Origin of the sequence: Kiloniella litopenaei (assembly GCF_000982415.1) — a bacterium.
Lineage (GTDB): Bacteria > Pseudomonadota > Alphaproteobacteria > Kiloniellales > Kiloniellaceae > Kiloniella > Kiloniella litopenaei.
Genome location: NZ_LANI01000003.1, coordinates 113573 through 344258, shown reverse-complemented (window position 1 = coordinate 344258; position 230686 = coordinate 113573). Strand labels below are relative to the sequence as shown.

General features: G+C 46.7%; 217 protein-coding genes, 3 tRNA genes, 1 other RNA gene, 1 pseudogene and 4 riboswitches (2 of these 226 cut by a window edge). Of the genes and pseudogenes, 118 read left to right on the top strand and 104 right to left on the bottom strand.

Translation table 11 applies throughout. The features are described 5' to 3' along the window. Together WH95_RS05735 and WH95_RS05730 are read left to right on the top strand one after the other, a co-directional pair. On the top strand, nt 1–736 hold the 3' portion of the coding sequence (locus WH95_RS05735) for a FecCD family ABC transporter permease (protein ID WP_046504168.1). It extends 314 nt beyond the left edge of the window; 736 of the gene's 1050 nt are visible here — the last part of the coding sequence; its start codon lies off the left edge, out of view; its stop codon occupies nt 734–736. After that, on the top strand, nt 733–1503 hold the full coding sequence (locus tag WH95_RS05730; RefSeq protein ID WP_046504165.1) for an ABC transporter ATP-binding protein: 771 nt from the start codon (nt 733–735) through the stop codon (nt 1501–1503). Before WH95_RS05735 ends, WH95_RS05730 begins: the two co-directional genes overlap by 4 nt. Before the next feature lie 136 nt (nt 1504–1639). On the opposite strand, the gene WH95_RS05725 is transcribed toward WH95_RS05730, so the two are convergent. From WH95_RS05725 to WH95_RS05715, 3 genes and pseudogenes are all read right to left on the bottom strand, one after another. Further along, nucleotides 1640–2125, bottom strand: a complete 486-nt coding sequence (locus tag WH95_RS05725) for a YajQ family cyclic di-GMP-binding protein (protein ID WP_046504162.1) — start codon at nt 2123–2125, stop codon at nt 1640–1642. A 180-nt stretch (nt 2126–2305) separates the two neighbouring features. After that, a complete protein-coding gene (locus WH95_RS21785) occupies nt 2306–3457 on the bottom strand; it encodes a methyl-accepting chemotaxis protein (protein ID WP_046504159.1) in 1152 nt (383 codons plus the stop codon). Between the two features lie 4 nt (nt 3458–3461). Continuing rightward, nucleotides 3462–3917 (bottom strand): annotated as a pseudogene (locus tag WH95_RS05715) (PAS domain-containing protein); the annotation flags it as partial. Nucleotides 3918–4373: 456 nt separating this feature from the next. Here WH95_RS05715 and WH95_RS05710 point away from each other — a divergent pair. Next, nucleotides 4374–5819 carry an MltF family protein gene (locus WH95_RS05710; RefSeq protein ID WP_052741826.1) on the top strand — a complete coding sequence of 482 codons (1446 nt, stop codon included), beginning with the start codon at nt 4374–4376 and terminating at the stop codon, nt 5817–5819. A gap of 73 nt (nt 5820–5892) precedes the next feature. Here WH95_RS05710 and WH95_RS05705 read toward each other — a convergent pair whose 3' ends face one another. Then, a complete protein-coding gene (locus WH95_RS05705) occupies nt 5893–6381 on the bottom strand; it encodes a YHS domain-containing (seleno)protein (RefSeq protein ID WP_082114001.1) in 489 nt (162 codons plus the stop codon). Between the two features lie 214 nt (nt 6382–6595). On the opposite strand from WH95_RS05705, the gene WH95_RS05700 reads away from it, so the two are divergent. From WH95_RS05700 to WH95_RS05690, 3 genes are all read left to right on the top strand, one after another. Then, complete coding sequence (locus WH95_RS05700; protein WP_046504156.1) at nt 6596–7678, top strand: DmpA family aminopeptidase; 1083 nt, start codon at nt 6596–6598, stop codon at nt 7676–7678. A gap of 130 nt (nt 7679–7808) precedes the next feature. Continuing rightward, the gene (locus tag WH95_RS05695) at nt 7809–9608 is read left to right on the top strand and encodes a methyl-accepting chemotaxis protein (RefSeq protein ID WP_046504154.1); all 1800 of its coding nucleotides are present in this window, start codon (nt 7809–7811) and stop codon (nt 9606–9608) included. A gap of 89 nt (nt 9609–9697) precedes the next feature. Continuing rightward, a complete protein-coding gene (locus tag WH95_RS05690) occupies nt 9698–11191 on the top strand; it encodes an alkaline phosphatase D family protein (RefSeq protein WP_046504151.1) in 1494 nt (497 codons plus the stop codon). A gap of 30 nt (nt 11192–11221) precedes the next feature. Here WH95_RS05690 and WH95_RS05685 read toward each other — a convergent pair whose 3' ends face one another. Together WH95_RS05685 and WH95_RS05680 are read right to left on the bottom strand one after the other, a co-directional pair. Then, nucleotides 11222–11680: a methylglyoxal synthase gene (locus tag WH95_RS05685; RefSeq protein ID WP_046504148.1), complete on the bottom strand. Its 459-nt coding sequence runs from the start codon at nt 11678–11680 to the stop codon at nt 11222–11224. A 34-nt stretch (nt 11681–11714) separates the two neighbouring features. Next, nucleotides 11715–12638 carry a LysR substrate-binding domain-containing protein gene (locus tag WH95_RS05680; protein WP_046504146.1) on the bottom strand — a complete coding sequence of 308 codons (924 nt, stop codon included), beginning with the start codon at nt 12636–12638 and terminating at the stop codon, nt 11715–11717. 102 nt (nt 12639–12740) lie between these two features. Here WH95_RS05680 and WH95_RS05675 point away from each other — a divergent pair, with 102 nt between their 5' ends. The 3 genes from WH95_RS05675 (at nt 12741) to WH95_RS05665 (ending at nt 17745) form a co-directional block, all read left to right on the top strand. Further along, nucleotides 12741–14336, top strand: a complete 1596-nt coding sequence (locus tag WH95_RS05675) for a trimethylamine methyltransferase family protein (protein WP_046504143.1) — start codon at nt 12741–12743, stop codon at nt 14334–14336. A gap of 51 nt (nt 14337–14387) precedes the next feature. Then, nucleotides 14388–15572, top strand: a complete 1185-nt coding sequence (locus WH95_RS05670) for a mandelate racemase/muconate lactonizing enzyme family protein (protein ID WP_046504141.1) — start codon at nt 14388–14390, stop codon at nt 15570–15572. A 133-nt stretch (nt 15573–15705) separates the two neighbouring features. After that, nucleotides 15706–17745 (top strand): NADH:flavin oxidoreductase, encoded by a 2040-nt coding sequence (locus tag WH95_RS05665; RefSeq protein WP_046504140.1) that lies wholly within the window; start codon nt 15706–15708, stop codon nt 17743–17745. Nucleotides 17746–17760: 15 nt separating this feature from the next. On the opposite strand, the gene WH95_RS05660 is transcribed toward WH95_RS05665, so the two are convergent. Further along, a complete protein-coding gene (locus WH95_RS05660; protein ID WP_046504137.1) occupies nt 17761–18459 on the bottom strand; it encodes a GntR family transcriptional regulator in 699 nt (232 codons plus the stop codon). 84 nt (nt 18460–18543) lie between these two features. Further along, nucleotides 18544–19449 (bottom strand): DMT family transporter, encoded by a 906-nt coding sequence (locus tag WH95_RS05655; protein WP_046504135.1) that lies wholly within the window; start codon nt 19447–19449, stop codon nt 18544–18546. 110 nt (nt 19450–19559) lie between these two features. Between WH95_RS05655 and WH95_RS05650 the strand changes: the two genes are divergently transcribed. The 4 genes from WH95_RS05650 to WH95_RS05635 all read left to right on the top strand — a co-directional run bounded on the left by WH95_RS05650 (nt 19560) and on the right by WH95_RS05635 (nt 22905). Continuing rightward, on the top strand, nt 19560–20468 hold the full coding sequence (locus tag WH95_RS05650) for a LysR family transcriptional regulator (protein ID WP_082114000.1): 909 nt from the start codon (nt 19560–19562) through the stop codon (nt 20466–20468). 179 nt (nt 20469–20647) lie between these two features. Next, the gene (locus WH95_RS05645) at nt 20648–21220 is read left to right on the top strand and encodes an arsenate-mycothiol transferase ArsC (protein WP_052741825.1); all 573 of its coding nucleotides are present in this window, start codon (nt 20648–20650) and stop codon (nt 21218–21220) included. 89 nt (nt 21221–21309) lie between these two features. Further along, nucleotides 21310–22212 (top strand): MipA/OmpV family protein, encoded by a 903-nt coding sequence (locus tag WH95_RS05640; protein WP_082113999.1) that lies wholly within the window; start codon nt 21310–21312, stop codon nt 22210–22212. A 168-nt stretch (nt 22213–22380) separates the two neighbouring features. Then, the gene (locus tag WH95_RS05635; protein ID WP_082113998.1) at nt 22381–22905 is read left to right on the top strand and encodes a CBS domain-containing protein; all 525 of its coding nucleotides are present in this window, start codon (nt 22381–22383) and stop codon (nt 22903–22905) included. A 162-nt stretch (nt 22906–23067) separates the two neighbouring features. Here the strand turns inward: WH95_RS05635 and WH95_RS05630 are convergent, their stop codons facing one another. Continuing rightward, complete coding sequence (locus WH95_RS05630) at nt 23068–23889, bottom strand: DUF4198 domain-containing protein (protein ID WP_046504128.1); 822 nt, start codon at nt 23887–23889, stop codon at nt 23068–23070. A 147-nt stretch (nt 23890–24036) separates the two neighbouring features. Beyond that, nucleotides 24037–24276, bottom strand: a riboswitch (cobalamin riboswitch). A 45-nt stretch (nt 24277–24321) separates the two neighbouring features. Then, nucleotides 24322–24933: a TetR/AcrR family transcriptional regulator gene (locus tag WH95_RS20450; RefSeq protein ID WP_052741824.1), complete on the bottom strand. Its 612-nt coding sequence runs from the start codon at nt 24931–24933 to the stop codon at nt 24322–24324. A gap of 130 nt (nt 24934–25063) precedes the next feature. After that, a riboswitch (cobalamin riboswitch) is annotated at nt 25064–25297 on the top strand. A gap of 198 nt (nt 25298–25495) precedes the next feature. On the opposite strand from WH95_RS20450, the gene WH95_RS05620 reads away from it, so the two are divergent. The 9 genes from WH95_RS05620 (at nt 25496) to WH95_RS05580 (ending at nt 33268) form a co-directional block, all read left to right on the top strand. Beyond that, nucleotides 25496–26299 carry a DUF4198 domain-containing protein gene (locus tag WH95_RS05620; protein WP_046504125.1) on the top strand — a complete coding sequence of 268 codons (804 nt, stop codon included), beginning with the start codon at nt 25496–25498 and terminating at the stop codon, nt 26297–26299. A gap of 12 nt (nt 26300–26311) precedes the next feature. Continuing rightward, on the top strand, nt 26312–27109 hold the full coding sequence (gene cbiM, locus WH95_RS05615) for a cobalt transporter CbiM (protein WP_046504122.1): 798 nt from the start codon (nt 26312–26314) through the stop codon (nt 27107–27109). After that, a complete protein-coding gene (locus tag WH95_RS05610) occupies nt 27096–27731 on the top strand; it encodes a hypothetical protein (RefSeq protein ID WP_046504119.1) in 636 nt (211 codons plus the stop codon). The genes cbiM and WH95_RS05610 overlap by 14 nt, the downstream gene beginning before the upstream one ends. Nucleotide 27732: 1 nt before the next feature. Next, nucleotides 27733–28518 (top strand): cobalt ECF transporter T component CbiQ, encoded by a 786-nt coding sequence (gene cbiQ, locus WH95_RS05605; RefSeq protein ID WP_046504115.1) that lies wholly within the window; start codon nt 27733–27735, stop codon nt 28516–28518. After that, nucleotides 28518–29177 carry an energy-coupling factor ABC transporter ATP-binding protein gene (locus WH95_RS05600; RefSeq protein WP_046504113.1) on the top strand — a complete coding sequence of 220 codons (660 nt, stop codon included), beginning with the start codon at nt 28518–28520 and terminating at the stop codon, nt 29175–29177. The genes cbiQ and WH95_RS05600 overlap by 1 nt, the downstream gene beginning before the upstream one ends. A 279-nt stretch (nt 29178–29456) precedes the next feature. Continuing rightward, on the top strand, nt 29457–30635 hold the full coding sequence (locus tag WH95_RS05595; RefSeq protein WP_281174805.1) for a TAXI family TRAP transporter solute-binding subunit: 1179 nt from the start codon (nt 29457–29459) through the stop codon (nt 30633–30635). Between the two features lie 225 nt (nt 30636–30860). Then, nucleotides 30861–32240 (top strand): leucyl aminopeptidase family protein, encoded by a 1380-nt coding sequence (locus WH95_RS05590; RefSeq protein ID WP_052741822.1) that lies wholly within the window; start codon nt 30861–30863, stop codon nt 32238–32240. Between the two features lie 149 nt (nt 32241–32389). Then, nucleotides 32390–32836 (top strand): universal stress protein, encoded by a 447-nt coding sequence (locus tag WH95_RS05585; protein WP_046504110.1) that lies wholly within the window; start codon nt 32390–32392, stop codon nt 32834–32836. Nucleotides 32837–32929: 93 nt separating this feature from the next. Further along, entirely contained in the window at nt 32930–33268 is a 339-nt protein-coding gene (locus tag WH95_RS05580; RefSeq protein WP_113771985.1) for a MarR family winged helix-turn-helix transcriptional regulator, read from the top strand. 84 nt (nt 33269–33352) lie between these two features. On the opposite strand, the gene WH95_RS05575 is transcribed toward WH95_RS05580, so the two are convergent. From WH95_RS05575 to WH95_RS05540, 8 genes are all read right to left on the bottom strand, one after another. Beyond that, nucleotides 33353–34282 carry a 2-hydroxyacid dehydrogenase gene (locus WH95_RS05575; RefSeq protein WP_046504106.1) on the bottom strand — a complete coding sequence of 310 codons (930 nt, stop codon included), beginning with the start codon at nt 34280–34282 and terminating at the stop codon, nt 33353–33355. A 155-nt stretch (nt 34283–34437) separates the two neighbouring features. Then, nucleotides 34438–36099 carry an ABC transporter ATP-binding protein gene (locus WH95_RS05570; RefSeq protein WP_046504103.1) on the bottom strand — a complete coding sequence of 554 codons (1662 nt, stop codon included), beginning with the start codon at nt 36097–36099 and terminating at the stop codon, nt 34438–34440. Beyond that, nucleotides 36096–37163: an ABC transporter permease gene (locus WH95_RS05565; RefSeq protein ID WP_046504101.1), complete on the bottom strand. Its 1068-nt coding sequence runs from the start codon at nt 37161–37163 to the stop codon at nt 36096–36098. The genes WH95_RS05570 and WH95_RS05565 overlap by 4 nt, the downstream gene beginning before the upstream one ends. A 3-nt stretch (nt 37164–37166) precedes the next feature. Continuing rightward, complete coding sequence (locus WH95_RS05560; protein ID WP_046504098.1) at nt 37167–38264, bottom strand: microcin C ABC transporter permease YejB; 1098 nt, start codon at nt 38262–38264, stop codon at nt 37167–37169. Next, nucleotides 38264–40372, bottom strand: a complete 2109-nt coding sequence (locus tag WH95_RS05555) for an extracellular solute-binding protein (RefSeq protein WP_046504095.1) — start codon at nt 40370–40372, stop codon at nt 38264–38266. Before WH95_RS05555 ends, WH95_RS05560 begins: the two co-directional genes overlap by 1 nt. Before the next feature lie 220 nt (nt 40373–40592). Continuing rightward, nucleotides 40593–42005 (bottom strand): sodium/proline symporter, encoded by a 1413-nt coding sequence (locus tag WH95_RS05550; RefSeq protein WP_046504094.1) that lies wholly within the window; start codon nt 42003–42005, stop codon nt 40593–40595. 127 nt (nt 42006–42132) lie between these two features. After that, nucleotides 42133–42930: a histidinol-phosphatase gene (gene hisN / locus WH95_RS05545; protein WP_046504091.1), complete on the bottom strand. Its 798-nt coding sequence runs from the start codon at nt 42928–42930 to the stop codon at nt 42133–42135. Between the two features lie 118 nt (nt 42931–43048). Further along, complete coding sequence (locus WH95_RS05540; RefSeq protein ID WP_046504089.1) at nt 43049–43591, bottom strand: c-type cytochrome; 543 nt, start codon at nt 43589–43591, stop codon at nt 43049–43051. Nucleotides 43592–43842: 251 nt separating this feature from the next. On the opposite strand from WH95_RS05540, the gene WH95_RS05535 reads away from it, so the two are divergent. Further along, entirely contained in the window at nt 43843–44601 is a 759-nt protein-coding gene (locus tag WH95_RS05535; protein ID WP_046504086.1) for a 3-deoxy-manno-octulosonate cytidylyltransferase, read from the top strand. A gap of 47 nt (nt 44602–44648) precedes the next feature. Next, nucleotides 44649–45497, top strand: coding sequence for a prephenate dehydratase (locus tag WH95_RS05530; RefSeq protein WP_046504084.1), 849 nt, complete (start codon nt 44649–44651; stop codon nt 45495–45497). Nucleotides 45498–45589: 92 nt separating this feature from the next. Here the strand turns inward: WH95_RS05530 and nudC are convergent, their stop codons facing one another. Beyond that, entirely contained in the window at nt 45590–46513 is a 924-nt protein-coding gene (gene nudC / locus WH95_RS05525) for an NAD(+) diphosphatase (RefSeq protein ID WP_046504081.1), read from the bottom strand. Between the two features lie 109 nt (nt 46514–46622). On the opposite strand from nudC, the gene ffs reads away from it, so the two are divergent. The 6 genes from ffs to WH95_RS05500 all read left to right on the top strand — a co-directional run bounded on the left by ffs (nt 46623) and on the right by WH95_RS05500 (nt 52008). Next, an RNA gene (ffs, locus tag WH95_RS20900) (signal recognition particle sRNA small type) lies at nt 46623–46720 on the top strand. A gap of 151 nt (nt 46721–46871) precedes the next feature. Continuing rightward, nucleotides 46872–48779, top strand: coding sequence for a DNA polymerase III subunit gamma/tau (locus WH95_RS05520; RefSeq protein ID WP_046504078.1), 1908 nt, complete (start codon nt 46872–46874; stop codon nt 48777–48779). Then, nucleotides 48779–49102 (top strand): YbaB/EbfC family nucleoid-associated protein, encoded by a 324-nt coding sequence (locus WH95_RS05515; RefSeq protein WP_046504075.1) that lies wholly within the window; start codon nt 48779–48781, stop codon nt 49100–49102. The genes WH95_RS05520 and WH95_RS05515 overlap by 1 nt, the downstream gene beginning before the upstream one ends. An 11-nt stretch (nt 49103–49113) precedes the next feature. Next, nucleotides 49114–49710, top strand: a complete 597-nt coding sequence (gene recR / locus WH95_RS05510) for a recombination mediator RecR (RefSeq protein WP_046504072.1) — start codon at nt 49114–49116, stop codon at nt 49708–49710. 110 nt (nt 49711–49820) lie between these two features. Then, nucleotides 49821–50465, top strand: coding sequence for a hypothetical protein (locus tag WH95_RS05505; RefSeq protein ID WP_046504069.1), 645 nt, complete (start codon nt 49821–49823; stop codon nt 50463–50465). A gap of 109 nt (nt 50466–50574) precedes the next feature. After that, nucleotides 50575–52008: a DUF4139 domain-containing protein gene (locus tag WH95_RS05500; RefSeq protein ID WP_046504068.1), complete on the top strand. Its 1434-nt coding sequence runs from the start codon at nt 50575–50577 to the stop codon at nt 52006–52008. A 26-nt stretch (nt 52009–52034) separates the two neighbouring features. Here the strand turns inward: WH95_RS05500 and rmuC are convergent, their stop codons facing one another. After that, nucleotides 52035–53543: a DNA recombination protein RmuC gene (gene rmuC, locus WH95_RS05495; RefSeq protein WP_046504065.1), complete on the bottom strand. Its 1509-nt coding sequence runs from the start codon at nt 53541–53543 to the stop codon at nt 52035–52037. 204 nt (nt 53544–53747) lie between these two features. On the opposite strand from rmuC, the gene def reads away from it, so the two are divergent. From def to WH95_RS05470, 4 genes are all read left to right on the top strand, one after another. Further along, nucleotides 53748–54266, top strand: coding sequence for a peptide deformylase (def, locus tag WH95_RS05490; protein WP_046504062.1), 519 nt, complete (start codon nt 53748–53750; stop codon nt 54264–54266). 73 nt (nt 54267–54339) lie between these two features. Next, nucleotides 54340–55293 (top strand): methionyl-tRNA formyltransferase, encoded by a 954-nt coding sequence (gene fmt, locus WH95_RS05485; protein WP_046504059.1) that lies wholly within the window; start codon nt 54340–54342, stop codon nt 55291–55293. Beyond that, nucleotides 55293–56093 carry a tRNA pseudouridine(38-40) synthase TruA gene (truA, locus tag WH95_RS05480; protein ID WP_046504057.1) on the top strand — a complete coding sequence of 267 codons (801 nt, stop codon included), beginning with the start codon at nt 55293–55295 and terminating at the stop codon, nt 56091–56093. The genes fmt and truA overlap by 1 nt, the downstream gene beginning before the upstream one ends. Nucleotides 56094–56282: 189 nt before the next feature. Further along, nucleotides 56283–57128, top strand: coding sequence for an alpha/beta hydrolase (locus WH95_RS05470; RefSeq protein ID WP_046504051.1), 846 nt, complete (start codon nt 56283–56285; stop codon nt 57126–57128). Nucleotides 57129–57181: 53 nt separating this feature from the next. Here the strand turns inward: WH95_RS05470 and WH95_RS05465 are convergent, their stop codons facing one another. The 4 genes from WH95_RS05465 to WH95_RS05450 all read right to left on the bottom strand — a co-directional run bounded on the left by WH95_RS05465 (nt 57182) and on the right by WH95_RS05450 (nt 60622). Next, nucleotides 57182–57757 carry a hypothetical protein gene (locus WH95_RS05465; RefSeq protein ID WP_046504048.1) on the bottom strand — a complete coding sequence of 192 codons (576 nt, stop codon included), beginning with the start codon at nt 57755–57757 and terminating at the stop codon, nt 57182–57184. Continuing rightward, a complete protein-coding gene (dapE, locus tag WH95_RS05460; RefSeq protein ID WP_046504044.1) occupies nt 57754–58917 on the bottom strand; it encodes a succinyl-diaminopimelate desuccinylase in 1164 nt (387 codons plus the stop codon). Before dapE ends, WH95_RS05465 begins: the two co-directional genes overlap by 4 nt. 26 nt (nt 58918–58943) lie before the next feature. Further along, the gene (dapD, locus tag WH95_RS05455) at nt 58944–59786 is read right to left on the bottom strand and encodes a 2,3,4,5-tetrahydropyridine-2,6-dicarboxylate N-succinyltransferase (protein WP_046504042.1); all 843 of its coding nucleotides are present in this window, start codon (nt 59784–59786) and stop codon (nt 58944–58946) included. Between the two features lie 164 nt (nt 59787–59950). Further along, nucleotides 59951–60622: a pyrimidine 5'-nucleotidase gene (locus tag WH95_RS05450; RefSeq protein ID WP_046504039.1), complete on the bottom strand. Its 672-nt coding sequence runs from the start codon at nt 60620–60622 to the stop codon at nt 59951–59953. Nucleotides 60623–60827: 205 nt separating this feature from the next. Between WH95_RS05450 and WH95_RS05445 the strand changes: the two genes are divergently transcribed. Together WH95_RS05445 and WH95_RS05440 are read left to right on the top strand one after the other, a co-directional pair. Continuing rightward, nucleotides 60828–62528, top strand: coding sequence for a sensor domain-containing diguanylate cyclase (locus WH95_RS05445; protein ID WP_162199381.1), 1701 nt, complete (start codon nt 60828–60830; stop codon nt 62526–62528). Further along, a complete protein-coding gene (locus WH95_RS05440) occupies nt 62528–63808 on the top strand; it encodes a DUF2336 domain-containing protein (RefSeq protein WP_046504034.1) in 1281 nt (426 codons plus the stop codon). The genes WH95_RS05445 and WH95_RS05440 overlap by 1 nt, the downstream gene beginning before the upstream one ends. Nucleotides 63809–63876: 68 nt before the next feature. Here the strand turns inward: WH95_RS05440 and argB are convergent, their stop codons facing one another. The 6 genes from argB to rpmH all read right to left on the bottom strand — a co-directional run bounded on the left by argB (nt 63877) and on the right by rpmH (nt 68386). Next, nucleotides 63877–64785, bottom strand: coding sequence for an acetylglutamate kinase (gene argB / locus WH95_RS05435; protein ID WP_046504031.1), 909 nt, complete (start codon nt 64783–64785; stop codon nt 63877–63879). 115 nt (nt 64786–64900) lie between these two features. Continuing rightward, complete coding sequence (yihA, locus tag WH95_RS05430; protein ID WP_046504028.1) at nt 64901–65581, bottom strand: ribosome biogenesis GTP-binding protein YihA/YsxC; 681 nt, start codon at nt 65579–65581, stop codon at nt 64901–64903. A gap of 160 nt (nt 65582–65741) precedes the next feature. Next, nucleotides 65742–67544 carry a membrane protein insertase YidC gene (gene yidC, locus WH95_RS05425; RefSeq protein ID WP_342667117.1) on the bottom strand — a complete coding sequence of 601 codons (1803 nt, stop codon included), beginning with the start codon at nt 67542–67544 and terminating at the stop codon, nt 65742–65744. Next, complete coding sequence (gene yidD / locus WH95_RS20895) at nt 67541–67810, bottom strand: membrane protein insertion efficiency factor YidD (protein ID WP_245622941.1); 270 nt, start codon at nt 67808–67810, stop codon at nt 67541–67543. Before yidD ends, yidC begins: the two co-directional genes overlap by 4 nt. Before the next feature lie 26 nt (nt 67811–67836). After that, on the bottom strand, nt 67837–68244 hold the full coding sequence (rnpA, locus tag WH95_RS05420; RefSeq protein WP_046504022.1) for a ribonuclease P protein component: 408 nt from the start codon (nt 68242–68244) through the stop codon (nt 67837–67839). Nucleotides 68245–68251: 7 nt separating this feature from the next. After that, nucleotides 68252–68386 (bottom strand): 50S ribosomal protein L34, encoded by a 135-nt coding sequence (gene rpmH, locus WH95_RS20890; RefSeq protein ID WP_082113995.1) that lies wholly within the window; start codon nt 68384–68386, stop codon nt 68252–68254. A gap of 350 nt (nt 68387–68736) precedes the next feature. Here rpmH and WH95_RS05415 point away from each other — a divergent pair, with 350 nt between their 5' ends. From WH95_RS05415 to WH95_RS05405, 3 genes are all read left to right on the top strand, one after another. Then, nucleotides 68737–69492 carry a TVP38/TMEM64 family protein gene (locus WH95_RS05415; protein WP_052741821.1) on the top strand — a complete coding sequence of 252 codons (756 nt, stop codon included), beginning with the start codon at nt 68737–68739 and terminating at the stop codon, nt 69490–69492. 114 nt (nt 69493–69606) lie between these two features. Then, on the top strand, nt 69607–71034 hold the full coding sequence (locus tag WH95_RS05410) for a dihydrolipoyl dehydrogenase family protein (protein ID WP_046504020.1): 1428 nt from the start codon (nt 69607–69609) through the stop codon (nt 71032–71034). Nucleotides 71035–71066: 32 nt separating this feature from the next. Next, nucleotides 71067–72491 (top strand): sensor histidine kinase, encoded by a 1425-nt coding sequence (locus WH95_RS05405; RefSeq protein WP_046504018.1) that lies wholly within the window; start codon nt 71067–71069, stop codon nt 72489–72491. Nucleotides 72492–72680: 189 nt separating this feature from the next. Here WH95_RS05405 and WH95_RS05400 read toward each other — a convergent pair whose 3' ends face one another. Then, nucleotides 72681–73886: a class I SAM-dependent rRNA methyltransferase gene (locus WH95_RS05400; protein WP_046504013.1), complete on the bottom strand. Its 1206-nt coding sequence runs from the start codon at nt 73884–73886 to the stop codon at nt 72681–72683. Between the two features lie 261 nt (nt 73887–74147). Here WH95_RS05400 and panC point away from each other — a divergent pair, with 261 nt between their 5' ends. Further along, on the top strand, nt 74148–75005 hold the full coding sequence (panC, locus tag WH95_RS05395) for a pantoate--beta-alanine ligase (protein ID WP_046504600.1): 858 nt from the start codon (nt 74148–74150) through the stop codon (nt 75003–75005). A gap of 24 nt (nt 75006–75029) precedes the next feature. On the opposite strand, the gene gpt is transcribed toward panC, so the two are convergent. From gpt to WH95_RS05380, 3 genes are all read right to left on the bottom strand, one after another. Then, nucleotides 75030–75509 (bottom strand): xanthine phosphoribosyltransferase, encoded by a 480-nt coding sequence (gpt, locus tag WH95_RS05390; protein ID WP_046504011.1) that lies wholly within the window; start codon nt 75507–75509, stop codon nt 75030–75032. A gap of 107 nt (nt 75510–75616) precedes the next feature. Beyond that, nucleotides 75617–76372, bottom strand: coding sequence for a TSUP family transporter (locus WH95_RS05385; protein ID WP_157845897.1), 756 nt, complete (start codon nt 76370–76372; stop codon nt 75617–75619). Between the two features lie 271 nt (nt 76373–76643). Continuing rightward, nucleotides 76644–77807, bottom strand: a complete 1164-nt coding sequence (locus tag WH95_RS05380) for a hypothetical protein (protein WP_046504005.1) — start codon at nt 77805–77807, stop codon at nt 76644–76646. A 305-nt stretch (nt 77808–78112) separates the two neighbouring features. Here WH95_RS05380 and WH95_RS05375 point away from each other — a divergent pair. The 3 genes from WH95_RS05375 (at nt 78113) to rfbB (ending at nt 80739) form a co-directional block, all read left to right on the top strand. Continuing rightward, nucleotides 78113–78189: transfer RNA gene (locus WH95_RS05375), tRNA-Arg, on the top strand. A 951-nt stretch (nt 78190–79140) separates the two neighbouring features. After that, entirely contained in the window at nt 79141–79587 is a 447-nt protein-coding gene (locus tag WH95_RS05370) for a response regulator (RefSeq protein WP_157845896.1), read from the top strand. 90 nt (nt 79588–79677) lie between these two features. Next, the gene (gene rfbB, locus WH95_RS05365; protein ID WP_046503999.1) at nt 79678–80739 is read left to right on the top strand and encodes a dTDP-glucose 4,6-dehydratase; all 1062 of its coding nucleotides are present in this window, start codon (nt 79678–79680) and stop codon (nt 80737–80739) included. Nucleotides 80740–80821: 82 nt separating this feature from the next. Here rfbB and WH95_RS05360 read toward each other — a convergent pair whose 3' ends face one another. After that, nucleotides 80822–81220, bottom strand: coding sequence for a helix-turn-helix domain-containing protein (locus WH95_RS05360; RefSeq protein ID WP_046503997.1), 399 nt, complete (start codon nt 81218–81220; stop codon nt 80822–80824). Nucleotides 81221–81704: 484 nt separating this feature from the next. Between WH95_RS05360 and WH95_RS05355 the strand changes: the two genes are divergently transcribed. After that, nucleotides 81705–83426, top strand: coding sequence for a putative bifunctional diguanylate cyclase/phosphodiesterase (locus WH95_RS05355; RefSeq protein WP_046503993.1), 1722 nt, complete (start codon nt 81705–81707; stop codon nt 83424–83426). A gap of 144 nt (nt 83427–83570) precedes the next feature. Here the strand turns inward: WH95_RS05355 and phaR are convergent, their stop codons facing one another. After that, nucleotides 83571–84182 carry a polyhydroxyalkanoate synthesis repressor PhaR gene (gene phaR, locus WH95_RS05350; RefSeq protein WP_046503990.1) on the bottom strand — a complete coding sequence of 204 codons (612 nt, stop codon included), beginning with the start codon at nt 84180–84182 and terminating at the stop codon, nt 83571–83573. A 227-nt stretch (nt 84183–84409) separates the two neighbouring features. On the opposite strand from phaR, the gene WH95_RS21255 reads away from it, so the two are divergent. From WH95_RS21255 to WH95_RS05325, 5 genes are all read left to right on the top strand, one after another. Further along, nucleotides 84410–84838 carry a hypothetical protein gene (locus WH95_RS21255; protein WP_046503987.1) on the top strand — a complete coding sequence of 143 codons (429 nt, stop codon included), beginning with the start codon at nt 84410–84412 and terminating at the stop codon, nt 84836–84838. Further along, nucleotides 84726–85895 (top strand): alpha/beta fold hydrolase, encoded by a 1170-nt coding sequence (locus tag WH95_RS05340; protein ID WP_162199380.1) that lies wholly within the window; start codon nt 84726–84728, stop codon nt 85893–85895. Before WH95_RS21255 ends, WH95_RS05340 begins: the two co-directional genes overlap by 113 nt. A 227-nt stretch (nt 85896–86122) precedes the next feature. Continuing rightward, the gene (locus WH95_RS05335; protein WP_046503981.1) at nt 86123–87298 is read left to right on the top strand and encodes an acetyl-CoA C-acetyltransferase; all 1176 of its coding nucleotides are present in this window, start codon (nt 86123–86125) and stop codon (nt 87296–87298) included. 193 nt (nt 87299–87491) lie between these two features. After that, nucleotides 87492–88217, top strand: a complete 726-nt coding sequence (phbB, locus tag WH95_RS05330; protein WP_046503978.1) for an acetoacetyl-CoA reductase — start codon at nt 87492–87494, stop codon at nt 88215–88217. 172 nt (nt 88218–88389) lie between these two features. Beyond that, a complete protein-coding gene (locus WH95_RS05325; protein WP_046503976.1) occupies nt 88390–89073 on the top strand; it encodes an HAD family hydrolase in 684 nt (227 codons plus the stop codon). 42 nt (nt 89074–89115) lie between these two features. Here the strand turns inward: WH95_RS05325 and WH95_RS05320 are convergent, their stop codons facing one another. From WH95_RS05320 to gloB, 3 genes are read right to left on the bottom strand one after another with little or no spacing between them, the layout of a single operon-like run. Next, nucleotides 89116–89556, bottom strand: coding sequence for a cupin domain-containing protein (locus WH95_RS05320; RefSeq protein ID WP_046503973.1), 441 nt, complete (start codon nt 89554–89556; stop codon nt 89116–89118). 4 nt (nt 89557–89560) lie between these two features. After that, entirely contained in the window at nt 89561–90178 is a 618-nt protein-coding gene (locus tag WH95_RS05315) for a glutathione S-transferase N-terminal domain-containing protein (protein WP_046503971.1), read from the bottom strand. 60 nt (nt 90179–90238) lie between these two features. Next, nucleotides 90239–91003 carry a hydroxyacylglutathione hydrolase gene (gloB, locus tag WH95_RS05310; protein ID WP_046504597.1) on the bottom strand — a complete coding sequence of 255 codons (765 nt, stop codon included), beginning with the start codon at nt 91001–91003 and terminating at the stop codon, nt 90239–90241. Between the two features lie 182 nt (nt 91004–91185). On the opposite strand from gloB, the gene WH95_RS05305 reads away from it, so the two are divergent. The 4 genes from WH95_RS05305 to WH95_RS05290 all read left to right on the top strand — a co-directional run bounded on the left by WH95_RS05305 (nt 91186) and on the right by WH95_RS05290 (nt 94982). Then, nucleotides 91186–91947, top strand: a complete 762-nt coding sequence (locus WH95_RS05305) for a class I SAM-dependent methyltransferase (RefSeq protein ID WP_046503969.1) — start codon at nt 91186–91188, stop codon at nt 91945–91947. A 129-nt stretch (nt 91948–92076) separates the two neighbouring features. After that, nucleotides 92077–92922 carry a chorismate mutase gene (locus WH95_RS05300; protein ID WP_046503967.1) on the top strand — a complete coding sequence of 282 codons (846 nt, stop codon included), beginning with the start codon at nt 92077–92079 and terminating at the stop codon, nt 92920–92922. A gap of 52 nt (nt 92923–92974) precedes the next feature. Continuing rightward, complete coding sequence (gene hisC, locus WH95_RS05295; RefSeq protein WP_046503964.1) at nt 92975–94057, top strand: histidinol-phosphate transaminase; 1083 nt, start codon at nt 92975–92977, stop codon at nt 94055–94057. Then, nucleotides 94050–94982 carry a prephenate/arogenate dehydrogenase family protein gene (locus tag WH95_RS05290; RefSeq protein WP_046503962.1) on the top strand — a complete coding sequence of 311 codons (933 nt, stop codon included), beginning with the start codon at nt 94050–94052 and terminating at the stop codon, nt 94980–94982. Before hisC ends, WH95_RS05290 begins: the two co-directional genes overlap by 8 nt. A 79-nt stretch (nt 94983–95061) precedes the next feature. Here WH95_RS05290 and WH95_RS05285 read toward each other — a convergent pair whose 3' ends face one another. Beyond that, complete coding sequence (locus WH95_RS05285; RefSeq protein ID WP_046503958.1) at nt 95062–96123, bottom strand: DUF2125 domain-containing protein; 1062 nt, start codon at nt 96121–96123, stop codon at nt 95062–95064. A 124-nt stretch (nt 96124–96247) separates the two neighbouring features. Between WH95_RS05285 and WH95_RS05280 the strand changes: the two genes are divergently transcribed. Continuing rightward, nucleotides 96248–96838, top strand: coding sequence for a gamma-glutamylcyclotransferase (locus WH95_RS05280; RefSeq protein ID WP_046503955.1), 591 nt, complete (start codon nt 96248–96250; stop codon nt 96836–96838). 104 nt (nt 96839–96942) lie between these two features. Here the strand turns inward: WH95_RS05280 and WH95_RS05275 are convergent, their stop codons facing one another. From WH95_RS05275 to ftsE, 5 genes are read right to left on the bottom strand one after another with little or no spacing between them, the layout of a single operon-like run. Continuing rightward, nucleotides 96943–97149 carry a hypothetical protein gene (locus WH95_RS05275; protein WP_046503953.1) on the bottom strand — a complete coding sequence of 69 codons (207 nt, stop codon included), beginning with the start codon at nt 97147–97149 and terminating at the stop codon, nt 96943–96945. Next, complete coding sequence (locus WH95_RS05270) at nt 97149–97880, bottom strand: lysophospholipid acyltransferase family protein (RefSeq protein WP_046504593.1); 732 nt, start codon at nt 97878–97880, stop codon at nt 97149–97151. The genes WH95_RS05275 and WH95_RS05270 overlap by 1 nt, the downstream gene beginning before the upstream one ends. Nucleotides 97881–97887: 7 nt before the next feature. After that, a complete protein-coding gene (locus WH95_RS05265) occupies nt 97888–98517 on the bottom strand; it encodes a YdcF family protein (RefSeq protein ID WP_082113991.1) in 630 nt (209 codons plus the stop codon). A gap of 36 nt (nt 98518–98553) precedes the next feature. Then, nucleotides 98554–99447: a cell division protein FtsX gene (locus WH95_RS05260; protein WP_046503948.1), complete on the bottom strand. Its 894-nt coding sequence runs from the start codon at nt 99445–99447 to the stop codon at nt 98554–98556. After that, nucleotides 99444–100145 (bottom strand): cell division ATP-binding protein FtsE, encoded by a 702-nt coding sequence (gene ftsE, locus WH95_RS05255; protein ID WP_046503945.1) that lies wholly within the window; start codon nt 100143–100145, stop codon nt 99444–99446. Before ftsE ends, WH95_RS05260 begins: the two co-directional genes overlap by 4 nt. A 193-nt stretch (nt 100146–100338) precedes the next feature. On the opposite strand from ftsE, the gene WH95_RS20445 reads away from it, so the two are divergent. Both WH95_RS20445 and WH95_RS05245 read left to right on the top strand, forming a co-directional pair. Then, a complete protein-coding gene (locus tag WH95_RS20445) occupies nt 100339–101145 on the top strand; it encodes a zinc-ribbon domain-containing protein (protein ID WP_052741819.1) in 807 nt (268 codons plus the stop codon). A 120-nt stretch (nt 101146–101265) separates the two neighbouring features. Next, nucleotides 101266–101634: a response regulator gene (locus tag WH95_RS05245; RefSeq protein ID WP_046503943.1), complete on the top strand. Its 369-nt coding sequence runs from the start codon at nt 101266–101268 to the stop codon at nt 101632–101634. A gap of 39 nt (nt 101635–101673) precedes the next feature. Here WH95_RS05245 and WH95_RS05240 read toward each other — a convergent pair whose 3' ends face one another. The 5 genes from WH95_RS05240 to argH all read right to left on the bottom strand — a co-directional run bounded on the left by WH95_RS05240 (nt 101674) and on the right by argH (nt 108174). After that, nucleotides 101674–102354 carry a substrate-binding periplasmic protein gene (locus WH95_RS05240; protein WP_281174809.1) on the bottom strand — a complete coding sequence of 227 codons (681 nt, stop codon included), beginning with the start codon at nt 102352–102354 and terminating at the stop codon, nt 101674–101676. A 251-nt stretch (nt 102355–102605) separates the two neighbouring features. After that, nucleotides 102606–105155 (bottom strand): DUF4175 domain-containing protein, encoded by a 2550-nt coding sequence (locus WH95_RS05235; RefSeq protein ID WP_046503938.1) that lies wholly within the window; start codon nt 105153–105155, stop codon nt 102606–102608. A gap of 69 nt (nt 105156–105224) precedes the next feature. After that, nucleotides 105225–106496, bottom strand: coding sequence for a diaminopimelate decarboxylase (lysA, locus tag WH95_RS05230; protein WP_046503936.1), 1272 nt, complete (start codon nt 106494–106496; stop codon nt 105225–105227). 5 nt (nt 106497–106501) lie between these two features. Next, the gene (locus WH95_RS05225) at nt 106502–106807 is read right to left on the bottom strand and encodes a hypothetical protein (RefSeq protein WP_046503933.1); all 306 of its coding nucleotides are present in this window, start codon (nt 106805–106807) and stop codon (nt 106502–106504) included. After that, complete coding sequence (gene argH, locus WH95_RS05220; protein ID WP_046504589.1) at nt 106804–108174, bottom strand: argininosuccinate lyase; 1371 nt, start codon at nt 108172–108174, stop codon at nt 106804–106806. Before argH ends, WH95_RS05225 begins: the two co-directional genes overlap by 4 nt. A 92-nt stretch (nt 108175–108266) precedes the next feature. Here argH and WH95_RS05215 point away from each other — a divergent pair, with 92 nt between their 5' ends. Continuing rightward, nucleotides 108267–108845, top strand: a complete 579-nt coding sequence (locus WH95_RS05215) for a TlpA disulfide reductase family protein (RefSeq protein WP_046503930.1) — start codon at nt 108267–108269, stop codon at nt 108843–108845. A 125-nt stretch (nt 108846–108970) separates the two neighbouring features. Here the strand turns inward: WH95_RS05215 and WH95_RS05210 are convergent, their stop codons facing one another. The 8 genes from WH95_RS05210 to WH95_RS05175 form a co-directional block, all read right to left on the bottom strand. Next, nucleotides 108971–109855, bottom strand: a complete 885-nt coding sequence (locus WH95_RS05210) for a 3-hydroxybutyryl-CoA dehydrogenase (RefSeq protein WP_046503927.1) — start codon at nt 109853–109855, stop codon at nt 108971–108973. 140 nt (nt 109856–109995) lie between these two features. Next, the gene (locus tag WH95_RS05205; protein ID WP_046503925.1) at nt 109996–110928 is read right to left on the bottom strand and encodes an FAD-binding protein; all 933 of its coding nucleotides are present in this window, start codon (nt 110926–110928) and stop codon (nt 109996–109998) included. 2 nt (nt 110929–110930) lie between these two features. Continuing rightward, the gene (locus WH95_RS05200; protein ID WP_046503923.1) at nt 110931–111680 is read right to left on the bottom strand and encodes an electron transfer flavoprotein subunit beta/FixA family protein; all 750 of its coding nucleotides are present in this window, start codon (nt 111678–111680) and stop codon (nt 110931–110933) included. A gap of 150 nt (nt 111681–111830) precedes the next feature. Beyond that, nucleotides 111831–112394 carry a cob(I)yrinic acid a,c-diamide adenosyltransferase gene (locus tag WH95_RS05195; RefSeq protein ID WP_046503920.1) on the bottom strand — a complete coding sequence of 188 codons (564 nt, stop codon included), beginning with the start codon at nt 112392–112394 and terminating at the stop codon, nt 111831–111833. Between the two features lie 189 nt (nt 112395–112583). Continuing rightward, nucleotides 112584–112781 carry a twin transmembrane helix small protein gene (locus WH95_RS05190; RefSeq protein WP_046503917.1) on the bottom strand — a complete coding sequence of 66 codons (198 nt, stop codon included), beginning with the start codon at nt 112779–112781 and terminating at the stop codon, nt 112584–112586. A gap of 54 nt (nt 112782–112835) precedes the next feature. Continuing rightward, a complete protein-coding gene (locus WH95_RS05185; protein WP_046503915.1) occupies nt 112836–113696 on the bottom strand; it encodes a DUF4743 domain-containing protein in 861 nt (286 codons plus the stop codon). Between the two features lie 146 nt (nt 113697–113842). Beyond that, a complete protein-coding gene (locus tag WH95_RS05180; RefSeq protein WP_046503913.1) occupies nt 113843–114022 on the bottom strand; it encodes a hypothetical protein in 180 nt (59 codons plus the stop codon). Nucleotides 114023–114293: 271 nt separating this feature from the next. Next, nucleotides 114294–116321 carry a protein meaA gene (locus WH95_RS05175; protein WP_046503911.1) on the bottom strand — a complete coding sequence of 676 codons (2028 nt, stop codon included), beginning with the start codon at nt 116319–116321 and terminating at the stop codon, nt 114294–114296. Nucleotides 116322–116537: 216 nt separating this feature from the next. On the opposite strand from WH95_RS05175, the gene ccrA reads away from it, so the two are divergent. Together ccrA and WH95_RS05165 are read left to right on the top strand one after the other, a co-directional pair. After that, nucleotides 116538–117821 (top strand): crotonyl-CoA carboxylase/reductase, encoded by a 1284-nt coding sequence (gene ccrA / locus WH95_RS05170; protein WP_046504587.1) that lies wholly within the window; start codon nt 116538–116540, stop codon nt 117819–117821. Between the two features lie 239 nt (nt 117822–118060). Then, nucleotides 118061–119719 carry an acyl-CoA dehydrogenase family protein gene (locus WH95_RS05165; RefSeq protein WP_046503908.1) on the top strand — a complete coding sequence of 553 codons (1659 nt, stop codon included), beginning with the start codon at nt 118061–118063 and terminating at the stop codon, nt 119717–119719. Nucleotides 119720–119788: 69 nt separating this feature from the next. Here the strand turns inward: WH95_RS05165 and gluQRS are convergent, their stop codons facing one another. After that, nucleotides 119789–120637, bottom strand: coding sequence for a tRNA glutamyl-Q(34) synthetase GluQRS (gluQRS, locus tag WH95_RS05160; protein WP_046504584.1), 849 nt, complete (start codon nt 120635–120637; stop codon nt 119789–119791). 55 nt (nt 120638–120692) lie between these two features. Between gluQRS and WH95_RS05155 the strand changes: the two genes are divergently transcribed. The 3 genes from WH95_RS05155 to WH95_RS05145 all read left to right on the top strand — a co-directional run bounded on the left by WH95_RS05155 (nt 120693) and on the right by WH95_RS05145 (nt 122959). Further along, the gene (locus tag WH95_RS05155; protein WP_052741818.1) at nt 120693–121322 is read left to right on the top strand and encodes a DNA-3-methyladenine glycosylase family protein; all 630 of its coding nucleotides are present in this window, start codon (nt 120693–120695) and stop codon (nt 121320–121322) included. Between the two features lie 125 nt (nt 121323–121447). Continuing rightward, the gene (locus tag WH95_RS05150) at nt 121448–122122 is read left to right on the top strand and encodes an alpha/beta hydrolase (protein ID WP_046503905.1); all 675 of its coding nucleotides are present in this window, start codon (nt 121448–121450) and stop codon (nt 122120–122122) included. 267 nt (nt 122123–122389) lie between these two features. After that, entirely contained in the window at nt 122390–122959 is a 570-nt protein-coding gene (locus tag WH95_RS05145) for an HNH endonuclease (RefSeq protein WP_046503902.1), read from the top strand. 77 nt (nt 122960–123036) lie between these two features. On the opposite strand, the gene WH95_RS05140 is transcribed toward WH95_RS05145, so the two are convergent. The 3 genes from WH95_RS05140 to WH95_RS05130 all read right to left on the bottom strand — a co-directional run bounded on the left by WH95_RS05140 (nt 123037) and on the right by WH95_RS05130 (nt 124806). Continuing rightward, entirely contained in the window at nt 123037–123552 is a 516-nt protein-coding gene (locus WH95_RS05140; protein WP_046503900.1) for a disulfide bond formation protein B, read from the bottom strand. Nucleotides 123553–123573: 21 nt separating this feature from the next. Beyond that, nucleotides 123574–124155, bottom strand: a complete 582-nt coding sequence (locus WH95_RS05135; protein WP_046503898.1) for a YqaA family protein — start codon at nt 124153–124155, stop codon at nt 123574–123576. 144 nt (nt 124156–124299) lie between these two features. Next, on the bottom strand, nt 124300–124806 hold the full coding sequence (locus tag WH95_RS05130) for a cold-shock protein (RefSeq protein ID WP_046503895.1): 507 nt from the start codon (nt 124804–124806) through the stop codon (nt 124300–124302). 322 nt (nt 124807–125128) lie between these two features. On the opposite strand from WH95_RS05130, the gene WH95_RS05125 reads away from it, so the two are divergent. Next, nucleotides 125129–125213 (top strand) — tRNA-Leu (locus WH95_RS05125). A 140-nt stretch (nt 125214–125353) separates the two neighbouring features. Beyond that, on the top strand, nt 125354–125812 hold the full coding sequence (locus tag WH95_RS05120) for a hypothetical protein (protein ID WP_046503892.1): 459 nt from the start codon (nt 125354–125356) through the stop codon (nt 125810–125812). Here WH95_RS05120 and WH95_RS05115 read toward each other — a convergent pair. After that, complete coding sequence (locus WH95_RS05115; RefSeq protein ID WP_046503888.1) at nt 125800–126717, bottom strand: LysR substrate-binding domain-containing protein; 918 nt, start codon at nt 126715–126717, stop codon at nt 125800–125802. The two genes, WH95_RS05120 and WH95_RS05115, sit on opposite strands and share 13 nt — an antisense overlap. Nucleotides 126718–126843: 126 nt before the next feature. Between WH95_RS05115 and WH95_RS05110 the strand changes: the two genes are divergently transcribed. Both WH95_RS05110 and WH95_RS05105 read left to right on the top strand, forming a co-directional pair. Continuing rightward, nucleotides 126844–127257, top strand: a complete 414-nt coding sequence (locus WH95_RS05110) for a VOC family protein (protein WP_046503885.1) — start codon at nt 126844–126846, stop codon at nt 127255–127257. Beyond that, nucleotides 127254–128189, top strand: a complete 936-nt coding sequence (locus tag WH95_RS05105; RefSeq protein ID WP_046503882.1) for a 2-hydroxyacid dehydrogenase — start codon at nt 127254–127256, stop codon at nt 128187–128189. The genes WH95_RS05110 and WH95_RS05105 overlap by 4 nt, the downstream gene beginning before the upstream one ends. A gap of 80 nt (nt 128190–128269) precedes the next feature. Here WH95_RS05105 and WH95_RS05100 read toward each other — a convergent pair whose 3' ends face one another. Beyond that, a complete protein-coding gene (locus WH95_RS05100; protein ID WP_046503879.1) occupies nt 128270–129013 on the bottom strand; it encodes a sulfite exporter TauE/SafE family protein in 744 nt (247 codons plus the stop codon). Between the two features lie 99 nt (nt 129014–129112). Between WH95_RS05100 and WH95_RS05095 the strand changes: the two genes are divergently transcribed. After that, nucleotides 129113–129952, top strand: coding sequence for a LysR family transcriptional regulator (locus WH95_RS05095; protein WP_162199379.1), 840 nt, complete (start codon nt 129113–129115; stop codon nt 129950–129952). Between the two features lie 40 nt (nt 129953–129992). Here the strand turns inward: WH95_RS05095 and WH95_RS05090 are convergent, their stop codons facing one another. Further along, the gene (locus tag WH95_RS05090) at nt 129993–131198 is read right to left on the bottom strand and encodes a BaiN/RdsA family NAD(P)/FAD-dependent oxidoreductase (protein WP_046503873.1); all 1206 of its coding nucleotides are present in this window, start codon (nt 131196–131198) and stop codon (nt 129993–129995) included. A gap of 210 nt (nt 131199–131408) precedes the next feature. On the opposite strand from WH95_RS05090, the gene WH95_RS05085 reads away from it, so the two are divergent. The 3 genes from WH95_RS05085 to WH95_RS05075 all read left to right on the top strand — a co-directional run bounded on the left by WH95_RS05085 (nt 131409) and on the right by WH95_RS05075 (nt 134142). Continuing rightward, nucleotides 131409–132104, top strand: a complete 696-nt coding sequence (locus tag WH95_RS05085) for a cyclic nucleotide-binding domain-containing protein (RefSeq protein ID WP_046503870.1) — start codon at nt 131409–131411, stop codon at nt 132102–132104. Between the two features lie 91 nt (nt 132105–132195). Next, entirely contained in the window at nt 132196–132540 is a 345-nt protein-coding gene (locus tag WH95_RS05080; RefSeq protein ID WP_046503867.1) for an ArsC family reductase, read from the top strand. Nucleotides 132541–132549: 9 nt separating this feature from the next. After that, nucleotides 132550–134142 carry an RsmB/NOP family class I SAM-dependent RNA methyltransferase gene (locus WH95_RS05075; protein ID WP_052741816.1) on the top strand — a complete coding sequence of 531 codons (1593 nt, stop codon included), beginning with the start codon at nt 132550–132552 and terminating at the stop codon, nt 134140–134142. A gap of 166 nt (nt 134143–134308) precedes the next feature. Here the strand turns inward: WH95_RS05075 and WH95_RS05070 are convergent, their stop codons facing one another. Then, nucleotides 134309–134752 (bottom strand): DUF2846 domain-containing protein, encoded by a 444-nt coding sequence (locus WH95_RS05070; protein ID WP_046503864.1) that lies wholly within the window; start codon nt 134750–134752, stop codon nt 134309–134311. A gap of 235 nt (nt 134753–134987) precedes the next feature. Between WH95_RS05070 and WH95_RS05065 the strand changes: the two genes are divergently transcribed. The 10 genes from WH95_RS05065 to WH95_RS05020 all read left to right on the top strand — a co-directional run bounded on the left by WH95_RS05065 (nt 134988) and on the right by WH95_RS05020 (nt 148145). Then, nucleotides 134988–135419: a MaoC family dehydratase gene (locus WH95_RS05065; RefSeq protein WP_046503861.1), complete on the top strand. Its 432-nt coding sequence runs from the start codon at nt 134988–134990 to the stop codon at nt 135417–135419. 190 nt (nt 135420–135609) lie between these two features. Continuing rightward, entirely contained in the window at nt 135610–136605 is a 996-nt protein-coding gene (locus WH95_RS05060; protein WP_046503858.1) for a bifunctional riboflavin kinase/FAD synthetase, read from the top strand. Between the two features lie 48 nt (nt 136606–136653). After that, entirely contained in the window at nt 136654–139497 is a 2844-nt protein-coding gene (ileS, locus tag WH95_RS05055; RefSeq protein WP_046503855.1) for an isoleucine--tRNA ligase, read from the top strand. Between the two features lie 31 nt (nt 139498–139528). After that, the gene (gene lspA / locus WH95_RS05050; RefSeq protein ID WP_046503851.1) at nt 139529–140020 is read left to right on the top strand and encodes a signal peptidase II; all 492 of its coding nucleotides are present in this window, start codon (nt 139529–139531) and stop codon (nt 140018–140020) included. 30 nt (nt 140021–140050) lie between these two features. Next, complete coding sequence (locus WH95_RS05045) at nt 140051–140632, top strand: DUF3035 domain-containing protein (RefSeq protein WP_046504572.1); 582 nt, start codon at nt 140051–140053, stop codon at nt 140630–140632. A 169-nt stretch (nt 140633–140801) separates the two neighbouring features. Then, on the top strand, nt 140802–142154 hold the full coding sequence (locus tag WH95_RS05040) for a M16 family metallopeptidase (protein WP_046503847.1): 1353 nt from the start codon (nt 140802–140804) through the stop codon (nt 142152–142154). After that, the gene (locus WH95_RS05035; protein WP_046503844.1) at nt 142154–143506 is read left to right on the top strand and encodes a M16 family metallopeptidase; all 1353 of its coding nucleotides are present in this window, start codon (nt 142154–142156) and stop codon (nt 143504–143506) included. The genes WH95_RS05040 and WH95_RS05035 overlap by 1 nt, the downstream gene beginning before the upstream one ends. Nucleotides 143507–143620: 114 nt before the next feature. Continuing rightward, nucleotides 143621–144922 carry a hypothetical protein gene (locus tag WH95_RS05030; protein WP_046503841.1) on the top strand — a complete coding sequence of 434 codons (1302 nt, stop codon included), beginning with the start codon at nt 143621–143623 and terminating at the stop codon, nt 144920–144922. A 14-nt stretch (nt 144923–144936) separates the two neighbouring features. Next, nucleotides 144937–146898, top strand: coding sequence for a DNA mismatch repair endonuclease MutL (gene mutL / locus WH95_RS05025; protein ID WP_046503838.1), 1962 nt, complete (start codon nt 144937–144939; stop codon nt 146896–146898). Nucleotides 146899–147005: 107 nt separating this feature from the next. Continuing rightward, nucleotides 147006–148145, top strand: a complete 1140-nt coding sequence (locus tag WH95_RS05020; protein ID WP_046503835.1) for a DUF3095 family protein — start codon at nt 147006–147008, stop codon at nt 148143–148145. Nucleotides 148146–148161: 16 nt separating this feature from the next. Here WH95_RS05020 and rsmD read toward each other — a convergent pair whose 3' ends face one another. Continuing rightward, complete coding sequence (gene rsmD, locus WH95_RS05015) at nt 148162–148752, bottom strand: 16S rRNA (guanine(966)-N(2))-methyltransferase RsmD (RefSeq protein ID WP_046503832.1); 591 nt, start codon at nt 148750–148752, stop codon at nt 148162–148164. Nucleotides 148753–148767: 15 nt separating this feature from the next. Further along, complete coding sequence (locus WH95_RS05010) at nt 148768–149802, bottom strand: pseudouridine synthase (protein ID WP_046504569.1); 1035 nt, start codon at nt 149800–149802, stop codon at nt 148768–148770. A 194-nt stretch (nt 149803–149996) separates the two neighbouring features. On the opposite strand from WH95_RS05010, the gene WH95_RS05005 reads away from it, so the two are divergent. After that, nucleotides 149997–150479: a nucleoside deaminase gene (locus tag WH95_RS05005; RefSeq protein WP_204247718.1), complete on the top strand. Its 483-nt coding sequence runs from the start codon at nt 149997–149999 to the stop codon at nt 150477–150479. Nucleotides 150480–150487: 8 nt separating this feature from the next. Here WH95_RS05005 and purD read toward each other — a convergent pair whose 3' ends face one another. Then, on the bottom strand, nt 150488–151768 hold the full coding sequence (gene purD / locus WH95_RS05000; protein ID WP_046503830.1) for a phosphoribosylamine--glycine ligase: 1281 nt from the start codon (nt 151766–151768) through the stop codon (nt 150488–150490). 216 nt (nt 151769–151984) lie between these two features. On the opposite strand from purD, the gene xseA reads away from it, so the two are divergent. Together xseA and WH95_RS04990 are read left to right on the top strand one after the other, a co-directional pair. Next, nucleotides 151985–153601 (top strand): exodeoxyribonuclease VII large subunit, encoded by a 1617-nt coding sequence (gene xseA / locus WH95_RS04995; protein WP_046503828.1) that lies wholly within the window; start codon nt 151985–151987, stop codon nt 153599–153601. A gap of 62 nt (nt 153602–153663) precedes the next feature. Next, nucleotides 153664–154443 (top strand): M23 family metallopeptidase, encoded by a 780-nt coding sequence (locus WH95_RS04990; protein WP_218044442.1) that lies wholly within the window; start codon nt 153664–153666, stop codon nt 154441–154443. A 15-nt stretch (nt 154444–154458) separates the two neighbouring features. On the opposite strand, the gene WH95_RS04985 is transcribed toward WH95_RS04990, so the two are convergent. From WH95_RS04985 to WH95_RS04940, 10 genes are all read right to left on the bottom strand, one after another. Further along, nucleotides 154459–155367: a lysophospholipid acyltransferase family protein gene (locus tag WH95_RS04985; RefSeq protein WP_046503824.1), complete on the bottom strand. Its 909-nt coding sequence runs from the start codon at nt 155365–155367 to the stop codon at nt 154459–154461. Next, a complete protein-coding gene (lpxK, locus tag WH95_RS04980) occupies nt 155364–156365 on the bottom strand; it encodes a tetraacyldisaccharide 4'-kinase (RefSeq protein ID WP_046503820.1) in 1002 nt (333 codons plus the stop codon). The genes WH95_RS04985 and lpxK overlap by 4 nt, the downstream gene beginning before the upstream one ends. Beyond that, on the bottom strand, nt 156352–157116 hold the full coding sequence (locus WH95_RS04975; protein ID WP_046503817.1) for a lysophospholipid acyltransferase family protein: 765 nt from the start codon (nt 157114–157116) through the stop codon (nt 156352–156354). The genes lpxK and WH95_RS04975 overlap by 14 nt, the downstream gene beginning before the upstream one ends. A gap of 48 nt (nt 157117–157164) precedes the next feature. Beyond that, on the bottom strand, nt 157165–158973 hold the full coding sequence (gene msbA / locus WH95_RS04970; RefSeq protein WP_046503814.1) for a lipid A export permease/ATP-binding protein MsbA: 1809 nt from the start codon (nt 158971–158973) through the stop codon (nt 157165–157167). 50 nt (nt 158974–159023) lie between these two features. Then, the gene (locus WH95_RS04965) at nt 159024–160370 is read right to left on the bottom strand and encodes a TldD/PmbA family protein (protein ID WP_046503811.1); all 1347 of its coding nucleotides are present in this window, start codon (nt 160368–160370) and stop codon (nt 159024–159026) included. Between the two features lie 222 nt (nt 160371–160592). Further along, nucleotides 160593–162266 (bottom strand): 2-isopropylmalate synthase, encoded by a 1674-nt coding sequence (gene leuA, locus WH95_RS04960; protein ID WP_046503809.1) that lies wholly within the window; start codon nt 162264–162266, stop codon nt 160593–160595. 446 nt (nt 162267–162712) lie between these two features. After that, nucleotides 162713–163174 carry a PAS domain-containing protein gene (locus WH95_RS04955; protein ID WP_046503806.1) on the bottom strand — a complete coding sequence of 154 codons (462 nt, stop codon included), beginning with the start codon at nt 163172–163174 and terminating at the stop codon, nt 162713–162715. A 32-nt stretch (nt 163175–163206) separates the two neighbouring features. After that, nucleotides 163207–164718 (bottom strand): UbiD family decarboxylase, encoded by a 1512-nt coding sequence (locus tag WH95_RS04950; protein ID WP_046503802.1) that lies wholly within the window; start codon nt 164716–164718, stop codon nt 163207–163209. 9 nt (nt 164719–164727) lie between these two features. Continuing rightward, complete coding sequence (locus WH95_RS04945; RefSeq protein ID WP_046503799.1) at nt 164728–165177, bottom strand: NfeD family protein; 450 nt, start codon at nt 165175–165177, stop codon at nt 164728–164730. Between the two features lie 5 nt (nt 165178–165182). Further along, a complete protein-coding gene (locus tag WH95_RS04940) occupies nt 165183–166154 on the bottom strand; it encodes an SPFH domain-containing protein (RefSeq protein ID WP_046503796.1) in 972 nt (323 codons plus the stop codon). Between the two features lie 317 nt (nt 166155–166471). On the opposite strand from WH95_RS04940, the gene WH95_RS04935 reads away from it, so the two are divergent. From WH95_RS04935 to speE, 4 genes are all read left to right on the top strand, one after another. Next, entirely contained in the window at nt 166472–166687 is a 216-nt protein-coding gene (locus tag WH95_RS04935) for a DUF4170 domain-containing protein (protein WP_046503793.1), read from the top strand. Between the two features lie 12 nt (nt 166688–166699). Beyond that, nucleotides 166700–167461 carry a hypothetical protein gene (locus tag WH95_RS20440; RefSeq protein ID WP_052741814.1) on the top strand — a complete coding sequence of 254 codons (762 nt, stop codon included), beginning with the start codon at nt 166700–166702 and terminating at the stop codon, nt 167459–167461. A gap of 151 nt (nt 167462–167612) precedes the next feature. After that, nucleotides 167613–168170, top strand: coding sequence for an adenosylmethionine decarboxylase (speD, locus tag WH95_RS04925; protein ID WP_245622939.1), 558 nt, complete (start codon nt 167613–167615; stop codon nt 168168–168170). Between the two features lie 8 nt (nt 168171–168178). Further along, nucleotides 168179–169015: a polyamine aminopropyltransferase gene (speE, locus tag WH95_RS04920; protein WP_218044441.1), complete on the top strand. Its 837-nt coding sequence runs from the start codon at nt 168179–168181 to the stop codon at nt 169013–169015. Nucleotides 169016–169072: 57 nt separating this feature from the next. Here the strand turns inward: speE and pabB are convergent, their stop codons facing one another. The 3 genes from pabB to ubiA form a co-directional block, all read right to left on the bottom strand. After that, a complete protein-coding gene (pabB, locus tag WH95_RS04915; RefSeq protein WP_046503789.1) occupies nt 169073–170920 on the bottom strand; it encodes an aminodeoxychorismate synthase component I in 1848 nt (615 codons plus the stop codon). 203 nt (nt 170921–171123) lie between these two features. Next, nucleotides 171124–171786 (bottom strand): class I SAM-dependent methyltransferase, encoded by a 663-nt coding sequence (locus WH95_RS04910; RefSeq protein WP_046503785.1) that lies wholly within the window; start codon nt 171784–171786, stop codon nt 171124–171126. A gap of 28 nt (nt 171787–171814) precedes the next feature. Further along, the gene (ubiA, locus tag WH95_RS04905; RefSeq protein ID WP_046503783.1) at nt 171815–172783 is read right to left on the bottom strand and encodes a 4-hydroxybenzoate octaprenyltransferase; all 969 of its coding nucleotides are present in this window, start codon (nt 172781–172783) and stop codon (nt 171815–171817) included. 95 nt (nt 172784–172878) lie between these two features. Between ubiA and WH95_RS04900 the strand changes: the two genes are divergently transcribed. Further along, nucleotides 172879–173670 (top strand): 16S rRNA (uracil(1498)-N(3))-methyltransferase, encoded by a 792-nt coding sequence (locus WH95_RS04900; RefSeq protein ID WP_046503781.1) that lies wholly within the window; start codon nt 172879–172881, stop codon nt 173668–173670. 54 nt (nt 173671–173724) lie between these two features. Next, the gene (locus WH95_RS04895) at nt 173725–175089 is read left to right on the top strand and encodes a glutamate--cysteine ligase (protein WP_046503778.1); all 1365 of its coding nucleotides are present in this window, start codon (nt 173725–173727) and stop codon (nt 175087–175089) included. Nucleotides 175090–175337: 248 nt separating this feature from the next. On the opposite strand, the gene tldD is transcribed toward WH95_RS04895, so the two are convergent. Further along, entirely contained in the window at nt 175338–176768 is a 1431-nt protein-coding gene (tldD, locus tag WH95_RS04890; RefSeq protein ID WP_046503776.1) for a metalloprotease TldD, read from the bottom strand. A 194-nt stretch (nt 176769–176962) separates the two neighbouring features. On the opposite strand from tldD, the gene WH95_RS04885 reads away from it, so the two are divergent. The 12 genes from WH95_RS04885 to WH95_RS04835 all read left to right on the top strand — a co-directional run bounded on the left by WH95_RS04885 (nt 176963) and on the right by WH95_RS04835 (nt 189734). Beyond that, nucleotides 176963–178303: a DUF3422 family protein gene (locus WH95_RS04885; protein WP_046503772.1), complete on the top strand. Its 1341-nt coding sequence runs from the start codon at nt 176963–176965 to the stop codon at nt 178301–178303. Between the two features lie 331 nt (nt 178304–178634). Continuing rightward, nucleotides 178635–179468: a cytochrome c oxidase subunit II gene (coxB, locus tag WH95_RS04880; protein ID WP_046503770.1), complete on the top strand. Its 834-nt coding sequence runs from the start codon at nt 178635–178637 to the stop codon at nt 179466–179468. A gap of 80 nt (nt 179469–179548) precedes the next feature. Further along, nucleotides 179549–181150, top strand: a complete 1602-nt coding sequence (gene ctaD, locus WH95_RS04875) for a cytochrome c oxidase subunit I (protein ID WP_046503767.1) — start codon at nt 179549–179551, stop codon at nt 181148–181150. Between the two features lie 91 nt (nt 181151–181241). Then, nucleotides 181242–182162, top strand: coding sequence for a heme o synthase (gene cyoE, locus WH95_RS04870; RefSeq protein WP_046504554.1), 921 nt, complete (start codon nt 181242–181244; stop codon nt 182160–182162). Between the two features lies 1 nt (nt 182163). Further along, on the top strand, nt 182164–182331 hold the full coding sequence (locus WH95_RS21460; protein WP_204247717.1) for a hypothetical protein: 168 nt from the start codon (nt 182164–182166) through the stop codon (nt 182329–182331). 2 nt (nt 182332–182333) lie between these two features. Beyond that, nucleotides 182334–182945 (top strand): cytochrome c oxidase assembly protein, encoded by a 612-nt coding sequence (locus WH95_RS04865; protein ID WP_046503764.1) that lies wholly within the window; start codon nt 182334–182336, stop codon nt 182943–182945. Nucleotides 182946–182979: 34 nt separating this feature from the next. Next, nucleotides 182980–183777: a cytochrome c oxidase subunit 3 gene (locus WH95_RS04860; RefSeq protein ID WP_046503761.1), complete on the top strand. Its 798-nt coding sequence runs from the start codon at nt 182980–182982 to the stop codon at nt 183775–183777. Nucleotides 183778–184006: 229 nt separating this feature from the next. Continuing rightward, on the top strand, nt 184007–184759 hold the full coding sequence (locus WH95_RS04855) for an SURF1 family protein (RefSeq protein WP_052741812.1): 753 nt from the start codon (nt 184007–184009) through the stop codon (nt 184757–184759). Between the two features lie 50 nt (nt 184760–184809). Next, nucleotides 184810–186303: a carboxypeptidase M32 gene (locus WH95_RS04850; RefSeq protein ID WP_046503758.1), complete on the top strand. Its 1494-nt coding sequence runs from the start codon at nt 184810–184812 to the stop codon at nt 186301–186303. Between the two features lie 136 nt (nt 186304–186439). Then, a complete protein-coding gene (gene thrC / locus WH95_RS04845; protein WP_046503756.1) occupies nt 186440–187837 on the top strand; it encodes a threonine synthase in 1398 nt (465 codons plus the stop codon). A 2-nt stretch (nt 187838–187839) separates the two neighbouring features. Then, nucleotides 187840–189099 (top strand): M16 family metallopeptidase, encoded by a 1260-nt coding sequence (locus tag WH95_RS04840; protein WP_046503753.1) that lies wholly within the window; start codon nt 187840–187842, stop codon nt 189097–189099. Continuing rightward, on the top strand, nt 189099–189734 hold the full coding sequence (locus WH95_RS04835) for a GNAT family N-acetyltransferase (protein ID WP_082113986.1): 636 nt from the start codon (nt 189099–189101) through the stop codon (nt 189732–189734). The genes WH95_RS04840 and WH95_RS04835 overlap by 1 nt, the downstream gene beginning before the upstream one ends. Before the next feature lie 48 nt (nt 189735–189782). On the opposite strand, the gene WH95_RS04830 is transcribed toward WH95_RS04835, so the two are convergent. Continuing rightward, nucleotides 189783–190355, bottom strand: a complete 573-nt coding sequence (locus WH95_RS04830; RefSeq protein WP_046503750.1) for a YqgE/AlgH family protein — start codon at nt 190353–190355, stop codon at nt 189783–189785. Between the two features lie 288 nt (nt 190356–190643). On the opposite strand from WH95_RS04830, the gene WH95_RS04825 reads away from it, so the two are divergent. Together WH95_RS04825 and WH95_RS04820 are read left to right on the top strand one after the other, a co-directional pair. Further along, the gene (locus WH95_RS04825) at nt 190644–192683 is read left to right on the top strand and encodes a protein-disulfide reductase DsbD family protein (protein ID WP_046504547.1); all 2040 of its coding nucleotides are present in this window, start codon (nt 190644–190646) and stop codon (nt 192681–192683) included. Nucleotides 192684–192708: 25 nt separating this feature from the next. After that, nucleotides 192709–193191: a peroxiredoxin gene (locus WH95_RS04820; RefSeq protein ID WP_046503748.1), complete on the top strand. Its 483-nt coding sequence runs from the start codon at nt 192709–192711 to the stop codon at nt 193189–193191. On the opposite strand, the gene WH95_RS04815 is transcribed toward WH95_RS04820, so the two are convergent. Beyond that, nucleotides 193188–193916: a DUF1194 domain-containing protein gene (locus tag WH95_RS04815; RefSeq protein WP_157845895.1), complete on the bottom strand. Its 729-nt coding sequence runs from the start codon at nt 193914–193916 to the stop codon at nt 193188–193190. The genes WH95_RS04820 and WH95_RS04815 overlap by 4 nt on opposite strands. A gap of 356 nt (nt 193917–194272) precedes the next feature. On the opposite strand from WH95_RS04815, the gene WH95_RS04810 reads away from it, so the two are divergent. Next, nucleotides 194273–195076, top strand: coding sequence for a flagellin N-terminal helical domain-containing protein (locus WH95_RS04810; protein WP_046503745.1), 804 nt, complete (start codon nt 194273–194275; stop codon nt 195074–195076). 33 nt (nt 195077–195109) lie between these two features. Here WH95_RS04810 and rnhA read toward each other — a convergent pair whose 3' ends face one another. The 3 genes from rnhA to ispH all read right to left on the bottom strand — a co-directional run bounded on the left by rnhA (nt 195110) and on the right by ispH (nt 197550). Continuing rightward, nucleotides 195110–195553, bottom strand: coding sequence for a ribonuclease HI (gene rnhA / locus WH95_RS04805; protein WP_046503742.1), 444 nt, complete (start codon nt 195551–195553; stop codon nt 195110–195112). Further along, nucleotides 195550–196515 (bottom strand): homoserine kinase, encoded by a 966-nt coding sequence (locus WH95_RS04800; RefSeq protein WP_046503739.1) that lies wholly within the window; start codon nt 196513–196515, stop codon nt 195550–195552. The genes rnhA and WH95_RS04800 overlap by 4 nt, the downstream gene beginning before the upstream one ends. A 66-nt stretch (nt 196516–196581) precedes the next feature. Then, nucleotides 196582–197550: a 4-hydroxy-3-methylbut-2-enyl diphosphate reductase gene (gene ispH, locus WH95_RS04795; protein ID WP_046503736.1), complete on the bottom strand. Its 969-nt coding sequence runs from the start codon at nt 197548–197550 to the stop codon at nt 196582–196584. Nucleotides 197551–197797: 247 nt separating this feature from the next. Between ispH and WH95_RS04790 the strand changes: the two genes are divergently transcribed. The 5 genes from WH95_RS04790 to WH95_RS04765 all read left to right on the top strand — a co-directional run bounded on the left by WH95_RS04790 (nt 197798) and on the right by WH95_RS04765 (nt 204654). Next, on the top strand, nt 197798–198364 hold the full coding sequence (locus tag WH95_RS04790; RefSeq protein WP_046503734.1) for a hypothetical protein: 567 nt from the start codon (nt 197798–197800) through the stop codon (nt 198362–198364). A gap of 323 nt (nt 198365–198687) precedes the next feature. After that, nucleotides 198688–198798, top strand: a riboswitch (glycine riboswitch). 1 nt (nt 198799) lies between these two features. Next, nucleotides 198800–198900: riboswitch (glycine riboswitch) on the top strand. Between the two features lie 2 nt (nt 198901–198902). Further along, entirely contained in the window at nt 198903–200054 is a 1152-nt protein-coding gene (gene gcvT, locus WH95_RS04780; RefSeq protein ID WP_046503728.1) for a glycine cleavage system aminomethyltransferase GcvT, read from the top strand. A gap of 116 nt (nt 200055–200170) precedes the next feature. Beyond that, nucleotides 200171–200548 carry a glycine cleavage system protein GcvH gene (gcvH, locus tag WH95_RS04775; protein ID WP_046503725.1) on the top strand — a complete coding sequence of 126 codons (378 nt, stop codon included), beginning with the start codon at nt 200171–200173 and terminating at the stop codon, nt 200546–200548. 126 nt (nt 200549–200674) lie between these two features. Continuing rightward, nucleotides 200675–203563, top strand: coding sequence for an aminomethyl-transferring glycine dehydrogenase (gcvP, locus tag WH95_RS04770; RefSeq protein ID WP_046503722.1), 2889 nt, complete (start codon nt 200675–200677; stop codon nt 203561–203563). Nucleotides 203564–203883: 320 nt separating this feature from the next. Beyond that, entirely contained in the window at nt 203884–204654 is a 771-nt protein-coding gene (locus tag WH95_RS04765) for a class II glutamine amidotransferase (RefSeq protein WP_046503721.1), read from the top strand. 214 nt (nt 204655–204868) lie between these two features. On the opposite strand, the gene WH95_RS04760 is transcribed toward WH95_RS04765, so the two are convergent. From WH95_RS04760 to WH95_RS04725, 8 genes are all read right to left on the bottom strand, one after another. After that, a complete protein-coding gene (locus tag WH95_RS04760; protein ID WP_046503717.1) occupies nt 204869–205357 on the bottom strand; it encodes a F0F1 ATP synthase subunit B family protein in 489 nt (162 codons plus the stop codon). A gap of 2 nt (nt 205358–205359) precedes the next feature. After that, nucleotides 205360–205854 carry a F0F1 ATP synthase subunit B family protein gene (locus tag WH95_RS04755; RefSeq protein ID WP_046503715.1) on the bottom strand — a complete coding sequence of 165 codons (495 nt, stop codon included), beginning with the start codon at nt 205852–205854 and terminating at the stop codon, nt 205360–205362. A gap of 117 nt (nt 205855–205971) precedes the next feature. Next, the gene (locus WH95_RS04750; protein ID WP_046503712.1) at nt 205972–206199 is read right to left on the bottom strand and encodes a F0F1 ATP synthase subunit C; all 228 of its coding nucleotides are present in this window, start codon (nt 206197–206199) and stop codon (nt 205972–205974) included. Nucleotides 206200–206266: 67 nt separating this feature from the next. Continuing rightward, the gene (locus WH95_RS04745; protein ID WP_046503708.1) at nt 206267–206977 is read right to left on the bottom strand and encodes a F0F1 ATP synthase subunit A; all 711 of its coding nucleotides are present in this window, start codon (nt 206975–206977) and stop codon (nt 206267–206269) included. 42 nt (nt 206978–207019) lie between these two features. Continuing rightward, on the bottom strand, nt 207020–207364 hold the full coding sequence (locus tag WH95_RS04740; protein WP_046503705.1) for an AtpZ/AtpI family protein: 345 nt from the start codon (nt 207362–207364) through the stop codon (nt 207020–207022). A gap of 270 nt (nt 207365–207634) precedes the next feature. Beyond that, entirely contained in the window at nt 207635–211108 is a 3474-nt protein-coding gene (locus WH95_RS04735; protein ID WP_046503702.1) for a chromosome segregation SMC family protein, read from the bottom strand. Nucleotides 211109–211330: 222 nt separating this feature from the next. Then, complete coding sequence (locus WH95_RS04730) at nt 211331–211948, bottom strand: DsbA family protein (RefSeq protein ID WP_082113983.1); 618 nt, start codon at nt 211946–211948, stop codon at nt 211331–211333. Nucleotides 211949–212059: 111 nt separating this feature from the next. After that, a complete protein-coding gene (locus WH95_RS04725) occupies nt 212060–212617 on the bottom strand; it encodes a DUF721 domain-containing protein (RefSeq protein ID WP_052741809.1) in 558 nt (185 codons plus the stop codon). 224 nt (nt 212618–212841) lie between these two features. Between WH95_RS04725 and mutY the strand changes: the two genes are divergently transcribed. Next, nucleotides 212842–213909 carry an A/G-specific adenine glycosylase gene (gene mutY / locus WH95_RS04720; RefSeq protein ID WP_046503699.1) on the top strand — a complete coding sequence of 356 codons (1068 nt, stop codon included), beginning with the start codon at nt 212842–212844 and terminating at the stop codon, nt 213907–213909. Nucleotides 213910–214043: 134 nt separating this feature from the next. Here the strand turns inward: mutY and WH95_RS04715 are convergent, their stop codons facing one another. The 6 genes from WH95_RS04715 to WH95_RS04690 all read right to left on the bottom strand — a co-directional run bounded on the left by WH95_RS04715 (nt 214044) and on the right by WH95_RS04690 (nt 220965). Then, nucleotides 214044–215072, bottom strand: coding sequence for a site-specific DNA-methyltransferase (locus WH95_RS04715; RefSeq protein ID WP_113771990.1), 1029 nt, complete (start codon nt 215070–215072; stop codon nt 214044–214046). Between the two features lie 142 nt (nt 215073–215214). Beyond that, a complete protein-coding gene (locus tag WH95_RS04710; RefSeq protein ID WP_046503693.1) occupies nt 215215–215862 on the bottom strand; it encodes a ribonuclease HII in 648 nt (215 codons plus the stop codon). Between the two features lie 11 nt (nt 215863–215873). After that, nucleotides 215874–217346: a cation:proton antiporter gene (locus tag WH95_RS04705; protein WP_082113982.1), complete on the bottom strand. Its 1473-nt coding sequence runs from the start codon at nt 217344–217346 to the stop codon at nt 215874–215876. 87 nt (nt 217347–217433) lie between these two features. Beyond that, the gene (gene moaB, locus WH95_RS04700) at nt 217434–217979 is read right to left on the bottom strand and encodes a molybdenum cofactor biosynthesis protein B (protein WP_046503690.1); all 546 of its coding nucleotides are present in this window, start codon (nt 217977–217979) and stop codon (nt 217434–217436) included. After that, complete coding sequence (locus tag WH95_RS04695) at nt 217963–219906, bottom strand: lytic transglycosylase domain-containing protein (RefSeq protein WP_157845894.1); 1944 nt, start codon at nt 219904–219906, stop codon at nt 217963–217965. The genes moaB and WH95_RS04695 overlap by 17 nt, the downstream gene beginning before the upstream one ends. Before the next feature lie 180 nt (nt 219907–220086). After that, entirely contained in the window at nt 220087–220965 is an 879-nt protein-coding gene (locus tag WH95_RS04690; RefSeq protein WP_052741806.1) for a uracil-DNA glycosylase, read from the bottom strand. 388 nt (nt 220966–221353) lie between these two features. On the opposite strand from WH95_RS04690, the gene WH95_RS04685 reads away from it, so the two are divergent. The 3 genes from WH95_RS04685 (at nt 221354) to WH95_RS04675 (ending at nt 225863) form a co-directional block, all read left to right on the top strand. Continuing rightward, a complete protein-coding gene (locus WH95_RS04685) occupies nt 221354–223006 on the top strand; it encodes an electron transfer flavoprotein-ubiquinone oxidoreductase (protein WP_046503687.1) in 1653 nt (550 codons plus the stop codon). 205 nt (nt 223007–223211) lie between these two features. Continuing rightward, nucleotides 223212–224975: a tetratricopeptide repeat protein gene (locus tag WH95_RS04680; protein ID WP_157845893.1), complete on the top strand. Its 1764-nt coding sequence runs from the start codon at nt 223212–223214 to the stop codon at nt 224973–224975. An 18-nt stretch (nt 224976–224993) separates the two neighbouring features. Next, nucleotides 224994–225863, top strand: a complete 870-nt coding sequence (locus tag WH95_RS04675) for a 4-(cytidine 5'-diphospho)-2-C-methyl-D-erythritol kinase (protein ID WP_046503684.1) — start codon at nt 224994–224996, stop codon at nt 225861–225863. Nucleotides 225864–225928: 65 nt separating this feature from the next. Here the strand turns inward: WH95_RS04675 and WH95_RS04670 are convergent, their stop codons facing one another. After that, nucleotides 225929–226783, bottom strand: a complete 855-nt coding sequence (locus tag WH95_RS04670) for a peptidoglycan-binding domain-containing protein (protein WP_046503682.1) — start codon at nt 226781–226783, stop codon at nt 225929–225931. Nucleotides 226784–227052: 269 nt separating this feature from the next. Between WH95_RS04670 and WH95_RS04665 the strand changes: the two genes are divergently transcribed. Both WH95_RS04665 and WH95_RS04660 read left to right on the top strand, forming a co-directional pair. Then, nucleotides 227053–227127, top strand: a tRNA-Gln gene (locus tag WH95_RS04665). Between the two features lie 238 nt (nt 227128–227365). Next, nucleotides 227366–228049 (top strand): nitroreductase family protein, encoded by a 684-nt coding sequence (locus WH95_RS04660; RefSeq protein WP_046503679.1) that lies wholly within the window; start codon nt 227366–227368, stop codon nt 228047–228049. 16 nt (nt 228050–228065) lie between these two features. Here WH95_RS04660 and WH95_RS04655 read toward each other — a convergent pair whose 3' ends face one another. Then, nucleotides 228066–228791, bottom strand: coding sequence for a GNAT family N-acetyltransferase (locus tag WH95_RS04655; protein ID WP_046503677.1), 726 nt, complete (start codon nt 228789–228791; stop codon nt 228066–228068). A gap of 218 nt (nt 228792–229009) precedes the next feature. On the opposite strand from WH95_RS04655, the gene WH95_RS04650 reads away from it, so the two are divergent. The 3 genes from WH95_RS04650 to WH95_RS04640 all read left to right on the top strand — a co-directional run. Further along, nucleotides 229010–229906 (top strand): fused MFS/spermidine synthase, encoded by an 897-nt coding sequence (locus WH95_RS04650; protein WP_162199378.1) that lies wholly within the window; start codon nt 229010–229012, stop codon nt 229904–229906. Between the two features lie 74 nt (nt 229907–229980). Then, nucleotides 229981–230421, top strand: coding sequence for a YaiI/YqxD family protein (locus WH95_RS04645; RefSeq protein WP_046503674.1), 441 nt, complete (start codon nt 229981–229983; stop codon nt 230419–230421). Between the two features lie 58 nt (nt 230422–230479). After that, a protein-coding gene (locus WH95_RS04640) for a sensor histidine kinase (RefSeq protein ID WP_218044440.1) crosses the window boundary here: on the top strand, nt 230480–230686 show its beginning. Its footprint extends 1593 nt past the window's final position; the window shows 207 of its 1800 coding nt (coding positions 1–207); its start codon is at nt 230480–230482; its stop codon lies off the right edge, out of view.

Genomic DNA, 230686 nt, shown 5'->3' with positions numbered 1-230686 from the left:
ACTTGGGGTGTCATCAGCCGCTGTCCTTGGCGCAAGTGCTGCAATTGTCTTGCTGCCGGCAATCCCCTTTGTACCGCCAGCATTTATTTTGCCTGTGTTGGCTCTTTTTGGCGCCTTGGGATCGGCTTGTTTGATTTTGATTGTTGTTCGACTTTCTGGCGGGTCCCGTGAAACTGTTATTTTGTTCGGTATTGCCTTGGTATTTTTATGTAATGCGATTGCATCGGGGTTTCATCTGATTGCTGATGCTGATGCGCTGCAACAGGTTGTGTTCTGGATGATTGGGAATCTCACCAAAGCCGGGTGGCTGGAAGTGGCTATTGTGGCGTGTTGTTTCCTTGTCATCTTTCCCTTTAGCATGAAGCATGTCTGGTTATTAACGCTATTACGCGGCGGCGAAGCGCACGCCAGAAGCACAGGCATTAATGTCTCAAGATTAAGGACATGGGTGATTATTCGGGCTTCAATCCTGGCGGCCTTTGCTGTGTGTTTTGTTGGTACAATCGGTTTTGTCGGCTTGGTTGGCCCTCATATAGCGCGTCTGTTGCTTGGTGAAGATCATCGGATGCTGGTGCCGGGCGCTGTTTTATGTAGTGCGTTGATATTGTCGATTGCTTCCGGATTATCCAAAACACTTATTCCGGGGGTTATTATACCCGTGGGGATTTTAACGGCAATTGTTGGCGTTCCCCTGTTTTTGTCTTTGCTGGTTCAAAGACGGGGAAGGCTATCATGAGATTAACGGTCAAAAATCTATCTGCTTTTTACGGCAAAAAACAAATTTTGCATGACATCAGCTTTCCGGATGTAAAGGGTGGAATGATTGTTGGTTTGCTGGGGCCTAATGCCTCTGGCAAGTCAACCCTTATGAAATGTCTTTCCGGGGAGAATAAATCAAAAGGCGATGTTATTTTTGATGGTGATTGTTTGCATGTGGTAGGAAGAAAAAAATGGTCTGAGAAAGTCGCCACGATGCCTCAGACCGCGCCTGCGCCGACCGCTTTGACGCCAACAGAGTTGATGTGGAGTACGGCGCGTGCTCTTGCTTTGCCCTATAGTAATAAAGAGCTGTCTCGTAAAATTGAAGGTATTTTTGATGCTTTGGGATTAAGTGACTTTCAACTGGATGCTTTGCACACATTATCTGGGGGTAAACGTCAGTTAATTGGATTGGCTTTGGCTTTTATCCGAGAGCCAGAGCTTCTATTGCTTGATGAGCCGACATCGGCGCTGGATTTGCATTGGCGAATGATTGTACTGGACCTTGTAAAACGCAAAGTTCAGGAAGAAGGCAGTGTATCCATCGCGGCATTGCACGATCTGGATTTAGCAGCTCGATATTGTGATCTTTTGGTTTTGCTGGAACAGGGAAGGGTTATTGCAAGCGGTACACCCCAAGAGGTTTTAGTTCGGGATAATCTTGCTCGTGTTTACCAAGTCGAGACAGAAATTGATCAGTCGAAACACGGTTATACGCGTGTTGATATCATTGGTGCTCTCTAAATAGAGAGAGTCTTATGACGGAAAATCCTCTTCTGGTAAGGGATACAAATACACTGATAGAGGTTATTGTCTAGACGTGGGTTTAAAAGCCCGACAGAAAATGCCGGGCTTTGGTCGTGCATCGATAATTTCAGCGTTAATCCCTGAAGTTTTCAAACTGAAGGGGCTGTTCGATATTAAGTTCCTTGATCATGGCAATGGCGCCTTGAAGATCGTCGCGCTTTTTGCCTGTGATGCGGACTTCATCGCCTTGAACGGCGGCCTGAACTTTAAGCTTGGATTGTTTGACGGCAGTGGTGATCTTCTTTGCCAGTTCGCGGTCAATCCCCTGTTTTAGGGTAACGTGTTGGCGAACCATATTGCCGGATGCGGCTTCTTCCTTGCCAAAATCCAGTGCCGCCGCGTCGATACCGCGACGGGTAACGTGGCCTTTGAGGAGTTCCTGCATTTGGGTCAGCTTCAGATTGTCATCGGCCAGAATGGTAATGATTTCGCCCTCAATTGTGATTTCACAGTTGGAGCCTTTGAAATCATAGCGTTGGGTAACTTCCCGACGCACACCATCAAGCGCGTTGTTGACTTCCGGCATATCGGTTTTAGAGACGATATCAAATGATGGCATCGTGAATTATTCCTTATGTACTGATGTCTGTTGTTCTTGAATAGTTGAATTTAATAACGGCAGGACGAAAACCCCGTACTGTTCCTATTCTTTTCAAGTCAGCAGAATAGCCGAACTGTACGGGGGTTAAAATATAAAAGTCGTTACTTTAACGGTTGTGGGCTTTGCCTTTGGGTGACGCTAAATAACAGCCCTGACTGATTCAAGGAAGCGATTGACTTCGACATTCAGAATTTCGCCCTGTTTGGAAAGCTCTGTCGAGGCTGTGAGGACATCTTTTGACGCATTCCCGGTTTCAACAGACCCTTGTGTGACCTTCTGAATATTGGTTGTAACCTCTGCTGTACCTGCAGAGGCTTCGTCGACGTTATGAGCGATTTCTCGTGTTGCAGAGCCTTGTTCATCGATAGAGGCAGAAATGGTTTCAAAACTCTCGTTAATTTGCTCGATAACAGATTTAATTCTATCTACCGCTGACACAGCATTGGTTGTGGCTTCTTGTACCCCCGAAATTTGTTGAGCAATTTCCTCTGTGGCTTTTGCAGACTGGTTGGCGAGGTTTTTGACCTCTGATGCCACCACGGCGAAACCTTTGCCGGCTTCACCTGCACGTGCTGCTTCGATGGTCGCGTTGAGTGCGAGCAAGTTGGTTTGTTCAGCAATATCCTTAATCAGATGCATTACTTCACCAATTTTTTGCGAAGAGTCTGAGAGCGTCAAAATCATGTCAGCAGTCTTTTGTGCTTCTTTGACAGCCTCTATCGATACGCCAGAGGAATGTTGCACCTGTCTATTGATCTCATTAATCGAGCCTGAAAGTTCTTCGGCGGCTGAAGCCACGGTTTGAACATTTACCGATGCCTCTTCCGCTGCGGCCGCAACAACGGTGGCCTGTTCACTGGTTTGGCTCGCTGTATTGGTCATCGTTTCTGATGTGGCGTTAAGCTCGGTGGAGGCCGAAGAGACGGTTGAAACAATTGACCCCATAGAGGTTTGAAATTCATCAATAATATTTGAAAAACCGTTAACTTTGTTTTCCATAGAATCCATTGCTTCGTTGATTGTTCGGCTGGCAACGCCAAAGGATCCAAGCATGCCCTTTTCGGCAATACGTCTATAATATTTATTCTGACTGGTGTATTCCAACGATGCCGTCGCTTCACGCATGAAAGCGTCGGTGCGATCAATCATTAGATTAATGGCGTGCATAACCGCGGCGACTTTGCCTTTGGATTGAATGTCGATGATCCGGGCCTCAAAATCGCCGTTAGAAACTGCGGTACATACATCGAGTATCTTTTGTAATTCTTTGTCAGAGCATCTTGCGAACATTTTGTTACCCCGCTTTTCGCATTATATTTGCTATAAACTCGTCATAGGCTTGTGCCTGTTCATGCAGAACCGCCGCCAGTTTTTCGTATGATTTTTCCAGTCCGGTTTTTCGATCTGATTGCCGTTCAATGGTCAATAGTTCCTGATAAAGGGGGATGATTGTTTCATCCAATACGGCCCGATCCGGAACCCGGCGGTTGGAATGATAGCCGGTCACCTTTCCTTGTGGGTTTCTGCTGGGGGTGACATGGGCAATTACCCAATAATAATCCCCCATTTTGGTTCGATTTTTTACGTAGGCGAAAATTTCCTGACCGTTTTGAAGGGTATCCCATAAAAGTTTGAAAATGGAACGGGGCATATCCGGGTGGCGAATCAGACTGTGCGGTTGGCCCAGGACTTCTTTTTCTTTGTAATCGGCAATGTCTAAGAATGTTTGATTTGCATAGGTAATTCGACCTTTTAGGTCTGTTTAGCTGACAATGATATCGTCATCGTTAAAAAAGCGTTCTTTATCGGTTACGGGTAAATCCTTCATGTGGACCTCGGCAAGGGTGGCAAATATAGGGGCTGATCCAGTCGTACGGCGAGCACACAAACGAGCGATCTTTATCGTTCGTTATAACTGGTTTAACGCACTGAGGTTTTGGTACCGCACATGTTAATTTTTAATGAAAAAGAAGGTGAGATTTCACATTTATTTTCATGTGAAAAGGTGTCTGTAAAATGCGACTTTATATTTGTTCACGGACTTTCTTTTTCAAAGGTAGGATATCAGGGAATTCCTTAATAAATAACTACTTAAGGGGGAATCATATTGGTACTTATTATTTTCCAGTTGTTTTTCGTGTAATGCGAGTGCTGCTCATCGTGTGAAAATTTGTTAGAGTAGTCCAAATTAAAAAAGGGGCTGGTTTTGTTTAAAAGATATTTTCTATCAAAGCGTTTGCTCAATTTGCTTGGTTTTTTCTGCATATTCTCTCTGTTTGTTCAAGAGGGGGCATCAGCAGCCCCAAGCCTTTTGATTGAATCTGGCGAAGGATACGTTGGGGATCTGGATAGCCTTGTCGAGAAGCGAACCATTCGGGTTCTGGTTAATTACAGCCCGACAAACTTTTTTATCGTTGATGGTAAACCACGGGGGTTTGAATATGATCTGATGGAAGAGTTCCGCCAGTCTTTGAAAAGGCAAATTCCCAAAGACAAATGGCCAATTGTATTTATTTATAAACCTGTTGCATTTGGTGACTTGTTACCTTTGCTCGAAGCAGGTTATGGCGATATTGCTGTCGGTGGCTTAACCATTACTGAAGAGCGCAAAGAGAAAATAGATTTTACGAAACCCTATTTGCGCGATGTCGCGGAATCGATTGTTGGGCGGTCGGATTTACCTAAAATTCAGCGACTTGAAGATTTGGCAGGGAAGTCAATTTTTGTTAATCCAGAGAGCAGCTTTGCCGAGCATCTTGCCGTTGTGAATGAAGACTTTGATCGGCGTGGGCTTGAGCCAATCAAGATAATTCCGGCGAATTTAAAGCTAACTGACGAAGATATATTGCAGATGGTAAACTCTGGGATCGTCGACTTTACCGTTGCCGATTTGCACGTCGCAGAAAATTGGGCGCAAATACTTCCTAATCTGCGGGTCTATGACCAAATAACAATTCATGATAATGGCAGGCTTGCCTGGGCCATCCGACAAAATAGTCCCCAGTTAATGACGGCTATAAACAAGTCAATGAAGTCAGTGAAAAAGGGAAGTTTGCTGGGTAATATCTATTTCAAGAAATACTTTGAGCAAACAAAGTGGATAGAAAATCCGCTCCGTCGTAGAGAAGCCAAGAAGCTTAAAACAAAACGAAAACTTTTTGAGAAATATGGACAGGAATACGGAATTGACTGGCTGGCTCTTGCGGCACTTGGATACCAGGAATCAAGGCTTGATCAGTCAGTTAAAAGTGATGCGGGTGCGGTTGGTATCATGCAGGTTTTGCCCACAACAGCAGCGGGAAAACCCATTAGTATAAACAATGTAGATGATATCGACGGAAATATACATGCGGGGACAAAATATCTGGCCCATTTACGCGATACCTATTTTAATGACCCGGAAATAGCCGATGATGATCGACTGGACTTTATGCTTGCCGCATATAATGCCGGACCCAATAAAGTCCGGCGTATGCGGGAACAGGCGGCAAAAGAAGGATTAAACCCCAATAAATGGTTTTCGAATGTTGAACAAATAGCCCGCAAGGTCATCGGACGTGAAACCGTGGACTATGTAGCCAACATTACCAAGTATTACAGCGCCTATAGACTTGCCTTTGATTATCACGTCAGTGATTTGGCCGATGACTAAAAAGTGCAAAGTCCAGTATTATTCCATTCGATAAAAGTGGCGTGTTTTTTTGTAACCAGACTTGAAATATTGTTTAGTCGTTAAGGACCTTGGGCCAGTTATTATCGCCTTTATGGATGTTGCCGGGTATATCCTTTTCCCATCTGGTTTGAATATCTTTGCTATAGTTTAGATAGAGTTTGTTATCGACAATTTTCCAGGCGAAAGGATCAGTCGAAGCAGTATCTCCTTGCGCGACAGCCCATGCGCAATAACCACCATACTGTGGTGCATAGGTTTCAGGGGATGCAATAAAAGCTTCCATATTTTCCTTGCTCGAAAAATACCAGGTTGCGCCCATCCACTCAGTCTGATGATCTTTCGTCCCTTCCACTGGTTTTCCAGCTTTAAAGTAGGCTACCGGGTCATAGCCATTTATCGCAAGTGAAGAGAGAAAGCTGGTGTAAACAGGGTCTTGAGCTGCAAAGGATGTTGTTGGTACAGCTATTGCCAAGGCACCTGCTGTGCCGGTGGTCACAAGCTTGATAAATTGGCGTCTGTTTACAGAGTGCGAGTATGACATTGTTCTCTCCTTTGATCATTGTCATACAAGATAAGTGGCAAGAGGATAAAGTGCATATCACATTATGTTGAGCTATTCTCTGCTTTTTGAAATTGGCGCTGTATCGATTGATTTAGCTGTTGATCTACGGGGGAATACAAGGCGATTTGATTGGGTTAACAATTGAACAAACTGCTTTAATGGTCTCGATTAGGATAGAAAGAAAGACTTTACGATGACATCGAAAAGAGTACGGCTTCGGGAACTGGGGATAAATATCGGTTCATTGCCGATTGGCACCTATAACGCAATCACAGATGTGCCCGGTGTTGAAGTTGGCCATGCAACAGTGCACGAAGATACCCCGTCCGTCCTTCGGACGGGCGTCACAGCCATTCTGCCGTTGGGGAAAGACAAAGTCTGGAGCCACGGTGTTTTTGCCGGGTCCAGTGTTTTCAACGGTTACGGCGAAATGACGGGGCGTGGTTGGCTGGAAGAGGCGGGGCAACTGTCGTCACCAATTCTTTTAACGTCTTACTATGGCGTCGGAGCTGTTCATCGGGGTATCAATAAGCTGTGTGATGACAAGGATACACATAGCGGGACGCATCCGATTGTTGCCGAAACCTGGGATGGTTGGTTGAGTGATCCCAATGCGTTTGCATTGACCACAGAGCACGTTGCCCAAGCGATGGAGAATACAAGGCCGGGCCATGTAGACGAAGGCTGTGTCGGTGGTGGAACAGGGATGGTTTGCCACGATTTCAAGGCCGGGATTGGAACGTCTTCTCGACAGGTCAGCGTTCTGGGGAAACCCTATACCGTGGGGGTGTTGGTACAGGCCAATTATGGTGACCGGAAAGACTTTCGCGTTAATGGTGTTCCTGTTGGATTACAGATCCCGGCAACAGAGGTTCCTGTGCCGGATCGAAAAAGAGTCCCGCATGTTGAGGACGGATCAATCATTATTGTTATTGCTACGGATGCACCTATTTCTTCGAAACAGTGTGACCGTCTGGCTCGCCGGGCAACGTTGGGGTTGGGTCGTACAGGTGGTTTTGGCCATAATGGTAGTGGCGACTATGCGATCGCGTTCTCTACGGGGAATACTTTGAAATTACGTAAAGAAGGGTTGCACGAAGGCTTAAAGATTATCCCGGAAAAAGATATCAACCCGCTTTTCCATGGGGTTGTCGAAGCAACCGAAGAAGCCATTGTAAACTCGCTTTGTATGGCTGTAACGACACAAGGATATAAAGGGCGTGTTGTGCATGAGCTTCCATTAGCGAGAATGACCGACATCCTGAATAGAAAATAATTCTTAAGTATATGGTTAGAAAGAATATTTATCGAAATAGGGTCATTAAAACTCAGTAAAACTGTCATCATTAGTTGATATCGATTCTCACAACGGAAAAGCCAGTATTTGATTACATTGTGAGGGTGTTATGATAACCGCCATTAAATCCCGTATTGATATAAAGCTGATTATCGCATTGATAACGGTGTTGGTCCCGCTTATGGCGGGGCTGTTATTCGGGTTTGAGCTTCTGATGAAAAATATGATGCAGAAAGAAGAGGCAAGAAGCCAACTTTTGCGCGAAATGAATCAGATGTTGCGGGCAGAGATAACGGACCTACAGACCCGTTATCTTTCCATCGGCACACATCTAGAGGTTAATGCCTCTAAAGAAATTGAAAACTGGGCTTTGTCACAAGGGGCAAGTGTTATCATTCACGATGGCCGAAAGGATATTAAAGCCCGTTATAAAAAACGAAAACAGCGCAGGGATCTATCCAAGAACGGTTTTTTTGTGATTGACGAGGGGGCGGGGAAACCTTCGGTATCTCTTGGTGTGTTTACGGCTAGTCAGTATCAGGAAAAGGTAAAAGAATTTCGCTTTGATAAACTTGCTCTCACAGAGATTGAACAGGAAGTGGCAAGGATTTCCAAGGAAAATTCTGGTGATGATGCGTTAGCGCAAAAAGTTTTGTCCTTAAAAGGGATACTGGCAGACGCGACGCTGGAGGCCGAACAAAAACGTATCGCGATACTTCAACATGTTGATGTCATTCGTGAAAAAGATGAAGAAGTAAAGGCCTTTGCTGACTTGGCCCTTATGATTTCCATAAGTCTTGGTGGTGCAGCTGTTGTTCTCATTCTTGGTGTAATTTTCGGTGTAAATCGTAGCCTGGTAACACGATCATTAGTACGATTGCAGGCCGCAGCCCGTGAGGTTGCCGATGGTGGAAGTGTTCAGTTACGAGAAGCAAACCGTATTGATGAGATTGGTTCTCTTGCCCGCGGGGTCGAGCGTTTCCAACAGGCAAGGGATGAAGCTGCGGTTTTGCGCGAAGAGAACGAGAAGGAACGTTTGAGAAATCAAAAAGCGGTTGAAGACAAGCTGATCAATGTGGCGTCGCAACTTGAAAGCGGTATGAATTCCAGCGTAAAAAGCGTAACCCTTCACGCCGATGATTTGGTGGTGATGTCCGACCAACTACAAAGCTTTGCTTCCAACACTAACCAACAGGCTGGCGAAACAATTGAATTGGCAGATATCAATGCCAAAATGGCTGGTGAAATCAGAGAGCTTTCTGAAAATCTGATAACGTGTAGTGCAGAAATGTCTGAGGCAGTTGATCAGCAAATAAAGCTAACGTCTTTGGCAACCAAGGATACCAAAGAGGCACATTCCACCGTAGAAGATCTTTATGAAACAGCTAATCAGGTTGAAGAAATCATTGAGATGATTCAAAAGATTGCCGGACAAACACACCTCTTGGCTTTGAATGCGACGATTGAGGCTTCACGTGCCGGTGTTGCAGGAGCGGGTTTTGCTGTTGTTGCTGAAGAAGTGAAGAAGCTGTCTGCCGAAACATCACAAGCAACTGATGCGATTGCCATCAGGGTTAAATCTATTCGCGATGTATCCGAACAAGCAGCACAGGGGATCACCACGATCGAAGGGCGTATCAATCAGGTGGATCAATCAATGCGCGGTCTGGTTCAGCTGTTTGAGGCACAGTCCGATGCATCCAACGGCATTGCCCGATTTGTGAAAGATTCTGTGGAAAATGCGAACAAGGTATCTGGCAGTACAGCAGCCATGCGGGATGCTTCTAGAACCACTGGCGATGCAACCGATAAATTGATGAAGACGTCGGATCTAATTAAATCTGCTTTGGGGCATATGCAGAACGATCTAAGGCTAATTTTGAATGCGGCGTCATCTCCTGTTCAGTGATTAAGTTCCCTTTTTATTCAACTTAATGTGGCACAGCTTTTCCTGGTTCGATACTCTCTAAACAAATATGAAACTTAGGGAGCAATATTATGGATCTCAAACTCGGCCCAATTTTGAATTTGCGAACAGCGGAAGAGGACTTTTGGGATCTGTCGATATTGGTTGTGTCAAAGACAGCAACCTCTGATTTGACCTTCAGGGTGGAAAAAGGGGAATGTGTGTCTCGCGCAACCTTATATGAATCAAAAGGTTTTATTGTGTCGCGGTTTGATGTCCGTGTGTTGCGCGAACTAGAAGCTATAGAGGTTAAGTACTTTATTGGATTTGACTTTTGGATGTTCACTGTCCCGGCACAGGGTGCCGATCCACAAATGACTTTTCTTTCCTGTAATGGCTTTTCTGCCCCAAGTGAAATTAAAAAAGTCGATGATAAAAATGCCATGTGGAAGGCCTTGCTCTTCCAGCATCGGGTGACGCCTTATAATTTGATGATTATGGGCGGTGATCAGGTCTATGCCGATGAGATATGGGAACGCTGTTCCGAGATTAAAAAATGGGTTGAATTATCAAGGGCGGAACGTAGGAAGCGTAAGTTTACAGCGGCGATGCGAGATCAGGTTGATCGCTTTTATTTTGATCTCTATTGCCAGCGCTGGAAACAGCCCGTTGTGGCTGAAGCTCTTGCCTCTATTCCCACAGCCATGATGTGGGATGATCACGATATCTTTGATGGGTGGGGATCTTATGCTGCGGAAGATCAGGAGTGTGATGTTTATCAGGGGATCTTTAGTATTGCGCGAAAGTACTTTGCCTTGTTCCAGCAACAGCTTTCGATATCAGAAGATGAAAAACATCCCTCGGCGTTGCCGACCCACGGTTTTTCTACGGCCCTTCGGGCTGGAAACTATCTGGTCTTATCTTTAGACACACGCACAGAAAGAACGCAAAAGCAGGTTCTTTCACGGGAAAGCTGGGATCTGATTTGGCAGTATCTTGATGAATTGAACTCAGTGAGTGAGGGTGGGCCAAGGCATTTGCTTTTTGTGTCTCCCGTACCCGTGGTTCATGCTGATTTTGGATCTATTGAAAGCCTTATGGGCTGGCTGCCGGGGGAACAGGAACTTGAAGATGATTTACGGGATCATTGGCAAAGTCCAAATCATCGTGCAGAACGTTTGCGGATGATCCACCGTTTACTGGGGCTTATGGCCGATAAAGCCTGCCGTGTGACGATTTTGTCCGGTGATGTCCATGTTGCTTGTCTGGGCGTTATTGAAAGCGAGCGCGGGGAAGCTGCGCCGGGGCGCTCAAAGGTCATCAACCAATTGACAGCCTCGGGGATCGTTCATCCTTCTCCTCCAAAGCTGATGGGGTGGCTGTTAACGCAACTCAGTGATGAGGTTGAACCGATTGAGCAAGGCATCACAGCACGGATGATGGAGCTTCCGACACAGCGCAAAAAATATCTCCTTGCCCGGAACTTTCTGAGTTTAGAGCCGGATAAGGAAAATCGCTTGTGGGCGAACTGGTATGTCGAAGGTTTGGATACACCTGTTACAAAGGTAATCCACGCCATTCAGTGATATCTGGTTAAGTGATGAAATTGGCGGGGGTTAGACTGAACGAGTGACATACTCTTCGATCATGGGGTGAGCTGGCCGTTTTTGATAGCCTTCTTCGGTGATACCGCGCAGGATAAAGTCTGCAGTTGTGCGGTTACAAGCCACGGGTGTCTCGTAAAGCGTTGATATTCTGATCAAGGCTTTGACGTCAACATCGTGGGGCTGAGGGGTCATAGGATCAACAAGAAAGAACAGGGCATCCAGTTCATCATTGGAGATCAGGGCACCAATTTGCAGGTCACCGCCCAGTGGGCCACTTTTGAACGCTGTTATATCGTGATCAGGCAGATTTTCTGCCAACAGGCGGCCTGTTGTCCCCGTTGCAACAATGCGAAACTCTTTGAGCTTTTCTTTGTTCTCTTCGGCCCATTCAAGAAGCACGGGCTTCATGCGATCATGGGCAACCATGGCAATTGTTCGTTTGGGACTATTTGCGGAACTGCTGGACATTATTATCTCCTTGTTTGTTGGGCATAATATTGCGTTAATAGAGGCCATTGTCCAAGGAATTTTGCGAAGAAGTCAGCCAGTCTCGGACACGTTCCGCCTGGGGGCTTAATGGTTTGTGGTTGGGCCATAGGACCCAGAAGTCTCCACCAAAATGAACTGCTTCGTCATCCAGCTTGACCAAAAGGCCATGCTCAACCAGGTGATCTACAAGGTGCCACCACCCCAGGGCAATACCACCACCAGCCAGCGCAGCTTGAATAACCAAAGCATAATCGTTCAAGCGTAACCCTTCGCCGTAATCTTTCCAGACCAAGCCCTTGGCCTGAAACCAGTTATGCCAGTTTGGCCGGTCCCGATAGGGTTCTTCCAGATATATCAAGCGTCGTTCTGCCAGCTCGCCGGGGCTTTTCGGGCGCCCGTTTTCAGCAAGATATCGCGGGCTGGCAACTGGATAGACCTCTTCACTGGCGATTTGAATGGCATCATGACCGGGCCAATCACCCGTTCCCCGTCGTATCCCAAGCGGGATACCCTCTATCGCAGGGTCTATATCTTTATCTGTGGTTTGTAGCCGCAGATCAATTTCGGGATTTTTGGCCCGGAGCGTACCCAGCCTTGGCACGATCCAATAGTTGGCAAAGGCTGTTGAGCAAGAAAGTGTTATGCTGCCTTCACTATCTGAGCGTGAGAGTTCTTCCGCTGAACGGTGGATGTGACCAAGCCCCATGGTAACATCGTTATGAAAGCGCTTGCCCGCATTCGTTAGTTCAACCGAGCGATGTCCTCGATAGAAAAGCTGAACATTCAAGGCAGTCTCAAGCTGTTTGATCGCGTAGCTTATAGCGGCTTGACTGACATTGAGTTCTTCTGCGGCCCGGGCAAAGGATAAGTGCCTTCCTGCGGCCTCAAACGAGAAGAGTGAGGCAGGAGACTGGATAAGTGATTTTAATTTTCGCATAAATTAAACTTGGCCTAAGAATAAGATTTTTAGTCAGTCACAACTATATTGCATAAGTATACCATATGCCTATTCCTATTATTCTCGGCAGAAAGTAAGGCAATGGAACAGTCGGTCGATCATGTTGATAGTAATGAGCATCGTGTAGGAAGGGCCCGAAACCGTGGCCGCGCAGCCAGGCAAGCAAGTCGTATGGATGGTGCTGGACAGAACGCGCATCTGCAGGCGCCTTTTATAAGTCGAAACATTCCAACCTATGATCTTCTTGATGAAGAAAATTTGATCAAAATCGAAAAAGCTGCAGATACCATTCTTGCAGAGATCGGTATTGAGTTCCGCGAAGATCCGGAAACGGTTGAATTATTTCGAAAAGCAGGCGGGCAGGTTACAGATATTTCTGCGGAGGCCTGGAATATCAAATTTGAACCCGGCATGATTCGGGAACTCCTCAAAACCGCGCCTGAACGTTTTACGCAGCATGCAAGGAATCCGGCACGATCCGTAGAAATCGGCGGAGATGCCATGGTTTTTGCGCCCGCTTATGGATCACCTTTTGTGATGGATATGGACAAGGGGAGACGGTATGGAACCCTTGATGATTTTGAAAATTTTGTGAAGTTGGCTCAATCCAGTCCCTGGCTTCATCATTCCGGAGGGACGATTTGCGAACCGACGGATATTCCCGTCAACAAGCGGCACCTTGATATGGTCTATGCCCATATCCGCTATTCTGACCGTCCGTTTTTAGGATCAATCACGGCACCGGAACGCGCTGTGGATAGTATCGAAATGTGCCGCATTCTTTTTGGGTCGGAATTTGTTGATCAGAACTGTGTGATCATGGGGAACTTTAATTCCACCTCACCCCTGGTTTGGGATGGTATTTCCACTCAGGGCATTCGGGCCTATGCCGCTGCGGGGCAAGGCTCTATCCATTTGCCGTTTTTGCTGGGCGGTGCGGTTTGCCCGGTGACAATGCCGGGGGCCGTCGCACAAGGCTTGGCTGAATCCATGGTCGGCTGCGCCTTGACACAGCTTGCCAGGCCCGGTGCGCCCGCTATTTTGGCTTCTTTTCTCTCGTCCATGTCTCTCAGGTCCGGTAGCCCGACTTTTGGAACACCAGAGCCGGCACTGGGAAGCCTTGTTATGGGGCAATTGGCGCGACGATTGAAATTGCCCCTGCGTTGCGCGGGTAACTTTGCCACATCAAAATTACCGGATGGTCAGGCGATGGTTCAGGCCATGATGTCCATGATGTCGGCTGTACAGGGTGGTGTGAATTACGTTTTGCATTCTGCGGGTTTTCTGGATGGGCTACTTTCAATGTCTTATGAGAAATTCGTTATGGATACGGATCTTTGCGGGGCGTTGCATGCCTATCTCAAGGGACTTGAAATCAATGATGACACCTTGGGGTTGTCTTCGTTGCGCGAAGGTGGTCCCGGCGAGCATATGTTTGGCACGGCGCATACGCTTTCTCATTATGAGACGGCCTATTGGGACACAGAACTCAACGACGATCAGCCTTTTGAAAGCTGGAGTGAGCAGGGTGGTGATGACGCCATGATTAGAGCCAATCGCAGATGGAAAAAAATATTGGCTGACTATCAGGCACCGCATTTGGCCGAAGATAGAGATGAAGCATTGCTTGATTTTATGAACCGACGGAAAACGGAAATGAAGGATGCCTGGTACTAGAAGTTTTATTTGTCAGCTGAATGAAGGTTGCGAAATTGGCGAGGCCTGATCATGAAAATCACGGATATTAAAGTCACTCATGTAAACGTTCCTTTTGATGCGCCTTTCTGGTGGACAGCGGGCCTTTATCCCGGGGCATCAAAATCCATTATCGAAGTTTTTACTGATGAAGGTGTCGTCGGACTGGGGGAAGCGCCCTGGTGGCATTTTGGTGAGATTATCAAGGAAGAGATTGCGCCCGCTCTTATTGGTGCTGATCCTTTGGATATTGCCAGTTGTGAAGCCCGTTGTGTGCCACCGTGGCAGATAACGGCAAATACGGGTGAAAATGCAATCACAATAGCCTTTGGGGCGCTGGAACTTGCACTTTGGGATATCCGTGGAAAAGTCATGAACATGCCGCTCTATAAAGTATTGGGTGGTGCTGTCAGGAAAGAGATTCCCTTTACAGAGTATTTTGCTTTTCGACCGGAAAACAATGGGGCGGGTGGTGAAATGACCCCCGAGGCCATTGTCGATTACTGTCTGAAGATGAAAGAAGAGCATGGCTCGAGCTATTTTGAGGGCAAGCTTATTCAGGGAGATCCCGAGCTTGAAATCAAGACGGTTCGCCTTTTGAGGGAAGCTCTTGGCCCCGATGCCATGCTGCGGCTTGATTCAAATATGCAATGGTCTTTAACTACGGCACGTTGGGTTTTGAGAGAGCTTGAACCATACAATATTCGCAACTATGAGGACCCGGTTGCGACATTTGAAGAAATGGCCGAATTGCGCCGCCATTCGATCATTCCCTTTTCAACTCATGTGCCGGATTTACGGCGTGCTGTTGCCTTGGGCGCACCCGATTATTTCGTCTGTAACTTTGCGGCGTTGGGCGGCATTGGAAAAACAATGAAGTTTATCGCGGCTTGTGAAGCCATGGGTAAAGGCTTTTGGTGCTATTCAAATGATCTGGGCATTATGACTGCTGCCTATTTGCATGTTGTTGCCGCAACGCCCTGGATTACAGAGCCATCACAGTCCCTGTTCCGCTGGCAAGTTGGGGACGTCATTGAAAACGGGCCCTTCCGCCAGACAGATAATACCATAGCTGTTCCGGAAGGGAACGGTCTGGGGGTGGAACTGGATGTTGAAGCGATGAAGCGTTGGCATGAACACTTCATTGAAAATGGTCCCATGAGCCATTTCAATGATCCAAACAATCCCGGCCTGTTTCGTCAGTTACCGCTTAATTAAACAACTGAGCTCGGTACGCAATCTTCTGCCGAGTTAGGTTTTGATACTACACTAATGACAACCTCGGGCAGGAAAATAGGCAGAAGCCAAATCAAGAAACTGAACCGGGACAAGAATAAAACAGGAGAGAGAAATGGCCAGTAATGATCCTTTGTTACAGCCCTATAAGCTGAAGCATTTGACCATTAAAAACCGGATCATGACCACAAGTCACGAACCTGCTTACCCCGAAGACGGAATGCCCAAGGATCGTTACCGTGCCTATCATGAAGAGCGGGCCAAAGCAGGGGTGGGTATGACCATGACTGCGGGGTCTGCCGCGGTATCCCGTGATAGCCCACCTGTGTTCAACAATGTGTTGGCCTACAAGGACGAAGTTGTCCCCTGGATGAAAAAAGTGACCGATGCATGTCATGAACATGGATGCGCGGTGATGATCCAGTTGACCCATTTGGGGCGCAGAACAGGATGGAACAAAGGGGACTGGCTACCGGCTGTTGCGCCGTCACATCATCGCGAAGCTTCGCATCGGGCCTTCCCTAAGCAACTTGAGGATTGGGATATCCTCAGAATTATCGAAGACTATGCCGATGCGGCAGAGCGAATGAAAGCTGCAGGATTGGATGGCATAGAACTGGAAGCCTATGGCCATCTGATGGATCAGTTCTGGTCTCCGCGCACCAATACACTGGATGGTGAGTATGGCGGATCGCTGGAAAACAGAATGCGCTTTTCACTTAATGTGCTGGAGGCAATTCGAAAGCGTGTGGGTGACAAGTTTATCGTTGGTATTCGCTACACCGCGGATGAAGCTGACAAAGACGGAATTTCCGCTGCAGAAGGAATTGAGATTTCAAAGCGTTTACAGCGTTCTGGAATGGTCGATTTTCTCAATGTTATTCGCGGGCATATTGATACGGACCCGGGCCTAACAGATGTTATTCCTGTACAGGGTATGAAATCAGCGCCCCATCTGGACTTTGCCGGGGAAGTGAAAAAGGCCACGGGGATGCCAACCTTTCATGCCGCGCGTATTCCTGATGTGGCAACAGCGCGTTATGCGGTTGCCGAAGGGCTTCTGGATATGGTTGGTATGACCCGTGCCCATATGGCTGATCCGCATATTGTAAAAAAAATTATGGCGGGACGCGAAGATGATATCCGTCCCTGTGTCGGGGCCACCTATTGTCTGGATCGTATCTATCAGGGCGGGGATGCGCTGTGCATCCATAATGCGGCGACGGGTCGGGAACTGACTATGCCGCACGATATTCTGCCTGCAGACAAAGTACGTAGAGTTGTAATCGTGGGTGCAGGACCCGCTGGACTTGAAGCCGCGCGGGTTTCAGCTGAACGCGGACACGATGTTATTGTCTTCGAGGCTGCACCGGAACCGGGGGGACAAATTCGTCTGTCCGCACAAAGTCAGCGCCGGGCCGAGATGATTTCGATCATTGACTGGCGCATGGCACAATGTTCTGCCCGGGATGTAGAGTTTCGCTTTAATACCTGGGCCGAAGCGGCAGATATTGAGGCGGAAAATCCTGATGTTGTTATTATTGCAACAGGCGGCTTGCCCCATACAGAAGTTCTTGAAAGCGGAAACGAGTTGGTGGTTTCCAGCTGGGATATCATTGCCGGTGATGTTAAACCGGGACAGGATGTTCTGGTTTATGATGATGCGGGTGACCATGCGGGATTGCAGGCTGCCGAGGTCATTGCCAATACAGGCGCAAAAGTTGAAATTATGACGCCGGACCGTAGCTTTGCGCCTGATGTCATGGCAATGAATCTGGTGCCTTATATGCGGTCGATGCAAGAAAAGGATGTGACCTTTACCGTTACCTACCGCTTGAAAGATGTCGGGCGTGACGGTAATCGGCTACGGGCCAAAATCGGTACTGACTATAGTGATCTGATCAAAGAGAAGGATTACGATCAGGTTGTGGTCAATCACGGGACCATTCCGATGGATGAAATCTATTTTGATCTCAAACCTGCGTCTGTAAATCTTGGTGAGCTGGACCACAAAGCTTTTATTGATGGGAAACCGCAAAAGATTGCTACAAATGCGGATGGCACGTTTCAGCTTTTCAGAATTGGTGATGCCGTTGCTGCACGGAATACTCATGCGGCGATCTATGATGCGCTGAGACTTGCGAAAGATTTATAGGAAAAGCGTGTAAATTTAGGGATCTACGGATTTATCCTGCTTGAGCTTCTCGTGAATGACACTCTGGGCTGATTCCAGATGTTTAACGAGAAGCTCTTTTGCCCTGTTGCTATCGCGGGCAATACAGGCGGTAATCAGTTGCTGGTGCTCTGCATTGCTTCGTGTTTGTGAGGATGGTTCTTTTAAGCTCAGTCTTAGATAGCGCTCTGATGTGGTGAAAAGAATACTCTGGAATTTATATCCGATGGTTTCTTTCGCACCGGATAGAATGATTTCATGAAACTGGCGGTTAAGCTCGCCCAGTTCTTTCTGATTTTTTGATTGCGCTTCGCGAGTAATCAGATTTTGGGCGTTGGTAAGATCTTCATTCGTAAGGTTCGGGATTGAGAGCTGTAACAAATGGGGTTCAATTACTTTTCGCAGCTCAAAAATTTCAATCATTTCCCGAATGGAACCCGGCAACACCCGTGCGCCTCGGTTTCTTTCAAAGCTAATAAGGTTTTCACCTTCCAGTGTTCTAAGGGCTTCCCTGACCGGAATTTTGCTAACGCCCATTGCATCAGCAGCTGTATCCTGTCGGACAAGACTGTGGGGCGGTAAGGTGCCTGAAATGATTGCTTCGCGAAGGACGTTGGCAACAAAAACAGGGGTTGATACCTGTTCATCGGTAAAACGAGAGACGATGCTTTTTAAGTCACTTTGATCGTTGGTCATCGAGTGTTTTATTCAACCCTTCTCATTTGTGAGACTCTGGTCACTTTATCGGATTATAATACACAACATTCAGAGATTGGTATCTCATTGAGATTGCGAAAGTCTTTTACGATAGATACCCATCCCAATCAAACAGCCTGTAACGATGATGATTGCGCCCAGGGCTGTAGACCAACTCAAGTGTTCGCCAAAGAGCACAAAGCCTAACAGAGCCGAGAATAAGATCGAGCTATAGGTTAAGGGGGTTAGCAGAACCACTTCTGCTTTTCGGAAGGCGAAGAGATTCAAGGTCTGTCCGAGGATGGCAATGGGACCCATAAGAAGAACTGGCCACCAATTCACGAGATCTTGCCAATGTCCCCAGATCAATGATGGGATCAATAGCAAGAGGCTTGCCAGACCATTGACGTAGAGAAGGGTTACGGGAATGGCTTCGCGTTCACTGACAAATTTAATGACGATGATTTCAACAGCCATGCAACAAGCTGCGAGTAATGCAATGAGGGCAGCCGTGCTGAAAAAGGCGCTTTGTCCCCCGCCTGCGCTGTTGGACGCAACAAGGCTTGCACCAAGAATGGTGATGATAATTGATGCCCAATGTCGGGGAAGAACACGCTCACCTAATATGATGCCTGCGAGAATAAGGACAATGGCCCCATTGGAGAAGCTGATGGTAATGACATCAGCAAGCGGGATCTGTGACGCAGCGATGACGACGCAGGCAACTGAACCAATACCGGCAATTGAACGTCCGATATGGAGCAGGCCGAAACTGCTTCTCAGACTGTTACCTTTGTGGTGCCATCTCCACACCGTTGGCAGTAGAAAAATTAAGCCTCCTGTATAGCGGATAAACACAATTTGAAACCATGGCAGGTCAGTGGCTGAACCTTTGGGCAGCGCAAACATGGCAGAGAAAAGGAAGGCAGCAAATAACACGGCCAGCATTGATTGGATATTGGTTTTATTCGGGGTTGTACCTTCGGACATATTCTGGTGCCTAATACTTGCCTAATTTCCGGTTTTCATAAAATATATCTATTCATCTGTGTATGATATGAAAAAAAATGCAATTTTGATATTCACTATTGAATGGGTTTATGATGCTTAAGTCGCCTTATGATTGGGATGATATCAGGGTTTTTCTTGCTGTTTATGAAATGAAATCTTTTTCTGCTGCAGCAAGGGAACTGGGGCTTAGTCAGCCGACTGTGGGGCGCCGAATAAAATCGCTCGAAGGTGGATTGAAAAGTCGTTTGTTTGAACGATTGTCAGAGGGGCTGTGCCCGACTGAAGCTGGCGTGATGCTCGCATCCAAAGCCTTCCCTATGGCCGAGGCCGCAGAAACGCTAAATCGCCAAAGCACATTGTTGGCAGCGGATTCAGTTGGCACTGTCCGAATATCAATGAATGAGCAGGCAGGAATGCTTATCTCTGAACATGTGCATCAAATTAGACGGGCCTTGCCGGGCATAGAGCTGGAGTTAATCACGACGCATGTAGAGGCAAGCCTGTCGCGGCGAGAAGCTGATTTGGTCATTCGGTTTTGTAAGCCGAAACAGGGTAACCTTTTTACGCAGAAGCTGACAGAGATGCCGTTTGCTGTTTTTGGTGCAAAGGGGTGTGATATTGAACCTCTGTCCCCAAAGGGTGATCTCAAGGTCTGGCTTGAGCAAAAATATTTGCCTTGGATTGGATGGGATGAAGAACACAGCTATCAGCCCGATGCGACCTGGATGCGGTCAACACTCAAAATGGTGACGCCGGTTATTCGAATTAGCAATGCCCTGATGATGCAAACGATAATACGTGATGACCTTGGCATAGGATTATTGCCTTCTGCAGCGGGAGATCATGATCCTCAGCTGATTAGATTGACGCCGGATATACCCGGGCTGGTTTCAAACCTGCATTTGATTGTCCACGGGGATCTGCGTTTTGTGCCTGCAATCCGATCTGTAATGAATGAACTGATTTCTATTTTCAGAACGAAGGCGGTTGCCTGCTAGCCCTTGTTTTGACTAGGAAAGGGTATGTCCACTAGATGAAATTCATAAATGAGTCATGTGCTTTTCATGCTATTGATATTTATCTGGCGTAGATGTCTCTGACCCACGAAATGATAATCTAATCATAGTCTATTGATCTGGGTGTTTCGAATACTGTTGCATATAAAGGTTATTCCGAAATGGCGCAAAAACCAGTTCATGTTCTCTTTTTAAGCACGGCAAATTCAGCCAGAAGTTTGATTGCTGAAACTCTTCTGCGGGATTTTGGCGGTGGACGTGTTCGAACCTTTAGCGCCGGAACGCAACCTGATGGACAAATGTTGCCTTTGGTCGAAGAGTTCCTTGAGGCCAAGGGATACGACACAGCCGGTCTTTTCTCCAAAACGCACAAGCTTTTTATGGAAGACGGCGCCCCGGATATTGATCTGGTTATTAGCATTAGTGCGCCGGATGAAAATGAACCTGTGCTGGGGCCGTTAGGTGCCTTGAGGGTGCATTGGCAAATGCCAAGCATCCACGCGCTGAAAGCATCTTCAGATCAAAAGAGGTTTATTAAAATTATTTACAAGCAGTTGGAAGATTCTATCTGTCAGGCACTACAGCCGTCGTGGGACGGTTTGTCCGCACGTGATGTGCAACGCCTTTTTGAACAGGTAGGACCTGTAACGCAGCAGGGTAATAAGCTGGACAATGAATTTGTTCCAGAACGTTACTTTGGTGATTTTACAGGTACAGAATTGGCCTTGGCCTAAAAATATTTTCATTTAACAGCAACGGTCAGCCCTCTGTCAGAAAGTCCCCTTATAACCACGGTATATTTTCGTTGTTTAATGAGGGACTCATGCTTAGGCACCGTTCTATATTTTCCTGTATGTTTTCATCTGTCGCTATCGGCACAGGTGTTAAAGCGAAGAATTTTATTCAGGGCAAGTCAGTCAGACTGGCATTTTTCACGTCGTTGATTTCTCTGGGGCTTGCATCGCCGACCATAGCTGGCGGCCAATCGACCGCAGGTAATCCAGAAACAGACAGCTTTGTGGATGCTGCGTTAAGTGATTGGGATTTTACCATTGGTGCCGGGGCCGGTTTTGGACCTGATTATGAAGGGTCTGATGATTACGGTGTCGGGGCTATGCCTGTTCTCGAAGCGTCCTGGCGGGATGATACCTTTTTTATCTCGATTGATCGTGGCATTGGTGCAACCTTGCTGCGTTCAGAGCATTTTAGCGGTGGCGTTTCCCTGAATTACGACTGGGGCCGGGATGAAGATGATAATTCTGCGCTCAAGGGACTGGGTGATGTTGAAGGTGGTCTCGCGGGGACAGCTTTTGCCGAAATCGATTTGGGAATGTACGGGTTCGGGCTGGATATTACACAGGACCTGAGTGGCGAAGACAAAGGCCTTCTGGCTAATTTCAATGCCGAGTATCGTCACAGTTTCCTTGATGAACGCCTGTGGATTTCAGCAGGTCCCTCTGTCAGCTGGGCATCGGAAGATTATATGCAGTCCTATTTTGGAGTGGACAGTAAACAGGCTTCCAGAAGCAGGTATAATCAGCACGATGTTGATGCAGGCTTTAAGGATGTGGGTTTTAACGTAGGGGCGATGTACAGCTTTGATGAAAGCTGGGCAATGACGGGTACTCTGGGTTATGCGCGTTTGCTTGGGGATGCGGCAGACAGCCCATTCGTTAAGAGCAAAAACCAGTTCTTCAGCGGCATAGCGATTACCTATTCTTTCTAACGCTTGTGTTCTCCGGAACAGGACTTATTCGATCCGCCAACTGTCCCGGAAGTCTATTGAAGACGTTTTCTTTGATTGGATCTTCCGGGAACTTTTTTGAAACAAAAGTTATGTCCTAAATTTCTTGTGCTATACTCAAAAGACAGCAGAACACGAGGAGGATGATAAATGCTATTTTCCGGTGATTTCAGTGCCGTTGTTTGCCAAAGTGATAGCGGTTCTGGCTCAGCCCAGACGGGAGGAGTTTCGGGAGGAGCTTCTGGGGGAGCTGTTAAGGATATTCTAGCTGATAAAGGGGGCGAAATTCATACCATCACAACAGGGCATACTGTGCAGGAAGTCATTGATACTTTGAATTCGTTTAAAATCGGTGCTTTGGTTGTTGCTGATGATAATAACTGCCCGATTGGTATTGTCTCTGAACGTGATGTCGTGGTTGGAATCGGGCAAAAGGGCAAAGAGCTTTTTGCTGAGAAAGTTGATACGATTATGACGGCCAATCCTGTATGCTGTGCGCCAGATGCACGGGTGCATGATGTAATGCAAAAAATGACTGATGGTCGTTTTCGCCACATGCCGGTTGTCTCTGATGGCAAATTGTGTGGAATGATTTCTATTGGTGATGTGGTACGTAAACGGTTGTTGGAACTGGAGTACGAAAACAAACAGATGATGGCCTATATGTCTGGATAAACTATATCTGGCTAGGCCGATTTTGGTGAATGCTTTATGTAATAAAGTTACCTGTGCACATAAGTGCCTGTGAATAAGCGGAGGACTCAATAACTGAGCCCGCCGCTTTGTTGTTTTGGAAGCCTGCCTTTTTGACTGGCTTTATGAAAACATGATGTTCTATTAAGGCATGTCTTGGGTATGAACCCAGATCAACCCGCCTTCTTCAACCTGTGCATCTGTGCCGTCCGGTGCGGGCAAGGTTTTGCCGTTATCTAACAGGGCGGCGAACCCCCACCATCCTGCTTTTGGCATTGCATAGTGAAAGACGCCGTTCTTGTCGGCATGCACAACCTGCGTGATAAAGGGGGTCGCCGGAATATCGACCTTTCCTTGACCTCGATATTCGATCTCGATAACCGCATTTGGCTCTGGTTGCCCATTATTGAGTACCTGACCGGAAAAAATATTGTTGGCCCACAGGCCGTATGGTCTGCTCAGGGGCATAATTTCAACAGGTAATCCGACAGGTTGGTCCCATCCGTTTTCCAGACCATAGGCGTTCACCAAAACTTTTGTGTAGTGGATGATCATCGCTTGCTCTTCTGGTTCCCAATAGGGTTTGGGGACGAGGTAGAAGCTATAGTCACCAGCACGCTTTATTTTGTGATCTGCGGTGTAGGATGTGGCGTTCGCCGGGTTGAATTTTCCTTCCAGCTTTGTTGCTTGCAGTGATTTTGTTAAATCATACTTCTTGCCTGCGACTTGAACGCCGAATTGATCTGGACGTTCCATTTCCATAAGTGGGGCCCCTTCCATCGGATGGGTAAAGCGAATGTCGAATGAAAAATCGCTCTCCGCACTTTTGGTGATCAAGGGGATAGAGGGAATTAGCTCAATGAAATGAGCCATGGCCTTTTGTGATGAAAGTACTGTTAGGGAAATAGCTAAGAGAAGAAAGCTCAATGAATGTGAGAGTTTTTTTTCTTTGGATCTTAAAAACATGGTACGCGCCTTGTCTAAAAAAGTTATGACAATGGCAGGACGAGTTTAGATACCGATTAGAGAAATCAGTTTAGAACCGCGCCTTGCCACTATCGACAGGCACGCCACTCGACGGAAAACCGCCCTAATGAACACCCCGTTCATCAGACAGGTGACGTTAAACCGGCAGGTCTCCTGGCTTGCAACGCAAGAGCATTGTTCCTTCCCGATATAAAAATTCAGAGCGAATTATCTCTGAAAAATACCAGTGGTTATAACAAGCTTTAAGTTGCTTACAGTTGCGGGGGCAGCCACGGCTCAAGATCCCCTGATGGGTAGATCTCTCCGTGTTCCCTATTATTTCCGGATCAAATTTTCATCCGAAAAACCGATTCCGGCGAAGTGTCTCTTTTTCGGGCCAGCAGATCAATGGAATTGTGTGTGAACTGAGAATTAAATTTGGCCGCGAGTCACTTTGCTGTCTGAAAGGAGTGCTCTTGTTTGAATCGAGGCTAAATCGCGTGCCCAACTGTCGGGGGCATCAGGGAAAAGGCTGTAAAAGCCGATGTATCCTGTGTAATCAATTACGGCGTAATTACGTGCGGCTTCCAGGGGGAGGTTGGATGATTTCTGATACATTTCGGTTAACAAGCTAATGCGTATTTCGTCGACTTTTGTGACAACGTCCTTTACCTGATTATCCGTTTGTGCCCATGCCCGTATGGCTAAATCTATGGCGAGATCTTTTTCAAAGGCGAGATTGAAAAGCATTTCGTATTGAGCTTCGGGATCTTCGACACCCTTTATTTCATCAAAAATATCTTGAGTAAAATCCTTTTCCCAAAAGGAAAGCAGTTGTTTTTTGAAGGCTTCAAAGCTTTTAAAGTGGTGGTAAAAGCTGCCTTTGGTTAGGTGAAGCTTTCTGCATAACCGCGGAATATTTAGTGTCTGAAAGCCTTCTTCTGATAAAATTTTCATAGCAGCGTCAAGCCAACTCTGACCGCCGGGTGTCTTCTTCGACTTGGTATCTGAGGGGGGCATGATTGTAACTCGTATCAAATTCATTCAGGGCATACCTATAAGTATGGCAGATGATTTTAAATGCCAAGTAAATATCCCGTAGAATTGCCACGTAAATCACTTAAGCCTATTGAATATTTTGACATCTTGGCCTTGCAGGATTTTCCTTCTACGCATAAACTCACGCCATGCATGGTTCCCCATGGATGAAGTCGTCCGGGGATTAAAAGGGAACGCGGAGAGATCTACCCATCAGGGGATCTTGAGCCGTGGCTGCCCCCGCAACTGTGAACGGTGAGTTCTTACCAATTATGACCACTGGCATGACCAACGGGTTGGATGCCGGGAAGGTTTGGTGATTGAGCAACGATCCGTGAGCCAGGAGACCTGCCGGCATAATGTCACTGGACCAAAGGGCGGGGAGTACCATTGGTGACGGACATCCGTTTGTGGCGTGCCTTTGAGCCAAGCTGCTGGAATAAGCATAATCAATACGTTTGTTTATGCTTCGACGAGATGTCTGACTTATCTCTCGCAATCCAATCAGCTTAAATTTAGGAACGTTGTCTTCAATATGTAGCTTGAAGATAGGGGATTTTTGAACGCGATGAAAAAAGTTCTTCTTAGTGGAGCTGTTGCTTGTGGTGTCGCTTTTGGCGGACTGGCAACTTCTATATCTGGTGCGCAAGCACATTTTCAATTGGTTTTTACACCTGAAACAATGCTCGAGAAAGGTGGGGAAATAACACTAAAAATGCCTTTCACACATCCAGCCGAATCAGGACATGTGATGGAAATGGCCGCCCCAGAAGAGTTTTATGTTGTTCGTAAAGGCAAAAAGAAAAACCTGATGGATAGCTTGAATATTATCGAATGGACCAGTAGCGAAAATACAGGAAAAGCCTATGAAGCTTCTGTAAAATTGCGTGGTCTTGGGGATAATGTTTTTGTTCTCAATCCTGCACCTTATTATGAAGCAAGTGAAGACATCTTTATCCAACAGATTACAAAGTCTTATGTAAATGTCGGTGATCTGCCAACTGATTGGGCTGAGCCTCAGGGATTGAAAACGGAAATTCGTCCACTGACAAAACCGTACAATGTTATTGCGGGTGGTACGTTCTCGGGTGTGGTTTTGTCCGAGGGAAAACCTGTTCCTTTTGCTGAGATTGAAATTGAATACCTCAACTATCCGGTTGATTCTGAAAATAATCGTTTTGCAACTGAAGGCCAGATTTCGACTCCTGCACACGCAATTCTAGCGGATGCGTCTGGTACCTTTACCTTTGGTATTCCCGAAGAAGGTTTTTGGGGCTTTGCTGCCCTAGGTTCTGGCCCAGACAAAGAGCACGAAGGCAAGGAACTTTCACAGGATGCTGTTATCTGGGTTCAGGCCCGGGATGTTGATTAGGGATAAATAGCGATGCACATCGTTGATGGTGCCTTATCTAATCCAGTTCTCATCGGTGGTGGCATTATTGCCGCTGCCGGTGTGGCCTATAGTCTGAAAAAGCTGGAACCGGAAGATTTACCCCGGGTAGGTGTTTTGTCCGCTGTTTTTTTCGTGGTTTCTTTGATTCACGTACCGCTTGGTTTTTCTTCTGTTCATCTTATCCTGAATGGGCTGTTGGGTATTATTCTAGGGTGGGCGGCCTTTCCGGCGCTGGTTGTCGCTTTGTTACTTCAGGCGGTTTTCTTTGGCTTTGGCGGATTGACTGTATTGGGAGTGAATGCCGTCAACATCGCTTTCCCTGCTGTGATGGTCTTCTTTATCTGTCGGTGGGGAATTACCGCTCAGCAACAGAATCTTGCTAAACTTGTGGCTGATGTACTGTTTGCCATTTTCTTCATTTTGTCTATCTGGGCGGGTGTCTCTCTTTATGAAGCCTTCCAAGTCGAAGGGGCAACCTGGCGTGTATCCGTGAACAGTATTTCCTTGGCGCTTTTTGCGTTGGTCATGATTTATGGGTACATCCTCTACCGTCGAAAGACTCTGTCTGTTGCGGGTTTTTGGGGGTTTCTGGGCGGATCGCTATCTATTTTCTTTACCTCTGTTATGGTTGCCATTTCGCTGGCCCTATCCGGAGATGAGTTTGTAAAGGCAGCCGAATTTGTCATCGTTGCACACTTCCCGGTTATGGCTGTGGAAGGTATTTTGACAGCAGCGACTATTCAATTAATTACAAAAGTCAAACCGGAGCTTATCAATGCTGTACGGTAAATTAAGATTTGCAGCGCTTGTGCTGGCATCTTTTTTAATATTTGGCCTTTCTTCCAATGCTTGGGCGCACAAGGTTATTTCGGCCGCTTATCCAGATGGAAATCTGATCGAAGGTGAAATTGGATTTTCCAATGGGGATATGGCGAAAAACCTTCTTGTTGAAGTCTTTGACACAGCAGGTAACAAGTTGGGCGAAACAACAACCGACGAAGAAGGTTTTTTTGTTTTCACGGCCACAAAAAAAATTGACCATATTTTCCGCGCGAATTTGAGTGCTGGGCATATTGCGATGCTTACTGTAACAGCAGACGAATTGCCTGATGACCTTATAGGTGGAAGTATTGCTGATGCCACAGGGAACCAAGACGCAGCGTCTTCTGAAAAGGATGCTGCTGTTCCGTCGAACTTGTCTGATACAAAACTTGTGGTAATGGATCAGGCTGCATTGGAGAAACTTTTATCAAAAACCTCAAAAGAGGTTCGGTCTTTGCGGAAAGAGCTGGCGCAATATAAAGAAGAACGTCGCATGCAGGATATCCTGGGGGGCATAGGCTATATCCTTGGGATCTTTGGTATAGCATCTTTCCTTCTTGGTCGTTTCAAGACAACTAAGGGCGCGTGATATGACACAGGTTTTAGGCGAAGTTTCGCAATCCTGGACTGTTAAGAACGATCAGAGCAAATCTGAAGCGTTTTTAAAGAGTCTGGACCCGCGCGTTCGCCTTGTTTCCTGTGTATTATTCGCTTTTCTTATTTCGGCAATGCATGATTTGGGGGCTCTTACCCTTGCACTTGGCATCGGCTTGGGGCTTTCCCTGTCATCTCGTTTGCCGTTATGGACAACAATTCGCAAGGTGATTGTTGTTGATTCATTCATTGTTGTTCTGATGTTGACGTTGCCCTTTACAATGGCGGGTGAAACTCTTTTTTCTGTCTGGGGATGGGATGCCAGTAAAGAGGGCCTATACCGAGCTGCAGAGGTTGGGTTAAAGGCGAACGCGATCCTCTTTTCCCTGATGGGATTGGTGGGCATTATGGAACCATCCGTTTTGGGGCATGCACTTTACCGGCTTAGAGTTCCGGCGAAGCTGGTCCATCTTTTTCTTTTCACCGTGCGTTATATTGATGTGTTCTACAAAGAATACAAAACGATGCGTATGGCAATGAAAGCCCGTGGTTTTGTTCCGCGGACGAATATCCATACATTGCGGTCAATCGGATATTTGATCGGCATGATGTTGGTTAGAAGTCTTGAGAGATCTGATCGCATTATGGAAGCGATGAAGTGCCGCGGGTTCGACGGACGGTTCCATGTTCTCAATAATATGAAGATAGAAAAACGTGATCGTGTTTTTGCCGTTTGCGTGGCTGTGGTTATTTTAAGCCTGATCGCTGTGGAGTATTTTTGATGGCATCGCTGATTTCGTTGCGTGGTTTACACTTTGCCTATGCAAATGGTTTGGATGTTCTCAAAGGTATCGACTTTGATTTGCAGGCCGGTGATCGTGTCGCGTTAACAGGTAGCAACGGGGCTGGAAAAAGCACCCTCTTGCGTCTGATAAATGGTTTGGAAACGCCCAACAGTGGTGAAATCCATGCATTTGGCGCTATGCGTCGACAAGAAAAAGATTTCCGTGATGTCCGGGTGCGTGCCGGATTGGTTTTTCAAGATCCCGATGACCAGCTTTTCTGCCCAACCGTTGCCGAAGATCTTGCTTTTGGCCCTTTGAATTTGGGTAAGTCAGCTAAGGAAGTTGGCGAAATTGTTGCGCGAACGTTGGAGCTACTAAGGCTGGAACATTTAGCCGATAGAATAACGCATAAGCTATCTGGCGGGCAAAAACGTCTCGTTGCCCTTGCAACGGTTATGGCGTTGGAGCCCGAGGTTCTTTTGCTTGATGAGCCAACAAATGATTTGGACCGGGATACAAAACAACATTTGATCTCGCTTCTGACAGAGCTTCCGCAAGCCATGATTATTGTGTCGCATAACCATCATTTTCTGAACAGGGTCGCGACGCGTCAGGTTGAACTATCTGATGGTGTTCTGATCGAACAGGCAGCCTGATGATAACGTTATTTATAACTTGCCAATTAATGCCATAATTATACCCATTCCCCGTCATTATTGTTTGTTCTCTTCTTACAGGTAATAAAAAAAACTGTATGGGAAATAGCCTTGCTTTCGACGGAATTTGATTTCATCAACAGATGCCAGAGGATCAGTTTTTTTGAGCAACAAAAAAATCGTTAACTGCGCAAGGTTATAATTAACTTTTAACTAGTTATGTCGTAGGATAAGAAAAGCTTCCCAGCGACTAATCTGTTATAAGAGAAAGGCAGTCGGTTGTTTTCGACGTCCTCAGAGTATCGTTCCTTTATAAAGAACTTTCAAAAATTCGTTTTTGTCGCTTTCACTCTATGTTTATCAATGTTCTCGAGCATCAGTTTTGCTCAGGATACGCCTGTGTTTCGAATAGGAACCGGGGCGACGATTGGTAATTATTTTCCGCTGGGCGGTATTATTGCCAGTTCTATCAGTAAACCTGTTGGATCCCGGGCATGCGAAAAAGGTGGTAGTTGCGGCGTTGACGGTCTTCTGTCTGTCAGTGTCTCGACGCAAGGATCTGTTTCTAATGTCATTGGCATTTCTAACGGCACCCTTGAAGGGGGCTTTGCGCAAGCAGATGTTGTTTTCTGGGCTTTGCGCGGCGAACATGTTTTCCGGACACGTGGGGCTATTGGCAATTTGCGAAGTGTTGCGAACCTTTATCCCGAAGCAATGCATCTCGTCGTGGGAATCAACAGCGGTATCCGTACGCTCGAAGACCTTGCGAAGAAAAAAATTTCTATTGGACCAGCTGGTTCCGGGACAAATGCGGCTGCGCAATTGTTGCTGGAAACCCGGGGTGTCAGAGTTCCCAAAGAAAATATGTTCACCTTGTCCGATAGTGAATCATACGAAGCGATAACCAGTGGCGAAATTGATGCCTTTTTCATTATTGCAGGTGCCCCCGCGAGATTGGTTACCGTTTTAACCGACCGACACAAAGCAAGGTTGTTATCCCTCAGTAAAACAGACGTAGAGATTCTGGAAGAGATATACCCATTCTTTTCGGGGGGTACGATCGGGGTTGGCACCTATAAAAATACGTCTGATACCTTGGCCTTGATGGTTCCGGCACAATTTCTTGTGCGTGAAGATCTGGACGACGAATTAATTTATGGCATTACGAAAGCATTATGGCATGAATCAACTGCGGCTAATTTGGCCAAAGGGCATGCGCTTGGCCGTTTTATCACCCGGGAAACGGCCTTGGATGGTTTGATTTTACCTCTACATCCCGGGGCAGAACGATTTTATCGTGAAATTGGGATGATCCCTGACGTCGAAGAGACTTTTACCGACGAGGAACCTGACGAAGATCCGAGTGGTTCTGTCGAGGAAGACCAGACTTTGATTCCGGATGAAACGTCGAAAGAAACTAACTCGGTTGATCATGATGAACAGGTCAGTCAGGAATGAAGGCTGTGCTTAGTTTCACTGTTGGTCATGGTGTTGTCTGGGATATTGGCATGATTAAGTTTGTTTGTGCTGGTTAATTTCAGGCAATAATTTTGTTACAGCTTTAAATTGTTTTTTTCCTAAAAAAGGCTGTGCACTCTATCTGTCTGGCTGTAATATCAACGATATTCATTTCTATGCGAGAACGGTCTTGTTGCTCGTGATCCAGTAATTTGTAGGTAAAATATGAGTTTTCAACTGATTGATTCTGCACCAAAGCAGGCCATCCCATTAATTTTCTTTACTAAAACACAATTTCAGAAACAGCTCAACGATGGTGCCAAAGGCACATCATGGATGACAGCCAATGGTTTTAAAGCTGGCGAGGGTGCGACCTGCGCTCTGCCGGATCAGGATGGCGGCGTTAAAGCTGTTGTTGTTGGTCTTGGGGATCAGGATGTTCCCGGTATCTGGATTGCTGCGGGGCTAAGCCAAAACCTGCCAGAGGGAGCTTATTATCTCGAAGAGGATCTCTCTGCAGATGCAGCAACTCAGGTTGCTTTGGGGTGGGCTATTGGTACCTACCAGTTCACGCGCTATAAAAAAAGTAACAAGACCCCGGCGTCTTTGGTTTGGCCCAAAAGCGCCGATCAGACACAGGTTTATGCTCTTGCAAGTGGTGTTCACCTTACGCGGGATTTGATTAACACGCCGAGCAATGACATGGGGCCAGAAGAGCTCGCAACTGCGGCTTCGCAATTAGCTGGTGAATACGAAGCTGATTGTAATGTTATTGTTGGTGAAAAACTCTTAGAAGCAAATTATCCAGCGATTTATGAGGTCGGTAAGGCTTCTGTCCGTGCCCCTCGATTAATTGATTTCAGATGGGGGGATACTGGTCCCAAAATCACCCTGGTGGGTAAAGGCGTTTGCTTTGATACCGGGGGGCTCGATCTGAAATCAGCAGCTGGTATGCTATTGATGAAAAAAGACATGGGGGGTGCTGCCCATGTCTTGGGGATTGCTGCTGCGATAATGCAGAGCAATTTATCGTGTCAGTTACGTGTTCTGATTCCAGCCGTTGAAAATTCGGTTTCTGGCAATGCTTTCAGGCCATCGGATATCATAAAAACCCGCAAAGGTTTAACCGTTGAGATTGGTAATACCGACGCAGAAGGGCGTTTGGTTTTGTGTGATGCTCTTGCCGAGGCAAGCCGGGCCAAACCGGATCTGATTATTGATTTCGCGACGTTAACTGGTGCTGCGCGTGTTGCTTTGGGTACAGATTTACCGGCTATGTTCTGTAATGATGATGACGTTGCTGAAAAGCTTCGTCATCATTCTGTCGAGACTGGTGATGAAGTATGGCGTATGCCGCTGCATCAGCCCTATCGCAAGATGCTGGATAGCAAGATTGCAGATCTGAATAATATATCTGGTGGGCCGTATGCTGGCGCTATTACAGCGGCTTTGTATTTACAGGAATTTGTCGAGAAAGATATTCCTTGGGCACACTTTGACGTCATGGCTTATAACAACTCATCTTCGCCGGGTAAGCCTGAAGGTGGCGAAGCTCTTGGTTTGAGAGCGGTTTATTCCATGGTTAAAGAAATGGTTGAAAAATAGACACTACTTTTCCAATTTTCTAACCTCTTTTGATGCATTGCTTTTTTGCATTTCAGGGTTGTTTATAGAGATTGGGAAAATTCTCTTATTTTGTGCTAATGTTCTTTTGAATTTGGTTTTAATAACTGTCTTACAAATGGAGTATGACAATGTTCAATAAAATCCTTTGTGCGGTCGATGGTTCCGAGCACAGTATGCGTGCCGTTGAAAAAGCAGCAGCCTTGGCCCTTAAGTTTGAAGGTGAGCTTATTTTCCTAACCGTTGCTAAAGCTGTGAAAATGAACGAAGGACTACGCCGCTTTATGGAGGTTGAACACGTATCTGGTCAGGACGCGCAATATGTTCTTGATTCCTTTAGTCAGGAAGTTCTCAACGAGGCTAAAGAAATCGCCAAAAAAGTTGGCGTTGAAAACATCAAAACCGAAGTGAAGGTTGGCCCGCCAGCAAGGTCTATTGTTGAATTTGCTGACAAAAATAAAGTTGATGCAATTGTGATGGGTAGCCGGGGACATGGTGATCTTGAATCGCTTCTTTTGGGATCTGTTTCCCATAAAGTTGCAAGTTTGAGCAAGGTGACCTGTGTAACCGTTCGGTAAGGCGGTCTTTCAAAGCTATTTAAAGGAATGTCTTGAGTTTGATCCTGATTGTGTTCTAGAATCATTGCGATTGCGGAACGTTTAGGAACGATCGTGGACATACCAGCAAAACAGGCTTTAGAATTATGGCGAGGCGTAATGGTCACAGCTCTGCAAAAGGGGCTACCGGACCTGACGTCTCGCCAATTTACGTTATTGCTTCACGTGTATCTCAAAGATCAGGCACATACAGTTCGCGGGTTGGCCGAAGAATTAAACATGTCAAAACCTGCAGTCACGCGCGCTTTGGATCGATTGGGAAAATACGACTTTGTTCGCCGTAAAACAGATGAAAATGATCGCCGCTCAATCCTTGTACAGCGTACCATCAAGGGGTCTGTTTATTTGCGTGAGTTTGGCGATATGGTCGAAGAGTTTGCCGAAGAAGTCTGATTTTTAAAATTCAGAGGCAGCTTACTTTGTTGCTGGAAGACGAAATCTTAGCACTTCCCCTTATTCACTGCAGTTATGTCAGGTTTAATAGCCGCGCTTCATATCCACAACATTTAATAAATCTTCTCCGCTTTCAAAGCGCCGAATACCATCGGCAACATTCCGGGCACTAGAACTTGGGTGTGTCGTACTGGCGGCATGGGGGGTGATGGTGATTTTGGGGTGTTTCCAAAAGGGGTGGTTTTGATCCAGTGGTTCTGATTTGAATACATCAAGTGTCGCCTCAGACAGGTGGCCTGAATCCAATGCTTGGATTAAGTCTTGTTCGACCAAATGCCCACCTCTTGCCGCGTTGATAACGCTCGCGTCTTTGGGCAGCATGGCAAATAGTTCCTTATTGAGAATATCTTCTGTCTCGTCTGTAAGGGGGAGCAGGCAGACCAAAATTTCTGTTGTTTTCAGAAAATCTTCCAGTTGATCTGTGCCAGCATAGGTCTTTATGCCGGGGCGTTCCCGGTGGGTTCTGCTCCAACCCGCGACATCAAAGCCAAGATTGCTCAATTTCTCAGCGGCATCAGACCCCAAGACGCCCATACCCATAATGCCGACCCGTCTATCCCAGGTTACAGGCGGTTCATGTAATAGCCACTCTTTACGGTTTTGTTGTTCGCGATACAGTCGCATGCTTTTGTGATGGTTGAGAACGGTCATGACAACATACTCTGTCATCCCGGACGTTAAAGACGAATCAACCATCCGTACAACGGGCACGTTTTCCGGCAAGTCTGTGTCTGAAGCAAGGTGATCAATGCCAGCCCCTAGCGAAAAAATGACTTTCAGATTGGGAAGGGTTTTGAGTAACCCGGCAGGCGGGCGCCAGACGAGGGCATATTCGATGTCTTCTTTATTTCCGATTTCCGGTAACAGACGCATATCAAGGTCTGGAATTTCAGCGAGCAGATGTTTACGCCATAAATCCAGTCTGTCTGTTTCGGAAATAAAAAGCAGTGCCATCAAAAGCCTCTAATAATCAGTCGTTGAATAGACAGTGTAGGGGATGCGGGAAAGGGATGGCAATCCGGCAACAAAAGTTTTTTATTTCACAGCGGTTTATTATCAGAAATCAGTTTCTGAAAAGTCTTAAGGACCTGTCGGTGTAAAAAGTGCTTTTAAGCGCTTATGGCGTCTTGATTGACAACTTCCAGATCAAACGCAGCTTTAATCAGCGCCTGAGTGTAGGCGGTTTGTGGTGCTTCAAAGATTTCTTTGGCGGTACCTGTTTCGACTGCTTTGCCGTCCTTCATGACGATGACATTATCTGCCAGTGTACGAACGACTTTTAAATCATGGCTTATGAAAAGGTAGGTAAGGTTGTGTTTGATTTGCAGGTTACGGAGCAAATCGACAATCTGTGCCTGAACCGACATATCAAGCGCCGATGTCGGTTCGTCCAATACCAGAAACCTTGGCTTCAGGACCATCGCACGGGCGATGGCAATTCTTTGACGTTGCCCTCCTGAAAATTCATGGGGGTAACGGTGACGGTTTTCCGGGTTCAGGCCAACTTCGTTTAAAGCCTCGATGATCAGGGCTTCTCTCTCTTTGGCATTGCCACCCAATCGATGGACTTTCAGACCTTCTTCTATAATCTGCCCGATTGAGAGGCGCGGGCTGAGTGATCCGTATGGGTCCTGAAAGACAATTTGCATTTCCTGTCGCAGCGATCTCAGTTGTGATCCTTTGGTCGTGGCAATGGACTTTCCGTCAAAACGGATTGCACCTTTACTTGAGATCAAACGCAGCAGGGCGAGGCCCAGAGTTGTCTTGCCGGAACCTGATTCGCCGACAATGCCTATTGTATGCCCTTCTTGCAGAGAAAGGGAGATGCCATCCACGGCCTTGATGTGGCTGACGGTTCTTCTGAATATTCCGCGTTTAACCGGAAAGTGAACCTTGATATCTTCACAGGCCATTATTTCCGGCGCGTCCAGATTGCTCTCGACAGGTTTCCCCCGGGGTTCTGCTGCGAGTAATTTTTGAGTATAGGGGTGCTCCGGGGTTGAGAAGATTTTCTCTGTTGGGCCTTGTTCTACAATCTGCCCCTTTGTCATGACGCAAACGCGATCGGCCATCTTTCTGACGATGCCAAGGTCATGCGTAATCAACAGAATAGACATGCCCAGCTTTTCTTGTAGGTCCTTTAACAGCTCAAGGATTTGTGCCTGAATAGTAACGTCCAGTGCTGTTGTCGGTTCATCTGCGATTAACAGATCCGGTTCGTTGGCAAGGGCCATGGCAATCATGACACGTTGCCGCTGTCCGCCAGACAGCTCGTGTGGATAGGACTTGAGACGTCCAGCCGGATCTTTAATGCCGACTAGTTTCAGAAGCTCCAGAGTTCGTTTCCTGGCTTCTATCTTGCCCATTCCCTTATGCACAAACAGAACTTCGTTAATTTGCTTTTCAATCGTGTGCAGCGGGTTCAACGATGTCATGGGTTCTTGAAAAATGATCGAAATCTTGTTCCCCCGGATATCCCGCATGGTGGCATCGTCAGCGCCAATTATCTCCTTACCCCTATACTTTATGGAACTGCCTTGTGGATGCTGTGCCTGGGGGTAAGGGAGCAGTTGTAAAATGGAAAGCGCACTGACGGATTTTCCTGATCCAGACTCTCCTACTAGAGCAACAGTTTGTCCCTCCATGAGCTTGTATGTGATACCTGCGACGGCATCGACAGTTTCGTCTTCCCCGTGAAACTGAACCGAAAGACTGGTGATGTCTAAAAGGGCCTGTTTTTCTTCGGTAGAATGGTCAACGAGAACACTCATGAGCGATCTCCATTAAAAAGCTTTCTGGGATCAAAGGCATCACGCACCGCTTCGCCAATAAAAACCAACAGACTGAGCATTACGGCGAGGGAAACAAACGCTGTTAAACCCAACCAGGGTGCCTGAAGATTTGCTTTACCTTGTGCTAAGAGTTCACCTAGCGATGCAGACCCCGCGGGAAGCCCTAAGCCAAGAAAGTCGAGTGACGTCAGGCCAGTAATCGCTGCCGTTAGGGTAAAGGGCAGAAAGGTGAGTGTTGCGACAATCGCATTGGGGAGAATATGGCGGTACATGATCATTCTATCACTAACCCCCAGTGCTTTTGCTGATCTGATGTAATCATAGTTCCGCACCTTGAGGAACTCTGCCCTGACGACACCGACAAAGCCGACCCAACTAAAGAGCATTAGGATTCCCAGAAGTGTCCAGAAACTTGGTACGAGGACAGAGCTGACGATAATGAGGATATAGAGAGTTGGCAGACCACTCCAAATTTCGATAAATCGTTGGGCAACAAGATCAAGCGTACCACCAAAGTAACCTTGGATTGCCCCGGCTGTCACACCGATAACAGCACTGATGACGGTTAAGAGTAGGCCAAATATAATTGATATCCGCATACCATAAATAAGGCGGGCAACGACATCTCGTGCTTGATCATCCGTGCCAAGCCAATGGTCAAGATCAGGGGCGGAGGGCGCAGGCGTGGGCAGATCGTAAGCCACTGTTTTATAGTTGTATTGAATTAATGGCCAGATCATCCAGCCCTTTGCTGAAATCAAACTTTGAACATAAGGATCGTGGTAGTCTGTTTCTGTTTCAAATTCCCCGCCAAAATGGGTTTCTGGCAGTGCTTCTACAATTGGGAAATATGCATTGTCATCAAAGAAGACGACGATGGGTTTGTCATTGGCAATCACTTCTGCAATTAAGCTCAAACCGAAAAGAACAAGAAAGATCCAAAGAGACCAATATCCACGACGGTTTTTCTTGAAATTCTGTAGCCGTCTTTGATTCATTGGCGCGAGTGTTATGCCAAATAGTTTTTGTGTATCACCACGCATCAATCACCCCTCCCGGCTCTCAAAATCAATTCGGGGATCGACAAGCATGTAGGCAAGATCACCAATGATGTTCATAAGAAGTCCAACAAGAGTGAAGAAATAGAGGGTACCAAAAATAATGGGATAATCACGATTGAAAACCGCTTCAAATCCCAGACGACCCAAGCCATCCAGAGAAAAGATGACTTCGATTAAAACTGATCCTGTAAACAGAACACCAATGAAGCTGGCCGGGAAAGCTGCTATGACAATGAGCATGGCATTACGAAATACATGACCATAAAGCACGCGGCTTTCTGTCAGGCCTTTTGCGCGCGCTGTTGTGACGTATTGCTGACCAACCTGATCCAGAAATGAATTCTTGGTCAGCATCGTCAAACTGGCGAAACCACCAATAACCATTGCTGTGACGGGCAAGATAATGTGATGCAGATAATCGAGTATCTTATTGGGTGTCGAAAGCTCATCCCAGTTATCTGATGTTAATCCGCTAAGTGGGAAAATTGTTAGATAACTGCCGCCGGCAAAGACGACAAGCAGGAGAACCGCAAAGATAAATCCGGGTATTGCATAGCCGACGATAATGACACCGCTGGTCCAAACATCGAAAGATGACCCGTCACGCATGGCTTTCTTAATACCAAGGGGAATAGAGATTAAATAGACAAGTAGAGTGGTCCAAAGGCCAAGAGAAATGGAAACGGGCATTTTATCGATTACAAGATCAACCACTTTTCGGTCCCGAAAGAAACTCTCACCAAAATCGAAGGTTAAATAATTGCCCATCATGACGATAAACTGCTCATGTAGGGGCTTATCCAGGCCAAATTGTGCTTCAAGTTCTTTGATAAGCTCTGGGTCCAGTCCCTGCGCTCCTTTATACTTACTGGTGTTCGAGGCCTCTGTATCACTTACAGGTGCCAAATCATCTTTGTTCTGTGTTATACGTTCCGATATCTCTGCGCCTTGCCCTGACAGTTTGGCGAGCACCTGTTCCACTGGGCCACCGGGGGCAAGTTGAATAATGGCAAAGTTTAAGATCATGATCCCCAGAAGTGTTGGGATCATTAATAAAAGTCTGCGAACAATATAGGCCAGCATTAGATTTGCCCCCTGTTGCGTCGACGTCTACGAATGAACCAGCGGCCAATAATCAAGATGCTGATGCCGAGCGCATAGGGGCGCCAGTTATCTTTTTTGAAAAAAGCTTCGGGATCCGCAAAGATCTGAAAAGTGAAAAGATCTTTCATATCTTTGGAATTCAAACCCAATTTTTCGAAGTTATTCAAAAAAGTATCAATAATTAATGGATCAAAAAACGGTTCGTTGTTCCCGGAGGTTTCGACAATGGCGGGGGCATTATCGTTTGTTGAGTCACTGGTTTGTGCTTGCTCATTTTTTGCCATTGAGGCCATCAATGCTGCTTCTTTGTCGTTATCAAACCACCAATAGGATGTGCTGGTTCCTCGCCACGGGGTCATTTTTGGCCGTGAAAACTTATCCCAGTAAAGCACACGATCATCTTCGGTATGGAACTGTGGGATAACGTAATAACCCCAGAGTAATACCCGATCGAGTGCACGAACTGTGGCTACCAATTCTTCACGATCATCTGCATTGGCGATAGCTTCGACCAATTCATCAACAACAGGGTCTTTGATGCCAGCAAAGTTACCACTTCCCTTTTTGTCTGCGGTTTCACTCGTCCAAAATCCCCGCTGCTCTGTGCCTGGGGTGATGCTGGCAGAAAGTTTGATTATAACGATATCGTAGTCAAAATCTCTGATACGGTTGATGTATTGGGATCGGTCAACAAGGCGAATTCTGGCATCAATACCAAGTTTGCTTAGACTTGTTACAAAGGGAAGTATGGTTCTTTCCATGCCTTTGGATGAAACAAGCATCTCGAAAGACATTTGTTCCCCGGTTTTTTCATTTACCAGTTTCAAATCTTTGACCACCCAACCTGCTTCGGCAAGAAGCTCGAAAGCTTTTCGGTAGTTGTGGCGTGGCCATCCATTACCATCTGATGTCGGAACATGAAATACTTCTGAAAAGAGATTGTCAGGGACCTTGCCACGATATTTTTCGAGTATTTCCAACTCGCGTCCCTTGGGGATACCTGTCGAAGATAATTCAGAGTTCCCAAAATAATTTGTTGTGCGGGTTAACAATCCAAAAGATAAATTCTTGTTGGACCAGTCAAAATCATAGACATATCCAATGGCTTCTCTGACTTTCGGATCTTTGAAGATGTCCCGTCTGGTATTGTAGAAAAAGCCTTGAATTCCCTGAGGTCGTTTGTGGGGGATTGATTCTTTCTTCAACCAGCCCTTGGTAATGGCCGGAACATCATAATCCTGTGCCCAGGCGCTGGACGAGCGTTCGTTCCGGTAGTCAATTTCCCCTGATTTGATCGCTAGCTTGATGACATCATCATCATGATAATAGGTGGTTCTTATCTTATCGAAATTGTCCTGACCCTTGTTGACGGGCAGGTCTTTTCCCCAGTAGTCCTTGACCCTTTCCTGAACCACATAACGTCCGGCTTCAAAGTCAGTTATTTTGTAGGGGCCGCTTCCCAGGGGCGGTTCGAGAGTAGTTTTGGAAAAATCTCTGTCTTCCCAATAATGTTTGGCAAGGATTGGTAGCGAACCAGCACGAATGGGGAACTCTTTGTTTCCCGGTTCACCGGACGTGAACTTGGCCTGATTGTCCCCGACCTTTTCCACGTTCTTCAGGATTGCATAATAGTTTTTTACGTAAGGTCCGGCGTCATTGCGGATGGTTTCCCAGGAAAAAATAACATCTTCAACAGTTATGGGGACGCCATCATGCCATCTTGCTTCGGGGCGCAGGGTAAAGATAACCCAGGATCTGTCTTCCGGCCATTCAAGGCTTTCTGCGATAAGCCCATATGCGCTTGCGGCTTCATCGGCACTCGCGACCAAGAGGCTTTCTGGCGTGAAGCCCGGTCCGGGTACCCCTTTGATGATATAGGGATTAAAGCTGTCAAAAGTGCCTTCGCTAGCAAGACGAATTTCGCCCCCTTTGGGCGCATCGGGATTAACATAGTTAAAATGGGTGAAGTCAGCGGGGTAACCCGGTTCCCCATGAATGGCAATACCGTGGGATTTTGTCGTTTGTGCAGTAGCTGAAAACGGCAAGAGGACGCAGAGGACAAAATTGACCAGTAAGAGTGCGCGCATCACCTTGTCATAACCCCCGGAATGTCTGTTTGGCGGGCGAATGCCCCTACATAGATAGTCTGAGGTGTTTTGGTTTTATGATCAAGAACTTCGTTAACCATTTTTCGCACCTCAAACAAAGTTGAACAAGGATATTGGCAGGTGAGTGATGAAAAATGGTTAACAAAACTAAATTCAATTCAAGGAATAATTGTCATGAAGATTGAATGAGGTCTGGTGGTTAAGTTTTAGGCCGCTCTTTGGACGTCGTAGAAAAAGGCAAAGCCATGACATAAACACCCAGGGCAGCAACAATGCCGGGAAAACCTTCGTACACTGTTGCATTCAAACCCGTTTCCCGCCAGAGAAGGGCAACGCCCATACCAACCGCCATCATAATCAATGCTGTGGCTTGGGAAGGGCGACAGCCAAGTGCCAGGAGAATGACAACAGGCCCAATTGAACAGGCAAGAGCAGACCATGCAAAAATAACCAGGGTAAAAACATTAGCAGACGCGACAAGGCCCAGAACCAGAGACAGGATAACGACGATGGCTGTTGCAATTCGGCGGGCGCCAATACCGCGACCAACAATCTTGAAGTCTTCGCTTAAAACAGCAGAGCAGCTTAAAACCTGACTATCAGCTGTGGACATTGCGGCTGCGAAGACCCCACCTATGATGATCCCGACAGCAAATCCGGGTAAAAGGACGTCAGCCAACATGGGGAGAACCAGTTCCGCATCCAAAGAGCCTGTATCTGGTATATAGAGTCTTGCGGCCAAACCGACAGTGATAGAAATTAGCAGGAAGGCGCCACTCCAGAAAAAATAGATGATCCCGGTTTTGCGAATGTGGTCCGGGTTATCCAAGGCCATAAATCTCACCATAATGTGGGGTTGTCCCACAACGCCAATCCCATTGAAAAGCCAACCAAAACCAAAAAGTGCCATTGCTTCAAAAGACCCGAAGCGCTCACTTCCCAAATCCAGGAAAGAGGGAGAAACATTATTTAGGGCATCATGAAAGGGAGAGATACCTCCATTGGCGATGATGGCCGAAACCAGAAGCAAAGCCATGGCAAACATCATGAGGATAGATTGCCCGGCGTCAGTCCAGATCGAAGCTCTTAAGCCACCTGTAAAGCAATAGGTGAGTATGACCCCGGCACCAACAATCGATCCGACATAATATTCCCATCCGAAGAGAACATGAAGGGCCTTGCTGCCTGCATTGAATTGTGCGGCTGCGTAGGTCAGAAGGAAGACGAGTGTGATCAGGGCGACAGTAACGCGAAGGATGCGGTAATTTCCTCCCGACCAGAGGGATATGAGTTCTGCAAAACTTAATGCGCCTGTTCTTGCTGTGGCTTCGCTGACTTTTCTGTGCACAAAAAGGAAGGCTATCAGGTCTCCAAAAAAGAAGCCAAAGGCGATCCATATTGCGGAAAGACCATGGGTATAAACATATCCCATCAGCCCAATAAATATATATCCACTATATTTTGTCGCTGCAGCGGAAAGTGCTGTGAGAAGGGGGGAGACATTCCTTTCGGCCAATAGATAGTCTTGTTTGTTCGGAGAAGATCGTCTTGAAGACCAGATGCCAATAATTGCAAACAAGCCCAGACAAAGCACAAAACTTATGACGTCCATCAAGAGATCCCCGTAAAAACTCAACCGTCCAACGTGCGTTAATATGTACAATAAATGCTATCGTTGCAAAAATTTACTCAGGATAAATATCGTGGCTGTAAAATTGATACCCTGTTTAATTTCATCATTAAGCGTTGATCAATTTGCACGTTTCTGTATGTACCCGTATATCGCCCGCGGCAATGACTTTTCCGTCAGAGTGCATGCCAAGGGCATTACCTTCCCAGTCCGTCATAATGCCGCCAGCCCCTGTAATAATTGGAACCTGTGCCAGAAAATCATAAACACCCATACCAGCTTCAACCGTTAGGTCGATCAAGCCGCTGCTGACAAGGCCATAGTTATAACAATCCCCCCCGAAAAGAGGCATCTTTGCAGATTTCCGCACCTTATCGAATTTTGGGAATTCATCTTCTTTAAATAGGTGCGGAGAGGTCGTCGCAACAGTTGCGTCAGATAACGTCGCACAATTGCGTGTGGTCGCTTCGGTGGTGCCCCTGAAATCCTTGAAAAGCGTTTTATGCCCGGTGGCGCCGATCCAGCGTTCGTTCAGGACAGGCATTGCCAAAATACCCATAACAGGTTGGTTGTTTCGTAAAAGGGCAACAAGGGTACCAAAAATTGCGTGTCCGGAAATAAAGCTCCGTGTGCCGTCGATTGGATCCAGTGCCCAGACAAACTCTGCATCCAGATTTTCAGATCCATGTTCCTCACCAACAATGCCGTGATCGGGATAGGCTTTGTTGATGAGCTCGCGCATTGCGCTTTCAGCATTTCTGTCAGCTATGGTAACTGGCGAAGCGTCACTTTTTCCCTCAACATCCAGTGGTTGTCTGAAATGTTTAAGGATAACGTCCTGTGCAGCGTCGCAAAGCTTTTCGCCAAGCTGAACAAACTCATTGGGGCAATGAAAATCGGCACTCATTGTATTGGGATCCTGTTTGAAATTGGATCAAACTTGTCATGATCAAATTTGTTTTAAGTTGTGGTACATAAAAAAGGCGACCCGTTGGGTCGCCTTTTTCGAAAACTTAACTCTCAGCTTACTCTGGAAGAGCCGCTGGATTGTCGCTTTGTTCACGCATGTAAGCGATCAGGTCTGCGCGGGCGCCAACTTTTTTCAGACCGGCAAAGCCCATCTTTGTTCCCGGTGCGAAAGCTTTTGGCTTGGTCAGGAATTCGTTAAGCGCTTCGTAGTCCCAAGTTTCACCATTCATTGCGTTCAGAGCATCAGAATAAGAGTAGCCATCGACTGAAGCACGCTGTGAACCAACAATGCCCCAAAGCGCAGGACCTAATTTATTTGCACCGCCACTTTCAATGGTATGGCAGGATGCACACTTCTTGAATCCTTTTGCACCAGCAGCAACATCGGCGGCAGCAAGAAGGGCGCTTACGGGTTCAATAACCGGGCCAGCAGGGGCTGTGGATGCTGCATCAGCACCGCTATCAGCGACTTCAACCTTATAGGTATTTTCTTCCAAGTCTTTTGGTTGGTAGAGCATGTTTGCTGCAAAACCAGATGCCATTAAGATGATGCCGGCAGTTAGTACTGAGGCAAAAGCCTTATTATTCTCTAAAGACATTCTTCCTGACCCTTTGGGCTTATATTTGAATTTCCGGCAGACAATAGCGTTCCGAAGCCAAGCATTCAATAGTTTCAATTGATTTTTGCTTAGCTTAAGCAGATTTTTTGATTAGTTATAGCGAAAAAAGCGCAAAGCACTTTGTTTAGAAGCTTTTTCTTAACTATGTTAGCGCGAAGAAAAGGATTCTCTCGGGTAAATAAAGCGAGGGTGAATCCGTATATTAAATTCAATTGGTAAAAGGGCCTTTTATGTCTCTTCCTCAAAATCCTGTTGTGCTTATCCCCGCGCGTATGGCCTCTTCGCGCTTGCCGAATAAACCCTTGGCGGATATCGCGGGGTTACCGATGATTGCGCAGTGTTATAAACGTGCTGTCGAAGCCAATCTTGGACCCGTCGTTGTTGCCTGTGCGGAACAGGAAATAGCGGATGTGATCTCTAAAATCGGGGGACATGCTGTTTTAACGGACCCTGATCACCCCTCGGGTTCTGATCGGATTCATGAAGCTCTGCAAAAATTCGATCCGGCAAACAAACATGATGCAATCATCAATGTGCAGGGGGATTTACCGACAGTCGAGCCGAGATTGATCCGGCAAACCTTTGATCTTTTGGCAACCGAGGGGGTTGATATTGGTACCTTGGCTGTTGAGATATCCGAATTGGCTGAGCGGGATAATCCAAACGTTGTCAAGGCTGTTGCCGGTTTTGAAGCCGGACAAACCGTTTCACGTGCCCTTTATTTCACAAGAAGTAAGGCGCCCTGGGATGAAGGCAATGATGATCAACCTCTCTACCACCACATTGGTATGTACGCCTATCGCCGGGAGGCTTTGGAGAAGTTTGTCACCTTGCCAGCATCGCCTTTGGAAAAACGTGAACGATTAGAGCAGCTTCGGGCGCTGGAATCTGGAATGCGTATTGATGTTGCTCTCGTTGACACTGTTCCGCTGGGGGTTGATACTCCTGCGGATCTTGAAAAAGCGAGACAGATTCTCGCAGGATCCTGAGGCAGTATTGCCGGAAATGATAAACGATATTACTAGGGCTTAAACCAATGACCGATGCTGATAATCTGATCGCCTTTCAGGGCGTCAAAGGTGCTAACTCTGACATAGCTTGTCGGGCGGTATTTCCAGATATGGAAACGCTGCCGTGCTATTCGTTTGAAGACACCTTTGCAGCGGTTCGTAATGGCAAGGCCCGTCTTGCAATGATCCCCATTGAAAACTCTAGTGCTGGACGTGTGGCAGATAATCATCATTTGATGCCAGAATCGGGGTTACACATCATTGGTGAGCACTATCAGAAAATTGAACATCAATTGCTTGCCCCGAAAGGTGCGACCCTAGAGGGATTACGTCAGGTTCATTCCCATGTTCAGGCTCTGGCGCAATGTCGTGAGTTTTTGCGCGAACACAATATCGAACCAATCGTAGCTGCAGATACCGCAGGGGCTGCAGAACAGGTATCTTTGTGGAACAACAAGGATGTCGGGGCTATTGCGACCTCTATGGCAGGTGAAATCTATGGCCTTGATACACTGGGTACAGATGTAAACGATAACGCAGATAACACGACACGTTTTCTGATTATGGCGCGGGACCCGATTGATCCTGATCCCAAGGACGGCATGGTGGTGACCACCTTTGTCTTCAAAGTACGATCCGTTCCAGCGGCTCTTTACAAGGCGTTGGGTGGTTTTGCGACAAATGGTGTAAACATTACCAAGCTGGAAAGTTATATTACGGATGGCAGCTTTTCGGTGGCGCAGTTCTATGCAGATGTCGAAGGACACCCTTCGGAACGTCTTGTTCGACTGGCTCTTGAAGAACTTAGTTTCTTCTCTAAGGAAGTTAAGATACTGGGGGTTTATCCTGCCAATTCTTTTAGGACACAATCCTGAGATTGAAAGCTTTAAAAGATCTTAGGTAATAAAAAAAGCTGGGTTTGTTGCCCAGCTTTTTTATTTGACCAGCTTCTCTATTCAAGATGTGATCATCTTTCTTTTAGCCAGTCGTCGACCAGAACGCGTGAAATAGAATCTTTGCGTGGCAGGTTGAAAGTTTCGTCCTCTGGTGAGGCAATCAGTTCATCACGGTGGAACCATTTGGCTGATTCGATTTCATTAGAATCCAGAACCAGGGGATCGTGTCGAGATCCTTCGGCCGTAAAGCCAACCATTAAAGATGCCGGGAAAGGCCATGGCTGGGACGAGTGATACCGGACGTTTGTAACCGTAATGCCGACTTCTTCTTTGACTTCTCTGATAACAGTCTGCTCAAGGCTTTCTCCGATCTCTAGAAAACCAGCCAAAACCGAATGTCCCCCCGCGCGCCATCCTGCGTTGCGGGCCAGCAAACACCAATCACCATCGGTAACGCGCATGATTACTGCCGGGTCAGTGCGCGGATAGTGTAGCTTGCCACAGTTGCTTCCCGTACATTCCAGTACGTGCCCCCCTTCTGTAGATCGGGTTGGATTCCCGCAATGACCACAGAAACGGTGGTGTTTATGCCAGTGGTTAAGGCCACGTGCATAGGCCATGATTGCTGCATCTTCTTTGTTCAGAAGTGACCAATGATCCCGTAAATCGAGGAAAGTACCCTCTGCTAGGTCCAGGGGAGGTAACTCAGGGGTTGATTCGCTGTGCGGTAACATTGCGGCCAGAACCGGTCTATTGTCGCGAAGGCCAAGAAAAACGACTTCTTCAGCCAGATCAAAAATTTCTCTGGCATGGCTGGCCGGAATGAAATAGGGATTTATGTCATCACTGGCAGTAAACAATCCCATATGGCGCCAGACAATAGTCACGAGACTATCAGGAGAGTTACGATAGCTTTGCAGTGTATCTGGATGAACGCGCAAATGTGCTGCACGATCAAGTTTGGACGAAGCATAGATGTGTAGTTTTGTGGTCATGCCCAGAGGGTGTACCAGAGACGCCGATCTGTAAACATTTAGAGTGTGTGAAAACTAATTTCCTGTAAAAGGGCTTGCGTTAACGGCGGAGAAGTCCGATATAGGGGGCGAGAGGTTGGCTATGGGCGTAGCGCTCGCCAACCCGGTCAGGTCCGGAAGGAAGCAGCCGTAACGAGTTAGCCGCGGGTCGTGGTTCAGCCTCTCACCTTTTCTCTTAATGTTAAGTTACTGTAATAGCGAGCTTTTGGCTCGTTTTTTTGTGTCTGATTGCTTCTTTTTCAAGAACTTTACTGTGGATGATTGCCTTGATGCTTCAATGGGGTAAAGTGGGGCTAATCGAGATAAATCTAGCAGTAGTATGAGCGATATTTCTACAGAACCAGCGGACTCGGAAAACGAATCCAACGCGGCTTATCAGGTCTTGGCACGAAAGTATCGGCCTGCCTCTTTCAGTGATCTCTATGGACAGGATGCACTTGTTCAAACGATCACAAATGCGATTGATACAGATCGTCTGGCCCATGCGTTTATTTTGACGGGTGTCCGTGGGGTGGGAAAGACGACATCTGCCCGTATTATTGCCAAAGCTCTCAATTGTATCGGTACTGATGGTCAAGGTGGCCCCACTGCAGATCCCTGTGGTGTTTGTGAAAGCTGTACATCTATTGCCCAGGATCGCCATGTTGATGTGATGGAAATGGATGCGGCTAGCCGTACTGGTGTTGGTGACATTCGAGAACTGATCGAATCTGTGCGCTACCGTCCGGTTTCTGCCCGCAAGAAAGTATATATCATTGATGAGGTTCACATGCTTTCCAACAGTGCCTTCAACGCACTGCTGAAAACGCTAGAGGAACCGCCAGAGCATGTTGTCTTTATTTTTGCTACGACTGAAATCCGCAAAGTACCTGTAACTGTTCTCTCGCGTTGTCAGCGTTTTGATCTCAGACGGCTTGAGCATGAAGAGCTCATCAAGCTTTTCACCATGATTCTTGGCAAAGAGAAAATAGGCTTTGAGGACGAAGCTATTGGTCTCCTTGCTCGTGCTGCTGATGGATCTGCGCGAGATGGTTTATCCCTTCTTGATCAGGCCATTGCGTTAGGCGGCGGCGAAAAAATAGAGAGTGAACCGATCCGTCATATGCTAGGCATGGCGGATCGAACCCGGATTTTTGATCTCTATGATGCATTGATGCAGGGGGACTGCCCTGAATCTCTGAATATATTGTCCGATCTATACAATGGGGGTGCTGAACCTCTTGTTGTCATGAAGGATCTTTTGGAGCTGAGTCACCTTTTGACACGTGCCAAACTGGTTCCTCAAACTCTGGAAGCACCGGGCATCCCCGAAGCAGAACGCGTTCGCGGTGGAGAGATGTGTGCGAAACTCTCTATGCCGCTATTGGCGCGAACCTGGCAAATGTTATTAAAGGGATTGGGGGAAATCCAAATTGCGCCTTATCCTTTGCAAGCAACGGAAATGGTTATTATCCGTCTGGCCTATGCGAGTAATCTTCCCACACCGGGGGATCTTATAAAAAAGCTCCAGGACGCTCCAGCGGGTAACGCCCCTGCTGGCGGCGTCCAAAACAGATCTGGCGGCCAAGGCGCAACAATCTCAACGGGTTCACAAAACTCTGTCCGCGGAATAGCAAGTGGTGGTCAAGCTATTGCCATGGAGCAGGGTGTCGCTGTTTCTACTAGTGTGACAGCAAAACCGGAACTGGTGGTGGATAATACATCCCCGGATGTCGAGTTTGAAGAAGAGGTTTACGCATCACCAAAAACCTTCCGGGACGTTATTAATCTGGCCCGGGATCGGGGCGAGAGAATTTTGTCCGCTTATCTTGGGAATGATGTTCACCTGATTCGCTTTAGCCCAGGGGAAATAGAATACAAACCTGCCGAGAATGCGCCCCGTGATTTATCTGCAAAAATTCAACGCCATTTGAGTGAATGGACGGGGAAAAAGTGGAAAGTCACGGAAACTGTAAAAGAAGGTGTCGATACCATCCGGGCACAGGAAAAGCAGATCAATCAGGCGCTTGACGACAAGGCGATGCAAGACCCGCTTGTCTTATCCGTTCTCAAACTATTCCCGGGGACAAAATTAATCAGCCGAAAAGGCTTGATGCCTGATAACTATGTAGTAGAAGGCGTGGATGAAAAGTCCTTGATTGATCAGATCATGGACCCAGATATGGAAGATCCGGATCTTGATGATGCGGAGTTACTACAGCGCCTTAATAATGGAGATGAAATCTGATGAAAAATCTGGCCGGCTTAATGAAGCAAGCTCAGCAGATGCAGAGCAAAATGGCGGAAATGCAAGAAGCATTGGCTGACCTGGAAATCGAAGGTGCGGCCGGTGCTGGTATGGTTAAGGTGGTTATGAGCGGCAAGTATAATCTTCGCTCCATAAAAATCGATCCATCGCTTGTGAATGCAGATGATGTTGAAGTTCTTGAAGACTTGATTTTGGCTGCGGTCAATGATGCCAGTTCAAAAGTCGAAGCGACGACACAGGAAAAAATGCAGGACGTGACTGGTGGTCTTAATCTTCCTGCTGGTATGAAGTTACCCTTCTAGGTCTTGGATGCATGGCTAAAACCGAGATCGACCGCCTGACACAACTTCTTTCGCGCTTACCCGGACTTGGGCCCAGGTCAGCGCGAAGGGCTGTGCTTTTTTTGATGAAAAAGCGTGAGAGTTTAATGTTGCCACTTGCCAAGGCAATGACTGATGCGGCCTCTAGCATCACAAACTGTCAAATTTGCGGTAATCTCGATACCGAAAATCCCTGTGCTATTTGTCAGAGCCCGAAAAGAGATCATAGTAAAATCTGTGTGGTTGAAGAGGTTGGTGATCTCTGGGCTTTGGAGCGAAGCGGAGCCTTCAAAGGGATGTATCACGTTTTAGGGGGGACATTATCTGCCCTTGATGGACGTGGTCCGGCACAACTTAATGTCAATCAGCTGTTGGATCGAGCTGGTGAAACCCATGTGCAAGAAATTATTCTCGCCTTGAGTGCCACAGTAGATGGGCAAACGACCGGGCATTACTTGACCGAATGCCTTGCAGGGTACGAAGTGGAGGTTTCCAAACTTGCCCATGGGGTCCCCGTCGGGGGAAGCCTGGATTATTTGGATGACGGAACCTTGACCGCCGCGTTGAAAGCTCGGCGTTCTACGGGATAGTACGCAGTCATAGGGCTGTATTGACGAGATATTTTTCAATTTTTAATTGCTAATAGTGATTGTTCTCATTACGAAATAGATGCCGAATTGTATTTATTTGTGGGGGAAAAATGTCAAAATTTTCTGTTTTGTTCTCAACAGCTTCATTACTCGTCTTAAGTGCTTGTCAAACGACCAATAATGGCTGGACCGATTGGGAGGGAATTCCTAAAAACGAAGCTATTCTAGACTGGAATCAAACAAAAGATGCTTCTCTTTATGCCCGAAAAGTGACACATAGTGGCACTTATCAAGAAGAATGGGTGTGGGACGAAGGCAGTATGTTGATCACCAAAGCTGGGCATGCTCGCCATTATCGAATCAAGATAGACGAAAAAGAGTTCGGTAAATTGATGTCAGATTGGCATGACTTTGAGAAAAGTGCACCCAAGTTAAACCCTTCTGAAGTTAATGTTCTTACTAATCAGTATGGTAAATTTTACTATGCAGAGCTGATGAACGATAAAAGTGCAGAGTGTATTACCTTTATGCAGGCCGTGCGATCGGCAACACCGGCTGGTTATAATCACATTCCCCATCCAACAGGTTTCTTTATGGGGTATGACTGTGGTGACGGGCGCTTCTCTGTCTCGGAAATGGCAGATTTTGCACATACGCTGAACTATAAGAAGGGTACTACAACAATCAAAAAAGTTCAGTATGAGGATGAAGAGGAAGATTTACAGAAAAGAAGAGGCAAGCAATTTCTTTGGTGAAGAGCTTTGATATAAGCGAATATTATCCTATTAGTGTCATTTTTTTGTCGTAATCAAATAACATGTTGGCAATAGACGTAATAATTTCAAAGCTGAGGAGCTGATACCAATGACTGCCTCAAAATTAATTTCTGCAACCTACCTCGCGGGTGCTTTATTGGGGGGGCTCTCCTTTAACACTCTTGCAAGTGCGCAAGAAATTCCAATCGGTGCTGATGCCAATCAATCTACCGAATTAGTTTTCTATAGTAATAATTTAGGGCAGGTCAGTCAGACGCGTCGTAGTAAGCTGTCAACAGGTAGCAGTACTTTGGCATTGGAAGATGTCAGCCCGCATCTTTTACTGGATAGCCTTTTCATTGCGGGCGAGGGCCTTCGTGTTCGTGAACAGCGCCTCGATCAGGAAGTTCTCTCTCCGCAAAGATTATTGGAAGCTTCCCTAGGAAAAACAATCACCTTGGTTCGCACCAATCCGGAAACAGGTGAGGAACGATCCTTGGAAGCAGATGTTTTGGCGGTTCGTGAGGGTGTTGTCCTCAGGGTTGACGGTAAAATTGAAACCGGGATTTCCGGGCGACTGGTTTATGATTCAATTCCAGAGGGCTTAAGGTCTAGTCCTACCCTTCTTGCTGTTGTTGATAGCCAAAAAGCTGGCGACAAAGACCTTAAGTTGACTTATCTGACGGGCGGCTTGGATTGGCGTGTTACTTATGTTGCAGATCTGGACCCCAGTGGAGAGAAACTGTCATTAAAGGCAATGGCAACCTTGACGAACCAAACAGGTGTTGAATTTACTGATGCGGATGTTCGGTTGGTCGCTGGAAATGTGAAGCGTGTTCAAGCTGCCCCTGCACCACGGATGGCGATGATGGGTGCAGCCGAGAGCGATATGATGCATGCAAAAACTGCGATGCCTCAGCGTCAATCAGTGGCTGATCGGGATGTCTATCGTCTGCCGGGTAAGATTGATATTGGCGGTGTTGAAACCAAGCAGGTGACCTTGCTTGAAAATGATATTGTTGACATTGAGAAGCGCTATCGCTTTCAACAGCTGATCCAGCCCTATCCGGGGGCAGATGAAACAGGGCGCCAACAAGCCGATATTGTTTTAAAGACTGAAAACATTGAAGAAAAGGGGCTAGGTCAACCGCTCCCCGGGGGTACGATCCGCGTTTATCAGCAGGTTAAAGATGCTAATTCATCCATTTTCATGGGTGAAGAACATATGCGTGCTGTTCCCAAAGGCGAGGAAGTCGAGCTGGTGATTGGGTCTGCCAATCAAGTAACAGGAAGTGGCAAGCAGCTTTCCTATGAAAATCTCTCTCGTAACAGCTATCAGCTGACCCAGGAAATTACCTTGCGGAATAGTGGTGACAAGGCCGTGTCCGTTGACGTTGTTGGAAACCTGCCAAGAAATTGGAAAATTTTGAACGAAAGCGTTAAGCACGAGAAAAAATCAGCGAACAAAGTCATCTGGACACTGGAAATCCCTGCCGAGGGTAAAGTTTCTTTTGACTATAAACTTCGGGTTTCTAACGAATAGTTTTTACAACATCGTAGATACTTAACTTATCGATCAGAGAAATCATCAGAAAGAAGTGTTTGTTCTTCTTGCTGAGTGTCTCCTGCATCATCACTTTCCAGAAACTCTGTCAGGCTACCTGGCAGAGTTTTACTGGTTTTCGCGCCCATTTTTTGGAGTTGGTCAACTTGCTTGACGATGTTGCCCCGACCATTAGAAAGCTTTTTGAAAGCTTCATCATGGCTATGCTGCGCTTTGGTCAGGAAGTCACCTACCTTGTTCAAGTCTTCTGCAAAGCCAACAAACTTGTCATAGAGTTTCCCGGCTCTTTCCGCGATTTTCTGGGCATTTTGGTTTTGGTCTTCATAACGCCAGATATTTTCAACGGTTCTCAATGCAAGCAAAAGCGTTGAGGGCGTTACAATGACAACATTCTTTTCCAGTGCTTGCCCAACAAGATCGGGTTGGCGCTGAACAGCAGCACTGAAGGCGCCTTCGATTGGCATAAAGAGCAGGACGTAATCAAGGGAACGAATAGTTTCCAGATCATGATAAGACTTTTGCGACAGGTCTTTGACGTGATTTTGGATCGACGTGACATGTTCGGAAAGGGCAATGTTTTTTTGATCTTCATCTTCAGCGGAATGAAACCGTTCGTATGCGGTCAGGGAAACTTTTGAATCAATCACAATGTCCTTGCCATTGGGCAGGTGAACGATGACATCAGGGCGATAGCGTTTCCCTTCTTCTGTATTCATTGATTGTTGAACGTCGTATTCCCGTCCTTTACTCAAGCCTGATTTTTCAAGAACCATTTCCAGGATCATTTCGCCCCAGGCTCCCTGAGTCTGGCTTTGTCCTTTCAGTGCCTTGGTCAGGTTATTTGTATCTTCGCTGACCTGCTTGTTCAAATCGGCAAGCCTCTGTACTTCTTTATGGAGAGAAAAGCGTTCTTTTGATTCCTTGTCATAGGTTTCTTCAACACGTTTTTGGAAGCCTTGAATGTTTTCTTTCAAGGGATTTAAAAGTGTTTCCAGACCTTTTTTGTTTTGCTCTGTAAATTTCTGCGATTTCTCGTCCAGAATTCGATTTGCGAGATTCTCAAACTGTTCAGTAAGTTTTATGCGCGCTTCATCCAGAATCTGTAGCTTCTCGGTTTGTGCTTCTCGCTCTTTACTCAGTGTTGTACGCATTTCAGCCTTTTCGGCTTCCAGACGTGCCATGAGGTTTCGTAAGTTCAGATTGTCCTGTTCAAGAGACTTTATTTGATCGTTTAACTCTGGAATGCGGGATGCTTTTTGTTCTTCAGTGGCTGCGCGGGTTGTTGCATCGCTATAGGCCTCGTGTAACTCTTCTCGCTCTGTACGCAGCTTTAAGTACTCGACCTGTTGTTTTTCCAACTCTTGAGAGAGCTCTAGTTTCCTGTCTGTAAGGCTTTGGTTTAAAGCCTTTAATTCAGATGCCTGACTTCTTGTTTTAAGGTTTAAAATCAGTCCGATGATAAGCGCGATACCGAAACCGGCGGTGCCGCCGGTCAGGAGAACAGTGAGATCCATAGGTTGTCCAGTTGAGTATAAAGAGCATTTTGCGATTCGAGATTAAGTCTAGCACGGGCTTGCGGGGTTCGTCAGCAGAGGCTTTTGCCTCAGGCTTTGCTTGACCTGACGGCAATGAGGCAATACCTAAGAGAAAAGAGCTGAAGCTTATCTATTCACAGGCATCAGCATATCAACTTCAATATTTGAAAATAGCGAGTAATCATGGCTATTCTTGATATCGTCATTGCCCCGGATCCGGTTTTAAAGACTGTTTGCGAGCCTGTTAAAGAAGTGAACGATGAAATTCGTGAGCTCCTGAAAAACATGCTGGAAACCATGTATAAAGCGCCGGGGATCGGTCTTGCAGCATGTCAGGTCGGTGTGACCAAGCGGGTTATTGTTGTCGATGTCAGTGATGATAAGGAAGAAAATCAGCCCTATTGCATGGTAAATCCGGAAATTACATGGGAATCAGACGAGTATTCCGTGTATCAGGAAGGATGTCTCTCCTTGCCGGAACAGTATGCTGACGTAGAACGCCCGGCTGCTATCAAGCTGAGATACCTTGATGAGACAGGAAAGCAAATCGAGTTGGAGGCGGATGGCCTTTTGGCAACCTGTATCCAGCACGAGATTGATCATCTTGACGGGGTTCTCTTTGTTGATCATATCTCAAAGTTAAAGCGTGGTATGATCATGAAAAAGCTGAAAAAAGTTGTCGCGGCCAAAGCCGCTGGGTAACCAGCAGTTTCATTTAAACGACATCAAGAGCTGACTTGTTATCACAGCGCGGTAAAAAAATAAGGAACATAGGATGAAACCGTTACGCATCGTCTTTATGGGAACCCCGGATTTTTCCGTTCCTTGTTTACGATCTCTGGCGGAAAGTGGGCACGAGATTGTTGCTGTCTATAGCCAACCACCTCGTCCTGCAGGACGAGGCCAGAAAGAGAAGCTATCCCCCGTGCATGCCTATGCGGTTGATCAAGGCTGGCCTGTGTTTACACCCAAGACATTCAGAAATACTGATGTTCAGGAAGCTTTCAGAGATCATAATGCCGATGTCGCTGTGGTGGTTGCCTACGGCCTGATCCTGCCGACAGAAGCTCTTTATGCACCGAAAATGGGATGCGTGAATGTACATGCCTCGCTGTTGCCACGTTGGCGCGGGGCGGCACCTATTCAGCGGGCGATTGAGGCCGGTGATTCGGAAAGCGGTGTTTGCATTATGCAAATGGTTGAAGAACTTGATGCTGGTGATGTTATTCTTGAAGGCCGGATTGAGATTACCCGAACAACAACCGCTTCGTCTCTGCATGATGCGCTGTCTGCACTTGGTGGAAAGCTGATTGTTGAAGCGCTTGATGGACTCGCAAGCGGTGCTTTGGTGCCAACACCTCAGCCAGAAGAAGGCGTGACTTACGCTAAAAAGCTGTCCCGTGATGAAAGTGAACTGGATTGGGCGCTACCAGCGCAAAATCTTGAGCGCAAAGTGCGTGCTTTGACCCCATGGCCGGGTGTACATTTCACCTATCAAGGGCATCGTTTTAAGGTTCAGGAAGTCTCTTTTGTTGAGAAAATTCTTACCGCTGTGCCGGGTACCTTGCTTGACGACGAGTTGCTGGTTGCCTGTGGAGAAAACGCGCTTCGGATTGAAAGACTGCAACGCCCGGGCAAGGGTGTGATGGATCGCAAGGCATTCTTGAATGGCTTTCCCCTGAAGAAGGGAACAAATTTGGCACAGACGTCTGGAACTAAAGGCCTGTAATGCCCCGTTATAAGCTCACCATTGAATATGACGGAACAGATTTTTTTGGCTGGCAACGCCAAAAGGAACAGATTTCTGTTCAGGAAGTTTTGGAAGAAGCCATTTTCAAGTTCTCTGGTGAACGGACACAGGTTTTTGCCTCGGGGCGAACAGATAGTGGTGTCCATGCTCTTGGGCAGGTTGCATCTGTGGATCTCGAAAAGGATTTTCCTGCTCACAAGGTCAGAGAAGCGATCAATTTTCATATTCGCCCGGCGAAGGTTGCCGTGCTGGATGCTGAAGTTGTTGATGATTCTTTTCACGCACGATTTTCCGCGACGGAACGCAGTTACCTTTATCGCATCATAAACCGTCGTGCGCACCTTGTGCTTGATCATAACAAAGCATGGTTTGTGCCCCAGAAACTGGATGTGCAGGCGATGCATGAAGCGGCTCAAGTTCTGGTTGGCATCCATGATTTTTCGTCTTTTCGGGCCAAGGACTGTCAGGCAAAATCTCCGGTCAAATCCATTAACCGAATCTCTGTTACGCAACAGGGAGAAGAAATTCGCATTGAACTCTCTGCCCGCTCATTCCTTTATCATCAGGTGCGTAATATCACAGGATCTTTGAAAAAGGTTGGAATGGGGAAATGGACCAAAGAAGATCTCAAGCGTGTCCTAGAGGCGAAGGACCGTAGCCAGGCAGGCGAGATGGCTCCCGCTTGGGGGCTTTATTTTGTATCGGTTGGCTTTGATCCCTTATCCGAGGATGATGTCGTTCATGACCTGACTGTGGGGAAAAATTCTACGGTGCAGTGACTTAATTTTAACACATTTTATTTGTATTTCTTTTTTCTCAACCTTTTATCGTCTTTCCTAAAAATACGTCCATCATTGTAATGCATCACAGGTGGGGAATATTTCCCTATGCAAAATAAGCCTAATCGTTTGATATAGATATTTTCTGCAAATTTCCTACAGTGTTTTGCCTTATTAGAAAGTTCAATAATGAAAAGCCATTTTATCATTATTCCTGCAATACTATTCAGTTTGTTTTTTAGTCATGCCGCTTTTTCACAGGAAATCGGGCATTTTGAAATCACACGCTCTGAAGTGCATCAAATTAAGTCAAAAACATTGGGGCGTATCTATGAAGTTTTTATCAGATTACCACGTGGATACGATAAAAAAGACCAGCAACAATACCCTGTGATTTACTCTAACGATGGACCATATCCTTTCTTGGTTGGCTCCAGTGTAACGCAGCTTCTGGCCTCGGATAAGGCAATTTTAGTTGGGGTTTCTTTCGCCCAAGATGAAAATGGGATGGCGAGCCGAGTTAGAGATTTAACGCCGATCAAGAACAAGAGTTGGACTAAATACCAAACAGGCGGTGCTGTAAAATTTCTGGAATTTATAGAGACAGAAGTGATTTCTTTTATTGAAAAAAACTACAGAACTAACTCCACTCGGATTTTCACAGGGCAATCTTTGGGAGGATCATTCGGTACATGGGTTTTACTGACAAAGCCTGAACTGTTTTCTCATTATATCCTGACCAGCCCCTCTCTTTGGTACAAAGACAACATGATTTTTGATATCGAGAAAAAATACGCCCAAAAAAATGATACTTTAGCGGCGAAGGTCTATTTTGCCATAGGCGGATTAGAGACAAAAGAAAACGGAATGCATTATGATATGGTTGAGGATTTAAAGAGTTTTACTAAGCAACTGGCCGCTAGAAATTACAAGCAGTTTGAAATGAAAAGTGAGATTATTGAGGGAACTACACACAAAGCAACCTATCCTGTCGGCTTCACCAAAGGATTATTGTGGCTTTTGGATGATCTTTAATGTTGTTTATAACTGTTCAATATAACACTCCTCACAGTAACCTTTGAACAGAGCTACAAATACATCATGTCCTGATTCAATGCGAGTATAGCTTGTGCCAGAACTATATTAAAAAACACAAAGGCCGTGGCTGAAAACCAGCCTGTTTCAAGCGTGATTTTGGTCATATAGGCCTGAGTTGCCAGAATATATAACAGGCATATTAACGAGACCAAACTTCCTAAGGCATCTGGTAGAATATGGCTCTGTAGAATGACAAGTAATAGAACAAAGATGACAGATTGCCATACTTGCAGCCAATTGTAGTGAATTATAAAAATCCCGAACTGTTTCTCTTTTTTATGAAGAACCAACAGCAGGTGCATCATAACGGGATAGGCAACCCAACTAATGATGTAAAAAAGTGAATCAATAAGTAACAGGGCGAACAGATCTATGGTTGGTGCTGTGTCCAGTGGCTGGGCAGCACTTACATAGATTGTGCCGGGTAAACATAGAACCGCTGCAAAAAAGGATTGCCAAAAGAGCTTTGCGGTAACTGGTGTCGTGGGTATTTGCGCGCTGTTAAAGCGCATATACTGCAGCGCGTTATTGAGGTTTATTTTGATTTCCGCGAGGGTCGGGATCACGCTTTGAAATACCCCTTTAGCATGGCTTCATAGATTTTGGATAAATCTTCCAGTTCCTTGACGGTGCAGTGTTCATCCACTTTGTGGGCAGTATCGTTCAAGAGGCCAAATTCAGCAACTGTCGCATAGTCTTTTATAAAGCGTGCATCTGATGTACCACCGGATGTGCCCAACTCGGTTTTTACGCCGGTTACTTCCAGAATTGAACTGTCAATCAAATCGCTGAGCGGACCTGGGGGGCAGAGGAATGATTCGCCGGACACGCGAATCTTGAGATCATAGTCAAAATCTGCCCGGTGAAGGCGTTCCCGCACCCAGGCTTCTACCTGTTCAGAGGTGTAGAGATCATTAAAGCGCACGTTGAAATTGGCGGTAATCTCTGCTGGTATAACGTTTGTAGCCGGGTTGCCCACATCAACACTTGTTAGCTGCAGACTGGAAGGCGGAAAGTGTTCTGTGCCGCTATCCAAAGGTTCTTGCAGTAAATTGTGCAGCATGTTTATTGCGGGATGCAACGGGTTGTTTGCCAGTTGCGGGTAGGCCGTATGCCCTTGAACACCGCGAACCGTTAGCGCGAAGTTCATTGACCCGCGGCGGCCAATTTTGACCATATCGCCGAGAACATCATTACTGGTTGGCTCACCGACAAGACAGACATCCATCTTCTCGCCCTTGTCAGTCATCCAATCCAGAACCTTACGGGTTCCGTTCAGGCCAAGACCTTCTTCATCCCCTGTGATGATGAGATTCAGAGAGCCGTTGAGGTTCTGGACTTCAGGTGAGCTCAGGAAACGGGTCAGTGCTGCGACATAGGCCCCGATTGAACCTTTCATGTCCACTGTTCCGCGACCAATTAGTTTGCCGTCAACGACGGTTCCGCCAAAGGGATCAACAGACCAGGCATTGGCATCACCGACGGGAACGACATCCGTGTGCCCACCATAGCCAAATACGGGACCGCTGGCTCCTAATCGGGCATAGAGATTATCAACGCCGTAGGTTTCTTCGCAGCTAAAGGGGAGACGATGACATTCAAAGCCAAGGGGCTTTAGAAGCGATTCCATGAGGTCGAGAGCCCCGCCTTCCTCTGGCGTAACAGAGGGGCATCGGATAAGTGCCTGGCTGACTTCAAGGGCAGAGGCAGGGTTTTCGACTATCATTTGATTTCGCTCCGGTCCGGTTAGTCTTAGTCGCGCAAGAGATCGTTGATTGATGTTTTTGAACGGGTACGTTCGTCAACGCGCTTAACAATGACAGCACAATAGAGGTTTGGCCCCGGGGTGCCATCAGCAAGTGGCTTGCCGGGAAGTGTACCGGAAACAACCACAGAGTAGGCAGGAACGCGACCCATGAAAATTTCACCGGTTCCGCGGTCAATAATTTTGGTGGAGGCGCCAATGTAAACACCCATGGAAAGGACGGAGCCTTCTTCGACAATCACGCCCTCGGCGACTTCGGCACGGGCACCGATGAAGCAGTTATCTTCGATAATGACCGGGCCAGCCTGTAGAGGTTCCAGAACCCCACCGATTCCAGTTCCGCCGGACAGGTGAACATTCTTACCAATTTGTGCGCAAGAGCCAACAGTGGCCCAGGTATCAACCATTGTACCGCTATCAACATAGGCGCCGAGATTAACAAAGCTGGGCATTAGGACGGCGCCGGGTGCGATATAGGCTGAACGGCGTACAATACTGCCAGGGACGGCCCGGAAACCGGCAGATGCGAATTGTTCACCTGACCAGCCGTCGAATTTTGAAGGTACTTTATCCCACCAGTTTGTTGCTTCGCCCGGACCACCAGCGATCAAGGACATATCGTTGAGACGGAAGGACAACAGGACAGCTTTTTTCAGCCATTGATTAACAACCCAGCCGTCGGGGCCTTTTTCAGCAACACGGCGTTGGCCTGAATCCATCAGCATCAGTGCTTCGTCGACGGCTTCGCGAACTTCACCTGTTGTTGCGGCGTTTACCTGGTCTCTGTTTTCCCAGGCACTTTCAATGGTATTCTGGATATCAGCGTTCATATTGATCTATCCCATCATCGACTATTATCGGATTGAGCCCTCACGGCTTTGGTGGGGACAATGCGGCAGAGGTCATTCCCTTGTCAAACGCTTACAGGCGTTAAGGCCGATGTTATACGATTCCGCTCTTTGAAGGGGGACTATACCCAAGAATGATGCTAATCTTATAAATTATTCAACCAACTGACGAGATCGTCGGTGTGGTGGTGAATAAAATCGGCAATCTTTCCCTTATCGTCGGTTGCCCCGACGGATGCCCAATCTGTATCTGTTTTAATCCAGACGGTTGTCATACCCATTTCAGCTGCAGGCTTCAGGTTTTTGGCGGAATCTTCAAAAAAGACAGCTCGTCTCGGATCTATGTCGTGCTTCTTGATGATATCGTCATAGGGGAATTGTGCCGGTTTTGGGATGTAATCTGCGTCTGCTATGTCGTAAATTTCCTCGAAATGATGACCAACCCCTAGTTGATCCATTACGTTTGATGCATGGATATTCGATGCATTCGTAAAGATAAGCTTTCGCCCCGGTAAATTGGTTAGTGCCTTATTCAGGGACTCGTTCGGGGTGATCACACTGAAATCAATATCATGTACGTAATTCAGGTAACGATCCGGTGCCAGATTATGATTGACCATTAGGCCTTTCAAGGTTGTACCGTATCGGTGGAAGTAATCTTTTTGTACTTTTTTTGCTTCTACTGGGTCCAGATCAAGAAACTCTTGAATGAAACTGCCCATACGCTGTTCAATCTGTCCAAACAGATTTGACGAGGCAGGGTATAGGGTATTGTCCAGGTCAAATAACCAGACATTTCTATCATCCAAGCTTGCCATTTCTATACCTTCCGATCATTGCACTTTCATCATTACCAAAAGAATGCCTAGTCAGATTTTTATGATTAGCCAAGCAAGAATCGTTTTCTTGATATTTAAATATTCAAAATAACAAGTTTAAGTTGGTGTTAACTGTGGTGATTTAGACTTGGGCAAGAATAATATCTGTGAGGGGCCAAACATGGTCCCACCAGGAAAGATAAACATGAACAAGAGTGTTGATTTGCCGAATAAAACAGATGAGGAACTGTGGGATGTTAGTATTCCTGGCGGTCCCTTTTCAGACTTTCCAGGGGCAGTTCTTTTTGTTGAAAGAAACGGTAATGTTTCCAGAGCAAATGAACAGGCTGATCTGCTATGTACCTTTATCAAACGTGGCGGATCCGAAGAATATAGGGACGCACTGCAATCTGCGTTGAGCGGGCGAGCGGCTCAGGTAAACCCCTTGCTTGTTCGTGAAGGTAAAGATGAGGACAGTCGAGTTCTTGGTGCTTTTGACCTTGCCTTGTTGCCTTGGTCTGATGGTGCATCAGCCCTTTTACTTGGCCGTAATATCACACTGGAACGTAATTTACGCGCTGCATTAATTGAATCCAGACAGCGGTATCGTGATCTTCTCGAAGCAGCCTGCGATTTCGCGTGGGAAACTGACAAGGAGGGAAAAATCAGTTTCATAACCCCCGAAGGTGGTGTGGGGTTTTCCGCAGCGGAGTTATCCGGTTCAGATGCGCTAAGTCTGTTTGCTGATCCATCATCTATTGTCACGAATCCCTTTTCATCAAAAGTTCCCTGTGAAGAAGAAGAGATCTGGGTGAAAGATAGTTTTGGAGATGAACGTTGCTTGCTGGTGACATCAATGCCTCTTTGGGGAGATCGCAGAATTTGGCATGGCAACCGGGGATTTTGCCGGGACATTACAAAATTACGTCATGATGAATTGCTGCGTGCCAATGAGATTCATCGTGAACGCGTCTATAATAGAATTCTGGAAATCGCCCGCAGTGAAATGGTTCCAATGCGAATGCTGGGCTCGGTCGCATCTTGTTTGATACCGGCATTGCCAGTCGATGCCGTGATGATTAGCCATTTTAACGGGGATGTCTGGCAAGCTGTTGCAGAAGAAGGTGAAGCCCTTCAGCTGGACGCAATTGCACGGGTACAGGCAGCAATGGAAATGGGCGAAACCGTTTATCAAGAGACCAGTTCTGATGGTGTTCTTGTTGCTGTTAGTGCAAAATTCCGTGGTCAGGTAAATGGATCTATTTGTCTTTGGCGAAAGGGAGAACGTGTCTCTTGGTCGCGTGGTGAAGGTGAACTTCTTGAGCGGATACAGGTTCAAATCGGCATATCACTGCAACAATATGGTCACCACAAAGAGCTTCAAGCCTTGTCCAGTACGGATCCCTTAACAGGGCTTTTGAACAGGCGGCATTTTGAACATCTGTTAGATGGTTTTATCGAAGATAATCTGGGGGACGAAAGAACACATTTATTGCTCTACCTAGATCTGGATAATTTCAAGTATGTAAACGATGCTTATGGGCATCAAGAGGGAGATAAGGTTCTTAAGGACTTTGCGGAAATCTTGAAAAGCAAAACAAGGCGAAATGATTGGATTTCCCGTTTGGGCGGGGATGAGTTCGTATTGTTTCTACCGGTGGTTCCCGAAGGAGAAGCGCAAGGTAAAGCACAAGATCTTCTGGATGCTCTTATTCCTGCTTTTTCCAGAAAAGATGATCCAAAATGGTCTTTGAGTGCTTCAATTGGGGGGTATCTTTTCTCCGCACAGAAAAGTACAAATCTGTCTGATTTGTTGGAACATGCGGACGAAGCCATGTATCGGGTTAAAAGGTCTGGTAAAAATGGTGTTTATGTTGTGAAAGAAAAAAATGATGAGGTTGATTGATGGGTAAGTCGGCTGATTCATTAAAGGGTGGTAAAAGAATGCAAACAGCGTTGGCATATGAAGACGCAAAAGGGATGGCTGAAAGTAAAGATAGCCAAGTCAGGCTATCGTTGGCCAATCGTAAGGATATTCAGCCAGAAATTCTCTATTATTTGGCAGATGATGATGATGCTAGCGTCCGTCAGGCAATTGCTTCTAATGATTTGACACCAAAACAGGCTGACCTGCTACTGGCTAAAGATAACGATAGCCAAGTGCGCATGGAATTGGCCGAAAAAATTGGCAAATTGGCGCCGGAACTGGATCATAAAACACAACGAAAAGCGTATGATTTTGTTATCAAAACACTCGAAATCTTAATCGAAGACCAGCAAGATAAAATTAGGGAAATTATTGCTGATTCGGTTAAAGAACTGGATACGATTCCTGTTTCTATTGTTCGCAGGCTTGCCTCTGACGAGGTGGAAAGCGTGGCGTCCCCGGTCCTTCAATCGTCCCCGATCCTAACTGACGAAGACTTGTTGAAAATAATTTGGGATGGGGTAAGAGGTTCACGTTTAAAAGCGATCTCGCGGCGTTCCAATCTTGGCGAAAAAATTACAGATGCTATCGTTGAAACCAACGATCACGATGCGATTGCCGCGATGCTTGATAATCAGTCAGCGCAAATTCGTGAAGAAACTTTGGATCAGCTGGTTGAACAAGCGCCGAGTGTTCAGGCTTGGCACGAACCTCTTGTTAAGCGGCCTAAACTATCACCGCTTTCTTTAAAGCGTTTGGCTGGTTTTGTCGCTGAAACCCTGTTGGAAAATCTGTTGGATAGACCTGACATGGACCCAGAGGTTTCTACGGCCATCGGTCTGGAAGTCCGAAAGCGAATGGAGGTAAATAACGTTCTTCAAGAGGATATTGCCTCTGAAGATGTAAAGGCGATAGAAACAGAAGTCGAAAAGCTATACAAATCAGGTAAATTAACCGAAGACCTTATAACCACGCGGTTACATTGCGGGGACCGTGAATTTGCGATCCATGCGCTTGCCAAGGTCGCAGAGCTTCCACCCCTGGTCGCACGCAGGATGATTTTATCGAGGGCTGCAAAAACAGTGGTTGCCCTGGTTTGGAAAGCGGGTTTTTCTATGGAGCTTGCCAACATAGTCCAGTTGCGTTTGGCGGGTATTCCACCACAACAATCGATTAAAGCTGATGAAAACGGGGATGCACCGATCTCTGATAAAGAGCTGGACTGGCAAGTTACTCTTTACATCGATGATTCAGAATAATTTGCCAGAAACGCGTTTTATCCCCGGAAAATGCTACGATTGATCATGATTATAAGGCTTGTTAATTCCTAAGCTTTTTTGATCATGGTCCCGATTCCACAATCTGTAAAAATTTCGAGAAGCATGGAATGCGCAACGCGTCCGTCCAGTATAACAGCGGCGTCAACACCACCGCGAACACTCTCTAGACAGGTCTCAAGTTTTGGAATCATCCCGCCACTGATAGTTCCATCCTGGGTTAGCTCTTCAGCCTTAGCCATTGTGAGCTCTGAAATAAGTGTTCCTTGCTTGTCTAAAACACCAGCAACATCGGTCATTAGTAACAGGCGGGATGCACCCACTGCTGCGGCAATGGCACCAGCTGCTGTATCGGCGTTGATGTTATAGGTTTCACCATCTGGTCCATACCCGATAGGGGCGATTACTGGAATCATACCAGACCGGTCCAGTTCAAGAAGGAAGTCAGGATTGATTTCATCGGGTTCACCAACAAACCCGAGATCAAGAACCTTTTCAATATTTGAATCCTGATCTTTTACTGTACGTTGCAATTTTCTGGCTTTGATAAGGCTACCATCTTTGCCAGAAACCCCAACTGCAGTTCCGCCGGCTTTATTTATCGCCGCAGTTATGCTTTTGTTGATTTTTCCAGATAGAACCATTTCAACAATTTCGACGGTTTCTGCATCTGTTACCCGCAAGCCGTCGACAAATTCACTGTTTACTGCAAGCCTTTTGAGCATTTCGCCTATTTGTGGGCCACCACCATGGACCACAATGGGGCTTATACCCACTTGCTTTAACAGAACAATGTCGTGAGCAAATTTGTCTGCGAGGTCTGCATCCCCCATCGCGTGCCCACCATATTTGATGACCACTTTCTTACCGGAATAGCGTCGCATAAATGGCAAGGCCTCTGAAATTGTTTGGGCTGTTCTCAGCCACTTTCTGGGGTCCTTGGCATGTTTGCTTGTCATCTTGGCGACCTTTAAATTCGTTAGGTTGTTTTATGGAATAAGGTACTGGTCAGGGGTAATTGGTATTGTGCTAACTGCTTATAGCGAAATATTTCACCAGTGAAAACATACACCTTTATCCGCTTTGTTCTGTTAAGGCAGCAATGCTTGCTCTTAATTCTGATATACCCAGTGATTTTGCCGATGATGTTTTCATAATCTGTGGGTGCGCCGCAGGGCGTTTTGCCAATTCAGCGGCGAGCTTCTTTTCAACCTCTGCAAGCGGAGTAGGTTTGATTTTATCGGTTTTGGTCATAACGACCTGATAGGAAACGGCACAGGTGTCCAGCTCGTCCATAATCTGACGGTCACTGTCTTTTGCGCCGTGGCGCGAATCAATCAAAAGCAAAATGCGTTTCAACTCTGCACGCCCGCGCAGATAGTTGCGTGTCAGGTTTGTCCAATAGGCGATATCCGATTTTGATGCTTGTGCATAACCGTATCCCGGTAAATCAACCAGCATCAGCTTTTGACCGAGATCAAAGAAGTTCAATTGACGGGTTCGGCCGGGTGTGTTCGAGGTCCTAGCCAGTGTTTTGCGCCCGGTCAGTGCGTTTACCAGGCTTGATTTGCCGACATTGGAGCGGCCAGCAAAGGCGATTTCTGGCAGGCCATAGCTGCCAATGTGCTCGTCTTTGGTCGCGCCGAGAATAAAGTCACAGGGTTTGGTGAAAAGCAATCGACCTGCTTCCAGCATAGAGGGATCGTCTTCGGGACGATCAAATCGTTTACTGGAATCTTGAATGTCATCTGTCATTTTCTTCTCCTCTGACCCCCAGGTTTTAATCCGGGACCGCCTTATTATATTTGAGAGCGAGGTGATGAATAGTCTTTGTTCCGGTTTTCGGCAAGGAATAACGCAAAAGGCCCTGATGCGAAGTCAGGGCCTTTTAATTTTAGTCTCGTAAAAACGAGAATTAACTTTTGGTTTCTGCAGGGGTACGCCCCAGAGGAACACCAGCTTTTTTCATGATTACAGCCTGTTGTATAATGGAAAGCAGGTTGTTCCATGTCCAGTAAATCACCAGCCCAGCCGGGAAAGTCCCAAGAAGGAAAGTAAAGAACAATGGCATGAACAGGAATACCTTCGCCTGTACAGGATCTGTTGGCTGTGGGTTCAGCTGTTGTTGCAAGAACATGGAAATACCCATCAGAACAGGCCAGATACCAATATTCAAGAAGGCGATCAGTGTGTCTGCTTCGGGAATACCCCATGGGAACAGGCCAAATCCATTGATTAGGGAGGTTGGATCTGGAACAGACAGATCGTGAATCCAGCCATAGAATGGAGCCTGACGCATTTCCAAAGTCACAAAGAGAACTTTGTAGAGCGAGAAGAAGATCGGAATCTGGATCAGGATCGGCAGACAGCCGGCCATCGGGTTGACCTTCTCTTGCTTGTAGAGGGTCATCATTTCCTGATTGAGCTTCTGACGATCATCGCCGAACTTTTCGCGCAGCGTTACCAGCTTGGGCTGAAGTTTACGCATCTTGGCCATGGAAACATAAGACTTGTTTGCCAATGGGAAGAGAAAAAGTTTTATGATTACGGTCACAGCCATGATGGAAAGACCAACGTTACCAACAATGCCTGTCATCCAGTGTAGGGCATAGAAGAAAGGCTTGGTAATGTAGTAGAACCAGCCAAAATCTACCGCAAGATCAAGATCCTGAATGCCGAGGCTATCAGTGTATTGGTCAATTAAAGGAACTTCCTTCGCACCAGCAAACATATTACTGCTGAATTCAAGCGTCCCACCCGCAGGAACTGATTCCACGTTATAGAAATAATCAGTCTGATAACGATCGGGGCCGTTTTTACCGCTATAGATAAAACGTGTGCTGACTTCTTTGCTCTGATCCGGGATCAGGGCTGTTAACCAATACTTGTCGGTAATGCCGAGCCATCCACCAGTGCTTGGAAGGGCAACGTTACCGTCTTCTTTCAGATCAGAATAGTCAACTTCGGTAAGGCTGCCACCCAGCACACCGATTGGACCTTCGTGAAGGATATAGTAGCCAAGAGTTTCTGGTGTGTTGGTCCGAGAAACAAGACTATAGGGGGCAAGATCAACACGGTCGTTCGATGTATTTACGACGCGCTGTTTGATGCTGATCATATAGCCATCATCAATGGATAATTCGCGTTCGAATGTCAGGCCAGACCCATTGTTCCATGTCAGTGTGACTGGATTTTCCGGTGTCAGGTTGGTGTCTGTTGTACTCCAGATCGTTTTATTGTCTGGAACAGCAAGCTTTCTGTCCGAAGAGATCCATCCAAAATCCGCATAATAAGGATTCTTTGTCTGGGCAGGCGAGAGAAGAATGACATTCGGGCTGCCTTCTTCAATACTTGTTTGGTAGTTTTTAAGAACCAGATCATCAATTCTGCCACCTGTCAGGGAAATACTACCTTCAACAGTTGGGGTGTCGATTGTTATCCGTTTTGCATCGGCCAGAGCTTCTTCTCTGGGGCGACCTTCGATGAGTTTCAGAAGGTTATCTGTCCCGCCGGGTACTTCTGGAATAGAACTATCAGAAGCAAGGTTTGCTTGTGATTGTTGCTGCTGTTGCGCAGCTTGTCTGGCTGCGATCTGTTCCGGGCTTGGTGGAAAGAAGTATTCTTGCGCAAAGGTCCAGCCAAAAAGAATGACAGCGGACAAGACGACAGCAAGAAGAATATTACGTTGATCTTCGTTTTGCATCAGTGATCGGCTCAACGGTTGTTCGTGACATGACAATCAGAGCAATGATTGCCGTCAGATGGTTCTGGTACAGGGTCGTATCCGTAACCACCCCAGGGGTGGCATCGAGAAAGACGTTTCAGGGCTAACCAACCACCCCGTAATGCGCCGTGCGTGACAATTGCCTCGCTTGCATATTCAGAGCATGTGGGATGGTAACGGCAGCTTGCGGGAGTATAGGGAGAGATTCCGTATTGGTACAGCTTTACGAACCCTAAAAGGAGTGCACGTAATATTTTCAATACTGTGTCCTCTCGTTAATCGGGTATCAGCTCTGTGGCCTTTTAGGACCTGATGCTTTCTTCCGATCTGTTTTGACCCTTTGTAAGGCTATCTTTAGATCGTTTTTAAGATCATCATATGGACGAAATAATGTTGTTTTCCGCCCGATCAGAACATAATCGTGTTCAGCTTTCCCATATTCGGAAAGTATTTCTGTTGCAGCGGCACGTAAACGGCGTTTCACCCTATTTCTGATCACAGCGTTACCAACTTTTTTAGTAACGGTGAAACCAATGCGAATAGCGCCAGACCTACAAAGCTCTTCTGAGTTAGAAGAGCTTTCAGGTTGACGCCGCATGGCTTGAAGAATCAAGCCGGGTGTGACCCATTTATTATGCGTCGCTGCCACCCGAAGAAATTCGGATCGCCTTTTGAGCTTTCCGACTTCGAGCATCGTAGTCTTAAGCGGATAGACGCTTACGACCTCTTGAGCGACGGTTAGCTAGGACGCGGCGACCGCCGACGGTAGCTTTACGGGCGCGAAAGCCATGGCGGCGTTTACGAACCAATACGCTCGGCTGAAAAGTGCGCTTCACTTTAATTCTCCGTTATCCGGAAGGTTATCGAAAATAGTGGTCGGTGTATAAGCGGGCACTGAGCATCTGTCAACGCCTGTCAGCCAGATTCAATGGATTCCCTGTAAAAACAGAAATATTTTCCTGAATTATGCTGGGGGATCACTATGAAAAAAGCTGATTCCAAACCACCGTTGGGCAGGTTCTATCAAGGTTTTAACGTAATTCACAGCACTTTTTTGCCTCCATAAAGATAAAAGTAGGGAGTTTCGTTATAAACTGAGCACTTAGCCCCTCTCGTTTGATCACATCCCTGTGTGAATGGCTTGATAGGCTTGTATTTTTAGCTATTACGTCAAAGATGTATTCCTATGATAGATACTGATACCAGCATGACCGAAACAAACGATGATAATAAACAGCGCACCCCTTTGCTCAAACGGATGCTGCCACTTCTTATATTGGTTGCAGGATTAATTGCCGTTTATGCATTGGGATGGCACCACTATCTCAGCTTTGATGCATTGAAAGAGAACAGGGAGACACTAAACGGATTCGTTCAAGAGCGTACTTTTGTTGCCATCATTTCCTTTGTTGCCCTCTATGCCATAGCGATTGCATTTTCGATTCCCGGTGGTTCGTTTCTAACTATTGCGGGCGGATTCCTTTTTGGAACATGGTTTGGCGGCATCTATGCTGTTGTTGCCGCGACCATTGGCTCGACCGTGGTGTTCTTGGCGGCGAAGACAGCATTTCGGGATATCTTGCGGGAAAAGGCCCAAGGGTATCTGAAAAAGATGGAACAGGGTTTTCATGAAAACGAGCTGAGCTATCTTTTGATTCTCCGCTTGGTTCCTTTGTTCCCGTTCTGGTTGGTTAATCTGGTTCCTGCTTTTGTGGGTGTTTCTCTTCGCAACTATGTCATTGCAACATTTATTGGCATTATCCCCGGAACTTTTGTCTATGCTTCTGTCGGGAATGGTTTAGATGCCCTGTTCCGAAGTGGTGGCACACCTGATTTGGGTATTATTCTGAAGCCAGAGATACTTCTACCTATACTGGGTCTTGCACTTCTGTCCTTCATTCCTGTCCTCTATAAAAAATTTGGTAAGAAAAATCAGACTTGATCACGGTCTGTATCCCCGAGGTGCCGAATAGGGGTACTGGTAGGATCCTCGGTTGATTCGTCGGTTTGAATGGTTTGGGCACTCGTAAAGAACATTTGATTGAAGGGCTTTTCCATGGGGAATAACACGATTAAAACAGATATCTGCGTTATTGGTGGTGGATCAGCTGGCTTATCTATTGCCGCTGGTGCCGTTCAAATGGGTGCAGACACCGTACTTGTCGAGGCGGGTAAAATGGGGGGGGATTGCCTGAACTATGGCTGTGTTCCCTCTAAAGCACTACTGACAGCGGGAAAAGTTGCGCGGACTTGGAAAAAGTCCTCTCAATTTGGGGTGACTTACACTAAGCCAGAAGTCGATTTTCACAAAGTCCATGATCATGTGAAGGCTGTGATTGCAGATATAGAACCGCATGATTCTGTCGAACGCTTTGAGTCTTTGGGAGTTACGGTCATTCAGGCCCCGGGGGCGTTTGTAGATGGCAAGACATTAAAGGCTGGTGATGTCACCATTCAAGCACGGCGCTTTGTCATTGCAACAGGGTCGCGTGCGATGATTCCGCCTATCGAAGGGATTGGTGATGTGCCATTCCTAACTAACGAATCTGTTTTTGATCTGACGGATCTACCCAAGAAAATCATCATTGTTGGTGGTGGTCCGATCGGATGTGAACTGGGGCAGGCTTTTCGCAATTTGGGCAGCGAAGTCTCTATTGTTGAGATGGCTACCATAATGCCCAAGGATGATCCTGAACTGGTTTCTGTTATTCGTAATCGGCTAGAGGACGATGGTATTTCTTTTTTGGAGCAGACCAAAGTTCTTGCAGCCAGAAAAAGTTCAGAGGGTGTCAGCCTTCGTGTTGAGGTTAATGGCAAAGAGCGGGAGATTGCCGGTACACATCTTTTGTTGGCTGCAGGGCGGGTTCCAAATCTTGAAAAGTTGAACCTCGAAGCTGCCGGAATCCGGTATGAGCGACAGGGAATTAATGTCGACAAAGGTCTGCGAACGTCTAATAGAAAGGTTTATGCAGCGGGAGACGTGACAGGCGGTTATCAATTTACGCATATGGCCGCTTATGATGCGGGGATTATTATTCGAAATGCTTTGTTTCGTTTGCCTGCGAAAGTTTCTTACAATGCGGTCCCTTGGGTAACCTATACAGATCCAGAGTTGGCGCATGTTGGTTTATCCGAAGCTGATGCAAAAAAACAAAAGATCGAACATAAAATACTGAACTGGTCCTTTGCAGATAATGATCGGGCACGTGCTGAACGGCGAACAGAGGGCAAAATAAAAGTTATTACGACTCTAAAGGGCAAGATTTTGGGTGCGTCTATTGTCGGGTTGCAGGCTGGGGAGCTGATATTGCCTTGGGGGTTAGCCTTGTCCAAGGGGCTGAAAATTGGCGATATGGCAAATGTGATCGCGCCTTATCCAACCCTTTCCGAAGTAAGCAAACGTGTGGCTGGTAGTTACTATACAGAATCACTCTTTAGCGATCGTGTGAAGAAGGTTGTTCGTTTTCTAGTAAAGTTTGGATAAGCTTCACTTAAATCTATAAAAAGATAGTGATTATGGCCGGAAAAATACAACTGCCCCCCTTCATTACGAGCCTTTCAGCAAAGTTATTGGTTCTGACAGCTATCTTTGTGTTGCTTGCAGAGATCCTTATCTTTGCCCCCTCTATAGCCCGGTTCCGCTATGTTTATCTTCAAGAGCATTTGGCTGATGCCCATCTTGCGATACTGGCATTGGATGCAACGGATGACATGATGGTCAGCGAAGATCTGGAAAAAGAACTTCTGAGCCACGTAAATGCCTTGGCCGTTGCTTTACAGAGGCCTGGGCAAGGGCGACTCAAGTTGATGAGCAGCGCAGAAGTGGAAATTGATGCGACCTATGATTTGAGGGAAGAGAGCTTCTTTGGTTTGATCAAGGATGCGTTTGTTGCCTTGGGGCAGACACGTCATCGCGTTCTGCGAATCGTAGGGCACTCCCCTAAAAACAAAGATGTCCTTGTCGAAGTTGTCATGAGTGAAACACCCATGCGCTGGGACATGTATGAATATTCCTGGCGTATTCTGGCGCTTTCGTTGGGTATTGCTCTGATGACTGCGGCATTGGTTTTTATTAGTTTGCATTGGTTAATGGTTCAGCCTTTGAGGCGGATCACACGAAGTATGATCCGTTTTAGGGATTCGCCGGAAGATGCGACACGCATAATTGCGCCGTCTTCGCGTAGCGATGAAGTGGGGGTGGCCGAATCTGAACTGGCCTCGATGCAGGTGTCTTTACAGTCTTCTTTGGGGCAGAAAACCCGCTTGGCGGCAATCGGTACCGCCGCAGCAAAAATAAATCATGATTTAAGAAACGGGTTGGCAACGGCCCGCCTGATTTCAGATCGTTTGAATCGTAGTGAAGACCCCGAGGTTCGAGAGGTTGCGCCTGTTCTGTTGGCGGCAATTGACCGAGCTGTGCATATTTGTGGTCAAATGCTCAATTTCTCGAAAGAGGGAGCTCCACAGCTTGATATTATGGATTTTGATCTGCACGAGTTGGCGGGGGAGGTCGCTGATACGATTCAAGTTGCAGAATCTGTCGATATCACGGTGCAAAACCATATACCTCCGGGGACAAATGTCTCTGGTGATTGGGAACAGCTTTACAGGGTTTTTGAAAACTTGGCTCGCAATGCTGAACAAGCTGGGGCGAAAACGGCCGAAATTCGATTGCAAGAAGAATTGGACTGTTTAATCGTTTCCATTGCAGATGATGGCCCCGGAATTCCGCCAGAAATCAGGTCTAACCTCTTTAAACCATTCAAGGGGTCAACCCGTAAAAATGGATCGGGCCTTGGACTAGCCATCACCCGTGATTTAATGCGGGCCCACGGGGGTGATATCTGGCTTGATGTGTCGGAATTGGGCGGCGCATGCTTTTGTTTGGAACTTCCGATCAAGTCCAATGTAACAAGCGACAAGTCACAGGTGTTTGGTTAAGTTTTTCGTTTTAGAACTCAGTTTTCATAAGGAACTTGTTGTCGCCAATCTGAGAGACAGCCTATCAATTCGCACAGGTTTCTACGTACTCGTGGGGAAAGCATAGAAACCTGCGGTGATTGTTGTTGGGATTGTCCTCAAGATCGTTCCAGAAATTATTAGGAAGATTATCCCCTGTTACCAGAGGCGTTAGTCCAATGTATAGAGTTGTAGCTTGAGGTATTCTGATTCAGGTAAAAAGGGATGTACGGGGTGATCTGGACCAGCACCCCGGGTGAAAAGCAGGCGTGATCTTCTGTTTGCGTCCAAAAGCCCTTTGCGTGTCTGGTCGGCAAAGTTATCGATATCCATGTGATGGGAACACGAGGCAACAACCAGATAGCCACCTGGTTTCACAAGCTTTGCGGCAAGTCTGGCAAGCTTGCGATAACCTTTTGATCCCTGTTGGATATCTTTTTTGCTTTTAACGAAAGCAGGTGGATCAACAATAACAAGATCAAAACTCACGCCATCATTTGCAAGTTTGGCAAGATGATTAAAGACTTCTGCCTTTATGAAAGTACACTTGTCGGCAACACCGTTTTCTGTGGCTGCTTTGGCGGCAAGATCCAGTGCGGCTTGGCTGCGATCCACTGTTGTGACTGACCTGGCCCCTGCCAGCGCGGATTGAACTGTGAAGCCCCCGGCAAAGGAATAACAGTCGAGCACATCTGCGTCTTTGGCAAAGCGGGCAGCAAGTTTTCTGTTGTCGCGTTGATCAAAGAACCATCCGGTTTTTTGACCTTCCTGCAACTCGGCAAAGAATGTGGCATCGTGCTCTATGACTTTGATAGGGCCATTAAGCTCACCCTTGACGACCTTGTCATAGCACTCCAGCCCTTCGAGCAAACGCGACGGCGTATCATTGCGAAGTACAACCGTCTTGGGGTCGAGCACATTATTCAGGGCAGTAAGTAGTGCGGGGAGAAGGTTTTCTATACCTGCCGTATTAACCTGCAAAACAAGAGTATCGCCATAACGATCAATGATGGTTCCGGGGATTCCGTCTGCTTCGGCGTGAATCAGGCGATAGTATGGAACGTTAAACAGAGTTTCACGAAGCGAGAGTGCTTTTTGCAGGATCTCTGTAAAAAAGACTTCATCCACAATTGTTTTGGCGCTTGTGCTGAGCAAGCGGGCTGAAATCAACGGTTGGCGATTATAGATGGCAGTGCCCAGTGGCTGTCCGTCATTGGCTTCAATTCTGACAATTGTGCCCGCGGGAATTTGTTTTGTTTCGGCACTGACCTCAATCTCGTTGGAAAACACCCAGGGATAGCCATTCAATAACCTCTTCTGAGCCTTTGGTCTCAGGCGGATAGTGGGGCGTTGTTTGAGATCGAGAGCCGCGCTCATAATAGTACTTTCGTTAAGGTGTAAATTTGACGGCAGTCTAGTGAAATCTACTGTGACTACAAGTCAGGGCTTATAGATTAGTATAATGAAGTGAAAGGAGAAAGGGGCGAGACAGGGAGGAATTGTTGCGGTGCAATATCGGCTTTGTTAGGATTTGTGGCAAAGCTGTTTGTGTCGCGATGGACGTTTCATTATAAGATCGCGCAAATACTTTCGTTATCAAGATAAAATTCCGTTTATCGGGGTTTAATGGGAAAAATAATGCGTATTGTTAAATCCAAACGGGATCTTCGCGCTCTGGTTTCCAGCTGGAAAGCTGATAAGGAGGAAATTGGTGTTGTGATGACCATGGGGGCGCTGCACGAGGGGCACCTCTCGCTGGTTGATGCGGCCAAGGCGGATAATGATCGCGTTATTGCTACGATTTTTATAAATCCCAAACAGTTCGATAACAAAACTGATCTGGATACCTATCCTGTGGATACGGATGCAGATTTGAGAAAGCTGGAAGATGCTGGCGTAGACCTTGTCTACTTGCCTCAAGTTGATGAAATCTATCCCAAGGGTTACAGCACGACAGTAGCCGTCAGTGCTATGCAGGATTGCCTTTGCGGCGCAACACGCCCTGGACATATGGATGGGGTGACAACTGTTGTTTCAAAGTTGCTTATCCAGACAGCACCGGATCGGGCCTATTTCGGGCAAAAGGATTTTCAGCAGTTTCTATTGATCCAGCGTGTCGCAGGTGACCTGGATTTGGAGGTTGATGTTATCGGGGTTCCGACAGTACGCGAAGATGATAATCTTGCGTTGTCTTCCCGAAATCGCAGATTGTCGGAAGAACAACGTGATATTGCGCCCACTTTGTACAAGGTCGAGAACACCATCGCGTATCTGATTCGTCAGGGCGAAGCCGTTGATCACGTCCTGGAATGGGGGCGAAAGGTTATTCTGGATAGTGGATTTGAGCGAATCGATTATCTTGAGATCAGATCAGAAGAGGATCTTGAGCTTCTGGGGGATTTTACTGATCGGGATGATCTTTTGAACGGTCGGGTTTTTGTTGCTGCATGGCTTGGCAATACCCGGCTGATTGATAACTATCCAATCAGCCGGTAGAGCCGAATAGGTTACGACACAGATTTAGTCGTATTTACCCTGAACCAATGGTGGAACAGTTTGTAGAGCTAGATCCCATGGGAAATAGATCCAAGTGTCCTGACTCACCTCTGTGATAAAGCTATCAACAATATCACGACCAGCAGGTTTTGCGTAGAGCGTGGCAAAGTGCGCATCTGGCATCATTTCGCGCACGGCGCGGGCTGTTTTGCCTGTGTCCACCAAGTCGTCAACAATCAGCCAGCCTTTACTTTCTTTTGGTGCGTCTTTCAGGACCTTAAGTTCACCCTGTTTGTTGTCACTGGAATAACTGACGATGCAAACGGTGTCGATAAGACGGATATCAAGTTCGCGCGCAATAATAGCAGCAGGAACCAAACCGCCACGTGTGACTGCAAGGATGCCTTCGAAAGGGCCTTCGTTCATCAGGCGCCATGACAAGGCCTTGGCATCACGGTGAAGTTGTTCCCAGGATACCGGGAAAGTTTTTGGTTGTTCGGACACGGTTTTCGACTCCAATTTGAAATGATGCCGGAATAAAGCAGAACTGACGAAAAATCTCAACCTTTAGAAGGGTAAACCTCGTTTGTCTTGACTGCAACGCTATGAAATCAGTGTAACAGAGGGCCCGCTACAGATGAAAGAGAGCTTATAGCAAGAATGGAAAAGGCGATTGTTCGTAGCTTTTCCGGTGAGAATGCGTGCCCAAGTTTAACACCGAGGTGTGAACCCAAAGCAATTAAGGGCGAAAAGGCGAGCCCGTAGAGCATTGGGGCAAAAACACTGTCGCCAAGGACGAGATAGAGGACAACTGCATTTATTGGTGCTGATGCCAGAAAGCTGGCAAAAAGAAAGCTCCTTATTTGTCCATTCGTCCATTTATGGGCCATGACCCACAAAACAATCGGGGGGCCACCTACAGCGATGAGACCAGCAGTGTAGCCACTGGCGCCAAAAGCAAGAAAGGTCCAGATGGGGTGGAGGTTTTCTCTGGGAATAGGCCTGACCACTAGCTGAAGGCCAACGATACCAAGAATGATAATGCCGACCAGTTGTTCAATCTGATCTTTGTCTATGGCAGTTGTAATGTACCCCAGAGAGATAATACCCAACGGCAGCGTGACGTATCTGATTACAGAGCCTTTTATCAAAGGTCTGTATTGGATGTGGTCGCGTAGCTTGTAAACACCAACCAGTAATTGGGCGAGGCCAGCAGTTAAAAGCAGTGGCACAACTATTGTCAGTTCAATACCCAGCAGGGTTAAAAACGTCAGGGCGATAAGCCCAAAGGCAAACCCTACAGCCCCTTGAATCAAACTGGATATAAACAATATGAAGGCGACAAGGGGTAATAGATCTTGAGGCAAGGTCGAATCCAAGCTGCGAAATTATGAAGAAAACAGGGGTGTATTGTGACGCATGCTCTGAATTATTTTATGAAAAGCGTCAATAGTTATTAAATGAAACAGGTGATTGGAAAATTTAGTGTTACCGGGGGTAATTCTATAGGTACCTTTTTTATCTATACCTGCCCATAGATACTTTATTTGATCTAAGAGCGTTGAGTGGTTTTAGAGTTTGGGCATAAAAAAAGCGGCATCATTTTTGATACCGCTTTTTTGTCATTATCAGATTTTGTTACCGAAGGTAAACGTGAACCTCTGGAACCTGAGCGCCTGGGTTGCTTGTTGATGAAAGCGAAACATGGGAAGCTGGTAATCCAAGCTTCGTGAGTGAGCGCATTACATCTTCACCGTATTTGCGTGACTTACTGGTTTCCAAAGCAACTTGTGCAGAATTACCACGTGCAGGAGCAACGGTAACCAAATCGAAAGCAGAGCTAGGGCGACGATCCAGTGCGCGGCTTACAGCAGTAAAAAGAGCTTGCTCGTAATTCACGTTAGGCTGATCAAAGCGAATGATTGCCAGCGGTGGTTGACGCCCAACAAGACCCGCAGGACCGCCAGGCGGTGGAGGAACAGGAACGCCAAAAGTTCTGCTGCCGAGATTGCCACCGATGAATTCGCCGTTATCAACCGCGACCTGAAGTGCTGTCAGATTTGTACGCTCTGCAGAGAAGTAGTTCTGTGTACGTGCAATATCTTCGGTAAGCTCGTTCATAAGGCGATCAAGAATAACGACGGTTTGATTGGCTTCGTCTTCCAAAACAGCAAGCTGCCTGTGATCTTCATCCAAAGCACCGCGCAGTTCGTATGTGGATTTCGCTGAATCCAGAACAAATGCAGCAAGTGCGGATGTTGACCCGGCCTCATTGGAGAGGCTGTTCAAATTGGTAATACTTGCGCCAACGGCTTCCAGTTCCTGTTGGGCTTTATTCCAACCGTCCACCATCTGTGGATTGCCTGGTGTGGTGCCAACCTGGAGACGTGTATTCATGGCGGCAATAATGGAATGGTATGTTCCGGCACTGCTGCGTGCGTTGTTACGCTGTGTCTGCAAGTTGTTGTTGTGATGTATCAATCGAGCCTGAAGTCTCGAAAGATCACCGCGTAGCTCTTCAACCTTTTTACCAACATGCGTTCCTGTTGGTTGACCCGGTGTTACCCCCGGAGATTCAAAAATGGTTGAGCCGAGCAATGGCAGGCCAGAGATGTTATTCGTAACAACGGTATCTGGAACGACAGGAGCCTCTGCAGCATTCGTCGTCGCTTCTTCCGCTGTTTCTTCCCCGACAATAGAAGGCCACAAGGCTTCTTCGGTAAAAGAACAACCATTTAATAACATCACCGCAGCCAAAGCTGTAACGGTATTACGCAAAACAGAGGATTTAATGGATCCCATTGACAAGTCCGCACTGTTGATTGTGATCAGCCAAATATATCTTCTCTCAAATCTAGTATTATTACTATAATTGATACGGGAAAAACGCCCGAAAAGATACACGAGTTGACCAACCCCCCAAAATACTTAGGCCAGATACTACTTGAAGGGAGTCGCAGGGACAAGAGTTTTCCCACCAACTAATTGATAGTTAGGCACGAGATTAAAAAAAAATACGAATCTGCGATTTAGGGCTTGCGTCCTCACAGAAGCAGGAGTAAGTTCCGCCTCGTTTTCAGGGATCTACTCTGGAAACGCTTTGAAACGCACCCGTAGCTCAATTGGATAGAGCACTTGACTACGAATCAAGAGGTTTCAGGTTCGAGTCCTGACGGGTGCGCCATTCTTTCCCTTATATTTCAATAAGTTGCAAGTGTTCCGAATTCGTTCTTATTCGGAGTTTGTCACTTTTCTTTAATTGAATTTTGCCATGGCACACGCGGCAAGCTTCCTTTGGCGGATGCCCACAGCGTGTCTTTGACCATGGTTTCAATCTTGATGCATTTGAAATATCGGAAACGCAAAAACTGTAAGTGAACTGAGTTTCTACAGGATTCTTACCGAATTTTGAAATAAGAAAATTTTGTTCAGCGACATCCCGTCATTAAGCATTGTGGTATATGATGGGCCAGATATAGTGAATGATACAGTACGTTCAAAGAGGCGGCCGCTAATAAGCTGTAACCAACTAATCCACCGATCTTAAATTCTTTGCATTCTTTTGATAATATAATGACGGTTATGGCGCTGACCCAAGTACACCAAAATAATACCGTATAGGCGCTGGTCGTAATATTCCATTGATAGCTATGAGTTTTAAGCTGACCTGAATGAGAATAGTAACCACTGAGTTGTCCGAATAGAAAAAACCATTCAAACAGATAAAGAATAGTCAAAATTGTTGTGAGAAGGTCACCGTGTGGTCGTAGTCCGGCAAACTTGATTAGAATCATCAATATTCTCTGACTGATTAATTTGACGATATGGAATTGTCTGGGTGTAATAAAAATAAAGCGTTAATGGTTTGCAATCATAAATTATTTTTTTGGCGGTTACTCTTATTTCGAGTGTTGGCGCTCGGGTGTTTTTTTAAGTCGATGTGTTGAATAGCGGTGAAACCAGCGAACAAGTCGGTGTAAAATGCCTGTAAGTATACAGTGTTTGGGAATAATTTAAGGTGCGATTATCCTGTGTGAAACAAATCGCGGCTTTTTTTATATAGTCCTTCGGGCTATAAATCAGGTGTTGCCGCTGTTCATTTTTTAAGGCTACCCAGGAAGCTTGCGAGAGTAATTTGTCTGCCTACGATTTATCAGGATTGAATGTGATGGTTGTCGACGACAGTCCGCACATGTTGCGTATTGTTAAGACAATTTTCAATGCGATGGGGATCTTTGACGTTCAATATATACGTGACGTCGAAGCAGCAAGGGCAGAGCTTAAGTTTAAAAAGCCCGATATCATTATCACGGACTGGGAAATGGAGCCTGTGGATGGTCTGCAATTTACACGGGACTTGAGGAAAGAAGGCGGTTTTTTCAGTCGTGTTCCTATTATTCTTTTAACGGGGCATACGGAATACGAACGCGTGATGGAAGCCATTCAATCTGGTGTAAGTGATGTTTTGGCGAAACCAGTTTCCATTGAAATTCTTCATCGTCGTCTGTGTCGAATCGTAGATATTTCATCTATGTCTGTTGCTGATGAATCCGATGATGGTGAGTTTTTGGAAATTGGTTAATATTTGAGTGATTTCACGGTTGTGGAGCCTCGAACGATTTGTGCTCTAGTTCTTTTAAATATCCAGCTTTAATTTAGGTGAGGTCTGTCTATGAGTGCAGAACATTTCTGGAAAGACAAAAGGGTTCTTGTTACGGGTGGGGCGGGATTTATTGGCGCAGAGATTGTTCGGCAGTTAAGCCAGCTCAAAGTCTGTAGAATTAGTGTTCTGGATAAACTGACCTATGCGGCTGATTTGGACAGATTACACGGTTTTGAGGATTGCTTCTCTCTTTCGAAAATGGCTCTTGAAGATAAGCTTGGGGTTCGAAAGGCATTCAAAGATGCGCAGCCAGACATTGTTATTCACGCTGCAGCAGAAAGCCACGTTGATCGGTCGATCGATGGGCCTGAGGACTTTATAGGCAGCAACATTGTTGGTACCTTTAATTTGTTACAAAACGCTCTGGAATTTTGGAATGAAAAAGGAAATCCAGAGCAGTTTAAGCTCCTTCATATCTCAACCGATGAGGTCTATGGGGCTTTAGGGGAAACGGGCTTTTTTGATGAAACAAGCCCCTATGATCCGCGGTCGCCTTATTCCGCTTCGAAGGCGGCTTCGGATCATTTGGTGAAAGCTTGGTGGCATACATACAAGTTACCTGTTATTACGACGAATTGCGGAAATAATTATGGTCCATGGCAATTTCCTGAAAAACTAATTCCTTTGATGGTTGCGAATGCAATTGATGGAAAACCCTTGCCGCTATATGGCGATGGACAGCAGGTAAGAGAGTGGATTCATGTTACTGATCACGTGTCAGCATTGCTTCTCGCCATTGAGAAAGGCAGCACTGGGGAAACTTATCTGATTGGGTCAGGAGAAGAGAAAACAAATCGTTCCGTTGTTGAGGGGATTTGTGACCGGTTGCATCAGAAACACCCCGACAAAAAAACGTTTTCAGATTTGATAGCGTATGTTCAAGATCGACCTGGTCATGATCAACGATATGCGTTAGACGCATCCAAGTTCAGGTCAAAAACGGGGTGGTCCCCAAAAAATACTTTTGAACAGGGGTTAATAGATACCGTTGATTGGTACGTAGAAAATCAGTTGTGGTGGCGCCAAATCCAAGCTGAAAAATATCATCAGGAAAGACTCGGTATCTTTTGAAAACTAAGTTTTTAGCGCCTGGAATAAGCCCAGAACTTTCCAGATTCGGCGCTAGATTTGATCACTTGATTTTGCAATTTGCTCAGGCCGCTTCGGGGTCAGACAGGGATTGTTCTGATAATACCCTGCAAAGCATGCTCAACGCGTCCTGATGTTTTTCATTCTTTATGTTGGTAAAGTTGCGGGCGAGATCCAGACACATGCGTTGTCGTTCGCTTACGATATTCTGGCTGTTATCAAGTCCTTCGTAAAAAAAACTTATCTCAACACCTAGGGCTTGTGAAATTTCGTATAAGCGTCCTGCGGAGACTCTATTTATACCGCGCTCGTACTTGTGAGCCTGTTGATAGGTAACCCCGATTAAGTCAGCCAGTTGCTGCTGAGTAAGCCCAAGCATTGTTCTGCGTTCGCGTATTTTCTGACCTACGTGGTTCTCAATACGGTGTGTATCGGACGAATTATTATTTATTTGAGTCACCAAATTTTACCTACTTATAACGTATGCTTACATAGCAAGGTGTTTACATTATTTTTAGTGTGAAATAGCCCCTTTGTTGGTTGATTTCAATAGATATTGTATAAAATTTTTTAAAAATGGTGATTTGTACTTAGTGTGTATGTGTATTAACTTTTTGTTAACCAATAAAGGTGGCTTATTGAAAGGTTGTTATTTCAGAGCATGAGGTTTGTATTGAAAGCTTATTCTGTCCGGTATATTGGATACTTCATCAGTTCTAGTCTATTTTGATTAATCACCTGTTCTCAAAGAGAAAATTAGTTTCTTGCAACAGAGTTGGTAAAGCCCTTATACAAAAGCATGTATTTATGTATTTGCGATTAATTATGAATTGGATTCAGTATTCGTTAATCACTTGATCGCTATTATTTAATTAAATTTAACGTGAATATCAGTGTCTTGTATGGGTATTTATAGTTGTCCATCTTCAGGTAGGAGTTGACAGACCGTGCTTCGGTCCGCTCGTGATAATAATATAGATCTTTCTTTGCTGGACCAGATGACGACTGCATTGGAGTCATCTGGGGATGTCATGTACGAATGGGACTTGGCAACAGATAGCCTTATGTGGCTGGGCAGAGCTGCGTCTCTTTTTGGTTTGGAAGACAACTTGATTCCGGCCACAGGTGAAACCTATCACAATCGTATTAATCCCGAAGACCTGCCCGCAAGAATGCGAAATTTAACGGACCATTTCGCTGGCGAAGCCTACTACGATTGTGAATATCGTATTCGTGATGGTTCGGGCAATTTTCAGTGGGTTCATGACCGTGGTGCGGTTGATGTTTCGACCACGGGGGCTCCTACCCGATTAACTGGTGTCTTGCGACCTGTAACTGTAAAGAAACAAGCTGAGGCAAGGCTTGAATATCTGGCAAGTTATGATGAACTCTCGGGGCATTTTAATAAGCTGAGACTTAGAGAATCTCTCGATTTTTCTCTAGAACAGGCTATTCGTTACAGCAACGTCGGTGCCTTCCTTGCAGTTGGGGTTGATCACCTTGGTATGATTAATACGGCCTATGGTTTTGAAGCGGGTGATTCCGTTTTGGTAGAGGTTGGCGAGCGCCTGGATAAAAGTATTCGAGGTGCTGATATCGTCGGTCGTCTGGGCGGCGATCGATTCGGTGTTATTATGAGCGTTGCCTCGCATGAAGAGGCTGACACCATAGCTGACAGGATTTTACAAACTGTCCGTGAAACGCCGTTTGAAATTAATGACGAACGTATTTATGTGACTGTTTCTGTAGGGTTCGTTGACTTTCCTGAACAGACCAAGACCAGTTTTGATGCCTTTGCAAAAGCCGAAAGTGCATTGTTGGATGCGAAATCTAATGGTCGTGATTGTGTTAAGCCCTATGAGCTAACTGTCGAGCAATGTGAAAACTATCGAACCAGTATGATTATTGGGGAGGAAGTCAAACTTGCGCTAAAAGAAGATCGCATCGCTTTGGCTTACCAGCCGATTGTGGATTCAGAAACTCATGAACTTGTTCTGGTTGAAGCGCTTTTGCGCATGTTTGACCGTGATGGCCAAATAGTGCCAGCGGGCAGGTTCATTCCCGTTGTCGAGCAATTGGGCATGATGCGGGTCATTGATCGCAGAGTTTTGGAACTGGCCTTGGAAGACTTGGCCCGTTATCCAAACATAACGATGTCATTAAATATATCAGGTTTAACAGCGTCAGATCGTAGCTGGCTCAGGGCGTTATCTTCGCGTGTGAAATCAAGGCCTGATATAGCCAAGCGACTGATCGTTGAAATTACAGAAACCGCAGCGCTTCACGATTTAGAGGAATCAGCTCGTTTTGTTTCAGCGGTCAGGCAGTTGGGATGTAAAGTTGCCATTGATGATTTTGGGGCGGGTTATACAACATTCAGACATCTGAAAACCTTGACTGTTGATATCATCAAGATTGATGGGTCCTTCATTGCCGGTATTTTGGACAATGAAGAGAACCAAATTTTTGTGCGAAACCTGCTTGGTTTGGCAAAGGCCTTGAACCATACAACAATTGCAGAATTTGTTGAGACGGCCGAAGAGGCAGAGTTCCTCTCGCGCGAAGGGATTGATTTGCTACAGGGATTTTATTTTGGGCAACCGGAAATAAAGCCTGATTGGCTTACCAATAATGCTGAAGCAGAAGGCACAATTGTCTTTCCGAAATAGTTATCAATTTCAAGTCTGCCAGCACTGAAGTCTGCCAGTACCAAGTCTATTACTCAATTCTTCAGAATGAGAGTAATTCATCTATAAATGGCCCCCGACAAATCGAGAGCCATTTAAAGGACAATGTTTCTTCGTACTGCTTGGCTACTTCTTTTTGCTTAGGGCGTCGAGTTGCTTTTGCAACTGTTCGACTTGTGTCTTAAGGTCATCAAAACCACCGTTATCAGCCTGTGCGGCAGATTGCTTTTCATCGGATTCTTCTGTCCGTTGAGACGAGGAAGTTTGTGCATGTTGAAATGGAGATAGCATTTGCATGGCGTTTTCAAAAAGGGCCATGTTTTGCTTGTTCATTTCATCCAAATTGCCAAATGGAAATATGCCGCCAAAGGTTTCTTGCATAGACTGGCGCATTTTATCCTGATTTTCGGAAAAACCCTCCATCATGTGTTCCAGATACTTTGGAACGACCCATTGCATAGAATCGCCATAAAGGCTGATCAATTGACGTAAGAAGGAAATCGGCAACAGGTTTTGTCCCTTTGCCTCTTCTTCGACGATGATCTGGGTTAAAACGGATCGTGTGATGTCATTTCCTGATTTCGCATCATAGACAACAAACTCCACGTCATCCTTAACCATCTGGCAGAGATGGTCTAGTGTGACATAGCTACTGGTTGCTGTGTTATACAGACGTCTATTTGCATATTTTTTTATGACGATGGCTTCGTCATTATTCCCTGATTTTGAGGTCGCCAAGATCCTCGCCTCCAATGCTTAATTATGTTTGCCAGTTTTAATCGCTGGCTTATTGCTGTTTGTGCACTGCTTATTAAATATTGCTGCGCTGCGATGGTATCTGTCAATGAATAGGGTATAAAAGCCTTTAAAAAAGAGAATTTTTTGTCTGTTTTTCTCATTGCTTGTGCGAATATAGCTTTTAGCCAACGCAATACAGATACGTATATTATGTGAGAGAGGGCTTCTTGGACAGGGAAAATGACATCGATCAACTTGCTGATGAGTACCTGGATCTATGGATTGCCCACCTGTCCGGGTTACGGCTGACGCCGTGGCATCTGATGGCAGATTTGTCGACGGATCTCGATCCGGCAATAATTGATCTGTACAGGCAGTGGGAAGCTTTTTACCATAGCCTCTACCACCCAGATGCAAGAGGAGGGGAAAATCCCTTCCAGTCGGTGTTGCAATACGATTTCGGGCAAGCAAAAGGGACAGAACCCGGTGGCAAGCAAACGCAAAACAAGTCCGGTTCCGTTACCAATGCACATGGTGTCAGCGATGATGACATTGCAGAGCTCAAAGCTCGGCTTGGGGATCTTGCAAGACAAATTGCCGAACTCGAAGCTGGTTCCGAAAATTCCGGAAATGATGAAGGCGCAAATCGCGAGTAAGATCTCGGGTGAAGATCCTTTGCAATTTCATCAGGCCATAGATCGGGCTATTGCCCGGCGGTTTTCGCTTTATCAAGAGGGAATCAAAAAATATCAGGATGCAGATTTCATCAACATTCGAAACCACACGCCTGTTGTCTGGTCCCAAGGCTCTGCTTCGCTTCTGGATTATTCGGAAGGAAGGGGAGGATATCCTCTCTTTGTTATTCCCTCTTTGGTCAACCGCTATTACATCCTTGATTTAATGCAGGAGAAAAGCTTTCTCCGGTGGTTAGTAGGGGAAGGCTGGGCTCCTTACGTTGTGGATTGGGGGCGGCCTGATGTAGCAGAGCATGATTTTGGGCTTGAAGACTATATTGTCCGGTATCTGCAAGCCGCTTTACAGGAAGTTGCAGAACAAAGCGGGCAAAAGCCAATTGTCATTGGTTATTGCATGGGAGGGACCTTGGCGACGGCTTTGACTGTTTTAAATCAGCCGAAAATCCGTTCCTTGGTTTTGATTGCGAGCCCTTGGGATTTTCACGAGGGTAAAGACGAAAGAGCAATACAACAGGGAGAGTGGCTTCAATGTCTTTTGCCCTTGGTTCAGTCGATCGGTCATCTGCCGTCTGAAATAATGCAAGGTTTGTTTGCGTCGTTAGATCCGACACTGTCTTTGCGAAAATTTTCGAACTTCAGGTCATTTGGTGAAAATACAGAACAGGCAAAAACCTTTATCTCTTTGGAAGATTGGTTGAATGACGGCGTGCCTCTAACGCAGAAGGTAGCCAGAGAATGCCTTCAGGGATGGTACGGGGAAAATTTGACTGAAAAAGGTCTCTGGTCTATTGCTGGTGAAACCATTACTTTGGATAAAGTTCAGCTGCCAACACTATCGGTTGTATCTGATAATGACCGTATCGTGCCAAAGGCGTCTTCTCTTGCCGGTGCGGAAGCTCTGGCAAATAATGCGATTATTCACACCTCTTTGGGGCATATCGGCATGATGGTTAGTCGCGGCGCACAATCGAAATCATGGATTCCGATGTCAGATTGGATGAAACAAATAACAGCATAAAAATGCAATATAATTTCAATATTTGTGCAAAAAAATAAATTTTTATGTCACATTGGCGTAATATTCTCTTGATTTTTCATGCTTAGCCTCGTTATGGTTTGTGTAATAATTTTGCAGTGCAGCATGTGCTGATGGTGAATAGGGTAGTGCGAGCTGGTCGCTTTAACAAAACGGGCTTCCAGTTTAGATCATAATATTTGAGACACAGTTTTCTGAAAGGATCTGTAATGTCTGGTGTTGTTATTGTCGGGGCCGCGAGAACCCCGGTTGGCGCTTTCGGGGGAGGACTTTCGACGGTTCCGGCTGCGGAGCTTGGAACGGTTGCTATTCGCGAAGCTCTGGCGCGGGCAGGTGTGTCACCTGAAGATGTTGATGAAGTGATATTGGGGCAAATTCTTACTGCCGGGGACGGGCAAAACCCTGCACGCCAAGCTGCTCTAGGCGCTGGGATTCCACATGAGAAGACTGCCTATCTCATTAATCAGATTTGTGGGTCGGGTTTGCGGACAGTGGCTTTGGGCTATCAGTCCATTGCCTTAGGTGATGCAGAGGTTGTTGTTGCCGGTGGGCAGGAGAACATGAGTTTAGCCCCGCATGTGTCGCACATGCGCACAGGGACCAAAATGGGTGATGTCAAACTGGTTGATACCATGATCAAGGACGGATTGTGGTGTGCAATGAACGATTATCACATGGGAAAAACAGCTGAAAATATTGCGGCGAAGTTTAATATATCCCGCAAAGATCAGGATGCCTTTGCTGCCGGATCTCAGCAAAAAGCGGCGATTGCGCAGGAAGCCGGCTATTTCAAGGACGAGATTGTTCCCGTTACTGTGAAAACCCGGCGCAGTGAAGTTGTTGTCGCGACTGATGAACATCCAAAACCGGATACAACGGCTGAAGGCCTGGCCAAGTTAAGAGCCGCTTTTGACCGGGAAGGTACGGTCACCGCAGGGAATGCATCTGGTATTAATGATGGTGCTGCCGCTGTTGTGATGATGTCTGAAAGCAAGGCGCAAGCTGATGGTATCAAGCTGTTGGCAAAAATTGTGTCCTGGGCAACTGCCGGTGTGGATCCCGCCATTATGGGGACTGGCCCTATTCCAGCCAGTCGCAAGGCATTAGAAAAAGCAGGCTGGACTATCGACGATGTTGAGTTGGTTGAAGCCAACGAAGCATTTGCGGCGCAAGCCATTGCCGTTAACCGGGAACTGGGCTGGAACACAGATATTGTGAATGTAAACGGCGGGGCCATTGCTTTGGGGCACCCGATTGGGGCTTCTGGTGCACGTGTTCTGGTGACGTTGCTTCATGAAATGCAGCGTCGTGATGTTAAAAAAGGGCTCGCGACCCTCTGTATTGGCGGTGGACAGGGAATAGCTCTCTGTGTCGAGCGCGATTAAGGAAATCAGGGAGGCTGTCGATGAAACAAAAGCAAAAATATCATCGGCAGCAACTCTTTGTGGATGGGCTGCCTTTGTTTCTTGGGGCGGCCCTTTTTTGTGGAGGCCTCGCGATTTTGTCCAAAAATCCTGGGTTAAGTTACAGAAATTTAGGGCTCTGCCCTGAGACAGCAAATAACGAAGGGAAATAAAAATGTCTCGTGTTGCTCTTGTAACCGGAGGTACCAGAGGAATTGGTGCGGCCATTTCAATTGCCTTGAAAGAGGCTGGGTACAGTGTTGCAGCCAGTTATGCAGGGAATGACGAAGCTGCGCAAAAGTTCCGGGATGAAAATAAAATCGCGGTTTTTAAATGGGATGTTGGTGATTTCGACGCCTGTCAGGAAGGCATTGCCCAGGTAGAGAAAGAACTAGGCGCAATAGATGTTCTTGTGAACAACGCGGGTATCACACGGGATACGACGTTGCATAAGATGGATCAGGCCAAGTGGCAGGCTGTGATTGATACCAATCTCAATTCTCTGTTCAATATGACGCGGGGCGTTATTGATGGCATGCGTGAGCGCAAATACGGGCGGGTGATTAGTATTTCATCAATCAATGGGCAAAAGGGACAGTTTGGTCAGGCCAACTATGCTGCGGCGAAAGCAGGTGTAATTGGGTTTACCAAGTCCATTGCGCAAGAGAATGCAAGCAAGGGGATCACAGCAAATGTTGTGGCACCGGGATATATTGGTACAGAAATGGTGCGGGCTGTTCCCGAGGAAATTCTCAATAGCAAGATTATCTCTCAGATACCTGTTGGACGTTTGGGTGAGCCGGAAGAGGTGGCGGATTGTGTTGTCTTTCTGGCTTCTGAGAAATCCGGCTTTGTCACAGGCTCAACCCTTAGCGTGAATGGGGGGCAGTATATGGATTAAGCGCGATCAAAACGTGCTTTTCCAAGTGAGCAAAAACTTTTTATTGTTAAAACCCTGTTGTCTCGGCCCTCTACTGAGATAACAGGGTTTTCTTTTATCTGTCTTGATTGTGCCATAAACCACAGGTAATTCTCTCGAACATCGGAACATTATTGGACGCGATAAGAGATCTATGAAGACTTTTCCCGAGCTGGTTATTTTTGATTGTGATGGTGTCCTGGTTGATAGCGAAGCGCTGGCTGCCCGGATTGTGTCCCAGACACTGGCGGATTATGACATTGAGTTAAATCCGCAAGACGTTGCCAATCAATTTGCGGGATATACCGATGATGCCATCAGGGATCATTTCAATAAAGTTTCTGACACTAAGCTGCCGGAAGATTTTGCACAGATCGTCGAGCGTGGCACGATTGATCAAATGGCAGGCGCATTGGAAACACTACCCTATATCAAGGAAACACTTTCAATACTTGAACATCCCTTTTGTGTGGCTTCTAACAGTCGTACCGATCGTTTGGACAGTGCGCTGGATAAAACCGGTTTGGGAAGGTTTTTTCCGAAAGAGAGACGTTTTAGCTCTTCTATGGTGGAGCATCCCAAGCCTGCGCCAGATTTACATCTTATGGCTTGTGAAATGATGAAGGTGAAGCCTGAACAGGCGTTGATTATCGAAGATACAGTAACGGGTGTTACTGGGGGCAAGAATGCAGGTATTGCGGTTCTTGGTTTTGTTGGTGCCGAGCATATTGTGGATAAAAATGTGCAAGGGCGGAAGTTGATGGAAGCTGGCGCTTATGCCGTTTTTGATGATATGCGCCAGCTTTCAATGATGCTAAAGGACTATGCCGCAGCGTAATATAGCCTTTTGATTAGCTCAATCCGATCCATGTCCCCCGATCTATGTCTCTGGTGTCCAGTCAGGGGCAGCCAGCTCGAAGCCGTCAAACTCAAAAGCGGGTGCGACTGTACACCCAACAAGAACCCACCCCTGTTCTGCATTGGCAGCTTGCCAATGATCTTTGGGGATGACGTGTTGCGGTGTTTGCCCTGCAATAACGTCTGGCCCTAACGTGACAATGGTTTCTTTTTCCCCGTCATGAGATCTCAGGCTAAGGGAGCTACCTGCGTACCAGTGCCACATCTCTACGGCATCAACTTTGTGCCAATGAGAGCCTTGGCCCTTTTCCAGTAAAAAGAAAATAGCTGTTTGGTCGCCTCTACTACCATCGGCAGGCTGATGGCGATAGGTTTCCTTGTACCAACCACCTTCCGGATGGGGTTGAAGGTCGAGATGTTTGATTATCTCTTGCGCAGAATAGCCCTTTGGATCTTTAGGCATAACTTCAGGAACCTGCGGGCGGGGATGTTTTTACGAAGGAGGGTCGTTCTGAAATAGCCTTGAACCAATTGGAAAGGTTCGGACGGTTTGAACGCCAGTCTTCATCTGCATACCGGAAGTCCAGGTAAGCGAGTGCACAGGCAAGGCTGATTTCTGCGAGGCCAAAATCATTCCCGAGCGTTTTGTCTGTTACGGCTTTTTCAAATACGTCCAACGTTGTATCGATCTTGAATTTTTGAGCTTCATGCACAGACTCAAGCTGATGTTCACTAGGGCGTTGACGACGCTCCATTGTTCTTAAAAGGCTGGCATCCATAACGCCATCTGCTAGGGCATGAAAGTTGAGAGCTTTCCAACGTGCATCGCCTGACGAGGGAACTAGAGAAGGCGATTGGTTCAAGCTTTCCAAATATTCACAGATCAAGGGCGAATCACATAGAACTGTACCCTCGCGGGTTTCAAGTGCAGGTACCTTTCCAAGTGGGTTTTTCTGCCAAATCTCTGATTCTTTTGTGAAGGTGCCCATGGGGACAAGATTGATTTCACTGTCCAACCCTTTTTCCATGGCAAGCATAAGCACTTTGCGGACATAGGGGGATGTGGGGGAAAAACATAAATACATTATAACTCCGGTACGAAGAACGTTACTGCTAAGTGCCTGATGGCGTTTCGTGAGGGATAACTAAAAGTTGTCTTTGCGTTTGCGTATTTCCTTGAACACATCCGCATCTGTCGCCGTGGGCATGTTCAGCTCTTTTCTAATTCCGGTATCGCCCGGTCGAAGGAAAGGATTGGTTTTTAATTCTTCACTTAATAAGCTTGGTACTGTTGGTTGGCCATCTTTTCGCAGTCTCCTGATCTTTTCAACTCTCTTTTTCAGATCAGCATTTTCCGGATCTACCGTTAACGAAAATTCTGCATTTGAAAGAGTGTATTCATGTGCTGAATAGATGAGCGTATTTTCCGGAAGAGAAAGATATTGTTGAAGAGATTGCCACATCATTTCCGGCGTGCCTTCGAACAGGCGCCCGCATCCTAGTGAGAAAAGGCTATCACCGGGAAACAGGATGTTGTCGTCTTCAAACCAGTAGGCAATGTGCCCCAAAGTATGGCCTGGTACATAAAATACTTTTGCTGTTTTTGATCCAAAGAGAATGCTGTCCCCACCATCCACAAGAATATCTATGCCATCAATCCGATGTTGATCTTTTTTGGGGCCTGTTACCTTTGCGTTGGTTCTTTGTTTTATGTCTGCAAGTCCATCAATATGGTCATAATGATGATGTGTTAGAATGACATCAGTGATCATCCAGCCCAGTTCGTCTGCTTGTTCAAGAATTTGATCTGAAACACCGGGGTCTATAACGGCAACAGCGCCTGTGTCTGTATCTTTGATCAGATAACTGTAGTTATCGCTCAATATAGGGATCTGTCTGACATCAAGCATTGTGTTTCCCCAATTATAGGTGCCTAAGGATATAAAAATCTGAAAGCGTTTTTGGCTTTTCATTTGTTAAGGTGATCTTAGCGACCTATGTTTTAAAGATCGACGGTTGATTTTTTTTTTGATTATGATTTTCGCTGCTGGTTTATGGCGACACAAATATCTGGTGAGAAGCAGAGAAAATAATGTGGACAGACGTTGTTGATCTTCAGGGATTTTACGGCACCCGGTTGGGGGAAACGGCCGCGCACGTCATTCGTGGTAATATTCGCGAACATTGGAAAAACCTAAAGGGGAAATCTGTCTTGGGGCTTGGTTATACCACGCCTTATCTCACCCAGTTTGAAGACGAAGCGGACCGCGTTCTTGCCTTTATGCCTGCGTCACAGGGGGTCTGTCATTGGCCTCGTGGTGGACCGGGAAAAACATCCTTGGTGGATGAAACAAAACTCCCTCTACCAGATTATTCAATCGACAGAGTATTGTTGGTACATGGTCTGGAAAGTAGTGAATATTTGCGAGATATGTTGAGGGAGATATGGCGAGTCCTGACAAGTGATGGGCGATTGTTAATTGTTGCGCCGAACCGGCGGGGTATTTGGGCGCGTGTTGACAAAACACCGTTTGGGTGGGGGCATCCTTTTAGCAGATCGCAAATATCTCAACTGTTGGATGATGCACTTTTTGTTCCCATGAGCACTAATCGTTCTTTGTATGTGCCACCAAGTCAACGATTGACCTTTCTTCAATCTGCCCCGGCTTGGGAGCGAATGGGGAAAAGGTTTTTCCCAACCTTCGCGGGTGTTTTAACGGTAGAGGCGGGTAAGCAATTGTATGTTCCTGGGACCCCTAAAAAAGTTCACAGTGTTCGTCGCACAAGTTTGGTGAGCGCACCACAGGCATACCAGAAAGCGTCAAACACCCCTCGTGCATCAAAATTGAAATAGGTGTGATATTATAATGTTAAACTTTTTTGATGTGAAACTGAGCTGAATACCTGAATCTTTTCTTTTACTTTTCCCCCCCTCTATGTCTATCTCTTTTCTGGGATTGAGAATAACAGGCCTTTAAAAATTATGTCTGAAAAAGATAAGCTTTCTTCCTTGCGAAATCAGATTGATGAAATCGACAATCAGATTCATGACCTTTTGATGAAAAGGGCTGAGGTGGTCCAATCAATCGTAAAGGAAAAGGGGCAACCTTCGACAAGTCTTGATGCAGGAAGAGAGGCTGAGGTCCTGCGCTATCTTATTAAACGGCATGACGGCATTTTGCCGAAGTCTGCAATTGTTCGTCTATGGCGAGAGATTTTTGCAAGTACATTACAGCTGGAAAGCAGATTTTCAGTCTCTGTACATGTCCCCGAGGGCGATAATACTTATTATGATTTGTCTCGTGAACACTTTGGCATGGAGACGCCGATCTCTAGCCGCCAAACTGTAATGAGTGTCTTGCGCGAAGTAACCGATGGTGCTGCAACTGCGGGCATTCTTCCCTTGCCTCAGGCCGGGGAAGGTAATCCTTGGTGGCTTTCTCTTGCCCAGGGTGAAGGGGCGACCAATGCCAGAATTATTGCACGATTACCATTTTATCAGATGTCCAGAACGGATGGACCAGAGGCGGTTATCGTTGGATTGAGTGCTCAGGAAGAAACGGGGCATGATCGTAGTTATGTCGTTGTTGAATCCGCTGAACCTTTGTCTCGCTCAACCTTGACGAGCCTGTTGGAAAAATCAGATTTGAAGCCCGTCAATATTCAAATTCACACGCCGGATCCATCAGTATGTTTACAGCTGATTGAAGTGGATGATTATGTGGCCCCAGGTGATGAGCGCCTGGCCAAACTAGCCGAATTGTCTGATCAAAGAATTACACATGCCTGGACAATCGGTGGTTATGCAGTTCCATTAACGGACGCATAATTTCATCGGCACGTTGCCGATAACGATTCAGTAAAATAAGAGAGTTTTTAAAATGGCTTTAAAACCGCAACCCGGAATTATGGATGTATCCCCTTACGTTGGTGGAGAATCTAAAGTTGAAGGTGTCGATCGGATTTGCCGCTTGGCTTCGAATGAAAACCCACTTGGTGCTTCAGACGCGGCTAAAAAAGCTTATCTGGCGATTGCAGAAGACCTTCATCGATATCCGGACGGTGGCTCTTATTTACTGAGAACAGGTATTGCGGAAGCAGAAGATCTGGATGCAGAAAGAATTGTCTGTGGTGCCGGTTCTGATGAATTGTTGGGCCTTTTGATTAACGCTTATGTCGGTGTTGATGACGAAGTCGTCTATAACGAACACGGCTTTTTGATGTACCCGATTGGCACCAAAATTGCCGGGGGTGTCCCTGTCAAAGCCAATGAAACAGATCTGCGTATTGATATCGATGCCATGTTGGCAGCGGTGACCGATAAAACACGCATTATGTTCTTGGCAAACCCGAACAACCCGACAGGAAGCTACATTACCGAAACCGAATTGCGAAGGCTGCGTGCCGAGCTACGGGATGATGTGTTGTTGGTCATTGATGCTGCCTATTGCGAATACGTTGATAATGCCGATTACATAAATGGTGCAGCCTTGGTTGAAGAGAACGATAATGTGGTAATGACACGCACGTTCTCCAAGATACACGGTCTTGCGTCGCTTCGGTTGGGGTGGGCCTATTGTTCTGCCGAGGTTGCTGATGTTCTCAACCGTGTTCGCGGCCCTTTTAATGTCAGTTTGGCTGCACAGTCCGCAGGTGTCGCGGCGATCAAGGATAAAGAACACATTACCCGGTCAAAAGAGCTTAATAATCGTCTGCTTAACTGGTTCCGCCAACAGGTGTCCGAACTGGGGCTAGGGACGCATGATTCTGTCGGTAACTTTGTGCTTGTGAACTTTGGTTCTGGCGAACGTGCGGCAGAAGCTCTGGCATTCCTGAAAAACAAAGGCGTTCTGGTGCGTGGCATGTCTGCCTATGGATTGGCTGAACATATTCGTATTTCAATCGGAACCGAAGAAGAGATGAGGGTGGTGGTCGATAGTCTCACCGCATTTATCAATGACTGAAAAAAAAGATCCACTTTTTAATAAAATCGCTTTGGTCGGGATTGGGTTGATTGGCTCATCACTGGCCAGAGCGACCCGTAAAAATGGCCTGGCAAAGGAAATTGTTGCCTGTGCCCGTAGCCAAGGTACACGCGATACAGCCATGCGGTTGGGCTTGGTTGACGCGATCTATGAAACACCAGCTGAAGCAGTTGTCGATGCTGATCTGGTTATCCTTTGCACTCCGGTTAGCACTTATGATGATCTGGCGTGTGCAATGGCGCCGTCTTTGAAGGAAGGTGCTATTGTCACAGATGTTGGCTCGGTCAAAGAGTCTGTTATTCGTGATGTGGGACCACATCTTCCTGACGGCATCCACTTTGTCCCGGGGCACCCGATTGCAGGTACCGAGCATTCTGGACCAGAAGCAGGCTTTGCAGAGCTGTTTGAAGGACGCTGGTGTATCTTAACTCCGGTTCCTGGAACCAACAGCAAGGCGCTTGATCGCATCACTGATTACTGGACGGCTATGGGAAGTATGGTCGAAATCATGACGGCGCATCATCATGATAAAGTTTTGGCCATTACGTCTCATTTACCACATTTGATTGCTTACACAATTGTGGGAACGGCAACTGATCTGGAGGAAACCCAACAGGCTGATGTTGTGAAGTTCTCAGCGGGTGGTTTTCGTGATTTTACACGAATTGCGGCCTCTGATCCCATTATGTGGCGCGATGTGTTCTTGAACAATCGCGAGGCCGTTCTGGAAATGCTGCAAAGATTTTCCGAAGACCTGTCGGTGTTACAACGCGCTGTACGATGGGGAGAGGGCGATGTTCTGGAAGATCGCTTTCGGAAAACCCGTGATATTCGTCGTGGTATTGTTGATGCCCATCAGGCGGGTACCTTTGATGCACGAGAACCTGATAACGCTCAGGATTGATCATCATAAAAAAGCTCACTTCTATCGAGGTGAGCTTTTTTCAACTTGGCTTATTATTCTGGGCTTTTATTCAGGACTTTTATTGGGCGACAGGTGGCAATCGCAGCAAGGTGACAGGGCCAATAGAAAGCCAGCCGTCTTGCATAACAAGCGGTACGTTTATTTCGTGACGACCCCGCTCATTGGTTTTACCCAATGCTGCCAGCGATAGCTTTATACCAAAGCTTTGCCCTTTATTGATAAGGCCGGTTTTCTCCAGTTTTTTGACAACGGCCCCAGCGCCTTCAATTCTGCTGTCAAGCTGGCCTGAAGGCCTGAGCAGATTGTCCACAGTCATTTTACCTTTGGCATCCATCAACAAAGGGCCCCAGCGTAAACTCATATCGTGAAGAGACAGGAAACCACCTGTATCCCGCCATGTGTGAAGGGCTTTTTTCAGCTTGGCTTTCGGAATCGCACCATAAAGTGTGCCATCAATGTTGAGCTGAGTTATCGGGCCCTTTAAAGGTGTTTTATCCAGTTCAGGATGATTTATATCCTGTGCTTTAATGAGGATGTTGAATTCTTGAAGCGGGTTTTGAGTTGAGGCAGGCTTTAGAGGGCCCAGTGTTGTGTCCAGTGTTGTGATGGTGAGCGGGTGATGGCTTTCGCGCGTCACAACGAGCTTATCTGCCTGAAGTCGGGCGTTGAGTAGTTCGCCTTCCAGTGTTAGCTGAGCAGTGGATTTTGCGTGACTGCTTTTGATTGTTATCGCGGGGTGATTGTTGGGCAGGCCATCGATAATATGTTCTGCGCTGAGATCTACTGTCATGCTTAATGGTGACCAGGGCGTTGCTTCTGCACTTAGACGAGGTGTTTGCCAATGCCATCCGTCAGGGGATTTTATCTGTGGGTCTTTCAGATCCGCTTGGACCAAAAAGGGAAAGCCACTTATAGATAGGGGGCCATGAGAAATTTCGAACCCGCGGGATCGTTGTTTTTCGCTCCATCTGTTCAGGCTTGTTTCCATTTGGTTTGCTGCCCAAAACCAAAAGGCCACGGAAAAGCCGATAAAGAGTACGCATAAGACAAGACCGGATATGACCAGCTTTTTTGCAATATTTGATGACTGACTGGTGTTCTGGTCAATATCTACAGACATTTTATGTCGACCCTTGGTTCCTGTGGAGGTAAATCATTTTAATTGAGGGCGTCACTTTTCGTTTCGCAAAGCAATCGTTACACTCAACTTTCCTTAGCCATAGACGATTCGGAGAACCAGAGCAATGTCGACCCCTGAATTAAGGGCCTTTTATGATTCGAAATTACCGCTCGATGAGGGTCAGGATTTTTGGGTGTTTGGCTATGGTTCTTTGATGTGGAATCCTGGCTTTCCCCATATCGAGGTTCAGCCTGCAGTGCTGGATGGCTTTCACAGGCATTTCTGTATCTATTCTTTCTTTTACCGCGGAACACCCGAATGTCCGGGGCTTGTTTTGGGTCTTGACGAAGGGGGATCCTGTGTCGGTATGGCTTATAAGGTGCCCGCTGCTGAACGGGCGGTGGTCATGGATTATCTTTTTGAGCGAGAGATGATTTCAGGTGTGTATCATCCTGGCTGGTATGATGTTTCACTGAAGTCGGGCCAAGAGGTGGTCGCGGCAACTTTTGTGGCAGATACCAAACATGAGCAATATGCTGGTCGCCTTAATAACCAACAACTGATTTCCCATATTCTTCAAGGGGTCGGGAGCAGTGGGCGATGCTTTGAATACCTGGATAACACAGTATCCCATCTTAAAGCACTGAGCATAGAAGATCCGGGACTTGAAGAGTTATTGGAAAAAGTAATCGAGGCCCAAAAGCATATTCCTTGATCGCACGAAACTTTATGCAATCGGAAGGCTTTCGAGGCCTAAGGAATAAAATTTTCTTGTTGTCCCTCTCGTACGATCTTGGAACTATCCTGCTATTCCTAATTTTATTTATCCGGAATGCTTTGTGTTACGTATTGGATAAGTGCATCAAAATCTGTCAAAAGCCAGAAAAGTCCCAGAACGATAAGCCCCCCAAGAGGCATTATGTACCAAGGGTGGTTAAAGGGAACATTTTCTCCGCAGGCGTAGCAGATATCTTCGTCAACGCCGATTTCGGTTGCACACTTTGGACATTTACGTGGTTTTGTCATCACGCGCCTTTACCTTGCTCAGCTTCATTCATAAGACGGTTGCTGGCGTTTTCGATGGTATCTTGCATCGTTTTCATGAAGATTTTTTTATTCAAACCGGCAGGAATAACAGGTAGAAACTCAAGCACGATATTACCGGGTTTTTTGACAAAAGCATCTTTCCCCCAGAATAGGCCAGAGTTAACCGCAGCAGGGCAAACAGGAACGTTTAATCCGCTGTAGAGAGCAATTATTCCTGTCTGGTAGTTTGGTTCTTGGTGAGGCGTTGCGCGCGTTCCCTCTGGAAAAATTACCACAGGGCGCCCGTTATCCAGAGGTTCTTTTGCCTCTTTTATCATTTGACGAAGTGCTTTTATGCCTGCCTTGCGGTTAATTGCAACAACGCCGCCTTTCCATAGATACCACCCGAAGAAAGGTATTATCAGAAGTTCTCTTTTCAGAATAAAACATGGATTATCCAAGAAGGCCATCAAAGCAATGGTTTCCCATGCAGATTGATGTTTACTGACCAGTAAGAAGCCGCCTTCTTTGGGAATGTTCTCTTGCCCCCGAATTTCGTAGGTGGTTCCACATATGACTTTGAGAAGCCAAAAGATTACCTGTGCCCAATAGTGACCAGCATTTAGCATGAAACGTTGCGGGAATATCATGAGCACGAGACAGGGCGTAAAGAAAATAGCGCACCAAATCAGATAGCAAATATTGAACGTCAGGGATCTTAAAAAAATCATCGGGTTTCTATCCAATCAATATCGCCTGTATATCTTCTAGCCATATCCGAACATGAGCCATCAGAAATTTAACATATTCCGATAAAATCAATGTCATGCTACCTGGCCAGAGCCACCAGTCTTTCTGTTTTACATGTTGTGGAAAAACGGAGTGAGGCAGGATTTTGATGTCCGGCATCGCATTTTTAAATTCCAGAAGACTTCTTGGCATATGGTAGGCTGCTGTGACAAGCCGTAATGAGCTATAGCCTTCTTGTTCTATCCAATTCTGGCTTTCTAATGCATTGCCGCGTGTATCATCTGCCTGATATCCCAGTTTGACACAGCATTCCAAGTTTTTAGGGGCGCGTTGTGACAACCTTAAAAGTTCTTGTACTTCAACACCCTTATATACTCCTGAAATAAAGAGCTTCTTCGCGGTGCCTTGTTCTAATAAATCCAAACCGGTGTTGATACGGTCACTTCCCCCCGTTAGCACGACGATCACATCGGTTACTTCAGTTTCGTTTAGGACGTCTTCTGGCAGGTTGGCGGCGAACCAAAAAAAACCAAGTACCCATGATAATAACGCGGCGACCGTTATAAAGGACCCAAGTTTTAAAAGTATGTATCTTTTGCGCATAGGTTTATGAAACAACGATCTACTCTTCTCTTTTCCCCATGGAGGCGTTTCTTAAGGCATCAGGGCCAAGCTTTTTAATACAGTCAACCTGGCGGTCATCATGGCAATTAAAGAAGCAGATAATGGCATTAATAAGAGCAATCCCCATTCTCCAGAGGAAAAGGTCAGTGTGGGGAGAATTGCACTATTTGCTTGTCCTAATAAAGAACTGAAGCTGGCAACGGTGATACCGGCAAGAAGCAATCCGGACAGTCCACCGACGATGCTCAGTCTCAAGGCATGAAACTGAAAACGAGAGGCAATGTATGAATCGTGTGCTCCCATATGGTGAAAGAGTTCAACGACCTGTCGATGGATTGCAAGGCCCATTCGGGTGACAAGGGTCACCATCAGGGCGGCAGCACCCCCTACGAGAATGACAACAAGCAAGGCGATGATTTGAATGATTTTGGTCAGGCCCAAAAGATTTCCAAGCCATCGTTGGTGATCATCCACACTGGCATGTGGAATGTCCTTTGCCAGTATAGTTTTAATTTCATCAATGGTTTTGGCGCTGGAACTGTCAAGTTCTATGGAAATCAGGTAGGGGATGGGTAAATCATGCAACAGGATATCCTTGCCCAACCAAGGTTCCATTAGCTTATTCAGTTCGGCGTCATTTAGCCGTTCAATTTTGGAAATATTATCGAGTTTTTCAATTTTCGAGATAAAGATCTTAAGTTGCTTTTCGATAGCAGCTTGTTTTGAATCTGATGATTCAGAAGGAACTTGTATGGTTAGGCTACTTGAAAGACCTTGGTCCCAGCGATTGGCAAGCTTGTTCATCGTAAGGGCAATGACAAGGGACATTGTTGCTAAATAGACCATCATGGCAATTAGCCAGGGCAAAAATTTGCTAGAAGCATCCCGGTCGAGAGGTACATCGTTTTTATTTCCAAACATCATGCACCACTCTCTGATGATGAGGGAGATGAGCTTTGCTCGCTGCGAATTAGCCTGACTTCACCATTAATGATTTTGAAAACGGGGTGGTTAAAACGGTTCACAAGCCCTTCGTTATGGGACGCAACGACAATGGTTGTGCCGCGTTTGTTGAGTTCCTCAAACAAAAAGAGCAATCGTTCTGCAATTTTGTCATCCAGGTTTCCCGTTGGTTCATCTGCCAAAAGCAGGCTGGGACGTGCGATGACGGCACGTGCAATAGCAACACGCTGCTGCTGACCTCCAGAGAGAGTGGGTGGCTTTGCATCAAGATAGTCAGCCAGACCAACCCAGGATAGCAGCTCACTGACATTCCGGCGGACTTTGTCCAGAGATTGTCCCGTTATGGTTAACGGCAGAGCGACATTCTCCAGAGCTGTTAAATGGTCTAATAAGCGAAAGTCCTGAAAAATAATGCCTATACGTCGCCGTAACATGGTCAATTCTTTACGGTCTTGCTGTGACACATCGCGTCCGAAAATACTAAGCCGTCCCGAAGATGGCCGGTGAGCTAAATACATCAGCCGTAAAAGGGATGACTTCCCCGCACCACTGGGACCGACCATAAAATGGAATGACCCCGGGGCGAGTGTCAGGTTTACCTGATGCAGGACATCCGGGCCAGACCCATAGCGTAAATGAACATCTTGAAAACGGACCAAAAGTCAGAAATCCATAGTGGTGAGTGACGGGAAAAACAATGACATATTTTGTCTGCTAGCGTAAAGCCTTGTGCCTTGATTAATCATTGAACAGAAAACAAAAATACCCGCTCTGCAAGGCCTTACTTGCCATCGTATTTTATGGACCGTATAAATTAAGGCCAATTTAGTTTCTTCGCTGGTGAAAAATCGAATGATTGTTTCTTGTCCTGAATGCAGTAGCAAATTCCGAATTGCCTCTGATGCCTTGGGTGATTCCGGGCGCAAGGTACGTTGCAGTAGCTGTCGGCATACTTGGTTTCAGGAACCGGATTTGGAATTTACTCCTACTGAAGCTGTGATTACCGAAGATGTTAGTAATACATCAGAGGCAGCAAGTGATCCGACACCCACCGAAGAGATACCTGTGACAACACCGGCAGAGCCATCTCCGCTGGATGATGACTTTGTTGAGCCGGGTAATGTACGTACCAAGCGCCCAAAAGGTTTTGCACCGGACAAGAAGAAAGAAAAGAAAAAGAGTAAAGGCGGCCTTATTTCTTGGCTTCTTTTGCTAATTATTGTCGGTGGAATTGCGTTTGCTCTTGCAGACCGTCCGACACGGGCAAAGATTGTGGACACTGTTCCTGAAGCGATGAAACTGTATGACCTGTTGGGGTTACAGGTTTATTTAGTCGGGCATGGTCTGGAAATTGAAAAACTGCCCTCAGAACGTGGATCTCGTGATGGTGCTACGGTTATTGTACTAAAAGGGAAGATTAAGAATAAACTGGATAAGCGAGTTGTTGTGCCAAAATTGATTGGATGGCTTGCGGATAATCGTGGTGCGGCGGTTTCACGTAAGACCATTACATTGGATACCCCCTATCTAGAACCCCAAGAAGAAGTTGAATTCATGATTGAACTTTTGAGTAGTTCAAAGGCCGTGGGGGCTAATACAAGCTTTATCTCGGATAATGATGCGTTACAGAATCCGGATTTTGATCCTGTTGATGAATAGTTGTGTGGTTTGAGAACCCTATATGGTTCTTTATCAAACGTGGCGTCATCCACAACGACGTGATATTCTTTATTTAACGAAATGTTAACCATAAGTTTAACGTGATAGCGGTGACCCTGTATGCCCAAGATTTTAATAGCCGAGGATGATAAAGCTGTTCGTAGTTTTGTTGCGCGGGCTTTAACGCACAAGAACCATGAAGTCAAAGCGGTTGGGGACGGGATGCAGGCTTTGGAAGCTCTTGGCGAAGACACCTATGATCTATTGATCACAGATATTGTCATGCCGGGTCTTGATGGTATCGGGTTGGCACTCAAAGTGGCAAAGGATGCACCGGAAATGCCCGTGTTACTGATGACGGGTTATTCTGCGGAAAAGCAGCGGGCGCATAATCTGGAAGAACTAATTTTTAAAGTCGTCACAAAACCTTTCAGCTTACAGGAAATTTGTGATGCAGCGGAAGAGGCTTTGGGCATACAGGCAAGCTAAGATAAGGTTTAGCTGTATCCGGACTTTATCTTACTGGCGTTAATTGATCTGAAGGTACCGTGCCTCAAGCTGGTCCGTAAAACCTTCCTTGTGCAGGTCACGGATCGTTTTATTAATCTCGTCCAGTAGATAGTAACAAGGCGAAGCTCTGCTCATCATTAAATGAACGTCGTTTGAAGCCACGGGCCAGGGAAGGTCATTTATCTGCCCTAAATTCCCGGTCTCGTGAAGATCGGCGATTCCATCATACCGGCTCAAGACGGCATAATCGGCTCGTCCTGTTTGCAAAAGCTCAAGAGTACCATTTTCTTTTACCCCATGGATATTCAGGTACTTTTCTGCATAGTGGTCAAATTCCTCTCCATAGGAGCCTCCCATTGGGCGAAGGCCAATAAGCCCAACTAAATCGTCTAAGCTATTCAAAGGAAACTCTTCTCCTTGACGGACAAAAATCGCGATCTCTTCCTGAACTAAAGGTTCTGTGTAGCTGTAAATTTGAGCTCGTTCACTAGTCCAGTATGCTCCTAGTAAAAGGTCAAGTTCTCCATTCTCTAATTGTCGTAACATACGATTCCAAGGAAGTGGAGGAGCATTTATAACAGTGATCCCAAGGCGGCTAAAAGCTTCGCGAGTAATATCAATCGCGATGCCGTGATGCACTTTCGCTTTATTGGAATACATTACAATCGGGTACCAATCTGACGCACCATTTACCCGTATCTCACGACAGGGCTTTCATTTGATTTGGCTGTGGCCCCTATTACGCACAATAAAGTCACTAAAAGACATAAAAGGACTATGCTGTGTTTAGACAAGCTTTGCTTTATCATTAACAGTCCCCGTTAGCGGTATGTAACAATTACGAGATTTTATATATTAAACAGAATACCCATGACTTAAGTTTCAATAGATTAGCTCGTTGTACCATCTGTATCAGAAGAAGCGCCCGAAAGTACTATAACAGCTGTTGATTAAAATCGTTCCAATAGTTTTTGAATATAGGTCTTCTCTTCTTTAGACCGTTGTCGATCATTCCTTCTGTTTCTGAGCTCCTCAAGAATTGATCTGCTTCTGATAAGATCATTCTCACTTGGTAAGTTAATGCCTTGTTTGGCGATACTGCCGCCTTTACTTCCAATGTTTCGTCCGAATGGATCCCGCCCGGATCCATCTTTTCCTCTGACCCAGCCACTGCCTCGTTCGGGCGCCTGACTCAGCATTTTTAGATACTTTTCTGCGGCCTGTTCCGTACCATTCTGTAACTTTCTTAGGCTTCTTGTTTGAGCACGCACGGCTTGTTCATTCTCGTTCCCCTCACCATTTTGACCTTGTAGGGCATCACGAGCCATTCCCATGGACTGCTCTGCTTGATCAAAATCTTCGGGCAAATTACCTAGTAGTTCCTGTATATTCTCCATCATCTGTTCCAGCTCTTGCCTGATGCGTTCCTGGCTTTTGGCATCGCGATATCGTTCCTGGCTTTGTTCGCGTGCCTGTTCGCCAGGACGTCCATCACCCGGCAGAGTTTGTGGCGCAGCTTTTGATCCATTTCCTTCTTGCTGACTTTGGGCGTCCTGCTGGCGTTTGTAGCTGTTTTCCAGAAGCTCTTCTTGCCTTTTTGTTAGATCCTGAAGTTTTTCAAATGTTTCTCTACCGATATCATTGGCATTGTTTCCAGGTTGCTGGCCTTGTTGGAATGCGAGATTCTCTAACATATTTTGCAGCTGGGAAAGTAGTTCCATTGCTTCTTCCATAGAACCATTTTCAGCAAGCCGCCGGGCCTCTTCAATCATGTTTTGTAAGTCTTTTCCCTCTATGGTTTGCGCGTTTTCCGATGGCTGTGCTGAAGTGTTTTTATCGGGATCATCTAAAAAGTCTTTCAGCATGTCAGATAGAAGCTGATCGACGGCTTGCTCTAACTGGTCCATAAGGCGGGAAATTTCGTCTTGATTTGCATTGGAACTCAGCGCGTCACGTAATTGTTGTTGTATGTTCCTGAGTTCTCTTTGTGCTGTACTGATTCTACCATCTTCAAGATGAAGAGCCGTTTGCCAAAGAATATTCTGGCTTGCCTTAACACCGGGGAGTGTTGGCTCAAACAGAAGGTGTTTGCTGGCGATACTCATCGTCAGGGCGACAAGACTATCATGATTGTAGGCACCGGGTGTTCTGACAAGCATGCCAAGCGTTGCTATTACGTCCAATTTGTTGCTAGGGGTGTTGAGGTCCTTGCGAAGTTGTACAAGTTGTTGAGCAAGAGGATGGGTAAAACTACGTTCCGGAATGGTGATTTTAAAATCCTCTGTCTGTCCTCTTTGTCCTATCCCGTCCTGTACCGAAAGTTTAAACCATACCTCTTCGCCTGCCAGGATGTTGTCCGTAAGATCTAAATAATGCTGGCCTTGATACTCTGCAGTTTGACTGGCGGGAAGGGGAACTTCAATCTTTGTCAGGTCGGGGTTTTCCGGCTCATACAGAGAGTTTTGCGGCCAGAACTCTATCAATAATAAATTGGTTCCGTAGTCATCCAATGCTTTGTAATCCAGCCTGAGCAGCCCGAGATCATTTTCTTGAGGACTTTCTGTGATAGATATTTCGGGCGGATGATCTTTTATCAGATTAATTTGGGTGTTGAGGACGGACGTAAAAGACCCGCCAATCCGTAACATACCGCCTTGTTCAATAATGAATTCACTTTGATGGTTTAAAGCCCCAGTTTGTTCTGTTTTATAGGTAATATCGCCCAGAACAATATCGGGTGGTGTTTCCTCCCCATGGAACTGTGCAATTACCTTGCTTCCGCTGGGCAGGTTAATTTCAGTTGGTGGGGGAAAGCTTTGATCGAAAAAAAGTGGAGGCATTCCGGTATAATCCGGGGGGGTGAGCCACAAGCTAAAGGTTGTATCCTGATTATTGGCAAGTGATACAAATTTTTTGAATTCAAAGGCCGAAGCTAGACGATCCGGCCATTGTTGAAATGAAAATGATGCGATGAAAAGTCCAATAAGGATGAATGATCGTAACCCGAAGGGATCTAACCTGAAAAGCTGTGGTTTTGGGGCCGTTAGCTTGAGTGAGTTGAGTGAGGCAGCTAAGCGTTTTTTATTGTTCAACCATAGGCTCAAGCCTGTTTCTGAGGCTTTTACAGGGCGATCATCAAGACTGCTCAAAGGACGGTGAGAGAGTTGGTTGTCATGTTCTAAACGCCGTAATGCTTGATGGCGAGTTGGGACTTTCATCATTAGAAGGGCTTTAACGCCGCTATAAATGATTAGGGCAGCAGATAATATGAGGAAGGCTATATGCCCCCAAACAGGAATTTGCGCCGGAAAATCCAAAAGAATAAGCGTTGTTATTGCGCCAAGTAGGCCTAAAAGAGGCCAGGATGCTTTCCAGAAATTTTCCCAAAGAAGGATCAGTTTGGTCAGAGTGGTTTTGACTTGGATTTTCCACGGCAATCCAAGCTCGGGCCTTGTGGCCTGTTTTTTTAACAGTGATCTTCTTCGGGCGGTACTATCCATCGGTCCATATGTTCCTTTGGTAGGCTCATTTGGACATACCGCCCCATAAAGAGGAAAAGGTTGCTTATATTATTTCGACAACCACTCAGGCAGAATGTCCTGTTTTATCAGTGTATCATAATCAACACGTTTGCGCACAATCGCATATTGATCACCTTTGACCAAAATTTCGGGAGCATTCAGCCGTGTGTTGTAACTCGAGGCCATGACAGCACCATAGGCACCAGCGGATTCCATGGCCAACAGATCTCCTGCTGCTATTTCTGGCAATGGTCGTTGTGTTGCAAAGGTATCACCAGACTCACAAATCGGACCAACGATGTCACATGGTGTCAGCGAAGTATTTGCATCGGGTTGTTTCAAGGGGGTGATGTCGTGCCAGGCATCGTAGAGTGATGGTCTGATCAAATCGTTCATAGCTGCATCAATGATGAGGAAGCGACGATTTGTACCATCCTTAACATATATGGTTTCCGTCACCAAAACCCCGGCATTGCCAACCAAAAAACGACCGGGTTCAAATATACATTCTGCATCCAAACCTTGCATGGCTTCGCTTACAGCCTGTGCATATTCGCTAAGGTCCGGTGGTGTTTCATCTTTGTATTGAATGCCCAGTCCGCCACCAAAATCAATCCGTTTAAGGGGGAGGCCAGCGTTTTGCAGTTCTTTATAGAGACTTGCTAATCGCGCAAAGGCATCTTTGAACGGGCTGGCGTCTGTTAGCTGTGAGCCAATGTGAACGGCGAGGCTCTCGACGGCAATGTTTGGAAGTACCTTTGCTTGCTCAACAAAGTTACGAACACTTGGTATATCAATGCCGAATTTGTTTTCAGCTTTTCCCGTTGAAATCTTTGCATGGGTTTTTGCATCGACGTCAGGATTAATTCTGAAGGCAACCGGGGCTGTGACCCCCATTTTTTGGGCAACAGCTGAAAGAGCTTCGAGTTCAGGCAAAGACTCAACATTGAACTGCAAAATGCCTGCTTTCAAGCCAACAGCCATCTCTGATGGTTTTTTGCCGACACCGGCAAAGACAATTTTCTTCGGGTCAACGCCGGCTTCCAAAGCGCGACGCAACTCACCCTCTGAAACCACGTCTGCTCCTGCCCCTGCTTTGGCAAGGGTTTGGATTACAGACTGGTTAGAGTTAGCCTTGAGCGCATAACAAATTGTGCCTTTGACGCCTGCTTTGGCAAGCGCATCAGAAAAAGAGTTGTATGCATTCACCATCGCTTGTGTGGAATAGCAGAAGAAAGGCGTTCCAACTTCTTGGGCGATGTTTTCCAATGGCAGATCTTCAACATGAAGCTGGCCATGGCGGTATTCAAAGGCACTCATAATTTTTACTGTCCGTATGTCTTTACTTTGACCTTCGAATTTTTACGTATCTGTAAACTCTCGGGTATAGCGTTTTGTTGTTCAGTCGTCGGCGTGCCTGTGGAAGAAGAGTTTGGCGTTACAGCAGGTGGGTATGGATACTGTTGCGGATAATCCCAATCTCCACCGGGGCGTTCAAGCCCTCCAACCTTACCACAGGCGGCGAGCAGCAAACCTGCGCCAAGAAGAGTTGCTGTTGCAAGAGATCTTTTATTGAAAACCTGTTGTCCTGGTACAATCCAAGTTTGTTTTATAGAGCGGGCCTGCTTCATGACAAAAATCTCTCTCTGGCAGCTTTTGCCGCGGCTTTAACATTTTCAGGTGCTGTGCCACCAAAACTTGTGCGACTTTGCGCCGACTGTTCAACTGTGAGAACCCTGAATATATCCTGAGAAATGCGGGCTTCTACGCTTTGCATTTCTTCCAAACTCAAATCACTTATATCACAGCCTTTGTCTTCGGCCAGCTTTACAATTGTTCCTGTAACATGATGGGCGTCACGGAAAGGCAGGTTAAGTTCTTTGACCAGCCAGTCAGCAAGATCCGTGGCAGTTAGAAAACCATCGGCAGTCGCGGCGTGAAGTTTGTCGCGGTTGGCAACCATATCACTGACCATCCCAGTCATGGCGGTCACACTTAGAATCAGTGTGTCAGCGGCATCAAACACAGGTTCTTTATCTTCTTGCATGTCTTTGCCATAGGTCAAAGGCAGACCTTTCATGACAACAAAAAGAGTATTCATCGACCCGATAACACGCCCGACTTTGCCGCGAATAAGCTCTGCTGCATCCGGGTTTTTCTTTTGCGGCATGATAGAGCTGCCTGTGGTAAAGGCATCGGAAAGTGTAACAAAGCCGAAACCCTGAGAGCACCAGATGACCAGTTCCTCTGCAAAGCGTGACAGGTGAGTGGCTAATATTGCGCCGGAAGACATAAACTCAAGTGCGTGGTCTCTATCAGAAACTGAATCAAGTGAGTTCGCTGTTGGGCGATCAAAGCCAAGAGCCTCGGCAGTCATATGACGATCTATCGGGAAAGATGTGCCTGCCAGTGCGGCAGCACCCAGAGGGCATTCGTTCAATCTTTTGCGACAGTCCTGTAGTCGGCTTCTGTCGCGTCCAAACATTTCAACATAGGCAAGCATGTGGTGACCAAATGTCACAGGTTGAGCCGCCTGAAGGTGGGTGTAACCTGGCATGATAACGTCGAAATTTTCTTCGGCTTGCTTGATCAAAGCTTCGATAAGAAGGCCTGTTTGTTTGTCCAGTTCGTCAATTGCACTACGTACCCAAAGCTTGAAATCCGTTGCTACCTGGTCGTTTCGGGAACGTGCAGTATGTAATCTGCCCGCGGCGTCACCGATAAGTTCGCGCAATCTGTTTTCGATATTCATATGAATATCTTCGAGAGCAGGAGAGAAAGTAAAAGTGCCGTTTTCGATTTCTCGCGAAATTGTGTCTAGACCCTGGAGTATTGCATTGCCATCTTCTGTGCTGATAATACCTTGTTTAACCAACATGCTACAGTGAGCTTTTGACCCGGCAATATCCTGTGCGGACATGCGTTTGTCGAAATCGATAGAGGCGTTGATCTTTTCCATAACTTCGGAAGGCCCAACGCTAAAGCGTCCGCCCCACATTGCATTGGCAGATGTTTCACTGGGTGTTTTTGGTTCTGACACGATATTCTCTTTCGCCTTATTCGGTCTCACGACTTTATGGACTTGTACTAATGATCCTGATTAAAGCCCTTCGCCTGTCCGGTTTTCTTCACATGCTATTCGCAGCATCCGTAACGCTTGTGATCAGCGTGTCATTTGCTGGAGCAGTGGATAAACCTCCACTCGAAGGGCGACTCGAAGGGAACTTTACTCTGTTCGATCCTCCTATTCCAGTGCCGATCGAAACCTTTCAGGATGAAGAAGGAAAACTTCGTTCGTTCACGGAAATGAAAGGGCAGGTTATTCTCTTGAATTTCTGGGCAACATGGTGTGCACCCTGTGTCAAGGAGATGCCCGATCTGGACAGGCTACAGGCTGAATTGGGGAGTGATCTGTTTCGGGTTGTGACACTTTCCGAGGATAGATCAGGACTTAAGAAGGTGTTGCCCTTTTTCAAAGATAATGATCTTAAAAACTTACCGGCTTATGTTGATCCAAAGGGCCGCGTTTCGCGTGCTTTTGGGTTGCGGGGGTTGCCATCAACCTATTTGATTAGCAAAGAGGGTATGATCGTCGGTGCTTTAATCGGCCCCTTTGAATGGGACGCGCCAGAAGTTAAAACACTGGTTGATTTTTATGTCTCTAAATAAAGGCTAGGGATAGATTAAGCTGGATCTGAACGCCTTTGACGTTAAAATCAAAAAAAAGCCATCTGTGAAAACATGATGGCTCTTTTTTATTTTCTGTTTTTTTTGTTTGGGTCTTCTAGCTCGTTTTAACGTGTTGGCACTGGCGTGTCGCCACCGTAATCATAGAACCCACGGCCTGATTTTTTACCTACCCAGCCTGCTTCGACATATTTCACCAATAGAGGACAGGGGCGATATTTGGTATCGGCAAGGCCGTCATAGAGCACGGACATAATCGCAAGGCAGGTATCCAGTCCGATAAAATCTGCTAGTTCCAATGGTCCCATGGGGTGATTGGCGCCCAGCTTCATGGCGGTATCAATGGAATCAACAGTACCGACACCTTCATAGAGAGTGTATACAGCTTCATTGATCATGGGCAGCAGGATGCGGTTCACAATAAAGGCTGGGAAGTCTTCGGATGACGCCGAGGTTTTGCCCAGCTTGTGGGTCATGTCCTTAATAGCGTTGTAGGTGCTTTCTTCTGTCGCGATGCCGCGAATCAATTCCACAAGCTGCATGATTGGCACAGGGTTCATGAAATGCATGCCCATGAACTGTCCCGGACGTTTTGTAACCGCAGCCAGACGCGTGATGGAAATTGACGAGGTATTTGAGCAAAGAATAGCTTCCGGCTTCATCAAGGGGCAAACCTTGCGGAAGATATCTTTTTTAATTTCTTCGTTTTCAGTCGCGGCTTCAATCACGACGTCACAGTCAGAGAGGCTTTCCAGTTCCTGTGAGCTTTTGATTCTTCCCAAGGCGGTGGTGATGTCAGATTCGGATATCTTGCCCTTGGACGCCTGACGCTGCATGTTCTTTTTGATGGTGGCGAGTGCTGCATCAAGTTGATCTTGATTGACATCGACCATGTGAACATCAAAGCCAGCAATCGAGCTGACGTGTGCAATGCCACTGCCCATTTGCCCTGCGCCAATAATGCCAACGGATTTAATATCCTGAATAGTCATACTCTTCACGAGCCTTTCCGCTACTCTGTAATTTAAAACAAGACGCTACCATATTTGATAGCGTCTTGTCGTAGGGTATCATTGCAGATCGATCTTTGAAATATCAAGTCTCAATAAGTGAGAGTGATAGATCAAAAGATTTATCCAAGCTCAGCTTCAAGCTCTGGAACTGCATCGAAGAGATCCGCAACCAGGCCATAGTCAGCAACCTGGAATATCGGGGCTTCTTCGTCTTTATTGATCGCAACGATGACTTTTGAGTCTTTCATCCCGGCAAGATGCTGAATAGCGCCAGAGATCCCCACGGCAATGTAGAGATCTGGAGCCACAACTTTACCAGTCTGACCAACCTGATAGTCATTTGGTACGTAACCCGCATCAACGGCGGCACGAGACGCGCCAACAGCTGCACCAAGCTTATCTGCAACGCGCTCGAGCATTGCAAAGTTTTCGCCGTTCTGCATGCCGCGACCACCAGAGATAACAACGCCAGCGGTTGTCAGTTCTGGACGCTCGGATTTTGTCAGCTCTTGGCCTTCAAAAGTGGAAAGCCCGGCATCACCTGTTGCATCAACAGTTTCTACGGCGGCTGATCCGCCTTCTTCTGCTGCGGCTTCAAAAGCTGTACCACGAACGGTAATCAGCTTGATCGCATCAGATGACTGAACCGTTGCGAGGGCATTACCAGCATAGATCGGACGCACAAAAGTATCTGCGGATTCAATTGCTGTAATCTCGGAGATTTGCTGAACATCCAGCAATGCAGAAGCACGTGGGAGGATGTTTTTGCCGTAAGTCGTTGCCGGAGCCAGTACGTGGCTGTAGCCAGACGCAAGGTTCACGATCAATGGTGCAATGTTTTCTGCAATGTCCTGTGCATACTCGGGCGCATCAGAAACAAGAACCTTGGAAACACCTGTGATCTTTGCAGCAGCTTCGCCAGCCGTGGCACAGCCAGAGCCGGCAACAAGAACGTGAACATCATCACCCAGCTGTGTTGCTGCGGTAACGGTGTTCAATGTAGCAGGCTTGATGCTTGCGTTGTCGTGTTCGGCGATAACAAGAATAGACATCGTTAGATCACCTTTGCTTCGTTTTTGAGTTTGTCGACCAGTTCAGAAACGGAACCAACGATAACGCCGGCATCACGTGCCGGAGGCTCAGTGACCTTCAGCGTGCTGATGCGTGGAGCGACATCAACGCCAAGATCGGCAGGTGATGTTGCATCGATAGGTTTTTTCTTCGCTTTCATGATGTTTGGAAGCGACGCGTAGCGTGGCTCGTTCAAACGAAGATCAACTGTCAGAACAGCTGGCATAGCAAGGCTTGCTTTTTGCAGGCCGCCATCAACTTCACGGGTGATGTTCAGCTTGTCGCCCGCCACTTCCACAGCAGAGATGAAAGTGCCTTGTGACCAACCAAGAAGGGCAGAAAGCATCTGGCCTGTTTGATTGTTGTCACCGTCAATTGCCTGTTTTCCTAGGATAACGAGACCTGGCTCTTCATTTGCCACAACAGCTTTTAGCAGCTTGGCAATTGCCAATGGCTGTAAGTCGTCGTCGCTTTGAATGTGAATGCCGCGATCTGCGCCCATAGCAAGGCCAGTACGGAGGGTTTCTTGAGCCTGGGCTGGTCCAGCTGAAACAACAATGATCTCGCTGGCGATGCCAGCTTCTTTCATGCGTACAGCTTGCTCAACCGCAATCTCACAGAACGGGTTCATCGCCATTTTGACGTTTGTTAATTCAACGCCAGTCTGGTCAGATTTAACCCGAACCTGCACGTTCGCGTCTATAACGCGTTTGATTGGGACGAGTACTTTCATCTAGAAGTATCCTTAATATTCGCGCTTTACCTAAGCAAAATGACAAGAATCTAAAGATCCGTCACTTTACTCTCTAACAGCCAGTCGCCGGGAACCTTAGGCCCGCCAACATACACTGTCAATGATCCCCTGAAGACTTTCTCCCGAAGATCATCGGTTTGCCCCAGGTACCCAGAGCACGTCCTTAGCCCCCTTGTCATTGACGTGGCGAGCCAGAACAAAAAACAAATCGGATAGACGGTTTATATATTTCAATCCCTCGGGGTTGATGTCTTCGGTTTGACACAGGGCTGAGATCAGGCGTTCAGCTCTGCGTGAAACGGTTCTGGCCTGATGCAGGTAAGCTGCAATTTCGCTGCCCCCGGGAAGGATAAATGATTTTAACGGTGCTAAATCAGCATTTAAATCATCAATCTCCTGTTCAAGTCTCTCTACCTGATCGGCAGTGATTCTCAAGGGCGGGTATTCAGGATCTTTTTCTTCGGGGCAACAGAGGTCGGCGCCGAGATCAAAAAGATCGTTCTGAATACGTACCAGAATATCATCAACAAGATCTTTGCTGTACAATCGCGCAATACCAACAATGGCGTTGGTTTCGTCAACGGTGCCATAAGCCTCAACACGGAGGTCGTGTTTATGAACGCGTTTGCCGGAACCAAGCGACGTTTTTCCTTTGTCACCGCCTCTTGTGTAAATACGTGTCAATTGGACCATTACAGCAAGCTCTCTTTCTAAAGGGTTGAGTTTGTCGTCCTTCCTTTTTCTTCAACTGTCGTAAAGATTACATTGGAAGGACGCGAAGGGTATATCACCGATGCGACTGACTTTTGACGAATTAAGCTGAAATTCTCTTAACTCAATGTTCTTGGTTCAATGAAGGTTCAGCCTACTTACTCGGTTTTTTTATTGGTTCTTGGCCCAAAAGGCTATCAGGAAGATTAAAAGTGCAATTCCTTGGGCCAAAACACGATACCGCATGAATTTATTCGCATGTTGTTTGTTATATTCACCACCACGCGCCATGCTGATAAGTCCGGCAAAAAGGATGATGACAACGGCAGCTAAAGAAAGCACCATCAGGATATTTAAAAAACTGTCCATAATTGTTTTCCTGGAATTATCTCTGCTTTTGTTCGTTGTTTTCTGAATTCGTTATCATGACGTTATGGCTTGACGGTGCATGCCCTCGATCAAGTCCGAATAGATGTCGTCATCAGGGGTGAGATACCCTTCTCTGATTAAGAAATGTATTAAAACCAGACTGACATTGTATTTGAAGTCATCTGTCTTTGTGATGCGATCAATGACTTTTTCTATTGGCCAAAGGTAAAATTCCTCTACCTCTCCATCCATGTTTTGCGGAATAAAACTCTCGTCCAGATAGAGGTCATAGATATAAAGATGATCGTTTTTCAGGCCGTCGGGGCGTTCGCAACGATAAGAAACCATACCTGTTGCTTTGGCTGTCGAGGATATTGCCTGGGGTATATTCGCTTCTTCTTCAGCTTCTTTGATTAGATTTTCCAGTATACTCAAGCCATAGGGCTGCCCGCCCGCGACAATATGATCAAGCTCTCCCGGTGCATTGGGTTTCGCTAGAGAGCGTTTCCCGATCCAGACTTTTAAGCCTTCTTCGGTTTTTACGAGACCGTTTACGTGAACGCCGTAACTGCGAATGCCAAAATGACCAGAAGCCCCACGATCCATTTTTAAGAGTGGGGGCAAGTGCCAGCTATTGGTCACGGCATATTCCTCGTCTCGCCATCTGGGAATAATACCTTCTTTTACCAGCACTTTGATTGCGCTTTCAACTTCGCCTGTACGGCTTTCAAATGTTGTCAGTTTATCTGAAAGTGTGACGCTTTGCGATGATACGTTAAAGACGGTGTTAAAATCTTTGAGCTTCGTTGCCAAATCATGTGCGATGTGCCCATGAATTTCATTGTTAATAATGAAAGGGCGATAATTTTCCGGCTGCCAGAAATGACAAGTTTTAACACGCTCTAACAGTGACAAAGAAAACTCCTGAAGTATTTGCTGCGGGGAGATATTATTTCAGGAGTATATTGCGATTTCCCCAATTTATTATCAATGGGATTTATGGGTAATTTTCAAAACTAAAGTGCTTAATCTGGATTGAGATATTATTTTCAGAATTTTTGTCAGCCGTGATTGATTAAGCTTGGATTTTTCAGTTCCATTAATTCTTGGGGGGCTTCTGTCGAGCTTTTTGATTCGAGAATTGTTGTGGGTTGAACACTAGGCGCATGAGAGCGTCCAAGAAACATGATACCGAAGACGAGAAGGGCGGCAGAAAACGCGATGCGGAATATAAGGTTCATTTTGATCTCTTTGCTCATTAATTGAGCTGAAAAGTACAGACAAAACAAATGTCTAGGTACGAAAAATTGAATTTGATGATCTATGTATGGATGGCATCAACTATTACAAGGGCCATGCATAAACTTTCTTAAGAGTAAATGGGAGTGGCCTTTTGAGATTAGAACTCACTTTTTAGTGAGGACTCATGAAACTCTTGGCGCATCCTCTTACTAAAGCGAAAGGGGAGCTTGTTTCTGGCTTGTTTTATATCGCAATGGGAGGTTCTGTAAATTACTCGGCAGCCGTTTTATAGGGGGCAGACAAAATATCCGTGATGTCACTAAGGATAGAACCGAGATCAAAGTCTTTTGGTGTATAGACAGCAGATACCCCCAACCCCAACAGCTGCTCAGCATCTTCTTTTGGGATAATGCCACCGACGACCACTGGAATGTCTGCAATGCCTGCTTTCTGCATTTTTTCTATAATCTCTCTCACAAGAGGAATATGAGATCCGGAAAGAATGGAAAGGCCTATAATATGGACGCCTTCTTCCAATGCGGCATTCACAATTTGTCCTGGCGTTAAGCGAATGCCCTCATAGACGACTTCGTATCCGGCTTCTTTGGCGCGAACCGCAATTTGCTCTGCGCCGTTTGAATGACCGTCCAGGCCCGGTTTGCCAACGAGCATTTTGGGGCGACGTCCAAGCTTTTTAGTCAGTTGATCCAGCTGATCGCGTATCTTGGCAAGCTTATGCTGATCATGCTCGTTTGGGGCGCTTTGCCCAACCCCTGTTGGGGCGCGGAACTCGCCAAAGATCTCTCGCAGCGTTTGTGCCCATTCCCCGGTTGTTACCCCGGCGTGTGCACAGGCGATGGAGCTTGCCATGATGTTGTTGTTTTCTAAAGCTGCAGTTCGAAGTTGGGAAAGAGCCTGTTCAACATCGTGGGGATTCCGGTTTTGGCGCCAGGCTTTTAATTTTTTAATCTGTTGGGCTTCGGCTGCGTCATCCGTTTTCAGGAAGCCGCTATCCTCGCCAGTTGTTAGGGGAGAAGGCTCTGTTTCAGTGTGCTTGTTGACACCGATGACGGTAAGGTCACCACTCTCAATATCTCGGAATCTCTGCGCGGCTGATTCAACCAGCTTGCCTTTCATGTAAGAGCTTTCTACAGCGGCGACTGCGCCACCCATTTCTTCGATACGGGCAAGCTCTTCTTTTGCTTCGGTCATGAGAGCCTGAACTTTGTTTTCTATTTCTGTGGAACCGTTGAAAATATCACCATATTCAAGAAGGTCCGATTCAAAGGCTACAATTTGCTGCAATCTCAAGGACCACTGTTGATCCCAGGGGCGTGGCAGTCCCATCGCTTCATTCCATGCCGGGAGTTGTACGGCCCGGGCTCTGGCGTCTTTGGACAGGACAACAGCCAGCATTTCAAGCAGGATGCGATAGACGTTGTTTTCGGGTTGTTGCTCTGTAAGGCCAAGAGAATTCACCTGTACACCATATCTGAAACGTCGATATTTTTCTTCGCTAACCCCGTATCGTTCCTGACAAATTTCATCCCATAGCCGTGTAAAAGCGCGCATTTTGCAAAGCTCTGTGACAAAGCGCACTCCGGCATTTACGAAGAATGAAATCCGGCCGACCACCCTTGAAAAGTCATGATCGGGCACTTGCCCGGACGCTTTCACCGCATCCAGCACAGATATGGCCGTTGCCAAGGCGTAAGCGAGTTCCTGTACGGGTGTCGCCCCGGCTTCCTGAAGGTGGTAGGAGCAGACATTCATCGGGTTCCATTTGGGAACTTCGTTATAGGTAAAGGAGATCACATCGGTGATCAGGCGCATGGATTGCTTCGGTGGGAAGATATAAGTGCCGCGAGACAGGTATTCTTTGATCAGATCGTTCTGAGTTGTTCCCGAAAGCTTGTTGCGATCCACGCCCTGTTTTTCGGCACAGGCAATGTAGAGCGCCAGTAACCACGGGGCTGTTGCATTGATGGTCATGGATGTATTCATTTGATCCAGCGGGATCTCGTGAAACAGCGTTTCCATATCCCCCAGATGAGAAATGGGAACACCGACTTTGCCCACTTCCCCCTGTGCGAGGACATGATCCGAGTCGTACCCTGTTTGAGTTGGAAGATCAAAGGCGACCGAGAGGCCTGTTTGTCCCTTTTTCAGATTCGTTTTGTAGAGTTCGTTGGATGTCTTGGCCGTGGAATGTCCGGCATAAGTCCTGAATAACCAGGGGCGATCACTTGATTTTGCTGCATGTGCGTTGTGATTTGTTTTTTTTGAAGCCTCTGACATCCAAAATTCCCCTGAATTTTTCGTTATTGTCGTTATTTTGTTAAAATATAGACATAAAATTACTATATTATCCAGTGTTTAGTAAAAATATAATAATTGTGCATTGCAAAAAAAACAACTCAAGCTAAACTGATTTTCAACAGAGAGAAAGTTTTTGCCATTCCGGGCGACATCAAAGACCACCAGAAAGGTGGCATGAATGGGGATAAGGCTAAGATGAGTGAAACAGCAAAAGTAGTGGACATTACGGCGCATCAGGAAAAAAAAGATCTGTATGAAGTTGGGGAGATTCCCCCCATGGGGCATGTACCCAAGCAGATGTATGCCTGGACTATTCGTCGAGAGCGTCAAGGGAACCCTGAACAGGCGATGCAGGTTGAGGTCGTCGACATTCCAAAGCTGGAAAATAACGAGGTTCTCGTTCTCGTGATGGCGGCAGGCGTTAATTACAATGGCGTCTGGGCGGGCCTCGGCAAGCCAATTTCAGTCTTTGATGTTCATAAGGAACCCTACCACATTGCGGGATCAGACGCGTCCGGGATTGTCTGGGCCGTGGGATCAAAGGTTACGCGCTGGAAAGTTGGCGATGAAGTTATTGTTCATTGCAATCAGGATGACGGGGATGATGAAGAGTGTAATGGTGGTGACCCCATGTTTTCTACCTCCCAACGTATTTGGGGTTACGAAACACCAGATGGATCCTTTGCCCAGTTTACACGGGTCCAGTCCCAACAACTTATGCACCGTCCCCGTCACCTGACATGGGAAGAGTCAGCCTGTTATACCCTGACTCTGGCGACCGCCTATCGCATGCTGTTCGGGCATCGCCCCCATATCCTGAGGCCGGGTCATAACGTACTGGTTTGGGGGGCATCCGGTGGCTTGGGGTCAATGGCTATTCAGTTGATTGCCACAGCTGGCGCCAATGCAATTGGTGTTATTTCTGACGAAACCAAACGCGATTTTGTGATGTCCCTTGGGGCCAAAGGTGTTTTGAACCGCCGGGATTTCGACTGTTGGGGACGCCTGCCAGAAGTGAACGATGTGGAAGGTTACAAGGACTATATGAAAGAGGTCCGCAAGTTTGGTAAAGCGATCTGGGATATTACGGGCAAAGGTAATGATGTTGATTTTGTCTTTGAGCATCCAGGTGAGCAAACCTTCCCGGTTAGCTGTAACATCGTTAAACGTGGCGGCATGGTCGTTTTCTGTGCGGGAACGACGGGCTTTAACCTGACGTTTGATGCGCGCTTTGTCTGGATGCGTCAAAAGCGAATTCAGGGGAGCCACTTTGCCAACCTGAAACAGGCATCACAGGCTAATCAATTGGTTATCGAGCAGCGTCTTGACCCTTGCATGTCCGAAGTATTTTCTTGGGACGATATCCCGCGGGCGCATACCAAGATGATGAACAACGAGCACAAACCTGGAAATATGGCCGTGCTTGTCCAGTCAACACGGCCGGGGTTGCGTACGTTGGAAGATGTGATTGACGCATAAAGTTTCCTGCTGCCGATAAGCGCGATGGCTATGCTTATACGGGTGCATATCTCTGTTGCTTTTTGCGAGGGGGAAACATCGCACTTATCGGCCTTTTTCATTGTTAGATCTTGTTTCGATAGATTTTGACTTAGCTACTTTCCTCTCGTTGCTTGGAGGGTCGTGACCTTGAAAATCTATATCCGGGAAAATCTATATCCGGAAAAACCTATATCTGGTTAATTCATTAGAGGCAGAAAATGTCAGAAACCCATGTGCTTTTTTTGCGTTGTGAAAACGCGGTTATTTCAGCCAAATCCTTGCAGGATAAAGCACGCGATTATTTGCTTGAGCAAACGATGGATGGTGATCGGATATCGGCAAGGCTCGTTGAAGAGAACCAGTTTGCGGCCCATGGTTATGCATGGATGGCGACCTATGTATCTGCACTGGAACATATGCTGCATTGGGCACAGCGGTTGGATAATGAAAATAAGCTCCGCGACATAGAACAGCTCATTCTCAAAATAGCTTTTGGTGAATATCTGTCCCAGCTCTCTGGCGGCATTGCAATCAGTCAGGTTGAAACTCTGCGTCCCCGGGATTTGGGGATCGAAGAAACTGACGTATCCGATTTCCATACGGATGATGTTCGGGCACTGATCGTTGATGGCAATACAAAGGAAAATAGAAAGGCCTTGGCCGACCTGTTGGTGAATAGCCTTGAGAGTAAAGACTTCGGCGCTTTGGGGCTGGGTGATGAAACATTGGAAATGGTTCGGGATCAATTCGGGAAGGTTGCTGATGATTACAGCGATGCGGCCCATGAGTGGCATCTAAAGGATGAGCTCATTCCGATAGAGGTTATCGAGCAACTGGCAGAGTTGGGCATTTTCGGACTTACTGTTCCCGAAGAGTATGGTGGTCTTGGGATGGGGAAGACGGCGATGTGTGTCGTTACCGAAGAGCTATCTCGAGGTTATATCGGGTTGGGGTCTTTGGGGACACGGTCTGAAATTGCCGCAGAACTCATTCGTTTAGGCGGAACTGAAGAGCAAAAGCAAAAGTGGTTGCCCTTGATATCATCGGGTGAAATTTTGCCAACGGCTGTCTTTACTGAACCCAATACGGGATCCGATTTGGGGGCCTTGAAAACGCGGGCAGTGTTGTCTGGGGATTGTTACAAAATAACAGGGAACAAAACCTGGATTACACATGCATCGCGTAGTGATGTCATGACTTTGTTGGCAAGAACCAATCCGGATGAACCCGGTTATAAAGGTCTTTCCATGTTTATTGCGGAGAAGCCGAGGGGGAATGAGATTGACGATTTCCCGGCTGAAGGCATGACTGGCGGAGAAATCAAAGTTCTCGGTTATCGCGGTATGAAAGAGTACGAGCTTGGTTTTGATGGTTTTGAGGTCAAAAAAGAAAATCTGCTTGGGGCAGAAGAGGGGCAGGGCTTTAAGCAGTTAATGGCGACCTTTGAATCAGCAAGAATTCAAACAGCGGCAAGGGCGGTTGGGGTTGCCCAGTGTGCTTTGGAACTGGGGATGCAATATGCCCATGATCGTATCCAGTTTGGCAAATCGTTGTACAATTTCCCCAGAGTTTACGGAAAACTGGTCTGGATGGTGGTTGAGACCATGATTGCCCGTCAATTGACCTATGCTTCCGCACGGGAGAAAGATTCGGATCGTCGCTGCGATATCGAAGCGGGTATGGCCAAGTTACTCGGCGCACGGGTTGCGTGGTCCAATGCTGACAATGCCCTGCAAATTCATGGTGGTAATGGCTATGCTGAAGAATACAAAATCAGTCGCGTGCTGTGTGATGCGCGTATTTTGAATATTTTCGAAGGTGCGGCAGAGATACAGGCGCAGGTTATAGCACGTGGGCTTTTATCTGGACGTAATTAGATACTAAATAGCTGGGTTCGATATCTGGGGTGATTTGGTCGCTTTATCCGGTTGTTTGCGTACTTCATTTTAGACCCCGGCCATTTTCTTTATGTCTTCCAGGCTGTTCCCCCGTGCTCTGAGCTCTCTGATTGCGAGGGCATTGTGTCGTTTGGCGAGGCGGTTGCCATCTTTATCATGGATCAGGTCGTGATGGTGCCAGGTTGGAACAGGTAATTTTAACAGGGCTTGCAAAAGTCTGTGAATATGTGTGGCCTCAAAAAGATCAGTGCCTCTGGTGACACAGGAAATATTTTGAAGGGCATCATCAACAGCTACCGAGAGATGATAGCTGGTGTGGATATCTTTTCTGGCCAGGACGACATCCCCGAATATTTCAGGAGTTGCCTTAATTTTTCCTTTGCTTTGATCTTTCCAAAATAGGTCGCCTGTTAAAGCGCAAGCCTTTGTCGTGTCTAGACGTAATGCATAGCTGTCTCCCCGTGCCAGGCGCTCGTCCTTTTCTGTGGCAGACAGATTTCTGCAAGTGCCGGGATAGATCAAGCCATCGGGGCCGTGTGGGGCGCGACCGGATTGTTGAACCTCTTGCTGAATCTCTTTGCGCGTGCAAAAGCATGGATAAAGGAGGCCTTGGTTTTCCAGTTTTGTGAGAGCCTGTTGGTAGTCTTCCATGTGTTCAGATTGGATACGCGGCGGGTCAACCCATGTCAGACCTAGCCAGGCAAGATCTTCGTATATAGCTTCTGTGAATTCCTTGCGACATCGCGTGGTGTCTATATCTTCAATTCTCAGCATAAATTGAGCATTGTTTTTTTGTGCTTGAGTCCAACTAAAGAGAGCGGAATAGGCATGTCCAAGATGGAGATACCCGCTGGGGGATGGTGCAAAACGAAAGATCGGTTGGGGCAATGTTGTCATAGAATGGGTTGTCATCCAATGGAATGTGCAACGAGAAGAGGGGAAAAGTCCAGTTGTGAGTGATAAAATAATAGCGGATGAATCTTTGCGCGCTCCCTTGGAAGCACTTTCAAAGCAGGATACTGATATCGCGAAAGCATATCTTGAATGCGGTTTGCCACCAACACGGTCGCAAGATGCCGGGTTTAACGGCTTGGTTGGGATGATCATTTCCCAACAGGTTTCCGTACAGTCGGCGAAAGCAATTCTGGGGCGTTTGCTGACGCAGGTTGGGGAAATCACACCTGAAAATATATTGGCTCTGGATGATGAGGGGATGAAGGCGGCGGGTTTGAGCCGCCCAAAACAACGATACGCGCGTGGGTTGGCCGAAGATGTTTTGGCGGGACGGTTACAGTTGGGGCGTTTACCTGATATGCCGGATGACGATGTTATTGATCATTTGATACAGGCCAAAGGCATCGGACGCTGGACCTGCGAGGTATATCTTTTGTTTGCTTTGAAACGCCCGGACGTTATGCCGGCAGCAGATCTTGCATTGCAAGAGGCCATGAGGCACCTAAAAGGCTTGGGAGGCCGCCCAACATCTAAAGAAATGTATGAGCTTTCAGAAAACTGGCGTCCCTATCGGAGTGCTGGGGCCCGGTTTTTATGGCACTACTATCGCCACGCGGGTATAGCCTGATTTTAAAGATTTTTACCTCTTCGTATGGCCCTTTTATTGAGAATTTGTTAACCATTTGGCTAAAATTGATGACCTGCGCAAAAAAATCGTGTAAAAGTAGGTAGTTATTCATGGGGGGCATGAGAATGTCAGAGGTAACATTAACTGGACCTCGTCACGAGCCGAGCTCGGGTGGGCCAGCAAAAGAACTCATAATCATGCTGCATGGTCTTGGTGCAGATGGTCAGGACTTGATCGGTCTTGCACCTTTTTTTGCCAATGCCCTTACGCATGCTGCAATCGTTTCTCCGGATGCGCACCAGCCTTGTGATATGGCGCCTATGGGGCGGCAATGGTTTAGCTTGATGAGCAGGGATCGCGATCTTATTCTTGACGGAATTCAAAAAGCGGCACCAGTTGTGCAAGCTTTTATCGATCAGGAGATGGCGCATTATAACTTGCCGCCGGAACGTGTTTTTCTGATGGGTTTCTCCCAAGGGGCCATGATGGCCTATCACCTTGGGTTCCGTCAGAAGTCGCCTTTTGCAGGAATGATGTGTTATTCCGGTATGCTGGTTGCTCCGGATCTCCTCAAAAATGAGTTATCAAGCAAATGTCCTGTGCTGGCCATTCATGGTGACAAAGATGAAGTCGTCCCTCCTGAAGCGCTTCCCGCGGCGGTGCAGGCGATGACAGAGCATGATATAACTGTATATCAGGAAATGATTTCCGAGCTTGGGCACGGTATTGATGAAAACGGTATTGGTATGGGCGTTGGGTTTGTGACTGAATTGCTGGGTTATGCTGTTAAAGATGAATAGGTTGAGAGAAACGCACTTATTGCGATGTTGAACAGGGGCTCTTTTTCGTGTGGGAAAAGAGCCTTTTTTGCATCTAGAACACATGCTTTGGAATGTATTGAATTGTGACAGTTGGATCTGGGTTTTGTGTTTCTTTTATTACTTTGGCACAAAATGTTGTATGTTTGTAAAAAGAGCATTACTTTTAATTAGATACTTCAGTATCGGTCAGTTTTGGTGCTTTGGTATCATTCGCCCTGGTGTTTTGAGATCCCACGGAGGAAAAACGTGGTTTCCTTTTCTGCTAATCCGGCGTTGGTCCTAAACGCGGACTTTCGTCCACTCAGTTACTTCCCTCTTTCAGTCTTGTCTTGGCAAGATGCGATAAAAGCTGTGTTTCTCGATCGAGTTCAAATTGTTTCTGAATATGAGAGCGAAGTTCATTCTCCATCTTTCCAAATGCGTATTCCAAGTGTTGTTGCCCTGCGAAGTTACGTGGAAATGGATCGGCGACCAGCATTTACGCGTTTTAATGTATTTTTACGAGATGCCTTTACCTGTCAATATTGTGGTGTGCGTGAGGCATCTGAGTATCTGACTTTTGATCATGTCATTCCCCGATGCCAAGGAGGGGGCACGTCGTGGGAAAACATTATTACGGCCTGTCAATCTTGTAACCTGTCCAAGGGGGGAAGGTCGCCGTCAGAAGCGAGAATGGCTCTGAAATCTTGGCCACGGTGTCCGACAGTACATGAACTTAATCAAAATGGTCGCGCTTTCCCGCCAAACTACCTTCATGAAAGCTGGCACGATTTCCTTTATTGGGATGCCGAACTTGAGCGTGACGGTGATGCTTAGTTTTTTAGCAAAAAGGCAGGGATAAAAGGTAAAGGTCTTTAGGATCATCTGCCGGTTGTAATGAAACCATCAGGGGATCAGGCTTCTTTGGAAGCTTTAATGGCCCAAAGGCAGATGCCTGTAAGCACTAAAGATATAATGATATTGTAACCAGCCATTGAGATGCCAAAAAGATCCCAGGGGACGACATCGCAGCGAACGATAGGCTGGTCCATGAGTTGGCTAGTCAGGTCTTCTATGGAAGCTGAGAGGTCAAGAGCAGCGCCTTGGCATTCACTGGTTCCTTCCCACCACCGTTTTTCAACACCAACATGAAACCCGGCGATGACGGCACTTGCAAAAAATGACAAGCTGCTTGCGCCCAATGTTATTTTTGCCAGCGCAGGTTTTTTTCTAAAGATCCAAGCTAGGAGGGCAAAGGCAGCTGCAACAACATAGGCCCAACGTTGATACATACATAGAACGCAGGGGTATAGGCCGCCAATATATTGAAAGGCCAAGGCGGCTGCCAGAACGGCTGCACTGGACAGAATAGCGATTAACGCCATCCATCCAGACGTGATATTTGTTATTGTTTTAATAACTGCAGCCATTTTCTTGCCTATCTGTGACTTCTAGATCAGATATTTAAGAGCAACGAAGCCCCCAATTAGTAATATGCAGAAGATTGTGGCGAGAATATTGAGGTATTTTTCAATAAAGATTCTGATGGGCTGACCAAAATACCATAATAGACCTGCGACCAGGAAGAAGCGAAGCCCTCGTGCACCAAAAGAAGAAATGCTGAAAACGGTAAAGTTAAGTTCGAAAAATCCAGAAGCAATTGTGATTACTTTATAGGGAAAGGGTGTAACTCCAGCGATGAAGACAATCCAGGCCCCCCAATCGTTGTAGCGTGTTCTGAAATCTTCCAGATATTCTACTTTGCCGTAGAATTCGATGATAGGTTGGCCAATAGATTCAAACAAGAAGGCACCAATACCGTAGCCAAACATACCACCTAAGACCGACGCAACTGTCGCTATCAGAGCTATTTTCCACGCTTGGTCTCGAGCCGCCAGAACCATGGGGATAATCAAGATATCCGGTGGAATTGGAAAAACTGAACTCTCAATAAAGGCAATAAAACCGAGAGCTAATAGCGCATGAGGGTGTGCGGCTAGACTCATAGTCCAGTTATAAAGGCTACGAAACACAGTGAGCTTCCTTTTGTTGATTAGGAAGCGAAGAAAACAGGACTATGTCCCGAAGGTCAAGCAGAGATACAAGGTACGTTTGTATCTCTGCTTGATTACGATCTCATTTTCGTTGAGGTGGAGAAGGTAATACAGAGAGTGCCCCTAGTCGAGAAGTTGGACAATTGTGGCCAGCGGCCCTTTATCGCCGTCTTCTGTCTCCATTTTGATTCGTTGATTTTGGGCTATTCGATATATTCCAGAACGTTCCAGAATCCGTGCAGAGATAAAGATATCCCGGCTACCGTCATCAGGGGAAACAAAGCCATAACCTTTGTCCGCATTGAAGAACTTTACAATGCCCTCAATCGTTGGCTCTCCACTCTCACTACCAGGCGGTGGAGGGGGTTCCGGAATGGATTCTACCCGGTGTATGTTTTTGACCTGCAGTCCCTTGTCACCATTCGTCAGGTCACAGATTAGTTCTGCACCTTCTGGCAGGGAGCGATGCCCTGCTTTTTCCAGAACGGATATGTGAAGGAATGCGTCGGGAAGTTTTTCCCCGGCTTGGACAAAACCAAAGCCTTTGGTGGCATTAAACCACTTAACGCGTGCCTGTATATCAGGCATCTCATTTTCAGTTTGATCTACTATTACACTGGTATCTAACATGGCGCACGACTGCTCCAAACTAACCTGAATGTAGAACTCAAAATGAACCCCTCCCTAGGGTGCCTTTTGAGCTTCTGGGGGAAAATTATGATTAAGAAACGGCCATTTATTGTGAATCTCTTCCCCCCAAGAAAGAGGCCGTTTAAACTAATAGTAACCTTAATTAAGAATTAAGTTCTAGCGATAGTTTACTAAAATTCTTGGGGAAAAGCAAAAACCCTGAACTTTTGTGTTATTTTTGTGCCTAATTTTAGATAAATTATAAAAATGAAATCGAGGCTTGCCAAAGGCGAAAGCATCAGTAATATGCGCATCCACAAGTGCCCCCGTGGCGGAATTGGTAGACGCGCGTGACTCAAAATCTCGTATCTTCGGATGTGCCTGTTCGACTCAGGCCGGGGGCACCATTTATTTTCCGCAAAATGCCGTAGAGCAAGCGTTTAGATTCGCTAATTCGATAGCAGTTTTCCCCTATTTGATAGTAATATGCACTCTTTATGGAAATGGGAAATTATTCCTTTGTTTCCTTGGTGTTGAGGGGTGTCCGATGTCCGATCTTGATCGTGTGAAAGCACATGTTTTGGCCGAATTGGCAAAGGAACAGGGTGAACAGCTTCGATTTATGGCGAATCTGGATCTGCGTTTGGTCTTTGGGTATCTGACAGCTCAGTTTATTCTGGTTGGATGGATTACAAATCAAGTAGAGCTTGCTGTTCAATTGGTTTGCGCGATCCTTTTGGTGAACGGTCTTCTTTTTGGCGTCATCGTGATCCTTCTTGTTCGTCATGGTCGCCGTCGTCACCATGCATCACAAATCTCTCGAAATATCGATTCGGCATTACAGCTTTACGAGACGGGAATCTATTTTGACGGTCGTATCAAGAATCCGGATAGACAGCGGGAAAAAAATCCTCTTTTGCTCTATTGGCATCCGATTTACATCTTTATCTGTGCCGTTGCTTTTATAGGGGTAAGCCTTTTGATCGCCAGTACCTATTTGGTCTGATGATGTTTCATCGTGTTACTGATGTATGAGATCACGGTTTCCCTCGCGGTTGATCTTTTCCTGAGAAGTATTGTTTTTCTATAATATCGTGCGTCATCGAGAATAATCTTGTGGAGGTTAACTCCTTCGGGCCATGGTCCTTGCCAGTCAGGAATCAGGGATATGCCCAGTCCTGAGTGAACGAGAACGGTGATTGCTTCCAGGGCATCAAGCTCGCAAAATTCTTGAACCATGATTTTGTTGTCTTGCAAAAAGTTGCTAACCAGCTTTCCACCCCAAGCATTGTGATCATAGCGAATAAACGGTTTTTGCCGAAGTTCCTGTCTGAGATCAGGTGGGAATTTTGTCATCTTCTTATGAGGGGTTTTTGCATATGTATCTGGTAACGAGTTATGAGCGGCAATCAGGCAAAGTGGCTCTTGATTTACAATCTCGTACTTGAGCTCTTTTGGTATAGAAAAGGGTGGGGCACTAATGATCACTGCATCGAGATCATTCGTAAGCAGACGGTTGTATAGTTGTTTCGAAGTTCCTGGATGTAATTTTATGTCTAAATCGTGTTGATCATCTTGTAACAAGCAGAGGGTCTGGGGGATGATCCCCGTCATTGCGGTGGAAATAACCCCAAGTTCTATACGGCCAGACATTTGCCCCTGGTTCAATGCGCTGACCATGTCTCGTTCTATATCCAACAGTTGCTTGGCGTGAGGCAAAATGCGCTGACCAGCTTCGGTTAGTTGAACTGTCTTCCCGGATCGGATGGTAAGGGAAAAACCAATTTGTTCTTCAAGTGCTTTAATCCGTTGGCTTACAGCTGTGGCCGTAAGCCCTTGTGATTGTGCGGCCTGTGCAATGGAGCCCTCTTGGGATAAGGCAAGTAGGCTTTTGAGAAAATCACTATTCAAAACAAAGATATTCCTGTGTTTGAAGTAAGAATAATATAGTAATTGTTATTTTTAGTTTGTGCTAGAGAGTGTTGGTAGAAATAGTTTCAAACATAATGATCAGGCGACTGATCTTGGGAGTTTTAAATGAGAAGTCTTTTTCATCTTGCCTACAATGTTCGGGATCTGGCTGAAGCGCGTTCTTTTTATGGCGATGTCTTAGGGTGTGAAGAAGGGCGGTCATCTGACAGTTGGGTTGATTATAACTTTTTTGGTCACGAGATTTCTTTGCATCTCGGTACTCCATTTGATGTTCAGGCCACGGGCAAGGTTGGTGAACATATGGTGCCGATGCCGCATCTTGGTGTGATTCTTGAGTATGATGACTGGGTTGCTGTAGCGGAAAGATTAAAACAGGCTAAAATTGAGTTTTTACTGGAACCCATGGTGCGATTTGAAGAAGAACCCGGGGAACAATGGACAATGTTTTTCTTTGATCCATCTGGTAATCCAATAGAGATTAAGGGCTTTAAGTCTATGGATAAGGTATTTGCGTCATGAGCATTCTTTTGCTGACATCGGTATCTGCTGAAGAAGAGACTATGTGGTTAAGCAAACTTAGATCTGTTTTGTCAGAAGAAGACATTGTTCTTTTACCTGATTTAACTGACAAAGCCGAGGTTGAGATGGCGATTGTTGCCAATCCGCCTCAGGGGGTGTTGCATAGGCTTCCTCATTTAAAGTGGATTCAAAGTTTGTGGGCTGGTGTTGATGCTTTATTAGGGGACCCAACCTTGCCTGCGAATGTTCCTCTTGTCCGCTTGGTTGATCCTACCTTGTCTGCGGCAATGGCCGAAGCAACGGCAACACATGTTTTGGCCTTACACCGGGATTTACCCCGTTACGCCCGACAACAACAGCGACAGGAATGGCGACAACATGAACTGCTGCGTGCAGCTGATCGCAGGGTTGGTGTCCTTGGGCTTGGGGAAATGGGGGTTGCCTCTGCACAACAGTTGCAAGCATTGGGCTTTAATGTCCGTGGATGGAGTAAATCCCAAAAAAGCTTTGACGATATTGAGTGTTTTGCCGGTCAAGAAGATCTAAATGAATTTCTTCAGGGGGTAGATATACTGGTCAATCTGTTGCCTTTGACGCCTGAGACAAAAGGGATTCTATCCAAGAGTTTGTTCTCTCAACTCCCCAAGGGGGCCAGTTTAATCAACTTTGGACGTGGTGGGCACCAGGTAGAGGGGGATGTTATTGCGGCGCTGGATGAGGGGCAGTTATCACATGCCGTGTTAGATGTCTTTTCACAAGAACCCTTGCCCGCGGATAATCCGTTGTGGCGTCATCCACATATTACCCTTTTACCCCATGTTGCCGCGCCAACCAATCCCGGAACTGCTGTTGATATTGTTGCTGGCAATATCCAAAAATATCGACGAACCGGACAGTTACCAAAGTTGGTTGAGCGTTTGGTAGGATACTGAGACGATTTGCATGCTATCTGGGGGTGCGCTTGTTTATTCGATCAAAAAGACATCGTGAATTTTCTGGATTTTATTGGCAACTAGAGGCTTTCACTTAACAGTTTGATCGCTGTCATAAATAAGAAGCTATAGACGACCACGACAAAGGTTTTTTGCGCAATATATCTATGTAGCACGGTGCCCAGGAAAACCCCTAAAAACAAAAGCGGTGCTAATAGGGCACTCGTTGATAAGCTATTGAGATTCATGGTGCCTAATGCGCCATAAGCGAATATTTTAATAAGATTCAGAGCAAAGAAAAATAAAGTGTTCGTACCTACAAAGACTGTTTTATCAAGATTTTGCTTTAGTAAGTATCCTTTGACAGGTGGGCCACCTGCATGAGCAATAAAGCTTGAGAAGCCCGATATGGCACCTAAAACCAACCCGGTTATTCGTTTCGGTTTTTTTTGAGCAGATGAAATACTTTTGCTCAATAGGAACTGTACAACAAAAAACAGAGCCAGAAGTCCAATCATAAATTTGATTGTGGAGGCATCCATCCATTGATAAGAGGCAGAACCCAAAGCGAGACCAACTATAGCACCGGGTAGCAAGGAGAGAATGATTTTCCAGTCCCATCGATTGCGGTACTGAACGACAATGAGAATATCCATTGCAAGCAATATTGGCATAAATACTGCCGCGGCATATTGAGGCGAAACGAATAAACTCATCATCGGCACAGCCATGACGCCAAGTCCGCCACCAAAGCCGCTTTTTGAGATCCCTGTCAGCAAGATCGCGCACATTGCGACGATATAAAATGAAGTCGAAAGAACCATATCTATTTCCAAAGGTTGTTTTGAGAAATAAATAGGAGTGTTTATAAAAACATGGAAATGGTTTATTGTGACTATAAAAATCGCAATATGAGATTTATAATGGATTTAAATGCACTCAAAAGCTTTGTCATGGTGGCTGAAGCATTGAATTTTACGAAGGTTGCAGAGCGCAGGAATACAGTTCAGTCAGCAATTAGTTCTCATGTCACCAAGCTGGAAAGTGAACTTGATCGCACCCTGATAATACGAGGTCGTGGTCAATCGATGTCTCTGACACCTGAAGGTGAGGCACTTGCCGTATATGCCCGGAGGCTTTTGTCGCTGGCTCATGAAGCCAGAGAAACCATACAGACATCGCGATCACGCCGTATTGTTCGGCTTGGGACAACAGTAACGCTTGCCATGTCTATTGTAAGTGATGTTTTGGCTGCCTACGCTACAGAAAGAACGAATGTTCAAATTCATATACAGTGTGATCGAAGTGAAGCGTTACTTTCGCGTTTGGGGGCAAACGAAATTGATATCGCCTTCATGATGGATCAGGGAGAACCCAAGAATCGCGCATTTGTCCATTCTCAACCATTGGCATGGGTTTCCGGGGAAAATTTTCAGTTGAGATCTTCTGATGATGTGCCTTTGGCTTTTTTGTCAGATGGTCGGGACTTGAGGCGTTATGCGCTAGAGGCACTGGATACAGTTGGAAGGAAGGGGCATGTCTCGCATTTGAGCCCGCATCCAATTGGTGTGCGAGCTTTTGTTCAAGCAGGTTTGGCTTTGACAATCATGCCAATGTTATGTCTCTCACCACCGCTTCAAATTGCTTCAACAGATTTGAACTTGCCCCCGCTCTCGCAGGTTGCTTTATCGGCCTATACAAAATCGCCCCATAATCAGGACATAAATTTACTGATAGAGATGTTAAAAAAGCGATTAATGTGAATAGCACTCTACTGAGGTGTCAAGTTACGTTGAACAGGTCTTAAACGGCTTGTCCTGCTGCGTGACCCGATGCCCACGCCCACTGGAAATTAAATCCGCCAAGATGTCCCGTAACATCAACGACCTCGCCGATAAAAAAGAGGCCGGGTCGTGTTTTGCTTTCCATGGTATTGGATGAAAGGTCATTTGTATTTACGCCACCAAGGGTCACTTCCGCCTTGGCGTACCCCTCATCCCCTGAGGGGGTAATGACCCACTTGTGAATGGTTTCGGCCACTGCGCGTAATTTTTTGCTGCCCATGTCTGCTGGTGTTCTGTTTTCACTGAACCGCTCGACCCATTCCTGCGCAAAGCGCTTGCTCATAAAGGGGGCAAGGACATTGGTGATGGTCTTTTTTTTGTTTGCCTCTGCGGTGAGTTCGTCTTCAATGTTTTGTCCGGGTAGCAAATCAATGGAAAGTGATTTTCCCGGTTCCAGATAGGACGAGATCTGTAAAATAGCAGGGCCACTTAATCCACGATGGGTAAACAACAGGTTTTCATGGAAACTTTGTTTTTTGACCGATGCAATACAGTCTTGAGAAACACCACTTAGTGTTTTGCAAAAGGCTTTGTCATCAGCGTTCAGGGTCAAGGGGACGAGGGCAGGCCGGATTGCTGTGACGGGAATATCGAATTGCCGTGCAATTCTGTGGCCGAAATCTGTGGCGCCAATTTTCGGGATAGAAAGCCCCCCCGTTGCTATGACCAGTGATTCACAGGTGACCGTACCCTTACTGGTTTCCAGCGAAAATTTTGGCGCATTTGCTTTATCGGGTAGAGGTCGGACCCCATTAACAGAAACTGGATTTTGTATCTCAACCCCGGCATCACGACATTCCGCGAGTAGCATATCGATAATGTCCTGTGCAGAGTTGACACAGAAAAGTTGCCCGAGTGTTTTCTCGTGATACTTGATTTCATGTTTGGCCATCAAATCAAGGAAATCATAGGGGGTATAGCGTGCCAAAGCGGATTTGCAGAAGTGTTTGTTACCGGAAATAAAATCACCTGCTGTGGTATGGATGTTGGTGAAGTTACAGCGCCCGCCACCTGAAATACGGATCTTTTCGCACAGCTTCTTAGCGTGATCTATGACCAGAACGCGCCGCCCTCTTTTCCCGGCCTCAATGGCGCACATAAGACCTGCGGCACCTGCACCGATGATAACGACATCCCGTTGTTCCTGTGGGGAGCTGTTTTGCATGGATCTCTCTTTTGGTCCTTGGCTGCTTTAATGTGGCAATTTTTCGGAAACATTTAAGCGGGTAATACCTGAATTCAGAAAAAACGCCAAGCTGTAACAATAATTTGAAATAGCTTTGAGGCCGATATCAGACTTGGCCAATCTATATCTATGGTTCATAGAACAATAAGTCCGGACGTACAGGCGCAATAATAAAGTGGAGTTGGTTCAATGCATTCTATTATTCAGGAAAACCTTTCCAGTCTTCCCGAAGTACTAATTGCAATAGGCTTCTTGCTCACTTTTGTTGCTTTTGTTGTCAGTGATATTCTATGGCTTCGAATTTTTACAATTGTTGCCAAAATAGCGATGGCCGTCGCGGCATTGTTGCCAGAAAATGGACCGATGTGGTTATCTTTTTTCGGGAATGTCCTTTTGATTGTGGTAAATCTGATTCATTCCACACTCCTTATTTTGGAAAAGCACCGTTCCAGCTTGTCAGACGAAGAGAGTATTTTGAAAGCTAAAGCATTTCCCAAAATGGATCGGGTATTCGTAAAACGTCTTTTTAAGGCAGCCAGTTGGGTGGAACTGGAACAAGGAGAAACACTTCTATTTGAAGGAGAGTGCCCGGATAGATTATTTCTTTTGTTAGAGGGAAAAGCTTTTGTATCTGTTAGGCATCGACGTGTTGGTGAGCTTGGGAGTGGGCAATTTGCAGGGGAAATGTCTTTTTTGACAATGGAAAAGGCTGGTGCAACGGTAACAACAAAGGAACGGACAAAGTGCTTGGTGTGGGAACGATCTGATCTTGAGAAGCTTTATAGTAAAGACAAGGACCTTCAAGCGGTCCTTATGGCTGCAATCGGAATGGATCTTGTCACAAAAATACTTATGCAGAATAGAAGGACTACAAAATTTGCTTAGGTGCTATGTTTAATGAATTGACAACTTTGCTTGCATTTCGTGATCAGAAGTTTACCTAGGGGACAGAATTTATTTAGGAACGGAAAAATTGATGATTAAAGTCTATGGAATTAAGAACTGTGATACGTGTCGAAAGGCGCTTAAAGCATTATCTGCCGCAGGTCTTGATCATCAGTATCATGATTTTCGTGTGGATGGTTTGTCTGCTGATGATCTTGATAAATGGATAGCTTCCGCAGGGTGGGAAAAGCTGCTTAATAAAAGAGGCACGACCTGGCGGAATTTATCGGACGATATCAAAGATTCAGTTAATGAGGCTGTTGCCCGTGATTTGATGTTGGATAATCCGACACTTATTAAGCGCCCCGTGTTTGATACGCCACAAGGTGTCATTGTCGGCTTTACCAAAAATGAACAAGCCCTTTTGGGCCTTTAGGAGCGTACTGTGTCTGATCAACCTCGCGATAAAAATTCAGCTGACGGTAAGGTGCGTTCTGAAAAACAACAGGCGCGTAAAGAAAGATTCCTTGCACAGAAACATGGAAAAGGGACGGAGCAACGACGCGAGGCCGATCCTCAAAAGAAACGGCAGCCGGGTAGAGCGCGTGATCATCGGGAAAAAGAACGCAATCCGGCAGGCGAGAGAAATTTTTACACAAAACGGTCAGATGTTGAGCCAGTAAAAAGTGGTGCAAGATTGGCGCGTGGCGCAGAACGTGTTGATTTGCCCATGGGGCGGTTGTTGTTTCATGTTCTGGCTGTTTTGGAAGAGGCGACAAATTCTGATAGCCCCATCGATCGGGCACTGGCAGCACATTTTTCCAATATAAAGGGGCGGTTGACCCCGCGTGATCACACCCGTATCCGCGATATGGTATGGGGGGTCGTCCGCCGTTACCGCCGTTTGTTATGGTGGCTGGAAGTCAATGGACAAACACCACAGGTGCGCAAACTTTTGCTCGCGGATCTTGTCCTGACCCATGGCAAGAATGTTCAGGATATTACGCATTTTTGCAAAGGTGGTGGCGGATATCTAAAGCGATTAACCGATTCCGAAGCCCGCGCGTTAAGCGCAATGGATGGAAAGCGCCTTGCGGATGAAACCATGCCAGAGGCTGTCACTCTTGAGTGTCCAGCCTGGGCGGAGAAGGGCTTGCGAGAGGTTTTTGGAGATCGCTTTGCCGAAGAAGTTGATGCGTTACGAGAGCCTGCGCCGCTTGATATCCGCGTTAATCCTTTCAAGGGTAACCGTGATGATCTGATTCCAAGGCTGGAAAAAGCAGGATGCAAAGTCGAGAAACTTGACTGGCTGCCCTATGGTTTGCGAATCACTGATGCTGGGCGGAAGGCACATCTACCATTCTATGAACGTGGGGAGTTCGAAATTCAGGATGCCGGGTCACAGGTTTTGGCAACAATGGTTGCCGTAGAGCCTGGACAGCGTGTAATTGATTTCTGTGCCGGGGCCGGGGGCAAAACGCTGGCTTTGGCCGCAGAGATGGATAATCGCGGGCAACTGATTGCTGCTGATGTCCATAACAAACGTTTGGCCCGTGCAGCGCAACGTCTGAAGCGTGCTGGCGTTTTTAATGCCGAGCGAAAGGTTTTGGAGAGCGAACGCGATCCCTGGGTGAAAAAGAACAAAGGTAAATTTGATCGCGTTCTCGTTGATGCGCCTTGTAGCGGCACGGGATCCTGGCGTCGCGCCCCTGATTCGAAATGGCGCAGGGATGAAACCGATCTGGAAGAACTGGTAACCCTACAGGAAAGTATTCTGACATCCGCGGCCCGCTTGGTGAAGCCCGGGGGACGTCTGGTGTACGCTACCTGCTCTTTGTTACCTGTTGAAAATGAAGACCAGATCGCGAGGTTTCTTCGTTCCCGCCCCGATTTCAAACTGGTCCCCGTAAAAGATGTTTGGGATACAAAAATGCCGTCTCCTATGCCTGAGACCATGGGCGATATGCTTCGTTTAAGTCCAGCCACAAATGATACGGATGGCTTTTTTGCTGCCATCTTGGAAAGAAGTATGGATTAAGCCGCAGATCGATCCGTTGGTGAACCAGAGGGAGTATCGCCCAACCCAAAAATTCTCAAAGCCCAAAAATTCTCAAAGCCAAGCAATTCTGATATTGCTTAATGCTTGGGGACTAAGGCTTACAGATAAGTGTAATCTTGAGTGATGTAATTACAGGCTACAGAAACTAATTTTGATCAGGGGCTAACAGTTTTTGCCCCTGAATTTCTTTCAAGGCTTCATCTTCTGCAACTTCTTTGATCGCGTGATAGCTGCGGATAACCGATGTTGTTCCATAAGCTTTAAAGTAACGCGCTTTCCCCGGCTTTAAGAGTATCAAAATCGGGTTCTCGATATCTGATGATATCTTGATCTCATAGTTACCCGGTTGTGCGTCGCGGTATAGAACCTGATTGACTTTAGCTGTACCAACGGATTTTCCGTTTACAAGGAATTCTGGTTTTATTGCAGCAAGAAAGGGTACTTGAGAACGGTAAAAATATATCCGGGCACTTTCCGGTGAAATTGCGGGTAGGCCACCAGTTATGGGCTTTGCCTGTTTGCTCGCCCCGCAAGCCGAGAGCGCCAACAGAATGGAAATAGCAGCAAATGTTTTTTTTAATAAGAGCACCGGATCAACCTTTGTGTAAAACCAAGATGCATCTTAGATCATTTTTTGACGAATGCCAAAGGTCGGAAAGAGCATATGCTGCGCTGCAAAAATAGACCTTGTTCGCAAGTGCGAAATGGCGTATTTTTTTTGTGAAGTTATCCAGAGATTGATTTTTGGGAAAGAATAATACTAATCCCAAGGTCATTTAAGTAATAATAAAATTAAAGCAGACCTGCGGCAAAGGGGAGAGCTCATGTTCGGGCAGCAAGGGTATTATATCGAAGATCTGAGCGAGGGAATGGAGGCATCATTCTCCAAGACTGTAACCGAAGCTGATATCGTTTTGTTTGCGGGTGTTTCTGGTGATACGAACCCCGTACATATTGATGAAGAAGCCGCAAAGAAGAGTGTGTTTGAAGGGCGAATTGCTCATGGCATGCTAACCGCATCTTACTTGTCGACTGTTTTGGGAACCAGATTACCTGGCCCGGGTTGTATTTATCTTTCCCAATCTCTCAGGTTTAAGGGGCCTGTTCGTATCGGTGATACAGTCACGGCGATTGTTCGTGTTCGGGAAGTAATGGTATCGAAAAAGCGCGTAATTCTCGAGACACTTTGTCAGGTCAGGGGGAAAGATGTCCTTGATGGCGAAGCAACTGTTATGGTGTCATCTCGCGATCAATAAGGCTCTTGTTGCCAAATCTTTTGATAAAAAAGCCATAAGGCTGTTTTCAAGCAGCCTTTGACCTAGTATTCATAGGCCTTTCGGACGCATTTATGGTGTGGTTGCTCATAGAGAGAAGCCGTCATAAGCGTCTGTCGTCGATATAATAGAATTTTTCTGGAGCTCAGAGGCTGGAAGCCTAGGTTAATAAATGGCAGTTTTTCACAACTTTACCAATCTACCGGATGATGCACGAAGGGCCGTTGTTGCTATCGGCAATTTTGATGGTGTTCATTTGGGGCATCAGGCTGTGATTGGCCAAGCAAGAGCCATTGCGGAAAAGTTGAATCGCCCTTTGGCTGTTTTGACCTTTGAACCCCATCCACGATCACTGTTTAAGCCAGATCAACCTTGCTTTCGATTGACGCCAATGATCGCAAAAGCGCATGCCTTGAAAAAGGTCGGCGTTGATCATGTCTATATTCAGGACTTTACACTGGATTTTGCCAAGAAATCGGCTGAATCGTTTGTTCTTGAAACCTTGGTTCGTGATCTTGGTGCACAACATTTGGTTATCGGGGGTGATTTTTGTTTTGGTAAAGATCGCCAAGGTAATGCGACGCTGCTCGAAAAGATGGGGAAAGAACACGGTTTCGGAGTGACAGCCGCCACTTTGGTCGAAGATAAAAACGATGTTGTTTTGTCTTCATCACGCATTCGCGAATACTTGAAGGCCGGAAGGCCAGGTGATGCGGCAAGAATTCTTGGCCGCTATTGGGAAATTGATGGCACGGTAATGCATGGATTTAAGCGCGGAAGAACAATTGGTTTTCCGACCGCGAATCTATCCATGAAAAACTATCTTGTCCCCAGTTTGGGCGTGTATGCGGTGCGTGTTGCCAAGGCTGGTGTTGAGGGCTTTGGATTAACCCATTGGTACAATGGTGTAGCGAATATTGGCGTACGTCCGACGGTGGATGGCGAAGCAGTAAACCTAGAGGTTTTTATCTTTGATTTTGACGAAGATATTTATGATATGGACCTTCGGGTGCAAATCGTGGAATATCTGCGCCCTGAAAAGAAATTTGATGGCCTCACAGCCCTGACTGAACAGATCAAAAATGACAGTGAACAAGCACGCAAGCTATTACTGGAATTACCTGATCATCCAATTGACCCTGTTGTTTCGACAACAGGTCAGCAATAAACATAGTTGTTAAAACGGCATAATTGTTAAATACGAAAGAATGGCTCCATGAGCACGGACTATAAAGATACTGTTTTTCTACCCAAGACTGATTTCCCTATGCGCGCTGGCTTGCCCAAAAAAGAGCCGGAAATTTTGCAGCACTGGGCCGATATTGGGCTGTTTGAAAAACTGCGTGCTCAAAGCAAAGGACGTGAAAAGTTTACGCTGCACGATGGTCCGCCTTATGCAAACGGTCATCTTCATATGGGGCACGCCCTCAATAAAGTTCTCAAGGATGTGATTAACCGTTCTCAACAGATGTTGGGCAAAGACGCACACTATGTACCGGGTTGGGATTGCCACGGACTGCCGATTGAATGGAAAGTGGAAGAAGGCTACCGCGAACGCGGTCAGGATAAAGACGAAGTTCCTGTTGTTGAATTCCGCAAGGAATGCCGTGAGTTTGCTGACAAGTGGATCAATATCCAGATCGAAGAGTTCAAACGCCTGGGTATCGAAGCTGATTGGGAACAGCCCTACAAAACCATGAACTATCAATCAGAAGCTCTGATTGTGAAGGAAATGGGCAAGTTCTTGATGAACAAGGGCCTCTATATGGGGACCAAGGCTGTTTTGTGGTCAGTCGTTGAAAAGACTGCCTTGGCTGATGCCGAGGTTGAATACCACGAACTGAAATCGCCAACCATTTGGGTACGCTTCCCGATTGCCAGCAGTAATGACAAATTGCTGGACGGCGCATCGATCATCATCTGGACAACCACGCCATGGACAATTCCTGCAAACCGGGCAGTGGCTTGTGGTGCAGAGTTTGAGTATGTGGTTTACGAAGTTACTGAGCTTGGTGAAAACAGCATCGCCAAGGTTGGGGAGCGTCTGGTTCTAAACCGCGAGCTTGCCGAACAGGTCAAAATTGACGCCAAGATCGAAGCCTGGACCGAAGTCGGTACCGTTTCGGATCTTTCAAATGTTAAGATCAAACATCCGCTTAATGGGCTTGAAGGTGCTGATGGCGGTTATGATTACGAAGTACCGTTGCTGAACGCAGATTTTGTTACCAATGACGCTGGTACTGGATTTGTTCATATCGCACCAAGCCATGGTGCAGATGATAACGAGCTTGGTCGTCAACACGGGCTCGAAGTGCCGATGATGATTGACGAGGCTGGTGTCTATTATGATCACGTTCCATTTTTTGCCGGGTCCTGTGTCTATACGCAAGAGGGTAAAGCTGGTGATGCCAATGGTCGTGTGATCAAGGCCTTGATTGAATCTGGTTCTTTGTTGGCCAAGGGATCAATGCGTCATAGCTATCCGCATTCCTGGCGTTCCAAAGCTCCATTGGTGTTCCGTGCGACGCCTCAGTGGTTTATCTCTATGGAAACCAATGATTTAAGAGATAAAGCACTTAAAGCTATTGATGATACGCGGTTTATTCCTGAAAAAGGATCAACCCGCCTTTACAAGATGGTCGAAGGCCGTCCGGACTGGTGTGTTTCCCGTCAGCGTGTCTGGGGTGTGCCGTTGCCAATCTTTATGGAAAAGAAAACCGGCGAGCCCCTCCGTGATCAGAAGGTTCTGGATCGCATTGTTGATGCCTTTGAACAAGAAGGCGGTGATGCATGGTTTAACAGTCCGCCAGCACGTTTTCTTGGTAACGAATATAATCCGGATGATTACGAGCAAATCCAGGATGTCATCGAGGTTTGGTTTGATTCCGGATCAACCCACAGCTTTGTTCTGGAAGCGCGTCCCGAACTGAAATGGCCTGCGGATCTCTATCTTGAAGGGTCGGATCAACACCGTGGCTGGTTCCACACGTCTTTGCTGGAATCTGCCGGTACGCGTGGTCGTGCGCCCTATGATGCTGTCTTAACACATGGCTTTGTTTTGGATAACAAAGGCCGGAAGATGTCCAAGTCTTTGGGGAACATTACGGCACCTGCTGAAATCAATGCCAAATACGGTGCAGATATCCTACGTCTTTGGGTGGTAGCGTCTGATTACTCACAAGATCTGCGTGTCGGTGATGAAATTCTGAAGTATCAGGCAGATTCCTATCGTCGTCTGAGGAACACGCTTCGTTTCTTGTTGGGAAGTCTTGATGGATTTAACGATGCCGAGCGTTTACCTGTCGAGCAAATGCCCGCACTGGAAAAATGGGTTCTGCATCGCCTGACCGAGTTGGACGCGATTGTTCGACAGTCATGTGCCGATTATGACTATCATGCGATGTTCCAGGCGCTGCATAATTTCTGTGCGCTGGACCTGTCGGCTTTCTATCTCGACATTCGCAAGGATACTCTCTATTGCGACGGCGTGGATACGCTGGAACGCCGTGCTTGCCGTACCGTGATTGATACTCTTTTTGATGCACTGACGGCATGGTTGGCACCAATCTTGTGCTTTACGACAGAAGAAGCATGGTTGGCTCGTGGTAAAACAGACGAAGCAGAATCTGTACACCTGCGTACCTTCCCTGTAGTTCCTGCTGACTGGAAGAATGATACCCTTGCCGAGCGTTGGGATAATGTTCGCGAAGTGCGCCGTGTTGTTACCGGGGCGATCGAAGTTCTAAGAGCCGAGAAAAAAATCGGGTCCAGCCTTCAGGCACGTCCGGCAGTTTATATCAATCGTCCGGAATTGCTTTCAGCCATTGGTGATCTTGATATGGCTGATATCTGTATTACATCACAGATCGAACTGGTTGAGGCAGATGCTCCACAAGAGGCTTATCGCCTAAACGATGTCGATGGTGTCGGCGTTGTGGTGGATAGTGCGGAAGGTAACAAGTGCGAACGTTGTTGGAAAGTTCTTCCCGATGTTGGAAGCCATCCAAACGCAGAGGGGACCTGTAGTCGTTGTGCAAATGTTTTGTCCCGGGCTTCATAAGCTCTGCGGCTTCATAAACTAAGGTAGTTTGATGATAATCCGTGCTTTGATACTTGCACTGTTGATTGCTGGAATTGATCAGGCGAGTAAGTGGTTTGTACTACTGGAAGTAATGAATCCTCCGCAAGTCATAGAGGTCACAAGCTTTTTCGATCTTGTGTTAGCTTATAACACCGGGGTTAGCTTTGGTCTGTTCGGAAGCGATTCCGAATGGCGGCCTTTCATTTTGGCGGGGGTTGCTATTGCTATTGTTGTGGCGTTGTTTGTCTGGCTTTACAAAGAGCCTGGCAAGCTCATTGCTGTCTCGGTAGGGCTGATCAGTGGTGGTGCTATTGGAAATGTCATTGATCGCTTTATTCACATCGGTGTGGTCGATTTTCTGAGTTTCAGCATCTCTTTTCTACCGTGGCGGATCTTTAATCCATGGCCTGCGTTTAATCTCGCCGACAGCTTTATTTTTATCGGGGTGCTGGTTTTACTCTATGATGGCTTGTTCTCGACGCCATCTAAGGGTAATAAGTAAGGACCTTGAAAAAGGATGCGGACTGAAAGCATGAAGAATATCAAATTTTTTGGGTTAATTGTTCTCGCCTTGGCCATCACAGGATGTAGTGATGACTTGAAAGAACAGATTGGTTTAGGAAAGCGTGCTCCTGACGAATTTAAAGTCGTGGCCAGAGCACCTCTTAGCCTTCCACCGGATTACAATCTTGCACCACCTCGCCCCGGCGCTTTGCGACCTCAGGAAGGGTCTGCACAAGGGCAAGCAAAGCGTGCTGTCTTTAATTTGGACGGCACAGCGGGACCGGAAAAAAGCTCTTCATTGGATCAAGCTGGTCGCAGTGATGGCGAAATGGCACTTTTGCAGTCCGCAGGGGCAAATGAAGCACCTGATGATATCCGCCTTCTTATTGACCGGGAAACACGTCAACTTAATTCTGAAAGTGAACAGGTTGTTGATGCACTTATTTTCTGGAAAGATCAGCCAAATCCGAACAGCTTGGTTGACCCTGTAAAAGAGGCTAAGCGTATTCAGGAAAATGCAGCCCTTGGTACACGTGGCAAAGGCGAAACCGAAGTTATTGTGATCGAGCGTGAGGCACCTCTGGAAGGTGTGTTTGATAATCTTTTCTAAAGATTCGCTCTTTCAGACTTTTGAAAAGCTCCGATTTTGTCGGAGCTTTTTTGTTTTGCCCTAGTTTTGCCAGATTATTGATACATGAAGAATTCGGATTGATCGCAGGGGCTTTGGTTGTTGCGATTGTGCCCTAAACTATTTTTTTAAAGACCAAGATTGTTTAAAAATGTTTTCCAAATTTAAATCTGTCCTTTCTTTATACGTCATTGGTTGCAGTTTATTACTGCCGCTTTCATCGGCTCAAAGTGCCGTTTTTAACCCGGAAAGCTTTACCCTTGATAACGGATTGGAAGTTGTTGTCATTTCCAACCATAGAGCACCAATTGTCACGCAGATGCTGTGGTACAAAGTGGGGGCCGCTGATGAAGATGTCGGTGAATCAGGAAATGCTCATTTTTTGGAACATCTCATGTTCAAGGGGACCAAGCGTTTCAAGTCAGGTGAATTTTCGGCCCTGATCGCAAAGAATGGTGGGCAAGAAAATGCTTTTACTTCTTGGGATTACACTGCCTATCACCAAACAGTCGCTAAAGACCGCCTTGAAATGGTGATGGAACTGGAAGCTGATAGAATGACGGGACTTATTCTTGATGATGAGAAAGTTTTACCCGAGCGAGAAGTGGTTCGTGAAGAAAGGCGAAGCCGTGTAGGCAATAGCCCCGGTGCGCAATTGGGCGAAGTTATGCGCGCCAGCCAGTTTCTTAATCATCCCTACCGCATCCCGATTATCGGCTGGGACCATGAAATAGAAGCTTTGAATACAGAAACAGCTCTTGCGTTTTATAGAAAATGGTACGCCCCCAATAACGCAGTTCTTGTCATTTCGGGTGATGTTACTGTTGATGAAATCAAGCCACTGGCTGAAAAGTATTATGGTGTTATCCCATCCAAAGAAATTCCCGAGCGAATAAGAATTGCGGAACCGCCCCAAAATGCAGCGAGGCGGGTCATAAAAGAAAGCCATTTGGTTACGAACCCATCTGTTACAATACGCTACCTCGCCCCTAGTTATCGGACCGCGGGGAACAATGATCCTTATGCACTGCAAGTCCTGGATGAGATTATTGGCTCGGGGGCGACAAGCAAACTGTATAAGAAGTTAGTCATCGAAGAAAAATTGGCAGCCTCGGTTGGAACATCCTACAGCCCGAATGCTTATGATCAGAGCACTTTCGCACTTTATATCTCTCCTCGGCCAGGGGTGGAAATTGATGAAGCCGAAAAGCATTTACGCCAAGAAATCTCTGATTTGATAAAACGGGGTGTAAGTCAAGACGAAGTGGACAGAGCCATTGCCCGCATGGTTGATGCGGCGGTTTTTGCCCGCGATTCCCTTGCTGCGGCCCCTAATGTAATCGGGCGCGCCATTACAACAGGGGGAAGCGTTGAAGACGTAGAGGCCTGGCCAGAGCGGATCGGGGCTGTGACGTCGGAACAAATTAATAATCTGATGGAAAAAGTATTCATTGATAATCAGTCGGTTACGGGTGTGTTGTTGCCAGCGAAGAGAGTGGAATAATGAGGTCTTTTCTAAAACTTGGATTAGCGGTCACCCTGACCATTCTCCTGAACCTCTCTAATTTATCTGTGGCATTTGCCGTTGACATTATTCAAGTCACAAGCCCTGGTGGCATAAAGGCCTGGCTTATCGAAGATCGAACTAACCCGATTATTTCCATGAAGTTTGCTTTCGCCGGAGGATCATCTGTTGACCCTGTCGGCAAAGAAGGTCTGGCCAATCTTGTTGCGGCGACAATTGATGAAGGGGCAGGTGATTATGATTCACAGGCTTTTCAGGCCAGATTGAATGATTTATCGATTTCCTTGGGGTTTGATGCCGGGCGCGAATTTTTCAGTGGTGAGCTTGTCACACTGAAAAAAAACAAAGAGGCAGCATTTGAATTGCTTAACCTGTCTCTGACCGAGCCAAGGTTTGATCAAGAGCCAATTGAAAGAATCAGAACACAGATTTCACTGGTACTCAAACAGCGACAGGATGATCCCGGCTATAAAGCTCAGACTACCTTGCGGAACCTCTATTATCCTAATCATGTCTATGGGCGTGCGAATGACGGTACACCAGAGAGTTTGAAAAAAATCACGACGTCTGACCTAAAGGGATACTTGGCAGAGAATATTGCTCAAAACAATCTGACAGTTGCTGTTGTGGGGGATATAGATCGCGCCGAACTGGGGGCGCTGTTGGACCAAGCTTTTTCTGGTTTAAGTAAAAAATCAAAACCGTTTCGGATACCCGGTGCGTCACCTGCGATAAAAGGGGGCACGATCATCTTGGACGAGGATATCCCCCAAAGCGAAATTTTAATGGCCCAGAAAGGAATTTCCCGAGATGATCCAGATTATTATGCGGCCTTTATCGTAAACCATATTTTTGGGGGAGGAAGCTTTTCCTCGCGGTTGTATCAGGAGGTTCGGGAAAAAAGAGGTTTGACCTATTCCGTGGGTAGTTATTTGTCTTTATTGGATCAGGCGCCGTTACTTATGGCTTCTGTCGCGACCCAAAATGAGCGGGTTGCGGAAACAGTTCGAATTATGAAAGAACAATGGTCTTTGATGGCAGAAGAAGGACCCAGCGCACAGGAACTGAAAGACGCTAAAACCTATTTGACGGGGTCTTTTCCTCTTAGTTTTACCAGCACCGGGCGGGTTGCAAATATTCTTTTGGCGATGCAGTTAAATGATCTGGGAATTGATTATCTTGATCAGCGTAATGAGTATCTGGAGGCTGTTAGCCTGGAGGATGCCAAGCGCGTTGCCAAGGAGCTCTTTAAACCAGATGAAATAACTGTGGTTATCGCCGGACGGCCTGTTGGTGTTGAGGCAGAGACACCTTTGTCGAGCAATCCATAACAGTCTTTTTCACATATAAAAGGCAATTGCGATTGTTTTCTGGGATGAAAGCTTTCGCCAACAGCTACAAATCGGTAATACTACCCGTATATTCTTTGATAGATAAAAGAGACTATGTCCTACACGCACGATGCAGAGTTTTGCCTTGCCAGAACACTTGGCGAAGGTGGTTTGGAACAGCAAATATTTGAAGAGCAGCTAGAAGGTTGTAGGTCCAGCCTTGCGCGCCTTAAAGATGATAAAGACAATGGGCGATTGCCGTTTTTGATGATCCCGGGCGAACGAGATGATCTTGTCGCCTGTCAAACGCTCGTTTCTTCTTATCGTGAAAACTGTGATGATGTCATTGTCTTGGGAACAGGTGGTTCTTCCCTTGGCGGGCGAACACTTTATGGGCTTGCGACCAGTGCTTTTGGTCCGATTAACGGGGGGCCTCATCTTCATTTTATTGATAACATTGATCCGCATAGTTTTGATGTTCTCTTAAAGCACCTTGATATTTCACGCACAGGCTTGATTGTTGTTTCCAAGTCAGGGTCGACCGCGGAAACCGTTTCTCAATTTATGGCTCTGTTACCTGTGTTTCAAAAAGCCTATGGTACGGATAAGTTATCAGAACGAGTAACTGTTATTACCGAACCTCGCCCAAATCCATTGAGAAAGCTTGCCAGGGATCTTGGGCTCGAATGCCTTGATCAAAATCCGTTAATTGGCGGACGTTTTTGTATCCTTACTTTGGTCGGGTTACTTCCCGCGATGATTGCCGGATTGGATGCGGCTGCTTTAAGAAATGGTGCCAGAAAGGTTGTCGACCAAGCTTTTTCCGGTGCAGAGATGGCAGATATACCCGCAGCTGTCGGGGCTGCTGTTGCGACGGGCTTACAGCGGCAGCGTGGTATTCGACAAACCGTTATTATGCCTTATGAAGACAGGCTTGCTGATCTGGGCCTTTGGTATAATCAGCTATGGGCAGAAAGCCTGGGCAAAGAAGGCAAGGGCACAACACCTATTCGGGCCTTGGGAACTGTGGATCAGCATAGTCAATTACAGCTGTATCTGGATGGTCCTCAGGACAAGATGTTCACCATGATCTATCATGATGCCAAAGGATTGGGATTACCCGTTGATTCTGTTTTGCCAAAAGGCGAAGATTCGCTGAGTTATCTTCGGGGACGTACGCTCGGTGACTTACTTACGGTTTCTGCCGAAGCAACCACGCAAACACTGGCAAAAAATGGTCGCCCGGTGAGAAAATTCCTGTTGGATAAAATCGATGAAGAAACCTTGGGTGCTTTGACGATGCACTTTATGTTGGAAACGGTTATCACAGCCGATCTTTTAGGGGTGAACCCTTATGATCAACCTGCTGTCGAACAAGGGAAAGTTCTTGCCCGTCGTATGCTGAAAGATCTTTGATAGGAGCTTCTCCAGTGCTTATTCGTCGCCTGCCCAATACCCTTGTTAATCAGATCGCTGCCGGTGAAGTTATCGAACGTCCGGCCGCGGCGATTAAAGAACTGGTTGAAAATGCACTGGATGCTGGGTCACGTAATATCGACGTCGTGATGCGTGATGGTGGGCGTAGCTATATCTCGGTTACGGATGATGGCTGTGGCATGAGCCGTGAAGGGCTTGGTATTTGTATCGAGCGCCATGCGACGTCAAAACTTCCCAGTGATGACCTTGTTCATATTGAAACGCTTGGGTTTCGGGGCGAGGCTCTGCCGTCAATTGGCGCGGTGGCACGCCTGCAGATAACAAGCCGTGAAGCAGGTGCCGAAGATGCCTGGACAATTAAAGTCGAAGGTGGCGTGGTTACCGATCCACAGCCTGCAGCATGTAATGCCGGGACACGGGTTGAGATCAGGGATTTGTTTTTTGCAACACCGGCTCGCTTGAAGTTCTTGAAAGCTGCGCGTACAGAAGTCAGTCATGCCGAAGATGTCATGAAACGTTTGGCGATGGCTAACCCGGAAGTGGGGTTCTCGCTCTCTGATGAGAAAAGAACCATTCTTCGTTTGCCTGCCAATAGTGGCGATTTGTTCGAAGTCAGATTAAAGCGCCTTTCATCCGTCATGGCGCGTGAATTTGAAGAAAACGCACTGCCCATTGAAGCTGAGCGCGAGTATTTGAAGCTGTCTGGCTATATTGGACTCCCAACCCTCAATCGTGGCAATGCACAGCACCAATACCTTTTTGTGAACGGGCGTCCGGTGAAAGATCGTTTGTTACAAGGTGCGGTGAGAGGGGCCTATCAGGACTTTCTGGCGCGTGACCGTCATCCGCTTTTAGCCTTGTTTTTGGAACTACCGCCTGAAATGGTTGATGTGAACGTGCATCCGGCCAAAACAGAAGTCCGGTTTCGGGATGCGGCCTTGGTGCGCGGTTTAATAGTCGGTGCCTGTAAACATGCACTTGCCGAGGCGGGGCATCGGGCCTCAACATCGGTTGGAAATGCTGCTCTGGGAATGCTGGAAGCAGCGCGGGCCAGAAGTGAGCAGGGCGGCGGATATACATCTCCACGCCCCAGCACAGACTATACGTGGCAATCGAAACCTTCGGTAAACTATCCTTCAGGTAATTATCCTTCTGGACGTTTGTCTGACGCTGTTATGGATTACCACGCACCTTTAGCCCGTGGGCAAACTGAATCTACTCAATCTACCTTACCGGGTGCAGAAGATTTTATTCCGCAGGCGAGACAAGAGAATTTTCCCTCTGGACTGTCGGAAGACGGGATAGAATGGGATGGTGGAGCTGCCGTTCCCCAAAACTATCCCACAGATGTGGAGAACTTCGACCATGCATCCCATCCTCTGGGGGCAGCGCGGGCGCAATTCCACGAGAACTACATTATCACCCAGACTGCTGATGGGATTGTCGTTGTCGACCAACACGCGGCCCATGAAAGACTGGTTCTCGAAAAAATGAAGGCACAGATGGCGGAACAGGGGGTAAAGACCCAGATGCTGCTGTTGCCCGAAGTCGTTGAGTTGGACGAAGATGCGGCGCATCGATTGGTTAAACGGGCCGATGAGTTGTCAGAACTGGGGCTCGTACTTGAAGGGTTTGGGGCTGGCGCTGTGGTCGTTCGCGAAGTCCCCGCGATCCTTGGTGAACGTGCAAACGCGGCGGAGCTTGTAACTGATCTTGCCGATGAACTTGCTGAGTTGGGGGAGACACTTGCCCTGAAGGAACAGATTGAACGGGTTTTGGGGACGATGGCATGTCATGGATCTGTTCGGTCCGGACGGCGCCTTAACGGGGATGAGATGAACGCTCTTCTAAGACAGATGGAAGTGACACCGCATTCCGGTCAATGCAACCATGGGCGTCCGACCTATATCGAATTAAAGTTAGCTGATATCGAAAAACTCTTTTCCAGAAGATAATCGTCCCTATCTATAAATCGTGCTCTTGTCGGGGCGAACCATTTGAGCGGTGATTACTGGGAAATACCAAAAGGCTTTTCAGGAGCACAACACATCGGGAGAATATCTTGAGTTTTGACTTTTTAAGCCTGAAACCTGCTACCCGATTCTTCCATGCCTTTAGTGATGAGTACTATCATGAAGCGCCCGATGAGTGGTGGGTAATCGTCACAGATGTTGTAAGCTCTACCAAAGCTATAGAAGCCGGGCGCTATAAGGATATTAATATGCTGGGGGCTGCGTGCATTACGGCGGTCTTTAATACGGTTGGTGGTGCTACAGTTCCTTTTGTTTTTGGTGGTGACGGTGCCTCTTTGCTTTGTTCATCAAATGACCTTGATACCTTGGTGGACGAATTGCTTGCTGTAAAAAGCTTTGGCCAAGATTTTTATGATTTGGAGCTTAGGGTCGGGTGTGTACCTGTTTCACACATCAAAGCGTGTGGCAAAAACATTCAAGTTGCACGGTTAGAGCTATCACCCGGTAATAGTCTGGCATTGTTCAATGGCGGTGGATTGGCCCTGGCCGATTCCATTATCAAGGCGGATCAAAGCGGAAAATTTTGCAAACTTCATACAGTGACACGGTTACCTAACCTCGAGGGGCTTTCCTGTCACTGGCAACCATTGAAATCTATTAATGGCCAGATCATTACCTTGTTGGTGCATGCGGTTCATGATCATGAATACCCCCGTATTGTTGATAATATAGAACACATTCTGAACAAGAAAAATTCAGATATAAATCCTGTGAAAATTCAGCATATGAAACTCAGAGGGCTTTTTGAGAACTTCTTCTTGGAAAAGTTTGCTGCCAGTAAGGGGCGAGGGACTCATATCTGGCCTACTTTGAAGACACTCTTTGAAAAGATTTATTTGCGAGTTGCCAATTTCATAAATTTAAAGTCAGGCCCCTACCAACCGGAAACCTACCTCACAGAACTTCGCAATAATTCTGATTTCAGAAAATTTGATGATATGGTGCGGATGGTCTTAGACTGTGATTTAGAGGTCATTCAAGAGCTTCATATCTATCTGGAACGAGAACAGGCCAATGGTAAAATTGCCTATGGCACACATGTTTCTAACGAAGCATTGATGACATGCCTGCTGCTTGATTTACACCATTCACAACATATTCACTTTATCGATGGCGCCGACGGCGGTTACGCAATGGCTGCAAAAAGCCTGAAAGCTCAGATGAAATAAATTGGGACTCGTTCAATCAGGTCCGCAAGAAAAAGAAAATTCTGGCTTTGCCGTATTTCCGGTTGTCGACTTCTTCAAAATCTGGTGGAGCGGTGATGTTTTCTTTGGCATCGCATTCCGCAACGATCAGGGCCGTTTTTGTGATCCATCCGGCTTTGTCGAGTGCAGTGATTGCAGGTTCGGTCAGATCCTGATTGTAGGGGGCGTCCATAAGAACAAGAGAGCAGGCGTCCCCTGTTTTTGGCCTCGCTTTTGGTGGTGTTAAAGCATCGCCTTGAATAATCTGGGTGCTCTGTTGTTCTTTCAGGTTTTTGATATTGTCCCGGAGGGCTGCGAGGCTGTCCGGGGCTTTCTCTATGAAGGTTACCTTTTGGGCACCCCGTGAAAGGGCTTCAAGGCCCAAAGCGCCTGTCCCGGCAAAGACATCCAGTATATGTTGGCCAATGAGGAGTGATTTTGTTCCCTGTGGCAACAGACCTTTACTCACATCGCCTTGTAGAAGGATGTTAAAAAGTGATTCGCGTGTTCGATCAAGCGTCGGGCGCGCGGTTTTCCCTGTTGGACAGGTTAAAGATCGTCCTCTGTGTTTTCCCCCGACAATCCTCATACTAACAACACCACTTTAAGGACGCTTGTTACGTGAGCTTGAGGCGGACTTCCCACGAGTAGGTCCTGTTTTTTTATTTGCAGATCTGCCTGATGGTTTTCCGCCTGTTCTGCCTTGTGGTTTTTTACCTGATCGGTTTTGCTTGCCGTTCGGATCTTTCTGTTTTTCCGGATTTTTAGCTTTATTCTCAAGCCCGAATTGATCCCGGATAAGTTTCGCGGGGAGTTCAACAATATCGCCCGGCTCAATTTCCCCGAGCTGGAAAGGGCCATAGGAAATTCTGATCAGCCTGTTGACGATCAGACCGAGGTGCTCACAGACACGGCGGATTTCACGGTTCTTGCCCTCTTTCAACGACATTAGCATCCAGGCGTTGGTTTTGGCCTGATGTGAAATGCTGGCTTCAATCGGGGCGTAGTGAACGCCATCAATTGTTATGCCCTCGGCAAGGGTTTTGATATGTCGCTCGTCGACCTGACCATGAACCCTGACTCGATAGCGACGGGTCCATCCCGTGGCCGGAAGCTCCATTTTGCGCTTTAGACCACCATCATTAGTAAAGAGCAGCAAGCCTTCAGAGTTATAATCCAAACGTCCAACGGGTTGGAGGCGAGGAAGGTCCTTGGGCAGATTGTCAAAAACAGTGGCCCGGCCTTCTGGGTCGCGTGCAGCTGTAATCTGTCCCTTTGGCTTGTGGTATTTCCACAGGCGCGGGCGCTCTGGTTGGGGAAGAGGTTCTCCGTTGACTTCAATGACATTGTCCGGCCCGACAACAATGGCCGGTGTCTCCAGCACTTTGCCGTCCAGCTTAACACGGCCTTCTGCAATCCAGCGTTCCGCATCACGTCTGGAACAAAGCCCCGCGCGCGCGATTACCTTCGCAATCCGTTCCTTCTTGTCAGAAAGTTCGATTGTCTCAACAGCAGGTTTGCTTTCTTGCTGTGTGTTTCTGCCAGAAGGTTTTCCCTTGTACGGGCGATTGACACCCTTTCCCTTGAAGGAACTTCCTTTGGCGTTAGCGCCCGGTTTCTGGCGATTTGGTTTTGTCATTTTTGAGTTTGTCATGGCCGGAATGTATGCTCGACTTTGTCTTCTGTCCACTGTGAATAAAACAAAGGTCCTATGCAACGATGATCTTGGGGCTGATTTTGGATATTGCAGGCTTTAGGGGGAACTCTGGCTTTAGGGATATCTCGGGTACTTCTGCTTGACCAATTCATGATTTCGAATGAAAGTCCGTGGTTATGAAAGCGAAACAGGAAGAACATATTTGTAAAAAACCGGGCGAAGCCATGACGCTTGCTTTGGAAGAAGCAAAAAAAGCGGCAGCAGCAGGGGAAGTCCCTGTTGGGGCAGTGATTGTTGATCGTGAGAGTGGGCAGGTTTTTGCCCAGGCACATAACCGTGTGGAGCGGGACCATGATCCGACGGCGCACGCTGAAGTTCTGGCGATACGGGCTGTGGGTGAACAACAAAACAGTGCCCGGCTGGAAAACTGTGATCTCTACGTTACGCTAGAGCCATGTCCCATGTGTGCAACGGCAATTTCTTTTGCCCGCATTCAGCGGGTTTACTATGGAGCCTATGATCCCAAAGGCGGGGGCGTAGATCATGGTCCCAGAGTTTACGAGCATGCTACCTGTCATCACGTGCCTGAGGTGTACGGTGGCATTCGTGAACAAGAGTGTGCAGAGATCCTCAGGGCTTTCTTCCAAAGCCGCCGCTAAATCGCGAATTAGCTATTTCGTGCCAGCTCTCGCCAACCGATATCGCGACGACAAAAGCCTTGATCCCATGAGATTTTATCCACGGCCTGATAGGCTTTTTTCTGTGCTTCTTTGATATCTGATCCCAAAGCAGTTACCCCCAGAACGCGTCCCCCGACAGCTTGCAGACTGCCGTCATTCCCTCTGGCTGTGCCAGCGTGGAATACCGTGACCGCAGGGTCGGAACCTGCGTTCTCAACGCCCTTGATGACTGTGTTTTTTTCATAGGATGCCGGATAGCCTTTTGCTGCCATGACAACCAGTAGAGCGGTTTCGTCATGCCATTCAAGTTTGATATCTTCCAGACCACCCTGTGCCGAAGCCAGCAGAGCAGGAAGGATATCTGACTTCAGGCGCAGGCAAAGGGCCTGACATTCCGGGTCGCCGAAACGAACATTATACTCAATCAACCGTGGTCCGGTTTCTGTCAGCATAAGACCGGCAAAGAGAACGCCCTTGTATACGTGACCTTCGGATTTCATGCCTTCAATAGTAGGTTTTATGCACTGTTCGAGAACCTGTTGCTCAAGCTCTGGCGTCAGGATTGTCGCGGGGGAGTAAACGCCCATGCCGCCTGTATTCGGGCCTGTGTCGCCTTCGCCAACACATTTGTGGTCCTGTGCAGATGCCAGGGGAAGGTAGTTTTCGCCATCGGTCAAAACAAAAAAGCTGACCTCTTCCCCTTGCATGAACTCTTCGATAACAACTTCCGCCCCTGCTGCACCAAATGCGCGACCTGAAAGAGCTTCTTCAACCGCGGTGTGAGCTTCTTCCAATGTCATGGCAACGGTAACGCCCTTACCAGCAGCAAGGCCATCGGTCTTGATCACAATTGGTGCGCCCTGTTCGTCGAGATATTTTTTTGCTGCGGCAAGATCCGTAAAGCGTTGATAGCTGGCCGTTGGTACATTGTACTTTGCACAGATATCTTTCATGAAGCCTTTTGAGCCTTCCAGTTCGGCAGCAGCGGCTGATGGACCAAAAGCGGGAATATTGATGGCGTTCATCCGATCCACCAAACCGTCCACAAGTTGAGCTTCGGGGCCGACGACCACAAACCCGATGTCATTCTGCTCTACAAAGGCAACCAAGCCATCCAGATCCTCTGCCTTGATCGGCAGGCATTCTGCCACGTCGGAAATTCCAGCATTTCCCGGGGCACAATAGAGCTTTTCGCACAAGGGGGATTTGGCTATAGACCAGCACAGGGCGTGTTCACGGCCACCAGATCCAACGACGAGAATTTTCATTTTGCGCTCCCGAATATTAGGGTCAGTTAATCTGGCAAGCTTATGCCCTATCCGCTCTCAAAATACCAGAACTTGTGGGGAAAAGTTTTGCTGAAGGCGCTGTTTGTGAAATTGATGGTTGCCAGTGGATTTATTTTCATAAAAGAGACAAGAAAATACAGTGTAAACAGCGATTGCTCTGTCGACTTTGCTGGGGGGGATGTTTAGGATGGCGACATGAATGATTTGTTTTCTACACCCCAAGCGAAAACAGCAGCGCCCAAATCTGCTGCTAAGCCCGGTAACCCAAGCGAGACACGCGGGAACAATGCCCCTGCGCTAAGTGTTAGCGAGATATCCAGCTCTATCAAGCGGGAGCTTGAAACCCGTTTTGATCGCGTACGCGTACGGGGTGAAATTTCAGGCCTGAAGCGTGCGGCATCAGGGCATATCTATATGTCTCTAAAAGATGAAAATGCCGTTCTGAGTGTGATCTGTTGGCGAGGACAGGCAAGCAAATTGTCTGTTGATCCTCAAGATGGTCTGGAAGTTATCGTAACAGGCCGCATTACCAGCTACCCTGGGCGATCAAACTATCAGATTGTTATTGATAGTATGGAAGTTGCCGGTGAAGGCGCGTTGCTCAAGCTTTTGGAAGAGCGAAAAAAGAAGCTGGCTTCAGAAGGCTTGTTTGCGGATGAACGCAAACGGGCGATCCCGTTTTTGCCAGAGGTCATTGGCGTTGTGACATCGCCAACGGGGGCGGTTATTCGCGACATCATGCATCGCCTGTCTGATCGCTTTCCACGGCGCGTTCTGGTCTGGCCTGTGCTGGTTCAGGGCGAAGGCGCGGCAGAACAGGTTGCCAAGGCAATTGACGGGTTTAATGCATTGGACCCTAATGGGGATGTCCCCCGCCCGGATACACTCATAGTTGCCCGTGGCGGTGGCAGTCTTGAAGATCTTTGGGCTTTCAATGAAGAGGTCGTGGTCAGAGCTGCGGCCAATTCCAAAATTCCGTTGATTTCCGCAGTGGGGCATGAAACAGACACGACGTTGATTGACTTTGCATCTGACAGACGTGCGCCAACCCCGACGGCTGCGGCTGAAATGGCAGTACCTGTCAGGGCCGAACTGATCGGTGAAGTCCAGAATATTGGGCGACGGATTTATGCAGGTGCTAACCGTTTGATGAGCGAACGCCGCATGCAGGTGGAAGCACTTGCAAGGGGCCTCCCGGATCCTCGGCGATTGATAGAGGAAAAGACTCAACGTCTGGATGATCGCGTGGAGCGCATGCGTAATGCCATGAGAGGATTCCTGCGCCATCAAACATCAGAACTGTCTGAACTCTCGGCGCGTTTGCCCCATCCCAAGCAACAGATCCTGCTGGCATCGCATCAATTATCAGCGTTGAGTGACCGTTTCGCAGGTGTCGGCGAACAGATTGTTCCTGTGCGTCAGTTTGAAATGGAGAAGCTTGATTCTGGACGACGTATGGCATCTGCAGCGGCCCTTCGTTTGGAGCGTGCAAAAAATACTCTGACGTCGTTAGATCGTGTTCTTGAAGGGGTTTCCTATAAGAATGTTCTGAAACGTGGTTTTTCTGTTGTCCGAGGGACTGACGGCAATGTTCTGACTGCCACTGATATCAGCGATGGTACAAAGCTAAATATCGAGTTTGCCCATAATGCAGTTATTGAGGCTGTTGCGGGGGGCGAGGATATTGCGAGTGGTCCATCGGGCTCGCAGGCGCCTAAAATGCCCTCTAAAACATCCCCGAAAACATCCCCGAAAACGTCTAAGAAAAAGAAATCTGAAACGGCAGACACTGCCCAGGGAAGCTTGTTATAATGAGACGCTTATTTTGTTGTTTGTTTTTGATTTTTACACTGACTTTATCAGGAACTTTATCTGTGCCGTCATCGGGCTTCGCAGAAGATAACGTTTCTTTGCAAGGGAAATTCATACAAGGTGGAATTATCATTGGGAAAGCGCCAGGTGGGTCAAAAGTTTTCCTTAATCAAGAGGCGATAAAGCTTTCTCAGCAGGGCGATTTTGTTTTTGGATTTGGGCGTGATGCCGAAGGTATTGTCGAACTGAGTATCCAAACACCAGATGGGAAAACTCAAACCCGAAATTACGAAATAAAAAAACGTGACTATGCCATTCAGCGTATAGAAGGCGTGGCTCAAAAATATGTATCCCCACCGAAAGAGGTTGCTGATCGTATAAGCCGTGACGCGCAAATTGTCGCCAAAGCAAGAATGGAAGACTTTGACGAGCCTATGTATGCCAAGGGTTTTATCTGGCCAGCACACGGACGTATATCAGGTGTTTATGGTAGTCAGCGCGTGTTTAACGGCGTTCCCAAACGTCCGCATTTCGGGGTGGATGTTGCTGCACCTGTCGGAACACCAGTTATTGCGCCGGCTCCCGGCATCGTGACACTGGCCGAGCCAGATCTTTATTATTCTGGTGGAACGATTATTCTTGATCATGGGCACGGTTTGTCGTCCACATTTTTACACATGGACAGTGTAACAGTTAAGGTGGGTGATTATCTTGCACAGGGCGAGAAACTAGGCACGCTTGGGGCAACGGGTCGTGTCACAGGCCCCCATCTGGACTGGCGAATGAACTGGTTTAAAGAACGGGTTGATCCTGAAACTCTTGTCGGGCCAATGCCGAACTAAAAACAAAGGTCGCTGTCAGGAATTTTCTTTTAAGTTCCTGTATGCTTCTTTGGGCCAGCGGCGATGCAGCCAGAGCCAATCACCGGGTTTCTCTCTGATCCAGCTCTCGATGATGCCGTTAAGCTCTGTCATCCCTTCTAATGCTGCTTTACCTCTGTTGGCATCATCAGGGAAATCAATCGCAGAATGACACACTAGATGAAAACTGGCTGGGCCAGTTCTGATACACTGGATTGGAAAGACAACAGCGTTTGGCTTACTACCGAGCAATGCTGGGGCGGCAGGTGTCATAGACGGAATGCCAAAAAAGGGCGCCTCTATACCATCGTTCATCTTTTGATCGGCGAGGATCCCGACGGCTGATTTGTCTCTAATGGCTTTTAAGGAAGCTCGCGCGCCTTCGACACCTTTGGCAGCTGAAATATTTCCGGTCGAAGTACGGATGTCGTCAATAGCTGCGGCAACAATGGGGTTATTGGGCTGGCGCACGATGATTGTCTGCGGGTAACCACGCAGTGCTGCTGTCATCGGCAATACTTCCCAGTTACCGATATGGGCGCCAACAAAAATCAGAGCTTTGTCTTTAATTTCAGGTGCTTCGAACTTCTCAATACCTTCGACGGTAATATAATCGCGATCTGTTCGTACGATTTCTTTGAGGTGCGGATATTCAAAAATAACCCGGCCAAGATTGTCCCACATATCACGGATAATCTGTTTGCGCTCTTTTTCTGTCAACTCTGGCATGGCAAGGCGCAGGTTCAGATCGGCTTTGCGTGAAATGCCTAAACGAGGGCCGATTACTCGTCCCAGAAATCCACCAAAATTAGAGCACGCTTTTACAGGAAACAGGCCAACCAAACAGAGCAAGAATCGAAAACCGAGAGCTTCGACTTTGTGTTGAAAGGTGACATCATTTGTCATGTGGTTCCTGTTAACTTGCTCAAAATGGAATTTATGAAATGTGGATTATCCCAAACAGCGTGAATGGGCAAGTAAGAGATTGTCTCTTTTAATTCATCTGGGACTTTTACGAAGTCTTTCTCAGTCGTAAAAATAGCTTCTGCCCCGTTGTCTTTGGCGAGGGAGAGAACTTTATTGAGATCATCGATTGTATAGTGATGATGGTCTGGAAAGTTAACGGTTTTGCATACATTTACCGACAGATTTTCCAAAGTATCGTAAAATTTCTTGGGATATCCAATTCCGGCAAAGGCAAGCACTTTCTTGTTTGCCAATTCTGATGCGCGGGTTGTATCTGTAGGTGTAATCATGACCCCGGAAACTTCTTTTTCTGAGAAAAAGGCTGTCAGATCTGGGTTTATTATGTCGTCAGGTTTCTTGATAACCAGAATGGCATCAGCACGTTTCAAGCCATTGTGGATGCTTTCTCGCAGCGGCCCAGAGGGAATCAGTCGACCATTGGAAAATCCGATTTTGTTATCGACGACAATAATTGACAGATCTTTTTCGAGCGCAGGGTTTTGAAAACCGTCATCCAGTAAAATGACGTCTGCACTTTCTTTGATCGCCGCCTTGGCACCGTCAACTCTGTTTCTGCTGATCCAGACGGGCGTTTGTGACTTGGAAAGCGCCATCATCAGCGGTTCATCCCCGACATCTCGAGCGGAGTGTTGTGCAGGGGATACGCGCAGTGGGCCTTCGTGCTGACCACCATATCCCCGGGAAACGATGTGTGGATTTTTCCCCATTTTGCAAAGCATGTCGGCCAAGGCAAGTGTAATCGGGGTTTTCCCGCTGCCGCCAGCCGTTAGATTGCCAACACAGATGACAGGAACATCAAGTTTTGTCGGGGTTGCAAGTTTTTGGCGAAGGATACTGCCGAGATAATAAAACCCGGACAGTGGTAGCAGCAGAGTACTTATAAAACCGCGATTATTCCAAAACTCAGGTGTTTGCATCTGAGATCTCGGGCGCTTGATTAAGAGATGTAGCTGCTTTCGGCGCAGGCAGAGGGTCTGGATGGATCAGATTCTGTCCGAATGACCGGTCAGCCATCTGGGTTAGTTTGTTCAGCTGATCTTCCAGTTCCAGACGATAGTGTTCTTGCTGATCTCTCGAGGCATGCCTTTCAACATAGATCGGTGTTCCCCAGATAATAACCCCCTTGGTAAAGGGCGCGGGCAGGACAAAACGATCCCATGAATTAAAGACTTTACGCCTTGCAACGGTTCCTGTGACTGGAAGTATCGGACGCCCGGTCATTTGTGCTGCTTTGATTGCGCCGGTTTTGGCGCGCATTCTGGGGCCTTTGGGACCGTCAGGTGTGATACCGATGGCCCCGCCTTTATCAAGGGTACGCTTAAGGTTAACGAGTGCCGTGGCCCCGCCTCTGCGGCTGGAGCCTTCCACTGTATTGAAACCGAGATTTTCGATCGACTTTGCAATGACACGTCCGTCTCTGTGGGCAGAGATCAACATGTGGAATTTGCTACGATCACTGCCTTTCCAGGCGTTGAACATCATGATCATGCGGGCATGCCAGAAACATCCAATGATGTTCGAATCTCCCTCCAGATATTTACGCGTTTCATCGGGGATAATTTCCTGCCAGCGCACCGTGCTACGCACAAGCGCGATATAGCTAGAAATCAATCTGGCGATCAGGTTCTGGAAAAAGGTTGAACGGAGTATCCGTTTTGACAGCTTCATACTATTCTTTAAGCACACCTTTTCATAGGTCGTTTAATTTATGGCCGTTTAAGCAGGCAAAGAAACATCATCGTTTGTTTGCGCTTCTTCTGCAAACTGTAGCGCATATAGTTTTGCATAGGTCCCAGATTTTTCCAGTAGCTGGCTATGTGTGCCTTCTTCGATAATTTTACCCTTATCCATTACATAGATCATATCTGCATCGATAACCGTTGAAAGACGGTGAGCAATGACAAAGGTCGTTCGACCTTTCATCAGGGTATTAAGAGCGGTTTGAACGTGACGCTCTGATTCAGTGTCTAGGGCAGAGGTTGCTTCGTCCAAGAGTAAAACAGGCGCGTTCTTTACCATAGCTCGTGCTATAGCCACACGTTGGCGTTGCCCGCCTGATAGTCTTGACCCTCTGGGGCCGACCTGGGTGTCATATCCGTCCGGCAGGGAAAGAATGAAATCGTGCGCATGGGCATTCTTTGCTGCGGCAATGATTTCTTCGTCGCTTGCGTCGGGTTTCCCATAGGCAATATTGGCCCGTACGGTATCGTCGAACAGTTGAATTTCCTGGCTGACCAGTGCTGTTGCCTGTCTGAGGCTTCTCAAGCTCACGTCGCGGATATCTTGACCGTCAAAAGTAATCTTACCTTTGGTAACGTCATAGAATCTTGGAATAAGGTTGAGAATGGATGTTTTTCCCGCACCGGAAGCCCCAACAAGAGCAACTGTTTTTCCGGCTTTCGCGGTTAGATTTATAGCTTCGAGTGCTGGTGTATTTTCATCGTAATTGAAGTAAACATTGTCGAAGACAACATCACCTTTTGTTATTTTCAGCTCTTTGTCCTCTGCAACATCTTTGATGCTTGGTTCGCTATCCAGAATGGAATAGACACGGTGGGCGGCTGCCAATCCTGTTTGCATGTTAGCATTCAGTTTGGACAGTTTCTTGATCGGTTCATAGGCCAGAAGAAGCGCCGTGATAAACGCAAAGAAAGATCCCGGATCTTTAGTCCCTTGTATGACTTCGTTCCCGCCGTAAAGAATAACAATCGCAATGGCAATACCACCGAGTGTTTCCATGATGGGTGACAGGATAGAACTGGTTCTTGCTGCCTTCAGGTTCAGGCGTAGAACTGTCAGAATTGTCTCGGAAACACGTTTGGTTTCGTGATTTTCCATGTTGTAGGCTTTTACATGGCGAATACCCTGGAAAGCTTCGTCCAGCCGTGTAGTCAAAAGACCCATGGACTCCTGTGTGTTCGTGGAAACCTTGCGTATTCTGCGTCCCGTTTTGGCGATTGGCAGAATGGCAGTCGGGAAGGCAGCAAAAGCAATGGAAGCCAAAAGCCAATCCTGATAAAACATCATGCCGATAAGCCCGACGGCGGTTAACGTGTCCTTACCAATGGATGTCAGGGTGTTAGAGACCACACCTTTGAGCATATTGGCATCATTCATAAATCTGGAAACTAGATTTCCGGGGGACTCTTCGTGAAAATAGGCAAGATCAGCCCGCATCAGCTTTTTAAAAAGCTGTTCCTGAATTGTTGCGATAATTTCTAAACCAACGTGTTGCATCAGCATTGACTGGGCATATGTTGCGGCACCCTTTACAAAGAAAATACCCACAACACCCAAGGCGATTGGTAAGAGTAATTCTTCCTCTCGTTTCAGGAAAATATCATTGATAATCGGTTCCATCTGCTTGGCAAGCATGACTGTCGAACCTGCAACAAAAGCCATCGCAACCAAAGAGAAGGCGATTTTAACGAGTTGACCAGAGACATAATCTCTAAACAGGCGTTTGATTAGAAATTGTGTGGAGGCATCCCCTAATTTCATTTTGTTCGATTTTGTGCTCGACATTTTTGCCTGTATCAATCTGAGAAGAACATTCTTAATCACATAGTGATCAGTTAGTTGCCCGCGACGGTCATGCCATCAATACGAATTGTCGGGGCGTTACTGCCATAGCGGAAAACAAGGTCATTCGCGGGGGTAAGATTCAAGAACATATCCTTGAGATTACCTGCAATTGTTGCTTCTGAAACCGGATAGGCAATTTCCCCATTTTCGATCCAGTATCCGCCTGCACCTCGACTATAATCACCTGTAAGGCCGTTTACGCTGGAGCCCATCATCTCGGTAACAAAGAAGCCCTGTTTAATGTCTTTGATTAATTCAGTTGGGGACAGCTTGCCAGCCTCCATATAGAGGTTGGTTGGGGAGGGAGACGGATTTCCTGATGTTCCCCGTGATGCATGGCCGGTGCTTTGTAACCCAAGCTGTCTGGCAGACGAAAGGCTGAGGAGCCAGGTTAACAAGACGCCATCTTCGATAATGTTTTGCTTTTTGTTTCCTAAGCCTTCGCCGTCAAAGGGCTTGGATCGTAAGCCACGGTGAAGGTGTGGGTCATCAACAATATTGATGCCATCTGCAAAGATCTTTTTGTTCAATGAGTCTTTGAGAAAGCTGGTGCCCCTGGCAATTGCCGGGCCAGTGATGGCCCCAATCATATGCCCCATTATGCTGGATGATACCCGTGGGTCATAGACAACAGTGATATTATTCAAAGTATCAGGTTTCCGGGGATTTAAGCGCTTTATGGCTTTGTCAGCGGCATTTTTACCAATTTCTGCGGCGCAGGTCAGATCGCTTCCATAAACGGCGCTTGAGAAGTCATAATCTCTTTCCATTGTCTCTTTTTCTCCGGCGAGAACAGAGACAGAGATAGAGTGTCCAGAAGATCTGTACGCGCCAGAGAAACCATTGGAGGCGGCAAGAGCGATAGAGGCTTCGCCCCAGGAAGCTTCTGCCCCACCGGAATTGGTTATGCCTTTGACGTTAAGAGCAGCTTCTTCACATTCTTTTGCACGCTTGATAAGCTCATCAGCAGAGGGTTCTACGGCATCATAAATGTCCAGCTGCGGGAATGATTTTGTAATTTCTTCTTCGCCCGCAATACCAGCATAGGGATCCTCCGGTACAACACGAGCCATAGAGACAACACGGTCTACCAGTTCATCAATGGCAGCTGGCGACGCGTCACTGGAAGAAACAACGGCATTTCTTTTGCCAATGAATACCCGCAAGCCCAGATCGTTGCTTTCTTCCCTTTCCAGCTTTTCCATCTTCCCAAGACGCTGCGCATGGGAAACCGATACTGACTTGAACATCAGAGCATCAGCGGCGTCCGCACCGGCCGCTTTAGCTTTTTTGATCAGATCTTCTAACAGGTTCTGTGAGTCACTGGACGAAGGCATAAATATTCCTAGCTTTGAAAAGTTACGGGTACATATATAGGCTAGGAACTAGATGTGATAAAGCCGCAGAGTTTGGATTATTTTGTTTTACCTAGATAAAAATGTTGCTTTGAGCTCAATGGGCCGTCGAAGGACTTACATTTTTGAACTAAAATTCTAAGAAAACAAAAACAGCGCCAGATAATCTGGCGCTGTTTGACGCGTTAAATATCGTTGGAATCTTTAGTTTTCCAAGATCTGGTTTGTGGCAGAGACAATAGCCTTGATTGAGGCCACTGTTGTATTGGAATCAATACCAACTCCCCAAACGGTCTCTCCTTCCGAGGTTTTTAATTCCAGATAAGCAACCGCCTTCGCATCTGATCCATGTGTCAGAGAATGCTGGTGATAATCCTCGACGCTTAGGCGAACGCCCAGATTTTCGGCAATGGCATCCGTAAAACCAGCAATAGGGCCGTTTCCTTTGCCAGAAATTTCTTTAGCTTTGCCAAAATGATTTATTTTTGCTGTTAGGTGGCGAATTTCAGCTGCATGGGTATCAGGTACAGTCGTGTGCGACAGGAACTCCACCGGAGACGTCGAGCGCAAATAAGATTTTTCGAAACTGTCCCAGATGATTTCAGGCGTAATTTCCTTGCCTGTTGTTTCTGCAATGTTCTGAATTTTTTTCGAGAAGTTTACCTGCAGATCCCGTGGCAGATCCATATGGTAATCATTCTGCATGATATAGGCGACACCACCCTTACCTGATTGACTGTTGATTCGGATAATCGCTTCGTAACTACGGCCAATATCCTGGGGGTCAATTGGCAAGTAAGGAACTTCCCACTGATTCGAGTTATTGGCTTTAAGGGCCAGCATGCCTTTTTTGATGGCGTCTTGGTGAGAGCCAGAAAAGGCTGTGTATACCAATTCGCCAACCCAGGGATGCCGCTGGTGAACCGGAAGCTGGTTACAGTATTCTGCAGTTTCTTTGATCTTGTTGATATCGGAAATATCAAGCTTGGGATCAACACCTTGGGTCATCATATTGACGGCAAGTGTGACCAGATCAACATTGCCTGTACGCTCTCCATTACCAAAAAGTGTTCCCTCAACACGATCAGCGCCAGCCAACAAGCCTAATTCGGTCGCGGCAATGCCCGTACCTCTATCGTTGTGTGGGTGCAGGGAAATAATGACTGAGTCGCGGTTTTTGATATTGTTACAGAACCATTCAATTTGATCAGCATGGACATTCGGCGTGGACATTTCCACCGTTGCAGGCAAGTTCAGGATAACTTTGTTTTCCGGGCTGGCTTCCCACACATCCATGACAGCTTCGCAGATGTCGCGGGCGAACGGCATTTCAGTGCCGGTAAAACTTTCGGGTGAGTATTGGTGGACAATCTTTGTGTCCGGAACCGTTGGGATCAGTTCCTTGATCAGTTTTGCCCCTGCAACGGCGATATCAATGATACCCTGTTTGTCTTGTCTAAAAACAACGCGACGCTGTAGCTCTGACGTGGAATTGTACAGATGAACAATGACATTTTTCGCACCACGAATGCTTTCAAATGTCCGGCGAATCAAGTGCTCTCTTGATTGTGTCAAAACCTGAATGCTGACATCATCGGGGATCATGTCTTCTTCGATCAGGGTTCTTAGAAAATCATAATCGGTTTGTGATGCAGATGGGAAGCCGACTTCGATTTCCTTGAAACCCATATCCAAAAGCAGCTTGTACATTTTTAATTTACGGGTGGTATCCATTGGCTCGATAAGAGCTTGATTACCGTCACGCAAGTCAACCGAGCACCAGATCGGGGCTTTTTCGATGGTTTTTCCGGGCCAAGTACGATTGTCTAATTTGACAGTTTCAAATGGCTGGTATCGCTCAAATGGCATTTTGTTCATTGTTTTGTTCTTTCTTTTTGTCGGGGCGCTCTCAATGCTGGGCGCAGCATCCGAATATTAAGCTCTATAGTAATGATTTTATGGTTTTAGCGGCAATAAATACGATCACCGAGGGCCGCTTAATGGCCGCGATGATCGTCAATAAGTCGCAGAGTGCTAAGGAGTGAGCAGCAAAAACTGCGCTCTAACTTCTTTTGCTGAGATTGTTCGGCTATGAATTTTTTCTGGCCCATGTGCGGGCACCTAGTCATGTTTTTTGATGAAGTAAACATCTTGCGGTTCCAGTTAATTCCGAGCTGCGAATAGCATAAACCCCGGCTCTCTCATTCAGGAGGCCGGGTTAATAAGTCGCTCTAGGAGGCTCAGAATTTGTCCGCTTTTTGTCATAGGCATTAAGATGCGTTGCATTTTATCCCGGGTCAAGTGAAGAATTCGAAATAAGATGGTTAGTGTAACTTGCTGTGGTCTTTCAGAAAATCAACGCCGATGAAAAGCATATTGACGTTTTTACCGTCGGCTGACAGCGGCAGAATAATATCTTCGATGAATTTAAACTCTTTGTATTGCCCCAGATAAGGTGGATTGGCGATCACGGGTTGTTTGTTCATGACGGCATCTTCCAGAAATCCCCAAAGCTTGCTGGGTTTTTTCTGATGTGGAATTTGTGACATCCAGGTTCCTGTGGGGTTCTGGCTTATGTGCCGCACGATTTCTGAACCAACCAATCTGTATCTGAAATCCAAAGGTTCGGCCTGGACTTCGTGAATTAAGATATTTGGTAACAGATGGCCGAGATCTGCAGGATCAAGGTCTGCACGTGCAGGCATCAATTTGTCGCCTTTTTGTTGGTTCCAGTATTGATAAAGTTCAAAATTTTTAACAGATTTTAGTTTCTTGGGATCAAACATGGGGATCAAACACTTAATTTACTTTCAGTACGTCATTTCTTCCAGATGGCTTTGCCCGAGCCAGGAAGCCCCAGATTAGTCCACATATCATCAACTTTATCGATCACATCCTGATCCATTCTAATCTCTTCACCCCATTCACGTTTGGTTTCCGGTTCCCATTTATCTGTTGCATCCAGACCAATTTTAGATCCCAAACCACTTTCGGGAGAGGCGAAGTCGAGGTAATCAATGGGCGTTCCCTCGATCACCGTAATGTCCCGCGCCGGATCCATCTTAGTGGATACAGCCCACATCACATCCTTCCAATCGCGGGCATTAATGTCGTCATCAACGACAATAACCCATTTTGTATACATGAATTGGCGCAGATAGGACCATACGCCCAGCATGACACGCTTGGCATGTCCGGGATATGCTTTCTTCATGGATACAACGGCAATCCGATAACTACAGCCTTCGGGGGGTAACCAGAAGTCGGTGATTTCAGGAAACTGTTGTTGGATAAGCGGTATAAAGACTTCGTTCAAAGCTTCGCCCAATACGGATGGCTCATCCGGTGGACGCCCTGTAAAGGTCGAAAGATAGATTGGGTTTTTCCGCATGGTGATGGCGGTTACGGTGAAGACAGGGAAGGGTTCTACAGAATTGTAATATCCCGTGTGGTCACCGTATGGGCCCTCGTCACCGTATTCATCAAGGCTGACAAAACCTTCTAGAATGATCTCTGCATTTGCGGGAACTTTGAGAGGAACGGTTTTACAGTCAACCAGTTCAACTTTTTTTCCGCGGAGCAGGCCCGCAAATTGATATTCAGAAAGTGTATCAGGGACTGGCGTTACAGCAGCGATGATTGTGCCGGGGTCAGAGCCAAGAACGACAGCTGCGGGCAAGGGGTCTGGTTTTTGGTTTTTCCAGCGGGCGTAGTGTTGTGCGCCCCCCCGATGTTTGAGCCAGCGCATAAGCGTTTTGTCTTTGCCCAGCACCTGCATTCTGTAGATGCCAAGATTATAGACGTCTGTTTTCTCGTCTCCGGGGCCTTTGGTTACCACAAGCGGCCAAGTAATGAGCGGGGCGGGTTCTCCGGGCCAACAGGTCTGGATTGGCAGTTTCGATAGATCAATATCATCGCCTGTGAGAACAACTTCCTGACAGGGGGCGGACGATACGCTCTTGGGCTTCATTGCCATCACTGTCTTCAGCAGTGGCAAATTGCTCCAGGCTTCTTTCAGGCTTGCGGGCGGTTCCGGCTGGCGTAGGAAGGCAAGGGTTTCGCCGACTTCTCTTAGCTGTTCGGGGGTGCGTTCCATCCCAAGGGCAACACGTTCAACCGTACCAAAAAGATTGACCAGGACGGGCATACCATAGGGCGTTCCGTCCTGGTGCACGACGTTTTCAAAAAGGACGGCGGGTCCTTCTTCTGCCAATAACCTTGTTTGTATCTCGGTCATCTCCAGTTCAGGAGATACCGGATGAGAGACTCTGACTAAGCGACCTTGATTTTCAAGGTGAGAGATAAAATCCCGTAACGAGGCGTATGGCATTATAAAAAATCATGCTTCTTCTGGTTCAACGATCAAGGCTGTGCCTTCAACGCTGGTTATACTCACCTTCGTGCCCTTAGGTAAATCCCTACCTTTGATTTTCCAGATAACTCCATTGACCGTTTCCCGACCCATGCCGTTTTTCAAATCAGCTGTAAGAGCAAGTTTATGTCCAATCAGGTCTGAACCGCGCTTGTTCAGGTTTGGATTATCAGACGCAGGAGGGTTCTTGCGCGCATAAATCCGCCAAACAGCAACTGATACAACGGAAAGAACAGCAAAGATAATAATCTGTTTTTCCCAGAGAAGGTCTGGAAAAATGTAGAGTAACCCGCCTACAATTCCCGCGGATATTCCCATCCACAAGGCAATGGCGCCAGGGGCAAAAACCTCGACAGCCAATAAGAACAGGGCAAAAACCCACCAATACCAAAATTCGACACCAGATAGATCAACCATCTGAATTAAGCTCCGTCTTTGTTGTTTGAGCCCCAAGGTGATTTGGATGATGTTGTTGTATCATCACCTAGGGCCGTTTTCGCCAGTTCGGCAACGCCTGCGATCGAGCCAAGTATTCCTGTCGCTTCCATTGGCAGGATCATGGTTTTCTGGTTGGGAGAATCTGCGAACTTGCCAAAAGCTTCGACATATTTTTGGGCCACAAAATAATTGATGGCTTGAATGTCACCTTCGGCAATAGATTTGGACACTGATTCAGCAGCCTTTGCTTCGGCTTCGGCTTCACGCTCACGGGCTTCAGCATCACGGAAGGCCGATTCTTTCCGGCCTTCAGCTTCCAGAATTGCAGATTGTTTTAGGCCTTCTGCACGCAGGATCTGGGCCTGACGAACACCTTCGGCCTCGAGAATGTTCGCACGTTTGTCACGCTCAGCTTTCATCTGACGCGCCATGGATTCAACCAGATCAGCAGGGGGCGTGATATCCTTGATTTCAATACGTGTTACCTTTACGCCCCAGGGCGCTGTTGCTTCATCCACCACTGTAATAAGCTCGGCATTGATTTTGTCACGTTTTGACAAAAGTTCATCCAAATCCATCGACCCCATAACCGTACGGATATTTGTCATGGTCAGATTTAATATTGCGCGCTCTAGGTTCCTGACTTCGTATGCTGCCATAGCTGCGTCAAGAATTTGATAGAAGACAACGCCATCGACCTGAACAAGTGCGTTATCTTTGGTGATCACTTCCTGTGATGGCACATCCATTACGGTTTCCATCATGTTAAGTTCGGCACCGACACGATCAACGATGGGAACGATCAAGTTTAATCCCGGGCTAAGGGTTTTTGTGTATCTACCAAATCGTTCAATTGTGTATTCAGTACCCTGGGGTACGGATTTTACCCCCATAAGAACAAGTATGACCGCAAGTACAACGACTGCGATAGCAAAAATGGAAAAAGCGGAAAGCATGGTAACCCCTTGAATGAATTTTTAAAATTTATGCAACCTGTGCGATGAGTATAGCGAAAAAAAACAGAAACTGAATTCTTAAATGTGTGTGCTACCTTATAGAGGTTAAATTAAGCGTAAGGCTATGTTTTATGGTGGGTTTTATGGTGTTTTTATGCGGCCCGCACGCTTTAAGTGTTTTCTTGGGGGTATCTCTTTGGATTTTTTTTACACATTTTTCTGAATTTTTTTCTATTACTCTTTTGTTAAGGGGCCTATAGTACCCAGAAGTGCGTATGTACCGAGACAATTTCGGCGATTAGTATAGAGTAACAGTAATGGCACAACAGTTTTTTGTGGTAGGCGGCGAATATGCAGATACTTCTTTCTGCGAAGCCGTTGGGGGGGACGAAGAGTGGATCGGCCCGTTTGCAGATTATGAATCCGCAAAAAAAGAATGGTCACGCAGAGCGTGGCTGACGGTTGATGAGTGCACAACGCGTTTCCGGATTGAGAGAGTCGATAAAGACGCTCCGCCGCCCTGTACTGACTAAATAACGTAACTTATGCCCTGGGAACTTCCGCGTGACCAGAGTGATAGGCTTCGCTTGGCAAAGGGATATCCCTTTATTGCCCCACAGACGTCATATCTATTCGTAGATGGGCGCAGTGAAGACTTCGCTAAAGTTACCGAGTATGGCATCAAACTTTCCGATCGAAAGCCTGTGATTGCGCATGGTTCTAACCGTGCGCCGGAACAGCTCGCCAGAAAGTTTGTTGGGCATCCTTCAGGGCAAGATCCGATTCCTTTAACGACAATCTGGCTTCATGACCACGACGTGGTTTATTCTGCGCATGTTGCGCGTTATGGGTCAGTTGCTGCCGAGTTGGTATATTGCCCGGGGACCAGTGTTCAGGTTTTCCTGACATGGTTAACCGAAGAGCAGCTATGCCGTATGCATGATACGGAATTGCCGGGCGGTAATTATTCTTATGGACATATTACCTGTCGATGGGAATCTGTCGAAGGCTTTGACTTGCCAGCCGATACCACACGTCTTGCTGTCTATCGAAGCTCGTTTGGTGCCTTGAATTATCAGGGGAAGCCTGTTGCCTTAAGCGCAATACCGGCTCGTAATCGGCAATATGAAGATCTTGGGCAAGAAGCGGTATTAAAGTTGGTTCACGTGGGCCATGGTGTTGATGGAGACCTTGATCGTGCGATCTTGAAATCTATCGAAACGCCACAATATAGAAGCAAGGTTGTGGAAGCTGTCAGAAAACAATCATTGGATGTTTTTCATCCTTCCTATAGTATATCCCGTTAATACACGCATTCAGTGCAGGTGAGTTTTTTCCTTGCATTTGAAAACCAGGTTCTTTAAGACCGCGCAACATCGTGGCTTTACAGGGGTTTTCTGCATTCGGCATTAGACCGCGATTGAGCCAAAGTCATCTACTGGTTGGGGAGGACGCAAAGTGTCTACTGCACACGCCCTCTTCCAATTGGGGATGGACTTGAATCAAGGTTCAAGCACCACCCAAACGGAAGAAAACGGATCCGCTTGTCGGACTGGTATTGAAACTAAAAATGTCGAAGCTTCGAATGTCGTTAGCTTGGATGAAGAGCAAAAAGATTTCTTCATTGAGCGTGACGGTGAGAGGTTTGCCGGTACCCATTTGATCATTGATCTCAAAGGGGCAGACCGGTTAGATGATTTAAAGTTTGTCGAAAATACCCTTATAGAATGTGTTGAAAAGTCCAAGGCGACGCTTTTGCACATACATTTACATCACTTTACCCCTAATGGCGGGGTTTCGGGTGTTGCTGTTTTGGCTGAATCACATATTTCCATTCATACCTGGCCTGAAAAAGGTTATGCGGCATTGGATGTGTTTATGTGTGGTGATTCAGAACCTCATAATTCAATTGATGTTCTGAAAAAAGCTTTCGGTCCCGATGAAGTTCTCGTTGAAGAAATTCGTAGAGGGAAAGAAGCTGGAGCTGAAGAAACAGATGAGGCCGAAACAGAATGAAGAGTTGGGTGACAGAAGAACTGCACGCAGACATTCATTCGAGTTTTCGTGTCAAAGAAGTTCTTTTCGATAATAAAACAGAGCATCAGAATCTCGTGATCTATGAGAACGAGATCTATGGTCGGGTCATGGCGCTGGACGGCGTAACCCAAATTACGGAACGGGATGAATTCATTTATCATGAAATGCTTGCCCATCTTCCGATCTTCGCCCACGGAGCCGTTAAAAAGGTTTTGATCGTAGGCGGTGGTGACGGGGGCATGCTTGAAGAAGTGCTAAAACATCAAACTGTTGAGAAGGTAACGATGGTCGAGCTGGACCGGACTGTTATTGAGCTCAGTAAAAAGCACCTTCCCATGATTTGTGGCAATGCATTTGAAGATCCACGACTAGATCTTGTGATCAAGGATGGCTGCCTCTTTATGAAGGAATGTTCGGAGAAATATGATCTAATCATTGTTGATTCGACGGACCCGATTGGCCCTGGTGAAGTTCTCTTTACAGATAACTTCTACACAGATTGCAAATCATGCCTTGAAGAGGGCGGTATTCTCGTTACGCAGAATGGCGTACCCTTTTTACAGGCTGATGAACTGAAATCGACATTGACGTTCTTTAAGCCGATCTTTGCCGAGGCCACATGTTATCTGGCAACAGTACCAACATATGTTGGTGGCCCGATGGCTTTTGGCTGGGGGACAGATCAAAAGGGATTGAAGGATATTTCTCTGGATCAATTGGAAGCCCGTTATAAGGCTGCTGCAATTGAGACGCGGTACTATACGCCCGAGATCCATCGAGCTGCTTTTGCTCTGCCGGGATATGTCCAGAAGTTGGTCGCATAAGTTAGCGGATTATTTCTGTTAGTGATCTGTTTGATCTAAAGATGAAGGCTGCCAGAATTAACTGGTAGCCTTTTTTAAATAGTGTTTTTTCGAAATGAGTTGGGCGGGCATTAAATTGCGAACGGAGTTCCCAAAGAAGATGGCGTCTGCTCTTTTGAGATCATCAAGGGTTAAAACGGCTTCGGTAAGATCTTTGTAACCTGTTTTAAGCAGATGTGTTCTCAAGGTGCCGTTCAATACACCGCTTGAAATTGGCGGTGTGAGAAGTTTACCCTCAATTTCAATAAAGACGTTCGTTCGTGCGCCTTCTGTAACTTCGCCGTGTTCGTTGGTAAACAGAACCTCTGTGCAACCTGTTGACTTACTTTGTTCGGCAAGCTCGTCTTCGTAAAATTCTCTGCGTGTTGTTTTATGGTAGAAGAAAATATCACTGCTATCGACAGTTTTATCCGAAACAACAAAACCAATCGACTTTTGAGGATCAGGTTGTTCCATTGGTGTGGCGGTGACGGTTGTTGTCCCATCTTTGTGGAGTAAAAGTCTGACGCGTTGTGTGCCTTCGAGCTCTATGTTTTGGAGGGCTGAGCACACGCTTTCCCGATCAAAAGGATAGGCAAAGAAACCTGCGGAGTTCTCGAGGCGTTCCAAGTGCTCTTCCAAGAGGAAGTATCCCGTGCCTTCCTCCCAACGGAGTGTTTCGATAAGATCAAAAAGCGGTTTTGCGTATCCGGCCAGATTGCCAGATAGGAACTGTCCCTTGAGGAGGCATTCCTGGTATTCAGCCTCGGGACTGGAATCATACACAATACCGCTGCCGATACCCATTTCACCTTTGCCGTTTCTGTCCACCATCAGGGTGCGGATGGCGACATTGAAGCGCGTGTCTCCATTGGGGGCAATGTGTCCTAAACTTCCGGTATAAACACCGCGGGGCTGTTCTTCTAGTTCAGAGATGATTTCCATGGTGCGCACTTTGGGGGCACCTGTAATTGAGCCGCAGGGAAAAAGCTGTTTGATAAGATCAACGGGGTTTATTTCTGATCGAAGTTTTCCGATGATGTTCGAGGTCATTTGATGCAGCGACCGATAGGTTTCTACGGTGAAGAGTTCCGTCACCTTTACACTGCCAACCTCGCATACACGGCCCATGTCGTTTCGCAAAAGGTCAACGATCATCAGGTTTTCCGCACGTGATTTTTCGTCTTTGGTTAGCCAGACCTTGTTTTCGTTATCTTCCGCCGGGCTTTTCCCACGTTGTACGGTTCCTTTCATGGGGCGTGTTCGGGCTTCAACTCCTTGGGTTGAGAGGAAGATTTCCGGTGATAGTGAGAGAATAGTGTGCTGCCCTGTCTCGATATAGGCGCCATTGCTCACATTTTGCCGCTGCCGTAGTTCCTGAAACAACGCAATGGGGTCACCGGATATGTCAAAGTGATGTTTGAAAGTGTAATTGACCTGATAGGTGTCGCCGGCTGCAATATAGTCCTGAACTTTATGAATGGCGTCGCAATAGCTTTGTTCATCCATCGAAGGCTTCAGGTTTGCAAGGTTGTAATCTCCGGAACGTTGCCTTGCCAGGAACTTGTGGGCCTCAGCCGGATTAAGGGTGATTGCGTCGTCGAAAGACCCGAACCATAACAAAGGAACGTTACGATCCTTATTGGACGGTAGTAGAGGCGTGAGTTTGTCTTCGAGAAGATAACCGAGTTCATAAGATAAAAAACCCGCCAGATGTTTTCCCGTCTGTCTTTCTTGCTCGACCAAAGAGAAAGTAGCTTGTAGTTCTTCGGGGCGTTCACAGCTAATGATTTTACCGGGATTAATGAACAAGATTGAACCTTTGCCGGAAAGAGTGTCATCCAGCAGTACAAATGGGTGCTCTTGTTTATGTAGGTACTCGTTCATCGGGCCAACAGTGGATTCAATTTAGCAAGAGAGCTTTAGCGTGCTGGTACATTAAGGTCCAGCTTTAAGCGTACTTGTCAGAAGCTATCGTCAAAAAAACAAGATGTAATCCCATTTCAAGTTTCTCAGCAGTCAGATCGCGCCTTATTATGATGAAAAACCGTAGTAAGGAAAAGTTTAACGCATTTTATTTCTAGGCTTGTTTAATTTTGATGGAACTCCCAAACGCATGCATTTCTGACATCCGTATCTTCCAAAGCAGAAGACGTTTGTACGCCATAGGCGATTAACTTTTTCAAACCGGATTTTGGAAGATAAGTTCTGCCAGGGTCCCCCATTAGAACGAGTACCCCTGTTGCAGAAAGTTGCCAAAGCCAAGTTGTGATTTCTTTGGCCATTGGCCCTTCATAACAGACATCACCCGCCAGAATGACATCCCAACCCTGATTGTCTTTCCCCACCAGATTTTCTGTCGTGGTTGTAAGGATTACCTGATTCAAATTAGCATTTAGCTCTGTGGCGGTGATGGCAAAAGAATCTATATCTGCTGCGAGAACTGTTTTGGCCCCGGACATCTTCGCGGCAATGGCTTCTATGCCGCATCCACAGGCAAAGTCGAGTACGCTTTTGCCGCGTACAATATCCGGATTATCAAGGATATACTGTGCAAGAGCCTGTCCTCCAGCCCAGGCGAAGGCCCAGAATGGTGTAGGTAGCTGTAGATTGTTGAGTTCTTCCTCGCCCAGTTGCCATAGCGGCAGATCTTCATTGGCCAGATAAAGCTCAATTTTATTGCCGAGAAGTGGAGTACCTGCAGGCCTGGTATTTTCGACAATAAAGCTTTTGGGATCGGATATCTGTGTCATTAAATACTGAGATACTTCTGATGTTGGGTTACTTAACCGTAGCTGCGAGATAGATCCCAGCAAGGAAGATCCAGCCGATGTTTCTGTTTGATTTGAATTTGCTGAGGCAGTCGTTGGGATCATCAATGCGAACGGTCGTAATTTGCCAGAAGAAATGAAAAATGAGACCGGCAATGCCAAACCAAAAAGGCCATTGCAAACCCATCAACCATCCCGCAGCAGCAAAACAGAGAGAGCAAGTGCCGTAGAAGAAGACCAGCCAATGTTTTGTTTTTTCGCCTAGTTTTAAGGCTGTGGATTTCACGCCAACCAATGCATCATCTTCTTTATCCTGATGCGCATAGATTGTGTCGTACCCAAGTGTCCAGGCTATCCCGCCGACATAAATCAAGAGGGGCGGAAGGCTGAGATCTCCGCGTATCGCAGCCCATCCGACCAAGGCTCCCCAGTTGAACGTCAGGCCCAGCCATGCCTGAGGCCAATAGGTTATTCGCTTCATAAAGGGATAACAGATCACCAGCAAAATGGCGGATGAGGCCAATATAATCGTATAGGTGTTGAACTGTGAGACGACGGCTAAACCAATAGCTAACTGAATCCCCAGGAACACTGTCGCCTGTTTCATTGATAACTCGCCACTGGCCAGGGGGCGTGTGGCAGTACGGGCGACTTTCTTGTCGTATTCACGGTCTGCCATATCATTGATCGTACAGCCCGCCCCCCTCATTACCAAGGCGCCGATTGCAAAGAGCCCTATAAAGTAAAGGGGAGCAAAAGGGCTGCCGATTTGATAACCTGGTGCACTTGTTGCCAAGAGCATCGACCACCAGCATGGAAAGAGTAATAACCAGGTTCCAATCGGGCGATCCAATCTGGCCAGACGAAGATATGGCCGGGTCCATGCGGGGGATATTCTTATGATTAAACGATCATTCGCGATGTCGCTAGCATTGTCACTAGCATTGCCACTGGCATTGTCGCTGGCATTATTGGTCATATCGGCGTTGTGTTATCTCTTTAGGGGGTGTTATCTACTTGTTTAATTATGAGTGATACACCTGAAGTACTACTTTGTGAAGGTAGGTTCGAGAGATGGAACGAGTTGTAACCAGACTCTATGTGGAAGATAGCTTGAGCCAAGGGGCGACCGTCGGTCTTGATGCCGCGGGTGCGCATTACCTGCGGTCTGTCTTGCGACTTAACACGGGCGCACGAATCGGTCTTTTTAATGAAAAAGACGGTGAGTGGCTTGGCGTTATTGAAGGCTTGGGTAAGGGGTGGTGTTCACTACAAATTGAAGAACAGCGCCGAAAACCCACGCCAGAGCCGGATATTTGGCTTGTTTTTGCCCCGATTAAGCGTTCAAGAATCGATTTCCTTGCCGAGAAAGCCGGGGAACTTGGCTGTTCCCGTATCCTACCTGTTTTTACCCGCTATACTGACGTGAAGCGAATTAATCGTGACCGACTTGCCGCGCATGCAAAAGAATCTGCCGAGCAATGTGAGCGCTTGTCAGTGACAACGGTTGATGATGCCGTCACGTTGGACAAGCTCATTGAGAAATGGCCTGATGACAGGCGGTTGATCGTTTGTGCGGAATTTGGCGATGCAAAGCCTATTGCAGAGATGCTTACAGAGATACTGGTTAAAGAACCAGATGCCGGTCAACGCCCGTGGGCTGTTTTAATCGGTCCGGAAGGTGGTTTTGCTGAAGAAGAGCTTGAAGCTCTTCGTCGCCTTCCTTATGTGACACCAATAGGTCTTGGCCCAAGAGTTCTTCGGGCTGATACTGCTGCTGTTGCAGCCCTGTCTTGCTGGCAGGCAATTTTAGGAGATGGGGGTATGCGCCCACCAAAAGGTACAACGCCGGTTACTGTTGCCTAAACACGTGATCGAATTTATGGCCGGATTTATGGCCGAATATATGGAATGTAAAACATGTCCGACGCTTCTTCCTCATCAACCGTAATTACGGATAAAGCCCAACTGATTTCCTATTTGGAAAGTGGCAACAAACCAAAAGACCAATGGCGTATTGGGACAGAGCACGAAAAGTTCGCTTTTTGTGACGAGACTTTTAAGTCGCTGAAATATGACGGCGAAAAATCAATCAAGATGATCCTTGAGGGGCTTGCCAATCGTTTTGGCTGGACGCCAGGTTACGAGGGCGACAACATCATTGCTCTGACAGATAGCGGTGCGTCGGTCACACTGGAACCGGGGGGACAGCTGGAGCTTTCGGGTGCGCCTTTGGAAACCGTGCATGATACCTGTCGTGAAGTGCATGCCCACCTGCATCAGGTCAAAGAGATCACTGAACCTTTGGGCATTCATATGCTGGGGATGGGTTTTAACCCCAAGTGGGGGCAAGAGGGCGTGAACTGGATGCCAAAGGGCAGATACAAGATCATGCGCGAATATATGCCCAAGCGTGGTAACCTCGGCCTGGATATGATGACATTAAGCTGTACTGTACAGGTCAATTTGGACTTTTCCAGTGAACAGGACATGATTCACAAATTCCGCACCAGCTTGGCATTACAGCCGATTGCAACAGCTCTTTTTGCGAACTCACCTTTTAGTAATGGGAAGCCAAACGGATTTTTGAGCTATCGCAGTCATCTTTGGACGGACACTGATCCCGATCGCTGTGGCATGCTTTCCTTTGTTTTCGAAGACGGCATGAGCTTTGAGCGTTATGTGGATTATGTGCTCGATGTGCCAATGTATTTTGTGTATCGCGACGGTCAATATCTGGATGCCAGCGGCCTATCGTTCCGTGATTTCATGCAGGGCAAATTAAAAATACTTCCGGGTGAATTGCCGACGTTAAAAGACTGGGATGACCATATCACTACGGCTTTCCCCGAAGTTCGGATGAAAAAGTTTCTGGAAATGCGCGGTGCAGATGGTGGCCCGTGGAAATCGTTGTGCGCCTTGCCTGCGTTGTGGGTTGGGCTGCTTTATGATCAGTCTGCGTTGGATGCAGCTTGGGATCTTGTAAAAGACTGGACAGACGAAGAACGTCAGCTTTTGAGAGCCGAAGTTCCTGAAAAAGGGTTGTCTGCTGTTGTAAGGGGACAAAAGCTTCAGGATATTGCGAAGCAAGTGGTTGAAATTGCTGCCAGTGGTCTGGAAAACAGAGGTCGTACTGATGCGCAGGGGCGGGATGAAGTGCACTTCCTGAATACCTTGATGGAAACTGCCGAAAGTGGGATTACACCCGCTGAAGAAAAGCTTAAAGCCTATCATGGTCGCTGGAATGGATCGGTTGATCCTGCCTTTGTTGAATATGCTTATTAAGCACGGGCTATATCAAGGTTCTAAAAATACGCTTTATAAAAGTTTTATAGGGTGACGTTATTTTAAAAAGCTGATTATTCTCATGAGAATAATCAGCTTTTTTTATTTGAAAATTCCCAAAAAAGAACCCCGGTAAAAACCGGGGTATAAAGATATCGATACAAGGGTCGATAGGAGGTTGTAAATAAAATACTACTTTGAATTGCATTAAGGAAGTGTTAATTTACAACTCTGTGTATTTCTCTTACTTAGGCCGTTCCGCCGACAGTAATTCCATCAATTAAAAGTGTGGGCTGTCCAACGCCAACGGGAACGCCCTGACCATTTTTGCCACAGGTTCCAACGCCGTCATCCATTTCCATATCATTGCCAACCATGGAAATTTTTTGCATGGCGTCCGGCCCATTTCCAATCAAAGTTGCGCCTTTTACAGCTTCGCCGACGTTACCGTCTTTTACTTTATAGGCTTCGGTACAGGCAAAAACGAATTTACCGGATGTAATATCAACCTGACCGCCACCAAAATTCACGGCGTAAATACCATCCTTCACGGACTTGAGCATTTCTTTGGGATCATGTTCACCGTTTAACATCACTGTATTTGTCATGCGCGGCATTGGAATATGGGCATAGCTTTGTCGACGACCGTTACCTGTTGAATTTTGGCCCATCAATCGGGCGTTTTGACGATCTTGCATATAGCCGACGAGAATGCCGTCTTCAATCAGGGTTGTGCATTGTGATGGTGTTCCTTCGTCATCAACCGAAATTGATCCCCGGCGATCCGCGATGGTGCCATCATCAACAACGGTAACGCCTTTTGAGGCAACACGTTCGCCGACACGATCACTAAAGGTCGATGTCTTCTTGCGGTTGAAATCACCTTCCAGGCCATGACCAACAGCTTCGTGTAGGAGGATACCGGGCCAACCCGGTCCGAGGATGACCTGCATTTCACCGGCGGGTGCCGGAACCGCATCCAGATTAACCAGTGCCCGTCGGATAGCCTCGTCTGTTCCCTTTTGCCAGTAGGCTGGATCAAGCAGGCTATCGTAAACAAAGCGGCCGCCACCGCCATAGGACCCGCTTTCCATTTTATCGCCCTGTGCGACGGTTACGGAAATGTTTAACCGCACCAGTGGCCGGATATCAGCGACTTTGTGGGCATCGGCACGGATAATTTGTACAGCTTGCCATTCGCCAGATATTGATGCGCTGACTTGAACAACTCTGGGGTCTTTTGCCCGTGCATAAGCGTCAATATCGCTCAGCAGTTTAATTTTAGTCTCGAAAGCACAGGCAGATAATGGATTGTCTTCGGTATAGAGGGCCGAATTTGTTCCCTGAGGAGAACCAGCCATTGTGCCGGAGTGTCCGCTATGAATGGCTTGAACGGTATTCACTGCGCGTTTGATTGCTTCTTCGCTAAGGTCGCTTGCGTGAGCATAACCAGCACTTTCGCCCGCGATTGCACGAAGGCCAAAACCCTGAGATGTATCAAAGCTGGCGTTTTTAAGGCGCCCATCGTCGAACACCATTCCTTCCGATTGACGGTACTCCAAATAGAGCTCGCCATCGTCGGCACCTTTTAGGGCGTTGTTGACAATGCTTTCCAATCGCTTTTGATCCAGATCGGTGCGATTGAAAAAAAGATCGTCGGTCGTGGCAATGTAGCTCATAAATGGATTCCTTCATTATACCTTTACAGACAATATAGGTGCTCAAGATGAGAAGGCCAATGATCTTGGCTTCCAAATTAAAGAGAATCTTGCCACACTCCATTTTGTCAAAAGACAAAAAACGCTTCAAACTAAGAAAGCGGATAAAAAGAACTCTGTAAAATACAGAAATAAGGTCGATATAAGGAACAAAGATGTTGCGCGATCATCCCTTGCGGGTTGAGCTTTGTAACGAGTTACATGCAAGACCATTTACCCAGCTTACTGGTCCCGAAACGATTACTCACATAGGAATGTTATCAGGAGAGAACAAAGCAGAAGAGGAACGCGCCCACGTTGGGCTGTTATGCCAGCGCTTTAATGTGGCTGCACCTGCACCAGGAACGAAGCATTTTATGGCCGACCTTGGTCATTTTTATGTGGTTTGGGAACGTCATACAGAATTCTCCACCTATACTTTTTTTCGCAACAGAAAGGACCCGGATCGAAAGCAGTACGATACGGTGCCTAGCACTCCACTGAACAAAAAGGATTATCACGAACCTTTCTCGAGAACGGCTATAGAGCTGGTTCCTCAGGACTGGCTTAATGCTTTGCCGGGGCAGAGGCTTGTCGGTGTTCATCTCGAACTTGAAGGACACGATGCGCCGGAACGCACAATGCAGGAACAGGTGGCTTTTTTTCCAACTGGGAATCTCTCTGCGTGCACGCTTCGTGGCGGTCTTGCGGCCGTCTGGATGGACTTCAGTATCAATGAAGATGGCTATGGCAGGATACTGATCAAGGATTATGGTCTCAAGCCAAGGCAAATAGGCCGCGCGGTGCAGCGTTTGCTTGAAATTGATACCTATCGGATGATGGCTCTTCTCTCTCTTCCTCTGGCACAGCAGTATGGTGATCGGCTGGCAAAGGCTGGGCGTGTCCTTAAGGATATTACAACGCGTATGACTGACCATCGTAATGTAGATAATGAAAAGGAACTGTTGGGAGAGCTGACCGAGTTGTCAGCGGAAATCGAACAGGCCGCAGCGGCGACTAACTATCGGTTTTCGGCTTCAAAAGCCTATCATGAGCTGGTTAAACAGCGAATTTTGAAGCTGAAAGAAGGTAACATGGATGGCTTTCAGCGGATGGAAAGCTTTCTTGATCGACGTCTGACACCGGCTATGCGTACCTGTGAAGCCATGGCGTTGAGACTGGACACATTATCCAAAAGGGTTGCGCGCGCAGGGCAATTGTTGAGAACGCGTGTTGATATTCAACTGGAAGAGCAGAACTCTGCACTTTTGAAATCCATGGATAAAAGGGCAAGCATACAGTTGCGATTGCAAGAAACTGTGGAAGGCTTGTCAGTCGCGGCTATCAGCTATTATGTCGTTAGTTTGTTTTACTATTTGGCTAAGGGAATCAAGACAAGCGGAGTCGACATAAACCCATCTATCGCCGCGGCGATTTCTATCCCGTTTGTGGTGACGGTATTGTGGCTGGGGGTACGCCGTGTTCGAAGAATAGTTGAGCAAGAAAGTCGGAATTGAGACCGCAAATTTAATAAAGAAAGCCAAGATTTATGCGGTAAAAATCCTATTGCGTCATAAGGTCGCAGCCCAAGGACTAGGCCCTCATAAAAGGCTATAGTTTGCTTAGTGTTTATCTTTTGGTAGCTTAAAGCACCTAATATGCGCAATTCTTCTGTATATGGGCTTGTCCTCTCGGGTTTCAATAGGGTAGGTTGCGCCAGAATAACTTTGGAGTCCGGCTAGTGGCAGTATTATCCATTCTGCATATTAGTCATGGAATCGGGAAAGATACTTTGATCCTGATCAATTCAGGAACAAAAGTTGAAATAAAAAACAGGATGTTGAGTACATGACGTTTCTGAAACGGATTGCCTATCTAATTAGTGCTGTTGCACTGTTCGGCGGTTTGGCTGCTACTGGTCACGCCTCTCAGCCAGTTGAATGGGGTCTTGGTCTGCAAGATGCCGCTTCTCCGACAGCTGTTGCATTGGAAGAATTTCACGATCTTCTGCTTTATATCATTACTGCAGTTTGTGTGGTCGTTCTGCTTCTATTGCTTTATGTGATGTTCCGTTTCTCCGAGAAACGTAACCCTGTGCCATCAAAGACAAGCCATAACACACTTCTTGAGATCATCTGGACAGCTGTGCCAGTAATCATTTTGGTGATTATCGCGATCCCCTCGTTCAAGATTCTATACGCGGCGGACAGCAATCCCAATACCGAGATGACGATTAAAGCGATCGGCAAGCAGTGGTATTGGTCTTATGAGTATCCAGATCAAGGCGACTTTACATTTGATGCCTATATGAAGGCCGAAGATGAACTAGAGCCAGGAGAGCCACGTTTGCTGGCAACCGATAATGCGATTGTTGTTCCTGTAAATACCAAAGTTCGTCTTTTGGTAACTGCAGATGATGTGATCCATTCATTCGCTATGCCATCCATGGGACTAAAGCTTGATGGTGTGCCGGGTCGTATCAACGAGACATGGTTCGAAGTAAATGCCGAAGGCACATACTACGGTCAGTGCTCTGAGATTTGTGGTACAGGTCATTCCTATATGCCGATCATGATCAAAGCTGTTTCCAAGGAAGAATTCGACAAGTGGGTCGATTTCGCCAAAGAAGAGTTTGCCGCGATTGAAGACGATCGTTCCGTACAGGTTGCTCAGCTTAACTGAGAAGCTTCGATAGATTTCGCCGTTTAATCGGTTATAGCGCCAAGAGAAGCGCTCAAAAAAACGAAATGAGGATATGAGATATGGGTACTGCTGCTGAAGCCCATCACGATCATGATCACATGCCAGGGTTCTTTACCCGTTGGTTTTGTTCGACCAACCATAAAGACATCGGTATTTTGTATCTGATCTTTTCAGTAATTGCCGCTTTGATTGGTGGCGCATTTTCCGTGTACATGCGTCTGGAGCTACAAGAACCAGGCGTACAGTACTTTTTGACTGATGGTGAACCAAACGGTCAGTGGTGGAACGTTGTCGTAACGGCACACGGTTTTATCATGGTGTTCTTTGTGGTGATGCCTGCGGTTATCGGTGGTTTCGGGAACTACTTTGTTCCTTTGATGATCGGTGCTCCGGATATGGCTTTCCCGCGTATGAACAACATTTCCTTTTGGTTGATTGTTCCTGCGTTCCTTCTGCTTCTTGGCTCTGCGCTGGTTGGTGAAGGTGCAGGTACGGGGTGGACGGTTTATCCGCCGCTCTCATCCTTTGGACAGTCGGGGCCATCGGTTGATATGGCGATCTTTGCGCTTCACTTGGCGGGTGCTTCATCCATTCTGGGTGCAGTAAACTTCATCACAACGATCTTTAACATGCGTGCGCCTGGCATGACTTTGCACAAAATGCCTCTTTTTGTGTGGTCCATGCTCGTGACTGCGTTTCTGTTGCTATTGGCTGTGCCTGTTCTTGGTGGCGCGATCACCATGTTGTTGACCGACCGTAACTTTGGAACTTCTTTCTTCGATCCGGCCAAAGGTGGCGATCCGATCCTGTATCAGCATCTGTTCTGGTTCTTTGGTCACCCCGAAGTGTACATCATGATCCTGCCTGGATTTGGTATCATTTCCCACATCATCTCTACCTTCAGCCGTAAGCCTGTGTTTGGGTATCTCGGTATGGCCTATGCGATGTGTGCAATTGGCTTTGTTGGTTTCGTTGTTTGGGCACACCACATGTACACTGTCGGTCTTGATGTGAACACACGTGCTTACTTCACAACGGCAACCTTGGTGATTGCCGTTCCGACGGGGATTAAGATCTTCTCGTGGATTGCGACGATGTGGGGTGGTTCACTCCGCTTTACGGTGCCAATGGTCTGGGCGCTTGGCTTTATCTTCCTCTTCACCGTTGGTGGAGTGACAGGTGTGGTTCTTGCGAACTCCGGTATGGATCTGGCAATGCATGATACCTATTATGTGGTTGCGCACTTCCACTATGTTCTCAGCCTTGGTGCTGTCTTTGCGATTATCGCTGGCATGTACTACTGGATGGGCAAAATGTCCGGACGTGATTACCCTGCGTGGGCTGGTCATCTTCACTTCTGGCTGACGTTTGTGGGTGTGAACATGATCTTCTTCCCACAGCACTTCCTGGGTTTGCAGGGAATGCCACGTCGTTACGTTGATTACCCTGATGCCTATGCTGGGTTCAACGCGATTTCCTCTTATGGTGCTTACATTACCTTTGGTGCAACAATCTTCTTTGTTCTTCTTACTATCTGGACGATGAAGTTTGGCCGTCGTGTCGAAGATAACCCATGGGGTGAAAGTGCGACTACGCTGGAGTGGACAGTATCTTCTCCTCCACCGTTCCACTGCTTTAACGAGCTGCCAAAAATCAAATAACGGTAGCTAGCTATAAGATCCGGCCATTGCATCATATGTTCGATGTTAATGGCCGGATTTGATCAGGAGTAAATTTGTGACCGATACATCTATGGAAAATACAACAACAACGGATACGGCTTCTTTAAGCGGTGTTGCGCAGGTTGCTGACTTCTGGGCTTTGATGAAGCCAGGTGTCATGTACCTTGTTGTGTTCACCGGATTCTCCGGTTTGATGGTTGCTCCGGGCACTATTCATCCCTTCCTGGGGATTATTGCCCTGTTCTGTATTGCAATTGCATCCGGTGGCGCCGGGGCAATTAACATGTGGTATGACCGCGATATTGACGCGATTATGTCACGTACTAAAAAACGCCCGATCCCGGCTGGTCGTATGGCGCCGGACGTTGCCTTGAGCTTTGGGGTTATTTTAAGTCTGTTCTCTGTAATGATTATGGGCTTGGCAGTGAATTGGACCGCTGCGGTACTTCTGGCTTTGGCCAACGGTTTTTATGTTTTTGTGTACACCATGTTCCTAAAGCGTCGTACGCCACAAAACATTGTCATTGGGGGGGCTGCCGGTGCATTTCCTCCGATGATCGGGTGGGCGGCAGTAACCGGAACGGTGTCTATTGAATCTATTGTCCTGTTCCTTGTTATCTTTATGTGGACGCCGCCGCATTTTTGGGCTTTGGCACTTTATAAAGATGGCGATTATGCAGCCGCTAAAGTGCCGATGCTGCCAGTTGTTTCCGGGCGTAGAAACACAAAGTGGCAGATGCTGGTCTATACCATTGCCCTTTTCCCGGTTGTGTTGGCCCCTGTATATTTCAATGTTGCAGGCTTGGTGTATGGGGCTGTGGCGCTGATCGCGAGTTCATATTTTCTTTGGTTGAACATCAAGGTGCTACGTTCTGAAGAAGACCGTCATGCCCGCAAGATGTTCTTCTATTCAATTTTGTATCTCTTTGTTCTCTTTGCCGTTCTGATCATTGATCGGGCACCGGGTATTATGAGTTTGATTGGTGGTTGATATGTCCATAAATGAGTCAGAGAACAAAACGCCAAAATATCCTACTGTGGAAAACTCTGAAGAGATCCATAAACAAAGAAAGCGCCGTAACTGGGCTATTCTGGGTGTTTTGATCGGTTTTATCCTGTTGGTTTACACCATAACGATCGTGAAGATGGGATTGAAATAAGAATGTCTGTTACTGGTGGTAAAAATGCACGCGTTGCAATCATTCTGGGCGGTGTCGTCTGTGGAATGGTGGCGTTGGCTTTTGCGTCTGTACCGCTCTATCGTCTGTTCTGTCAGGTTACCGGTTATGGCGGTACAACACAGGTTTCCGAAGTTGGTGCGACGGATGATCTGGTTGTGACAGACCGCGATGTGACTATTCGGTTTGATTCCTCAGTAAACGGGGATCTGCCCTGGCACTTTAAGCCTGCGCAGCGCGCAGTTGATCTTAAGGTCGGGGAAGAAGGAATTGCGTTTTATCGCGCAAAAAATACGTCTGATGATAAGGTCAAGGGGGTTGCTACATTCAATGTAACGCCGCTAAAGGCCGGTCAGTATTTCGTAAAAGTAGAATGTTTCTGTTTTTCAGAACAGACTCTGTTACCGGGACAGGAAGTTGACATGCCAGTTACCTTCTATGTTGATCCGGAAATAGAGAATGATCCGAATCTCAGTGACGTAAAAACAATCACTCTGTCCTATACTTTCTTCCGGGATACAGAAGACGAGGATAGTATGGATGTAGGTGATTTGGGTAATGACACCGGAAATAAACCGGTTGTAGAGATCAATTAACAATACGCAACAGCGTCTGGTTAAGAGGGATATCATGAGTGCAGGGCACGACGAAGTAAAACATCCGTATCATTTGGTTGATCCAAGCCCTTGGCCTTTGCTGACAGCTTTTGCTGCCGGCTTGATGGCAACAGGTCTTGTCATGATGATGCATGACTATACAAACATGGTTCTCTATGCGGGTATCGCATCGGTTCTTATTTGTGCTTATGCCTGGTGGCGTGACGTGGTGAACGAAGCTTATGTTCGTCACCTGCATACCCCTGTGGTTCGTATTGGCTTGCGTTACGGCATGGTGCTGTTCATTGCGTCTGAAGTTATGTTCTTTGTGGCATTCTTCTGGGCCTATTTCACTGCAGCTTTCTACCCGAGTGAAGTTATCGGGGGTGTTTGGCCGCCTGCGGGTGTTGAAACATTTGATGCCTTTGATCTGCCGTTCCTGAACACGTTGATCCTGTTGCTATCCGGTTGTTCTGTAACATGGGCACACCATGCGATTTTGAACAGTGAACAAAAACAGGCTGTACACGCCTTGATGATTACTGTGGCTTTGGGTGTTATCTTTACGGCACTTCAGGCTTTCGAGTACAGCCATGCTGCATTCGGTTTCACAGATGACATCTATTCTTCTACCTTCTACATGGCGACTGGTTTCCACGGTTTTCACGTTATTGTTGGTACGATCTTCCTTTTTGTATGTTTGATCCGTACGAAAAAAGGTCACTTCACACCTGAAGCGCACGTTGGTTTCGAGGCTGCCGCCTGGTACTGGCACTTCGTGGACGTTGTTTGGTTGTTCCTATTTGCTGCTGTTTACTGGTGGGGTGGTTAACTCCAACCATTCAGGGGTAACCTGAAACAGTTTCAATTTAAAGATGGCCGTGTCTTAAATATGGGGGAGTTATGTCCCCCGGTTAAGACACGGCCATCTTTGCATTTTGCAGTAAATAAACCGTATTTTTCTTATTACAAAAGACTCAATCGCTTTGCTCTGTACCAACAAAGGCCTTATGGTTGCGCTCGACTATGATTAACAGCTAGCGACACAGGATTTGTCAATTATGACTAAAGGCAGTGCACGCCGTTTCCAGCCAACCTTTTGGCCTACTATTTTTACCATTCCTGTTGTTATCATTGCCATTGCCTTGGGCACTTGGCAGCTATCACGTATGGAGTGGAAAAAAGAACAAATTGCGTTACGCACAGATCGCGCGTCGGCTGCGGCGGTTTCTTTTACGGAAACATATCCGGGTGAAGTTGCTGACCCACAGGCGGATGAGTTTATCAACGTCTGGGTAGAGGGTGAGTTCCTGCACGATAAAGAGCTTATCATGGGCGCACGATCACTGGATCGACAGTTGGGTGTTCAAATCATTACCCCTTTTGCGATGACTGATGGGCGGCAAATTTTGATTAATCGCGGGTTTGTTCCTTCTGACTTAAAAGATCCTGCTGCGCGCCCGGAAGGTCAGATTGAGGGGACAGTCAAACTCGAAGGTCTTCTTCGCGTTGGTGGATGGAAAGGCTATGAGTTTGTTAGACCCGAGAATGATCCGGAAGATAATTTCTGGTTCTATACAGACATCAAAGAAATGAGCCAGAAAACAGGGCTGTCAAACCCGGTTATGAGCGTCTATCTGGATGCTGGACCTGCCGAAAATCCAGGAGGCTATCCCCTTGGTGGGCAGACCCGGATCGAGCTGGTTAATAACCATCTGGAATATGTCATAACCTGGTATGCCATGGCGTTGATTCTTGCCGTGATTTATTTCATCTATCATTATCGGCCTGTTGAGAAACGGGAAGACGACTAAATTATAATCATTCACCGTGTGGATGGTTTGTTGCCTGATTGGAATGTGAAATGTCAGCTTACTTAGCTCTTGAGAAAAAATTTCGTCGTATGAACGCCATCGGTGAAGCCAGTGGCGTTCTTGGCTGGGATATGTCCACAGTAATGCCAGCCGGAGGTGCTGAAGCCAGAATGGAGCAGCTTGCTGCTTTGAGTGGTGTTCAACATGAAATTTTGACCAGTAGTGAAGTTAAGGATCTGTTTGATCAAGCGTTGGAAGCTAAGGGAGATCTTGGTAGTTGGCAGTTAGCCAATCTGCGCGAGATGCAGCGCATTTGGCGGCATGCGACGGCACTTGACGGTGATTTTGTTGAGGCACAGACCAAGGCTGGTAAACGTTGTGAGATGATCTGGCGTGAAGCGCGTCCAAATAATGACTTTGCGTCGATCCTGCCAGCTATGAAAGAGGTTCTTAATCTGACGCAGCAAGAAGCCAAGATTAAAGCCGAGCTTTTTGAGTGCGATACCTATGATGCCTTGCTGGATCACTTTGAACCCGGTGGTAAGTCAATGCGCATTGATGCGATTTTTGATGACCTTGCGGCCTTTTTACCAGACTTCACACAGGCCGTGCTGGAAAAGCAGGCGTCAGAAACCGCAGCTGTGATGCCTGATGGCCCCTTTTCTTTGAAAGCGCAAGAGGAACTCGGTCGCGAAATGATCAAGGCTGTGGGCTTTGATTTTAACCATGGTCGTCTTGATGTCAGCTTGCACCCATTCTGTGGTGGTGTACCGGATGATATCCGGATAACTACGCGATATGACGAAACTGATTTTATGACGTCGTTGATGGGTGTTCTTCATGAAACCGGTCATGCGATGTATGAGCGGAACTTGCCAAAAGAATGGCGATTGCAGCCTGTTGGGGCTGCCCGTGGTATGACGATGCATGAAAGCCAGTCGCTTATTATTGAAATGCAAGCCAGCCGTAGCCAGGAATTTGTTTCGTTTGTGGCAGAAAAAGCAAAAAGTGCTTTCGCTGGACAGGGTGCTGCGTGGTCAGCGGATAACATGCAGCGCATCTATAACAAAGTTAAGCCTGATTTCATTCGGGTCGATGCGGATGAAGTCACTTATCCAGCCCATGTTATCCTGCGGTATCGTTTGGAAAAGGAATTGATCAAGGGATCTATGGGGCTTGAAGATCTGCCACAGGCGTGGAATGACGGTCTAGAGAAGTTGCTGGGTATTCGTCCTCCAAATGATACTCTTGGCTGCCTTCAGGACATTCATTGGTATGACGGGGCGTGGGGATATTTCCCAACCTATACCTTGGGCGCTATGGCTGCTGCACAGCTGTTCGCCGCTGCAAAAACGGCCGTGCCTGAAATTCCATCAGCATTAGCCCAAGGAAACTTTAAGCCACTTATGGGCTGGCTGAATGAAAATGTTCATGCGTGGGGTTCTTTCCTTTCAACGGATGAATTATTGACGAGAGTCACTGGCCATCCGCTGGATCCACAGGTATTCAAGGCACATTTGAAGTCTAGATATCTTGATGTTTAAATCTTGAAACTTGATCTTGTCAGAAGAAAACCATAGTAAAATTGATCTTACTTGCTGCCAGGATAAAGGCGCAGTAAGGTTTTTGGCTTTAGCCCTGTGGGCTTGTAACGTTGCAAAAGTAACGGTTTAGGAAATCATGAAATACATCAGCACGCGTGGGCAAGCAGAAGCCCTTAACTTTGACGACGTACTCCTTGCCGGACTGGCGCGGGATGGTGGTCTTTATCTTCCAGAAAGCTGGCCGCAGTTTTCTGCCGAAGAAATCCGCGATATGGCCGGGCAACCCTATACGGAAATTGTCTTTCGCGTTGTAAAGCCATTTGTTGCTGGTGTTATCCCTGATCAAGATCTGAAGGCCATTGTTGATGACAGCTATGCTGCCTTCAGGCATTCGGCTGTGGCACCGCTAAAGCAGATAGACGGGCGCATCTGGGTTATGGAGCTGTTCCACGGACCAACGCTTGCGTTTAAAGATTTTGCCTTGCAGATGCTCGGGCGTCTTTTTGACTATGTTCTTAAAAAACGGGGTGAGCGAATCACGATTGTTGGGGCGACATCTGGTGATACGGGGTCTGCGGCAATTGAAGCATGTAGAGATCGGGACCAGATTGATATTTACATTCTACATCCTCATGGCCGGGTTTCCGAAGTGCAGCGACGCCAGATGACGACAGTAACATCACACAATGTTATCAATGTTGCGCTTGAGGGGACGTTTGATGATTGCCAGGATCATGTGAAGGCAATGTTCAATGATCAGGATTTCCGTGATTCAGTTAATCTTTCGGCGGTAAACTCCATCAACTGGGCACGGATTATGTCCCAGATTGCTTATTATTTTGCCGCAGGTGTTGCTCTTGGCGCGCCAGATCGTCCAGTTGGCTTTTCTGTCCCGACGGGGAACTTTGGTAATGTTTTTGCGGCCTATGCAGCAGGTAGAATGGGACTTCCGGTTTCTCAGTTGATCGTCGGATCGAACCGCAACGATATTCTGACCCGTTTCTTTGAAACAGGTTCAATGACAATGAACCCGGTTGAACCCAGCTTGTCTCCGTCCATGGATATTCAGGTTTCAAGTAACTTTGAACGTCTGTTGTTTGATTTACTTGATCAGGATGGTCAAGCGGTTGAGGCCGCTTTGACATCGTTCCGCGAAAAGGGGAATTTTGATCTGGAGCCTGCGCGTCATCAACGTGCCCTTAGATTATTTGATGCCTATCGCCTGGATGATGATCAGACATTGGCAGAAATTAAAAAATACTACGGACAAACAGGTGAATTGTTTGACCCGCATTCTGTGATTGCAGTTGCTGCGGCTGTTGCCAAAGTACGAGACGATGTGCCCGCAATGGCCTGTATGGCGACGGCACATCCAGCCAAGTTCCCAGATGCCGTTCACAAAGCTTCCGGTGTTACGCCTGAACTCCCCGAACACATGGCGGATCTTTTTGATCGGGAAGAACAATACAAAGTTATGGAAAATGATTTGGGTAAACTAAAAGACATGGTGCTGTCCCGTCGGAGAAACAGTTAGAAATGACGATTGAAATTTCGACACTGTCTAATGGCTTACGGGTCGCGACTGATCGTCAGGACGCGGTAGAATCTGTTTCTTTAGGGGCATGGATTGGCGTTGGTGCCCGGCATGAAGGTGCAGATGTAAACGGTGTTGCCCATTTGCTAGAGCATATGGTGTTCAAAGGGACTGAAAAACGTAGCTCTTTTGATATTGCTGAAGAGATCGAAGCAGTTGGTGGGCAGCTGAATGCTTATACGTCGCGGGAAAATACGGCCTTTTATGCTAAGGTCCTGAAAGACGACGTACCTCTGGCATTGGATACAGTTGCAGATATTCTACAGAAGCCACTTTTTGACGAAGATGAGCTTAAAAAAGAACGTCATGTGGTCTTGCAGGAAATTGGTCAGGCAAATGATACGCCGGATGATATCGTCTTTGATCATTTTCAGGAGACCGCTTTTCGTTCTCAAGCTCTTGGGCGCCCAGTGCTTGGGCGTGGCGATATTGTTAGTCGGTTAAGCTCTGAAGATCTTCGCAGCTACTTATCTGGCAACTATGGTAGTGATACTATGGTGGTCTGCGCATCGGGTAATGTTGATCATCGTACCTTTGTAACGTTGGCCGAAGAACAATTTGGTAACCTTGGCAAAGTTAACCTTGGGCCTTTGCCTCAGTCTGAATACACTGGTGGAGAATTCCGGGAAAACAGAGACCTTGAACAGGTCCATCTATTGCTTGGTTTCAAAGGCGCCGAGTTTGCGGGTGATGATTATTACGCAGCCAATGTTCTCTCGACTTTGTTCGGCGGTGGAATGTCTTCGCGTCTGTTCCAGGAAATCCGTGAAAAGCGTGGCCTTGTCTATACCATCTATTCTTTTGTCTCGAGCTTTATGGATAATGGTCTGTTTGGTATTTATGCTGGTACAGGAGAGCAAGAGGTCAGTGAACTTGTTCCTGTTGTGTCCGATATGTTGATGGAACTTTCTTCTTCGGTCACCGAAGAAGAAATCGTCAGAGCGAGAACACAGTTAAAGGCATCTATCTTGATGGGACGAGAAAGCACGGGTGTTCGTTGTGAACAGCTTGCGCAGCAGCTTATGATTTTTGATCGTGCAATCCCGGTTGAGGAAACGGTTGCTAAAATTGATGCTGTTGATGTTGGCATGGTTCAGGATTTCGCTCAGCAGTTCTTAAAAAGTCCAATAACGCTAGCTGCAATGGGGCCTCTTGGTAATCTGGAAAACAGAGAACAGTTGCAAAAGAGGTTTGTTGCTTAATGTTTTTAAGTGGAATGAGCCATTGGGACATGCGGAAACTGCGCTTGATGAACGAGCGAGTTTACCTGCGTGCCCCCCAGTCTGGTGACTGGAAAGAGTGGTCCAATCTACGTCGGGCAAGCCGTGATTTTTTATCCCCATGGGAACCTACCTGGGGCAGTGATAATCTGACCAGATCATCCTTTCGGGACAAGCTTCGGGCATACAAGCATGATTGGCGGAATGACGCGGGCTATACTTTTTATGCCTTTTCCCGTGATGAACATACCATGCTTGGCGGTATTACCTTGGGTAATATACGTCGCGGTGCTGCCTATATGGGAACAATTGGGTATTGGATGGGCGAAGCACATGCAGGCAAGGGCTATATGACAGAAATCCTGTCAGTATTGATTGACTATGCCTTTGACGAATTAGGGCTTCACCGCTTGGAAGCGGCTTGTCTGGAACATAATGGCCCAAGTCAGTCGGTGCTTAAGAAAGTTGGCTTTCAGGAAGAAGGGAAAGCGCGGGGGTATTTAAAAATTAATGCAATGTGGCAAGACCACATAACCTTTGCGCTTCTACAAAATGATCCGCGCTTGTCGCGCCGTGGCTGGATAAATGTACCACCTGTGAAAGAGGTCAAGGCCTAGTGTGGTATTCAGCCCCCGAAAAAATGTGTTGTAAATATTAATTACTCATCAGGCGTGCCCGGCTTCCCCTGATAATAAAGCGGGATCGATGCCAATCTTGGACATAGCGAGGTTCCATTTGTCCATCAAGTTTGGCCCAAAGAGTATTTCATCATCCTGATCTGCGACCAGCCAGCCATTTTGGTGTAGTTCGTCATTAAGCTGTCCGGGGCCCCATCCCGCATATCCAAGAGCAAGCAGGCTCTTTTCCGGACCTTTGTTGTTCGCAAGATCGCTTAAAATATCAACAGTTGCGGTCATGGAGATTGTTTCGTCTACTGGCATGGTTCCATCTTGCTGGTAATCATTACTATGCAAAACAAAGCCACGACCTGATTCGACAGGACCACCAAAGTGAACCTTGATCTGGGATGATGCTTCTGTGGGGGGGATTTTTAGTTGCTCTAGAAGGTCGACAAAAGAAAAGCTTTCAATGAGTTGGTTAACAACAAGGCCCATGGCGCCATCTTCATTGTGGGCGCAGATGTATATGACTGATTTCACAAAGCGTGAATCTGTCATCTGTGGCATGGCTATCAGTAACTTACCGGTCAAATAACCGTTACTCTGAAAGCTTGTCATTGATATTTTGTTCCTCTTGTACAGATATTGAGGTGTTGATCGTTGCGTTTTCTCAAGGTCTTATGGTGATTACTAAGACCGAGGCATTCCGCCACATCGTCATATTTATTATATAGTATATAGATTTACATCTTAATATTTATAAAAGACAAAATTTAAAATAGAAAATACAGCATCAATTTTATGATGTTGATCCAAGCTGGAAGTTAAGAATACATGCGGTTTTTATGGGAAAAGACAAACAGCGATCTGTGCAGCTCTCTAGGCAGAATATTGCTTGTTTTCTTTATGCTTTTTTCTTCCTCTTATACCGCTCACGGTGCCTCTTCCCCTTGGTCAGAAGAAGAGTTTTCCCGTGTTCGTCTGGTAACAGGACAGGAAACACTCGGTGAAGCCGGAAAGGTAATGCTGGGGCTACAGTTTGAGTTGAAAGAAGGCTGGAAGACCTATTGGCGATCACCGGGGGATGCTGGCTTTCCCGTTTCTCTTGACCTGACCGGAAGTGATAATCTGGAATCTTGGCAGTTTTACTGGCCGGTTCCGCATCGCTTTACGCTTTTTGGTTTGCAGACGTTTGGTTATAGCAAAGAAGTTGTTTTCCCATTTGAGATACAGGCGAAAGACCCGCAAAAAGATGTTATCTTGCGGGGCACGGCCAGTTATTTACTTTGCAAAGAAATATGTATTCCCTTTGATGCTGAAGTGACGATACGTCTTCCGGCAGGGGAAGCATTTCCCTCATTAGAAGCGGGTCTTGTCGATACATATGTTCGCCAGGTCCCGGGGCTCGGTGCAGAAACTGAGTTAGATGTTACGGACAGTTTTCTCGAAGGCAGCGGAGAAGACATGGTTCTTAAGGTTTATGGATCTGCCATGGGGCATGGCTTTCAAAAACCTGATGTCATTGTCGAAGGCCCACCGGGTTTTTCATTTTCTGCACCTGAAGTTGTTCTGCTCGAGAATGGTTCCAAGGCTGAATTTACAATACCGGTTTCGACCCACAAGGAAACAAAGGGCGTTTTGGAAGGTAAGCAGATTACGCTATCTCTTGTTGATGGAACAAAGGGGGCAGAACTTAAAACTGTTTCCAGATACAAAGATACTTCCGGGGATAAAAGTTCTGGGCTTTTCGCATTTGTTCCAATCTTTGGATTGGCCCTTTTAGGCGGATTTATTCTGAATCTGATGCCTTGTGTTTTGCCTGTGTTGTCTTTGAAGCTGATGTCGGTGATCAAGCATGAACAAGGCAATCATCACGGTGTTCGTAAAAGCTTTCTCGCAACAAGTCTTGGTATTCTTACTTCATTTTGGATTTTGGCTGCTGCGGCCTCTTTATTGAAAGTCGCGGGTTTTTCTGTGGGGTGGGGTATACAGTTCCAGCAACCGCTGTTTCTTATCGCGATGAGCGGTATTGTATCATTGTTTGCGGCAAACCTGTTTGGATGGTTTGAGTTCCTGGCACCGGGTGGGGTTGTTAATCGTGCAGTGACTGCCAGTGAAAAACAGGGGATCAGCGGTGATTTTCTCAAGGGAATGTTTGCCACGCTTTTGGCGACACCCTGTTCGGCTCCGTTCCTTGGGACGGCTGTGGGGTTTGCTTTGTCGCGGGGAACTTGGGAGATTTTTGCAATTTTCACCTTCTTGGGTGTTGGTATGTCGCTGCCCTATCTGGTTGTTGCAGCCAAACCAAAGCTTGCAAGCTTCCTCCCCAAGCCAGGAACCTGGATGATCTGGCTGAAAAGTGTTCTTGGATTGCTTTTGCTGGGAACGGTTGTTTGGCTTTTGTCTGTACTCTTGGTTCAGATCGGTTGGTTGGCAACAGCTCTCGTTGCGGTTCTTTTAATCCTTGGAATGATTGCTTTGGCTGTTAAATCGCTTGCAATTGGAAAGCGGGCGATTGTTGTTTCTTTTCTGGCTATCCTCTCTTTGGCAGTTCCGTACAAGTTTTCAGCTTCTTCTGAAAAGGTACCTGCAGCGGATTACTGGACGCCGTTTGATCAGGCAGAAATCGTTGCTGAAGTGACCCAAGGCAACGTGGTTTTCGTAGATGTCACGGCTGACTGGTGTATTACCTGTCAGGTAAATAAGAAGCTTGTTCTGGAAAAGGATGAGGTCTTGGCATTGTTGCTAGATGACAATGTCGTGCCGATGCAGGCTGACTGGACCCTGCCAAGTGATACGATTACGGCTTATCTGGAAAGTTATAACCGTTATGGAATTCCTTTTAATATTATCTATGGTCCCGGCGCACCCGAAGGGATAGTGTTGTCAGAGCTTTTAACCATTGATGAAGTGTTAAGTGCTTTTGGACAAGCATCGAAACAATAAATTTAACCTATTGATTGGAAATAACATGACGATTTCAGTTGGAGATAAAGTTCCATCAGCTTCCGTATGGAACAAGAATGCTGATGGTATCGACAAAATTGATTTTGCTGAATTCTGCGCGGGTAAAACAGTTGCTTTTTTCGCTGTTCCCGGTGCTTTTACACCAACCTGTCAGGAACAGCATTTTCCAAGTTATAAGGATAATGCCCAGAAGTTAAAGGATAAGGGCGTTGATATTATTGCCTGCATGTCCGTCAACGACCCATTTGTCATGAAAGCATGGGGCGATTTACTTGATCCAGAAGGTGATATCATGATGCTGGCGGACGGATTGGGTGAACTTGCCAATGGTGTCGGGCTAACGATTGACGCTTCGGGTGTTGGTCTTGGGCAGCGTTCTGCCAGATTTTCTATGCTGATCAAGGATGGCGTTGTTGCATCCCTTCATGTTGAGGAAGCTGGTGCGTATGAAGCATCTGCAGCAGAGGTTCTGTTAAAGGACCTCTAGAAGGTGTTTTGTACAATGGGTAGGGGAGCGATTTCCCGTACGAGTTTTTTCTGAATAGCATATTCATAAGCTTCATAGGAATTTGCTTTTATAACAAAGCTTCCCTGCCCACCGATTACCGCATTTCGAAAATAATGATGTAAAGTTGGTGTTTCGTTTATAATTGCGAGACCATTAACCGTTATGCCTTTTTTTATGGCAACATCTCGTAAGAAGTGGGCGGGAACGCCATCGTTGTTTCGCCCATCGCCGGAAATGTCTAACACTTTTCTGTACGAGCGATAGGGCGAGTTGTTGAACATATGAAGTGATTTGGCAATAACGGCAGAGATCGACGTTGGCCCAATAGCAACATGCCTGGGTAATTTACCTATTCTTTCTGAAAGTGCTGCAACCGAGTTCGGGGAACCTATGACAGTCCAGGGAATAGAGACAACCTGATTATTTGACCCTGACCATTGAATCAATGCAATGGATATTCTTTTGTAATGTCCGGCGTGAATTGCCCTGTTCACGGCTGGTGAACGAAGGGCACGAGCCAAGCCGTTCATCTGTAATTGGTACTCGGCTTGACTGACACTGTATGAACAGTCCACAGCTAGTATCAACTCCATATCTACAGCCAGTCTTTGTGCCTGGCTGCGGCTTGTCGTGACTGTTATCGTTGCGACAAGCGTTACAAGGATTGATATTCGCGTTAGGAACTTTTTCAGAGTTGTGTTCACGTGTATGTCGAGCTTTATGAAAGAGTTTTATATCTTACCTCATAATAAAATTTGATGTGTTCTTTTGTTATTTTTGCAAGTTTATATCAATAAATCACAAAATTGCGACTCTGTTGAAATCCGGGCTGCATTGTAAATGTATGAGGAAAAAACGATGGAATTAACCAAGCAAATAATTGAAAAAATAGCTTTTTTGTTAGTCATATAGAAATTAGCTAAAATTTTATTAAAATATAATGTGCTTTGAATATGTAAAATATTGATTTTTTTGACCAATGGGCTCAAAATAACAGGAATAGTATTGGTGCACTGCGCAGGTATGCGCGTAACATTCTCTAAGTATTGGAGACGGTCAAATGCCTACCGTTAATGGCGCGTCGATTAATGCGGCGTCACTGCAAAATTCACGTTTGCAGCAAAATAGTCTTAATAAACTCGCAAGTGGTTCTAATATTCCAAGGGCTTCCGATGCGGCGGCTTCATTGGCTATTTCAACTGTTTTGCAATCAGATACTGTTGTTCTTAATCAAAATGCTGCCACCGCTGCGCAAGGCGCCAGTATAGGGCAAATTGCAGATGGTGGACTTGCCAGAATATCCGATGGTTTAATGCGTATGAAGGAGCTTGCAGCGCAAGCTTTGGGGGGAACACAAGATCCTGCCAGTCTTCAGGCAATTAATGCTGAGTTCGTTCAAATCAGAGATGAAGTTTCTGAAATTGCGAATCAGACCACGTTCAATGGTCGTGGACTTCTGGATAATACCGACAGCTCTGATTTCCTTGTAGGGACAGATGTCGGGGATACAATTTCTCTTGATGGCGTTGATGTCACGGGAACGGCCCTGGGAATATCGGGTTTAACTGTAGATACCGCTGCTAATGCAACAACAGCCATTGGTGCGATTGATAACGCGATCAATCAAGTCAGCAACGCCAGAGCAGAAATTGGCGCAACTGTTTCCCGCTTTGAAGTTGCGGGTGAAAACATTGCCAGCCAGATCGAAAATGTATCTGCGGCGAATTCAGCCATTGCTGATGCAGACATTGCTGCACAGGTAACCAGCTTGGTTACCTCCAAAGTTCTGAATGAAGCAGAGCTTGCTGTGCAGGCTCAGGCGAATAAGAATCCGCAAGCACTACTTAAAATTCTAGAAGGCTAGAATCTCGCTTGTTACACGATTTAAGGCATGGCCCTATTTAAATTCGGCCATGCCTTTGCGTGCGAGTTCGTCTGCACGCTCGTTTTCAGGATGCCCTGCGTGGCCCTTCACCCATCGCCATTCTACGTCGTGGGGTTTGAGGGCTTGAATCAAATCTTGCCACAGTTCAGCGTTTTTAACCGGTTTCTTGTTAGCGGTTTTCCATCCGTTTTTTTGCCAGTTAAAAATCCATTTTGTAATGCCGTCTTTTACATACACGCTATCGGTTGTGAGAATGATATAGGATGGCTTTTTAAGGGCATTCAACGCTGATATTGCTCCTTGAAGCTCCATGCGATTGTTGGTCGTCTCTGCGTCACCACCACACAGCTCTTTTTCTGTGTCTTTATATCTCAGTAAAGCACCCCAACCGCCTGGCCCAGGATTACCAGAACAAGCCCCGTCAGTGAAGATTTCTACAGGTGTTCTTTGGTTCATAGGGTTATTCCATAATCAGAAATGCTTTTGACGGACTGGTGAAATTTCAGCTTGTTCAAATACTCAATAGGGTCTTTGGGTTTCACAAAAGCACCTTCTGGATGATTTACCCAGTCATAGAGCCTTGTCAGTAAAAATCGAAGAGATGCTCCACGGGCCAGTATGGGGAGAGCATTAATTTCATCCTCTTCTAGCGGGCGAACCTCTTGATAAGCCCTAAGCATAAGTTGAGCTTTTGTGATGTTAAAGGAATTATCCTGTTCAAAACACCAAGCATTCAGACAGATCGCCAGTTCGTAGGCCAAGATATCATTACAGGCGAAATAAAAGTCAATTATTCCCGATAGCTTTTCGTGAATAAAGAAAACATTATCCTGGAACATATCGGCATGAATAACCCCTTGTGGAAGGCTCGTCGGCCATTCCGTTTCAAGGAACTCGTACTCTTTGTTGAGGATATCTGTCAGACCTGTTTTAACCTGTTCACCTTTTCCCTCACAGGCATCTAAAACTTCCTTCCAGCCTTTTACAGACAGGGCGTTGGGCCTTTGTAATGAAAAATCCTGTCCAGCTAGGTGCATCTCGGCCATTGTTTTTCCAAGCGCACGGCAATGAAAGGGCTGGATGCGTCTTGGCCACATACCATCAAGAAATGTCGTAATGGCAGCGGGCCGCCCACAGAGTTCTTTTAAACTTTGGCCATCTTTACCAGCTACCGGAACAGGGCAAGAGATCCCGTTGTTAGCCAAGTGTTGCATGTAACCCAAAAAGAAGGGGAGATCTGCTTTCTCAACACGTTTTTCATAGAGCGTGAGAATATAATGCCCCATAGTGGTATGAAGGATGTAGTTTGAGTTTTCTACCCCTTCGGCAATACCTTTGAGAGAGAGGACATCACCGATGTCATATTCGGTGAGGAAGTTTTCAACTTCATCATCTGGAACTTCTGTATAAACGGCCATTCTGGTCTCAATGAAAATAGATGTCTTGATGAATTCGTGTCTTGGTTTGACCTGATTTTCAGGTGCTTAGCGAATATCTTTTGTTGCAGGTGTATCAAGCAACGTTTTAGGGACTTTAAAAATAACGTTTTCATCCCTGATATTTATTTCTTCAATTGATACATTGTAGTGATCTTTAAATGCATCAATTACTTCTTCAACCAAGATTTCAGGTGCAGACGCCCCAGCTGTTATACCCAGTGTTTTTACGCCATCAAGGGCATCCCATTTGATATCTGTGGCACGCTGTACCAAGGCTGCTTTTTCACAGCCTTGTTTGTAAGCCACTTCCACGAGACGCTTTGAATTTGAGGAATTGGGGGCGCCGATTACCAGCAACGCGTCGCACCTTGTTGCGATTGCCTTTACAGCTTCCTGTCTATTGGTAGTGGCATAACAAATATCTTCTTTTTTCGGTTCTAACATGTTTGGGAACCGTCGCATCAGGATCTTGACGATGGAAGCAGTGTCATCAACTGACAAGGTTGTCTGGGTGACAAATGCAAGATTATTTGGATCTTCTACTGACAGGTTTTCAGCATCTTCTTCGGTTTCGACAAGCACAATGGAGCCTTTGTCTAGCTGTCCCATTGTCCCGATAACTTCCGGGTGCCCGGCGTGGCCAATAAGAATGACCATGCGTCCGTCTTTTTCATGGCGCTCTGCTTCTCTGTGAACTTTACTTACCAGAGGGCACGTGGCGTCAAAGTATAAAAGCTCACGGGCCTGTGCTGCGGCAGGTACGGATTTGGGAACACCATGGGCCGAGAAAATAACAGGAAGACCTTCGGGAACCTGATCAAGTTCTTTGACAAAAACAGCACCCTTTTGTTCCAGGGATTCTACAACATACCTGTTGTGAACAATTTCATGGCGAACATAAACGGGCGCCCCGTGTTTGACGAGGGCACGTTCTACAATCTCAATGGCACGATCGACACCGGCGCAAAAACCTCGTGGGCTGGCGAGAAGTATCGTGAGATCGTTTTTGTTCATATTATCCGTCCGTACAGCTGTTGATGAGAATAGCCCATCTGTAATAACCGCGAAACTAATACAGTGCTGATGCCGAGAAAAGAGCTAATCAGCGTTATCTTAAACATCGGATGCTTGCTTCTGTCTTGGTATCTTTGTATTTAGGAGTAATCGTACGAAAGATATTCATCTATAGCTGAGCTATGAACACGTGGATTGGCTCGCTTAAGTCATTTTAATCCTTGTCAGATTAAGGGATAGAACATTTATGGGTCGCCTGTTCTCCAACGTCGTGTCGCGCATTCCTTTTCCATCGGGCGCATATTCCATAGTATCCTTGGTTTTTTCTGGTCTTGTTCTTTCCGGTTGTGGTTTGATCGAGCCTGAAAAAGCACCCCCTGCATGTCCAGAGATTATTGTGCTTAAGGAAGCAGAAGAAATGACCCGTTTTCAAGGGCAGGGGCGTGATTTAACCGATGTTGCGTTTGAAGCGTCGATCAATAACTTCGCCAATGTCTGCGTTCTGGATGAAGAAACAAATAATCTGAATAATCAGGTTGTCGTGCGTTTTGAGTTGACACAAGGCCCCGCCAGCGATGGTGCCGCAAGGTTTAACTATTTTGTTGCGGTTGCCACACATGACCGTAAAATTCTAAGCCGTGAATCCTTTGATCTTGTTGCTCCTTTCGAGGGAAATAGAACGTCTGTTGCCCTGGTGGACAATATTTTCCCGACGATACCTTTGCGTAATGGTAAAACAGGTGATGATTATATCATCTTCATCGGTTTTGAGCTGACGCGAAGCGAGCTTTATTATAACCGAACTAAAATATAAGCGATTTCAGATCAAAAGGCTTTCAGCTTTATTCGATTCCAAAGTCCATCAAATCCTTATGCGTAAAGTCATGCGATAAAAACAGATGCGGCTAATGTCGTGGGGGACTATTGGGGTCGTTATCGTTAAATCGGTTGCGTTTCTGATAGTGTCCTCTTGTGAATCTGAGGGTTAAAAATTTCCTTTAGGAAATAACTATTTGTTATTGCTGGTTATTTGTCGTGTTCGCTGGAATTTGTGTCGTCTGTGGTTGACTTTTTTTCAGAAGAGGGTAAATCTCTAGCTAAGTTAGGTTGTTGCAAGACAATTTGACTATTGCTGGAATACCTCTCGCGGGAGAGATTGCCGTAAAGTTTCTTAAGCGAAACAATACGGGCAGCGCCGAAGGAGCAACCGCCCCGGAAACTCTCAGGCACATGGACCGCAAGAGGCAGGCAACTCTGGAAAGTTTTGCGTACTGCGAGACACCGACGGAGTAAGCAAAAGGTGATAAACATCTTTTGTGAATCTCTCAGGTTCGAAGACAGAGGGGGATGCAATGGCTCGTTGCCGTTGTGTTTTACCTTATGTGTTCTGGAGCTTGGTTATGTCGGAAGACCTTAAAAAAACACCTCTTTATGATCTGCACGTGGAACTTGGTGCCAAAATGGTTCCTTTCGCAGGTTATTCTATGCCTGTTCAGTATCCTGCTGGCATCATGACAGAACACAAGCATACACGTGCTTCTGCGGCGATTTTTGATGTGTCTCACATGGGCATCGTACGCCTGATGGGTGATAATGCGATCCCTGCACTGGAAAGTCTTCTTCCAGCTGATTTAGAAAATCTTGCCGAAAACTCAATCCGTTACAGCTTTTTCACGAATGACGAAGGTGGTATCCTTGATGATTTGATGATCACCAAAGTACCGGGTGGATTAAGTTTGGTGATCAACGCAGCGTGTAAAGATGCTGATATTGCACACATCAAATCGAAAATCGGTGATCAAGTTGACGTAGAAGTCGAATATGACAATGCTTTGATCGCGCTACAGGGGCCAAAATCTGTTGATGTATTGGCCCGTTTTGATGCCCGCTGTGCCGATATGAAATTCATGACTTTCATGACACTGGAAATTGACGGGGTGAGCTGTCAGGTTAGTCGTTCCGGCTATACTGGCGAAGATGGTTATGAAATTGCAATCCCGGCGGAAAAGGCCGTTGCTATTGTTCGCCGTTTGCTGGACGAGCCTGAAGTTGAAGTCGCAGGCCTTGGTGCGCGTGATTCGCTACGTATGGAGGCAGGTCTTTGTCTCTATGGAAACGATATTGATACGACAACAACGCCTATCGAAGCTGGCTTGTTGTGGGCTATTCAAAAACGCCGCAGAGCTGACGGTGGTTTCCCGGGTGATGATATCATCCTAAAACAAATTGCTGACGGTGCCCCAAGACGTTTGGTTGGTATTTTGCCAGAAGGACGCGCCCCATTGCGTCCAGGTGTTGAAATTGCAAACGCCGATGGTGAGGTTGTTGGTAAAGTAACCAGCGGCGGCTTTGGGCCTTCTGTTGGCGGTCCAATTGCCATTGCTTACGTGGCATCCGATTACAAGGCACCGGATACAGCTTTGAATGCTCTGGTCCGCGGCAAGGAAATGCCGTGTAAAGTGGTCAAAATGCCATTTGAACAGAAGAGTTATTTCCGAGGATAGTTCTGGGAAACAGAGCGCTTGGGAAATATTTATAGTGAGAAAACTCACGATAACGCAGAGCAACGTCCCAATTACGAAGCTCTGAAATAAAAACAATTTATTAGAGGATCAGGATTATGAGCGAACTTAAATTCAGTGAAGACCACGAATGGATTCTTGTCGACGGTGATGTCGGTACCGTTGGAATCACAGAATTTGCTCAAGAGCAGCTTGGTGACGTTGTATTCGTTGAAGTTCCGGACGAAGGAAAAGACCTGGAAAAAGGTGACGAAGCTGCGGTTGTTGAATCTGTTAAAGCTGCAAGTGAAGTTTACGCGATTTGTGATGGTGAAGTGATCGCCGGTAACGAAGCTTTGGCTGATGAGCCAAGTCTGGTGAACTCTGACCCAATGGGTGAAGGCTGGTTCTACAAAGCGAAGATTACGGATGCTTCACAGCTTGAACAGTTGATGGACGAAGCCGGCTACAAAGCCTTTATCGAAGGTCAGGGATAATACCTCTAATCGTTGATTTTGGGTGTTGGGAAAATCTGAGTATTTGTAATCTCAGCTAAGTACGTTTGATTGATGCCAGCTTCTGCAAGGAAGCTGTGCATTGGTTTACTAATTAAGGAATTCGCCATGTCTGATACAAATGTGTCTCTAAAAGACCTAGAACAAAAAACTGATTTTGTTCGCCGTCATATCGGGCCTAATGATGCTGAGCAAACGGAAATGCTTGCGCTTTTGGGTCTTGGTTCTTTGGAAGAGCTTTCCGATAAAACAGTGCCGGAAGCAATTCGTGAGACTGCCCCGCTTGCTATGGCTGAGAGTCAGACAGAAGTTGATGTTCTTGCTCATGCCAAGTCACTCGCATCCAAAAATAAGGTGTTCAAATCCTTCATTGGTATGGGGTACTATGGAACACACGTTCCTAAAGTTATCCTGAGAAACGTTCTGGAAAATCCGGGCTGGTATACATCTTATACGCCGTATCAGGCAGAGATTTCTCAGGGGCGCTTGGAAGCGATCCTGAACTATCAGACAATGATCAGTGATCTTACAGGTATGGAACTGGCGAATTCCTCTATGCTTGACGAAGGTACTGCCGCTGCTGAAGCCATGACGTTCTGTCGTCGTGTTGCAAAAAGTAAAGCAGAGGCTTTCTTTGTTGATCAGGATCTCTTGCCTCAAAGTATCTCGGTTATCAAAACACGCGCAGAAGCTCTGGGTTACGAAGTCGTTATCGGTGATCCGCGCAAAGATCTGGATCCTACAGCTGTTTATGGTGCGCTGTTCCAGTATCCCGGAACTTCCGGTCGTATCGAAGATTACAGCGATTTGATCGCGGCGGTTCAGGAAAACAAAGGTCTTGCCGGCATTGCTGCTGATATCCTTGCGCTAACACTTATCAAAAGCCCGGGTGAACTTGGTGCTGACTTTGCGATTGGTTCCGCACAACGTTTTGGTGTCCCAATGGGTTTTGGTGGACCACACGCTGGTTACTTTGCGACACATGATAAATTCAAGCGCTCTATTCCTGCGCGTCTTGTTGGAATGTCTGTTGATTCTCATGGCGAGCCAGCTCTTCGCATGGCGCTTCAAACCCGGGAACAGCATATCCGCCGTGAAAAAGCGACCAGTAACATCTGTACAGCACAGGCGTTGCTCGCGAATATGGCTGGCTTCTATGCGACCTATCACGGTCCTGAAGGCCTGAAGACGATCGCACGTCGTGTGAACCGTCTGGCCTCTATCCTGGCTGCTGGTCTAAAAGCCGGTGGTGTGGAAGTTGTGTATGACAGCTTCTTTGACACTCTGACACTTTCTGTTGCTGGTAAAGCCAACGATATCGCCGCTAAAGCTCGTGATCACAAAATGAACCTTCGTGTTGTTGATGGGGATACTCTTGGTATTTCCATCGATGAGACAACAACCCGTGGTGATGTTGAAACTCTTTGGAGCGTCTTCGGCGTTTCAGGGCAATCTGTTGATGCACTGGATGATTCAGTTGAGAGCAGTATTCCTGCTGCTACGGTTCGTCGTACAGACTTCCTGACGCATCCTACATTCAATAGTTATCATTCTGAAACAGAAATGATGCGCTATCTGCGCAAGCTCTGTGACAAGGATATCGGGCTTGATCGTGCAATGATTCCATTGGGTTCTTGCACCATGAAGCTGAATGCTGCCACAGAGATGATTCCGGTTACATGGCCTGAATTTGGTGAAATTCATCCATTCGTTCCTCTTGATCAGGCCGAAGGCTATCTTGAGCTGATCAAAGATCTGGAAGATATGCTGGTTGAAGTTACCGGATACGACGCCGTGTCGCTACAGCCGAACTCTGGTTCTCAGGGGGAATATGCGGGTCTGCTTGCTATTCGCAAGTACCACGAAAGCCGGGGCGATACGCAGCGCGATATCTGTCTGATTCCGGCATCTGCACACGGAACAAACCCTGCATCCGCTGCCCTGGCAGGCATGAAAGTTGTCGTTGTTAACTGCGATGACGAAGGTTACATCGATAACGACGATCTCTATGCCAAGGCTGAAAAGCACCAGGAAAATCTGGCGGCGATCATGATTACCTATCCTTCAACACATGGTGTGTTTGAGGAAGAGGTTCGTAAAACATGTGGCATTGTTCATGACTTTGGCGGACAGGTTTATGTCGATGGCGCCAACATGAATGCTATGGTTGGACTGGCTAAGCCGGGTAAGTTCGGTGGTGATGTTTCGCACCTTAACCTGCATAAAACATTCTGCATTCCACACGGTGGTGGGGGACCGGGTGTTGGCCCGATCGGTGTTGGTAAACACCTGGCGCCTTTCTTGCCGAATCATTCTCTGGTTGCTGAAGCTGGCCCAGAGACAGGGCAGGGTGCTGTTACTTCTGCACCTTGGGGATCTGCAAGCATTCTTCCGATCACATGGACCTATCTAAAGCTGATGGGGGCCTCTGGTCTGAAAAAGGCAACACAGATGGCGATCTTGAATGCGAACTATCTGGCTAAACGTCTTTCTGATCACTATCCGGTTCTTTACACATCCAAGAACGGGATGGTTGCTCATGAATGTATTATTGATGTTCGCCCACTTAAAGACGACATCGGTATTACAGTTGATGATATCGCCAAGCGTTTGATCGATTATGGTTTCCATGCCCCGACAATGTCTTTCCCTGTACCTGGTACATTGATGATTGAGCCAACTGAATCAGAGTCCAAGTACGAGATTGATCGCCTTGCAGATGCAATGATTTCTATCCGTAAAGAAATTGGCCGCGTAGCTTCTGGTGAATTACCACTTGAAGACAACATGCTTTGTAATGCACCGCATACTGCTGCATCTATGTTGTCTGAAAACTGGGATCACCCCTATACACGCGAAGAAGCAGCCTATCCGGTAGAAAGTTTGCGTGACGGAAAATACTGGGCGCCTGTTGGACGTGTGGACAACGTTTATGGTGATCGTAATCTAGTTTGCTCTTGCCCTTCAATCGAGAGCTATCGGGATGCGGCTGAATAGGCCGCTATAGCGGAGAGACCAGATGGGACCATTGCTGGGTGTCTCGTTAAATCTGATCTCTCCGTCCTCATAGGGCGTGTATGTTAGGCAAGGGACGGCCTGACATACTTGGGATAGGGCCGCACCCTGTTCCCGTCCATTGCTGGGACTGGAGTTCGTGTGTAAACACGAACTCCTTTTTTTATTTTATAATAATCAAGATGTCTATTGCTGATACATTGAATGTAGGTAACATAAGGTCATTCTTTTGATATATTTCCCATACTCTGTTGGGGCTCAAGAGCAATTTTTCTCTGCCCTTTGTAATTTGGAGAAACTTAATGTGCCGTTGGCTGGCCTATTCTGGACAAGAAATTTTCTTGGAAGAGTTACTTTTTAAACCGCAACATTCCCTTGTGGAACAATCACAACATGCTGTTGAAGCGAAAGTTGCGACAAACGGGGACGGTTTCGGTGTGGGTTGGTATGGACAGCGGGAAGAACCGGGTCTGTACAGAGAAACAATGCCTGCCTGGAATGACTGTAACCTACAGCACTTGGCATCCCAGATTCGATCATCGCATTTTTTTGCTCATGTTAGGGCTTCTACAGGAACCGCAACATCCCGCGCTAATTGTCATCCCTTTTCCTATAAGCATTGGATGGGGATGCATAATGGCCAGGTTGGGGGCTATGAACAGTTCAGGCGACCGCTAGAGGCATTTATCACCGATGAACACTATACAAAACGTATGGGGACAACAGACAGTGAGGCCCTGTTTTATATGTTGTTTAACTTTGGCCTAGAAGAAAATCCGGTTAATGCAATTCGCAAGATGGTCGAGACTGTGGAGACACTACAGGCTGAACGAAACATTACAGAGCCGTTTCGCTGCACGATGGCGATAACAGATGGTGATCGCCTTTATTGCCTCAGGCATTCCAGTGATCGTTTTGCCCCATCATTGTACTGGCGATATAAAGACGGCGATCTGGTGGTCGTTTCCGAGCCATTAACGGATGATCAAGAAGGGTGGAACAAGGTGCCCGCATCGCATGTGCTCGTCGCGCATAATTCCAATGTTAAAGAGATTGTTTCTCTTAAGGTCTAGGACCTCACGACGATGAGTTATTTAGTATGAGGGGTAGAAGAATTGTCGTGTCGATAAGATCTGGTATCTAGACCGGGGATCTTTTGTTTAAGTTTTATCCGATAAAACGCAGGAACCAACTTTCCAGCTAGGCGTAATCTTTTCTATGGTAAAAACAGACACAAAAAAACCGGCTCGTAAGAGCCGGTTTTAATTTGCTTAATCTCGCTAGAGATCAATGAAACTTCTCACCAAGTGCACTAATGGAATCATCCATTAATGATTTGGCTTTTGCCTTGGTCATGCTGCCAGCCAGAATGTTTCTGGTTGCTGTGATTGCAACATCAACGGCCTGATCACGAACTTCGTTCAACGCAGCTGTTTCTGCCTGAGCGATTTTGTCCATGGCTTGTTGTTCGCGACGTTTTAGTGATTCTTCTAAATCAGCCGCAGCTTCTTCTTGAACACGCTTTGCTTCTTGCTTCGCATGTTCAATGATCTCTTCGGCTTCTTTTAGTGCATCACGTTGCTTGCGCTTGTATTCAGCCAGTGTTTTTTGCGCTTCTTCACGAAGATTTTGAGCTTCTTCGAGTGTCTTGCGAATGGCTTCACCGCGTGCGTCTAATCCTGCAACAATACTCTTCCCGCCTTTTGTTACGACAAGAAGAATAAAGATAGCAAAGGCAACGCCAACCCAAAGTGTAGGATTTTGAAGTAATTCCATGATTAGTTCTGCTCCCCTAGTGCTTCGTCAACAGCCTTGCTGAGCTTAGCGTCGGTTACATCAGTACCAAGCAGTTTACTTGTCGCGGCAGCGGCAACGTCTTTGGCAACATCCTTAATGTGACCCATAGCTTCGCTACGAGCAGCATTAATTTTGTCTTCGGCAATCTGAACCTTTTCCGAAAGCTGGGCATCAAATTCAGCCTGGCGCTTGGCGCTAGTGGCTGCGATTTCATCCGCAGATTCTTTCAGAGCGGCAACAGCAGAAGCACGCGCATCAGCAATAGCTTTCTGATAGTCCGTAAGGACTTCTTCCGCTTCTTGCTTCAGGCGTTCTGCTTTTTCCAGATCACCAGAAACTCTATTTTCGCGCTCTTCCAAAATCGAGGCCAGACGTGGCAAAGCAACCTTGGCCATCAGGAAGTAGAGCACACCGAAGGTAACGATAAGCCAAAAGATTTGGCCTACGAACGTATCGATTTGTTCAAATTGTGGCATCGTGCTACACGCCTTGTTCAGTTATCAAAATCGGATCAGATAAAAGTCTGATAGGCCGACATACTACCAAACACCCAACAGGGTATCTGAGAATATCGGCCTAACAATCTGTTCCAATTAAGCTACGAACAGAAGGATCAGAGCAACTAGTAGAGAGAACAGTGCGATCGCTTCTGTAACAGCAAAGCCAATCCAGATGTTCGCACCAATTTCGTCTTTAGACGCTGGGTTGCGTGCGATGGACTGGAAGTAGCTAGCCCATACGTTACCAACACCAACACCTGCACCAATCATACCAAGAGTAGCAAGACCAGCACCAATCAGTTTTGCAGCTTCTGCTTCCATAATTCTCAAGCTCCTTATAACGCTTGTGCGTTAGATAGATAAAAAAGTTACGATTTCCGAAAAGATCTTAGTGCAGATGGATCGCATCATGCAGGTAGATACAAGTCAGAATGGTGAAGACATACGCTTGTAAAGCCGCCACCAGGAATTCCAAAGCTGTAATACCAACAAGCACGCCGAGTGGGATAAACCCAAATACACCGAGCATGATGACAAAGCCAGCGATGACCTTCAAAAGAACGTGGCCAACAACCATGTTCGCAAACAAACGAACAGAAAGGCTGATGGGTCGTGAAAGGTAAGAAACCAGTTCGATCGGGATGAGGATCACAGCCGTCCACAATGGCGCACCATGTGGGAAGAACAGACGAAGAAAACCTGCTCCGTGGCGGGCGAACCCGATTACAGTCACTGCCACAAAAATGATCATTGCCATCGCAAAAGTAACGACAATATGGCTGGTGAAGGTAAAGGTTCCCGGTACGAGACCGATTACGTTTCCAAAAAGGATAAACATGAACAGTGTGAAGACAAACGGGAAGTACTGACGTCCGGCAGAGCCGACGTTATCCCGGAGAAGGTTCGCAACCATCTCATAGCTCATTTCCGCCATGCTTTGCCAACGACCGGGAACAAGTGCACGCCCGCGTGTTGATCCTACAAGGAAAATTGTTACGAGTAGAACGCTCAGCGACATAAACAGTGCTGAGTTGGTAAAGGAGATATCGTAATTACCTAGTTGGATTGGTAAAAGAGTTGTTACCTCAAACTGGTGCATTGGGTCGATTGAACCTGATGCCACGAGCCTTCCCCTCTAATTTTACTCTGCGCGATCTTCGCGATCTTCGCGAAAACGCTTTTTGTTTTCTAACTGTTTAGCAACCCGAACCACATTGGCAAAGGCTGCCCCGATACCAAGGAAGAAGAATACAATCATCAACCAAGGTTTTGTCCCCAATAAGTGATCAAGATAGTATCCTATCCCGAACCCCATTATCAGGGCTGCAACTATTTCAACCGATATGCGGAAACCGACCGCCATACCGCTTGCTGCATCAGCTCGGTTACTGGATTCAGGCTTGTTTACCTGATTTTGACGCTCGCGAGCCGCGCGCAGTCTTTTATCCAGGTCCGTCAAAGACGAACGATCTTCAGGTTCCGGCATTTAGTTAAGCCTTCCTGATGGCTACCATTTGAGCTGAAGTAGCACCTGTTAAACGCGGGCGCAACATACGTGGAGCATCATAGTTATGTCAAGAAAGAATCAGCCATGATTTTGACCTAATTCCAATGGGTCCCTGTTCATATCCTCTCTGAGCTAAAGGGATCAAGGTTTTTGTCAGCAGTTAGCCTGTCTTAAGATTTTGAAAGAGAATGGCTTTATTGTGCATGCGCGAAAACACTGACTGTGAAATAACTGACCAAATCACTGGGATTAGCTTTGTTGTTTCTTTTCCATCAAGTCATCAGCAGCTTCCAGATTAACCGAAACCAGTTGACTAACCCCCCGTTCACTCATTGTGACGCCAAACAGGCGCCGTACCCGTGCCATGGTCATGCGGTGATGCGAGATAATAAGAAAACGGGTTGAAGTACTGTGAACAAGCTCTTCGACCAGTTTGCAAAACCGATCAACATTGGCATCGTCGAGTGGTGCATCAACCTCGTCCAGGACGCAAATAGGGGCCGGATTGGTCAGGAAAACGGCAAACAGAAGTGAAAGGGCTGTCAAAGCCTGTTCGCCACCCGATAGAAGTGACATGACTTGCAGGCGTTTTCCCGGGGGGCTCGCCATTATTTCTAACCCGGCCTGCAAAGGATCCTCTGCCTCGGTGAGAGTAAGGTGCGCGCGACCCCCGCCAAAGAGCCTGACAAAAAGATCGGAAAAGTGTGCATTGACGCGATCAAATGCTTTTAAAAGCCGCTCGCGTCCTTCTTTGTTGAGATTGGCAATGCCCTGTCTGAGTTTTCCTATGGCAAGTAAAAGGTCTTCCTTATCGTTCAGCATGCCTTTTATTTGCAGGTCTAGTTCTTCTGCCTCTTGCTCTGCACGGAGATTTACAGGGCCCATGTTATTACGCTCGTTCGTGAGGCGGTCGTGTTTTCGTGTGACGTCATCCCGGGGCGGCAGATCCTCGCCGATCTGAATATCTGCAATGGATAGCGCCTTTTCCAGGGAACAGCCCAAACGTTCCCGTACGCGGTCGATCAAAATCGCCATTGTCTGCTTGTTTTGTTCAACCGTAGATTCTGCTCGGATCATGGCTTCCCGGGCTTGTGCGAGAAGATGCTCGGATTCTCTCAACTGTCTGTCTGCTTCGGCTTGTTCCAGTTCAGCAGAGCGTAATATTTCTGATGCCTTGTTTTTTTCTGTTTCCGACTGCGCGATAACAATGGCCAAGGCTTGTTTTTGTTTTTTTATTTCCTGTGGTTTGGTTTTCCATATCTCGATTTCAGCTTCTGTCCGCTTAATCCGGATATCGATTTCACTTAAATACTGTTTGGCTTCTTTTGTACGGCGTGACCAGGAACCTAATTCAGTCTCGATACTGACAAGGCGTTCGCGACGGGTTTGTACATCTCGTTTGATCTGTTCAAGTTTCCCGCGTTGAGATCCGAGCAAATTTCGTTCCCTGGATAGCTCTTTTTGTAAGTTGGCGAGTTGTTCTTTTTCTTGTTTTTGATCAGGTAGGGCTTCAATCTCTGCGAGGGTTTCTTTTTGTCGCTGGTTGGCTTCGAGGTTTTCGCGGATGAGGCGTTGCAGGTTCTCTTCAACAGCCGATAGCTGCGATGCGAGTTTAGCGTGTTTTTGCGCTAGGGTTGTGTGGTGATTATTGGCTGAAGAGACTTCGTTGTGGGCAGTGTCGAGTGCTTGTCGGGCAAGCTTTTCTGCCTCGAGGCTTTTATCAAGGGCTTGTTTTGTCGCGATGAAATGGTTGTTTGCCTTTGTACTGCGGGATTCTATTTTTGCTTTATCTTTTTCCAATCCCTTTAGTCTGTTTTTGTATTCCAGTCTTACAGCCGCTGCCGAGGGGGCGTCGTCCCGGACGGTTAACCCATCCCATCGCCATAGTGTTCCTTCTTTTGACACCAGTCTTTGGCCCGGTGCTAGTTGGCTATAAAGCTCTTCATCAATCGTGCGTGTTTCAACCAGACCTATTTGAGACAGGCGAGCATGCAGGCGATCCGGCGCGTGCACAAAATTAAGAAGAGGAATTATCCCGTCGGGGAGTGCAGGAAGATCTGTTCGCAAAGGAATGTCATGCCAATGAGCGACGGCTTCTTCTTCGGAGCCTGCATTTAAATCCTCGCCAAGGGCAGCACCCAAAGCCTTTTCGTAGCCAGTCTTGACCGAGAGCTCATCGAGGATTGGATGAGACACAGAGGATGATGTGCCCCGCAAGAGTTCATTTAGGGCACGAATTTCAGCAGAAATTTGATTTAATTCACTTTGGGCATCCTGATTGGCATCACGGGCCTGTTCTTCTGACTGTCGTTTGCTCTGAACATCCTTTTCTTGTGTATCCAGAGCTTCTTTGGCTTGGTTAAGTTTTTGCTCTGCAGCTTTCAAATCCCGTTCAGCTTCGATAAGACTTGCGCGACTTTCTTGCTGTGAGACAAGGTGTTTGTGTTGTGCTTCTTGTTGGCGTAATTGAGAAGACTGACGATTTATCAGCTCTTTCTGTTCGTTTTGGCGCCTTTTCAGAGCTGTTGATTGTGCTTCGTTGGCTGCAATCTGGCTGTTGATTTCAGAAATCGAACGATCAATTTCTGAAATCGTCTGCGCATGTTTTTTGCAATCGCTTTCCAGGGCCTGTTGGTCTGTATGGATCGACTTGTTTTTGTCCTGGATAACAGTTCTTTCTTGTTTTAGCCGTTCTTCGGCCTCTAGGGTATCAGCATTGATATTTGTTGCCCGCTCGCGATCCTTGGTGAGTTGCGATAATAATTCGGTTGATTTATTGAGCGCCTCAACTGCCTGTTGTTCCTCACGCTGCAAGTTTTCCTGATTAATTAGTAATCTTTGGTGTTTTGAGGAGTATGATGTTTCTGTTTCTCGCAAGGTTGGCAAGCTGGCAGCAACATCAACTTGGGCACGGGATTTTTGCGCTGTAATAGCCGTTTTTTCTGAAACGTCTTTTTGGGCCGCTTTTAATATATCAAGGGCTTCGCTTTGGGCTTTTTTTGCATCAACTGATTCGTAATGCAGCAAGATTGCTTCGTGCTGTCGAATAAGTTGAGCAAGATTGCGGTAACGATTCGCTTGTCTTGCCTGTTTCTTTAACCCCTGAAGCTGCGCGTCCAGTGTGGTTATGACATCCTCTAGGCGTTCAAGATTTGTTTCCGCGGCCCGTAATCGCAACTCGGCCTCGTGCCGGCGGGAATGCAAGCCGGTAATACCTGCGGCTTCTTCCAGTAGACCACGTCTACTGGTCGGTTTGGCGTTGATGATTTCACCAATACGGCCCTGGCTGACGAGTGCTGTTGATTGCGATCCACTGGCGGCATCGGCAAATAATAGTTGTACATCACGGGCGCGTACGTCTTTGCCATTAACCTTGTAGTTAGATCCACTTCCCCGGGATATCCGCCGAACCACCTCGATATCATCGTATTCGTTAAAAGCAGCAGGGGCTGTTCTGTCTCGATTGTCGAGTAACAATGATACTTCGGCGATATTTCTTGCGGGGCGCGTGGCTGATCCGGCGAAGATAACATCATCCATTTCACTGCCACGCATGCGTTTGGCCGATGTTTCGCCCATAACCCAACGTAGGGCTTCAACGAGGTTGGATTTCCCGCATCCGTTCGGGCCAACAATTCCGGTCATGCCGGAAGAGATCAGAAGTTCGGTCTGATCAACAAAAGATTTGAATCCGCTGAGCCGTAGTTTGTTAAACTGAACCAATGCCCACGAATCCCTGATTTGGTTTGCTGTTCCCCCGCAAGGTCAGGTTAGTTGTGAAAATAAATATCCTGAACCCTTGAGTAAGCACCGTTTTTTCGGATGTCATAGGGAAAACTGTAACTCTATGAATGATCTTCTGCAACAGTAGCTGCTTCGCCAATATGCAAAAGGCCCCATGAAAAACATGAGGCCTTTATCCGTTAGAGAGATTCTTTTAATTGATTACAAAGCATCTTCCAGAAGATCATTCATCGCATCATAGTCGCGACCACCCGCAAAAACCTCACCATTAATAACAAAGCTTGGTGTTGAGCTGATACCGAAAGAGGTTTTACCTTCTTGAGCTTGGGTCACAATGCGTCGCAGAGCGGCTTCGTCATTAAAGCATTCTTCAAAGCGTTCATTGTTCATGCCAGCTAGAAGAGCCATTTTCTGGAGTCCTTCTTTTGCGGCTCCACCAAAGGCCCAAGTCTGTTGCTGTTGGAAAAGTAAATCCAGGAAAGAGAAATAGCGATCCCCTTCCAGGCATTCGGCAACGGCTGCACCGCGCAAGGCAACACCATCAAGAGGCATGTGGCGATAGACCAAGCGGGCTTTGCCTGTTTCTATCCAGTTCTTTTTGACCTCCGGTAGAGTACCAGTATGGAAATCTGCGCAGTGCGGGCAGGTAAGGGATGCGTATTCTATTATTGTTACAGGCGCATTTTTGTCGCCGAGAATACGGTCATTTTCGGTTACTTCGCCAGCGGCTTGAGCCGAAGAAATGTTCGTAAGAGAAGCGGCAAGTGGAAAGCTGAGCGCAAAAGCCGCTGCGTTGCGGATAAAAAGCCGTCTGTTCATTGTCTGTATTATTCCTGAACTGCGAAGTTTGATTTTACGAAATTTGATTAAGTTGTCCTAAACCTAGTCTAGAGACAAGTGTGGCGGCAATAGGGCAATGTACCTTCTTCACTATTTGTTGATTTTGTTTCTGGCACGGGTTGTTGCGGCCAACCGTTCCAAAGATGTTCTCAATGCATCGTTTTTTACATTGGAAAATTCATTTCTGATATCTTGTTGCTCTTTGCCTGATAACTTTGGAAGTTCAGGGGCTTTTTTTGTTTCGGGCTTGTATAAAGGTCCCTGTTGAAGGGATATGCGTGCGATTGCCCGATATCCAAAGTGGCTGTTGACGCGTTCAATTATTTGAGGTGTCTGTTGTTGGATTGCCAAGGCAAAAGCCGGATCAGCCTTAATCAGCAGGGTGCCATCGTTTCTGATGCCTTGGCTAGGATATCGCAACTTTATAGGTAGGCATTGGTTCGCCAGCTCTTTCCCGACAATCATACCCCAATCTTCGATGAGGCCAGCTTCGGCAAAGCCACGTTTTCCTGTGATTCTTTTAGTGAGTTTGGGCAGTGTGGCAGCGATTGGTTGCATGGATTTACGCCGACGGCTTGAAACCTCTGGAATTGAGGTTTCTTTCTTTTGAGTAGTTTTTGTTTTTTTTGGCTTTGTGGTTTTTGCCATCGCTGGTCGAAGTGCCTTGATCACATAGTTTGCGAAGTTGTCTGTTGTGAGGGTGTCTTCTTTAGTTGATCTAATTGTGGATGGGAAGGAGTATAGCCCAGTGGTCGGGGAAAAACAGAACCGATTCGTAAGTTAAGGGCGCAAAAGCAGCTTGGGGCATCTTTTTCCCGAGTTTCGTGTCCTGAGTTTAGTGAAGTGAAATACAGGTTACTGTTTTGGTTCAAATGATCGCAGAAGAAATCTTGCCGTGGTACGACAAACATGCCCGTGAGCTACCGTGGCGTCTGTCGCCAAGGCAGAAACGTGCTAATCCTAACGTACTCTATGCTGATCCTTATCGTGTGTGGCTGAGCGAAATAATGCTCCAGCAGACTACGGTTGCGACCGTTAAGGGGTATTACGAAAAGTTTTTGGCTTCTTGGCCCACGGTAAATGATCTGGCCAAAGAAGATCTGGATAATGTTCTGAGCGCCTGGGCTGGTCTTGGGTATTATGCTCGAGCGCGTAACCTGCACAAATGTGCGAAGGTTGTTGCGGATGAACTGGGTGGTGTTTTTCCGGATACAGAAGAGGGGCTGTTAAAACTTCCCGGGGTTGGTCCCTATACTGCGGCTGCAATTGCTGCAATAGCCTATGATCGTCCGGCAACAGTGGTCGACGGTAATGTGGAGCGAGTGATTGCCCGATACTATGCGCTTGAAGATCCCTTGCCTGGTGTAAAACCCCAAATGAAAGAGTGCGCCCAACAGCAGACTCCATATGAACGTGCTGGCGATTATGCACAGGCTATGATGGATCTGGGGGCAACCATATGTACGCCGAGATCTCCGGGCTGTGTGATTTGCCCAATTCAAACCGCGTGTCTTGCCAGAAAATCCGGCATCGCTGAAAGCTTACCAAAGAAGGCGCCCAAAAAGGAAAAGCCAACCCGGCGTACCTATGCTTATCTTTTTCTATCAGACGAGAGGGGCGCTCTATTAAGGCGGAGACCTGAAAAGGGGTTGCTCGGGGGGATGACAGAGGTCCCAACGGGAGATTGGGTCAAGCAAGGTGATGCCGTGCGTAACCCTGAGCTTGACCATCTGGCGCAATGGACTGAGCTAGAGGGTGTTGTGAAACATACCTTCACACATTTTCATTTCGAGATTACAGTTCTGACGAGCAAAATTTCACAAAATTTAGATGGAATTGCTGAAGCTGTGCAGGGAGCGTGGGCACATAAAACAGAATTTTCTGGTCTGGCGCTGCCGACAGTTATGAAGAAAATCCTTCGTCATGCTGACTATATATAGCTTTTAGGAATGATATAGCTTTTAGGAATGATCCTTGTCGCATTAAGCAATGCTGATGGTCGCAAGCAAATCGTTTGCTCTTCTAAAACCACAAAAGCCCGCTTCTGCGGGCTTTTGTGGTTAAAGAGTATTTTTTAGTTGGTCATTTCGGCGCGAACTTGCTGGCGGAGAACGTCTATACATACTTCCCGACCCTCTGCGTCCATGTGCCAATAGGTCCAGCCGTTACAGGCCGAAGCGCCCTGTACCATAGCGCCGACTTTGTGGATCGATCCCTGGAATTCATTTGATATCAGACTGCCATCGGCGCGCACTTTTGCGGAGTACTTTTTCTTGGGGCCGTAGAGTGTCGTGCCGGGTTCAAGCAAGCCGCGCTCAATAAGCGTACCGAAAGGAATGCGGGGCTGTTCACGCTTTTGTTCGATAGAGACAAGGTTAATATCGTCAAGCTGCTTTACCTGAGAAATACGTTTCTTGGCTATCTTTACATATTCTGGATCTTGTTCGATCCCCAGGAAGTGTCTGCCGAGTTTTTTCGCAACGGCCCCAGTTGTGCCAGTTCCAAAGAAGGGATCAAGAATGACATCACCGGGTTTTGTCGATGACAGGATAACACGGTGCAATAGTGATTCAGGTTTCTGCGTTGGATGTGCTTTGTCGCCTTCTTTGTTTTTAAGGCGTTCACCGCCGTTACAAATCGGCAAGAGCCAGTCACTGCGCATTTGAATGTCGTCGTTCAGGGCCTTCATGGATTCATAGTTGAAGGTGTATTTTGAACTTTTGGACTTGGCGACCCAGATCATGGTTTCGTGTGCGTTGGTAAATCGTCTGCCACGAAAGTTTGGCATTGGGTTTGATTTGCGCCAAATCACATCATTCAGCATCCAGTAGTCAAGATTCTGGAGGAGGGCACCAACACGGTATATGTTGTGGTAACTGCCAATAACCCAAAGGGTGCCGTTTTCTTTGAGAACACGGCGCGCTGCTTTTAGCCAGTTCCAGGTGAATTCGTCATAGGCTCGAAAGCTATCAAACTTGTCCCAGTCATTATTGACGGCATCAACTTTGGAGTTGTCCGGACGCGTAAGTTCACCCGCCAATTGCAGGTTATACGGTGGATCCGCAAAGATCACATCAACAGACTTTTCAGGTAGACTGTTCATGATCTCGACGCATTCACCGAGATGGACAACATTCTTTTTCACTAAAGCAGACTCCTCTTGACTCGAGTCCCCTATCTTGAGTCACTGTGGAGTCGCGGTCAAGTATTTTTTCCGCGAAGAGTCAAGTAAAGAGTCATTGGAGTCAGTCGTTTAGCTCGAGTCGCTCTCTGATTGGACGAAATGTGCGGCGATGGGCTGGGGTAACCCCAAGATCTAGTAGTGCGGCCTTGTGTTGAGCTGTTCCGTAACCTTGATTCTTTTCCCAGCCATAACCGGGGTACTGAATCGATAGTTCAAACATCTGATGATCACGATTCACTTTCGCGATGACTGATGCTGCCGCGATGGACAGGCTAATACTATCGCCTTTGATCACCGCTTTTGCCGGGTAGGGCAGTTTGGGTATCTTATTACCGTCAACCAAAATGGCTTGTGGTGTTAGGGGGAGGTTCGAGACGGCTCTTTGCATTGCAAGCATCGAGGCCTGAAGGATATTTAATTCGTCAATTTCTTCGCAGCTGGCTTCACCCAAGGCCAGTTTGATAATCCCGCTCTGCTGTAGATCATAAAGCTGATCGTTTATATCTTCACGTTTTTTGACTGAAAGCTTCTTCGAATCATCGAGCTTAGTGATCAGGTCTTGTGGTATTTTTTTGCGGTCCAGCCATGCCGCGCCAGCAACGACCGGGCCGGCCCACGGACCACGCCCGACTTCGTCAAGGCCAACAATGATGGCGTTGTTAATACCGAGTTCTTGATCAAGTTCTTGTTCTCTTGAAAAGTCAGGCATTGGTTTTGTTTTTAGTCTTTGGATCCAGCAGTCGAAGTTTCGGCTTCTTGAGTTTTTGTTGGTTTCTCATCGTCATCCGTTTCAGGGGCACTTTGGGCGACGGTTGAAATGTTTTCCGAATCTTGGGTGGGGGCTGTGCTATTCGTATCTTCTTTGGTACGACAGCGAAGCAGACGTTCTTGAAGCTTTGGAAACCATTTTAACAAAACGCTTTGTCCTGTTCTTGTCAGGACCTTTTCCGCCAAGCTGGATGTCCGTATGATCGCACCAACTTCTGGGCCGTAGGTCAGACGCATGGTCTCGGCACCAGAAGTAATTCCAAGCTGGGTAATCTGATGCAGTCTTCTGGCGGTAAAAAGCCAAAAGGGGCTGGTGAACAGGGATATCACCGTGACAGAAACAACCAGCCGATAGTTTTCATCATCAAGAACACCTGCGCCAATACCAAGAGCGGCTAGGATGAATGAGAATTCACCAAGCTGGGCAAGTATAGATCCCGACAGGAAGGCGCGGGGCCAAGTTTCACCCAGGAACCTGATCAAAGTAATGTTGAGGGCCGTTTTAAAGAGCGCCACAAAAAGCACCAGGAAGAAAACAAGTCCCAGGTTATCCCAGATATATTGGGCGTCCAAAAGCATGCCGATGGAGAGGAAAAACACCATGAGCAAGATGCTTTGAATTGGGGCGACTTGCTTGGACATGACTTTGTGGCTGGCCGAGTTTCCTAAAATCAACCCTGCTAAAAATGCGCCATAGGCCGCAGATAAGCCGATTAGGCCCGAAAAAGCCGACGCGCCAAAACAAAAAGCCATTCCGGCAAGCGGTGTGAGGTCTTCGTTATCACCGATTGAGCGGGCGAAGGGGATTTGTAATCCGCGTTTTTTGCTCAGGAAGATAAACAAAAGAATGAGAATACCTATGGAGATGCCGACTTTGATAAAGGCTGATGTTCCGATGCCGCCTTCAGAGCCAAAAGAGCTGACAAAAAGCATCATGGGAACTACCGCGAGATCCTGGGCAATTAGAATACCGATGGTTACCTGACCAATGCGGGTTCCGTATTCATTGATTTCCTGAAGCATCTTAACGGCGACAGCTGTGCTGGAGAGAGCAAAGACAAATCCGAAGAAAAGGATTAATTCAAAACTCCAGTCCATGAACTGTCCAAGTAACCACATGCCGCCGACACCCACAGCGATCTGTGCCGCAGTGGTTATGACAGCCACTTGCCATACCTCTTTGATGCCGCGCAGGGACAGGTTCATGCCGATGACAAAAAGCAGCATTAACACGCCAAGCTCAGCAAGCGTTGAAATGTTGTCTCTGTCTTCTACGAGCGCCAGACCAGAAGGGCCAAGGAAAACGCCGGCGAGAATATAGCCAAGCACAGGCGGTTGTTTGAATTTCCGCATAGCAATGCCGCAGGCTAGTGCAGCAACTACAACGATTGCCAGACCTGTTAAACTACCGCTGTGATGTTCCATTATATTTTGGTGTACTCTTGTTTAGTGTGCGCTTGGTAAGTGGTTTTAACTTAGCACATGATTTGGATCTGTTTGATTTAAGACCAGTCAGCTTTCTAGTGGCAAATGCTCTTGCAGGCGCGGCATCAATTCTACCAAATTACAGGGGCGGTGACGGTTATCAAGCTGTGAGCGTAGAATTTCCCCCCACCCATCTTTACAGGCGGAAGGTGAGCCGGGAAGGGCAAAAAGGTAGGTGCCTTTTGCTACGCCGCCGATTGCTCTGCTTTGCATTGTCGATGTGCCGATCTTGCTATAGCTGATCCAGCGGAACAGTTCGCCAAAGCCTTCAATTTCCTTTTCCATGACGGCTTTGAAGGCCTCTGGTGTTGTGTCTCTGCCCGTTACACCCGTACCGCCTGTGGTGATAACAACGTCGATTTCCGAATTGTTTATGTGGTTTTGAAGCTGTGATGTAATGGCAGCGATATCATCCTTGATAATGGAACGCGCAGAAACTTTATGTCCGTCTTCCTTAATCATTTTTTCCAGAACATCACCTGATTTATCATCAGCTTCTGTCCGGGAATCTGAAATGGTCATGACCGCAATGTTAACGGACAGGAAGGGGCGGGTTTCATCTAGTTTTGGCATTCTCTGCGACATCCGATTCAGAGGTTTTGTTATAGCGGTCCTGGGCTTCGTATCTTGGCCATTGGCCCGCGGCAAGGGTATCCAGCGAAGGAGAGTATTGATTTAATCGGGCGCGGTAAATCCAAAGATTTGTCAAAACGCGTTCGATAAAGAGCCGGGTTTCACGCGATGGAAGGCTTTCTATGAACAATAAAGGGTCATCATTATAGGTGATCTTGCGCTCCCATTTTCCTAAATTACCCGGTCCACCATTATAGGCAGTTGCTAATTTAAACAGGTCTCCCTCAACATAGTTGTGGTTGAGTAGATAGCCTAAATATTTTTGACCAAGGGCCAGGTTCAAAGAGGGATCGTATAGTTGATTCCGTGTTTTACCGCGAAAGCTTTGCCCTTGTGATATGTAGCTTGCAGTTTGGGGCATTAGTTGTAAAAGGCCACGTGCTCCATCCGGGCTTTTTGCGTTGGGATTAAATGATGATTCCTGGCGCATGAAGGCAAAAACCAAGGCGCGATCAATTTCAAAACCGCCTTCTGGTTCCCATTTGGGGATTGGGTACAGGGCGGCATCTATCACGCCCCGGTTTTCTGCGGGGTTTTGTTTTTCCTGCTTTTCTTCTGCTGCCAGTCTGGCGCCCAGCCTGAAAGCTAGTTCAGGCATGCCTGTGTGTTCCGTAAGCTGCAAGAAAGCGGGTATTTCATTGCCTTCGATGCTGCCAACCAGACGGCTTAGTTCTGCCTTTGCTTCTTTTGTCTGTCCCAGTTGGATAAGAGCCAGTGCCCTTTTGCTTGGTGCGTGGCTTTGTAATGTCTTGGCTGTGATTTCATTTAATGGAGTTGTCTGGTAGTCAAATGTAAGGTCCAGACCAAGTGCTCTGCGTGCAAGAATACCATAAAATGTTCGTGGATATTCTGCTGCCTGATAGAGGTATTTGCTCACATCTTGAGGTTGTTTCAGCTTCAAGTTTGCCCGGGCGGCCCAATAGGCTCCTGATGATCGCATCCAGCTGCTGCTTCGGGATGCTTTGGCAAGATGAGAGAAGTGATCACGAGCTTCTTTTGTTTTGTTCAGGCGCCAAGCTGCTAGGCCTGCAATCCAGTCGGCCGATGGCACGTACTTTCTGGATTGAGTTGCTTTTTTGGCGAGCTGATAAGCTTTTTTATCTTTCCCATAATAATACCAGGCTGCAGCCAGCTTGGCATATGTTTCGTTAATTTCTATGGGGTCAAGAAGCCGTTTTGCCTTGGCTGATTTTAGCACGTCTTCGGTAATGGACAGGCGTGTGTTCAGGATATTTCTGCGCAGTTGGCTTTTCAGGCGATTAGCTTTGATTCTGTCAGATTTGGACAGCTTCTTATTAGATCGATAGTTATAATTTTTTCCATAAGCGCGATAGGGGGCGCTTTTGAAGCGAACAGGTTTCTGGGGGTATTTGTAGTTCTTGGGACGCCTTTGTAGGGCAAGTTTGTATATAGTATCGGCCTGGGGATGATCGGCATAGGCCGCAAGCCATGTTTTTAGTTCCTTGTATTTTGATCTGTATGCAGTTGGGTGCAAGTATCTCTGTGCCTGAACGTGACCGAGCAGTATCTTGTTATCAAGCTTGGAAATCAGTTTGTCAGCATCCTTCCAACGTCCCTGTTCCTGTCGTGCGAAAATTCTGCTGTAACGTTTAACGTCTTCATTGCTCAGAATCTCTGGTAGCGTGAAGCTTTGAGTTATCTCTACATCTGTTTTGGGAAGTTGTTCTTCAATTTTTGTCGCTGCCTGTGCTGTATATGAGCAAAGCAGGAATAGGCCGGCAAGTTTTGCGGCCTTTGATGCTAAATTGACTGTCCATTGGCGTGTGCGCATGAATGTCGTCATAACGAAGTGATTGTCCCCCAGTTCCCCAAAGCCACAATATCCAAGGCATGTGCCAGCTACCAAGCTGGCTTTTGCCTTATTACAGCTGATGTCCCCATATTGCCGTCATAGAAAATAGTTAATTGTCGCTATGGGGGCAATAGTCCTCAAATGCGTCAAAAATTTGTCTATAATTTTAACTAACCTGTTCTTCTTTCTAAATGATGAAGAAAAGTGACTTAATTTGTTATTTTATAGAATGGGTTAGGATAATTTTGTTTTTATGGCCCGCAAATCTTGCCATGCGAGGGCTTTTTGTCTGGGTGTGTTCAAAAGCATATGCGGTGCAAAGGTCGCGATCGTTGGAATAGATTCGCCGTTTGGTGGCGTATATTCCATCCATTTTCCTCTCTGTCGTAACAGGCTGGCGTCTGGATCTACTAGGCCTCTCAGCGTGCTTTCCCCCATAAGGACAAGTACTTTGGGCGATATAAGCTCTATTTGGCGGTCGATAAAAGGTTTGCAACAGGCCAGATCATTAACTGTCGGTTTTTTGTCCCCGGGGGGGCGCCAAAAAACACAAGAGCTAAGATAGACTTCCTCTATTTTGAGGTGAATAGCCGTAAGCATGTTTTCGAGCAGTTTGCGATTTGATCCGGCGACAGTTTTCCCTTCCCGATCTTCATCTGCCCGGGGGGCACCCATAACAATCATTAAATCGGCTTGGGATGGGGCAGGGTCAAAAACAGTGTTGATAGCTGTTTTCTTGAGTGCACAACCATCAAAGGATGCAAGTGCTGTTGCTAATTCAGAGATACTTTTTGCGTTGCCCGCCAGATTTTGCGCTTCACCCAAGGTTTTTTGAAAAGACTGCAGTACGCGTTTTGCTGCTGCGACTTTCGGAGGCGTTGGAGCCGCCGCCTTGGCGCCGGGTTTTACAGTTTGGGGCGGTGTCGACGCTTTCTGGGCAACTTGACTTTGTTTCTGGCTGAGTTGATAGCTGTCAATTGCGATATCGCCAATAGCTTCATCAACCCCGGCATCCAATTGCCATGTCAAAGCAGCTAATAATTCGTCACGCGTCCAGTCTTCAGCGGTCATGGTCTCTGTTAAATGTCCCGGTTTTTGCTTGGTGCCCAGCATACATCTTGTGCAAACTAATTTTTATGTAAAGCAAAGTTCAGTATTGATCCATTGATGTTTGCAAAATAGGGCACTTTTCTTTTTTATTTGTTTGCGAATTCTTCATAGCATTATAGGGGGCTGTTATGTGCTTTGGCGTGGGTCTAGGGATTTTTGCAAATCCTTTTCGTGGTTTTTGATTGTTCTGTGTCGTTATTGTTAAATTGCTGCAGCGCGAAAATATCTATAAATTGATCCTGAAAACTGTGTGCGAGTGATGTTCGTCGCAAAGATAATAAAAAAAATGTGGCCATTTGTGGATTTTTGTTGAATCATGTGGCTCGTTGTAATTTGAGGGGAAGCGGCGGGATAAGCTGCAAAGCTCACGGCTCGAATTGGAGAGAGGGCTATGGAACGCGAATTTATGGAATACGACGTTGTTATTGTTGGGGCAGGACCTGCTGGTTTGTCTGCCGCAATTAAATTGCGTCAATTGTCTGCTGAACAGGGAAAAGAAGTTTCAGTCTGTGTTTTGGAAAAGGGCTCAGAAGTTGGGGCGCATATTTTCTCGGGTGCTGTTTTTGAACCCAGGGCACTAGATGAACTGATTCCGGATTGGAAAGAAAAAGGTGCGCCGCTTAATGCGCCTGTTTCTGACGAAAAGTTTATGCTTCTTAGTAAAAAGGGATCTGTGAACCTCCCTGTCGCTTTGCTTCCGAGCCAAATGCACAATGATGGTAACTATGTTATTTCTTTGGGCAATCTATGTCGCTGGCTTGGTGAGCGCGCCGAGGAGCTGGGGGTTGAAATTTATCCTGGCTTTGCTGCCGCAGAAGTTGTCTATCATGAAGACGGCCGTGTAAAAGGCGTTGCGACTGGTGATATGGGCATCAGTAAAGATGGTGAGCAAAAAGATTCGTATATGCCGGGTATGGAACTTCACGGCAAATACACCTTCTTTGCCGAAGGGTGCCGTGGTTCCCTTAGCAAAGGTTTGATGGAAAAGTTTAATCTAAGAGAAAACTGTGATCCGCAGACCTACGGTATTGGCATGAAGGAGCTCTGGGAACTGGATCCGGCGAAGCACAAGCCCGGAACAGTTGTTCATACCGCCGGATGGCCTATGAAAAGCGATACTTGGGGTGGCTCGTTCATCTATCACCTTGAAAATGGACAAGCCTATGTCGGTTATGTGGTCGGTTTGGATTACGAAAACCCGCATTTGTTCCCGTTTGGTGAGTTTCAGCGTTTCAAAATGCACCCAGCTATTGCCGAGATGCTTGAGGGTGGAAAACGAATTTCATATGGCGCACGTGCTTTGAATGAAGGTGGCTTGCAATCGGTGCCGGATCTTGCTTTCCCCGGCGGGGCCTTGATCGGTTGTTCTGCTGGTTTCCTGAATGTTGCCAAGATCAAGGGAAGTCATAATGCCATGAAGACAGGCATGCTTGCTGCGGAAGCTGCGTTTGACGCCGTGACTGCTGGTGAGGAAACGCCGCCTGTACTTTCTGCTTACCCGGACGCATACAAGAAGTCTTGGGTATATGAAGAGCTATATGCATCCCGTAACTTCCGACCTGCCTTTAGCAAGTTTGGCCTATGGGGATCGATGCTTTATTCCGGTGTTGATCTCAAGGTTTTTGGTGGCAAGCTACCATGGACATTCAGCCATAAACACTATGATCACGAATGTCTGAAGCCTGCGGCTGATATGCCCAAAATTGACTATCCGAAGCCAGATGGAAAACTTTCATTTGATCGGCTTTCGTCGGTCTTTATTTCAGGAACAAACCACGAAGAAGATCAGCCTGTGCATCTGACGCTGAAAGATGCTTCAGTGCCAATTTCGCATAATTTGGCAATTTATGATGCTCCAGAGCAAAGATTCTGTCCGGCTGGTGTCTATGAAATTGTTCGGGATGATGATGGTAATAACCCGCAGTTACAGATCAATGCGCAAAACTGTGTGCATTGTAAAACCTGTGACATCAAAGATCCGACCCAAAATATTAATTGGGTAACACCAGAAGGTGCCGGTGGGCCGAACTATCCAAATATGTAGGCACTTGCTGAGTATGTAGATAGTAAAAATGTGCCGGATTCCTCTCGGTAAACATTTTTTAAACCCACGCAAAACTGACCGCTTTTATAGATAAGGCGGTCAGTTTTTTTATCCAGTCACTTTATATTGTGCAGCAGATACTTGGCGTTGAGCATTTAGGGGGGTAGACTGCTGTCATTTCTTGTCTGGCGAAGAGGAGGATGATTTGCCTCGCCATGGCTCTATGTTCGTAAAACAATATTTACAACGCTTTATTTTCTCTGCGGGAACGGCGCTCATTCTCGGCGCTTGTACAGCGGCTCAAAGTGATTCCGAAAGTAAGCAAAGCTCTGCTGATCTTGGAATGGAAACGCCTTTTGTCCGGGCCAGTAACTCTCCCTCGGGGTCTTATCTTGCCGGGATTGTCGCAGGCCATAATCGTGATTATGAGATTGCAACGGAACTTATGCTTCATGCATTAGAGGCCTCGCCAGATGATCCTCGGCTTCTTGCGCGTTCTTTTTTGCTGACGGCAAGTACAGGGCGAAACGACGAAGCACTAGAGTTGGCAAAACGGCTACTCGATATTTCTCCGCAACAATCTATCGCACATCTCGTTCTGGTGATTGATGCTGTAGAGCGTGAAGATTGGGATGAAGTCAGGGAAAGAATCGACGCAACTCCAGATGTCGGCGTTAATACAATTCTGGAGCCGATGTTCACGGCTTGGACTGATCTTGCGCAAAATGATCTGGATAAGGCTCTGGAGAACCTTGAACCGCTTTCCAAAAAAGAAGGATTTCAATCTCTCTATGGGATACAGGTTGCTCTGCTGAAAGATTTGGGGGGGCGTCCTGATGCTGCCCGTAAGGACTATTTATCCTTGCTAGAAACTTCAGAACAGCCAACGCTTCGGCAAGTAAATATTGTTGCTGATTTTTTAAGCAGACAAGGTGATAAAGAAGCTGCCCGGGGATTGATTACAACGTATCTGGAACAAGATCCGGAAAATGCGATTGCTAATCATGCGTTATCTCGTCTGGATTCAGATGAAAATTTACCGCGGATCATTTCTAAGCCGGGGGATGCCTTCGCCGAAATCCTTTTTGGATTTGCCAGCTTGCATGCGCAGGAAAAAGCCTATGATACCGGATTGATTTATGCCAACCAGGCATTGAAACTACGGCCTGATTATGAAGAAGCTAAAATCCTTGTGGGCGAAATTATGCAAACACAAGGGCGTAGCCGCGCGGCGATTGAGCTTTATAAAACCATCCCGCTGGATTCACCCTATGCCTGGACGATTGGTCTGAGAATTGCGGATGAATTAGATGCTCTGGGGCATGAAAAAGAAATGCTTGAAACCTTGGCGCAACTGGAAGAGTTGCGGCCTGAACGTTTTGAAACCCATTTGCGAAAGGGTGATATGTTCCGCGGTGCTGAACGTTTTGCCGAAGCAGCCGATGCCTATGATGAAGCGATTAAGCGGATTGATGAAAATAACAGCCGTTACTGGGCCTTGTTTTATTATCGTGGAATTGCTTTTGAACGCCAGAAAAAATGGCCCAAAGCAGAAGCTGATTTCTTGAAAGCTTTGGAATTGTCACCCGACCAACCGCATGTGTTGAATTATCTTGCCTATTCTTGGGTTGAGTTAAAAAAGAACCTGGAACAAGCCGAGAAAATGTTGATTAAGGCGGTCGAACTTCGCCCTGATGATGGCTATGTCGTGGACAGTCTGGGTTGGGTATACTATCGCCTTGGAAAGTTTGATGAGGCCGTTAAGTATCTGGAAAAAGCGATCGAACTGAAGGCAGAGGACCCGGTAATTAATGATCATCTTGGGGATGCCTATTGGCAGGTTGGGCGTAAACATGAGGCCAGGTTCCAATGGCGACGTGCGCTTAGCTTTGAGCCAGAAGAAGAACAGGTTGAGCTGATTCGGTCCAAGATCGATAAAGGCATTGTCGCTGATAATTCTGGCAGTTGACGGGATAGATCTGGTTCGATGGGACAGATTATCGAATTCGCCCCTGCAAAGATAAATTTATCTTTGCAGGTAACGGGGCGACGGGATGACGGTTATCATCTTCTTAAAAGCTTGGTGGTATTTGCGAGCGTCGGGGATCGGGTTTTTCTGGAACCTTCTTCGGATTTTTCCCTTAAGGTCACAGGTCCTTTTGGTGCGTTCTTGAGCAAGAACGATAATCAGGAAGATAATCTTGTCATCAAAACCGGTCGAAAATTGCAAAAATTTTTAGGAACCGATCAGGGCGCAACTATTACATTAGAGAAAAATTTGCCAGTCGCATCAGGTATTGGGGGCGGGTCATCAGACGCTGCGGCAGCCCTGAGAGGATTGATGCGGCTCTGGCATGAAGTCCCCCAGAATATATCTGGCTTGCGTGATTTGGCTTTGGAAGTTGGGGCGGACGTTCCTGTTTGTCTGGAAAGTGCTTGTTCCTGGATGGAAGGCGTCGGGGAAGTCGTGGAGTCCGGCCCCGGCTTGCCAGATCTATATGGCGTGCTCATAAATCCAGGATATCCCGTATCGACCCCTGAGATATTTAAAGAGCTAAAGGGTGGGTTTTCACAAGTCATATCGGAACGCCGACGCGAATTGAGTATGTCCGATTTGTTAAGTTACTTGAATGCCAGTGGTAATGATTTGACTAAACCAGCTTCACGGTTAGCGCCTGTTATTCTTGATTGTATCAATGCATTAAGGGCCAACACAGGGTGCCTTTTTGCGGGGATGTCGGGTAGTGGAGCGACTTGTTTCGGTCTTTATGAAACATTCGATGCAGCGAAAAAGGCGTCGGGCGAGATCGCAAATGCCCGTAAAGAATGGTGGGTTCAACCCGTAACCCTGTATTAGAAAACAGGTGTATAAAAAGCGATGCTCTTTATTGTTGAGCATCGCCATATCTTGTTAGGGTAAGTCTAGTTATTACTCAGCATTTCATCGACAGCTTTGAGCTCTGCCAGTAGGTCAGGTGTCGGTTTACCATCGACTTGTAGTCCCGAAATTTCTTGAAACAAGCTGATCGCTGCGACGGCTTCGTGATCAATGTCGCCGTCAATCCGGCCGGGGTCAAAATTCAAACTTGCGAGCAATCCCTCGATTTCTTTCAACTGTTCAACACGCATTCCGTAAGGAGAGCTGGCATTTGGATTAGGTTCATCCGTTGCCTGCGTCGCAGATTGCTGAGGTTCATTCTCGCTTTTTGTCAGAAGGGAATCCTTGCCCACAAGAAATACGGCGAGTACGCCTAAGAAAAGTACAGCAGCGACCGTTATCATTTTAGATAGTGAATACCCCTTTTTGGGACGTGAAATGGCGTCTTTGGGGGGGGCTGCCGGGGATTTGGTTTTCTCTTTGCTCTCATTCAGACGATTTTCGGGCTTCGCTGTTTTAGCCTCCTTGTCTGCTTTCTTCCCTTGGGGCGCTTTTTTCGTATCATCGCCTACAGGCTCAGATTTACTTTTGTCCAAAACCTTTTTTGTCTTTGCCGTGACGGTCTTGGCAACTGGCCCTGTTTTTTTGCTTTCCCCAGTGCTTTTATCTTTCGCAAGCTTTTCATCAGATGATGATGTCGGAGCTGCGCTTGCTTTACTGACCACTTTTTTCGGTGCAGCTTTTTTTGCTGCGGCCTTTTTTGTTGTGGTTGAAGTGCTTTTTTCTTCAGGTTTCGCCTTGGCAGAAGACTTCTTTGCGGCAGTTTTTCGCGTCGTCGGCTGGCGGGATTTGCGGCTGGTTGGCTTTTCGTCTTCAGACTTAAGCTTGTCGTCGCTCATCAATTCCAGTTCCCTGTGTTTTATATATTCGGTGTTTTAGAGCAAGAATTGCTCTAGGTGGGTGCCTTTAAATGGCGTGTTTTGTTTGATTACCACTCATTATTTATACAAGGATAATCAATATCTGGGTAAGGGGTAAAGCATTCTGGTTTAAAAGAGGTAAATATCCTTGAAGAATGCTAAAAAAAATAATTAAAAAAATGTGATAAAAATTACTTTTAAGCCATTGACTTCCTCGGAAGTAACGCTATTTTCTCTCCCACATCTGATGGGACGTCGCCAAGTGGTAAGGCACCGCTTTTTGGTAGCGGCATTCGCAGGTTCGAATCCTGCCGTCCCAGCCAAAGAGAACCCCATGACATTGTTATGGGGTTTTTTCTTTTTAAATTCTTGGAAGCGGTCATGGCGGTCTTTTCGCTCATTCGCGAAGAGTCTATCACCAAGAGTCTGTTTATTTTTCCTAACTGTGTTAGTCTTTTCGAAAAAATATTTTAATAAATAATTCAAAGCCAGTATTCCAGATAGTGATGCCTAAAGCTGCTTTTGGGGGCTTGGCTTAAAAAAAAACAGGGATAGTTCGCCATGTCTGCAGAATTTCGAGTCGTTCCCTTCGAAGGTTTACCCGATTATACAGAGGATGAACGACAACAACGTTCGCGTGATTTTTACAGCTTAATGCAGAGGCGCCGAACAATTCGCGATTTTTCTTCGGCGCCCGTTGATCGATCAATCATTGAAAATGCGATACGTACGGCTGGACTGGCGCCTTCGGGGGCAAACAAACAGCCATGGCATTTTGCCGTTGTAAGTAACCCTGATGTCAAAACGAAAATTAGACAGGCGGCTGAGATTGAAGAGGAAGAGTTTTATGCGGGTAAAGCCGGAGAGGCATGGCTAAAAGACCTTCTTCCCTTAGGGACCGATCCCCAAAAACCGTTTTTGGAAATTGCCCCGTATCTGATCGTCGTTTTTCAGCAAAACTATGACATTGATCTCAATACTGGCGAGAAAATCAAACATTACTACATACAGGAATCCGTTGGACTGGCGTGTGGGTTTTTGATTACAGCACTGCACAACGCTGGGTTGGCAACTTTGACACACACGCCAAGTCCTATGGGGTTCTTGAGAGATTTATTGGGACGACCCAAGCATGAAAAGCCGGTTATGATTATTGTCACGGGGCATCCCTCTGATTCTGCATCTGTCCCTCAAGAGGCTTTAAACAAAAAAGATCTGGATGTTATCTCTACCTGGTTTGAATAGTTTGTCCGCTGATCGTTTACGCGGCCTGTTCTTGTTTTATCTTATTCCTGATATCGGATAGGCTGGTAATCTGGTTACCGTCACCTGTGAAGTTGTCTGGGGCAAGCCAACGGGAAAATGCCTGTTCCATGACAGGCCATTCTGTATCAAGGATTGAAAACCAGGCCGTGTCTCTGTTTCGCCCCTTAACGATGCCCGCTTGCCTGAAGGTGCCTTCATAGGAAAAGCCGAGACGTTTTGCAGCCTCTTTTGAGCCTTCGTTTAGTGCGTTGCACTTCCATTCATACCGCCGATAGCCGAGTTCGACAAAAATATAACGCATCATCAGGTACATAGCTTCGCTGGCAATTATTGTTTTCTGTAATGCCGGCGAAAAGTTTATGTGTCCGACCTCTATAGAACCCGCAACGGGGGTTATTCGAAGGTAACTTGCGACACCAAGAGCTTTTTGAGTTTTCTTATCAATCACGGCATAAAAAAGTGGATCTGTTTTTGCGGCCATCTCTTCTACCCATCTTTGGTAGCTTTCGAATTTGGCAAAAGGCCCATAGGGAAGGTATGTCCAGATCTCCCCTTCTTTGCTTTCTGAGTTGGCGTTAAAGAGATCCTGAGCATGGCAGTGTGGGTTTAATTTTTCAAGTTTGCAATACTGCCCATCCAGTTCGAGTGCTGTGGGGTGGCTTGGCTCTGTCCAATTGGTGACGATTGGACCAATTGGCTGCCCAAGAGAGTTTGTACACATATTTATTCTATCCGTGTGGTGAGTGTGTGCACAGTTAGTCACAAAACGGGTCCAGTTCGTAGAGCCATTTTGTTGATATTGATGGGGCCGATTTTAAAAGGTTTAGCCTCTGGCATTCTCTTCCAGGTTTTTGTGGCTCTATGATTGTCTGGGATTGTTCGGCGCAGCGTGCTTTACTATACACGAATGAATATTTTTTTATGAATAGGACAAGATCATTGGCAGATAAAATTGATTTCAGTACCTGGTGGCACGAAGACCCCGGCGCAATAGGCTTTACACATGCAATGAAAATGGAACTTCTGCACAGTGAACAGAGCCAGTTTCAAAAGATTGAAATTTATGATCACAAGGATTTTGGGCGTATTCTTGTCTTGGACGATCTGATACAGGCATCAGAAGCCGATGAATTTATTTATCATGAAATGGCAGTTCATGTTCCTGTGCTTGGTCGAAAGCGAAAGAACTTGCGTGCGTTGATCGTTGGTGGCGGGGACGGTGGTCTTTTGAGAGAGCTGTTGGTTCATAACAACATTGAAAAGGTTGTTATGGCAGAAATTGATCGTCGCGTTATTGAGCTTAGTAACGAATACCTTGCTATCAATGGTGATTATAATGATCCGCGCGTTGAATTGATTTGTGACGACGCTGCGCGTTATGTCATTGAAGCATTGGATAGAAAAGAACAGTTTGATCTTATCTTTATGGATATAACTGAACCCGTTGGTCCCTCTGCCAGCTTATTTACCGAAGAATTTTTGGATAATCTGGTCGCTATTCTGAAAGATGACGGGGTCTGTATTGATTCTGACAGTATCTTTATTGGTAAAGACCGGATCAGGTTTTTACAGGAAGCTTCCAGTGAAGAAGATCATAGTCTTTTAGAGATTATGCGCAGCGGTCGGTTTTTCCCGCATTTAGATGTCTATCGTTCTATTGTGCCTATGTATCCCGGGGCAGAGTTTGGGTTTTTCCTGTATAGCAAGGATGGTTTTAATTATTCTGATCCTTATACTGAACATGATGGAAAGCACTATAATGCGGCGGTTCACAAAGCTGCTTTTGCATTACCAAACTGGTGGAAGAACGAGCTTGGGTTTGGCAAAGGAAAATAATTTAGCGGCTTGATGAGGGCTGCTCATCTTTGCCCCGTGGACGTTGAGGTGACACTTATTAATGGAAGTTCTAGATGGAAATTTATGTAGATGGTGATGCTTGTCCGGTAAAGGATGAGGTCGTCAAGGTTGCTGAACGCCATAATCTGAAAGTGCACATGGTAAGCAATACCTGGCTCAGATACGGTCGACACCCTTTGGTCACATCTGTGGTCGTACCGGAAGAACCAGATGCCGCCGATATCTGGATTGCTGAAAATATTAAACAGGGGGATATTGCCATAACTGCCGATATCCCTTTGGCATCTAGATGTGTTGCCGAAGGAGCAAAGGTTTTGGACCCCAAAGGTAAAATTTTTACCGAAGATGCAATGGGGATGACGCTGGCAGTCAGAGACTTAATGACCAATTTACGAGAGAGCGGTGAGGTGAAAAGCTACTCGCCTGCATTTACGAAACAGGATAGATCTCGGTTTTTGTCTTCTTTGGATCAGCTTATCCATAAAAAGCAATAACTATGGCAGTGACGTATCGATTGTACATTATTTCCTAAAAACATCATGCCGAAACATCATGTCGATGATCCCTAGAATTTTGACACCTGGTATTTCCTGGAAAATATTATTGCTTTGGTTAAGTGGGTTGAGCATTGGCGTCGCTGCTGTCTATGGGGCCGGGTACTGGGTTGGAATTTTGACGGCGCGGGATTTATCGTTGGTCGGTCAGGAAAGGTTATCTTTATACCAGGGAACATTGCGGTCTGCCTTGGAAAAGCACCGC

Bases quoted from the DNA above. Each gene is read 5' to 3' on its own strand.
- WH95_RS05730 (WP_046504165.1), top strand. From the start codon at position 733: ATGAGATTAACGGTCAAAAATCTATCTGCTTTTTACGGCAAAAAACAA.
- WH95_RS05725 (WP_046504162.1), bottom strand. From the start codon at position 2,125: ATGCCATCATTTGATATCGTCTCTAAAACCGATATGCCGGAAGTCAAC.
- WH95_RS21785 (WP_046504159.1), bottom strand. From the start codon at position 3,457: ATGTTCGCAAGATGCTCTGACAAAGAATTACAAAAGATACTCGATGTA.
- WH95_RS05705 (WP_082114001.1), bottom strand. From the start codon at position 6,381: ATGTCATACTCGCACTCTGTAAACAGACGCCAATTTATCAAGCTTGTG.
- WH95_RS05700 (WP_046504156.1), top strand. From the start codon at position 6,596: ATGACATCGAAAAGAGTACGGCTTCGGGAACTGGGGATAAATATCGGT.
- WH95_RS05695 (WP_046504154.1), top strand. From the start codon at position 7,809: ATGATAACCGCCATTAAATCCCGTATTGATATAAAGCTGATTATCGCA.
- WH95_RS05690 (WP_046504151.1), top strand. From the start codon at position 9,698: ATGGATCTCAAACTCGGCCCAATTTTGAATTTGCGAACAGCGGAAGAG.
- WH95_RS05685 (WP_046504148.1), bottom strand. From the start codon at position 11,680: ATGTCCAGCAGTTCCGCAAATAGTCCCAAACGAACAATTGCCATGGTT.
- WH95_RS05680 (WP_046504146.1), bottom strand. From the start codon at position 12,638: ATGCGAAAATTAAAATCACTTATCCAGTCTCCTGCCTCACTCTTCTCG.
- WH95_RS05675 (WP_046504143.1), top strand. From the start codon at position 12,741: ATGGAACAGTCGGTCGATCATGTTGATAGTAATGAGCATCGTGTAGGA.
- WH95_RS05670 (WP_046504141.1), top strand. From the start codon at position 14,388: ATGAAAATCACGGATATTAAAGTCACTCATGTAAACGTTCCTTTTGAT.
- WH95_RS05665 (WP_046504140.1), top strand. From the start codon at position 15,706: ATGGCCAGTAATGATCCTTTGTTACAGCCCTATAAGCTGAAGCATTTG.
- WH95_RS05660 (WP_046504137.1), bottom strand. From the start codon at position 18,459: ATGACCAACGATCAAAGTGACTTAAAAAGCATCGTCTCTCGTTTTACC.
- WH95_RS05655 (WP_046504135.1), bottom strand. From the start codon at position 19,449: ATGTCCGAAGGTACAACCCCGAATAAAACCAATATCCAATCAATGCTG.
- WH95_RS05650 (WP_082114000.1), top strand. From the start codon at position 19,560: ATGATGCTTAAGTCGCCTTATGATTGGGATGATATCAGGGTTTTTCTT.
- WH95_RS05645 (WP_052741825.1), top strand. From the start codon at position 20,648: ATGGCGCAAAAACCAGTTCATGTTCTCTTTTTAAGCACGGCAAATTCA.
- WH95_RS05640 (WP_082113999.1), top strand. From the start codon at position 21,310: ATGCTTAGGCACCGTTCTATATTTTCCTGTATGTTTTCATCTGTCGCT.
- WH95_RS05635 (WP_082113998.1), top strand. From the start codon at position 22,381: ATGCTATTTTCCGGTGATTTCAGTGCCGTTGTTTGCCAAAGTGATAGC.
- WH95_RS05630 (WP_046504128.1), bottom strand. From the start codon at position 23,889: ATGTTTTTAAGATCCAAAGAAAAAAAACTCTCACATTCATTGAGCTTT.
- WH95_RS20450 (WP_052741824.1), bottom strand. From the start codon at position 24,933: ATGAATTTGATACGAGTTACAATCATGCCCCCCTCAGATACCAAGTCG.
- WH95_RS05620 (WP_046504125.1), top strand. From the start codon at position 25,496: ATGAAAAAAGTTCTTCTTAGTGGAGCTGTTGCTTGTGGTGTCGCTTTT.
- cbiM (WP_046504122.1), top strand. From the start codon at position 26,312: ATGCACATCGTTGATGGTGCCTTATCTAATCCAGTTCTCATCGGTGGT.
- WH95_RS05610 (WP_046504119.1), top strand. From the start codon at position 27,096: ATGCTGTACGGTAAATTAAGATTTGCAGCGCTTGTGCTGGCATCTTTT.
- cbiQ (WP_046504115.1), top strand. From the start codon at position 27,733: ATGACACAGGTTTTAGGCGAAGTTTCGCAATCCTGGACTGTTAAGAAC.
- WH95_RS05600 (WP_046504113.1), top strand. From the start codon at position 28,518: ATGGCATCGCTGATTTCGTTGCGTGGTTTACACTTTGCCTATGCAAAT.
- WH95_RS05590 (WP_052741822.1), top strand. From the start codon at position 30,861: ATGAGTTTTCAACTGATTGATTCTGCACCAAAGCAGGCCATCCCATTA.
- WH95_RS05585 (WP_046504110.1), top strand. From the start codon at position 32,390: ATGTTCAATAAAATCCTTTGTGCGGTCGATGGTTCCGAGCACAGTATG.
- WH95_RS05575 (WP_046504106.1), bottom strand. From the start codon at position 34,282: ATGGCACTGCTTTTTATTTCCGAAACAGACAGACTGGATTTATGGCGT.
- WH95_RS05570 (WP_046504103.1), bottom strand. From the start codon at position 36,099: ATGAGTGTTCTCGTTGACCATTCTACCGAAGAAAAACAGGCCCTTTTA.
- WH95_RS05565 (WP_046504101.1), bottom strand. From the start codon at position 37,163: ATGCGTGGTGATACACAAAAACTATTTGGCATAACACTCGCGCCAATG.
- WH95_RS05560 (WP_046504098.1), bottom strand. From the start codon at position 38,264: ATGCTGGCCTATATTGTTCGCAGACTTTTATTAATGATCCCAACACTT.
- WH95_RS05555 (WP_046504095.1), bottom strand. From the start codon at position 40,372: ATGCGCGCACTCTTACTGGTCAATTTTGTCCTCTGCGTCCTCTTGCCG.
- WH95_RS05550 (WP_046504094.1), bottom strand. From the start codon at position 42,005: ATGGACGTCATAAGTTTTGTGCTTTGTCTGGGCTTGTTTGCAATTATT.
- hisN (WP_046504091.1), bottom strand. From the start codon at position 42,930: ATGAGTGCCGATTTTCATTGCCCCAATGAGTTTGTTCAGCTTGGCGAA.
- WH95_RS05540 (WP_046504089.1), bottom strand. From the start codon at position 43,591: ATGTCTTTAGAGAATAATAAGGCTTTTGCCTCAGTACTAACTGCCGGC.
- WH95_RS05535 (WP_046504086.1), top strand. From the start codon at position 43,843: ATGTCTCTTCCTCAAAATCCTGTTGTGCTTATCCCCGCGCGTATGGCC.
- WH95_RS05530 (WP_046504084.1), top strand. From the start codon at position 44,649: ATGACCGATGCTGATAATCTGATCGCCTTTCAGGGCGTCAAAGGTGCT.
- nudC (WP_046504081.1), bottom strand. From the start codon at position 46,513: ATGACCACAAAACTACACATCTATGCTTCGTCCAAACTTGATCGTGCA.
- WH95_RS05520 (WP_046504078.1), top strand. From the start codon at position 46,872: ATGAGCGATATTTCTACAGAACCAGCGGACTCGGAAAACGAATCCAAC.
- WH95_RS05515 (WP_046504075.1), top strand. From the start codon at position 48,779: ATGAAAAATCTGGCCGGCTTAATGAAGCAAGCTCAGCAGATGCAGAGC.
- recR (WP_046504072.1), top strand. From the start codon at position 49,114: ATGGCTAAAACCGAGATCGACCGCCTGACACAACTTCTTTCGCGCTTA.
- WH95_RS05505 (WP_046504069.1), top strand. From the start codon at position 49,821: ATGTCAAAATTTTCTGTTTTGTTCTCAACAGCTTCATTACTCGTCTTA.
- WH95_RS05500 (WP_046504068.1), top strand. From the start codon at position 50,575: ATGACTGCCTCAAAATTAATTTCTGCAACCTACCTCGCGGGTGCTTTA.
- rmuC (WP_046504065.1), bottom strand. From the start codon at position 53,543: ATGGATCTCACTGTTCTCCTGACCGGCGGCACCGCCGGTTTCGGTATC.
- def (WP_046504062.1), top strand. From the start codon at position 53,748: ATGGCTATTCTTGATATCGTCATTGCCCCGGATCCGGTTTTAAAGACT.
- fmt (WP_046504059.1), top strand. From the start codon at position 54,340: ATGAAACCGTTACGCATCGTCTTTATGGGAACCCCGGATTTTTCCGTT.
- truA (WP_046504057.1), top strand. From the start codon at position 55,293: ATGCCCCGTTATAAGCTCACCATTGAATATGACGGAACAGATTTTTTT.
- WH95_RS05470 (WP_046504051.1), top strand. From the start codon at position 56,283: ATGAAAAGCCATTTTATCATTATTCCTGCAATACTATTCAGTTTGTTT.
- dapE (WP_046504044.1), bottom strand. From the start codon at position 58,917: ATGATAGTCGAAAACCCTGCCTCTGCCCTTGAAGTCAGCCAGGCACTT.
- dapD (WP_046504042.1), bottom strand. From the start codon at position 59,786: ATGAACGCTGATATCCAGAATACCATTGAAAGTGCCTGGGAAAACAGA.
- WH95_RS05450 (WP_046504039.1), bottom strand. From the start codon at position 60,622: ATGGCAAGCTTGGATGATAGAAATGTCTGGTTATTTGACCTGGACAAT.
- WH95_RS05445 (WP_162199381.1), top strand. From the start codon at position 60,828: ATGAACAAGAGTGTTGATTTGCCGAATAAAACAGATGAGGAACTGTGG.
- WH95_RS05440 (WP_046504034.1), top strand. From the start codon at position 62,528: ATGGGTAAGTCGGCTGATTCATTAAAGGGTGGTAAAAGAATGCAAACA.
- argB (WP_046504031.1), bottom strand. From the start codon at position 64,785: ATGACAAGCAAACATGCCAAGGACCCCAGAAAGTGGCTGAGAACAGCC.
- yihA (WP_046504028.1), bottom strand. From the start codon at position 65,581: ATGACAGATGACATTCAAGATTCCAGTAAACGATTTGATCGTCCCGAA.
- rnpA (WP_046504022.1), bottom strand. From the start codon at position 68,244: ATGCTCGAAGTCGGAAAGCTCAAAAGGCGATCCGAATTTCTTCGGGTG.
- WH95_RS05415 (WP_052741821.1), top strand. From the start codon at position 68,737: ATGATAGATACTGATACCAGCATGACCGAAACAAACGATGATAATAAA.
- WH95_RS05410 (WP_046504020.1), top strand. From the start codon at position 69,607: ATGGGGAATAACACGATTAAAACAGATATCTGCGTTATTGGTGGTGGA.
- WH95_RS05405 (WP_046504018.1), top strand. From the start codon at position 71,067: ATGGCCGGAAAAATACAACTGCCCCCCTTCATTACGAGCCTTTCAGCA.
- WH95_RS05400 (WP_046504013.1), bottom strand. From the start codon at position 73,886: ATGAGCGCGGCTCTCGATCTCAAACAACGCCCCACTATCCGCCTGAGA.
- panC (WP_046504600.1), top strand. From the start codon at position 74,148: ATGCGTATTGTTAAATCCAAACGGGATCTTCGCGCTCTGGTTTCCAGC.
- WH95_RS05380 (WP_046504005.1), bottom strand. From the start codon at position 77,807: ATGGGATCCATTAAATCCTCTGTTTTGCGTAATACCGTTACAGCTTTG.
- rfbB (WP_046503999.1), top strand. From the start codon at position 79,678: ATGAGTGCAGAACATTTCTGGAAAGACAAAAGGGTTCTTGTTACGGGT.
- WH95_RS05340 (WP_162199380.1), top strand. From the start codon at position 84,726: ATGATGACATTGCAGAGCTCAAAGCTCGGCTTGGGGATCTTGCAAGAC.
- WH95_RS05335 (WP_046503981.1), top strand. From the start codon at position 86,123: ATGTCTGGTGTTGTTATTGTCGGGGCCGCGAGAACCCCGGTTGGCGCT.
- phbB (WP_046503978.1), top strand. From the start codon at position 87,492: ATGTCTCGTGTTGCTCTTGTAACCGGAGGTACCAGAGGAATTGGTGCG.
- WH95_RS05325 (WP_046503976.1), top strand. From the start codon at position 88,390: ATGAAGACTTTTCCCGAGCTGGTTATTTTTGATTGTGATGGTGTCCTG.
- WH95_RS05320 (WP_046503973.1), bottom strand. From the start codon at position 89,556: ATGCCTAAAGATCCAAAGGGCTATTCTGCGCAAGAGATAATCAAACAT.
- WH95_RS05315 (WP_046503971.1), bottom strand. From the start codon at position 90,178: ATGTATTTATGTTTTTCCCCCACATCCCCCTATGTCCGCAAAGTGCTT.
- gloB (WP_046504597.1), bottom strand. From the start codon at position 91,003: ATGCTTGATGTCAGACAGATCCCTATATTGAGCGATAACTACAGTTAT.
- WH95_RS05305 (WP_046503969.1), top strand. From the start codon at position 91,186: ATGTGGACAGACGTTGTTGATCTTCAGGGATTTTACGGCACCCGGTTG.
- WH95_RS05300 (WP_046503967.1), top strand. From the start codon at position 92,077: ATGTCTGAAAAAGATAAGCTTTCTTCCTTGCGAAATCAGATTGATGAA.
- hisC (WP_046503964.1), top strand. From the start codon at position 92,975: ATGGCTTTAAAACCGCAACCCGGAATTATGGATGTATCCCCTTACGTT.
- WH95_RS05290 (WP_046503962.1), top strand. From the start codon at position 94,050: ATGACTGAAAAAAAAGATCCACTTTTTAATAAAATCGCTTTGGTCGGG.
- WH95_RS05285 (WP_046503958.1), bottom strand. From the start codon at position 96,123: ATGTCTGTAGATATTGACCAGAACACCAGTCAGTCATCAAATATTGCA.
- WH95_RS05280 (WP_046503955.1), top strand. From the start codon at position 96,248: ATGTCGACCCCTGAATTAAGGGCCTTTTATGATTCGAAATTACCGCTC.
- WH95_RS05275 (WP_046503953.1), bottom strand. From the start codon at position 97,149: ATGACAAAACCACGTAAATGTCCAAAGTGTGCAACCGAAATCGGCGTT.
- WH95_RS05270 (WP_046504593.1), bottom strand. From the start codon at position 97,880: ATGATTTTTTTAAGATCCCTGACGTTCAATATTTGCTATCTGATTTGG.
- WH95_RS05260 (WP_046503948.1), bottom strand. From the start codon at position 99,447: ATGATGTTTGGAAATAAAAACGATGTACCTCTCGACCGGGATGCTTCT.
- WH95_RS20445 (WP_052741819.1), top strand. From the start codon at position 100,339: ATGATTGTTTCTTGTCCTGAATGCAGTAGCAAATTCCGAATTGCCTCT.
- WH95_RS05245 (WP_046503943.1), top strand. From the start codon at position 101,266: ATGCCCAAGATTTTAATAGCCGAGGATGATAAAGCTGTTCGTAGTTTT.
- WH95_RS05235 (WP_046503938.1), bottom strand. From the start codon at position 105,155: ATGGATAGTACCGCCCGAAGAAGATCACTGTTAAAAAAACAGGCCACA.
- lysA (WP_046503936.1), bottom strand. From the start codon at position 106,496: ATGAGTGCCTTTGAATACCGCCATGGCCAGCTTCATGTTGAAGATCTG.
- WH95_RS05225 (WP_046503933.1), bottom strand. From the start codon at position 106,807: ATGAAGCAGGCCCGCTCTATAAAACAAACTTGGATTGTACCAGGACAA.
- argH (WP_046504589.1), bottom strand. From the start codon at position 108,174: ATGTGGGGCGGACGCTTTAGCGTTGGGCCTTCCGAAGTTATGGAAAAG.
- WH95_RS05215 (WP_046503930.1), top strand. From the start codon at position 108,267: ATGATCCTGATTAAAGCCCTTCGCCTGTCCGGTTTTCTTCACATGCTA.
- WH95_RS05210 (WP_046503927.1), bottom strand. From the start codon at position 109,855: ATGACTATTCAGGATATTAAATCCGTTGGCATTATTGGCGCAGGGCAA.
- WH95_RS05205 (WP_046503925.1), bottom strand. From the start codon at position 110,928: ATGTCTATTCTTGTTATCGCCGAACACGACAACGCAAGCATCAAGCCT.
- WH95_RS05200 (WP_046503923.1), bottom strand. From the start codon at position 111,680: ATGAAAGTACTCGTCCCAATCAAACGCGTTATAGACGCGAACGTGCAG.
- WH95_RS05195 (WP_046503920.1), bottom strand. From the start codon at position 112,394: ATGGTCCAATTGACACGTATTTACACAAGAGGCGGTGACAAAGGAAAA.
- WH95_RS05190 (WP_046503917.1), bottom strand. From the start codon at position 112,781: ATGGACAGTTTTTTAAATATCCTGATGGTGCTTTCTTTAGCTGCCGTT.
- WH95_RS05180 (WP_046503913.1), bottom strand. From the start codon at position 114,022: ATGAACCTTATATTCCGCATCGCGTTTTCTGCCGCCCTTCTCGTCTTC.
- WH95_RS05175 (WP_046503911.1), bottom strand. From the start codon at position 116,321: ATGTCAGAGGCTTCAAAAAAAACAAATCACAACGCACATGCAGCAAAA.
- ccrA (WP_046504587.1), top strand. From the start codon at position 116,538: ATGAGTGAAACAGCAAAAGTAGTGGACATTACGGCGCATCAGGAAAAA.
- WH95_RS05165 (WP_046503908.1), top strand. From the start codon at position 118,061: ATGTCAGAAACCCATGTGCTTTTTTTGCGTTGTGAAAACGCGGTTATT.
- gluQRS (WP_046504584.1), bottom strand. From the start codon at position 120,637: ATGACAACATTGCCCCAACCGATCTTTCGTTTTGCACCATCCCCCAGC.
- WH95_RS05150 (WP_046503905.1), top strand. From the start codon at position 121,448: ATGTCAGAGGTAACATTAACTGGACCTCGTCACGAGCCGAGCTCGGGT.
- WH95_RS05140 (WP_046503900.1), bottom strand. From the start codon at position 123,552: ATGGCTGCAGTTATTAAAACAATAACAAATATCACGTCTGGATGGATG.
- WH95_RS05130 (WP_046503895.1), bottom strand. From the start codon at position 124,806: ATGTTAGATACCAGTGTAATAGTAGATCAAACTGAAAATGAGATGCCT.
- WH95_RS05120 (WP_046503892.1), top strand. From the start codon at position 125,354: ATGTCCGATCTTGATCGTGTGAAAGCACATGTTTTGGCCGAATTGGCA.
- WH95_RS05110 (WP_046503885.1), top strand. From the start codon at position 126,844: ATGAGAAGTCTTTTTCATCTTGCCTACAATGTTCGGGATCTGGCTGAA.
- WH95_RS05105 (WP_046503882.1), top strand. From the start codon at position 127,254: ATGAGCATTCTTTTGCTGACATCGGTATCTGCTGAAGAAGAGACTATG.
- WH95_RS05100 (WP_046503879.1), bottom strand. From the start codon at position 129,013: ATGGTTCTTTCGACTTCATTTTATATCGTCGCAATGTGCGCGATCTTG.
- WH95_RS05095 (WP_162199379.1), top strand. From the start codon at position 129,113: ATGGATTTAAATGCACTCAAAAGCTTTGTCATGGTGGCTGAAGCATTG.
- WH95_RS05090 (WP_046503873.1), bottom strand. From the start codon at position 131,198: ATGCAAAACAGCTCCCCACAGGAACAACGGGATGTCGTTATCATCGGT.
- WH95_RS05085 (WP_046503870.1), top strand. From the start codon at position 131,409: ATGCATTCTATTATTCAGGAAAACCTTTCCAGTCTTCCCGAAGTACTA.
- WH95_RS05080 (WP_046503867.1), top strand. From the start codon at position 132,196: ATGATTAAAGTCTATGGAATTAAGAACTGTGATACGTGTCGAAAGGCG.
- WH95_RS05065 (WP_046503861.1), top strand. From the start codon at position 134,988: ATGTTCGGGCAGCAAGGGTATTATATCGAAGATCTGAGCGAGGGAATG.
- WH95_RS05060 (WP_046503858.1), top strand. From the start codon at position 135,610: ATGGCAGTTTTTCACAACTTTACCAATCTACCGGATGATGCACGAAGG.
- ileS (WP_046503855.1), top strand. From the start codon at position 136,654: ATGAGCACGGACTATAAAGATACTGTTTTTCTACCCAAGACTGATTTC.
- lspA (WP_046503851.1), top strand. From the start codon at position 139,529: ATGATAATCCGTGCTTTGATACTTGCACTGTTGATTGCTGGAATTGAT.
- WH95_RS05045 (WP_046504572.1), top strand. From the start codon at position 140,051: ATGAAGAATATCAAATTTTTTGGGTTAATTGTTCTCGCCTTGGCCATC.
- WH95_RS05040 (WP_046503847.1), top strand. From the start codon at position 140,802: ATGTTTTCCAAATTTAAATCTGTCCTTTCTTTATACGTCATTGGTTGC.
- WH95_RS05035 (WP_046503844.1), top strand. From the start codon at position 142,154: ATGAGGTCTTTTCTAAAACTTGGATTAGCGGTCACCCTGACCATTCTC.
- WH95_RS05030 (WP_046503841.1), top strand. From the start codon at position 143,621: ATGTCCTACACGCACGATGCAGAGTTTTGCCTTGCCAGAACACTTGGC.
- rsmD (WP_046503832.1), bottom strand. From the start codon at position 148,752: ATGAGGATTGTCGGGGGAAAACACAGAGGACGATCTTTAACCTGTCCA.
- WH95_RS05010 (WP_046504569.1), bottom strand. From the start codon at position 149,802: ATGACAAAACCAAATCGCCAGAAACCGGGCGCTAACGCCAAAGGAAGT.
- WH95_RS05005 (WP_204247718.1), top strand. From the start codon at position 149,997: ATGAAAGCGAAACAGGAAGAACATATTTGTAAAAAACCGGGCGAAGCC.
- purD (WP_046503830.1), bottom strand. From the start codon at position 151,768: ATGAAAATTCTCGTCGTTGGATCTGGTGGCCGTGAACACGCCCTGTGC.
- xseA (WP_046503828.1), top strand. From the start codon at position 151,985: ATGAATGATTTGTTTTCTACACCCCAAGCGAAAACAGCAGCGCCCAAA.
- WH95_RS04985 (WP_046503824.1), bottom strand. From the start codon at position 155,367: ATGACAAATGATGTCACCTTTCAACACAAAGTCGAAGCTCTCGGTTTT.
- lpxK (WP_046503820.1), bottom strand. From the start codon at position 156,365: ATGCAAACACCTGAGTTTTGGAATAATCGCGGTTTTATAAGTACTCTG.
- WH95_RS04975 (WP_046503817.1), bottom strand. From the start codon at position 157,116: ATGAAGCTGTCAAAACGGATACTCCGTTCAACCTTTTTCCAGAACCTG.
- msbA (WP_046503814.1), bottom strand. From the start codon at position 158,973: ATGTCGAGCACAAAATCGAACAAAATGAAATTAGGGGATGCCTCCACA.
- WH95_RS04965 (WP_046503811.1), bottom strand. From the start codon at position 160,370: ATGCCTTCGTCCAGTGACTCACAGAACCTGTTAGAAGATCTGATCAAA.
- leuA (WP_046503809.1), bottom strand. From the start codon at position 162,266: ATGAACAAAATGCCATTTGAGCGATACCAGCCATTTGAAACTGTCAAA.
- WH95_RS04955 (WP_046503806.1), bottom strand. From the start codon at position 163,174: ATGTTTGATCCCAAGAAACTAAAATCTGTTAAAAATTTTGAACTTTAT.
- WH95_RS04950 (WP_046503802.1), bottom strand. From the start codon at position 164,718: ATGCCATACGCCTCGTTACGGGATTTTATCTCTCACCTTGAAAATCAA.
- WH95_RS04945 (WP_046503799.1), bottom strand. From the start codon at position 165,177: ATGGTTGATCTATCTGGTGTCGAATTTTGGTATTGGTGGGTTTTTGCC.
- WH95_RS04940 (WP_046503796.1), bottom strand. From the start codon at position 166,154: ATGCTTTCCGCTTTTTCCATTTTTGCTATCGCAGTCGTTGTACTTGCG.
- WH95_RS04935 (WP_046503793.1), top strand. From the start codon at position 166,472: ATGGCACAACAGTTTTTTGTGGTAGGCGGCGAATATGCAGATACTTCT.
- WH95_RS20440 (WP_052741814.1), top strand. From the start codon at position 166,700: ATGCCCTGGGAACTTCCGCGTGACCAGAGTGATAGGCTTCGCTTGGCA.
- pabB (WP_046503789.1), bottom strand. From the start codon at position 170,920: ATGAACGAGTACCTACATAAACAAGAGCACCCATTTGTACTGCTGGAT.
- WH95_RS04910 (WP_046503785.1), bottom strand. From the start codon at position 171,786: ATGACACAGATATCCGATCCCAAAAGCTTTATTGTCGAAAATACCAGG.
- ubiA (WP_046503783.1), bottom strand. From the start codon at position 172,783: ATGACCAATAATGCCAGCGACAATGCCAGTGGCAATGCTAGTGACAAT.
- WH95_RS04900 (WP_046503781.1), top strand. From the start codon at position 172,879: ATGGAACGAGTTGTAACCAGACTCTATGTGGAAGATAGCTTGAGCCAA.
- WH95_RS04895 (WP_046503778.1), top strand. From the start codon at position 173,725: ATGTCCGACGCTTCTTCCTCATCAACCGTAATTACGGATAAAGCCCAA.
- tldD (WP_046503776.1), bottom strand. From the start codon at position 176,768: ATGAGCTACATTGCCACGACCGACGATCTTTTTTTCAATCGCACCGAT.
- WH95_RS04885 (WP_046503772.1), top strand. From the start codon at position 176,963: ATGTTGCGCGATCATCCCTTGCGGGTTGAGCTTTGTAACGAGTTACAT.
- coxB (WP_046503770.1), top strand. From the start codon at position 178,635: ATGACGTTTCTGAAACGGATTGCCTATCTAATTAGTGCTGTTGCACTG.
- ctaD (WP_046503767.1), top strand. From the start codon at position 179,549: ATGGGTACTGCTGCTGAAGCCCATCACGATCATGATCACATGCCAGGG.
- cyoE (WP_046504554.1), top strand. From the start codon at position 181,242: ATGGAAAATACAACAACAACGGATACGGCTTCTTTAAGCGGTGTTGCG.
- WH95_RS21460 (WP_204247717.1), top strand. From the start codon at position 182,164: ATGTCCATAAATGAGTCAGAGAACAAAACGCCAAAATATCCTACTGTG.
- WH95_RS04865 (WP_046503764.1), top strand. From the start codon at position 182,334: ATGTCTGTTACTGGTGGTAAAAATGCACGCGTTGCAATCATTCTGGGC.
- WH95_RS04860 (WP_046503761.1), top strand. From the start codon at position 182,980: ATGAGTGCAGGGCACGACGAAGTAAAACATCCGTATCATTTGGTTGAT.
- WH95_RS04855 (WP_052741812.1), top strand. From the start codon at position 184,007: ATGACTAAAGGCAGTGCACGCCGTTTCCAGCCAACCTTTTGGCCTACT.
- WH95_RS04850 (WP_046503758.1), top strand. From the start codon at position 184,810: ATGTCAGCTTACTTAGCTCTTGAGAAAAAATTTCGTCGTATGAACGCC.
- thrC (WP_046503756.1), top strand. From the start codon at position 186,440: ATGAAATACATCAGCACGCGTGGGCAAGCAGAAGCCCTTAACTTTGAC.
- WH95_RS04840 (WP_046503753.1), top strand. From the start codon at position 187,840: ATGACGATTGAAATTTCGACACTGTCTAATGGCTTACGGGTCGCGACT.
- WH95_RS04835 (WP_082113986.1), top strand. From the start codon at position 189,099: ATGTTTTTAAGTGGAATGAGCCATTGGGACATGCGGAAACTGCGCTTG.
- WH95_RS04830 (WP_046503750.1), bottom strand. From the start codon at position 190,355: ATGACAAGCTTTCAGAGTAACGGTTATTTGACCGGTAAGTTACTGATA.
- WH95_RS04825 (WP_046504547.1), top strand. From the start codon at position 190,644: ATGCTTTTTTCTTCCTCTTATACCGCTCACGGTGCCTCTTCCCCTTGG.
- WH95_RS04820 (WP_046503748.1), top strand. From the start codon at position 192,709: ATGACGATTTCAGTTGGAGATAAAGTTCCATCAGCTTCCGTATGGAAC.
- WH95_RS04810 (WP_046503745.1), top strand. From the start codon at position 194,273: ATGCCTACCGTTAATGGCGCGTCGATTAATGCGGCGTCACTGCAAAAT.
- rnhA (WP_046503742.1), bottom strand. From the start codon at position 195,553: ATGAACCAAAGAACACCTGTAGAAATCTTCACTGACGGGGCTTGTTCT.
- WH95_RS04800 (WP_046503739.1), bottom strand. From the start codon at position 196,515: ATGGCCGTTTATACAGAAGTTCCAGATGATGAAGTTGAAAACTTCCTC.
- ispH (WP_046503736.1), bottom strand. From the start codon at position 197,550: ATGAACAAAAACGATCTCACGATACTTCTCGCCAGCCCACGAGGTTTT.
- WH95_RS04790 (WP_046503734.1), top strand. From the start codon at position 197,798: ATGGGTCGCCTGTTCTCCAACGTCGTGTCGCGCATTCCTTTTCCATCG.
- gcvT (WP_046503728.1), top strand. From the start codon at position 198,903: ATGGCTCGTTGCCGTTGTGTTTTACCTTATGTGTTCTGGAGCTTGGTT.
- gcvH (WP_046503725.1), top strand. From the start codon at position 200,171: ATGAGCGAACTTAAATTCAGTGAAGACCACGAATGGATTCTTGTCGAC.
- gcvP (WP_046503722.1), top strand. From the start codon at position 200,675: ATGTCTGATACAAATGTGTCTCTAAAAGACCTAGAACAAAAAACTGAT.
- WH95_RS04765 (WP_046503721.1), top strand. From the start codon at position 203,884: ATGTGCCGTTGGCTGGCCTATTCTGGACAAGAAATTTTCTTGGAAGAG.
- WH95_RS04760 (WP_046503717.1), bottom strand. From the start codon at position 205,357: ATGGAATTACTTCAAAATCCTACACTTTGGGTTGGCGTTGCCTTTGCT.
- WH95_RS04755 (WP_046503715.1), bottom strand. From the start codon at position 205,854: ATGCCACAATTTGAACAAATCGATACGTTCGTAGGCCAAATCTTTTGG.
- WH95_RS04750 (WP_046503712.1), bottom strand. From the start codon at position 206,199: ATGGAAGCAGAAGCTGCAAAACTGATTGGTGCTGGTCTTGCTACTCTT.
- WH95_RS04745 (WP_046503708.1), bottom strand. From the start codon at position 206,977: ATGCACCAGTTTGAGGTAACAACTCTTTTACCAATCCAACTAGGTAAT.
- WH95_RS04740 (WP_046503705.1), bottom strand. From the start codon at position 207,364: ATGCCGGAACCTGAAGATCGTTCGTCTTTGACGGACCTGGATAAAAGA.
- WH95_RS04730 (WP_082113983.1), bottom strand. From the start codon at position 211,948: ATGAACAGACGGCTTTTTATCCGCAACGCAGCGGCTTTTGCGCTCAGC.
- WH95_RS04725 (WP_052741809.1), bottom strand. From the start codon at position 212,617: ATGGCAAAAACCACAAAGCCAAAAAAAACAAAAACTACTCAAAAGAAA.
- mutY (WP_046503699.1), top strand. From the start codon at position 212,842: ATGATCGCAGAAGAAATCTTGCCGTGGTACGACAAACATGCCCGTGAG.
- WH95_RS04715 (WP_113771990.1), bottom strand. From the start codon at position 215,072: ATGAACAGTCTACCTGAAAAGTCTGTTGATGTGATCTTTGCGGATCCA.
- WH95_RS04710 (WP_046503693.1), bottom strand. From the start codon at position 215,862: ATGCCTGACTTTTCAAGAGAACAAGAACTTGATCAAGAACTCGGTATT.
- WH95_RS04705 (WP_082113982.1), bottom strand. From the start codon at position 217,346: ATGGAACATCACAGCGGTAGTTTAACAGGTCTGGCAATCGTTGTAGTT.
- moaB (WP_046503690.1), bottom strand. From the start codon at position 217,979: ATGCCAAAACTAGATGAAACCCGCCCCTTCCTGTCCGTTAACATTGCG.
- WH95_RS04690 (WP_052741806.1), bottom strand. From the start codon at position 220,965: ATGCTGGGCACCAAGCAAAAACCGGGACATTTAACAGAGACCATGACC.
- WH95_RS04685 (WP_046503687.1), top strand. From the start codon at position 221,354: ATGGAACGCGAATTTATGGAATACGACGTTGTTATTGTTGGGGCAGGA.
- WH95_RS04675 (WP_046503684.1), top strand. From the start codon at position 224,994: ATGGGACAGATTATCGAATTCGCCCCTGCAAAGATAAATTTATCTTTG.
- WH95_RS04670 (WP_046503682.1), bottom strand. From the start codon at position 226,783: ATGAGCGACGACAAGCTTAAGTCTGAAGACGAAAAGCCAACCAGCCGC.
- WH95_RS04660 (WP_046503679.1), top strand. From the start codon at position 227,366: ATGTCTGCAGAATTTCGAGTCGTTCCCTTCGAAGGTTTACCCGATTAT.
- WH95_RS04655 (WP_046503677.1), bottom strand. From the start codon at position 228,791: ATGTGTACAAACTCTCTTGGGCAGCCAATTGGTCCAATCGTCACCAAT.
- WH95_RS04645 (WP_046503674.1), top strand. From the start codon at position 229,981: ATGGAAATTTATGTAGATGGTGATGCTTGTCCGGTAAAGGATGAGGTC.